Annotated in this window: 226 protein-coding genes, 3 tRNA genes and 1 riboswitch; of the genes, 89 read left to right on the forward strand and 140 right to left on the reverse strand. The window is 71.9% G+C overall.

Annotated features, from left to right (window positions below; all coding sequences use genetic code 11):
- Positions 1 to 11: 11 nt before the first annotated feature.
- On the forward strand, positions 12 to 1232 hold the full coding sequence (locus tag ACQPZA_RS33210) for a pyridoxal phosphate-dependent aminotransferase (RefSeq protein WP_169394343.1): 1221 nt from the start codon (positions 12 to 14) through the stop codon (positions 1230 to 1232).
- A gap of 27 nt (positions 1233 to 1259) precedes the next feature.
- Here ACQPZA_RS33210 and ACQPZA_RS33215 read toward each other — a convergent pair whose 3' ends face one another.
- From ACQPZA_RS33215 to rpmG (ACQPZA_RS33265), 11 genes are all read right to left on the reverse strand, one after another.
- On the reverse strand, positions 1260 to 1529 hold the full coding sequence (locus ACQPZA_RS33215; RefSeq protein ID WP_433276058.1) for a hypothetical protein: 270 nt from the start codon (positions 1527 to 1529) through the stop codon (positions 1260 to 1262).
- Positions 1522 to 1824, reverse strand: a complete 303-nt coding sequence (locus ACQPZA_RS33220; RefSeq protein ID WP_433276059.1) for a DUF6400 family protein — start codon at positions 1822 to 1824, stop codon at positions 1522 to 1524. Before ACQPZA_RS33220 ends, ACQPZA_RS33215 begins: the two co-directional genes overlap by 8 nt.
- 70 nt (positions 1825 to 1894) lie before the next feature.
- Positions 1895 to 2332, reverse strand: coding sequence for a MaoC/PaaZ C-terminal domain-containing protein (locus ACQPZA_RS33225; RefSeq protein ID WP_433276061.1), 438 nt, complete (start codon positions 2330 to 2332; stop codon positions 1895 to 1897).
- Complete coding sequence (locus tag ACQPZA_RS33230) at positions 2329 to 2775, reverse strand: FAS1-like dehydratase domain-containing protein (protein WP_312858932.1); 447 nt, start codon at positions 2773 to 2775, stop codon at positions 2329 to 2331. Before ACQPZA_RS33230 ends, ACQPZA_RS33225 begins: the two co-directional genes overlap by 4 nt.
- Before the next feature lie 2 nt (positions 2776 to 2777).
- Positions 2778 to 2945 carry a 50S ribosomal protein L33 gene (rpmG, locus tag ACQPZA_RS33235; protein WP_169394340.1) on the reverse strand — a complete coding sequence of 56 codons (168 nt, stop codon included), beginning with the start codon at positions 2943 to 2945 and terminating at the stop codon, positions 2778 to 2780.
- A gap of 34 nt (positions 2946 to 2979) precedes the next feature.
- A tRNA-Met gene (locus ACQPZA_RS33240) sits at positions 2980 to 3052 on the reverse strand.
- A 28-nt stretch (positions 3053 to 3080) separates the two neighbouring features.
- Positions 3081 to 3153: transfer RNA gene (locus ACQPZA_RS33245), tRNA-Thr, on the reverse strand.
- Between the two features lie 82 nt (positions 3154 to 3235).
- On the reverse strand, positions 3236 to 3541 hold the full coding sequence (gene rpsN / locus ACQPZA_RS33250) for a 30S ribosomal protein S14 (protein WP_169394339.1): 306 nt from the start codon (positions 3539 to 3541) through the stop codon (positions 3236 to 3238).
- Positions 3541 to 3777, reverse strand: a complete 237-nt coding sequence (gene rpmB / locus ACQPZA_RS33255) for a 50S ribosomal protein L28 (protein ID WP_433276064.1) — start codon at positions 3775 to 3777, stop codon at positions 3541 to 3543. Before rpmB ends, rpsN begins: the two co-directional genes overlap by 1 nt.
- Before the next feature lie 5 nt (positions 3778 to 3782).
- A complete protein-coding gene (gene rpsR / locus ACQPZA_RS33260; protein WP_169394337.1) occupies positions 3783 to 4022 on the reverse strand; it encodes a 30S ribosomal protein S18 in 240 nt (79 codons plus the stop codon).
- 1 nt (position 4023) lies between these two features.
- Positions 4024 to 4188: a 50S ribosomal protein L33 gene (gene rpmG, locus ACQPZA_RS33265; RefSeq protein ID WP_169394336.1), complete on the reverse strand. Its 165-nt coding sequence runs from the start codon at positions 4186 to 4188 to the stop codon at positions 4024 to 4026.
- Positions 4189 to 4277: 89 nt separating this feature from the next.
- Here rpmG (ACQPZA_RS33265) and mrf point away from each other — a divergent pair, with 89 nt between their 5' ends.
- From mrf to ACQPZA_RS33300, 7 genes are all read left to right on the forward strand, one after another.
- Entirely contained in the window at positions 4278 to 5540 is a 1263-nt protein-coding gene (gene mrf, locus ACQPZA_RS33270) for a ribosome hibernation factor-recruiting GTPase MRF (protein WP_433276066.1), read from the forward strand.
- The gene (gene rpmF, locus ACQPZA_RS33275) at positions 5540 to 5707 is read left to right on the forward strand and encodes a 50S ribosomal protein L32 (RefSeq protein ID WP_433276068.1); all 168 of its coding nucleotides are present in this window, start codon (positions 5540 to 5542) and stop codon (positions 5705 to 5707) included. The genes mrf and rpmF overlap by 1 nt, the downstream gene beginning before the upstream one ends.
- A 101-nt stretch (positions 5708 to 5808) precedes the next feature.
- Positions 5809 to 6051: a hypothetical protein gene (locus tag ACQPZA_RS33280; protein WP_169394333.1), complete on the forward strand. Its 243-nt coding sequence runs from the start codon at positions 5809 to 5811 to the stop codon at positions 6049 to 6051.
- Positions 6048 to 9098, forward strand: a complete 3051-nt coding sequence (locus tag ACQPZA_RS33285) for a helix-turn-helix transcriptional regulator (RefSeq protein ID WP_433276070.1) — start codon at positions 6048 to 6050, stop codon at positions 9096 to 9098. The genes ACQPZA_RS33280 and ACQPZA_RS33285 overlap by 4 nt, the downstream gene beginning before the upstream one ends.
- Positions 9099 to 9163: 65 nt before the next feature.
- Complete coding sequence (locus ACQPZA_RS33290; RefSeq protein ID WP_433276072.1) at positions 9164 to 10450, forward strand: cytochrome P450; 1287 nt, start codon at positions 9164 to 9166, stop codon at positions 10448 to 10450.
- Positions 10447 to 12132: a class I adenylate-forming enzyme family protein gene (locus ACQPZA_RS33295; RefSeq protein WP_433276073.1), complete on the forward strand. Its 1686-nt coding sequence runs from the start codon at positions 10447 to 10449 to the stop codon at positions 12130 to 12132. The genes ACQPZA_RS33290 and ACQPZA_RS33295 overlap by 4 nt, the downstream gene beginning before the upstream one ends.
- Before the next feature lie 177 nt (positions 12133 to 12309).
- Entirely contained in the window at positions 12310 to 12576 is a 267-nt protein-coding gene (locus ACQPZA_RS33300) for a hypothetical protein (protein WP_433276075.1), read from the forward strand.
- 13 nt (positions 12577 to 12589) lie between these two features.
- Here the strand turns inward: ACQPZA_RS33300 and ACQPZA_RS33305 are convergent, their stop codons facing one another.
- Entirely contained in the window at positions 12590 to 12805 is a 216-nt protein-coding gene (locus ACQPZA_RS33305) for a hypothetical protein (RefSeq protein ID WP_246265703.1), read from the reverse strand.
- Positions 12806 to 13025: 220 nt separating this feature from the next.
- Between ACQPZA_RS33305 and tenA the strand changes: the two genes are divergently transcribed.
- A complete protein-coding gene (gene tenA, locus ACQPZA_RS33310) occupies positions 13026 to 13709 on the forward strand; it encodes a thiaminase II (protein ID WP_433276077.1) in 684 nt (227 codons plus the stop codon).
- Positions 13710 to 13716: 7 nt separating this feature from the next.
- Here the strand turns inward: tenA and ACQPZA_RS33315 are convergent, their stop codons facing one another.
- Entirely contained in the window at positions 13717 to 14112 is a 396-nt protein-coding gene (locus ACQPZA_RS33315; protein WP_169394327.1) for a phage holin family protein, read from the reverse strand.
- 5 nt (positions 14113 to 14117) lie between these two features.
- Positions 14118 to 15347, reverse strand: coding sequence for a serine hydrolase domain-containing protein (locus ACQPZA_RS33320; RefSeq protein ID WP_433276079.1), 1230 nt, complete (start codon positions 15345 to 15347; stop codon positions 14118 to 14120).
- A 118-nt stretch (positions 15348 to 15465) separates the two neighbouring features.
- Between ACQPZA_RS33320 and ACQPZA_RS33325 the strand changes: the two genes are divergently transcribed.
- The 3 genes from ACQPZA_RS33325 (at position 15466) to ACQPZA_RS33335 (ending at position 18791) form a co-directional block, all read left to right on the forward strand.
- Complete coding sequence (locus ACQPZA_RS33325; protein ID WP_433276081.1) at positions 15466 to 16449, forward strand: patatin-like phospholipase family protein; 984 nt, start codon at positions 15466 to 15468, stop codon at positions 16447 to 16449.
- A gap of 40 nt (positions 16450 to 16489) precedes the next feature.
- Positions 16490 to 18178, forward strand: a complete 1689-nt coding sequence (locus ACQPZA_RS33330; RefSeq protein ID WP_433276083.1) for an FAD-binding dehydrogenase — start codon at positions 16490 to 16492, stop codon at positions 18176 to 18178.
- Between the two features lie 175 nt (positions 18179 to 18353).
- The gene (locus ACQPZA_RS33335) at positions 18354 to 18791 is read left to right on the forward strand and encodes a hypothetical protein (protein ID WP_433276084.1); all 438 of its coding nucleotides are present in this window, start codon (positions 18354 to 18356) and stop codon (positions 18789 to 18791) included.
- 50 nt (positions 18792 to 18841) lie between these two features.
- On the opposite strand, the gene ACQPZA_RS33340 is transcribed toward ACQPZA_RS33335, so the two are convergent.
- From ACQPZA_RS33340 to ACQPZA_RS33350, 3 genes are all read right to left on the reverse strand, one after another.
- On the reverse strand, positions 18842 to 19501 hold the full coding sequence (locus ACQPZA_RS33340) for a class F sortase (RefSeq protein ID WP_433276085.1): 660 nt from the start codon (positions 19499 to 19501) through the stop codon (positions 18842 to 18844).
- Positions 19501 to 20259, reverse strand: coding sequence for a hypothetical protein (locus ACQPZA_RS33345; RefSeq protein WP_433276087.1), 759 nt, complete (start codon positions 20257 to 20259; stop codon positions 19501 to 19503). Before ACQPZA_RS33345 ends, ACQPZA_RS33340 begins: the two co-directional genes overlap by 1 nt.
- A gap of 1006 nt (positions 20260 to 21265) precedes the next feature.
- On the reverse strand, positions 21266 to 21811 hold the full coding sequence (locus ACQPZA_RS33350; RefSeq protein ID WP_433276089.1) for an NUDIX hydrolase: 546 nt from the start codon (positions 21809 to 21811) through the stop codon (positions 21266 to 21268).
- Between the two features lie 109 nt (positions 21812 to 21920).
- Here ACQPZA_RS33350 and ACQPZA_RS33355 point away from each other — a divergent pair, with 109 nt between their 5' ends.
- The gene (locus ACQPZA_RS33355; protein WP_433276091.1) at positions 21921 to 22607 is read left to right on the forward strand and encodes a hemerythrin domain-containing protein; all 687 of its coding nucleotides are present in this window, start codon (positions 21921 to 21923) and stop codon (positions 22605 to 22607) included.
- A gap of 41 nt (positions 22608 to 22648) precedes the next feature.
- Here ACQPZA_RS33355 and ACQPZA_RS33360 read toward each other — a convergent pair whose 3' ends face one another.
- A complete protein-coding gene (locus ACQPZA_RS33360) occupies positions 22649 to 23170 on the reverse strand; it encodes a cupin domain-containing protein (protein WP_433276093.1) in 522 nt (173 codons plus the stop codon).
- 182 nt (positions 23171 to 23352) lie between these two features.
- Between ACQPZA_RS33360 and ACQPZA_RS33365 the strand changes: the two genes are divergently transcribed.
- The 7 genes from ACQPZA_RS33365 (at position 23353) to ACQPZA_RS33395 (ending at position 28577) form a co-directional block, all read left to right on the forward strand.
- The gene (locus tag ACQPZA_RS33365) at positions 23353 to 24144 is read left to right on the forward strand and encodes a YoaK family protein (protein ID WP_433276095.1); all 792 of its coding nucleotides are present in this window, start codon (positions 23353 to 23355) and stop codon (positions 24142 to 24144) included.
- A 62-nt stretch (positions 24145 to 24206) separates the two neighbouring features.
- Positions 24207 to 24722, forward strand: coding sequence for a DinB family protein (locus ACQPZA_RS33370; protein WP_433276097.1), 516 nt, complete (start codon positions 24207 to 24209; stop codon positions 24720 to 24722).
- A 69-nt stretch (positions 24723 to 24791) separates the two neighbouring features.
- Positions 24792 to 25112, forward strand: a complete 321-nt coding sequence (locus ACQPZA_RS33375; protein WP_433276099.1) for a DMT family transporter — start codon at positions 24792 to 24794, stop codon at positions 25110 to 25112.
- The gene (locus ACQPZA_RS33380; protein WP_433276101.1) at positions 25109 to 25666 is read left to right on the forward strand and encodes a TetR/AcrR family transcriptional regulator; all 558 of its coding nucleotides are present in this window, start codon (positions 25109 to 25111) and stop codon (positions 25664 to 25666) included. Before ACQPZA_RS33375 ends, ACQPZA_RS33380 begins: the two co-directional genes overlap by 4 nt.
- A 186-nt stretch (positions 25667 to 25852) precedes the next feature.
- Positions 25853 to 26626 (forward strand): ABC transporter ATP-binding protein, encoded by a 774-nt coding sequence (locus ACQPZA_RS33385; protein ID WP_433276103.1) that lies wholly within the window; start codon positions 25853 to 25855, stop codon positions 26624 to 26626.
- Positions 26627 to 26649: 23 nt separating this feature from the next.
- Positions 26650 to 27498, forward strand: a complete 849-nt coding sequence (locus ACQPZA_RS33390) for an ABC transporter permease (RefSeq protein ID WP_433276104.1) — start codon at positions 26650 to 26652, stop codon at positions 27496 to 27498.
- 65 nt (positions 27499 to 27563) lie between these two features.
- Entirely contained in the window at positions 27564 to 28577 is a 1014-nt protein-coding gene (locus ACQPZA_RS33395; protein ID WP_433276105.1) for an ABC transporter substrate-binding protein, read from the forward strand.
- A 24-nt stretch (positions 28578 to 28601) separates the two neighbouring features.
- On the opposite strand, the gene ACQPZA_RS33400 is transcribed toward ACQPZA_RS33395, so the two are convergent.
- On the reverse strand, positions 28602 to 29123 hold the full coding sequence (locus ACQPZA_RS33400; RefSeq protein ID WP_433276107.1) for an N-acetyltransferase family protein: 522 nt from the start codon (positions 29121 to 29123) through the stop codon (positions 28602 to 28604).
- A 138-nt stretch (positions 29124 to 29261) separates the two neighbouring features.
- Here ACQPZA_RS33400 and ACQPZA_RS33405 point away from each other — a divergent pair, with 138 nt between their 5' ends.
- Entirely contained in the window at positions 29262 to 30035 is a 774-nt protein-coding gene (locus tag ACQPZA_RS33405; protein ID WP_433276109.1) for a class I SAM-dependent methyltransferase, read from the forward strand.
- Here ACQPZA_RS33405 and ACQPZA_RS33410 read toward each other — a convergent pair whose 3' ends face one another.
- Positions 30036 to 31739, reverse strand: coding sequence for an AMP-binding protein (locus tag ACQPZA_RS33410; RefSeq protein ID WP_433276111.1), 1704 nt, complete (start codon positions 31737 to 31739; stop codon positions 30036 to 30038).
- Between the two features lie 378 nt (positions 31740 to 32117).
- Between ACQPZA_RS33410 and trpD the strand changes: the two genes are divergently transcribed.
- The 5 genes from trpD (at position 32118) to ACQPZA_RS33435 (ending at position 36878) form a co-directional block, all read left to right on the forward strand.
- Positions 32118 to 33227, forward strand: coding sequence for an anthranilate phosphoribosyltransferase (gene trpD / locus ACQPZA_RS33415; RefSeq protein ID WP_433276113.1), 1110 nt, complete (start codon positions 32118 to 32120; stop codon positions 33225 to 33227).
- A gap of 21 nt (positions 33228 to 33248) precedes the next feature.
- Positions 33249 to 34097, forward strand: a complete 849-nt coding sequence (locus tag ACQPZA_RS33420; protein WP_433276115.1) for an aminoglycoside phosphotransferase family protein — start codon at positions 33249 to 33251, stop codon at positions 34095 to 34097.
- Positions 34098 to 34204: 107 nt separating this feature from the next.
- On the forward strand, positions 34205 to 35179 hold the full coding sequence (locus ACQPZA_RS33425; RefSeq protein WP_433276117.1) for a hypothetical protein: 975 nt from the start codon (positions 34205 to 34207) through the stop codon (positions 35177 to 35179).
- Positions 35180 to 35394: 215 nt separating this feature from the next.
- Complete coding sequence (locus ACQPZA_RS33430; RefSeq protein ID WP_433276119.1) at positions 35395 to 35964, forward strand: TIGR03086 family metal-binding protein; 570 nt, start codon at positions 35395 to 35397, stop codon at positions 35962 to 35964.
- A 134-nt stretch (positions 35965 to 36098) separates the two neighbouring features.
- Positions 36099 to 36878: a DUF899 domain-containing protein gene (locus tag ACQPZA_RS33435; protein ID WP_433276121.1), complete on the forward strand. Its 780-nt coding sequence runs from the start codon at positions 36099 to 36101 to the stop codon at positions 36876 to 36878.
- A 985-nt stretch (positions 36879 to 37863) separates the two neighbouring features.
- Here the strand turns inward: ACQPZA_RS33435 and ACQPZA_RS33440 are convergent.
- The 5 genes from ACQPZA_RS33440 to ACQPZA_RS33460 form a co-directional block, all read right to left on the reverse strand.
- The gene (locus tag ACQPZA_RS33440; RefSeq protein WP_433276123.1) at positions 37864 to 38517 is read right to left on the reverse strand and encodes a response regulator transcription factor; all 654 of its coding nucleotides are present in this window, start codon (positions 38515 to 38517) and stop codon (positions 37864 to 37866) included.
- Positions 38502 to 39782 carry a sensor histidine kinase gene (locus ACQPZA_RS33445; RefSeq protein ID WP_433276125.1) on the reverse strand — a complete coding sequence of 427 codons (1281 nt, stop codon included), beginning with the start codon at positions 39780 to 39782 and terminating at the stop codon, positions 38502 to 38504. The genes ACQPZA_RS33440 and ACQPZA_RS33445 overlap by 16 nt, the downstream gene beginning before the upstream one ends.
- 43 nt (positions 39783 to 39825) lie before the next feature.
- The gene (locus ACQPZA_RS33450; RefSeq protein ID WP_433276127.1) at positions 39826 to 40305 is read right to left on the reverse strand and encodes a hypothetical protein; all 480 of its coding nucleotides are present in this window, start codon (positions 40303 to 40305) and stop codon (positions 39826 to 39828) included.
- Between the two features lie 151 nt (positions 40306 to 40456).
- A complete protein-coding gene (locus ACQPZA_RS33455; protein ID WP_433276128.1) occupies positions 40457 to 41170 on the reverse strand; it encodes a class I SAM-dependent methyltransferase in 714 nt (237 codons plus the stop codon).
- A gap of 282 nt (positions 41171 to 41452) precedes the next feature.
- Complete coding sequence (locus tag ACQPZA_RS33460; RefSeq protein WP_433276130.1) at positions 41453 to 41701, reverse strand: hypothetical protein; 249 nt, start codon at positions 41699 to 41701, stop codon at positions 41453 to 41455.
- Between the two features lie 351 nt (positions 41702 to 42052).
- Here ACQPZA_RS33460 and ACQPZA_RS33465 point away from each other — a divergent pair, with 351 nt between their 5' ends.
- Together ACQPZA_RS33465 and ACQPZA_RS33470 are read left to right on the forward strand one after the other, a co-directional pair.
- Entirely contained in the window at positions 42053 to 42655 is a 603-nt protein-coding gene (locus ACQPZA_RS33465) for a hypothetical protein (RefSeq protein ID WP_433276132.1), read from the forward strand.
- Positions 42642 to 42950 carry a hypothetical protein gene (locus ACQPZA_RS33470; protein WP_433276134.1) on the forward strand — a complete coding sequence of 103 codons (309 nt, stop codon included), beginning with the start codon at positions 42642 to 42644 and terminating at the stop codon, positions 42948 to 42950. The genes ACQPZA_RS33465 and ACQPZA_RS33470 overlap by 14 nt, the downstream gene beginning before the upstream one ends.
- Before the next feature lie 115 nt (positions 42951 to 43065).
- Here ACQPZA_RS33470 and ACQPZA_RS33475 read toward each other — a convergent pair.
- A tRNA-Tyr gene (locus ACQPZA_RS33475) sits at positions 43066 to 43147 on the reverse strand.
- An 80-nt stretch (positions 43148 to 43227) separates the two neighbouring features.
- Between ACQPZA_RS33475 and ACQPZA_RS33480 the strand changes: the two genes are divergently transcribed.
- Entirely contained in the window at positions 43228 to 43719 is a 492-nt protein-coding gene (locus tag ACQPZA_RS33480) for a YajQ family cyclic di-GMP-binding protein (protein WP_433276136.1), read from the forward strand.
- Positions 43720 to 43784: 65 nt separating this feature from the next.
- Here the strand turns inward: ACQPZA_RS33480 and ACQPZA_RS33485 are convergent, their stop codons facing one another.
- The 3 genes from ACQPZA_RS33485 to ACQPZA_RS33495 all read right to left on the reverse strand — a co-directional run bounded on the left by ACQPZA_RS33485 (position 43785) and on the right by ACQPZA_RS33495 (position 46553).
- Positions 43785 to 44681: an EamA family transporter gene (locus ACQPZA_RS33485; RefSeq protein WP_433276138.1), complete on the reverse strand. Its 897-nt coding sequence runs from the start codon at positions 44679 to 44681 to the stop codon at positions 43785 to 43787.
- A gap of 218 nt (positions 44682 to 44899) precedes the next feature.
- Complete coding sequence (locus ACQPZA_RS33490; RefSeq protein WP_433276140.1) at positions 44900 to 45622, reverse strand: alpha/beta fold hydrolase; 723 nt, start codon at positions 45620 to 45622, stop codon at positions 44900 to 44902.
- Positions 45623 to 45725: 103 nt separating this feature from the next.
- Entirely contained in the window at positions 45726 to 46553 is an 828-nt protein-coding gene (locus tag ACQPZA_RS33495; RefSeq protein WP_433276142.1) for an AraC family transcriptional regulator, read from the reverse strand.
- 81 nt (positions 46554 to 46634) lie between these two features.
- On the opposite strand from ACQPZA_RS33495, the gene ACQPZA_RS33500 reads away from it, so the two are divergent.
- On the forward strand, positions 46635 to 47207 hold the full coding sequence (locus ACQPZA_RS33500; protein WP_433276144.1) for a TIGR03086 family metal-binding protein: 573 nt from the start codon (positions 46635 to 46637) through the stop codon (positions 47205 to 47207).
- A gap of 105 nt (positions 47208 to 47312) precedes the next feature.
- Here the strand turns inward: ACQPZA_RS33500 and htpX are convergent, their stop codons facing one another.
- The gene (htpX, locus tag ACQPZA_RS33505; protein WP_433276146.1) at positions 47313 to 48176 is read right to left on the reverse strand and encodes a zinc metalloprotease HtpX; all 864 of its coding nucleotides are present in this window, start codon (positions 48174 to 48176) and stop codon (positions 47313 to 47315) included.
- 124 nt (positions 48177 to 48300) lie between these two features.
- Here htpX and ACQPZA_RS33510 point away from each other — a divergent pair, with 124 nt between their 5' ends.
- From ACQPZA_RS33510 to ACQPZA_RS33525, 4 genes are all read left to right on the forward strand, one after another.
- Positions 48301 to 49068 (forward strand): enoyl-CoA hydratase, encoded by a 768-nt coding sequence (locus ACQPZA_RS33510; protein ID WP_433276147.1) that lies wholly within the window; start codon positions 48301 to 48303, stop codon positions 49066 to 49068.
- 128 nt (positions 49069 to 49196) lie between these two features.
- On the forward strand, positions 49197 to 51128 hold the full coding sequence (locus ACQPZA_RS33515) for a 2-oxoacid:acceptor oxidoreductase subunit alpha (protein ID WP_433276149.1): 1932 nt from the start codon (positions 49197 to 49199) through the stop codon (positions 51126 to 51128).
- Positions 51125 to 52198, forward strand: a complete 1074-nt coding sequence (locus ACQPZA_RS33520) for a 2-oxoacid:ferredoxin oxidoreductase subunit beta (RefSeq protein WP_433276151.1) — start codon at positions 51125 to 51127, stop codon at positions 52196 to 52198. The genes ACQPZA_RS33515 and ACQPZA_RS33520 overlap by 4 nt, the downstream gene beginning before the upstream one ends.
- A 339-nt stretch (positions 52199 to 52537) precedes the next feature.
- On the forward strand, positions 52538 to 52888 hold the full coding sequence (locus tag ACQPZA_RS33525; RefSeq protein ID WP_169394274.1) for a hypothetical protein: 351 nt from the start codon (positions 52538 to 52540) through the stop codon (positions 52886 to 52888).
- Positions 52889 to 53400: 512 nt separating this feature from the next.
- On the opposite strand, the gene ACQPZA_RS33530 is transcribed toward ACQPZA_RS33525, so the two are convergent.
- From ACQPZA_RS33530 to ACQPZA_RS33550, 5 genes are all read right to left on the reverse strand, one after another.
- The gene (locus ACQPZA_RS33530) at positions 53401 to 53757 is read right to left on the reverse strand and encodes a hypothetical protein (RefSeq protein ID WP_433276153.1); all 357 of its coding nucleotides are present in this window, start codon (positions 53755 to 53757) and stop codon (positions 53401 to 53403) included.
- 488 nt (positions 53758 to 54245) lie between these two features.
- Entirely contained in the window at positions 54246 to 54896 is a 651-nt protein-coding gene (locus tag ACQPZA_RS33535; protein WP_433276155.1) for a hypothetical protein, read from the reverse strand.
- Positions 54897 to 55005: 109 nt separating this feature from the next.
- The gene (locus ACQPZA_RS33540; protein ID WP_433276157.1) at positions 55006 to 55524 is read right to left on the reverse strand and encodes a hypothetical protein; all 519 of its coding nucleotides are present in this window, start codon (positions 55522 to 55524) and stop codon (positions 55006 to 55008) included.
- Between the two features lie 315 nt (positions 55525 to 55839).
- Positions 55840 to 56205: a hypothetical protein gene (locus ACQPZA_RS33545; RefSeq protein ID WP_433276158.1), complete on the reverse strand. Its 366-nt coding sequence runs from the start codon at positions 56203 to 56205 to the stop codon at positions 55840 to 55842.
- 360 nt (positions 56206 to 56565) lie between these two features.
- Positions 56566 to 57288 carry a hypothetical protein gene (locus ACQPZA_RS33550; RefSeq protein WP_433276160.1) on the reverse strand — a complete coding sequence of 241 codons (723 nt, stop codon included), beginning with the start codon at positions 57286 to 57288 and terminating at the stop codon, positions 56566 to 56568.
- 229 nt (positions 57289 to 57517) lie between these two features.
- On the opposite strand from ACQPZA_RS33550, the gene rarD reads away from it, so the two are divergent.
- Positions 57518 to 58441 (forward strand): EamA family transporter RarD, encoded by a 924-nt coding sequence (gene rarD / locus ACQPZA_RS33555; RefSeq protein ID WP_433276162.1) that lies wholly within the window; start codon positions 57518 to 57520, stop codon positions 58439 to 58441.
- A gap of 2 nt (positions 58442 to 58443) precedes the next feature.
- Here the strand turns inward: rarD and ACQPZA_RS33560 are convergent, their stop codons facing one another.
- The 19 genes from ACQPZA_RS33560 to ACQPZA_RS33650 form a co-directional block, all read right to left on the reverse strand.
- Complete coding sequence (locus tag ACQPZA_RS33560) at positions 58444 to 59445, reverse strand: polyprenyl synthetase family protein (RefSeq protein WP_433276164.1); 1002 nt, start codon at positions 59443 to 59445, stop codon at positions 58444 to 58446.
- Positions 59446 to 59528: 83 nt separating this feature from the next.
- Complete coding sequence (nuoN, locus tag ACQPZA_RS33565; RefSeq protein WP_211173757.1) at positions 59529 to 61100, reverse strand: NADH-quinone oxidoreductase subunit NuoN; 1572 nt, start codon at positions 61098 to 61100, stop codon at positions 59529 to 59531.
- A 26-nt stretch (positions 61101 to 61126) separates the two neighbouring features.
- On the reverse strand, positions 61127 to 62752 hold the full coding sequence (locus tag ACQPZA_RS33570; RefSeq protein ID WP_433276166.1) for an NADH-quinone oxidoreductase subunit M: 1626 nt from the start codon (positions 62750 to 62752) through the stop codon (positions 61127 to 61129).
- Positions 62749 to 64659: an NADH-quinone oxidoreductase subunit L gene (nuoL, locus tag ACQPZA_RS33575; protein ID WP_169394359.1), complete on the reverse strand. Its 1911-nt coding sequence runs from the start codon at positions 64657 to 64659 to the stop codon at positions 62749 to 62751. Before nuoL ends, ACQPZA_RS33570 begins: the two co-directional genes overlap by 4 nt.
- A gap of 179 nt (positions 64660 to 64838) precedes the next feature.
- Complete coding sequence (nuoK, locus tag ACQPZA_RS33580) at positions 64839 to 65138, reverse strand: NADH-quinone oxidoreductase subunit NuoK (RefSeq protein ID WP_169394285.1); 300 nt, start codon at positions 65136 to 65138, stop codon at positions 64839 to 64841.
- Positions 65135 to 65962: an NADH-quinone oxidoreductase subunit J gene (locus ACQPZA_RS33585; RefSeq protein WP_433276168.1), complete on the reverse strand. Its 828-nt coding sequence runs from the start codon at positions 65960 to 65962 to the stop codon at positions 65135 to 65137. Before ACQPZA_RS33585 ends, nuoK begins: the two co-directional genes overlap by 4 nt.
- Positions 65959 to 66501 (reverse strand): NADH-quinone oxidoreductase subunit NuoI, encoded by a 543-nt coding sequence (gene nuoI, locus ACQPZA_RS33590; protein ID WP_433276170.1) that lies wholly within the window; start codon positions 66499 to 66501, stop codon positions 65959 to 65961. Before nuoI ends, ACQPZA_RS33585 begins: the two co-directional genes overlap by 4 nt.
- Positions 66494 to 67789: an NADH-quinone oxidoreductase subunit NuoH gene (nuoH, locus tag ACQPZA_RS33595; protein ID WP_433283093.1), complete on the reverse strand. Its 1296-nt coding sequence runs from the start codon at positions 67787 to 67789 to the stop codon at positions 66494 to 66496. Before nuoH ends, nuoI begins: the two co-directional genes overlap by 8 nt.
- Positions 67790 to 67824: 35 nt before the next feature.
- Positions 67825 to 70278, reverse strand: coding sequence for an NADH-quinone oxidoreductase subunit G (locus ACQPZA_RS33600; protein WP_169394282.1), 2454 nt, complete (start codon positions 70276 to 70278; stop codon positions 67825 to 67827).
- Complete coding sequence (gene nuoF, locus ACQPZA_RS33605; protein ID WP_169394281.1) at positions 70275 to 71618, reverse strand: NADH-quinone oxidoreductase subunit NuoF; 1344 nt, start codon at positions 71616 to 71618, stop codon at positions 70275 to 70277. The genes ACQPZA_RS33600 and nuoF overlap by 4 nt, the downstream gene beginning before the upstream one ends.
- A complete protein-coding gene (gene nuoE, locus ACQPZA_RS33610) occupies positions 71615 to 72418 on the reverse strand; it encodes an NADH-quinone oxidoreductase subunit NuoE (protein ID WP_169394280.1) in 804 nt (267 codons plus the stop codon). The genes nuoF and nuoE overlap by 4 nt, the downstream gene beginning before the upstream one ends.
- The gene (locus tag ACQPZA_RS33615; protein ID WP_433276173.1) at positions 72415 to 73752 is read right to left on the reverse strand and encodes an NADH-quinone oxidoreductase subunit D; all 1338 of its coding nucleotides are present in this window, start codon (positions 73750 to 73752) and stop codon (positions 72415 to 72417) included. Before ACQPZA_RS33615 ends, nuoE begins: the two co-directional genes overlap by 4 nt.
- Positions 73753 to 73786: 34 nt before the next feature.
- Positions 73787 to 74674: an NADH-quinone oxidoreductase subunit C gene (locus ACQPZA_RS33620; RefSeq protein ID WP_433276175.1), complete on the reverse strand. Its 888-nt coding sequence runs from the start codon at positions 74672 to 74674 to the stop codon at positions 73787 to 73789.
- Between the two features lie 6 nt (positions 74675 to 74680).
- On the reverse strand, positions 74681 to 75232 hold the full coding sequence (locus tag ACQPZA_RS33625) for a NuoB/complex I 20 kDa subunit family protein (protein WP_169394277.1): 552 nt from the start codon (positions 75230 to 75232) through the stop codon (positions 74681 to 74683).
- Position 75233: 1 nt separating this feature from the next.
- A complete protein-coding gene (locus ACQPZA_RS33630; protein ID WP_433276177.1) occupies positions 75234 to 75599 on the reverse strand; it encodes an NADH-quinone oxidoreductase subunit A in 366 nt (121 codons plus the stop codon).
- A gap of 105 nt (positions 75600 to 75704) precedes the next feature.
- Positions 75705 to 77015, reverse strand: coding sequence for a geranylgeranyl reductase family protein (locus ACQPZA_RS33635; protein WP_169394275.1), 1311 nt, complete (start codon positions 77013 to 77015; stop codon positions 75705 to 75707).
- Positions 77016 to 77150: 135 nt separating this feature from the next.
- Positions 77151 to 77864, reverse strand: coding sequence for a demethylmenaquinone methyltransferase (locus ACQPZA_RS33640; RefSeq protein WP_433276179.1), 714 nt, complete (start codon positions 77862 to 77864; stop codon positions 77151 to 77153).
- 187 nt (positions 77865 to 78051) lie between these two features.
- Entirely contained in the window at positions 78052 to 79155 is a 1104-nt protein-coding gene (locus ACQPZA_RS33645) for a glycosyltransferase (protein ID WP_433276181.1), read from the reverse strand.
- Positions 79156 to 79157: 2 nt separating this feature from the next.
- Positions 79158 to 80309, reverse strand: a complete 1152-nt coding sequence (locus tag ACQPZA_RS33650; protein WP_312859420.1) for a glycosyltransferase family 4 protein — start codon at positions 80307 to 80309, stop codon at positions 79158 to 79160.
- Positions 80310 to 80463: 154 nt separating this feature from the next.
- Here ACQPZA_RS33650 and ACQPZA_RS33655 point away from each other — a divergent pair, with 154 nt between their 5' ends.
- On the forward strand, positions 80464 to 81294 hold the full coding sequence (locus ACQPZA_RS33655) for an inositol monophosphatase family protein (RefSeq protein ID WP_169398977.1): 831 nt from the start codon (positions 80464 to 80466) through the stop codon (positions 81292 to 81294).
- Between the two features lie 158 nt (positions 81295 to 81452).
- Here ACQPZA_RS33655 and ACQPZA_RS33660 read toward each other — a convergent pair whose 3' ends face one another.
- On the reverse strand, positions 81453 to 81938 hold the full coding sequence (locus ACQPZA_RS33660) for a DUF3592 domain-containing protein (protein ID WP_433276183.1): 486 nt from the start codon (positions 81936 to 81938) through the stop codon (positions 81453 to 81455).
- Between the two features lie 94 nt (positions 81939 to 82032).
- Here ACQPZA_RS33660 and ACQPZA_RS33665 point away from each other — a divergent pair, with 94 nt between their 5' ends.
- Complete coding sequence (locus tag ACQPZA_RS33665) at positions 82033 to 83268, forward strand: isochorismate synthase (RefSeq protein ID WP_433276185.1); 1236 nt, start codon at positions 82033 to 82035, stop codon at positions 83266 to 83268.
- 52 nt (positions 83269 to 83320) lie between these two features.
- Here the strand turns inward: ACQPZA_RS33665 and menD are convergent, their stop codons facing one another.
- Both menD and betA read right to left on the reverse strand, forming a co-directional pair.
- Positions 83321 to 84976 (reverse strand): 2-succinyl-5-enolpyruvyl-6-hydroxy-3-cyclohexene-1-carboxylic-acid synthase, encoded by a 1656-nt coding sequence (menD, locus tag ACQPZA_RS33670; RefSeq protein ID WP_433276187.1) that lies wholly within the window; start codon positions 84974 to 84976, stop codon positions 83321 to 83323.
- 44 nt (positions 84977 to 85020) lie between these two features.
- On the reverse strand, positions 85021 to 86706 hold the full coding sequence (betA, locus tag ACQPZA_RS33675) for a choline dehydrogenase (protein ID WP_433276189.1): 1686 nt from the start codon (positions 86704 to 86706) through the stop codon (positions 85021 to 85023).
- Between the two features lie 601 nt (positions 86707 to 87307).
- Between betA and ACQPZA_RS33680 the strand changes: the two genes are divergently transcribed.
- Positions 87308 to 89263 carry a glycogen debranching N-terminal domain-containing protein gene (locus ACQPZA_RS33680; protein WP_433276191.1) on the forward strand — a complete coding sequence of 652 codons (1956 nt, stop codon included), beginning with the start codon at positions 87308 to 87310 and terminating at the stop codon, positions 89261 to 89263.
- On the opposite strand, the gene ACQPZA_RS33685 is transcribed toward ACQPZA_RS33680, so the two are convergent.
- The 3 genes from ACQPZA_RS33685 to ACQPZA_RS33695 are packed head-to-tail and all read right to left on the reverse strand — an operon-like array spanning position 89238 to position 92577.
- Positions 89238 to 90176 (reverse strand): carbohydrate ABC transporter permease, encoded by a 939-nt coding sequence (locus ACQPZA_RS33685; RefSeq protein ID WP_169398971.1) that lies wholly within the window; start codon positions 90174 to 90176, stop codon positions 89238 to 89240. The two genes, ACQPZA_RS33680 and ACQPZA_RS33685, sit on opposite strands and share 26 nt — an antisense overlap.
- On the reverse strand, positions 90176 to 91186 hold the full coding sequence (locus ACQPZA_RS33690) for a carbohydrate ABC transporter permease (protein ID WP_433276193.1): 1011 nt from the start codon (positions 91184 to 91186) through the stop codon (positions 90176 to 90178). The genes ACQPZA_RS33685 and ACQPZA_RS33690 overlap by 1 nt, the downstream gene beginning before the upstream one ends.
- Complete coding sequence (locus ACQPZA_RS33695) at positions 91183 to 92577, reverse strand: ABC transporter substrate-binding protein (protein WP_433276195.1); 1395 nt, start codon at positions 92575 to 92577, stop codon at positions 91183 to 91185. Before ACQPZA_RS33695 ends, ACQPZA_RS33690 begins: the two co-directional genes overlap by 4 nt.
- 283 nt (positions 92578 to 92860) lie before the next feature.
- Here ACQPZA_RS33695 and ACQPZA_RS33700 point away from each other — a divergent pair, with 283 nt between their 5' ends.
- The 4 genes from ACQPZA_RS33700 (at position 92861) to ACQPZA_RS33715 (ending at position 98715) form a co-directional block, all read left to right on the forward strand.
- A complete protein-coding gene (locus tag ACQPZA_RS33700) occupies positions 92861 to 93595 on the forward strand; it encodes an ABC transporter ATP-binding protein (protein WP_433276197.1) in 735 nt (244 codons plus the stop codon).
- Between the two features lie 3 nt (positions 93596 to 93598).
- Positions 93599 to 95509, forward strand: a complete 1911-nt coding sequence (locus ACQPZA_RS33705; RefSeq protein WP_433276199.1) for an FtsX-like permease family protein — start codon at positions 93599 to 93601, stop codon at positions 95507 to 95509.
- Between the two features lie 118 nt (positions 95510 to 95627).
- A complete protein-coding gene (locus tag ACQPZA_RS33710; RefSeq protein WP_433276201.1) occupies positions 95628 to 97022 on the forward strand; it encodes an FAD-dependent oxidoreductase in 1395 nt (464 codons plus the stop codon).
- Between the two features lie 55 nt (positions 97023 to 97077).
- Positions 97078 to 98715, forward strand: a complete 1638-nt coding sequence (locus tag ACQPZA_RS33715; protein WP_169398967.1) for an ABC-F family ATP-binding cassette domain-containing protein — start codon at positions 97078 to 97080, stop codon at positions 98713 to 98715.
- A 16-nt stretch (positions 98716 to 98731) separates the two neighbouring features.
- Here ACQPZA_RS33715 and ACQPZA_RS33720 read toward each other — a convergent pair whose 3' ends face one another.
- Positions 98732 to 99742 (reverse strand): aldo/keto reductase family protein, encoded by a 1011-nt coding sequence (locus ACQPZA_RS33720; RefSeq protein WP_433276203.1) that lies wholly within the window; start codon positions 99740 to 99742, stop codon positions 98732 to 98734.
- A 194-nt stretch (positions 99743 to 99936) separates the two neighbouring features.
- Here ACQPZA_RS33720 and ACQPZA_RS33725 point away from each other — a divergent pair, with 194 nt between their 5' ends.
- Positions 99937 to 100560: an SGNH/GDSL hydrolase family protein gene (locus ACQPZA_RS33725; protein WP_433276205.1), complete on the forward strand. Its 624-nt coding sequence runs from the start codon at positions 99937 to 99939 to the stop codon at positions 100558 to 100560.
- Positions 100561 to 100653: 93 nt separating this feature from the next.
- Here ACQPZA_RS33725 and ACQPZA_RS33730 read toward each other — a convergent pair whose 3' ends face one another.
- The 9 genes from ACQPZA_RS33730 to ACQPZA_RS33770 all read right to left on the reverse strand — a co-directional run bounded on the left by ACQPZA_RS33730 (position 100654) and on the right by ACQPZA_RS33770 (position 110396).
- Complete coding sequence (locus tag ACQPZA_RS33730; protein WP_169398964.1) at positions 100654 to 100962, reverse strand: adhesin; 309 nt, start codon at positions 100960 to 100962, stop codon at positions 100654 to 100656.
- Between the two features lie 63 nt (positions 100963 to 101025).
- Positions 101026 to 101853, reverse strand: coding sequence for an aldo/keto reductase (locus ACQPZA_RS33735; protein WP_169398963.1), 828 nt, complete (start codon positions 101851 to 101853; stop codon positions 101026 to 101028).
- Between the two features lie 228 nt (positions 101854 to 102081).
- On the reverse strand, positions 102082 to 102771 hold the full coding sequence (locus ACQPZA_RS33740) for a DUF998 domain-containing protein (RefSeq protein ID WP_433276208.1): 690 nt from the start codon (positions 102769 to 102771) through the stop codon (positions 102082 to 102084).
- A gap of 115 nt (positions 102772 to 102886) precedes the next feature.
- Positions 102887 to 103855 (reverse strand): IS481 family transposase, encoded by a 969-nt coding sequence (locus ACQPZA_RS33745; RefSeq protein ID WP_433276210.1) that lies wholly within the window; start codon positions 103853 to 103855, stop codon positions 102887 to 102889.
- Positions 103856 to 104031: 176 nt separating this feature from the next.
- Positions 104032 to 106941, reverse strand: coding sequence for an FAD-binding and (Fe-S)-binding domain-containing protein (locus ACQPZA_RS33750; protein ID WP_433276212.1), 2910 nt, complete (start codon positions 106939 to 106941; stop codon positions 104032 to 104034).
- A 5-nt stretch (positions 106942 to 106946) separates the two neighbouring features.
- The gene (locus tag ACQPZA_RS33755; protein WP_433276214.1) at positions 106947 to 107432 is read right to left on the reverse strand and encodes an FmdB family zinc ribbon protein; all 486 of its coding nucleotides are present in this window, start codon (positions 107430 to 107432) and stop codon (positions 106947 to 106949) included.
- 47 nt (positions 107433 to 107479) lie between these two features.
- On the reverse strand, positions 107480 to 108772 hold the full coding sequence (locus tag ACQPZA_RS33760) for a hydroxyacid-oxoacid transhydrogenase (RefSeq protein WP_433276216.1): 1293 nt from the start codon (positions 108770 to 108772) through the stop codon (positions 107480 to 107482).
- Entirely contained in the window at positions 108769 to 109581 is an 813-nt protein-coding gene (locus ACQPZA_RS33765) for an N-acyl homoserine lactonase family protein (protein ID WP_433276218.1), read from the reverse strand. Before ACQPZA_RS33765 ends, ACQPZA_RS33760 begins: the two co-directional genes overlap by 4 nt.
- A gap of 113 nt (positions 109582 to 109694) precedes the next feature.
- Complete coding sequence (locus ACQPZA_RS33770) at positions 109695 to 110396, reverse strand: GntR family transcriptional regulator (RefSeq protein ID WP_433276220.1); 702 nt, start codon at positions 110394 to 110396, stop codon at positions 109695 to 109697.
- Between the two features lie 101 nt (positions 110397 to 110497).
- Here ACQPZA_RS33770 and ACQPZA_RS33775 point away from each other — a divergent pair, with 101 nt between their 5' ends.
- The 4 genes from ACQPZA_RS33775 to ACQPZA_RS33790 all read left to right on the forward strand — a co-directional run bounded on the left by ACQPZA_RS33775 (position 110498) and on the right by ACQPZA_RS33790 (position 113813).
- Positions 110498 to 110704 (forward strand): DUF4177 domain-containing protein, encoded by a 207-nt coding sequence (locus tag ACQPZA_RS33775; protein ID WP_169400399.1) that lies wholly within the window; start codon positions 110498 to 110500, stop codon positions 110702 to 110704.
- A 60-nt stretch (positions 110705 to 110764) separates the two neighbouring features.
- Positions 110765 to 112018, forward strand: a complete 1254-nt coding sequence (locus ACQPZA_RS33780) for a PP2C family protein-serine/threonine phosphatase (RefSeq protein WP_433276222.1) — start codon at positions 110765 to 110767, stop codon at positions 112016 to 112018.
- A 103-nt stretch (positions 112019 to 112121) separates the two neighbouring features.
- Positions 112122 to 112685: a DUF1360 domain-containing protein gene (locus tag ACQPZA_RS33785; protein WP_433276224.1), complete on the forward strand. Its 564-nt coding sequence runs from the start codon at positions 112122 to 112124 to the stop codon at positions 112683 to 112685.
- A 204-nt stretch (positions 112686 to 112889) separates the two neighbouring features.
- Positions 112890 to 113813, forward strand: a complete 924-nt coding sequence (locus ACQPZA_RS33790; protein WP_433276226.1) for a 1,4-dihydroxy-2-naphthoyl-CoA synthase — start codon at positions 112890 to 112892, stop codon at positions 113811 to 113813.
- 43 nt (positions 113814 to 113856) lie between these two features.
- Here the strand turns inward: ACQPZA_RS33790 and ACQPZA_RS33795 are convergent, their stop codons facing one another.
- Positions 113857 to 114390, reverse strand: a complete 534-nt coding sequence (locus ACQPZA_RS33795; protein ID WP_433276228.1) for a hypothetical protein — start codon at positions 114388 to 114390, stop codon at positions 113857 to 113859.
- Between the two features lie 318 nt (positions 114391 to 114708).
- Entirely contained in the window at positions 114709 to 115338 is a 630-nt protein-coding gene (locus ACQPZA_RS33800) for a TetR/AcrR family transcriptional regulator (RefSeq protein WP_433276230.1), read from the reverse strand.
- A gap of 59 nt (positions 115339 to 115397) precedes the next feature.
- Here ACQPZA_RS33800 and ACQPZA_RS33805 point away from each other — a divergent pair, with 59 nt between their 5' ends.
- Positions 115398 to 116678: a TIGR03618 family F420-dependent PPOX class oxidoreductase gene (locus tag ACQPZA_RS33805; RefSeq protein WP_433276232.1), complete on the forward strand. Its 1281-nt coding sequence runs from the start codon at positions 115398 to 115400 to the stop codon at positions 116676 to 116678.
- A 9-nt stretch (positions 116679 to 116687) separates the two neighbouring features.
- Here ACQPZA_RS33805 and ACQPZA_RS33810 read toward each other — a convergent pair whose 3' ends face one another.
- From ACQPZA_RS33810 to ACQPZA_RS33820, 3 genes are read right to left on the reverse strand one after another with little or no spacing between them, the layout of a single operon-like run.
- Positions 116688 to 117320, reverse strand: a complete 633-nt coding sequence (locus ACQPZA_RS33810) for a TetR/AcrR family transcriptional regulator (RefSeq protein ID WP_433276234.1) — start codon at positions 117318 to 117320, stop codon at positions 116688 to 116690.
- Positions 117313 to 118074, reverse strand: coding sequence for a hypothetical protein (locus ACQPZA_RS33815; RefSeq protein ID WP_433276236.1), 762 nt, complete (start codon positions 118072 to 118074; stop codon positions 117313 to 117315). The genes ACQPZA_RS33810 and ACQPZA_RS33815 overlap by 8 nt, the downstream gene beginning before the upstream one ends.
- Positions 118071 to 118967 (reverse strand): ABC transporter ATP-binding protein, encoded by an 897-nt coding sequence (locus ACQPZA_RS33820; protein ID WP_433276238.1) that lies wholly within the window; start codon positions 118965 to 118967, stop codon positions 118071 to 118073. Before ACQPZA_RS33820 ends, ACQPZA_RS33815 begins: the two co-directional genes overlap by 4 nt.
- A 209-nt stretch (positions 118968 to 119176) precedes the next feature.
- Between ACQPZA_RS33820 and menE the strand changes: the two genes are divergently transcribed.
- The 3 genes from menE to ACQPZA_RS33835 all read left to right on the forward strand — a co-directional run bounded on the left by menE (position 119177) and on the right by ACQPZA_RS33835 (position 122595).
- Positions 119177 to 120325: an o-succinylbenzoate--CoA ligase gene (gene menE, locus ACQPZA_RS33825; RefSeq protein WP_433283095.1), complete on the forward strand. Its 1149-nt coding sequence runs from the start codon at positions 119177 to 119179 to the stop codon at positions 120323 to 120325.
- Between the two features lie 115 nt (positions 120326 to 120440).
- Positions 120441 to 121703, forward strand: a complete 1263-nt coding sequence (locus ACQPZA_RS33830) for a hypothetical protein (protein ID WP_433276240.1) — start codon at positions 120441 to 120443, stop codon at positions 121701 to 121703.
- 10 nt (positions 121704 to 121713) lie between these two features.
- On the forward strand, positions 121714 to 122595 hold the full coding sequence (locus ACQPZA_RS33835) for a 1,4-dihydroxy-2-naphthoate polyprenyltransferase (protein ID WP_433276242.1): 882 nt from the start codon (positions 121714 to 121716) through the stop codon (positions 122593 to 122595).
- On the opposite strand, the gene ACQPZA_RS33840 is transcribed toward ACQPZA_RS33835, so the two are convergent.
- Positions 122551 to 122895: a DUF4229 domain-containing protein gene (locus ACQPZA_RS33840; protein WP_433276244.1), complete on the reverse strand. Its 345-nt coding sequence runs from the start codon at positions 122893 to 122895 to the stop codon at positions 122551 to 122553. The genes ACQPZA_RS33835 and ACQPZA_RS33840 overlap by 45 nt on opposite strands.
- A 158-nt stretch (positions 122896 to 123053) precedes the next feature.
- Here ACQPZA_RS33840 and ACQPZA_RS33845 point away from each other — a divergent pair, with 158 nt between their 5' ends.
- Together ACQPZA_RS33845 and ACQPZA_RS33850 are read left to right on the forward strand one after the other, a co-directional pair.
- A complete protein-coding gene (locus tag ACQPZA_RS33845) occupies positions 123054 to 123281 on the forward strand; it encodes a BldC family transcriptional regulator (protein WP_169400036.1) in 228 nt (75 codons plus the stop codon).
- A gap of 103 nt (positions 123282 to 123384) precedes the next feature.
- The gene (locus ACQPZA_RS33850; RefSeq protein WP_433276246.1) at positions 123385 to 123597 is read left to right on the forward strand and encodes a hypothetical protein; all 213 of its coding nucleotides are present in this window, start codon (positions 123385 to 123387) and stop codon (positions 123595 to 123597) included.
- Positions 123598 to 123721: 124 nt separating this feature from the next.
- Here ACQPZA_RS33850 and ACQPZA_RS33855 read toward each other — a convergent pair whose 3' ends face one another.
- The 18 genes from ACQPZA_RS33855 to ACQPZA_RS33940 form a co-directional block, all read right to left on the reverse strand.
- Complete coding sequence (locus ACQPZA_RS33855; protein WP_433276248.1) at positions 123722 to 125122, reverse strand: MinD/ParA family ATP-binding protein; 1401 nt, start codon at positions 125120 to 125122, stop codon at positions 123722 to 123724.
- Between the two features lie 108 nt (positions 125123 to 125230).
- Positions 125231 to 126172, reverse strand: coding sequence for a c-type cytochrome biogenesis protein CcsB (gene ccsB / locus ACQPZA_RS33860; RefSeq protein WP_433276250.1), 942 nt, complete (start codon positions 126170 to 126172; stop codon positions 125231 to 125233).
- A complete protein-coding gene (gene resB, locus ACQPZA_RS33865; RefSeq protein WP_433276252.1) occupies positions 126172 to 127830 on the reverse strand; it encodes a cytochrome c biogenesis protein ResB in 1659 nt (552 codons plus the stop codon). Before resB ends, ccsB begins: the two co-directional genes overlap by 1 nt.
- Before the next feature lie 2 nt (positions 127831 to 127832).
- Positions 127833 to 128609: a cytochrome c biogenesis CcdA family protein gene (locus tag ACQPZA_RS33870; protein WP_433276254.1), complete on the reverse strand. Its 777-nt coding sequence runs from the start codon at positions 128607 to 128609 to the stop codon at positions 127833 to 127835.
- A gap of 108 nt (positions 128610 to 128717) precedes the next feature.
- A complete protein-coding gene (locus ACQPZA_RS33875) occupies positions 128718 to 129293 on the reverse strand; it encodes a TlpA family protein disulfide reductase (RefSeq protein ID WP_169400324.1) in 576 nt (191 codons plus the stop codon).
- Positions 129290 to 129916: a histidine phosphatase family protein gene (locus ACQPZA_RS33880; RefSeq protein ID WP_433283097.1), complete on the reverse strand. Its 627-nt coding sequence runs from the start codon at positions 129914 to 129916 to the stop codon at positions 129290 to 129292. The genes ACQPZA_RS33875 and ACQPZA_RS33880 overlap by 4 nt, the downstream gene beginning before the upstream one ends.
- 46 nt (positions 129917 to 129962) lie before the next feature.
- Positions 129963 to 131264 (reverse strand): glutamate-1-semialdehyde 2,1-aminomutase, encoded by a 1302-nt coding sequence (hemL, locus tag ACQPZA_RS33885; RefSeq protein WP_433283099.1) that lies wholly within the window; start codon positions 131262 to 131264, stop codon positions 129963 to 129965.
- Between the two features lie 95 nt (positions 131265 to 131359).
- Entirely contained in the window at positions 131360 to 132253 is an 894-nt protein-coding gene (locus ACQPZA_RS33890; RefSeq protein ID WP_433276256.1) for a hypothetical protein, read from the reverse strand.
- Between the two features lie 42 nt (positions 132254 to 132295).
- The gene (locus ACQPZA_RS33895) at positions 132296 to 132775 is read right to left on the reverse strand and encodes a DUF4282 domain-containing protein (protein ID WP_169400322.1); all 480 of its coding nucleotides are present in this window, start codon (positions 132773 to 132775) and stop codon (positions 132296 to 132298) included.
- Between the two features lie 111 nt (positions 132776 to 132886).
- Positions 132887 to 133867 (reverse strand): porphobilinogen synthase, encoded by a 981-nt coding sequence (gene hemB / locus ACQPZA_RS33900; protein ID WP_433276258.1) that lies wholly within the window; start codon positions 133865 to 133867, stop codon positions 132887 to 132889.
- 130 nt (positions 133868 to 133997) lie between these two features.
- The gene (locus ACQPZA_RS33905) at positions 133998 to 135539 is read right to left on the reverse strand and encodes a uroporphyrinogen-III synthase (protein ID WP_433276259.1); all 1542 of its coding nucleotides are present in this window, start codon (positions 135537 to 135539) and stop codon (positions 133998 to 134000) included.
- Entirely contained in the window at positions 135539 to 136507 is a 969-nt protein-coding gene (gene hemC, locus ACQPZA_RS33910; protein ID WP_433276261.1) for a hydroxymethylbilane synthase, read from the reverse strand. Before hemC ends, ACQPZA_RS33905 begins: the two co-directional genes overlap by 1 nt.
- Positions 136504 to 137877, reverse strand: coding sequence for a glutamyl-tRNA reductase (locus tag ACQPZA_RS33915; protein ID WP_169399272.1), 1374 nt, complete (start codon positions 137875 to 137877; stop codon positions 136504 to 136506). The genes hemC and ACQPZA_RS33915 overlap by 4 nt, the downstream gene beginning before the upstream one ends.
- Positions 137874 to 138623 (reverse strand): redox-sensing transcriptional repressor Rex, encoded by a 750-nt coding sequence (locus tag ACQPZA_RS33920; RefSeq protein ID WP_312859453.1) that lies wholly within the window; start codon positions 138621 to 138623, stop codon positions 137874 to 137876. Before ACQPZA_RS33920 ends, ACQPZA_RS33915 begins: the two co-directional genes overlap by 4 nt.
- Positions 138624 to 138937: 314 nt before the next feature.
- Entirely contained in the window at positions 138938 to 139624 is a 687-nt protein-coding gene (locus ACQPZA_RS33925; protein ID WP_433276263.1) for a fasciclin domain-containing protein, read from the reverse strand.
- A 184-nt stretch (positions 139625 to 139808) separates the two neighbouring features.
- Positions 139809 to 141401 (reverse strand): molybdopterin-dependent oxidoreductase, encoded by a 1593-nt coding sequence (locus ACQPZA_RS33930; protein WP_433276265.1) that lies wholly within the window; start codon positions 141399 to 141401, stop codon positions 139809 to 139811.
- Between the two features lie 317 nt (positions 141402 to 141718).
- Complete coding sequence (locus tag ACQPZA_RS33935; protein WP_433283100.1) at positions 141719 to 141955, reverse strand: glutaredoxin family protein; 237 nt, start codon at positions 141953 to 141955, stop codon at positions 141719 to 141721.
- Between the two features lie 17 nt (positions 141956 to 141972).
- A complete protein-coding gene (locus ACQPZA_RS33940; RefSeq protein WP_433276267.1) occupies positions 141973 to 143580 on the reverse strand; it encodes an AMP-binding protein in 1608 nt (535 codons plus the stop codon).
- Between the two features lie 646 nt (positions 143581 to 144226).
- Between ACQPZA_RS33940 and ACQPZA_RS33945 the strand changes: the two genes are divergently transcribed.
- From ACQPZA_RS33945 to ACQPZA_RS33955, 3 genes are all read left to right on the forward strand, one after another.
- Positions 144227 to 144814: a sigma-70 family RNA polymerase sigma factor gene (locus ACQPZA_RS33945; RefSeq protein WP_433276269.1), complete on the forward strand. Its 588-nt coding sequence runs from the start codon at positions 144227 to 144229 to the stop codon at positions 144812 to 144814.
- 184 nt (positions 144815 to 144998) lie between these two features.
- The gene (locus ACQPZA_RS33950; RefSeq protein WP_433276270.1) at positions 144999 to 146465 is read left to right on the forward strand and encodes a DUF5667 domain-containing protein; all 1467 of its coding nucleotides are present in this window, start codon (positions 144999 to 145001) and stop codon (positions 146463 to 146465) included.
- A 231-nt stretch (positions 146466 to 146696) separates the two neighbouring features.
- Positions 146697 to 147569, forward strand: coding sequence for an HAD family hydrolase (locus tag ACQPZA_RS33955; RefSeq protein WP_169399276.1), 873 nt, complete (start codon positions 146697 to 146699; stop codon positions 147567 to 147569).
- A 9-nt stretch (positions 147570 to 147578) separates the two neighbouring features.
- On the opposite strand, the gene ACQPZA_RS33960 is transcribed toward ACQPZA_RS33955, so the two are convergent.
- The 16 genes from ACQPZA_RS33960 to ACQPZA_RS34035 form a co-directional block, all read right to left on the reverse strand.
- Positions 147579 to 148625, reverse strand: coding sequence for a lysophospholipid acyltransferase family protein (locus ACQPZA_RS33960; protein WP_433276272.1), 1047 nt, complete (start codon positions 148623 to 148625; stop codon positions 147579 to 147581).
- Positions 148626 to 148714: 89 nt separating this feature from the next.
- Entirely contained in the window at positions 148715 to 149752 is a 1038-nt protein-coding gene (locus tag ACQPZA_RS33965) for an NAD-dependent epimerase/dehydratase family protein (protein WP_169399269.1), read from the reverse strand.
- 162 nt (positions 149753 to 149914) lie between these two features.
- Complete coding sequence (locus ACQPZA_RS33970) at positions 149915 to 150016, reverse strand: 30S ribosomal protein bS22 (protein ID WP_010241351.1); 102 nt, start codon at positions 150014 to 150016, stop codon at positions 149915 to 149917.
- A 180-nt stretch (positions 150017 to 150196) separates the two neighbouring features.
- A complete protein-coding gene (locus ACQPZA_RS33975; RefSeq protein WP_169399268.1) occupies positions 150197 to 150406 on the reverse strand; it encodes a helix-turn-helix domain-containing protein in 210 nt (69 codons plus the stop codon).
- Between the two features lie 224 nt (positions 150407 to 150630).
- On the reverse strand, positions 150631 to 151443 hold the full coding sequence (gene proC / locus ACQPZA_RS33980) for a pyrroline-5-carboxylate reductase (RefSeq protein WP_433276276.1): 813 nt from the start codon (positions 151441 to 151443) through the stop codon (positions 150631 to 150633).
- Positions 151444 to 151499: 56 nt separating this feature from the next.
- A complete protein-coding gene (locus tag ACQPZA_RS33985) occupies positions 151500 to 152345 on the reverse strand; it encodes a thioesterase family protein (protein WP_433276278.1) in 846 nt (281 codons plus the stop codon).
- Positions 152346 to 152450: 105 nt separating this feature from the next.
- Positions 152451 to 153302, reverse strand: coding sequence for a sugar phosphate isomerase/epimerase family protein (locus ACQPZA_RS33990; RefSeq protein ID WP_433276280.1), 852 nt, complete (start codon positions 153300 to 153302; stop codon positions 152451 to 152453).
- Positions 153299 to 154960, reverse strand: coding sequence for a hypothetical protein (locus ACQPZA_RS33995; RefSeq protein WP_433276282.1), 1662 nt, complete (start codon positions 154958 to 154960; stop codon positions 153299 to 153301). The genes ACQPZA_RS33990 and ACQPZA_RS33995 overlap by 4 nt, the downstream gene beginning before the upstream one ends.
- Positions 154957 to 155967, reverse strand: coding sequence for a hypothetical protein (locus tag ACQPZA_RS34000; RefSeq protein WP_433276283.1), 1011 nt, complete (start codon positions 155965 to 155967; stop codon positions 154957 to 154959). The genes ACQPZA_RS33995 and ACQPZA_RS34000 overlap by 4 nt, the downstream gene beginning before the upstream one ends.
- Before the next feature lie 122 nt (positions 155968 to 156089).
- Complete coding sequence (locus ACQPZA_RS34005; RefSeq protein ID WP_433276285.1) at positions 156090 to 158318, reverse strand: molybdopterin cofactor-binding domain-containing protein; 2229 nt, start codon at positions 158316 to 158318, stop codon at positions 156090 to 156092.
- Positions 158319 to 158328: 10 nt separating this feature from the next.
- Positions 158329 to 159312, reverse strand: a complete 984-nt coding sequence (locus tag ACQPZA_RS34010) for an FAD binding domain-containing protein (RefSeq protein ID WP_169397413.1) — start codon at positions 159310 to 159312, stop codon at positions 158329 to 158331.
- Complete coding sequence (locus ACQPZA_RS34015) at positions 159309 to 159818, reverse strand: 2Fe-2S iron-sulfur cluster-binding protein (protein WP_433283103.1); 510 nt, start codon at positions 159816 to 159818, stop codon at positions 159309 to 159311. The genes ACQPZA_RS34010 and ACQPZA_RS34015 overlap by 4 nt, the downstream gene beginning before the upstream one ends.
- Positions 159819 to 160561: 743 nt before the next feature.
- Complete coding sequence (locus ACQPZA_RS34020) at positions 160562 to 161251, reverse strand: response regulator transcription factor (RefSeq protein WP_169397411.1); 690 nt, start codon at positions 161249 to 161251, stop codon at positions 160562 to 160564.
- Positions 161248 to 162477: a sensor histidine kinase gene (locus tag ACQPZA_RS34025; RefSeq protein WP_433276287.1), complete on the reverse strand. Its 1230-nt coding sequence runs from the start codon at positions 162475 to 162477 to the stop codon at positions 161248 to 161250. The genes ACQPZA_RS34020 and ACQPZA_RS34025 overlap by 4 nt, the downstream gene beginning before the upstream one ends.
- A 153-nt stretch (positions 162478 to 162630) precedes the next feature.
- Entirely contained in the window at positions 162631 to 163374 is a 744-nt protein-coding gene (locus tag ACQPZA_RS34030) for a phosphoglyceromutase (RefSeq protein ID WP_169397409.1), read from the reverse strand.
- Positions 163375 to 163424: 50 nt separating this feature from the next.
- Positions 163425 to 163946 carry a MarR family winged helix-turn-helix transcriptional regulator gene (locus ACQPZA_RS34035; RefSeq protein ID WP_312859247.1) on the reverse strand — a complete coding sequence of 174 codons (522 nt, stop codon included), beginning with the start codon at positions 163944 to 163946 and terminating at the stop codon, positions 163425 to 163427.
- A gap of 50 nt (positions 163947 to 163996) precedes the next feature.
- On the opposite strand from ACQPZA_RS34035, the gene ACQPZA_RS34040 reads away from it, so the two are divergent.
- Positions 163997 to 164533, forward strand: a complete 537-nt coding sequence (locus ACQPZA_RS34040; RefSeq protein ID WP_312859246.1) for a VOC family protein — start codon at positions 163997 to 163999, stop codon at positions 164531 to 164533.
- A 9-nt stretch (positions 164534 to 164542) separates the two neighbouring features.
- On the opposite strand, the gene ACQPZA_RS34045 is transcribed toward ACQPZA_RS34040, so the two are convergent.
- The 3 genes from ACQPZA_RS34045 to ACQPZA_RS34055 form a co-directional block, all read right to left on the reverse strand.
- A complete protein-coding gene (locus ACQPZA_RS34045) occupies positions 164543 to 165298 on the reverse strand; it encodes a GntR family transcriptional regulator (RefSeq protein WP_433276290.1) in 756 nt (251 codons plus the stop codon).
- Positions 165299 to 165364: 66 nt separating this feature from the next.
- Positions 165365 to 165817 (reverse strand): MarR family winged helix-turn-helix transcriptional regulator, encoded by a 453-nt coding sequence (locus ACQPZA_RS34050; protein WP_433276292.1) that lies wholly within the window; start codon positions 165815 to 165817, stop codon positions 165365 to 165367.
- Positions 165818 to 165877: 60 nt separating this feature from the next.
- Complete coding sequence (locus ACQPZA_RS34055; protein ID WP_433276294.1) at positions 165878 to 166540, reverse strand: FadR/GntR family transcriptional regulator; 663 nt, start codon at positions 166538 to 166540, stop codon at positions 165878 to 165880.
- Positions 166541 to 166682: 142 nt separating this feature from the next.
- Here ACQPZA_RS34055 and ACQPZA_RS34060 point away from each other — a divergent pair, with 142 nt between their 5' ends.
- Genes ACQPZA_RS34060 through ACQPZA_RS34075 form a run of 4 tightly spaced genes read left to right on the forward strand, consistent with a single transcriptional unit; the run spans position 166683 to position 170067 of the window.
- Positions 166683 to 167561 carry a fumarylacetoacetate hydrolase family protein gene (locus ACQPZA_RS34060; protein ID WP_433276296.1) on the forward strand — a complete coding sequence of 293 codons (879 nt, stop codon included), beginning with the start codon at positions 166683 to 166685 and terminating at the stop codon, positions 167559 to 167561.
- Positions 167562 to 167573: 12 nt separating this feature from the next.
- Positions 167574 to 168335, forward strand: coding sequence for an alpha/beta fold hydrolase (locus ACQPZA_RS34065; RefSeq protein ID WP_433276298.1), 762 nt, complete (start codon positions 167574 to 167576; stop codon positions 168333 to 168335).
- Between the two features lie 43 nt (positions 168336 to 168378).
- Complete coding sequence (locus ACQPZA_RS34070; RefSeq protein WP_169397403.1) at positions 168379 to 169671, forward strand: metal-dependent hydrolase family protein; 1293 nt, start codon at positions 168379 to 168381, stop codon at positions 169669 to 169671.
- Between the two features lie 42 nt (positions 169672 to 169713).
- Positions 169714 to 170067 carry a DUF1636 family protein gene (locus tag ACQPZA_RS34075; RefSeq protein WP_433276300.1) on the forward strand — a complete coding sequence of 118 codons (354 nt, stop codon included), beginning with the start codon at positions 169714 to 169716 and terminating at the stop codon, positions 170065 to 170067.
- A 21-nt stretch (positions 170068 to 170088) separates the two neighbouring features.
- Here ACQPZA_RS34075 and ACQPZA_RS34080 read toward each other — a convergent pair whose 3' ends face one another.
- Positions 170089 to 170676: an IniB N-terminal domain-containing protein gene (locus ACQPZA_RS34080; RefSeq protein ID WP_433276302.1), complete on the reverse strand. Its 588-nt coding sequence runs from the start codon at positions 170674 to 170676 to the stop codon at positions 170089 to 170091.
- A 108-nt stretch (positions 170677 to 170784) separates the two neighbouring features.
- Between ACQPZA_RS34080 and ACQPZA_RS34085 the strand changes: the two genes are divergently transcribed.
- From ACQPZA_RS34085 to ACQPZA_RS34095, 3 genes are read left to right on the forward strand one after another with little or no spacing between them, the layout of a single operon-like run.
- Entirely contained in the window at positions 170785 to 171228 is a 444-nt protein-coding gene (locus ACQPZA_RS34085; protein WP_312859248.1) for a GNAT family N-acetyltransferase, read from the forward strand.
- Positions 171229 to 171258: 30 nt separating this feature from the next.
- Positions 171259 to 171804 carry a DUF6886 family protein gene (locus ACQPZA_RS34090; protein WP_433276304.1) on the forward strand — a complete coding sequence of 182 codons (546 nt, stop codon included), beginning with the start codon at positions 171259 to 171261 and terminating at the stop codon, positions 171802 to 171804.
- A gap of 22 nt (positions 171805 to 171826) precedes the next feature.
- Entirely contained in the window at positions 171827 to 172408 is a 582-nt protein-coding gene (locus ACQPZA_RS34095; protein WP_433276306.1) for a nucleotidyltransferase family protein, read from the forward strand.
- A gap of 64 nt (positions 172409 to 172472) precedes the next feature.
- Here ACQPZA_RS34095 and ACQPZA_RS34100 read toward each other — a convergent pair whose 3' ends face one another.
- The gene (locus ACQPZA_RS34100) at positions 172473 to 173069 is read right to left on the reverse strand and encodes a TetR/AcrR family transcriptional regulator (protein ID WP_169397397.1); all 597 of its coding nucleotides are present in this window, start codon (positions 173067 to 173069) and stop codon (positions 172473 to 172475) included.
- Between the two features lie 65 nt (positions 173070 to 173134).
- Here ACQPZA_RS34100 and ACQPZA_RS34105 point away from each other — a divergent pair, with 65 nt between their 5' ends.
- The 5 genes from ACQPZA_RS34105 (at position 173135) to ACQPZA_RS34125 (ending at position 177958) form a co-directional block, all read left to right on the forward strand.
- Entirely contained in the window at positions 173135 to 174346 is a 1212-nt protein-coding gene (locus ACQPZA_RS34105) for an FAD-dependent oxidoreductase (protein ID WP_433276308.1), read from the forward strand.
- Between the two features lie 78 nt (positions 174347 to 174424).
- A complete protein-coding gene (locus ACQPZA_RS34110) occupies positions 174425 to 174874 on the forward strand; it encodes a helix-turn-helix transcriptional regulator (protein ID WP_433276310.1) in 450 nt (149 codons plus the stop codon).
- 5 nt (positions 174875 to 174879) lie between these two features.
- Positions 174880 to 175290 carry a VOC family protein gene (locus tag ACQPZA_RS34115; protein WP_433276312.1) on the forward strand — a complete coding sequence of 137 codons (411 nt, stop codon included), beginning with the start codon at positions 174880 to 174882 and terminating at the stop codon, positions 175288 to 175290.
- A 5-nt stretch (positions 175291 to 175295) separates the two neighbouring features.
- The gene (locus ACQPZA_RS34120) at positions 175296 to 175520 is read left to right on the forward strand and encodes a hypothetical protein (protein ID WP_433276314.1); all 225 of its coding nucleotides are present in this window, start codon (positions 175296 to 175298) and stop codon (positions 175518 to 175520) included.
- Positions 175521 to 175567: 47 nt separating this feature from the next.
- The gene (locus ACQPZA_RS34125; protein ID WP_433276316.1) at positions 175568 to 177958 is read left to right on the forward strand and encodes an ATP-binding cassette domain-containing protein; all 2391 of its coding nucleotides are present in this window, start codon (positions 175568 to 175570) and stop codon (positions 177956 to 177958) included.
- On the opposite strand, the gene ACQPZA_RS34130 is transcribed toward ACQPZA_RS34125, so the two are convergent.
- Positions 177943 to 178830, reverse strand: coding sequence for a bifunctional 5,10-methylenetetrahydrofolate dehydrogenase/5,10-methenyltetrahydrofolate cyclohydrolase (locus ACQPZA_RS34130; RefSeq protein WP_433276318.1), 888 nt, complete (start codon positions 178828 to 178830; stop codon positions 177943 to 177945). The two genes, ACQPZA_RS34125 and ACQPZA_RS34130, sit on opposite strands and share 16 nt — an antisense overlap.
- 15 nt (positions 178831 to 178845) lie before the next feature.
- Positions 178846 to 178928: riboswitch (ZMP/ZTP riboswitch) on the reverse strand.
- Positions 178929 to 179064: 136 nt separating this feature from the next.
- On the opposite strand from ACQPZA_RS34130, the gene ACQPZA_RS34135 reads away from it, so the two are divergent.
- Positions 179065 to 179604 carry a dihydrofolate reductase family protein gene (locus ACQPZA_RS34135; protein ID WP_433276320.1) on the forward strand — a complete coding sequence of 180 codons (540 nt, stop codon included), beginning with the start codon at positions 179065 to 179067 and terminating at the stop codon, positions 179602 to 179604.
- A gap of 59 nt (positions 179605 to 179663) precedes the next feature.
- Here ACQPZA_RS34135 and ACQPZA_RS34140 read toward each other — a convergent pair whose 3' ends face one another.
- The 8 genes from ACQPZA_RS34140 to ACQPZA_RS34175 all read right to left on the reverse strand — a co-directional run bounded on the left by ACQPZA_RS34140 (position 179664) and on the right by ACQPZA_RS34175 (position 189924).
- Positions 179664 to 181244, reverse strand: a complete 1581-nt coding sequence (locus ACQPZA_RS34140; RefSeq protein ID WP_433276321.1) for a 4-coumarate--CoA ligase family protein — start codon at positions 181242 to 181244, stop codon at positions 179664 to 179666.
- A gap of 305 nt (positions 181245 to 181549) precedes the next feature.
- Positions 181550 to 182548: a DUF4349 domain-containing protein gene (locus ACQPZA_RS34145; RefSeq protein WP_433276323.1), complete on the reverse strand. Its 999-nt coding sequence runs from the start codon at positions 182546 to 182548 to the stop codon at positions 181550 to 181552.
- A 92-nt stretch (positions 182549 to 182640) separates the two neighbouring features.
- Positions 182641 to 183270, reverse strand: a complete 630-nt coding sequence (locus tag ACQPZA_RS34150; RefSeq protein WP_433276325.1) for a class I SAM-dependent methyltransferase — start codon at positions 183268 to 183270, stop codon at positions 182641 to 182643.
- The gene (locus ACQPZA_RS34155) at positions 183267 to 184286 is read right to left on the reverse strand and encodes an NAD(P)/FAD-dependent oxidoreductase (protein ID WP_433276327.1); all 1020 of its coding nucleotides are present in this window, start codon (positions 184284 to 184286) and stop codon (positions 183267 to 183269) included. The genes ACQPZA_RS34150 and ACQPZA_RS34155 overlap by 4 nt, the downstream gene beginning before the upstream one ends.
- A 57-nt stretch (positions 184287 to 184343) precedes the next feature.
- Positions 184344 to 184838, reverse strand: a complete 495-nt coding sequence (locus tag ACQPZA_RS34160; RefSeq protein ID WP_433276329.1) for a YbjN domain-containing protein — start codon at positions 184836 to 184838, stop codon at positions 184344 to 184346.
- Positions 184835 to 186148, reverse strand: coding sequence for a D-inositol-3-phosphate glycosyltransferase (gene mshA, locus ACQPZA_RS34165; protein WP_433276331.1), 1314 nt, complete (start codon positions 186146 to 186148; stop codon positions 184835 to 184837). The genes ACQPZA_RS34160 and mshA overlap by 4 nt, the downstream gene beginning before the upstream one ends.
- 30 nt (positions 186149 to 186178) lie before the next feature.
- Positions 186179 to 189148, reverse strand: a complete 2970-nt coding sequence (locus ACQPZA_RS34170; protein WP_433276333.1) for a sacsin N-terminal ATP-binding-like domain-containing protein — start codon at positions 189146 to 189148, stop codon at positions 186179 to 186181.
- On the reverse strand, positions 189145 to 189924 hold the full coding sequence (locus tag ACQPZA_RS34175; protein ID WP_433276335.1) for a DUF3027 domain-containing protein: 780 nt from the start codon (positions 189922 to 189924) through the stop codon (positions 189145 to 189147). Before ACQPZA_RS34175 ends, ACQPZA_RS34170 begins: the two co-directional genes overlap by 4 nt.
- A gap of 27 nt (positions 189925 to 189951) precedes the next feature.
- On the opposite strand from ACQPZA_RS34175, the gene ACQPZA_RS34180 reads away from it, so the two are divergent.
- The 3 genes from ACQPZA_RS34180 to ACQPZA_RS34190 all read left to right on the forward strand — a co-directional run bounded on the left by ACQPZA_RS34180 (position 189952) and on the right by ACQPZA_RS34190 (position 193191).
- Entirely contained in the window at positions 189952 to 190731 is a 780-nt protein-coding gene (locus ACQPZA_RS34180) for a glutaminyl-peptide cyclotransferase (protein ID WP_433276337.1), read from the forward strand.
- A 205-nt stretch (positions 190732 to 190936) separates the two neighbouring features.
- A complete protein-coding gene (locus tag ACQPZA_RS34185) occupies positions 190937 to 192688 on the forward strand; it encodes an MFS transporter (protein WP_433276339.1) in 1752 nt (583 codons plus the stop codon).
- 23 nt (positions 192689 to 192711) lie between these two features.
- A complete protein-coding gene (locus tag ACQPZA_RS34190; protein WP_433276341.1) occupies positions 192712 to 193191 on the forward strand; it encodes a DUF2771 family protein in 480 nt (159 codons plus the stop codon).
- 5 nt (positions 193192 to 193196) lie between these two features.
- On the opposite strand, the gene ACQPZA_RS34195 is transcribed toward ACQPZA_RS34190, so the two are convergent.
- Together ACQPZA_RS34195 and ACQPZA_RS34200 are read right to left on the reverse strand one after the other, a co-directional pair.
- Positions 193197 to 193583, reverse strand: coding sequence for a cold-shock protein (locus ACQPZA_RS34195; RefSeq protein ID WP_169400379.1), 387 nt, complete (start codon positions 193581 to 193583; stop codon positions 193197 to 193199).
- A gap of 185 nt (positions 193584 to 193768) precedes the next feature.
- Positions 193769 to 195430 (reverse strand): AMP-binding protein, encoded by a 1662-nt coding sequence (locus ACQPZA_RS34200; protein WP_433276343.1) that lies wholly within the window; start codon positions 195428 to 195430, stop codon positions 193769 to 193771.
- A gap of 140 nt (positions 195431 to 195570) precedes the next feature.
- On the opposite strand from ACQPZA_RS34200, the gene serS reads away from it, so the two are divergent.
- The gene (gene serS / locus ACQPZA_RS34205; protein WP_433276345.1) at positions 195571 to 196851 is read left to right on the forward strand and encodes a serine--tRNA ligase; all 1281 of its coding nucleotides are present in this window, start codon (positions 195571 to 195573) and stop codon (positions 196849 to 196851) included.
- Here serS and ACQPZA_RS34210 read toward each other — a convergent pair.
- Positions 196848 to 197120 (reverse strand): hypothetical protein, encoded by a 273-nt coding sequence (locus ACQPZA_RS34210; RefSeq protein ID WP_433276347.1) that lies wholly within the window; start codon positions 197118 to 197120, stop codon positions 196848 to 196850. The genes serS and ACQPZA_RS34210 overlap by 4 nt on opposite strands.
- A gap of 170 nt (positions 197121 to 197290) precedes the next feature.
- On the opposite strand from ACQPZA_RS34210, the gene ACQPZA_RS34215 reads away from it, so the two are divergent.
- Positions 197291 to 198733, forward strand: coding sequence for a DUF222 domain-containing protein (locus ACQPZA_RS34215; RefSeq protein WP_433276349.1), 1443 nt, complete (start codon positions 197291 to 197293; stop codon positions 198731 to 198733).
- A 1254-nt stretch (positions 198734 to 199987) separates the two neighbouring features.
- Here the strand turns inward: ACQPZA_RS34215 and ACQPZA_RS34220 are convergent.
- Positions 199988 to 200731, reverse strand: coding sequence for a FadR/GntR family transcriptional regulator (locus ACQPZA_RS34220; RefSeq protein ID WP_433276351.1), 744 nt, complete (start codon positions 200729 to 200731; stop codon positions 199988 to 199990).
- Between the two features lie 165 nt (positions 200732 to 200896).
- Between ACQPZA_RS34220 and ACQPZA_RS34225 the strand changes: the two genes are divergently transcribed.
- From ACQPZA_RS34225 to ACQPZA_RS34245, 5 genes are all read left to right on the forward strand, one after another.
- On the forward strand, positions 200897 to 201970 hold the full coding sequence (locus tag ACQPZA_RS34225) for an ABC transporter ATP-binding protein (protein WP_169395493.1): 1074 nt from the start codon (positions 200897 to 200899) through the stop codon (positions 201968 to 201970).
- A gap of 107 nt (positions 201971 to 202077) precedes the next feature.
- A complete protein-coding gene (locus ACQPZA_RS34230; RefSeq protein WP_433276353.1) occupies positions 202078 to 203262 on the forward strand; it encodes an extracellular solute-binding protein in 1185 nt (394 codons plus the stop codon).
- Between the two features lie 133 nt (positions 203263 to 203395).
- Positions 203396 to 204262: an ABC transporter permease gene (locus ACQPZA_RS34235; RefSeq protein WP_312859046.1), complete on the forward strand. Its 867-nt coding sequence runs from the start codon at positions 203396 to 203398 to the stop codon at positions 204260 to 204262.
- Positions 204263 to 204275: 13 nt separating this feature from the next.
- The gene (locus ACQPZA_RS34240) at positions 204276 to 205079 is read left to right on the forward strand and encodes an ABC transporter permease (protein ID WP_169395491.1); all 804 of its coding nucleotides are present in this window, start codon (positions 204276 to 204278) and stop codon (positions 205077 to 205079) included.
- Positions 205080 to 205111: 32 nt separating this feature from the next.
- Positions 205112 to 206545, forward strand: a complete 1434-nt coding sequence (locus tag ACQPZA_RS34245) for an aminobutyraldehyde dehydrogenase (protein ID WP_433276356.1) — start codon at positions 205112 to 205114, stop codon at positions 206543 to 206545.
- Positions 206546 to 206585: 40 nt separating this feature from the next.
- On the opposite strand, the gene ACQPZA_RS34250 is transcribed toward ACQPZA_RS34245, so the two are convergent.
- The 7 genes from ACQPZA_RS34250 to ACQPZA_RS34280 form a co-directional block, all read right to left on the reverse strand.
- Positions 206586 to 207758 (reverse strand): S8 family peptidase, encoded by a 1173-nt coding sequence (locus tag ACQPZA_RS34250; protein WP_433276358.1) that lies wholly within the window; start codon positions 207756 to 207758, stop codon positions 206586 to 206588.
- Positions 207759 to 207861: 103 nt separating this feature from the next.
- The gene (locus tag ACQPZA_RS34255) at positions 207862 to 208224 is read right to left on the reverse strand and encodes a GntR family transcriptional regulator (RefSeq protein ID WP_433276360.1); all 363 of its coding nucleotides are present in this window, start codon (positions 208222 to 208224) and stop codon (positions 207862 to 207864) included.
- The gene (locus ACQPZA_RS34260; protein WP_433276362.1) at positions 208218 to 209210 is read right to left on the reverse strand and encodes a hypothetical protein; all 993 of its coding nucleotides are present in this window, start codon (positions 209208 to 209210) and stop codon (positions 208218 to 208220) included. The genes ACQPZA_RS34255 and ACQPZA_RS34260 overlap by 7 nt, the downstream gene beginning before the upstream one ends.
- 83 nt (positions 209211 to 209293) lie before the next feature.
- Positions 209294 to 210409 (reverse strand): sulfate/molybdate ABC transporter ATP-binding protein, encoded by a 1116-nt coding sequence (locus tag ACQPZA_RS34265; RefSeq protein WP_433276364.1) that lies wholly within the window; start codon positions 210407 to 210409, stop codon positions 209294 to 209296.
- A gap of 10 nt (positions 210410 to 210419) precedes the next feature.
- Complete coding sequence (locus ACQPZA_RS34270) at positions 210420 to 211196, reverse strand: ABC transporter permease (protein WP_433283105.1); 777 nt, start codon at positions 211194 to 211196, stop codon at positions 210420 to 210422.
- A 62-nt stretch (positions 211197 to 211258) separates the two neighbouring features.
- The gene (gene modA / locus ACQPZA_RS34275) at positions 211259 to 212041 is read right to left on the reverse strand and encodes a molybdate ABC transporter substrate-binding protein (protein WP_433276366.1); all 783 of its coding nucleotides are present in this window, start codon (positions 212039 to 212041) and stop codon (positions 211259 to 211261) included.
- A complete protein-coding gene (locus ACQPZA_RS34280) occupies positions 212038 to 212442 on the reverse strand; it encodes a TOBE domain-containing protein (RefSeq protein ID WP_433276368.1) in 405 nt (134 codons plus the stop codon). The genes modA and ACQPZA_RS34280 overlap by 4 nt, the downstream gene beginning before the upstream one ends.
- Positions 212443 to 212511: 69 nt before the next feature.
- Between ACQPZA_RS34280 and ACQPZA_RS34285 the strand changes: the two genes are divergently transcribed.
- From ACQPZA_RS34285 to ACQPZA_RS34300, 4 genes are all read left to right on the forward strand, one after another.
- Entirely contained in the window at positions 212512 to 213717 is a 1206-nt protein-coding gene (locus ACQPZA_RS34285) for an acyl-CoA dehydrogenase family protein (protein WP_433276370.1), read from the forward strand.
- A 164-nt stretch (positions 213718 to 213881) separates the two neighbouring features.
- On the forward strand, positions 213882 to 214943 hold the full coding sequence (moaA, locus tag ACQPZA_RS34290) for a GTP 3',8-cyclase MoaA (RefSeq protein WP_433276372.1): 1062 nt from the start codon (positions 213882 to 213884) through the stop codon (positions 214941 to 214943).
- A gap of 5 nt (positions 214944 to 214948) precedes the next feature.
- Positions 214949 to 215236: a MoaD/ThiS family protein gene (locus ACQPZA_RS34295; protein ID WP_433276374.1), complete on the forward strand. Its 288-nt coding sequence runs from the start codon at positions 214949 to 214951 to the stop codon at positions 215234 to 215236.
- 116 nt (positions 215237 to 215352) lie between these two features.
- Entirely contained in the window at positions 215353 to 215901 is a 549-nt protein-coding gene (locus ACQPZA_RS34300; protein WP_169395480.1) for a L,D-transpeptidase, read from the forward strand.
- A gap of 21 nt (positions 215902 to 215922) precedes the next feature.
- Here ACQPZA_RS34300 and ACQPZA_RS34305 read toward each other — a convergent pair whose 3' ends face one another.
- Positions 215923 to 216972 carry a zinc-binding dehydrogenase gene (locus tag ACQPZA_RS34305; RefSeq protein WP_169395479.1) on the reverse strand — a complete coding sequence of 350 codons (1050 nt, stop codon included), beginning with the start codon at positions 216970 to 216972 and terminating at the stop codon, positions 215923 to 215925.
- Positions 216973 to 217056: 84 nt separating this feature from the next.
- Entirely contained in the window at positions 217057 to 218019 is a 963-nt protein-coding gene (locus tag ACQPZA_RS34310; protein ID WP_433276376.1) for a P1 family peptidase, read from the reverse strand.
- A 70-nt stretch (positions 218020 to 218089) separates the two neighbouring features.
- Here ACQPZA_RS34310 and ACQPZA_RS34315 point away from each other — a divergent pair, with 70 nt between their 5' ends.
- A complete protein-coding gene (locus ACQPZA_RS34315; RefSeq protein ID WP_169395477.1) occupies positions 218090 to 218812 on the forward strand; it encodes a 2OG-Fe(II) oxygenase in 723 nt (240 codons plus the stop codon).
- 106 nt (positions 218813 to 218918) lie between these two features.
- The gene (locus ACQPZA_RS34320; protein ID WP_433276377.1) at positions 218919 to 219578 is read left to right on the forward strand and encodes an alpha-ketoglutarate-dependent dioxygenase AlkB family protein; all 660 of its coding nucleotides are present in this window, start codon (positions 218919 to 218921) and stop codon (positions 219576 to 219578) included.
- Positions 219579 to 219581: 3 nt separating this feature from the next.
- On the opposite strand, the gene ACQPZA_RS34325 is transcribed toward ACQPZA_RS34320, so the two are convergent.
- Together ACQPZA_RS34325 and ACQPZA_RS34330 are read right to left on the reverse strand one after the other, a co-directional pair.
- Positions 219582 to 220340, reverse strand: a complete 759-nt coding sequence (locus ACQPZA_RS34325) for a phytanoyl-CoA dioxygenase family protein (protein WP_433276379.1) — start codon at positions 220338 to 220340, stop codon at positions 219582 to 219584.
- 51 nt (positions 220341 to 220391) lie between these two features.
- Positions 220392 to 220883 carry a hypothetical protein gene (locus ACQPZA_RS34330; protein WP_433276381.1) on the reverse strand — a complete coding sequence of 164 codons (492 nt, stop codon included), beginning with the start codon at positions 220881 to 220883 and terminating at the stop codon, positions 220392 to 220394.
- A gap of 113 nt (positions 220884 to 220996) precedes the next feature.
- Between ACQPZA_RS34330 and ACQPZA_RS34335 the strand changes: the two genes are divergently transcribed.
- From ACQPZA_RS34335 to ACQPZA_RS34345, 3 genes are all read left to right on the forward strand, one after another.
- On the forward strand, positions 220997 to 221680 hold the full coding sequence (locus tag ACQPZA_RS34335; RefSeq protein WP_433276383.1) for a response regulator transcription factor: 684 nt from the start codon (positions 220997 to 220999) through the stop codon (positions 221678 to 221680).
- Between the two features lie 5 nt (positions 221681 to 221685).
- On the forward strand, positions 221686 to 222981 hold the full coding sequence (locus tag ACQPZA_RS34340; RefSeq protein WP_433276385.1) for an ATP-binding protein: 1296 nt from the start codon (positions 221686 to 221688) through the stop codon (positions 222979 to 222981).
- 86 nt (positions 222982 to 223067) lie between these two features.
- Entirely contained in the window at positions 223068 to 223454 is a 387-nt protein-coding gene (locus tag ACQPZA_RS34345; protein ID WP_433276387.1) for a hypothetical protein, read from the forward strand.
- Positions 223455 to 223541: 87 nt separating this feature from the next.
- On the opposite strand, the gene ACQPZA_RS34350 is transcribed toward ACQPZA_RS34345, so the two are convergent.
- A complete protein-coding gene (locus ACQPZA_RS34350; RefSeq protein WP_433276389.1) occupies positions 223542 to 224306 on the reverse strand; it encodes an SRPBCC family protein in 765 nt (254 codons plus the stop codon).
- Positions 224307 to 224405 lie beyond the last annotated feature (99 nt).

A 224405-nucleotide genomic window follows, 5' to 3' on the forward strand; every position in this document is an offset into this window, starting at 1 on the left:
GTATCGGGGTCATGGCCACTACGACCACCGCCCCAGCCCGGATCTCCGCGCGGATCGGAGGCATCGCCGAGTCCGCCACGCTGGCGGTCGACGCGAAGGCCAAGGCCCTCAAGGCGGCCGGGCGCCCGGTCATCGGCTTCGGCGCGGGTGAGCCGGACTTCCCCACCCCACCCGCCGTCGTCGCCGCGGCACAGGCGGCGTGCACGGACCCGCGCAACCACCGCTACACGCCCGCCTCCGGCCTGCCGGAGCTGCGTGAGGCGATCGCCGCGAAGACCGCGCGTGACTCCGGGCTCGAGATCGCCGCCTCGCAGGTGCTCGTCACCAACGGCGGCAAGCAGGCCGTCTACCAGGCCTTCGCCACGCTCCTCGATCCCGGCGACGAGGTGCTGCTCCCCGCGCCGTACTGGACCACCTACCCCGAGGCCATCACGCTCGCCGGCGGAGTGCCGGTCACCGTGGTCTGCGGGCCGGAGGCCGACTTCCTGCCCTCGGTCGACCAGCTCGAGGCCGCGCGCACCGCGCGCACCAAGGTGCTGCTGTGGTGCTCGCCGTCCAACCCGACCGGCGCCGTCGCCTCCCGCGAGCTCACCGAGGCCGTCGGCCGCTGGGCCGTCGAGCACGGCATCTGGGTTGTCACCGACGAGATCTACGAGCACCTCGTCTACGACGGCGCGGAGGCGGTCTCCATGCCGGTGGCCGTGCCCGAGCTGGCCGACACGTGCGTGGTGCTCAACGGGGTCGCCAAGACCTACGCGATGACGGGCTGGCGGGTCGGCTGGCTGGCCGGGCCGGCCGATGTCGTCAAGGCGGCCACCAACCTGCAGTCGCACCTGTCGTCCAACGTCTGCAACGTGGCCCAGCGGGCCGCGCTGGAGGCCGTCTCCGGTCCGCTGGACGCCGTCGTCGAGATGCGGACGGCCTTCGACCGGCGCAGGCGCGCGATCGTGGACCTGCTGCGGGCGATCCCCGGCGTGGAGTGCCCGACGCCGCGCGGCGCCTTCTACGCGTACGCCTCGGTGCAGGAGCTGCTGGGCAAGGAGCTGCGCGGCTCGCGCCCGCAGACCAGCGTGGAGCTCGCCGCGGCCGTGCTGGAGCACGCCGAGGTCGCGGTCGTCCCGGGTGAGGCCTTCGGCACCCCGGGCTTCTTCCGCCTGTCCTACGCCCTCGGCGACGACGATCTGCGCACCGGTGTGGAGCGGATGGGCGCGCTGCTCGCCGAGGCGAAGTAGCCGCCCCTGCACGGGCCGCGCGCCCGGTCAGGCGACCGCGCGGCCCGGCTCCGGGAAGTCCGGCAGTTCGTCGAGGTCCCGCGGCCGGTCGCCGACGCCGGCCCCGGTGTCGTGCCACCACCGGTGCCAGCATCCGGGGCACTGCACGAACACCTTCCGGCCCTCGGAGGCGAGCAGGAAGCGCCAGTGCGTCTCACAGGTGCGCCCTGCCTCGCAGGTCGGGCAGCCGCGCTGGTCGGCGCACCGCGGACAGCCCGTCCAGGCACGGCGGCAGAAGTCGGCCTGGGCGTCACGCACCGGGCGTCCCGCCGCCCGCCTCGCCACCATCGGCGCCGGCCTCGAGCACGCCGGCGTCGACGAGCATCCGGTAGGTCGACCGCTGCTCGGCGTCGAGACCGCTGTAAAGCATGCGGTGGGCCTGTGTCTCCGCGTCCAGCACGGCCAGCACGTCGAGGTCCGGCATCGCGTCGAGTACCGCGGCGAGCCTGCGCTGCTCGTGCGCGCCGAGATCGAACGAGTGGGAAGTGAGGCCGGGGGGCGCGAGCGGCAGGGGGCGGATGCGCTCCGGCCCGCCGTCGTTCGTCGGGTGCATCGCACCACGACTACCCGGGGCCGGGCCCGCGCCCCAGGTTTCGGGAGCTACCTCACGGCTGTGCGGTACCTCACTCCTTGGGGAGCCGCACGTCGGCGACCGCGCGGCTGAGCACCGTCTTCCCGTCGAACCGGGCGGTGACGGTGATGCGCGCGACGCGGCTGCCGTCGTCGGCCTCGGTGAGCTCGGAGACCTTGCCGGAGAACTCGACCAGCGCGCCCTCGTCGTCGTCGGGCACCACGACGGGGCGGGTGAAGCGCACCCCGTAGCTGCACACCGCTCCGGGATCGCCCACCCACTCGGTGACGACCCGGCCGGCCAGCGCCATCGTCAACATTCCGTGGGCGATGACCCCGGGCAGCCCGACGCCGGTGGCGACGCGGTCGCTCCAGTGGATCGGGTTGAAGTCGCCGGACGCGCCGGCGTAGCGCACCAGGTCGGCACGGGTGACCCGCACCGAGACCGGCGGCAGCTCGTCGCCGACGGCGACACCGCTCAGATCGGTCATGCCGGATCCGCCTGGGTGACGAGCAGGGCATGGGTGGTGGCCACCGGTGCACCCTCGGCGTCGGCGACCTCGCACCGCAGCCTCAGCATGTGGCTGCCGCCGCGGGTGGTGAGGTCATCGACGTGGATGGTGGTGACCAGGTCGTCGCCCCCGTGGATCGGGCGGTGCAGCGCGATCGACTGGTCGCCGTGCACCATGCGCGAGTAGTCCCAGCCGAAGGCCGGGTCGCGCAGGAACGCCTCGATCGCCGGCATCGTGAACGTGACGGGGAAGGTGGGTGGCGCCACGAGGTCGGGATACCCCGCCGCCTGGGCGGCGGCCACGTCGTGGCACACAGAAGCGCCCTCGCCGATGGCGAGGGCGAACTCCCTGATCTTCTCCCGGCCGACCCGGTACGGAGCCCCTGGAGGCAACGACCGGCCGACGAACGAGACGTCCGGCACGCTCAGCGCGTCTCGCGGTGCTCGCGGTGGACGCCGCAGTTCGGGCAGAACTTCTTGATGGCGAGCCGGTCGGGGTCGTTGCGCCGGTTCTTCTTGGTGATGTAGTTCCGGTGCTTGCACTGCTCGCACGCCAGCGTGATCTTCGGCCGTACGTCGGTGGCCTTGGCCATCGCGGGTGCCTCCTGCGTTCCTCTTGTCGGTCTGTAGCGGTGGCCGGACTTGAACCGGCGACACAGCGATTATGAGCCGCTTGCTCTACCGACTGAGCTACACCGCTTCGCGAAGCTGGTCACACCAGCCCGCCGAGCCCCTTTACGGAATCGAACCGTAGACCTTCTCCTTACCATGGAGACGCTCTGCCGACTGAGCTAAAGGGGCGGCTTGCCGCACGGTTGGTCACTCCCGAACGGCCGCGGACAATGCTACACACCGCCTCCACGGCCCCGGAAACGGGCTCCCGTCACCAGCTGGACTTGCGCACCCCGGGCAGGTGACCCTCGTTCGCGAGCCCGCGCAGGCGCACCCGTGACACTCCGAACTTGCGCAGGAAGCCGCGTGGCCGCCCGTCCACGGCGTCCCGGTTGCGCACCCGGGTGGCGCTCGCGTCGCGTGGCTGCCGGGAGAGCTCGCGCCGCGCCGCCTCCCGTTCGGCCTCCGGTGTGGTCGGCCGCACGATCACCGCCTTGAGCTCCGCCCGCCGCTCGGCGTGGCGCGCGACGACGGCCTTGCGGTGCTCGTTGCGCGCGATCTTGCCCTTCGTCGCCATCAGACCTTCTCACCCCGGGCCCTGATCCTGGCCACCGCGGCCTCGACGCCGATCCGGTCGATCGTCCTGATCGCGTCGGTCGAGAGCTTCAGCCGCACGAACCGGTTCTCGGCGGCGAACCAGTACCGCCTGGTCTGGATGTTCGGGTCCCACCGGCGCGCGGTGCGCCGGTGGGAGTGGGAGACGTTGTTGCCGAAGCCGGGCTCGCGCCCCGTCATCTGACAGCGCCGGGACACCGCCCTCACCCGCGCCCGGCGTTCGGGTACGGCAGCAGCGCCATCTCCCGCGCGTTGCGGATCGCGACCGCGACCTGCCGCTGCTGTTGCGGGGTCAGGCCCGTCACCCGGCGGGCCCGGATCTTCCCGCGGTCGGAGATGAACGTGCGCAGCAGTGCCGTGTCCTTCCAGTCGACCTCGGTGACCCGCCTCGCGTGCAGCGGGTTCACCTTGCGCTTGAACGCGCGCTGCGGCTTGCCCGCCACCTCAGCGCTCCTCGCGGAACTCGACGTGGCGCCGGACAGCCGGGTCGTACTTGCGCAGCACCATCCGGTCGGGGTCGTTGCGCCGGTTCTTGCGGGTGACGTAGGTCGTCCCGCTGCCGGCCGTGGAGCGCAGCTTCACGATCGGCCTCAGCTCGTTGCGAGCCATGTCCACCCCTCCTCGTTAACGACATTCATTTTCATCTAGGGTAACGCTAGCGCACCGCGGAACATGCCCGTCAACCGGAGGAGGAAGCCGTGACCCGAACCGAGCTCCTGGTGCTCACCGGGCTGCACACGCCCGGGGTCGAGGCCGTGATCGCCCGCATCCGCTCGCTCGACCCCACCGTCGCCGTGCTCCACCACGACCTGCGCGACATCGGGTCGGGCCTCGTACATCGGCGGCTACGGGTCGGCCGCACGGACGAGACCACCACGGTCGAGCTCGTCCACGGCTGCCTGTCCTGCACGCTGCGCGAGGACCTGCTGCCCCAGCTGCTCGCGCTCGCGCACACGCCCCGCCGGGTCGTGCTGCACCTCGACCCGGCGCTCGAACCCGAGCGGGTGTGCTGGTCACTGGCCAACGTGCTGGTCGACGGGACGACGATCACCGACGCGATGGACCTGCGGGGCGTGGTGACGTGTCTGGACGCCGGCACCTGGCTCGATGACGCGACGAGCGCCGACACCCTGGCCGAGCGCGGCGTCACCGAGCTGCCCGACGACGAGCGGACCGTGGCGCAGGTGGCGGTCGGGCAGGTCGAGTTCGCCGACCTGCTGGTGCACACGGGCACCGCCGACGCATGGGGGCTCGCCCGTACCGAGGCGGTGCTGGCCAGGCTGGCCCCGGCGGCCCCCCGGATACGGCTGGCCGAGCTCGACGAACGGGTGCTGCTCGCCGACCCGGCTCTGCCGACCCGGCGCGGCCGCCCCGACGACGTCCATGCGGCGCTGTTGCGGGGGCACCCGCCCCTCGGCTCCGACTGCGGGGTGCGGCTGCTGCTGTTCGGCGCGCGCAGGCCGTTCCACCCGCAGCGGCTGAACGCCGCGATGGACGCGCTGCTCGACGGCGTCGTCCGCACGCGGGGACGGATCTGGCTCGCCACCAGACCGGAGGCCGTCCTGTGGCTGGAGTCGGCCGGTGGCGGCCTCCAGCTCGGGCTCGCCGGCGAGTGGCTGGCCGCGTCGGACGCCACGGCGTGGGAGGAGGCCCCCGCCGAGCGCCGGGCGCTGGCCTCGCTGGGCTGGGATCCGCGGTTCGGCGACCGCGCCCAGGACCTCGTGGTCATCGCGCACGACGCCGACCCCGACGAGATCGAGGCGGCACTGCGCGGGGCTCTCCTCACCGACGCCGAGCTCGCCGGCGGCGAGGACGCCTGGAGAACGCTGCCCGACCCGTTCGGCTGGGAGGACACCGACGCCGACGGAGCGGGCGCCGTGACCGGCGCTGCTGCGCCCCCGGCGGACCTGGTCGCGCGGGCCACCCACGGCAGGCACACCACCGGAGACGAGGAGTCCTGATGGCCGTCCCGAAGCGCCGCACCTCGCGGTCGAACACCCGCAGCCGCCGCGCTCAGTGGAAGGCGACGCCGCCCGACCTGGTGCCGATCGCGATCGACGGACGCCCGTACCTGGTGCCGCGCCGGCTGGTGCGCGCCTACCAGCGCGGCCTGCTGCGCCCGGAGTAAGGGGCCGGGGCGGCCTTACCCGTGGATCCGGGCCGATCGCACCCCGAAGCGACGTGATCGTCCGATGCCGGGGGCCCCGCCTCAGCACGAGGCTTCCCGTCATGTTCATCAACCTCGCCCACGCCACCTCCGACGTCGAACACCACCGCTCCGCCCTGCTCGCCGACGCCGAGCACTACCGGCTCGTCAAGCAGGCGAAGGCCGCGCGCCGGCAGCATGCGGCTGGGCGGGCCGTCGACCCGCCCCGGCCGCCGGCGCCGGAGGCCGGACCGCCTGATCGCGGGCAGCAGAATCGTGCACACGGCAATGACGACGCGAATCGTCGGTACTCCATGTCACGATGACCGGCGTGGCGCGGCTGGGGGTCGGAATCGGGCTGGTGGGGCGCCGGCACGAGGTCTCTGCTCTCGCCGGTGCGCTCGACCGTGCCGCCGAAGGCCGCCCCACCGGCGTGCTGTTGTCGGGGGACGCCGGTGTGGGCAAGTCCCGGCTGGTGGCGGAGACGGTCGAGCGGGCCGAGGCGGCCGGCTTCGTGGTCCTGCTCGGCCGCTGCACCGACGCCGCCGAGGCGTCGCTGCCGTACCTGCCCTTCACCGAGGTGGTCGGCTCGCTCGCCGCCCTGCGTCCCGCGCTCGTCGCCGAGCACCCGGCCCTGCGCCACCTCCTGCCCGGCGGCTTCCCGCGCGGGGCGCAGTCCGGCGAGGATCGCGACCTGGGCCAGCTACGGGTGTTCGACGCCGTGCTGTCCGTGCTCGACGAGCTCACCACCACCGCCCCTGCGCTGCTCGTGGTGGAGGACCTCCACTGGGCCGACCGTTCGAGCCGCGACCTGCTGGTCTTCCTGCTGTCCCGGCTCACGAGGCAGCGGCTCGTCGTGTTGTCCACCTACCGGGCCGACGACCTGCACCGGCGCCATCCGCTGCGCCCGGTGCTGTCGGAGCTGGTGCGGCTGCCCGCGGTGGAGCGGGTCGAGCTCGCCCCTCTCGGTCCGCAGGAGGCGCTCGAGCTGGTGCGGCTGCTCGCCGACGGGAGCCTGCCCGAGCCGTTGCTGCGCAACGCCGCACGCCGGAGCGAGGGCAACGCGTTCTTCGCCGAGGAGCTGGTGTCGGCATCCTCCGACGGGATGCCGCACGGGCTCGCCGAGGTGCTGCTGGCGCGCATCGAGGGCCTCACCCCCGCCACCCAGCGCATGCTGCGCATCGCGTCCGTCGCCGGGCGGCGCGTCACCCACCAGCGGCTGGCCGCGGTGTCGGGGCTCCCCGTCGACGAGCTGGAGCAGGCACTGCGCGAGGCGGTCGCCCACCACGTGCTGGTGGCCGACACCCAGGCGGGCGGCATCAGCACCGACGACGCGTACGTCTTCCGCCACGCGCTGCTGCGCGAGGCGATCTACAACGAGCTGCTGCCCGGCGAGCGCAGCAGGCTGCACTCGGCCTACGCCACCCTGCTCGCCGACCGGAGCGCCCCGGGGCGCACTGCCGAGCCGGACCGCGCCGCCGAGCTCGCCCACCACGCCATGGCAGGCCACGATCTGCCGCTGGCGCTCGCGGCGTCCGTGCAGGCCGCCCACGAGGCCAACGACCGCGAGGCGCCCGCCGAGGTGCTGCTGCACGCGGAACGCGCGATGGAGCTGTGGCCAGCGGTGCCCGACGCCGAGGCGGTGGCCCGGATCGACGAGGGCACCCTCACCCGGTGGGCCGCGTGGGGCGCGAGCGCCACGGGCGACCCGGACCGCGGCATCGCGCTCGGACGCCGCGCGCTCGAGCTCGCCGAGCAGCGCGGCGACCCGATGCTCACCTCCGCGATCGCCCGGCGCTACGCCTGGCGCCTGCTGGATCTGAGCGGCCGGGAGCAGGAGGCGCGCGAGGTGGCGCGGCGCGCCCTCGATCTCGTGGTCGGCCTGCCCCCGTCCGCCACCCTGGCCTGGGCCCATGCGGTGCTGGCCAGGGTGCTGGCCAGGGTCGACCACTTCGACGAGGCCCGGAAGCAGGCGGAGGCCGCGCTGGATGTGGCGAGAGGGCTGCCCGAGCACGACGCCATGGCGCCCGGCGCCACCGCCGACGCGCTGGTCACGCTCGCGGTGTGCGAGGAGTACGGCGGCCACGCGGAGCGGGCCCGTCGGCTGCTCGCCGAGGCCAAACCGCTCGCGCGCCGCTCCGCCAGTCTCGGGGTGGAGCTGCGGGCCTACTACGCGCTGGGCATCTCGCTGCTCGACGACGGCCGGCTGGCCGAGGCGGTCGAGGAGTTCGCCGCCGGGGAGGAGCGGGCCGCCGCCACCGGCACCACCTGGGGCGGCTACGGCCTCGAGCTACGGGTGGCCCACGTCATCGCCCGCTTCCAGCGGGGCGACTGGGACGCCGCCGAGGAGGCGGCCGAGCTCGCAGGCGAGTCGGTGTCGGCCACGGTCGCGAGCAGGCTGACCGCGGCGGGGCTGCTCACCACGGTGGCCCGCGGCCGCTTCGAGGCCGCAGGCAGGCGGCTCGCGGAGCTGCGCGACTCCTCCCCCGCCGACGACCAGGTGATCATGCTGGTCGGCCAGGCGGGGGCCGAGGCCGCGATCTGGCAGGGCCGGCCCGCCGACGCCGCGGAGCGCGTCACGGAGGCCCTCACCGGCCTGCGGTGCAGTCCCTCCGCAGGGCACGGTCCCCACCTCGGCGGCATCATGCTGGCCGCGCTCGGCGTGTCGGCGCAGGCCGACCTCGCCGCCGCCGGCCAGGCACCCGTGGCGGAGGCCACCGCCGCCGGCCGCGCGCTGCTCGCCACCGCCGAGCACACGGCGGCCACCGGCCTGCCTCGCGCCGGCACTCTGGGCCCCGAGGGCGCCGCATGGCTCTGCCGGGCCCGGGCCGAGCTCACCAGGATCGTCGGCCCGGCCGACCCCTCGGTGTGGAGCGGCCTCGTCGACGCGTTCGCCTTCGAGACCGGCGAGCCCGGCGGCACCGGCAGCCCCGGCTACCGGCAGGCGTACGCGCTGCTGCGGCGCGCCGAGGCCCGGCTCGGCACGGGCGCCCCGCACGGGGACGTGGAGCCCGACCTGCGCGCCGCTCTCCGCACCGCCGAACGACTCGCCGCCCGACCGCTGGCCGCGGCCGTCCGCGCGCTGGCCGCCCGCGCCGGCGTCCGCCTCGAGGCCGAGCCCGCACGACCGGAGCCGCGCGGCGCCGGTCCGTTCACCCCGCGGGAGCGGTCCGTACTCGCGCTGGTCGCGGCCGGCCACACCAACCGTCAGATCGGGGCCGCCCTGTTCATCAGCGAGAAGACGGTGAGCGTCCACCTGTCCCGGGTGATGGCGAAGCTCGGTGCGAGCAGCCGCACCGAGGCGGTCAGCGTGGCGTACGCGCGGGGTCTGCTGGCACCCGCGGACCGGGAGATGGCGCGGGCAGACCCTTGAGGCCACTCGAGTGATCTCTAGGGTGGGGGTGATCGGGCTCACCCCCACTGCTAGGAGGCTCAGAGTTGGCACCCACGAGCACCGCCGCGGGAAGCACCTGGACCGGCCGGCCGGACCTGTCCGACATCCCCGGCTTCTGGACCCTCCCGATCGCTGAGCGAGCCGCGGCCTTCGCCGCGTTGCGGGAGCGCGAGCCGATCTCGTTCTACGAGGAACCCCAGGTGAGCATCCTCCCGAAGGGAGCCGGCTACTGGGCCGTCACGAAGCTGGACGACCTCGTCACGGCCAGTCGCAACCCGGCCGTCTTCACCTCGTCGAAGGGCTCGACGTTTATCGCCGACTTCCCGCCCGAGTTCATCGAGTTCTTCGGTTCGATGATCGGGATGGACGACCCCCGGCACGCGCGCCTGCGGCGGATCGTCTCCCGCGGGTTCACCCCGAAGCGGCTCGGCGCCCTCACCGACGACGTGGAGCGCACGGCGCGGGCCATCGTCGACGACGTGATCGACGCAGGCGAGTGCGACGCCGTCTCCGCGATCTCGGCCCGGCTGCCGCTGAAGATCGTCTGCGACATGATGGGCGTGCCGGAGAGCCAGTACGAGTTCATCTACACGAGGTCGAACATCATTCTGGGCGCCGGGGACCCCGAGTACGTCTCCGACGCCGACAACATCGTCATGGCGGTCCTGCAGGCAGGCGGCGAGCTGGCCGACCTGATGCGCGACCTCGGCAGGCTCCGCACCGCGAACCCCACCGACGACCTCACGTCCCTGCTCGTCAACGCCGAGATCGACGGCGAGCGACTCACCTCCGACGAGCTCGCGTCCTTCTTCATCCTGCTGGTCGTGGCAGGCAACGAGACCACCCGCAACGCCATCAGCTGGGGCCTGCACCTGCTCACCGAGCACCCCGACCAGCGCGCCGCATGGCTCGCCGACATCGACGGCGTCACCCCCACCGCGGTGGAGGAGATCGTGCGTTGGGCGTCCCCGGTGATCTTCATGCGGCGCACGGTGGCGTCCGACACGGTGCTCGGCGGCCAGGCGATGAGCGAGGGTGACAAGGTGGTGCTCTTCTACTGGGCGGCCAACCGCGACCCCGCGCACTTCACCGATCCGGACGTGTTCGATGTCCGGCGCTCGCCCAGCCCGCACGTCGGGTTCGGTGGCCCGGGCCCGCACTTCTGCCTCGGCGCCCACCTGGCACGCCGGGAGATGTCGGTGATGTTCCGGGAGCTGCTCACCCGCGTCCCCGACATCCACGTCACCGCACCGCCGGACCGGCTCCAGTCGATGTTCATCAACGGCATCAAGCGCATGCCCGTGGCGTTCACGCCCGGCGGCGCCCGATGACGGGAGCCGGCCCCGTCCCCGCCACGCTCGAATACCCTGAGGTGCCGGTCGGCGCGGTGCTCGCCGGCTCCGCCCGGCGGTTCGGCGGGCGCACCGCCGTGCACTTCGCCGGGCGTGAGCTGTCGTTCGCCCAGATCCACGAGCGGGCCTGCGCCTTCGCCAACGCCCTGCGCGGCGCCGGGGTGGGGCGCGGCGACGTGGTGGCCCTCCATCTCCCCAACTGCCCGCAGTACCCCATCGCCTACTACGGCGTCCTCCTGGCCGGCGCCACGTTCTCCCCCACCAACCCCCTGCTCCCACCGGCCGACCTCGCGGCCCAGCTGGCCGACTGCGGCGCCGTCGCCGCGGTCACCTGGCTGCCTGCCGCGCCGGCGCTGGCGGCGGTGCAGCAGCACACGAACATCCGGTTGGTGCTGGTCACCGACCGGGAGCAGGCGCTCGACCCGGCGCACCGGGTGTCCCTCGACGCTTTCCCGGGAGCGCAGGACTTCGAGGCCTTCCACGCCGACGCCCCCACCGACGATCCGGCCGTCGAGATCGACGTGTATCGCGACCTGGCGCATCTGGCCTACACCGGGGGCACCACGGGCCGGTCCAAGGGGGTGCAGCTCCCGCACCGCAACGTGGTGGTCAACTCGCTGCAGTTCGCATGCCGGGGCAACGGCTCCGTGCCCGCGCTGGACGAGTTCGGCGGTGTCGTGCTCGACCAGCGAGCGCCGGTCGAGGAGTACCCCGTGCGCCTGGGCACCGGCACCGCCATCAACCTCACGCCATGGTTCCACGCCATGGGCACGATCGGCGGCCTCAACGTCCCGATGCTGAGCGGAAGCACCACCGTGCTGCACGAGCGGTTCGACCCCGGCGCCTACCTCGCCGACGCCGAGCGGTTCCGCGTCACGGGCATGGGCGGGGCGCCGCCGCTGTTCGGCGCGCTGCTGCGCCATCCCGACCTCGCCACCCGCGACCTGTCCTCCGTCCGCGGCATCTCGTCCGGCGCGGCCCCGCTGCCGGTGGAGATGATCCAGGCGCTGCAGCGCCGGTTCGAAGACGTCGTCATCGTCGAGGGCTACGGGCTCACCGAGGTGACGATGGGCGCCACTCTCGGACCCTCGTGGCGCTCCGGCGTCCGCAAGGTCGGCACCGTGGGCACGCCGGTGCCCGACACCGAGGTCCGCATCGTCGATCCCGCGGGCGAGGACCTCACACCGCTCCCGACCGGGGAGGCCGGGGAGGTGTGCATCCGCGGCCCACAGGTGATGGTCGGCTACAAGGACCGGCCGGAGGAGAACGCCGCCACGCTGGTGGACGGCTGGCTGCGCACCGGGGACGTCGGCGTGCTCGACGAGGACGGCTATCTGTCCATCGTCGACCGCAAGAAGGACATGCTGCTCTACAAGGGCTACAACGTGTACCCGCGCGAGCTGGAGGAGCTGCTGTTCACGCGTGCGGGAGTCGTGGGCGCCGCGGTGGTCGGGCGACCGGATCCGCAGGTCGGCGAGCTCCCGGTGGCCTTCGTCGTCGCCCCCGGGTTCGGCGATGCCGAGGCCACGGCGCTGATGGAGGCGGTCAACACGCAGGTGTTGCCCTACAAGCGGCTCCGCGAGGTGCACTTGGTGGACGAGATCCCGGTGTCGGCCGCGGGCAAGGTGCTCAAGCGGGAGCTGCGGGAGCGGCTGGCCTGAGGCGCGCCGGCACCCGTACGGGTGACCCCACGTTAACGCCACGCCTCCTAGCAGCGATGTTCCGGGCGTACGGACACCCGGCACGCGCGCACCGGACCGGACACCCGACCGTCACCCGTCGCATCCGCGGCTGGGCGGTCGTCACCCGTCCCTGCTCACGAAGCCGGTGGTCTCGCCATGCCCGCTGCTGCTGCATCCCCCGCTGACGGGGCCGACGTGCGGCCGCCGCGCTCCTGCCCGGCCGAGACCGTGGGCAGGCACCGGCGCCGGGCCACCCCGCGCACCTACCTCGCGGTGGTCGCGAACGTGGTCGGCCTCGTCGGCACGCTCGTGACAGTGACGGCTCTGATGGTGGTGGCAGCGACGGCGGGTGCGATGGCCGACGGCATGCCTGCCTCCGGGGGCGCGACCGTCACCGTCACCTACGACAGGAACGGCCGCTGAACCCGGTGCGGTGTCAGGCCGCCTCGGCCTGGCCGATCGGGGACTGCAGGACGTGGTCGACGAGGCGCATCACGAGCTGCCCGCCGCCGAGCCGGTAGCCGAACTCCTCCCACGTGAGCAGCTCACGGGAGAGCAGCTCTCCGACGGGACCCGGGTACAGCCGGGTGGCGCGGAACGCAGCGGCCCGCAGCCGCATCTTGTCGTGGTGATCCATGGGGACGGGGATCATGAGGACTCTCCTCCGGGGGTGCTGTCCGGTCCGGCGCGCTCTCAGCGCTGAGTCGCCACCCGTTGAGCTGTCCATGGTGAACCTCCCCGGTCAAACGTACCCGAAGAGTGACCGACATCTCATCCACACGAACGCCGGGTGACCGTCCGGTGTCGGTGGCCTGCCCGACCGCGCAGCGCGGTGTTCCGCAACGCTCCGCCGCACCCGTAGCGTGATCGGCATGACAGCGACCGACTCCGCCGTCCGTACCCGCGACGTGCTCTGGTCCGACGTCGAGGACATCTACGCCGCCATCCTCGCCCACCCGTTCATCGCCGGGCTGACCGACGGCACGCTGCCTCGTGAGTCGTTCCGGCACTACATCGTGCAGGACGCGCACTACCTGCGCGGCTACGCCAAGGCTCTCGCGGTGTGCGCCGCGAAGGCGCCCGACGAGGACGCCACGGTGATGTTCGCCGCCCATTCGGCCGGCGCCATCGCCGCCGAGCGGGACCTGCACTCCGCCCTGATGGGCGAGATGGGGAGCTCCCCCGAAGAGGCGATGCAGGAGCCGATCGCCCCCACGACGCAGGCCTACGTCAGCTACATGCTCGCGTCGGCGCTGGGCGGGTCGTTCGCCGACGCCGTCGGCGCTGTGCTGCCCTGTTACTGGATCTATGCGCGGGTCGGCGAGGAGCTGCTGACCCGCAGCTCGCCCGATCCGCTCTACGCCCGCTGGATCGCGATGTACGGCAGCGACGACTTCCAGGCCGTGGTCGACTCGGTGCTCGCGCTCACCGACCGCATCGGGGCGGGGATGTCCGAGGGCGAGCGCACGGTGATGCGCAGGCACTTCCGCACCACGTCACGCTACGAGTGGATGTTCTGGGACGCCGCCTACCGCCTCGAGACCTGGCCGGTCTAGTGCCCCGTCAGCGGTGGTCGAGCCGGTCGGGGATGACGAAATGCAGGATGAACCCGACCACCGCCACCACGATCGCGCCGACGAACGCGGGGCCGAACCCGTCCACGCTGAACGGCAGGCCGATCCCTACGGCGATGTAGCCGACCAGCAGGAAGAGCAGCGCGTTCACCACCAGCCCGATGAGGCCGAGGGTCAGCACGTAGAACGGGCAGCCCACCACCTTGATGATCGGCTTCAGCACGGCGTTGACCACGCCGAAGATCAGGGCGACGACGACGAGGGTGCCGACCCGGCTGCCGGTGGTGCCCGCCGTGTCGTCGATGCCCGGCACGACGATGGTGGCCACCCACAGGCTGACCGCCACCACGGCCACCCGGATCGCGAGCGCGAGCGCGTTGGACACCGGGATCAGTCCAGCAGCGCCTGGTTGACCAGCGCGCGGAGCTGGGAGCGGATGGGGTAGGCGCTCGAGGGCATGAACTGGGTGAGGAACAGCGCCGTCACCTCGGCGGCGGGGTCGACCCAGAACGCGGTGCTGGCCAGGCCGCCCCACCCGTACTCGCCCTCCTGCGCCATCGCCTTTCCGGCTGCGGCGTCGACGACCACGGAGACACCGAGGCCGAAGCCGACACCGCGGAACGGCGACTCCGAGAACATGGGCCGCCCGACCTGGTCGAGGTCGGCTCCGCCGGGGAGGTGGTTCCGTGTCATGTAGGCGACGGTGCGCGGTGCGAGCAGCCGGACGCCGTCGAGCTCGCCGCCCCGCGCGAGCATCTGGCTGAAGCGGTGGTAGTCGGCCGCCGTGGAGACGAGCCCTCCACCTCCGGAGAAGTACGTGGGCGGCCGGGTGGCGCCCTCACCCATGGCGGAGCGGGCCAGCGCGCCGTCGTGGCCGCGCACGTACAGGGTGGCGAGCCGGTCGATGTCGTCCGAGGTGACCGAGAAGGCCGTGTCCTCCATGCCGAGCGGGCCGAGGATGTGCTCGGCGAAGAAGGCGTCGAGCGACTGCCCGGAAGCCACCTCGACGACGCGGCCGAGCACGTCGGTGGCCACCGAGTAGTTCCACTCCGCGCCGGGCTGGAACAGCAGCGGCAGCCCCGCGAAGACCTCGCAGGCTCCGGCGAGGTCCATCCCCCGCGGCGCCCCGAACTCCATGCCCTTCGCCCGGTACATCTCGTCGACGGCGTGCGCGTGGTGGAAGCCGTAGGTGAGCCCTGCGGTGTGGGTGAGCAGGTGCCAGATGCGGACCGGCTCGGTGGCGGGCACGGTGCCCGGGTTGGCCGCCGAGCCGCTGACGTAGACGCGGGAGTCGGCGAAGGCCGGGATGTAGCGCGACACCGGGTCGGTGAGCTCGAGCGCACCGCGCTCCAGGAGCATCAGCGCCGCAACGGACGTGATGGGCTTGGTCATCGAGTAGATGCGCCAGATCGTGTCGTCGGCGACCGGGCGTCGCGTCTCCAGATCGGCCAGCCCGTAGTGGCTCAGGTGCGCCACCTTGCCGCGCCGGGCGAGGGCGATCGTCCAGCCCGCGAGCCGGCCGTCGTCGACGTAGCGTTTGAAATGCGCGTCGATGCGCGACAGCCGCGCTCCGTCGATTCCGACCTCGTCCGGCTCCGCGTCAACCTTCAGCTGCGCCACGATCCGACCCTACATCCGCAAGATCTCCCGGCGCCGCCCCTCTCTTCCGAGGGATGCCGGCCCACCCGACAGGTCACACTTGTCCCCTGCGGCGGCGACGGCACGGGAGTATCGGGGCGTGGCCACCCGATTCGAGCCGGTCCTCGACGCCTCGCCCGCGCTGCGCGGCGACGAGGAGGTGCTCCATGCGCTGCTGCGCCGCCGGGCCGCAGGCAGCCGGGCCGACGGCAACCGGATCGCGCTCGTGGTCAGCGGTGGCGGCATGCGGGGCGCCTATGCCGGGGGGATGGCCCACGCACTCGACGACGCCGGGCTCGCGCCCTGGTTCGACGTGGTCTACGGCAGCTCGGCGGGTGCCTACATCGGCGCGGCCCTGCTGCTCGGCGACGGCCGCGGCTCGGCGCACATCTTCTTCGAGGACATGGCGTGTCGCGCCTTCATCGACCCGCGCCGGTTCGGGGTGCGCCGGCCGGTCGTGTCGCTGGACCACCTGATCGACCACGTCCTCGTCCACTCCAAGCCGATGGCGTGGGACCGGCTGGGCTCGTCCGCGATGCCGCTGCGGGTGGTCGCCACCGCAGCCGACGACCTGCAGCCGCACGTCCTCGAACCCGCCACGCCCGAGGAGTGGAAGCGGGCGCTGCGGGCGACCGCGTCGATCCCGCTGCTGGCCGGCCCACCGGTGGAGCTGCACGGGCGCCGGTGGATCGACGGGTCGGTCTCCGAGCCGCTGCCGGTGCTGCGCGCCCTGCGCGACGGCGCCACCCACGTGCTGGCGCTGCTCAACCGCACCGTTCCGGAGCTGCGCCGGGCCGACCCGGGCGCGGGGCCCGCCCGGTGGGCACGCGCGCTGGACCGGCTGGCCCCCGGGCTGGGGATGATCGCGCAGGAGAGCAACCGGCACGGCCCGGCGCTCGCCGTCCTCGACGACGCGGCCCATCCCTCGCGCGGAGGCGCGCACCTGCTGGCGCTCGTGCCGGAGCAGGACCTCGGTGTCCGCGGGCTCACCATCGACGTCGCCCGGGTGGAGCGCGCCGCGCGGGCCGGGTACCGGACGGTCGTCTCGGCCCTGCGCCGGGTAGAGCCCGATGTGATCCTCTGACCGCCTTGACCTGATCCGCAGGCGCCGGGAGTGTGACCGCGTGGACGCTGATGTCATCGTGGTCGGGGCGGGTCTCGCGGGTCTCGTCGCAACAGCCGAGCTCGCCGATGCGGGCCGGCGGGTGCTGCTGCTGGACCAGGAGCCCGACACGGGGCTCGGCGGCCAGGCGTTCTGGTCCTTCGGCGGACTGTTCCTCGTCGACTCCCCCGAGCAACGCCGGATGGGCATCCGCGACTCCTTCGATCTCGCGATGCAGGACTGGCTGGGCAGCGCCACGTTCGACCGCGGGGTCGACGACCCACAGGGCGAGGACTTCTGGGCCCGGCAGTGGGCCACCGCCTATCTCGACTTCGCGAACGGCGAGAAGCGCGCATGGCTGCACGGGCAGGGGGTGCGCTGGTTCCCGATCGTGGGCTGGGCCGAGCGGGGCGGCTACCTGGCCGACGGCCACGGCAACTCCGTTCCGCGCTTCCACATCACCTGGGGCACCGGGCCGGGGCTCGTCGCCCCGTTCGAGCGCCGGGTGCGCGACGCCGTCGCGAAAGGGCTCGTCGAGCTGCGCTTCCGGCACCGGGTGGACAGCCTCACGGTCACCGACGGGGCCGTCGACGGCGTGCGGGGCGCCGTGCTCGAGCCGAGCACCGCGGCGCGCGGCACGGCGAGCTCCCGCACCGAGGCCGGCGAGTTCGAGCTGCACGCCCAGGCCGTGATCGTCACCTCCGGCGGAATCGGCGCCGATCACGATCTGGTCCGTGCCAACTGGCCGTCCCGCCTGGGCCCGGTGCCGCGCCGCATGATCTCCGGCGTCCCGGAGCACGTCGACGGCCGGATGCTGGCGATCACCGAACGTGCCGGTGGGCGCCTGGTCAACCGCGACCGCATGTGGCACTACACCGAGGGCGTCCACAACTGGGACCCGATCTGGGGCCGCCACGGGATCCGGATCCTCGCCGGACCCTCGTCCCTCTGGTTCGACGCGCGTGGCAGGCGTTTCCCCGCGCCGAACTTCCCCAGCTTCGACACCCTCGGCACGCTCGAGGCGATCGCCCGGACCGGGTTCGACCACTCGTGGCTGGTACTCACGCGCAAGATCATCGAGAAGGAGTTCGCGCTCTCGGGCTCGGAGCAGAATCCCGACCTCACCGGCAAGGACGTCCGGGCCACCCTCGGCCGGATCCGGCCGGGAGCGCCGGCACCGGTGCAGGCGTTCATGGACAAGGGCGTGGACTTCGTCGTCGCCGACACGCTCACCGAGCTCGTCACGGGCATGAACAAGCTCGTCGCGAACACCGGCGGAGCGGGCGGGCCCGAACTGATCGAGCTCGCCGAGCTGCAGCGCCAGATCGTCGCCCGGGACCGGGAGATCGACAACCCCTTCACCAAGGACCTGCAGCTCGCTGCCATCCACGCCGCGCGGCGCTACCGCGGCGACCGGCTGGTCCGCATCGCGCCGCCGCACAAGATCCTCGACCCGGCGAACGGACCGCTGATCGCCGTACGGCTCAGCATCCTCACCCGCAAGACGCTGGGTGGCCTGCAGACCGACCTGTCGAGCCGGGTGCTGGGCGTCGACGCCACCCCCGTACCCGGCCTCTACGCCGCCGGCGAGGTCGCCGGGTTCGGCGGGGGCGGGATGCACGGCTACCGGTCGCTGGAGGGCACGTTCCTCGGCGGGTGCCTGTTCTCGGGCAGGCAGGCCGGCCGGGCGGCGGCGCTGTCCACAGCGTGACCCTGGCACGGCGAGCGGGCCCAGCAGTCGTCAACGGACGTGGCAAGCAGGCGGGCATCGTCCGTGCCGCTCGGCGCTCCCGACCGACCCCTGCCCGTGATCGTCCCGACCGGCGTAGCGCACTACGGTGCTCCGCCGACGTCCAGTTGTGGCGTCACAGACGACAGGGGCAGGCATGCGTGAACGCGGGTCCCGGACGGCCGCTCGACCCGGCCGCACCGCTCCACTCGCCGCGGTGGGGCTCGGCGCGGGCGACGGGCTGCTCCTGATCGCGCTCGCCGCGGTGGTGGCAGCCGACGGCGGCCGCGGTGGTGCGGTGGACACCACCGCGGCCGCCGTGGCCGTCCTCGGTGGACTGACCCTGCTCGGGGGCGCGGTCACCCTGTTCAGGAGGATGCCGATCGGCCGGGTGCTGCTGTCCACCGCAGCCGGCACCGTCGCCGCCGGCGTGGTGGTTCTGCTGACCGTGGCACCCGCACCGGACGGCCGTCTCGTCGACGTCGTGACCGGCGCGCTGCTCGTCGGGCTGCAGGCGGCGATCGTCGCCTGTGCACTGAGCCGCTCCACGCTCCTGTGGCTCGTCGGCGCACCGGACTCCCGCCGGAACCGGTAGGCCGGCGCTGCGACCGGCCTACCGGAGCGGGAACGGTTCGGTGGGCGCGCTCAGACGGCCGCGGAACCGACGAGGCTGGCGTAGACCACGATGTTGTCCTCGTAGCTGTGGGCCTCGCGGTTGAAGTCACCGCCACAGGTGATCAGGCGGAGCCCCGCATGATCGATGTTCCCGTAGACAGCTTCCGTCGGGAACTGATGCTTCGGGTACTCGGCCACCCGGTCCACGCGGAACAGCGCGGTGGTCCCGTCCTGCCGGGCCACAGCCACCTGGTCACCGGGCTTGAGCTCCGTCAGCTTCGAGAACACGCCGTCCTTGCCTGCCCAGTTGACGTGCCCGGCGATGACCGCCGGACCCAGCTCGCCCGGACTCGGCGCTCCCGTGTACCAACCCGCCGGGTAGGCACCAGGTGGCACCTCCATCGTGCCGTCGGCCTGCAGGCCGAGATCCATGAGCTCGGAGGTGACCCCGAGGCTCGGGATCTGGATCTTCACCGGCTCCGAACGGGGCAGGGGCGCCGCCAACGGCCCCCCGGAAGGAGCAGGAGCCCGTTCATCCGGGGCAGGAGCGGTCACCACCGGACGATCGGCGCCGGTCTCCATACCGCAGGCGACCAGCCCGAGACTGAACACGGCGCACAGCGCCGCCACCCCCGTCAGGACCCGAGTGAGGACCCGACGGGGGTGGCGGCGGACGAGGCGGTGACGCATCAGGCCTCGTGACGTCCTGCGCGCTGCCGCTGCGCGCGGCGCGCGGTCAGCGCGGCGGCTCCGCCCATGCCGGCCAGAGCGAGGGCACCGATCGCGTAACCGGCGGGCGTGGTGCTTCCGTCACCGGTCTCGACGCCACCCGAGGGCACGTTCGGGACCTGCGCACCACCGCCGCCGCCACCGCCGCCGTTGCCGTTGCCGTTGCCGTTGTCGTCGTCGCCGTTGTCGTCGTCGCCGTTGTCGTCGTCGCCGTTGTCGTCGTCGTCGTCGTCCTTGCCGTTGTCGTCCTTGTCGTGGTCCTTGCTCTTGTCGAAGTCCTCGGACTTGTCGTGGTCCTTGCTCTTGTCGAAGTCCTCGGTCTTGTCGTACTTCTTGTCCTTGTCGAAGTCCTCGACCTTGTCGAACTTCTTGTCATCCTTGTGGGACTCGACGTTGACCTCGTCGTAGTGCTTGTCCTTGTCCTTGTCATCCCAGCCGCGGTGGTCCTCGGCGTGCCGGTCGCCGCCGTTGCGGTCGTCGCGGTCCCGGTCGTCGCGGTCCCGGTCGTCGCCACCGATCGCCGGGATGGTGATGGCCGGGATGACGATCGGTCCGACGACGATCTCCGGGCTGAGCTCGGTGACGGCCGCCGCCCTGTGAGCCTGCGGCGGTCCCGCAACGGGGCCGCCCCCGCCCGGACCCTGGGCCGGAGCCGGGGACGCGCCCGCGACCCCCACCAGTGCCACCATCGCGGTGGCGGTTCCCACTGCAAGCGCCACACCCATCCAGGGTCGCAGCACTCTCGTGCGAGCGGAACTGTTAGCCGATGCCACGAGTTTTCTCCCTATCGGTGACGCCCGGACGGGCACCCGAAAAGGATCGGACCGCGCCGGGAACTGAGTTGGCTCCTCAGCGAGTTATAACGAACACCGCTCCGAACAGAAACGCCACAGGCCGGTGGTTACCGTTCTTTCACCCGCCCGTCCATAAAAACCCGTTCGGGGGAGAAAAGCTCGCAAGGACGACCACCCGCCGTAGTCATCGGCGGCCAGGTGTGCGATTCATGGTCGCTCGGCGGAGCCCGGCACTACCGGCCGGCGCCGTCGCGACCACACGCCGCGACGACGACGGGGCCGCAGCACGAGGGTTGGACGCGCAACGAGCGTCGCCAGGCGGTCCCGAGGGAGCGCTGCGGGCCGGGACGACACGGGAGACGGCACGCCGGCTGCAAGGACAGTTGATCGCCGCGGAACGCCCTGGCGGGCGGGGAGACCGGCGACCGGGACCTCGTCGGCGCGAACCCGGGCCGTGACGGCGTCAGGCCGTCGGCTCCTCGCTCGTGCCCGCCGCACCGTCCCGGCGGAACCGCAGACACCGGCGCTGCGGGGACCGGCACATCGAGCATTCGCTGCCGACCCGGAGATGTTCATGAGCGTCTCGGCCGTGGCCGCACGCGCAGGAGCCGCCACCCGGGGGCAGGCCGTCGGGCGCACCACTCGGCGGGTGCGTCAACTGCCGGGCCTGTTCGAGAATGTGGTCAGGCGCGTCCACCGGCGGCAGCGCGACCATTCCAACGATCGAGATCATCTGTTGCTCCTGAAGTCGGCGGGCAGACCGCCGCTTCGCCGGCACCCTCGTCACGAGGTATGTCGCAGATCTCCGCTCGCACGTTGCGACAATGTCCGGTCCCATTCGGGTGGACCCGCGATCCGAGAAGATCGAATACGCGGAAGCCCGGTGTCCGGCGGCCCGGATACGGGGAGCCGGTTCGCGACCGCCGGACGGTCAGCCCGGGAGCAGCGCCTCGACGCGGGCCAGCGTCTCGCGGACGTTCGCCTCGGTGACCGCGTGCGCCTCCGCCACGCTGAGCCAGCGCAGCGGAGCGTGCTCCTTCTCCGGGCGGACCGCGTCGGGTTCCGCGGTGGCCAGCACGAACCGCAGATCGGCGTGTTCGTGGGCGGGTTCGTCGCCCTTGGCGGCCACCGGAACGACCACCACGTGGACGAGGGCCCTGTCCGGCCACGGCAGCAGGTCGGTCAGCCCGCTCTCCTCACGCCCCTCGCGCAGCGCGACCTCCACCGGGTCGGTCTCCCCCGGGTCACCGTGGCCACCGACCTGCAACCAGGCCTGCTGCCGCTGGTGCCAACGCAACAGAACCCGGCCGCTCTCGGGATGCACGATCAGAGCCGACGCCGTGACGTGCAGCGGAGTCGAACGGAGCCACGGATCTTCCGCGCTCTCCACCAGTTCCAGGACCCGGGCCACGTCCGCGGCCTCGGAGGGACTGCGGGGCCGGAATCCGCTCAGCACGTCGAGGCACGCCGTGGACACCGCGCCAGCCTAACGGAACACCTGTCCCGTCCCGCCCGCGCCGAGCCGGTACCGACAATTCGCCGCACATCACGCGTAGGATCACCCCATCAGCGATCAGAGGAATACGATGACGACTGCCCCCGGCGCGATGGCCGACGTCCGCGACATGTATCTGACACACGTCTTGCTTCGCCGGGAGTTCAGCCAGGCGCCGACGTTGGTCCGTGGTGTCCCGGAAGGCGATGTGAAGCGGGCCGAGGTGATCAGCCGGCACATCACCGTCATCAGCACCCTTCTTCATGCGCACCACGGGGGCGAGGACGCACTACTGTGGCCGAAACTGCTGGAACGGGGACCGGCCGAAATCGCGTCCGTCGTGCACATGATGGAAGGTCACCACGAATCCATCGAGCAGGCGAACGGAGAGATCGCCGCGGCGCTCACCGGCTGGCGTCGTGATGCGTCGTTCGCACACCGTGAGGCATTGGCCGCGGCCCTCGATCGCCTGATCTCGGTGCTCGTCGAGCACACCGCACTGGAGGAGCAGCACATCCTGCCATTGGCGGAGAAGTACGTCACGGCCGCGGAGTGGCAGGAACTCGGCGCCCACGCCATGGGTGAAGTCCCGAAGAAGCACCTGCCGCTGGCCTTCGGAATGGCGATGTACGAAGGCGACCCGGAGGTCGTGCAGGCCGTTCTCGCCCAAGGCCCGCTCGTCGCGCGGCTTCTGATGCCGGTCATCGGGCCGCGGGCGTACGCGGCGCACGCCAGGCGCCTGCACGGCACGGCCACCCCCACCCGCTCGGCGGTGTGAGGAGGCGGACCCGGTGCAGGTACCACGGAAGGGTGCAGGCGTTACGGAAGGTCGGGGAGCGCCTCGGTGCCGTACTTGGCGAGGATCGAGAGCACCCGCTCGTCGATGCGCTCCGGGCCCCACGGCTGCACCATGACGCCCGCCTCGGGCTCGTCGCCGCCTTCGATGAAGGTGCTCTCCGTGCCACCGGGAGTGTAGAAGAACAACATTCGCGCCGGATGCAGCCCGACGTTCATGAACCGGTGCCGAATCTTCCGCGGAACGAAGACGAGATCTCCGGCGTAGGCCATGAAGGTCTTGTCGCCGTCGAGGAACTCCAGTTCCCCTGACAACAGGAAGAACGTCTCGTCCTGGTCGGCGTGGGTGTGCGGTACCGGACCACTGCCGACGGGCACCGATGCGTCGATGACACCCAGCGCCCCGTTCGTATCCTGCGCTCTCAGCTTCGTCGTGTACACATCACCCGAGAACCACTTCGTGATGCCCGCGCCGGACGGCACGTACACGGCGCCTCGCGTCGTGTAGCGCGGATCATCTCCGGCGGTGGGCAACGAAATACTCACTACTGCTCCTCGAGAATCGGATCACACCACGCTGGGGCCGTGCGGGGTTTTCCCTTACCGGTGGTCTTCACATTGATCATTCATGGTCACATCTTCGACCACGTTCGACGGTGTGCCGCCAGTGGCCGACACCGATGACCGGAGTCCGGCGGCGTTTCTCGAATTCCGGTACGGGCGGCCGGGTGGTGGAGAATAGCCGGCAGGACATCGGCACCGGTGGCCTCATCAGCACCCAGGAGGCGCCAGTGGCCGGATCCGGATCGCGGCTGTGGACCGAACTCGCGCGGAACGACGTCCACGGACCGCTGCCGATCCTTCTCCTGGTGCTGACCACGGCGACAGGGCTGGTCGACGCCGTCAGCATCCTCGCCCTCGGCAGGGTCTTCGTCGCCAACATGACCGGGAACGTGGTGTTCGTGGGATTCGCGCTGGCAGGCGCGCCCGGGTTCTCGCTGGTCGCGTCCCTGGCCGCCCTGGCGGGGTTCCTCGTCGGCGCGTTCGCCGGCGGCCCTCTCGTCGAGCGCTGGAGCGGACATCGAGGCAAGCTCCTGCGCAACGCCACGGCGATCGAGTTCGGGCTGGTGGTGGTCGGTCTCGCGTGCGCCGTCCTGCTGGCATCCACTCCCGGAGTCATGGCGGCAGCGGTCGTGGCCGCCTTCCTGGCGGTCGCCATGGGACTGCAGAACGCGGCAGTCCGTCGGCTCGCCGTGCCGGACCTCACCACCACGGTCCTCACCATGACGTTGACGGGCATCGCAGCGGACGGCCGCAAGGGCGGGTACCCGACGGTCGCGCGACGGGTGCTGGCCGTGCTGACGATGCTCGTCGGTGCGCTGGTCGGTGCGCTGCTGGTGCTGCATGTAGGCCTCGGATGGGCGCTCGGTTTCGCTGCGGTACTACTGGCGATCGTGGCCCTGGTCGCCACCCTGCGCAGCCGCCGTGCCGAAGGGTGGCACGTTCGCGGCGCGGGGTAGCCCATCGCTCGCCGGACCGGAAACCCGACGACCGCGGCGCGCGGTGCTGCCAGGATCGCGCCGTGCATCGTCGTGACCTACTGCGTTGGCAGTTCGACCTGGTGTGGTCGCTGCTGGACTACCACCTGCAGCGGCTGACGGCGGCGGACTTCCGGTGGGAACCCGCCGCCACCTGCTGGACGCTGAGACTCGACGCCGGCGGCTCGTGGGTGCCGGACTGGGAGGACCACGAGCCCGACCCGATCCCCGTGCCCACGATCGGCTGGATCATCTGGCACGTCGGCTGGTGGTGGAGCGTGACGATCGACCACACCCGGGGACGCCCGCCCCGGCACCGCACCGAGATCGCCTGGCCCGGCGACGGCGAGGCAGTCGAGTGGCTGCACGGCCTTCGCACCGAGTGGTCCGCCGCCATGGAGGCGCTGACCGATGCCGACCTCGACCGGATCGCGCCGTTCCCGTGGCAGAACGACCCTCAACACACCGTCGCGCACATGGTCGCCTGGGTGAACGCCGAGCTGATGAAGAACGCCGCCGAGATCGGGCAGCTGCGCCTGGTGCGGGCCGCTCAGGCCTGACGGTCGGAGTACGCCGGACGGGCCGATGTGTACGGTCGTACATGTACACCTGTACATGAGGAGTCCACCGTGCCGTACGTGTTCCTGCTCGCCGCCATCGCCGCCGAGGTGCTCGGGACGAGCCTGCTGAAGGCCACCGAGGGGTTCACCCGGCTCTGGCCCAGCGTCGCGTGCCTGGCCGCCTACGGGGTCTCCCTCGTCTTCCTGACCCAGGTCGTCAAGACGGTGCCCGTCGGCGTCACCTACGCCGTGTGGTCCGGCCTGGGCACGGCCGCGATCGTCGCCATCGGCGTCGCGTTCCTCGGCGAGTCCCTGAGCGTGGTGAAGGTGCTCGGACTGGTGCTCGTGGTCGCCGGCGCTGTGGTGCTCAACCTCGGCGGGGCACATTGACCGACCGGCGGGTTCCCCGGCGCCGGGACCCGGAAGGACGGCGCCGGGCGATCGTCTCCGCCACGGTGGAGGTCATGGCCGAGCACGGCCTGTCGAGGGTCTCGCACCGGTTGGTCGCCGACCGTGCCGACGTGCCCCTCGGGTCGACGACGTACTACTTCCCCGCGTTGTCGGACCTGGTGTCGGCCGCCGTCGAGCAACTGGCCCGGTCCTACGCCACCGAGATGCAGGAATGGGGACGGCGCCTCGCCGACGTCGAGCACCCGCGGACGGCGCTCGTCCAGCTCGCCGCCGACTACCTGGCCGATCGCGCGCGAGCGATCGTCGAGATCGAGCTCTACGTGGCGGCGGCCCGGGAGCCCGCCCTGCGCCCGCCCGCGGAGATGTGGATCGCTCAGCTCCAGGAGATCCTGGAACCGGTCACCGGCCCGGTCCGGGCACGGGCGGTCAGCATGCTCCTCGACGGCGCGATGCTCCGCGCCGTGGTGAGCGGTGCGGAGCTCGACGTCGAGGCGCTCGACCTTGCGCTGCGGTCCGTGCTGGACCCGGCGTAGCGCGGCACTGCACCAGAAAAGGAACTCCCGAATCGGCAGATGTCCACATCGTGTCGATGAATCCGTTATCGGTGTGAGCTGTCACCAGATCTTCGCGCGATCGGCCCCCGCGCGGCACGATGGGCCGGAATGAACCTGGGAGACGGGCCCACCGTCGTCGACGACGCCGTTCATCGCGACGTCGCGGTGCGACTGGACGGGGTATCAAAGGTATTCGCCGGCCGCCGGGAGGTGGTTCACGCCCTCAGCGATGTCGATCTGTCCGTTCCCACCGGACAGTTCCTGTCGGTCGTCGGCCCTTCCGGATGCGGCAAGTCGACGTTGCTGCGGATCATCGGGGGCCTGGAAGAAGCCACCTCGGGTTCGGTCCGCCTCGGCTCGTCGGCCGCTGAGCAGCACCAGGCGCGGGTGGCCTTCGTGTTCCAGGACAACGGGCTGTTCCCGTGGCTCACAGCGACACAGAATGTGCAGTTCGGGCTGCGAATGGCGGGAGTCGGCAAGAAGGAACGCGCCGAACGGGCCGCGCACTGGCTCAGTCGCGTCGGCCTGCACGCCTTCGCCGACTCGTATCCGGACCGGCTCTCCGGTGGCATGCGGCAGCGCCTTTCGCTCGCCCGCGCTTTCGTCACCGAGCCCGACATCCTGCTGATGGACGAGCCGATGGGCGCGCTCGATGCGCAGACCCGGTCGCTCATCCAGGAGGATCTGATCCAGTTGTGGGAGCAGAACCGCAGGACGGTTGTCATGGTCACCCACTCCATCGACGAGGCGCTCCTGCTCGGCGACCGGGTGCTCGTGATGAGCAGGCGACCGGCGGAAATCACGTCGGACATCACGGTCGATCTCGATCGGCCACGCGGCATGGCCACCACGGCGTCACCGCGGTTCGTCGAACTCAAGCTCTCCCTGTGGGAGTCCCTGCGCAACGAGGTTGCGGCGAGCATGCAGGACCCGGTGTGAGCGATACCCGCTCCCTACCACCCGTGAGCGCGACATCCGGATCCGCGCAGCGCCGGCGTGCGACCGGGACGAACGAGACGGCGGAGATCGCCCGGATCGCCCGCCGCGACCGGCGCAAGCGTGGCCGGGACGTACTTCTCGGCATCGCGACACCGGTGGTGCTCGTCCTGGCCTGGCAACTCACGACGTCCCTCGGCCTGGTGGACCCGGTGATCTTCACGCCGCCCACCCAGATCATGTCGGCCGCGGGCGACCTGCTCGCCGACGGCACTCTCGAGCAGGACGTCATGGCCACCCTGGTCCGCCTCGGGGTCGGTTACCTGGTCGGCGCCGCCGGCGGCATCGTCGTCGGTCTCGCGCTGGGCCTGTCCCGTCCGCTGCGGGCGGCGTTCTCGCCGTTGTTCGCGGCCCTGTACGCCATTCCTCAGATCGCCCTGTTGCCGCTGCTCCTGGTGATCTTCGGAATCGGAGAGCTGCCGAAGATCCTGACGGTGGTCGCCGTCACCTTCTTCGTCATGGAGATCAACACGATCTCCGGGATCCGCGACCTGGACCCGCGGCTGCGCGAGGCCGGCCGGGCCTACGGTGCCACCGGCTGGCGTCAACTGGTCCACGTCCTGCTGCCCGGATGCCTCCCGTCGGTGTTCACCGGGCTGCGGGTGGCCATCGCATTGGCACTGGTGGCGATCACCGCCACCGAGATGGTGGCCTCGAACGACGGGCTCGGGTATCTGGTCTGGAACTCCTGGCAGTTGTTCCAGCCGCCCAACATGTATGTCGGGCTGGTGGCCATCGCGCTGCTCGGCGCCGTGTCCACCGGTGTCGTCCTCCTGGCCGAACGCGTGGCACTGCCGTGGTCGACCCGCCACTGAGGCGGCCCCCTCTCATCCGACACAAGGACAAAAGGACACAAGACTGCAGGAGAAGGAGCTCATCCGTGCGTGTTCGTCATCCACTGCTCACCGGCGGGATCATCGCCATCGCTGCCGCGGCGCTGGTGGCCTGCGGCAGCAGCGCTCCGTCCGCCTCGGCCCCCGCGCAACCGAGCGACACGACGGTCGACGTCGCCTACGTGCCCGCGTCGCTGTTCGCGCCGCTGTACGTGGCGATGGGCAAGGGTTACTTCACGCAGCGCCACATCGACGTCCACCTGACGACGGTGGCGGCGGGGCAGGACGCCATCGCGCTCGCGGCGAGCAACAAGGTGCAGGCGGTGCTCGCGGGTTTCTCCGCGGGCATGTTCAACGGCATCAACTCGGGGCTGGACGTCAAGGTCGTCGGCTCGATGGCCGGCGAACCGAGCGGGCAGGCCGCCGACGGTCTCGTGGTCAGCTCGCAGATGGCGGGCACGGTGAAGACCCCCGCCGATCTCCGGGGCAAGAAGATCGGGGTCAGTGGCGGACCGGGTGCCGCAGGCGGCTATCTGCTGGCCGAGGCGCTGGCGCCCTACCACCTGACGCTCAAGGACGTCACGCCGGTGAACCTCCCGTTGCCGGAGCAGGCGGCCGCACTGAAGTCCGGAGGGGTCGCGGCGGCGCTGATGTCCAGTCCGTTCCTGTCCGACGCGGTCAGCTCCGGGACCGGCAAGCTGATCGCGAGCGCCCAGCCGGGCACCTCCGTCACCGGCGTCATCTACGGTGACGCCTTCGCCAAGTCCCCCGCCGCACAACCGTTCTTCGACGCTCTCGCCCAGGGCGCGCAGGACCTGCAGGGTGCCCAGGCCAAGGCGACCCCCAACCTGGAGATCGAGGCGAAGGCCATCGGACAGAAGCTGAGCGTGCTGCAGCAGCAGCCCGCTGACGTGTTCGATCCCCGCCTCGCCCCGCCCGTCGCCACGCTCGACTCGATGCAGCAGGTGTTCCAGCAGGCGGGCCTGCTGAACTACAGCACGCCGCTGCCGAGCTCCCGCTACGTCGACAACACCTACTCGGCCAACGTCCCCAAGACCTGACGACCGACGCCCGCACCGCCGGCGTCAGCGAGCCCGGAGCCGGCGGTGCAGGCGCAGTTCGTGGAGATCGACCCCGCCCGGCCCGCGGTCGGTCTTGGTCTGCCCGTCCGGGACCCACCCGGTGCTGCGGTAGAAACCCAGGGCCCGGTCGTTTCCCGCCAGCACCCAGAGCGCGGCGCTGACGAAGCGGGCCGTGAGCCGCTGGATCGCGGCGCTGTGCAGCCGGCCGCCGATACCTTCGCGCCAGCGCCCGGGGTGGACGTAGAACGCGTACAGCTCGCCGGTGTCCTCGCTCGCAGCGCCGCCCCGGTCCGGCCCCATGGAGACGAATCCGAGAACGGTGGTGTCGTCGGCCGCGACCAGAACGGGATCTCGGGCCGAGGGATCGCTCAGAATCGCGGTCCATACCTGCTCGCGACCCGTGACGGAGAGCCCGGAAAGGACATCGGCGGGCAGCAGTCCGCGGTAGGCCTCCTGCCAGGACGAGACGTGCACGGCGGCGATCCCGCGGGCGTCCTCCGGCCGCGCTTCTCGTATGACGATCACGCGCGAGAGGTTGCCATCCGGGCGGGGGTCGCGCTTCAGCCACTGCTCGGCCCGGCAGCCGCGTCATGGACACATGTCGCTGTCGGATGCGCTTGAAATCCGCGATATGTGTCCATGTCGCGGGATAGCGTCCCCCGGGTGCAGCGTGCAGACGGTAGTGCCGGCGATGTCGACTATCACGTGATCGGCTCCGGCTACAGCGACTACCGCCGCCCGGATCCGGAGATCGCCGCAGTCCTGCACGACGCGCTCGGAGCGGCGACCACGGTGCTGAACGTGGGCGCGGGCGCCGGTTCCTACGAGCCCAGCGATCGGCAGGTCACCGCCGTCGAGCCGGCGGCATCGATGCGTGCCCAGCGCCCGGCCGACCGGCCGCCGGCGCTGGATGCGACGGCCGAGGACCTGCCGTTCGCCGACGGCGCCTTCGACGCGGCGATGGCGGTCCAGACCGTGCACCAGTGGACCGACCTGGCCCGGGGCCTGGCCGAGCTCCGACGGGTCACCCGCGGCCCCGTTGCCGTGCTGACCTCGGATCCGGTCCTGCTGCCCCGGTTCTGGCTGAACCGTTACGCACCCGAGGCGATCGACGTCGAGGCCCGCCGCGACCCGCCGCTCGACGCCATCACCGCCGGTCTCGGCGGGCGGTGCACCGTCACCCCGGTCCCGATCCCGCTGCACTGCGTCGACGGGTTCTGCGAGGCCTACTACGGCCGTCCGGAGCTACTGCTCGACCCGGGAGCGCGTCGGGCCATGTCGACCTGGAGCTTCGTACCGCCCGCGGTCCACGAGCGGTTCGAGCACGACCTGGGGCGGGACCTGGCCGAGGGTCGCTGGGACGCCGACCACGGGCACCTGCGCACGCAGGCCCACTTCCTCGGCTCGCTCGTCCTCGTCGTCTCCCACCGGCCCTGACTACGGGGCTGCGGTATCGAGCGCGGCGGGGTCGGCGCCACCTTGCAGCCAGCGGCGGAGCAGTTCCTTGCGAACCTTCCCCATGGAGTTGCGCGGCAGTGCGGGCACGGCCTCGACCCGGCTGGGTTGGTACCACTCGGTCATGCCCAGCTCGTCGAGGTACTTCCGCAGATCGGCGATGGAGGGCGGCGCGGTGCGGGTGACGACGACGGCGCAGGCCAGCTCGCCGCCGCCGCCGTCCGGATAACCGACGAGCGCCACGTCGTCGATGTCCGGGTGTCCCAACAGCGCCGTCTCGACATCGTTGACGGGGATCATGAACGCGCCCCCGATCCGGTCGGCGGCGCGGCCGAGCAGTTGGATGCCGCCGCGACCGTCCGGGACGGCCAGGTCGCCCGTGTCGTACCAGCCGTCGTCGTGCTCGGCGATGACGGTCACCTCGCCGCTGTCCCGGCCCACGGTGGCCAGGCACACGGGGGCTCCCCGGATGAACAGCCGCGCGGCCTGCTCTGCGGTGGCGCCGCCCTCGTGCCGCAGGTCGAGCTCCACTCCGGGAATCGGTCGGCCGACGCTGTGGGCGATCCAGTCGGCGGGATCATCGCGCCGGATGAACGTGCAAGATCCAGCCGTCTCGGTCATTCCCCACGCCGTTCGCAGGGGCAGCCCGAGAACCGACTGCACGTCCTCGATCAGAGGGCCCGGGGTCAGCGTCCCGAAGGACACGACCGTGTCGAGGGCCGGCAACGGGGTGGGCCGGCTGCGCAACTCCGTGATCAGCGCGGACAGCGTGACCGGCACTCCGCCCAGCAGGCTGACCGCGTTCTCCGTCATCAGGTCCACTGCCGTTTCCGGCTCCCATGTGTCCAGCAGGACCGTGCGCCCACCCACGAGCAGGGGCACCAGGATGGAGAGACCGGTGCCTGCGATATGGGTCAGCGCGGCCGAACTGAGGAACACATCCGCCGACCCGTATCCGTCCTCGAACGTCGGGGCGGAGTAGGCGGCATACAGGGTGTTCAGGGTGTGCAGCGCCGCTTTCGGCTCCCCCGTGGTGCCGGAGGTGAACAGCACCAGGCCGACCCGGTCCGGATCCGCGGACAAACCGCCGAGAGCTGTGGCATGAGTGCGCTCCCACGGAACGTTCTGAAAGTGCTCGACGAAATCAATCTCGTCGTCCGAGGCATCACCGAGCACCACCCGATGGCGCAGATCAGGCAGCCGCGGCGCGAACTCGGCCAGCGCCGACGCGTGTTCGAAGCCGTCCCACCGGTCGATGCTGATGAAGACCCCGGCCTGCAGCCGACGCAGTACCCGCTCCAGTTCGCGCGGGCGAATGCTCGTGATGATCGGCGCGAACACGGCCCCGATCCGGGCGCACGCCAACAGGAGTACGTTCACCTGCCAACGGTTGGGCAGTTGGAGCGCGACCACCTGCCCCGGGCGGACCCCCAGTTCGTACAGGGCACCGGTGAACCGTTCGACGTGGTCGGCGTACTGCCGGTACGTCAGCCGCTCGACGCCGGTACCCATCTGATGAGCAACGATGGCGATCGCCTCGGGGGACTCGTCCCGCCACCGCGTCAGGTCGTCGAGAACAGTGCCCTCCCGCCAGACCCGCGACTCGCGGAACCGGCGGACCGTCGAATCCGGCGGCCGCAACGTCAAGGCCTCCCGGAAACCGGCCTCGTTCACCACTCTCGGCACGTCATTCACCCGTGGTTCATTCATATCCGACTCACACCTCTCACCTCTTCGCAGGCGCCTCATCCAACCATGATCAGCATTGCTACCACAGTTTCACAATTCGGCGAAAAGCGAGAAAGTAGACAATCAATACTCAGCATCCGGGCCGTGCCGCCGGCGCTCCACAGGGCACCGTCAAGTGCGTTGCCGCGTGGCGGTGCAGGTGCTGAGATGCACGGGTGATGTCGTCTGCGCAGCTCCGGTGGTGGTCGCCTACCGGGCGACCGTGAGCTTGCGCTGTTCTCGGCTGCCGTAGGGGCCGAGGACTGACGTATCCCTCCCGGATCTTCGGATCCCGGCCCGAGGCGGCTGGTGTCCCGAAACCGGAAGGACCACCTGATGTCCCGCTCTACGTCGCTCCCACCACTGGATTCGCCTGCCGCTCGGGCGGCCTCGGGTCCGTGGCCGACCGTGCTCGCCGCGCTGCTCCGCGGCGAGGATCTGCCGGCGCTGCGCGCGGAACAGGTGATGGACGAGATCATCGCGGGCACCGCAACCCCCGCCCAGATCGCCGCGTTCGCCGTGCTGCTGCGGGCGAAAGGAGAAACCGCCGACGAGATCGCCGGGTTGACGACCTCCCTGATGCGCAACGCCACCCCGGTTCGTCTCGAGGGGACGGCCGTCGACGTCGTGGGCACCGGGGGCGACGGAGCCGACACGGTGAACATCTCGACGATGGCAGCCCTGGTGGTGGCAGGCACGGGCCGGCGCGTGGTCAAACACGGGGGCCGCGGCGCCTCGTCGACATGCGGCACCGCCGATGTCCTCGAAGAGCTCGGGATATGCATCGGGCTGCGAGCAGACGGCGTCGCGCGCACGGTCACGACCAGCGGGATCGGGTTCTGCTTCGCGCCCGTCTTCCAGCCCGGCCTCGCCCATACCTCCGCACCGCGCCGTCAGATCGGTGTGCCCACCGTGTTCAACCTGCTCGGGCCCCTCGTCAACCCGGCGCGACCGGTCGCCTCCCTGATCGGCTGCGCCGACAGCACCAAGGCTCCGTTGCTGGCCCGGGTGTTCGCCGACCGTGGCGTCACCGCGCTGGTCGTCCGCGGCGACGACGGCCTCGACGAGCTCACCACGACGACGACCTCGACGATGTGGATCGCCGGCGGTTCACAGGTCGCCCGCGTGCGGATCGACCCGTCGGCTCTCGGGATACCGGCCGCGCCCGCCGGTGCCCTGCGCGGGGCCGACCGCGTCCACAACGCCGGGGTCGTCCGCGACGTCCTGGCGGGGAAACCCGGCCCGGTCCGGGATGCGGTGCTGCTCAACGCCGCCGCCGCGATCGTGGCCCATGACGTCGCCGACGGTCGTCATCCCCCCGACGCCGTCCCCGGTGCGCTCCCAGCGGCACTCGACCTCGCAGCCCGGTCCGTCGACTCCGGCGCCGCAACCCGCACCCTCGAGCACTGGGTGGCCACCAGCAACGCCGAGGAGGCCCGGCGATGATCAACGATCTACGCTCGGGACGTGATTCTGCGTGCGCCTGCCGACCGTGAGGGCGCCGTGGTCGAGACGCTGCTGCCGGGCGTCAGCCTCGACGGTGCCGCGGTCGTTCACAGCGGTTCCCACGACGTCGTACTGCTCCCCGGCGTCGCGGCCGTGCGGATAGCCAGGAGCGCACCGGCTGTCGAGTACCTTCCCCGCCGAACAGCCCTGCTCGAGGAGCTCGCCACGACCGGGCTCCCGTTCGACACCCCGGTTCCGCTCGGTCCGGTCGTCTCGACGCTGGACTGGACCGCGGTCGCCGTGTCGTGGGTCCCCGGCCGGCACGCACCGCCCGGCACCGGTGATCCCGCGACCCTTCGGGATGTTCTCGACGCACTTGCCGCGGTCGACCTTGAACCGCTGGTCGAGCTTCTCGACGTCCCCCACGCCTATGCCGGCCGGGAACGCTGGGAGGAACTGATACTCGCCGAAGCCGTTCCGCGGCTTCCACCGCGCTTGCGCGACTCCGCAGTGCGGCGCGTCGAGGCGGTGCTGGCACTCGACCCCGTTCCGCCCCGGCTCGTCCACGGCGACCTCTGTGGCGAGAACATGCACTGGTCGCCCGACGGCCACGTCATCGGCGTCATCGACTGGGACCTCGCCCATGCCTTCGACCCCGCCATCGACGTCGCCTGCCTGGCCCACTCGCACGGCTGGCCAACCCTCGCGAAGACGGTCGACCACGCCACGTACGCCAGGGCCCGAACCTGGTACGGCACGTTCGCACTGGAGCAGATCGTCAAGTACCTCCTCGACGACGCCGACCCCGAGGCGATGACCGAGTGCGTCGGGCGTGTCGTCCGCTGGATGGACTCCGACGGCCTGGGCTGAGGACGGTCCCGGACAGCCGGTCAATCCGGGTTGACCCGGACTTGTGGAGCGCGAACCGGGGAACGTCCGGATTCCGGGGGTGGGGATGCCCACCGACACTGGCCGCCGTGATCGAAGCGGGGGTGCGGGTCCGGACGGGATCAGCGGTGCGGGCGGCAGTGGTGTTCGTCGGTGCGGTCGTCGTGGGCGGGGTGGCCGGGTACGCGCTCGTCGAACTGACCGGGGTGGGCAGCGTGCGCTGGGCCAACACGCAGCTCGCCGACCTCGCCTCCGCCGCCGGGGCGCTGGGTGCAGGTCTGCTGGCCGGACGCCTGCTGCTCCCCCGCGACGGCTCGGCGTTCCTGGTCCGCGTGCCGGACGGTCCCGCCGCCGGGTGGCCTGGTCCGCGGTCCGGTGCGGCGACGCTCGTCGCGGCGCCACTGCTGCTGCTCGTCGCAGAGGCGGTCCGGTCGGGGCACTACTACTTCTTCCCGGCACAGCTGTCGGGCATGGTCACCGATCCGGGCATCCTGCTCACCTCGTACGCGCTCTACACAGCCGGACTGGTGCTGATGGTCCCGGCATCGCTCGCGCTGGCCGGGCTGATCGGGCGGGAGCAGCCGGGCTGGGCGTTCTGGGGCGCCACCACCGCGGTCGTGGGCTGCTGCGTCCGCATCTTCCAGGAGGGAATCAGCTTCCTCGCGCTGCAACTCGTCGGCGTGCTGGGGCTGGAGGCCGCGACCGGCGCTGTCGCTGACACCTACGGCGCCTGGTACGTGCTCGTCCCCCTCAACGGCACCGACAACGTCGCGTGGGGCGTGCTGGCGATCGGCGCCTACCGGGCCCGGGTGCTCGGCTGGGTGCCCGCGCTCGCCGTGGCGTTCATGCTGACCCACTACAGCGGGGTGCTGAAGGGCACCGACCTCAACTCGCTGACCGGCGCGGTCCTCCTGGCCGCCGCACTCGTCCCGGTGGGCGTGGCGCTGTGGCGCAACGCCCCGCCGGTCTCCCGGTGGGTGTGGTGGGGCGGTATCGCGTCGGTGGTGCTCCTCGCCGCGCAGTATCTCTTTGCCGTGCTCAGCGGGTTCCAGACTCTCGGCTGAGCGGGAGCGAGCGTGCTGCCGGCTCAGCTGACGCTCGTGGTTCCGCGCGCTGGCCAGGGTCCTCGCAGGGCCCGTGGGTGCTGCGAAGACCACAACGGGCGCGCGTCGCGATCAGCAACGCCGGTCTGCGATGAGTTGAGCTCGGGGCCGTGGTCTATCTCACGACCGCGACGGGTATCTCCGTCGCGCCCTCCGGCCCCCAGGGAGACGATCCAGTGATCGCGAACCAGACCCCCGCCGACGAGTACCGCGAGATCGCCGGCCGGTTCACCGAGCTCGTCGAGGCCGTGCCCGACGATGCCACGTGGAGCCGCCGGTCTCCTGTCGCCGAATGGACCGCCCGCGACGTCGTGGGGCACCTCGTCGAGTGGTTTCCCGGCTTCCTGGCCGGCGGCGCGGGCGTGACCCTGCCGCAGGGGCCCAGCGTCGACGAGGACCCGGTGTCCGCCTGGCGCACCATGAGCGACGGCGTCCAGGCCGTCCTCGACGACCCCGCATCGGCCGACAAGAAGCTGGTCAACCGGCACATCGGCGAGGTGGCGCTGCCCATGGCGATCGCGCAGTTCTTCACCAACGACGTCTTCATGCACACGTGGGACCTCGCCCGCGCCACCGGCCAGGACGAGACCCTCGACCCTCAGCGCTGCGCCGCCCTGCTGGAGCAGATGCAGCCCCTCGACGACGTGCTGCGCTCCAGCGGGCAGTACGGGCCGAAGGTCGACGTCCCCGACGACGCCGACGCGCAGACGAGGATGCTCGCCTTCATCGGGCGCAACCCCCTGTGAAGGGCCGCCGCCCGAACCCCAGCGCTAACGGGCGCGCGTCGCGTTCGGCAATGCCGACTGCCGATGAGTTCCGGCCGGGTCGCGGGTCTGTTCTGGTGTCGCAACGCGCGGCACGAGACACCACGGAGGACGCCATGACGACCACGTCGAGCAACCCGACCACGCTGCCCGGCGCCCCGCCCGTCGTCGACCTGGCCACCTGGCAGGCCGCACGTGACGAGCTCCTGGTCCGCGAGAAGGCCCACACGCGCGAGGGCGACGCCCTCGCCGCGGCCCGCCGCCGACTGCCGATGGTGGAGCTCGACGGGACGGTCGAGGTCGTCGGACCGGACGGCCCTGTTCCGTTCCTGGACCTGTTCCAGGGTCGCGACGAACTCGTGGTCTACAAGCACATGTGGTTCGACGGCGCGCCGCACCAGGGGCAGTGCGAGGGCTGCACGACCACGGCCTGGCACCTGAAGGACGCCGTCTACCTCAACGCCCGCGGCGTCTCGTTCGCCGTCCTGACCACGGGCCCGTGGGACGAGGTGGCCCCATACGTCGAGTTCATGGGTTACACCCAGCCCTGGTACTCGGTGCGCGGTGTGGAGGAGCCGGTCGGCGGCAACATGGGTTTCATCACCTGCTTCCTGCGCGACGGCGACCGCGTGTTCCTCACCTACTCCACGACGGGCCGAGGCAACGAGCCGGTCAACGGGTCCATGAGCCTGCTCGACATGACACCTCACGGCCGCGGCGAGACGTGGGAGGACAAGCCCGAGGGCCGGCCCGAGGGGCGTCCGGCGTGCTGGTCGTGGCGCTCGGACGCCGACGGGAACGCCACCTGGGGCCCAGCCAGCCGCCCGGTGCCGCAGTGGACCCGCCCCGGCGCGACCCCCGTGGAGTCCCTGGGCCGGAACGGCCACCACCACTGACGGTGCCGTCTCTCGAGCGACCGTGGCCGACTGTCGTTCGGCGCGCTGGTTGCGGCCCTCGCAGAGCCCATTCCCACCCTCGCTCTCTGGCAGCCTGGGGCCATGGCTTTGATCCGAAAGGTCCATGCCGCGTAGGCGACCGGCCCAAGTACGGGCTCGCAGCCGTCGTCAGCGACACCCCACGCCGATTCACGGCGTTCCGCTGTCCACCAGCCGCGCTCTCGATCGGCTCGACCGGCCCCACCTTTCGTCCGGCTGGGTCCGCAGCCATCTACTCACGTGGCGCGACGTAGCTCGAAAACCGTCCTCCACGCTGCAGGGGGAGAACAACGACCTGGTTCAGTTCGTCGGCCCCGTCGCCCGGGAGGCGCTCGAACAAGCGGTGTGCGCTCTACCACGACATCAGCGCGCACCGCTCCGCTGCCAGATCGCCAAGCTCGACCTGCTGTTCGTGGACAAGACGATGAACAACCCCCTCGTGCATCCGTCGCAGCGCTGGTGGTTCCGCCGCTGCTGAGCGCCCTCTGAGAGCTGAGAGCACGCCCCCTGCCGCCTCGGGGGCCGGGTAGCCGACCGCCGGAGGCGCGCTCTTGATCGATCCGCGCACGGTCCGTCGACAGAGAAGCTGGGACGCAACCGGACACGGCCGGACAACAGCGGAACGGCCCCTGTCCCGCGTTTCCTCAGTTCAGGGGCCGTTCCGCCTGGGTTGGCAGGTGAAGGATTCGAACCTTCGTAGGCTAAGCCGACGGATTTGCAGTGGAGTACCGCAAGTCCCTGAACACCCCCTGTGATCTGCAGGGATACGTCGCCCGGCCGCGGCTGCAGCAGTACTTGGACACGCATTTGCCACAGCATCGCTTGGACGTCCGCCTCACATGCTTCGAGCTCTGCGACCCCTGATCGCGCCGGTTCCCGGACGGTTCCCACGCACGTCGCGTCGACTTAGTCAGTCTCCGTGCTCGGCTCGTAGTAGCTGCAACCATCAGTTCTGGCTGTCGTCGAGATAGGCGAGGACGGCGAGAACGCGTCGGTTGGCTGTGCCGTCCTCCTGGATGCCTAGCTTGTCGAAGGTCGTGGTCGTGTACTTGCTGATCGCGCTCTCGCTGAGGAACAGGCGATTTGCGATGGCAGCGTTGGACAGCCCCTCCGCCATGAGCGCGAGAACGGACCGTTCCCGCTCGGTGAGCTGTGCGAGCCGCGGGACAGTCGCGGGGCGGGCGAGCAGCTTCGTCACGACTGCGGGATCGAGCGCCGTGCCACCGCCGGCGACACGCTCCAGTGCGTTGAGGAACTGGTCGGCGTCGAACACGCTGTCCTTCAGCAGGTACCCGACACCGCCTGCGTGGTCGGCAAGGAGCTCGCGGGCGTAGAGCTGCTCGACGTGCTGGGAGAGGATGAGCACCGGGAGACCCTGGATCTGCTTGCGCGCGTCGAGTGCAGCGGTGAGACCCTCATCGGTGTTCGTCGGTGGCATCCGGACGTCAACAACCGTGATGTCGGGCCGCTGCGTGAGCATGGCGTCCAGCGTTTCGGGGCCCGTTGTGGCCGTTGCCACGACTTCATGACCGTACGCTTCCAGAAGCCGGACGATGCCGTCGCGAAGTAGGTAGAGGTCTTCGGCTACGACGATACGCATGGCACCACCATTCTCGCCTGTGTCGGGCCTCCCGCCGGGCTGACCACGGCGAGAGCGCCGCCGAATGCGGCAAGGCGCCTGCCGATGCCATCGAGCCCGCCGCCCGGAACAACTTCGGCACCGCCAAGGCCGTCATCCTCGACATCCACTTCGACGGCAGTGCCACGATCACGAATGCGCACGCGCACGTGCGCCGACGGAGCGTGCTTCGCCGCATTGGCCAGCAGCTCGGCAACGGCGAAATACACAGCGGCCTCGACAGGGATCTCCAGCCGTATGCGATCGGGAGCGTCGACGCGGACATCGACCGGGCTGTCGAGGGCGAGCGCCCGGATCGCCTCGACCACGCCCCGTTCGACGAGCACCGGCGGGCTGACACCGCGCACGAGATCGCGTAGCTCGGCCAAGGAGCTTGTTGTGCCCTTCCGGGCTTCACGCAGCAGCGCTTTGGCGCGCACCGGGTCGTCGTCCATCAGCTTCTCCGCGGTCGCGAGAGACAACCCCACCGCAACAAGGCGAGCCTGCGCACCGTCATGCAGGTCGCGCTCGATGCGGCGGATCTCCGCGGCCTGCGCCATGGTCAGATCAGCGCGCTGCAATTCCAGCTCCCGCACGCGTTCGGCAGCCACGGCACCTTCCGGCAGCCGTAGCCATCGTTGACCGAGCGGGATGATGACCCGCCAGGCATAAGGTGAGCTGGTCACGGCTACCACCACGAGCAGCACTCCGACCACGACGGTGGCCGGTACCGGATACGCGAACGCGACCACGGCGCCGGTCAACGCCGCCGCTGGCACCGCGCACACCGGCCCTACTGCGACGGCCGCAAGCACCACCCACCGCACATCACGCCAGTACGCCGGATCGCCGATCCGTCGTCGCCATTGCTGATCAAGCTCCGCGTCGCGGCGACTGCGCTCATAGGAGTGGCCGTTCCACCAGTATCCGGTCGACAGCCGCACGGGCTCCGGCGCAGTCTCGCGGCGTCGGTAGCCATCCTCGATCACGATGCCACACCACCGGCGAAGGATGCGGCGGAACAGCGTGCCGATCCGCCGCGCGAACACCGATGTGAGCGGGACGAAGAACAGGAGCACCCCCACCCCCGACCAGGGGTTGGTCCAGGACCACGCAGAACCCGACAACGCAGAGACAGCCGCGGGAACGATCGACACCGTCGGGAGGATCGCGGCGGCGGCGGCGAGCACCACCGCCCTGGCGAAACCTAGTCCCGCCGCCGCCAGCCACGAACCCACCCGTCCCATCCGCCGTTCTCCTTCCCAGCCGCAGCCGATTCCACCATGCACGTCACACTGCCCCGCGCGCCTCATGCTTTCCTGGGAATGCAGCCTTCACGACGCGTCGGCGGATAAGGACGGCAATGGCGACCAGTGGCACGGCCGACACGGCCTGCATCCCGACGTACCATACAGGGCAGACACCCGGGATCAAGTCCACCACGACGACTGCTATCGGCAAGATCGTGCTCACGATGCGCAGGCGCTCGACGCTCTTCGGTGCCCCCCGCGATCCGCGTACGGCCCACTGGTAGAACAGCACAGCAGTAAGAAGCAAAACGCCGGCGCGAACCCACATGAACGTATTCACGAAGCCGCCCGCCAGCGCGATCGTGGCCACCGTCGCCAAGACGACAGCACTGATAACACCAAAGATCACGATACACTTCTTCACCGTGTCGAAGACGTCCACTACACGCGCATCGCTCGACGGCACCCAGGCGGCGGAGTCGCTGTCCCTGGGCACTTTCTGGTTACTCGAGTTCGGCATGGCCGAGACACTACGAAGGCCACGAGCCGTGCGCGAGAGGTCTAGACACCCAACGCGGTGGGGCTAGACCCACCTCGCGTATTCTTCACGCGCTCCCAGCCCTCTGGGAGGTCGATGGGAAGCCAACGGCTGCAATCGAACGCAGGGGGTGTCATTGGCGGACGGACGCGAGCAGTCCGACCGACGGAAGCATGCCAGCCGCGATGCGGCGTTCCTCGGCTTCGCGGATGGCGTTGAGGGCGTCAGGGGCACGAGTGGCTGGCTCAACCCAGACACCGCCCCGTCCGTCGACCAGGCGCCACAGGATGCTGGTAGCCACCGTGGTCACATTGGAGCCGACGCGGCTCAGGGCGGCGAGCATGGCAGAACCTTGGTGGAGGGAATTGTGGCGATCAACCCAGGCATCGCGCAGGTCACCGGAAGGGAAGTCAGCGTCGAGCAGGCCAGCAGCAACCAGCAGCGCGCGGTTGTCGAAGAGGAAGTGCGCAGCGGCGTGGTCCACTCGCTCCCAGGCGAACTCTTCGATTATGACCTGCCCATTCGGGGCTAGCAACGTGGCGGCGTGGGCCAGAATGTCATCCAGGCTCTCGGCGTGGTGCAGGGAGCGCGTGAACAATACGACGTCGTACTCGTCGCCCGAGACGTCACGGACGTCGGACTGGATGACGGACACTCCGCGCTTCTCGGCCGCGGCCGTCATCTCGGCGTTGCGATCCACGCCGGTGACCGTGTAGCCCAGGTCTGCCAGGGCGGCGGCCAAGGCACCAGTGCCGCACCCTGCCTCAAGAATACGGGCTGGGGGAGGGGGCAGTAGTGGCTTGAGGTGGGCAAGCGTATGGGGGACTGCAATGGTGGTCAGCTCCATTTGGGCGACGCTACTCGCGCTGGTCGAGCCGTTGATCGCGAGGCGGGTGAAGGGATTACTGACCACGGCAACATGTAAGGTCGGAAGAGCACCCCGCCTTCCCACCTATGCCCGCGCCACTGTGCTCGGCCTGGCCATCCGGGAGACAGCCGCCCGGCGAGGGCATGTGGTGGTTGTTCTGTCTGTCGCGCCACGTCGTCTTCGGCGTCAATGCCGGGGTCTCGTTACCGGGCGCGCGGCACGGGGACCGGCCGGAGGCCGCACGCCCCGGGTGCCGCGTGGTCAATGATCAAGCAGCACGCCGCGGAACCCGTAGGCACGGTCAAGAATACAGGCGCCGGGCGAAGCCATAGGTTCGTCATTGAGGAGACGTGATACGCACTTATCATCGAAAGGGGGTCCATCCGATACTGAAGTGACATCAGCTGCGCTGACAACCGCGCCTTCAGCGTTGACCTCGACAGTGTCACCGAATAGATCGTCGAAGACATCGTCATCGATCACTGTGACGTCGGGTCCGGAATCACCCATGACGCGCAGCTTACAGGCCGTCTCAAGACAGAGCTTGGACGTTGATACGGCTAACACCTACCGTCGCAACACGACAGACCGTATTAATACGGTTGGTTTGACGAGTGGAGATGACCAGGTGATCAGCCACGAAGACATCGGGATGATGCCCAACGCCGGGCCGCGCTTGCGGCCTGGATCGCCGAAACGCTCGCGACCGTCGTACTGACGATCGGAGCTGGCCGCCCCGAGGCCGCCCTGTTGCGGCGCGCCCTCTACTCCTGGTCGTTCAACACGCGGTCCCGGCAGAACGGGCAGCCACCGAGCGAGCTCGCTCGGACAGTTCGCTGGCTGGAGAGCAACACGCGACCTGTGATCGATCTGGCGCGCCCTGAGGTGCTCCGTGCCGTGCTCGCGGCTCTCGGTCGCCGACTCGACGGCCAGTTGGCCGCCGCCAGTACAAGCCACCGGAAACGCGCCGTGCTGCACAACGCCCTGGAGTACGCAGTGGAACGCCAACTCCTTTCAGCCAACCCGCTCACCGCCGTGCGCGTCAGGGCTCGCCGTGCGGTCGAGGAGGTCGACCGGCGCGTGGTCGTCAACCCGGAGCAGGCCGGCCGGCTGCTCGCCGCAGTGGGCAGGCAGGGCGAGTCAGGCAAGCGGCTCGCTGCGTTCTTCGGGCTGATGTACTACGCCGCTCTGCGACCCGGTGAGGCCGCGCAACTCCCGACATCGGCCCTGCACATCCCCGCCGAGGGTTGGGGACAGCTATTTCTCCCCGGCTCAGCTCCGACGACCGGGGCGGCATGGAGCGACAGCGGGCGACGTCGTGACGAGCGCGGGTTGAAGCACCGCCCGAGAGGCAATCCGCCTCGTCCCCTCCCCTCCGCCGCTGACAGCCCTCCTAAGGGCCCATCTGGACGAGTTCGGGGCGAATCGCAAGGGACGCCTGTTCGGATCGATGCGCGCCGATGACGGCGATCTCTCCGACAGCGTCTACGGGCGCGTGTGGGCGAGCGCCCGCACCGAGGCACTGACATCGGAGGAGGCAGCCTCACCGCTCGCGCGACGGCCGTACGACCTGCGCCACGCGGCCGTCTCGACATGGCTCAACGCCGGCGTACCGCCGACGCAGGTTGCGGAGTGGGCCGGCCACAGCGTGGCCGTCCTGCTGCGGGTCTACGCGAAGTGCATCGCCGGTCAGGAGGACGCCGCCCGGCAGCGCGTCGCCCTGGCTCTCGGCCTGCCACCACGCGACGGCTCGACCTGACCACGCATTTGCCGCAACCCCCCGGGGACGGCCGGCCGACGCCGGACACCACCGGACACAGCAGAACGGCCCCTGTCCTGCGTTTCCGCAGTTCAGGGGCCGTTCCGCCTGGGTGTGGCAGGTGAAGGATTCGAACCTTCGTAGGCTAAGCCGACGGATTTACAGTCCGCTCCCTTTGGCCACTCGGGCAACCTGCCAGTGCGCCGTGGCGCGGGTATGAGGATACGACAGCGATGAACCGGGTCCAGCAGCGGCCCGGTCACCAAGGAGGCACGTGATGGCTGACCCGTCGTTCGACGTGGTGAGCAAGGTCGACCGGCAGGAGGTCGACAACGCCCTCAACCAGGCGGCGAAGGAGCTCTCGCAGCGCTTCGACTTCCGCGGGACGGGGACCTCGATCGCCTGGGCCGGTGAGGAGGCTCTGACGATCGAGTCGGAGACCGAGGAGCGGGCCATGGCGGCCGTCGAGGTCTTCAAGGAGAAGCTGATCAAGCGGAACATCTCGCTGAAGGCGTTCGAGGCCGGGGAGCCCGCCGTCTCCGGGAAGGTCTACAAGGTCAACGGCAAGATCCTGCAGGGCATCGAGTCGGACAAGGCCAAGGAGATCAGCAAGGCCATCCGGGACGAGAAGCTGAAGGGCGTGCAGGCCCAGATCCAGGGCGACCAGCTGCGCGTGTCGGGCAAGAAGAAGGACGACCTGCAGGCCGTCATCGCGCTGCTCAAGGGCAAAGACTTCGGGATCGCCCTGCAGTTCACCAACTACCGGTAGGGCGACGATGAGCGTGACCGTCGGTGTGGCTGCCCCTGGCGAGCCGCACCGACGTCACGTCACGTTCAGAGAGTGATCAATACGGTGCCTGCGGTGACGATGATCGCCGCCACGATGCGCGAGAGGCCGAAGCGCTCCTTCAGCACCACGGTCCCGATGATCGCTCCGAAGACGATGCTGCTCTCCCGGAGCGCGGCGACGGCGGCGGTCGCGCCGCTGGTCTGGGCGTAGAGCACGAGCCCGTAGGCGAGGAGGGAGACGAGACCGCCGGCGAGGCCGCGCGTCATCGTCGAACGGCTGGTCCCGGTCAGGAGGCCGCGGCCCCGGGCCATGAGCGCGATGACGGGAACCACCGGGCCCTGGAGCAGGAACATCCAGGCTGCGTAGACCGGCACGGCCGCCGTCGCCACCGCCTGGGCGTCGACGACGGTGTAGGCGGCGATGCATGCCCCCGTCGCCACCGCCGCGCCCAACGCGGGAAGCTGCGCCCGGGAGAAGCGACCCCCCTCGAGCGCGAGGCTGATGAGCCCGGCCGACATGACGAGGACACCGACCAGCTGCCACAGCGGCAGGGTCCGGCCGAGCACCGCGACCTCGATCACCACGACGAGCCAGGGGGCCGTCCCACGCGCCACCGGGTAGACCTGGCTGAACTCGCCCAGCTGGAAACTGGTGAGCAGCAGCAGGTTGTAGGCGACGTGCAAGGCCGCCGACGCCAGGATGAGCGGCCAGACCGACGCAGGTGGCAGGCCGAGCCCGACGGCGACAGCCCCGCCGACAAGCGTGTAGGCGACCCCGATGAGACCGAAGCCGACCAGCCGGTCCGGCACTGCGTGAGCCATCGCGTTCCACGTCGCGTGGAGCAGCGCGGCGAACAAGGTGATCGCGACGAACGCGCCACCGACTCCGGCGGACGGGTCGGTCGACGAGGCGAGGGCAGCGGTCAGAGGGGCAGTCACCACGGTGGCTCCTGGAGTCGATCCCACAAGAAAGTGGGCAGGTCGAACACGGAGCCCTCGGGGCTTTTATCCCGTCAGGTGTCGACCAGACGTCCAGGCGGACAGCCTCGCCGTGGCGCCGCTCGGTCCAGGCCTGGGCCGCCCTGATTGTCGGATGGGAGGCGGGCGGTCAGCGGAACCCTAGGCGCAACCACATGCTGTTTCGGACCGTAACACGGCAGCTAGGCCGGGATCAGCGCCGCGACCGCAGCCGGAGACTCCACGTGGGCGTTGTGGCCGAGCCCGGGCAGGTCGACGGAGTTCGGGGCGAGCGCCAGCAGGTCGGCGGAGCTGACCATCAGGTCGTGCTCCCCCCGTGCCAGCACGACCGGGACGGGGGCCGCGGCGAGCAGGGCGGCGACACCCGGTTCGCCGACGCCGAAGGCGCGGGGGTCGAGGGTGGGGCGCCAGCGGCCGCCCTCCTCGACGACGCCCGCGGCCGCCGCCGGCTGGTCCGGCCCGACCAGGCCGTCGAGTCCGGCGACGCGCAGGTGGCGGGCTACGGCCTCGGCGCGGGTGTCGAAGCGCACGGGCTCCCGGGCGGCGACCTTCGCGGCGCGGGCGAGCTCGTCGTCGGTCCAGGCGACCTTGATGCCGAGTCCGACCACCGCACGGAGGCCGGGGCGGCTCGCGAGGTGGAGCGCGACGACCCCGCCGAACGAGTGCCCGACGACCACCGTGCCTGCGGGGTCGACCAGGTCGGCCACCGCCGCGGCCACCGCGGGGAACGTGTAGTGCGGCAGCGGATCCGACCCGCCGTGCCCGGGCAGGTCGGGCGCCACCCAGGCACGGTCGCCGAGAGCGTCCACGACCCCGTCCCACACCTCCGAGGTGGCGCCGAGCCCGTGCAGCAACAACACGACGGGGGCGCTGCCGCCGCCCCGGCGCACGCGGAGACCGGTCACGGCGCCAGCATCCCGCATCCGATCACTGCTCGGTGCACATCCAGTGGCCACCGTGCACACCGCAGGACGTGTGTGCGGTGGCCATCAGGTGTGCGCGGTGGGGTCAGGCGCTGACCGGGGCCCGCGACTGCAGGCAGGCCTGGGCGTAGGCCGCCGGGGTGAGGCCGACCGCCGTGGTGAAGTCGCGGATGAAGTGGGACTGGTCGAAGTAGCCCAGCTCGGCGGCGACCTCCGCCCACGGCCGGTGCTGCTCCCTGGCGAGCGCCGCCGCGGCCTCGTGCAGCCGGTAGCGGCGGAGCACCCACTTCGGGCTGACCCCGACGTAGCGCTGGAACAGCCGCTGCAGCGTGCGCGGGCTGATGCCGAACCGCTGGGTGACGTCGTCGACGCGGCTGATCGTGCGGTCGTGCAGCAGAGCCACGACGATCCGGCCGACCAGCTCCACCTGCGGGTCGTGCGGGGGCCTGCGCTCCCGCAGGAAGGCCTCGACCAGCCGGACGAGGTCGTCGACGCCGGGCGCTGCCGTCATCCGCGTGGCCAGTCGGTCTGCGGCGGGGCCCCACAGCTGCCCGGCCGGCAGCACCGCGTCGGTGATGTGGGAGACGGGCGCACGCAGGAACGGCAGGAAGGCTCCCGGCCGGAACTTCACGCCGAACACCCGGCCCGACTCGCGGTAGCCGTAGGTGAACCGGTCGCGGCCCACCCCCGAGACCGCCAGCCGCCCCCCGTCGAGCACGAGGTTGACGCACGGGTGCGGCAGCAGCGTGACCGACGCATCTTGCCCCGGCGGCAGATCCCAGGACACCAGCCAGTGGCGCTCGACGAGCCCGGCCAGATCGGGTGTGGGTGGAAAACGCTCCAGGGAGAAGCCGACATCGCGCACCCCGAGCAGGCCGGACTCACTCGTGGTGGGCGCAGCAGGCTCCGTCACAGGCCCAGCATGCCCGCCACCCCCGACAACTCCGAGAGCCGCGGCCCGGCCGGGGGTTCTGGAAGGGCCTGCTGAGGGGGCATGCTCACCCGGGTGGACGTCCGCCAGATCTACGCCCGGTGCAGCGCGGAGTTCGGCGCGCAGGTGCACGCCGTCGACGGCCGCTGGGACGCACCGACGCCCCTTCCCGGCTGGACGGTGCGCGATCTGGTCCGCCATCTCGTCGAGGAGGAGCTGTGGGCGCCCCCGCTCTTCGCCGGCGCGACGATCGGGGAGGTCGGCTCCCGGTTCGAGAGCGACCTGCTCGGCGGCGACCCGGTGAGCGCCTTCGACGACGCGGCCGCGCGGGCGCTGTCCGCCGTCTTCTCCGAGGGGGCGATGGACCGCGTCGTGCACCTGTCCTTCGGCGACCACCCCGGCCGCGAGTACGCCATGCAGCTCGCCGCCGACCACCTCGTGCACGCCGTCGACCTGGCTCGCGCGCTGGGGGCCGACGAGACGATGGACGCCGAGGCCGTGGCGGCCGTGCGGGCCTGGTTCGGCTCGATGGAGTCGACGTACCGGGAGATCGGGGTGATCGGCGCGCGGGTCGAGGTCGCGGCCGGAGCCGGGGCGCAGGCTGAGCTGCTCGCGATGATGGGCCGGACGCCGTGAACGCGCTCGCGGCAGCGCGTCCCGGTTCAGGAAAGCCACTTTGCTGCCCGCAGAGGGCCGGAAAGTGGCTTTCCTGAACGTCGGCGGCCACTGCCGGGCGAGCGCTCAGGGGCGCCCGAGGCGCATCTGCTCCAGCCTGCGGATCCGCTCCTGCAGAGGCGGGTGGGTGGAGAACAGCCTGGTCATCTGCTCGCCCGTCCGGAACGGGCTGGCGATCATGAGGTGGGACTGGGACATCAGCTGCGGCTCAGGGGGCAGCGGCGCGAGCTGGGTGCCACGCTCCAGCTTGCGCAGCGCGGAGGCCAGCGCCAGCGGGTCGCCCGTGAGAGCGGCGCCGCTCGCGTCGGCCTGGAACTCCCGCGAACGGCTCACGGCCATCTGGACGAGCCCGGCCGCGACGGGCCCGAGGAGCGCGATCAGCAGCAGCGCCAGCGGGTTGGGCCGCTCCTCGTCGCCACCGCCGAACAGGCCGGCGAACATGGCGATGTTGGCCAGCAGGCTCACCATCGACGCGAGCGCCCCGGCCACCGAGGAGATGAGGATGTCGCGGTTGTAGACGTGGCTCAGCTCGTGGCCCAGCACCGCGCGCAGCTCCCGCTCGTCGAGCAGGGCCAGCAGCCCGGTGGTGGCACACACGGCGGCGTGCCGCGGGCTACGACCGGTGGCGAACGCGTTGGGCGCCGCGGTGGGCGAGATGTAGAGGCGGGGCATCGGCTGGCGGGCGGTGCGCGAGAGCTCGCGCACGATCCGGTACATGGCCGGGTGCTCCGCCTCGGTGATGGGCCGCGCGTGCATGGCGCGCAGCGCGAGCTTGTCGGAGTTGAAGAACGCATAGCCGTTCATCGCCAGTGCGACCACGAACGCGATGAACAGCCCGCCGCGGCCGAACAGCGACCCGACGAGCAGCACCAGCGCGCTCAGACCGCCCAGCAGCAGCGCTGTCTTCAACCCGTTCATCGACCTGTGCACTTCGGGTCCTTCCTGTCCCGATCCGTGAACGAACAACGACCGGGTCGTGTTCCGGAGGCCGGGTCGAGCCCGACGTGACGGGCGTGACGGCGCGCTCGGGCCGTCCCCGGAGCAAGATGCGCCCATGGCCACCGCAGTCCACAGCGAGATCACCAACCGGGTCGCCGTCCTCACCCTGTCGAACCCGGAACGGCGCAACGCGATGAACATCGAGCTGTCCGAGAAGCTCGCCGACGCGGTGCGGTCCGCCACGGCGGACGACGGTGTCGGCGCGATCGTCATCACAGGCGAGGACCCGGCGTTCTGTGCCGGCGGCGACCTGGGCGAACTCGCCAAGGCCGACCCGGCGACGCTGCATACCGTCTACGCCGGGTTCCTTGCCGTCGCCGAGTGCCCGCTGCCGACCCTCGCCGCCGTGAACGGCGCGGCCGTCGGTGCGGGGCTGAACCTCGCGCTGGCCTGCGACCTGCGCCTCGCCGGCCCCCGCGCGAAGTTCGACGCGCGGTTCCTGCCGCTGGGGCTGCACCCCGGCGGCGGCTACACCTGGATGGTGCAGCGCGTGCTCGGCCCGCAGGGAGCGGCGGCGCTCACCCTGTTCGGTGATGTATTCGACGCCGAGGAGGCCGCCCGGATCGGGCTGGTGCACCGGGCGGTGGACGACGTGGTGGCCGCTGCCGTCGAGCTGGCGGGCCGGGCCGCGGCTGCGCCCGCCGACCTGGTGCGCACCACGAAGGCCACGCTGCGCCTGACCGCGGGCATGGCGACGCAGGCCGAGGCCGTCGAGGTGGAGGTGCGCGCACAGGCCGCCTCGGTGCACTCCGACGAGTTCCAGCAACGGCTCGCCGCCCTCCAGACGAAGATCAGCAGGTCTAGCCGCGATCAAAAGGGGTAACAAGGACATACACCTGCACGAACCGTGAGGTGTGACGTCGAACGGGGTGCAAGGACACCCATACGTACCGGGAGTTAACCTCGCAAGGCACCCCGAGCAAGCCCCCTCGACCCGAGGACCGACCTCGAATGACTTCTGACACCGCCGTCGACCAGTCCTCAACACACTCCGGCGGCGGCAGGCCGGTGATTCAGCGCGACCGCGTCGTCATCCGCTTCGCAGGTGACTCCGGCGACGGCATGCAGCTCACCGGCGACCGTTTCACCTCGGAGACCGCCGCATTCGGCAACGACCTGTCGACCCTGCCGAACTTCCCGGCGGAGATCCGGGCCCCTGCCGGCACGCTGCCGGGCGTCTCGTCGTTCCAGCTGCACTTCGCGAACTACGACATCCTGACCCCCGGCGACCGGCCCGACGTCCTCGTCGCGATGAACCCCGCGGCGTTGAAGTCCAACGTCATCGACCTGCCCGCCGGTGGGGTGTTGATCGTCAACACCGACGAGTTCACCAAGCGGAACCTCACGAAGGTCGGCTACGAGACCAACCCCCTCGAGGACGGTTCCCTCGAGCGCTTCTCGGTGTTCCCCGTCGCGATGGCCACGCTCACCCGCGGAGCCCTCGAGGAGACCGGGCTGTCGAAGAAGGACGCGGAGCGCGCGAAGAACATGTTCGCGCTCGGCCTGCTGTCCTGGATGTACCACCGTCCGCACGAGGGCACCGAGCGGTTCCTGCGCGAGAAGTTCGCCCGGCGGCCCGATCTGGCCGAGGCCAACATCCTCGCGTTCCGGGCGGGCCACGCCTACGGCGAGACCACCGAGTCGTTCGCGGTGACCTACGAGGTGGCCCCGGCGAAGCTCGACGTTGGCACCTACCGGCAGATCACCGGCAACACCGCGCTCGCCTACGGGATCGTCGCAGCCGGCCGGCTCAGCGGGCTGTCCGTGTTCCTCGGCTCGTACCCGATCACGCCGGCGTCGGACATCCTCCACGAGCTGTCCAAGCACAAGTCGTTCAACGTCACCACCTTCCAGGCGGAGGACGAGATCTCGGGCGTCGGTTCGGCGCTCGGCGCGGCGTTCGGCGGCGCGCTGGGGGTCACCACCACGTCGGGTCCCGGGCTGGCGCTCAAGTCCGAGACCATCGGGCTGGCGGTGGCCCTGGAGCTCCCGATGCTGGTCGTCGACGTGCAGCGCGGCGGCCCGTCCACCGGTCTGCCCACCAAGACCGAGCAGGCCGACCTGCTGCAGGCCATGTTCGGACGCAACGGCGAGGCCCCGGTGCCGATCGTCGCGCCACGCTCACCGGCCGACTGCTTCGACGCCACGCTGGAGGCGGTTCGCATCGCCGTCACCTACCGCACGCCGGTGCTGCTGATGTCCGACGGTTCGCTGGCCAACGGCTCCGAACCGTGGAAGGTGCCCGACGCCACCACGCTCGAGTCCATCGACCCCAAGTTCGCCACCGAGCCGAACGCGCCCAACGGGTCCGACGAGTTCTGGCCCTACCTGCGCGACGACGACACGCTCGCCCGACCGTGGGCCATCCCGGGCACACCGGGGCTGGAACATCGCATCGGTGGCCTGGAGAAGGCCGACGGCCGCGGCTCGATCTCCTACGACCCGGACAACCACGACCGGATGGTCCGGCTGCGCGCCGCGAAGATCAGCGGCATCTCGGTGCCCGACCTCGAGGTGGACGACCCCACCGGCGACGCGGAGCTGCTGGTGCTGGGCTGGGGCTCCACCTACGGTCCGATCGGGGCAGGCGCCCGCCGGGTCCGCGGCATGGGCAAGAAGGTCGCCCAGGCCCACCTGCGCAACCTGAACCCGCTGCCCGCCAATCTGGGCGAGGTGCTCTCCCGGTACCGCACCGTGCTGGTGCCCGAGATGAACCTCGGCCAGCTGTCGGTGCTGCTGCGGGCGCGCTACCTGGTGGACGTCAAGAGCTACACCAAGGTCTCCGGCCTGCCCTTCAAGGCCGAAGAGCTGCAGGACCTGTTCCTCGACTACCTCAACCCGCACAGCATCGAGCCGATTCGCATCAATGGGGTGCACGCATGACCGCGATCGACCTCGGGCTCCCGCAGCTCGGCGGCCTCGACGGAGTTCCGACCACCGACGAGAAGCAGACGGCCAAGGACTTCACCTCCGACCAGGAGGTGCGCTGGTGCCCCGGCTGCGGTGACTACGCCGTGCTGGCCGCGGTCCGCCAGTTCCTCCCCACGCTGGGCATCAAGCGTGAGAACACGGTGTTCGTGTCCGGGATCGGATGCTCCTCGCGGTTCCCGTACTACCTCAACACCTACGGGATGCACTCGATCCACGGGCGCGCCCCCGCCATCGCGACCGGTCTCGCCGTCACTCGCCCCGACCTGTCGGTGTGGGTCGTCACCGGCGACGGCGACGCGCTGTCGATCGGCGGCAACCACCTGATCCACGCGCTGCGCCGCAACGTCAACCTCAAGATCCTGCTGTTCAACAACAGGATCTACGGCCTGACGAAGGGCCAGTACTCGCCCACCAGCGAAGAGGGCAAGGTCACCAAGTCCACCCCCATGGGGTCGGTCGACCACCCGTTCAACCCGATCTCGCTGGCCCTCGGCGCCGAGGCCACGTTCGTCGGCCGGGCGCTCGACTCCGACCGCAAGGGCCTCACCGAGGTGCTCGGCGCGGCCGCCGCGCACCGGGGCACCGCGCTGGTCGAGATCTTCCAGGACTGCCCGATCTTCAACGACGGCAGCTTCGACGTGCTCCGCAAGGGCGACGAGGCCACCGAGCGGCTCATCCCGGTGCGCCACGGCGAGCCGATCCGGTTCGGCCCGGAGGCCGAGGACGGACTGGGCAGCTACGCCGTCGTCCAGGACGGGTTCGGCCTGGGAGTCGCGAAGGTCGACGAGGTCGACGCCGACCGTGTGGTCGTCCACGACGCCACCGACCACAACCTGGCGTTCGCGCTGTCGCGGCTGTCCGACCAGAACCTCACCCACACCGTCACCGGCATCTTCCGCAACGCCGACCGCACCACCTACGACGACGCCGCCCGCGCTCAGGTGGACGAGGCCCGCCGCACCAGGACGGCCGACCTGCAGGCGCTGCTCAACGGCCGCGACACCTGGACCGTCGACGGCTGACGCTCCTCCCGTCCCGCCAGCAGCCACCGCCCCAGCCGGGCGGTGGCTGTTCGCTTTTCGCCCGAAGCCGCCGGCGCGATCAGGTACGCCTCCCATCGGGTGACTTCATGTCAACTCTGTGTAGATCACGGCGTGCCGCGAAGGCATTTTCTTCCGCACAATTGCCACGATCGGACGCGTAACTTAACTAAAAGTACTGCATTAATCCGATGGTGTTACCCGATTTGGTGGCGCTTGGATTACCCGATACATTCACCTCAGTCAGCGATGGCTCCCCGCCGAAGGCCGCTGACTCGGAGCGTCGGCATTGCATGTCGACACATCAATGAGGAGACGTCTGTGCTGAAGAAGCTTGGAATGGTGGCTGCTGTCGCCACCGCCGGCATGCTCGCCCTGAGTCCGTTGGCGTTCGCGGGTGACAAGGATGACCACGGCGACCGCTCGCACGACCGCAGCACCAGCAGGAGCAGCAGCGACACCTCGGTGGCCGTGGAGGACAACAGCGTCCAGCGCAACCAGGTCAACGTCTGTGAGTTCGACCAGGACTCGTCCGCCGTGGGTGGCCTGGCCGGCCCGATCCTGCCGCTGCCGACCCAGATCCAGATGCTGAACTGCGTCAACATCGGCGACGGTAGCTCCCTTGTCGCCCCGCTCGCACCGGGCGCGCCGCTGCCGCTGCTGGGCGGCTGAGCGATCAGCAACACCTAGCAGCACGAATACCAGAAAGGGCCCGGACCATTGGTCCGGGCCCTTTCTCGTGTGCCCCGCGTCCTCGATTGCATGGGCCGCTCCGACCCCAGCAGGCGGAGACCTTTGCGCAACACCCGGCGGGCCGGCAGTAGTCCCGAATCGCTCTGGCTGGACGCTTCGCCAACTCCCACTGGAGCCGGGCCTCGTCGGCCCTGTACGGGCTTGCCAGGACCCCACCCGGACCGATCCCGTTCAGCCTATGTGCGACGCCGACCGGCCTGATCCGCGCGCCTCCAGGAACGTCAGCCGGGCAAGCCGCGGCATTGGACACGAAGACCCCGGGTGCAACCCGGGGTCTTCGTCATCGGCGGGCACATCGATCAGGCGGATGCACACCGCGGAACCGCGGCCAGGACAGCTCGGGAACGCTCGAGCCATGACCGGAACGCAAAGGGGGAGGGCCCGGACCATGTGGTCCGGGCCCTCCCGTGGATCACCCTGCTACAGAATTATCAGGGGGCCACAGCGGCAGGCGGCACGGGAGCCGGCGTGGGCGCGGCGTCGTCGTCGTCCTCCGCCTCGGCACCGTCACCGAGGTTGACACAGTTGCCGTTCTGGTCCTGCGAGATCAGCGGCAGGATCGCGCCGACGAGACCGGGCGTCACAGTGGAGTCCTGGTCGAAGGAGCAGAGGTTGACCTGGTTCCGCTCGACGCTGTCATCCTCGAATGCGAACAGGGTCGACTGGCTACCCCGGTCGTCACGGTCACGGTCGTGGCCGCGGTCGTAGTCGTGCGCGAACGCCAGCGGGCTCAGCGCGAGCATGCCGGCGGTGGCGGCAGCCGCCATGATTCCAACCTTCTTCAGCACAGACGTCTCCTCATTGATGTGTCGACATGCAATGCCGACGCTCCGAGTCAGCAGCGTTGGCGGGGAGCCTCCGCTGACCGAGATGAATCTATCGCGCATTACAGGCGAATCCAAATCCCGTAACACCATCGGATTAAGAAAGTACTATCAGTTAAGTTACGCATCTGATGGTGCGTATTTCTCCCGGAGTTCCCGCAGCCTCGAGCACTTTTGATCGACGCAGCGTGAGCAACGGTCACGACGATCCCACCCGAACGAAGGACGTAACCGACACGGCTCCGAACTGGTCGCCGGCCGTCCTCGAGAGCCCGGAGAGGTTGCCGAGCCGGCCGGACAGCCGAATGGCCCCGAGTAGTCGAGCACGGGGCCGTCGTCATGGGCGTGAGCCGGGCAACTCGCCTGCAAACGCTCGGTGGAGCGCGCCGTCGAGCAGACGAGAAGGGCCCGGGCCAACGGCCCGGGCCCTTCCCCTCTTGCTCGTACTTGTCTCAGCCCACGGGGACGACGGGCGGCACCACGGGCGGCACCACGGGCGCCGGAATCACCTCAGGCTCGGGCGAGTACTCGGAGGCATCGCCGACATTGACACAGTTGTTGTTCTGGTCCTGGACGACCCCCGGGAGGATCGCGCCGACGACCGTGGACGGCAGGATGGTCGAATCCTGGTCGAACTCGCAGAGGTTGACCTGGTTCCGCTCGACGCTGTCGTTCTCGAACGCGAACGCGGTCACCTCGTTGCGGTCGCGGTCGCGGTCACCAGGGCCATCTCCGAAACCCTGCGCGAACGCCAGCGGGCTCAGGGCAAGCATCCCGGCGGTGGCAGCAGCTGCCACCATTCCAACCTTCTTCAGCACAGACGTCTCCTCATTGATGGTCGACATGCAATGCCGACGCTCCTTGTCAGCAGCTTGGGCGGGGAGCCTCCACTGACCGCGGTGAACGTATCCTGCATTCCACGCAAATTCAATTGCGGCACACCATCGGGTTAACAAAGTACTGTCGGTGAAGATACGTATCTGATCGGGCTGAATCTTTTCGGGCAGTTTCTGCCGGCCCGACGTCTCCGTTCCACGGAGAGTGGTGACGGCCCACCCGAAGGTGGCGTGACCATCGGAGGACGGCCATCCCAGGAAGCTCATGGAACCTGCCACCGCTGCTGCGGCCGCCTGCGGGGCGGGATGTCCAGGCACGAAGAAGGGTCCGGACCACGGGTCCGGACCCTTCCCCGCACCGAGAGCGGGAGGTCTGTCAGATCTCGGGCGGGATGATCGGCGGAATGATCGGCGGAATGATCGGCGGGATGACCGGCGGAACCACCGGCGGAACGACCGGCACGGCAGGAACGTCGTCGTCCGGCGGCGTGTACTCCGAGTTGTCGCCGACGTTGACGCAGTTGCCGTTCTGGTCCTGGGTGATCAGCGGCAGGACTGCGCCGACAGGACCGGGCGTCACCGTGGAGTCCTGGTCGAAGGAGCAGCGGTTGATCTGGTTCCGCTCGACACTGTTGTCCTCGAACCAGAACGTGGTCGACTGGTTGCCGCCGCGGTCGCGATCCCGGTCGCCACGGCCGCCGTCATAGCCCTGCGCGAATGCCAACGGACCCAGCGCGAGCATGCCGGCGGTGGCCGCAGCCGTGACGATTCCAACCTTCTTCAGCACAGACGTCTCCTCATCGTGTGTCGACAGCCCTAGCTCGGTCGAGGATCTTTCGCTGACCGATGGGAAAGCTACCCGCACACCGTGCGCATTCAATTCGCACCACACCATCGGATTACCAGGATCCGACCGATGCCCGCAGGTGACGTGGCCGTCGGGGCAAGCCGGGGCGACGAGCTCGCGCCGGCCCCGCACAACACGAAGGCCCCGGGTGCTGAGCCGGGGCCTTCGTCGTTTACACCAGGAGACGCAGTGTATATGTAACTCGACCTGCGGCCGGATGTACAGTGGAGTTCGGGCAACCATCCGATCGGGTGCATTCGTCGCTCTCCGCGTTCGACCAATCGGAGAGACTACTTTCACACAAACGCAGAAGAAGGGCCCGGACAATGGTCCGGGCCCTTCCCCTTGCTTACTGGCTATGAATCAGCCGGCGAGCACGACGGGCACCACGGGCACCACGGGCACGAGCGGCGGGATGACCTCGGCCGGCGCCTCGTACTCGGAGCCGTCGCCGACATTGACGCAGTTGTTGTTCTGGTCCTGCGAGATCAGCGGCAGGATCGGGCCGGCGAGCGCCGGAGTCACCGTGGAGTCCTGGTCGAAGGAGCAGAGGTTGACCTGGTTCCGCTCTTCGCTGCTGTCCTGGAAACCGAACGCGGTGGACTCGTTACCGCGGTCACGGTCCCGGTCGCCACGGCCTCCCTCGTAACCCTGCGCGAACGCCAGCGGGCTCAGCGCAAGCACGCCGGCAGTAGCGGCGGCCGCTACGATTCCAACCTTCTTCAGCACAGACGTCTCCTCATTGATGTGTCGACTTAGAACGTCGACGCTCCGAGTCAGCGCTTCAGGGGGAGCCCTCGCCGACTGGGGTGAATCTAGCGCGCATTCAGCAGGTAACCAAATCGCGCCACACTATCGGATTAACAAAGTACTTACAGTTAAGATATGCATCTGATGGTGGATACTTTTCCGAGGACTCTCGACGCTGCGGGCCACATTGTTCGACGGAGGGTGACCCATTCCATCACGATCCCACCCGAACGATGGCGTATCCATTCGCCGGCCGCGATGTTCCGCTGTCGGTGCCACGCCGTCGTGGTGGCACCACAGCAGCGAATCGGCCCTGCCGGCCGTGGGTCGCCTGTCCCGTCAGGATCGCCCGCTGCCGTCAGGCCGGGTGGAGTTGTCCCGCGGACCTGCCTGCACGGGGATCTGCAGCGGCCGTTCGGCGGGACCGCCACCGTGCGCCTGCATGTCGTCGGCCGGGCGCCGGGGTTCGGGAACCGTCTCGGTCAGGCCGTCGTCCCATGCGTCGTTCTGCGCAACCAGGTGTTCCTGGACAGGACGGTCCTCGGCAGGGCCGTCCTCCGACGAACTCTCCCCCGCCGGGCCGTTCTCCGGTCGGTCTCCACCCACCGGCACAGCCGCTGCCGGGGTGTCCGGGGCCTCCACGCCGGCCGCCGGGGCGACCCACCCGGTCGCCGCAGGTCCGGCCGGATCGGTCACCGGGGCGACGCCGAGCAGGTCGAGCGCCCCGACCGCCTCTGCCGCGGCGTCGGGCCGGGGCAGGGGCCGGACGGCGGTCCGGTCGCAGTCGAGCACCGCCAGCGCCGGGTCGGTGGCCAGGGAGGGTGATGACTGAGGCGCATCAGCCGATGCCGGTTCCTCGGTGTCCGCGGTCTGCGGTCCGGGCGCCCATTTCGCCATCCCGGTCGGCGCGGTCGTCCCGGCCCAGGCCGTGGGTGAGAGCCGCTGCTCCGGGCGCACGAACAGGGACTCCGGACGCCTGAGCACCAGCCACGTCACGCCGCTTCCGATGACGAGGCCCCCGACCACGTACAGGACCCAGACCTGACCGACTTGCCAGCCCACGACGTTCCCCCCGGAGACGACGATCTCGACGCGGTACGCCCTCCGAGCTCGGTACGCGCGACCTCCCACCCGAATGGTCGCCCGCAGTCCTCGCCAATGGCGCATTCCACTCGAACGATCGGACCACATGGGCACGTGCACGTGTGGGTGAAAGCTTCCTTGCGTCCGTCACGAACGGTTGATGCCACCGGCCCGGACGCGTGCAGCCACCGGATGTTGTGATGACGGGATGGCAGTCGCCCTCCCTGAGCTCGGTCGTCGCGGTGTGGCTCTCGGCGTCGGGGCGTACGCGACGTGGGGGCTGTTCCCGGCCTTCTGGCCGCTGCTCGACCCGGCCGCACCGATCGAGGTGCTCGCCCACCGGATCCTGTGGACGCTGGTCCTGATGGCCGTCGTGCTGTCGCTGCTGCACCGCTGGAGCGACCTGCGCTCGCTCGCGACCCGCCACTGGTGGACGGTGGCGGCCGCGGCCGTCTGCATCGCCGTGAACTGGGGGGTCTTCATCTACGGCGTGGCGATCGGCCATGTCGTGGAGATCGCGCTCGGCTACTACATGAGCCCTCTGGTCAGCGTGCTGCTGGGCGTTCTGGTGCTGCGTGAACGGCCACGCATGCTGCAGTGGGTGGCACTTGCCGTCGCCACCTCGGCCGTGGTGATCATCAGCGTCAGCAACGGCAGGCCGCCGTGGCTGGGGCTGGCGCTGGCCGTCTCCTTCGGCGTCTACGGGCTGCTGAAGAAGACGGTGCCGCTGAGCTCAACCGCCGGGCTCACCGCCGAGGGCCTGGTGCTGGGCCCCGCCGCCGCAGCGCTGATCGTGGTGCTGCAGCTCGGCGGCTCGGGCACGCTGGTCGACCACGGCGGGTGGCACATCGTGCTGCTGGTGGCCGCCGGCCCGGTGACCGCGGTGCCGCTGCTGCTCTACGGCGCCGCCGCACGCCGGATCCCGCTCACCACGCTCGGCACGCTGATGTACCTGACACCGACGCTGCAGTTCCTCTGGGGAGTGCTCGTGGTCGGCGAGTCGATGCCCGCCGTGCGCTGGCTGGGCTTCGGCCTGGTGTGGGTGGCGCTGGCGATCCTCACCGTCGACCTGGTGCGTGCCACCCGCGCTGCTGCGCCCGAACCCCGCGTCCAGATCGCCGGGCGCACCTGAGGTCAGCCGGTGCGGTCCACCACGTACTCGGTGAGTGACGCGAGCGCCTGCGTGGCGGCGCTGTCCGGCAGCTTCCCGAGCTCGGCACGGGCACCTGCGGCTTCGCCCGCGAGCATCGTGCGGGCGCGGTCGAGCCCCGGACCGGCACGCAGCAGCCCGAGCGCCTCGTTCACCTCCGCGTCGTCGGTGAGCGGTTCGGCCAACAGCACCCGGAGCCGGTCGGCGTCGCGGCCGGTGTCCTGCAGCGCGTAGAGCATCGGCAGCGTGAGCACGCCCTCGCGGAGGTCGGTGCCGGGTGTCTTGCCGGAGCTGTCCGATGCCGAGGCGATGTCGATGATGTCGTCGGAGATCTGGAAGGCCATGCCGATCGTGGCGCCGAACCGGTGCAGCGCCTCCACGTGCTCCGGCGGGCAGCCGGAGAACATGGCGCCGTAGCGGCCTGCGGTGGCGATCAGCGACCCCGTCTTCTCCGCGATCACCTGGAGGTAGTGCTGCACGGGATCCTCGCCGGGGCGCGGGCCACGGGTCTCCCGCATCTGGCCGGTCACCAGCTCGGCGAACGTCTCGGCGATGATGCGCACCGCGTCCGGCCCCAGGTCGGCCACGAGCCGGGAGGCGTGGGCGAACAGGAAGTCACCGGTCAGGATCGCCACGCTGTTGTCCCAGCGCGAGTTGGCGCTCTCCGCGCCCCGGCGCATCGTGGCGGAGTCCATGACGTCGTCGTGGTAGAGCGTCGCCAGATGGATCAGCTCGACGACCACCGCGGCGGTGATCACCTCGTCGGCGTCGGGACTCGGTCCGATCTGCGCGCCGAGCAGCGTGAACAGCGGGCGGAACCGCTTGCCACCCGCCTCGATGAGGTGCAGCGACGTCTCGGTGACGAACCCGTACTCGCTGCGCACCTCCCGGTGCAGCAGATCCTCGACCCTGTCCAGGCCCGCGGCGGTGGCCGCGGCGAGCTCGGTGTCCCCGAGCTCGACGCCCGCTATCGCGTTGGTACTCACGCACGCTCCTCGGTGACGCTGTTCGGCCGCAATCGCGTCACTGCTTGCCGTTCCGGTGTGAGCCCGCGAGCTCGTTGACGTCCCTACCCTACGAAGCCGCCGCCGCCTGCCCAGCCCAAGGCCAGGGTCGGAACGATTCCGAGCAGGAGAGTGACGATCACCCCGAGCGTGATGGCCGCGGTGGTGAACGCTCCCGGGACCGTGACGGTGGGGCCGTCGGCGGCGGGCTCGCTGAAGTACATCAGCACGATCACGCGGACGTAGAAGAACGCCGCCACGGCGCTCGCCACCAGAGCGATGACCACGAGCGGGGCCATCCCGTCGCCGAGCCCGGCCGAGAAGACCGCGAACTTCGCCGTGAAACCGCTGGTGAGCGGGATCCCGGCGAGAGCGAGCAGGAGGAACGTCATGACCCCGGCGACGATCGGGGACCGTTTGGCGAGCCCGGCCCACTGGGACAGGTGGGTGGCCTCGCCGTCGGCGTTGCGGACCAGGCTGATCACGCCGAACACGGCGAGCGTGGTGAACCCGTAGGCCAGCAGGTAGAACAGCGTGCCCGAGACGCCCTGCTCGGTGATCGAGATGGCCCCGATCAGGAGGAAGCCGGCGTGGGCCACCGAGGAGTAGGCGATCATCCGCTTGATGTCGGTCTGCGTGAGACCGATCACGGCGCCGATCACCATCGACAGGATGGCGATCGCCCAGAGCACTCCCCGCCACTCCCAACGGGTGTCCCCGAAGGCCACGTGCAGCACCCGCAGGATGGCGCCGAATGCGGCGACCTTCGTGCAGGCCGCCATGAACGCCGTGACCGGCGTCGGCGCGCCCTGGTAGACGTCGGGCGTCCAGGTGTGGAACGGCCCGACCGAGCCCTTGAACATCAGGCCGACGACGAGCAGGGCGAGACCGCCGAGCAGCAGCGCGTCGGACCGCGCCGTGCCCACGGCGGCGGTGGCGATGTCGGTGAGGCGCACCGAGCCGGCGTAGCCGTAGATCAGCGCGAGGCCGTACAGGAAGAAGGCGGAGGCGAACGCGCCCAGCAGGAAGTACTTGACGGCCGCCTCCTGCGACATCAGCCGCCTGCGCCGGGCGAGGCCGCACATGATGTAGAGCGGGAGCGAGAGCACCTCGAGCGCGACGAACATCGTCAGCAGGTCGTTGGCGGCGCAGAACGCCATCATCCCGGCGAGGGCGAACAGCGTGAACGGGAAGACCTCGGTCTGCATGGTGGGCGCCAGACCGGGGGTGCCGTAGGAACGGTCCTCCGGAGGAGGCGCGATCCCCTCGGCGCCGGCCCCGCCGCCGACCACGGCACGCGACGCGGCGGAGGCGATGAGCGCCCCGCCGGGCTCCACCGACCGGTCGGCGATGAGCAGGATGCTGCCCAGGCCGAGCGCGAGCAGCGTGCCCCACAGGAACAGCGTGGGACCGTCCACCGCCAGCGAGTCGGCCAGCGTGGTGATGCCGGCGGGACCGTTGCCTGCGTAGAGGCCGAGCGCGAGTCCGGCCGCGCCGATCGCGACGACCGACAGCGTCACCTGGGCGGGCCACCGCTGGTGGCGGGGCAGGAACGCCTCCACCAGCACGGCGATGCACGCCGCCGCGAGCACGATGAGCAACGGCGCGAGCGCGGCGTAGTCGATGGGCGGCGCCATCAGGGGCGCCACCTGGGCCTGGCTGGTCACCGGGACAGTCCTCCCACCGGGTCGGAGAGACCCACTTCGTTCATGGTGGCCACCACGGACGGGTTGATGACGTCGAGCACCGGACCCGGGAAGAACCCGAGCACGATGATCAGCACGATCAGCGGCGTCAGCACCGCGATCTCGCGCTTCGACAGGTCCGGGAACCCGGATCCGTCACGCTTCGCGGCGACGCCGGGGTCGAGCATGGTGCCGGGCCCGCCCCGCTCCAGCGCACCGAGCACCGCGGCGCCACGCACCGGGCCCTGCATGGTGCGCTGGTACATCCACAGCACGTAGAGCGCCGCGAGGACGATGCCGACGGTGGCCAGGATCGTGTACACCGGCTCGCGCGGGTAGGAGCCGACGAGCACCAGGAACTCGCTGACGAACGAGTTGGTGCCGGGCATGGCCAGCGACGAGAGCCCGGCGACGAGGAACGCGCCGGCCAGCAGCGGGGCCGGCTTGCTGACGCCCCCGTAGTCGGTGACCAGCCGCGACCCGCCGCGCGCGATGAGCAGGCCGACCACGATGAACAGCATCCCCGTGGACAGGCCGTGGTTGACCATGTACAGCGCGGACCCCGCGAAGGCCTGCGTGGAGAAGGCGAAGATCCCGAGCGCGATGAACCCGAAGTGCGCGATCGAGGTGTAGGCCACGAACCGCTTCATGTCCGTCTGCCCGACGGCCAGCAGCGCGCCGTACAGGATCCCGATGACGGCGAGGATGAGCACCAGCGGCGCGAGCCGCTGGGACGCGAGGGGGAACAACGGGAGGCAGTACCGCAGGAAGCCGAACGTGCCGACCTTGTCCAGCACGCCGACCAGCAGCACACCCGCACCGACCGGTGCCTCGGCACCGGCGTCGGGCAGCCAGGTGTGGAACGGCACCAGCGGGGCCTTGATCGCGAACGCGACGAAGAAGCCCAGGAACAGCCAGATCTGCGTGGACTCCGGCAGGCTCGCCGCCATCCGCTGCAGGTCGGTCCAGGTGAAGGTGCCCTGGCCGAACTGCTCGCCGCTCGCGACGAAGAGGCCGATCACCGAGGCGAGCATGATCAGCCCACCGAGCAGCGAGTACAGGAAGAACTTGACCGCCGCGTACTGCCTGCGCGGCCCGCCGAAGCGCCCGATCATGAAGTACATCGGGATCAGCATGGCCTCGAAGAACACGTAGAACAGGAACACGTCGGTGGCGGCGAACACCCCGACCAGCAGGCCCTGGGTCGCCAGCAGCAGTCCGAAGTAGCCCGACCTCGTGCGGCCCTCCGGCAGCTTCTCCTCCCAGGAGAACGCCATCACGATCGGCACCAGCACGGCGATCAGCGCGAGCATCACCAGCGCGATCCCGTCGATGCCGAGCGCGAACCGCGTGCCGAAGGCGGGGATCCACGGCACCGAGAGCTCGAGCTGGAACCGGGTGCCGCTCGCGGCGTCGGCCACCGAGTAGGAGAGCCAGGTGACCGCGGTGAGCACGAGTTCCACCAGCGCGAACCCGAGCGCGACGAGCCTGGCCAGTCGCTGGTTCTCCTTCATCGGCGCCACCACGAGGGCACCGACGAGCGGGAGGAGCAGCAGGACGAGGAGCAACACGCTTCCCCCTGAGGTCACGGAACCGTCATTCATGCGAACCGCACCGCCAGGAGCGCCGCCACGACGAGCACCGAACCGGCGAGCATCGAGAGCGCGTAGGAGCGAACGAACCCGGTCTGGAGCCGCCGCAGGCGGCCCGAACTGCCGCCCAACAGCGCGGCCGTGCCGTTGACCAGGCCGTCGACCCCGCGGTTGTCGACGTAGACCAGCGCGCGGGAGAGCCAGGTGCCGGGCCGCGCGATGAGAGTCTCGTTGATGGCGTTGGCGTACAGGTCGCGGCGTGCCGCCTGCACGGGGAGCGACACCGGCTCGGGCCGCTCGACGGGCGTGGGGCGCCTGCCGACCAGCAGGTAGGCGGCCAGCACGCCCAGCGCGGCGAGCACGAGGGTGAGGATGGTGACCTCGGTGTGCGACAGCGCGGCGTGCGCAGGCTCCGCCTGCTCACCGACCGACGGGGCCAGCCAGGTGGCCAGCACGTGGTTGTTGGTGAGCAGGAAGCCCGCGAAGACCGAGCCGATCGCGAGCACGATCATCGGCCCCGTCATCACCGCAGGCGACTCGTGCGGGTGGTACTCCTCGCCCTCGGCCGTGCGGAGATCCTTCCAGCGCTTCTCACCGAAGAAGGTCATGAGCATCAGGCGGGTCATGTAGAAGGCGGTGAGGCCGGCCGCGAGCGCGGCGGCGAGCCCGAAGACCCACCCCTGCCAGCCGGGTGCCGTGAAGGCGGCAACGATGATCTCGTCCTTCGTGAAGTACCCGGACAGGCCGGGGAAGCCGATCAGCGCGAGGTAGCCGAGGCCGAACGTCACGAACGTGATCGGCATGTACCGGGCCAGGCCACCGAACCTGCGCATGTCGACCTCGTCGTGCATCGCGTGCATGACCGACCCGGCGCCGAGGAAGAGCCCTGCCTTGAAGAAGCCGTGGGCGAGCAGGTGGGCGATGCCGAGCGCGTAGCCCACCGGTCCCAGACCGACCGCGAGGATCATGTAGCCGATCTGGCTGACCGTGGAGTACGCGAGCACCTTCTTGATGTCGTCGTACGCGCACCCGATGATCGCCCCGATCAGGAGGGTGATCACCCCGACCAGCATGACGATCAGCCTGCCGGTCTCCGTGAGGTTGTAGATCGGGCTCGTCCGCGCGATCAGGAAGACCCCCGCGGTGACCATCGTCGCCGCGTGGATCAGCGCCGACACCGGGGTGGGGCCCTCCATCGCGTCCGGAAGCCAGGACTGCAGCGGGAACTGGCCGGACTTGCCGCAGGCGCCGAGCAGCAGCAACAGCGTGATCGCGACGAGCGCCGGCGTCGAGACCTGGCCGATCCGTTCGAACACGGCGTCGTACTGGAGAGTGCCCAGCTGCGACCACAGCACGAAGATCGCGATCGCCAGCCCGACGTCACCGACGCGGTTCATCAGGAAGGCCTTCTTGGCGGCGGTAGCCGCGGACGGGCGGTCCTGGTAGAAGCCGATCAGCAGGTACGACGCCAGACCGACGCCCTCCCAGCCGAGGTAGAGCATCACGAAGTTGTTGCCGAGGACGAGCAGCAACATCGCCGCGATGAACAGGTTGAGCTGTGCGAAGAACCGCCGACGTCCTGGGTCGTGGCTCATGTAGCCGACCGAGTAGATGTGGATCAGCGCACCGACACCCGTGATGAGCAGCACGAACGTCAGCGACAGCGGGTCGATCCGCAGGCCGTAGTGGACGTTGAGACCTGCGACCGCGACCCAGTCGTAGAGCGACAGTTCCCGCGTCCGCTGGGCGGGGTCGAGCTGGAGGGTCTCGAGGAAGATCAGCAGACCCACCACGAACGACGCGACCACGGTGAGCACGCCGAGCCAGTGGCCCCACGCGTTCGCCCGCCTGCCTGCGACGAAGAGCACGAGTGCCCCGAGCGCCGGGAGTGCGAACAGCAGCCAGGCCAGGGAGGCCATGCCGGTGGCTGCCTCGACCGAGGGCAGCTCGGTGGCCTGGGCGAACACCGCGTTCATCGCGGGCTCCGACCGGTGGCCGCGCCGGTCACGGCACGGACATCACTGGTGGGCCTCGACCGACGTTCGCGCCGGGCCCGCGACAGACGGGGCGTGGTGTGCACGGGGAGCACTCCTAGGTCTCAGTACTTCAGCAGGTTCGCGTCGTCGACCGACGCGGTCCGGCGGGTGCGGAAGATCGACATGATGATCGCGAGACCGACCACGACCTCGGCGGCGGCCACGACCATCACGAAGAACGCCATGACCTGGCCGTCGAGCTGGCCGTTGATCCTCGAGAACGTGACGAGGCTCAGGTTCACGGCGTTGAGCATCAGCTCGATGCACATGAACACGACGATCGCGTTGCGCCGCACCAGCACGCCCACCGCGCCGATGGAGAACAGCAGCGCCGAGAGCAGCAGGTAGTAGGTGGGGCTCACCGGGTCTCCTCGGAGGTGTCGTCGGCGGACCGAGAACCGGTGAGGGCGTGCGCGTCCGGGTGCCGTTCGTCGGTGGGGGCCACCGGGGTGGCGTCGATGATCGCCGAGATCGACTCCGGCGCGATCGAGCCGTCGGGCAGCACGGCCGGGACGGCCACCGAGTTGGCGGTGGCGTAGACACCGGGGCCGGGCAGCGGCGAGATCCGGTCGTGCTCGCCGCGCAGGCGCGCCTCGACCGTGGCCCGCTGGCCACGCTTGAGGTGGCCCTTGCTCTGCGCGAAGGCCAGCACCATGGCGCCCAGCGCCGCGGTGATGAGCAGCGCGGAGGTGAGCTCGAAGGCGAACAGGTACTTCGTGAAGATCAGCGCCCCGAGCCCGGTGACGTTGCCGCCCGCGCCCGCGCCACCCGCGGCCAGGCCGACCGAGGTGACGGAGGTGAGGGAGCTCCCGAGGGCGCCGACCAGCAGCACCGCGAGCCCGATGCCCAGGAGCAGCGCGGTCATCCGCTGGCCACGCAGCACCTCGACCACCGAGTCGGAGCTGTCCCTGCCAACGAGCATCAGCACGAACAGGAACAGCATCATGATCGCGCCCGTGTAGACGATGATCTGCACGAAGCCGAGGAACGGCGCCTGCTGCACGATGTAGAACACCGCGAGGCAGAACATCGTGCCGACCAGTGCGAGCGCGGAGTGCACGGCGTTGCGGGCGAACACCATGCCCAGCGCGCCTGCGAGTGCGATCGGGCCGAGGATCCAGAAGACGACGGCCTCGCCGACGCCGACGGCGTCAGGTGCCGCTTGCGCGAGAACGAGAACGTTCACTTGACCTGCTCCCCCACCGGGTCGGTCTCCAGGTTCTTCCGGGCCAGGGTCGGGCCCTGCACGTAGTAGTCCTGCTCGTCGTTCCCGAGGCGCATCGGGTGCGGCGGCTGCTCCATGCCCGGCAGCAGCGGCGCGAGCAGCTGCTCCTTCGTGTAGATCAGGTCCTGCCGGTTGTCGTCGGCCATCTCGTAGAAGTTGGTCATCGTCAACGAGCGGGTGGGGCAGGCCTCGATGCACAGCCCGCAGCCGATGCAGCGCAGGTAGTTGATCTGGTAGATCGCGCCGAACCGCTCACCCGGGGAGTAGCGCGCCTCCTCGGTGTTGTCGCCGCCCTCGACGTAGATCGCGTCCGCCGGGCAGGCCCAGGCGCACAGCTCGCACCCCACGCACTTCTCCAGCCCGTCCGGATGGCGGTTGAGCTGGTGGCGGCCGTGGTAGCGCGGCGCGGCTGGCGGGAAGTTCTCCGGGTACTCCTCGGTGACGACCTTCTTGAACATCGTCGAGAAGGTGACACCGAAGCCCTTGAAGAACTCAAACATCGTCGGTCTCCTTGGCAGCGGAACCACCGGTCAGGGCCGGCTCCCGCACCTGCCCGGTGTCCACCGGGCGGGCGCGGAGCTTGTGTCGTGACGGTGTGGGCACGGCGAGGTCGATCGGCGGCACCGGGTAGTCGGAGGCCAGCTCGATCACCGGCTCCTCGACCTGCCGGTCGGGCACCAGGAACGCCACCACCAGCACCACGGCGAGCCCGATCCCCACCGCCACCAGCAACGTGGTGACGTTGCCCGCGCCGCTGGTGCGGTAGGTGCGGATCGCGAAGATCGTCAGGATCCACAGCAGGCTGCCCGGGACCAGCACCTTCCAGCCCAGCCGCATGAACTGGTCGTAGCGCAGGCGGGGCAGCGTGCCGCGCAGCCAGATGAAGACGAACAGGAAGATGAACGTCTTGATCAGGAACGCGACGAACTGCAGCCAGCCGTTGGCGTTGAGGAACGACAGCGGCCACGGCCACTGCCCACCGCCCAGGAACAGCGTGGTGGCCATCGCCGAGACGGTGACCATGTTGACGTACTCGGCCAGGAAGAACAGCGCGAACTTCAGCGACGAGTACTCGGTGTGGAACCCGCCCACCAGCTCCGACTCCGCCTCCGGCAGGTCGAACGGCGCCCGGTTGGTCTCCCCGACCATCGCGATCACGAACACCACGAAGCTGGGCGCCAGCAGCAGCAGATACCACCCGCTGCTCTGGGACGCCACGATGTCGGCCGTGGACAGCGACCCGGCGTAGAGGATCACGCCGACGATCGAGAGGCCGAGCGCGATCTCGTAGGAGATCACCTGCGCCGCGCTGCGCAGCGCGGCGAGCAGGGGGTACGGGGAACCCGAGGCCCAGCCGCCGAGCACGATCCCGTAGACGCCGATGGAGCTGCAGGCGAGCACGACCAGCACCCCGACGGGGAGATCCACCAGCTGCAGGACGGTCGGCTCGCCGAAGATCGAGACCTCGCCGCCGAACGGGATCACCGAGAACGCCACGAACGCCGGGATCGTCGAGATGACCGGGGCGATGAAGTACACCCGCTTGTCGGCCATCACCGGCATGATGTCTTCCTTGAACGCCAGCTTGAGCCCGTCGGCGAGGCTCTGCAGCCAGCCACCCGGGCCCGTCCGGTTCGGGCCGGGACGCTGCTGCATCCGGCCCACCACCTTGCGCTCAAGGTTGATCATGAACAGGGTGAGCACCACGCCGATGGCGAACAGCGCCACCACCTTGAGCAGCACCAGCCAGATCGGGTCGTCGGCCAGCAGCTGCTGGGTGCGGGTCATCCCGCCCGGCGCCTGCGCGAGCAGCTGGATGGTGGTCATGCCGTCACCCCCACGAGGTCACCGTGACCTGCTCCGAGAACGCTGCGGACGCGGCTGCCGTCGGAGTTGCCCGGCAGCCACACCACACCGTCGGGTAGATCGGCCAGCGCCACCGGCAGGGTGACCGCACCGCGGTCGGTGCGCACCGTGGCCGGCTGCCCCTCGACGAGGCCGAGCCGCTCGGCCGTGGCCGCGTTGACCCGCGCGAACGCCGGTCGTGCCGTGCCCGCCAGTGCGGGCTCGTCGACGGCCAGCGCCGCGTCGTCCACCAGCTGGCGCCAGGTCGCGAGCACCGCCTGCCCGAAGGCCGGGCGCAGCGGCTCCACCGGCGGCACCGACGGCGCCGCCGCGGCCGTCCGGGCGCCGAGCCCGAGCCGGCCCAGCTCACCGGCCGCGGCGGCGGGCGTCTGCGTGAACAGGTCGGCGTCCATCTCGACGGCCAGCGTGTCGAGCACGCGGCAGTCCGGGAGCACGCCGCTCGCGTCGAGGGCCGGCGTGAACTCGCGGCGCCTGCCCTCCCAGTTCAGGTAGCTGCCGGACCGCTGGGCATCGGGAGCCACCGGCAGCACGACGTCGGCCAGCTCCGTGACCGCCGAGGTGTGCATCTCCAGGCTCACCAGGAAGCCGACCTCCCGCAGCCCGGCGAGGGCGGCGGCCGGGTCGGCGAGGTCGTGCGGGTCGAGCCCGCCGACCACCAGCGCGGCCAGCTCGCCGATCGCGGCGGCCGCCAGGATCTCGTCGGTGTCGCGGCCCGGGGCGGTGGGCAGCGTTCCGGCCGCCAGGCCCCAGGCCGCCTCGATCTCGGCACGCGCGGCCGCGTCGGTGACCGGGCGGCCGCCGGGCAGCAGCGTGGGGACGGCACCGGCGTCGAGCGCACCGCGCTCACCGGCCCGGCGTGGCACCCAGCCGACGACGGCACCGGTGCGGGCGGCCAGCGCCGACACCGCGGAGTACAGGCCCGGCACCTCGGCTGCGCGCTCCCCCACGAGGATCACGCCGCCACCGGTGAGGGCGGCGACGACGTGCTCCGGGAGCTCGGCGAGCACGGCAGCCTCGGCGCCCGGGACCGAGCGGACGAGGTTGTCCTTGGCCGCCGGGGACGCGGCCCCGGTGTCGCGCGAGGTGCGCGCGACGGCCGGAGTGGTCCACTGGCCGAGGTGGAACACCTGCTGGCCGTGCTTGCGGGCCGCCTTGCGCAGGCGGAGGAAGACGATCGGCGACTCCTCCTCCGGCTCGAACGCCACGCACAGGACCGCGGGCGCGGCCTCCAGCCGGGCGTAGTCGAGCACCTCGGGGCCCTGGCCGACGACGTGCGCCGCCAGGAACTCCAGCTCCTCGGCCGAGTGCGGCCGGGCCCGGAAGTCGACGTCGTTGGTGTGCGCCGCCACGCGGGCGAACTTGCCGTACGCGTAGGCGTCCTCGACGGTCAGCCGGCCGCCCGCGAGCACCCCGATGCCACCCTCACGGGCGGCGGTGAGGCCCTCTGCCGCGGCCGTGAGCGCCTCGGTCCACGAGGTCTCGACGAGCACCCCGTCGGCGCCGCGGACCATCGGGCGGGTGATCCGCTCCGGCGAGCCGAGGTAGCGGAACGCGAACCGCCCCTTGTCGCAGTTCCACTCCTCGTTGACCGCCGGGTCGTTGCCTGCCAGCCTGCGCAGCACCGTGCCGCGCCGGGTGTCGACGCGCTGGGCGCAGCCCGACGCACAGTGCTCGCAGACGCCGTCGGTGGAGACGAGGTCGAACGGGCGGGAGCGGAACCGGTACGCGGCACTGGTCAGCGCGCCGACCGGGCAGATCTGGATGGTGTTGCCGGAGAAGTAGCTCTGGAACGGCTTGTCCTCGGCCACCCCGATCTGCTGGTGCGCACCGCGCTCGAGCAGATCGATGAACGGGTCGCCCCCGATCTCCTCGGAGAACCGGGTGCAGCGCTGGCAGAGCACGCAGCGCTCGCGGTCGAGCAGCACCTGCGTGGAGATCGGCAGCGGCTTGGGGAACGTCCGCTTGGTGTCGACGAACCGCGAGTCGGTGCGGCCGGTGCTCATCGCCTGGTTCTGCAGGGGGCACTCGCCGCCCTTGTCGCAGATCGGGCAGTCCAGCGGGTGGTTGATGAGCAGCAGCTCCATCACCCCCTCCTGGGCCTTCGCGGCCACGGGAGAGGAGTGCTGGGTCTTGACGACCATGCCGTCGGCCACGGTCATCGTGCAGCTGGCCTGCGGCTTCGGCATCGGGCGCCCGCCCATCTCCACCTCGACCAGGCACTGGCGGCAGGCGCCCGCCGGGTCGAGCAGGGGGTGGTCGCAGAAGCGCGGGACGATGATCCCCAGGCGCTCGCAGGTGCGGATCAGCAACTCGCCCTTGGGCGCGTCGACCTCGAGGCCGTCGATCGTGAGGCGGACGTGGCCCTCGGGTACGGGCCGCGCCTCCTTCTTCTCCTCGGGAGCGATTGTCATGCCGTGGCTCCGGTCAGCTCGGCCAGCTGCTCCGGACGTGCCACCGCGGGTTGGGCGGCGATCAGGTCCAGGAACTCCTGGCGGAAGTACTTGATGCCGCTGGTGATCGGGCTGGTCGCACCGTCACCCAGTGCGCAGAACGAGCGGCCCAGGATGTTGTCGCAGATGTCGAGCATCGTCTCGACGTCGGCCTCGGTGCCCTCGCCGTGCACCATGCGCTCGAGGATCTGGACGAGCCAGTAGGTGCCCTCGCGGCACGGCGTGCACTTGCCGCAGGACTCGTGCTTGTAGAACTCGGTCCACTTCATCACCGCCCACGGCACGGACACGGTCTCGTTGAAGACCTGCACCGCGGTGGTGCCCAGCATCGACCCGGCCGCTGCCGCGCCCTCGAAGTCCAGCGGGACGTCGAGGTGCTCGGCGGTGAACAGTGGGGTGGACGAGCCGCCCGGCGTCCAGAACTTGAGCGGGATCCCGTCCTTCATCCCGCCCGCGAGATCCAGCAGCTGCCGCAGCGTGATGCCCAGCGGGGCCTCGTACTGGCCGGGCCGCTCGACGTGCCCGGACACCGAGTAGATCTTCGGGCCGGGGCTCTTCTCCGAGCCCATGCTGCGGAACCAGTCGCTGCCGCCCTGCACGATCGCGGGAACCGAGGCGATGGTCTCCACGTTGTTGACCACAGTGGGCGATGCGTACAGACCGGACGTGGCCGGGAACGGAGGCTTGAGGCGCGGTTGACCGCGACGACCTTCGAGCGAGTCGAGCAGCGCCGTCTCCTCGCCGCAGATGTACGCACCGGCGCCGGCGTGCACCACGATGTCCAGGTCGAAGCCGGAACCGAGGATGTCCTTGCCCAGGTAGCCCTTGGCGTAGGCCTCCTCCACCGCACGGCGCACCCGGCGGATGCAGTGCAGGGCCTCGCCACGCACGTAGATCGCGCAGAAGTTCGAGCGGATCGCGTAGCAGGTGATGATGCAACCCTCCACCAGGGAGTGGGGGTCGGCCATCATCGTCGGGATGTCCTTGCAGGTGCCCGGCTCGCCCTCGTCGGCGTTGACCACGAGGTACTTGGGCTTGGCGCCCGGCCCGGTGGGCCCCTGCGGGATGAAGCTCCACTTCATCCCCGTGGGGAAGCCAGCACCGCCACGCCCGCGCAGGCCGGAGTCCTTCACCAGCTGGATCAGCTGGTCGGGGTGCGCGGCGAGCGCCGACCGGAGAGCCTGGTAGCCCTCCAGCTGTTCGTAGGTGTCGATCGACCACGAGCGGGGCGACAGCCAGCGCCGGGTGAGCACCGGGGTGAGCGGGTCGGGCGCCGGCGGGTTGGTCTGTGCAGCGGTCATGACTTCTTCTCCGGGAGGTCCGGCAAGGCCGGTGGGGCGTCGGGCATCGGCGGGGCGACCCAGCCGCGGTCGGCCGCCAGCTGCGCGCCGCGCACCGTCTCCGGTGCGGTCGACGGGCCTTCGACGCTGCGCTCCAGGTCGGGGAAGATCCCGGCCAGCTCGAGCTCCACGGTCTTGAGGTCGGTGAGCGGGGCCCCGCGGGTGGGCGCCGGCCGCTCGCCGCGCTGCAGCGCGTCCACCAGCGCCTCCGCCGACTCAAGCGTGAGGTTGTCGAAGTACTCGTAGTTGACCTGCAGCACCGGGCCCAGGTCGCAGGCCGCCAGGCACTCCGCGTGCTCGAGCGTGATCGAACCCGGGGTGCCCGGCTCGCCCGCCGTCTCCTCGTGGCCGACGCCGAGCTTCTCGCTGAGCCGCTTGTAGATCGCGTCGCCACCCAGCACGGCGCAGAGTGTGTTCGTACACACGCTGACCAGGTGTTCTCCGCACGGGCTGCGCTTGTACATTGTGTAGAAGGTGGCTACCGCGGAGACCTCGGCGGTCGTCAGTTCCAACGCTTCAGCGCAGTAGCGGATCCCGTCCTGGCTGACGAAACCCTCCACCGACTGCACGAGGTGCAGCAACGGGAGGAGTGCCGATCGTGACTGTGGGTAGCGAGCGATGATCTCCTTCGTCCGCTGGCGGGTCACCTCGTCGAAGACCGGTGAGACGGGTGACGGCTCCTGCGCCACCGCCTCCCACACGACCTCCTCCGGCGCGGCCGGCCGGCCGTTCGCCTCGGGCGTGCCTTCCGGCGTTGTCATCGGTCCACGCCTCCCATGACCGGGTCGATCGACGCGACGGCCGCGATGACGTCCGCCACCATGCCGCCCTCGCTCATCGCCGGCATCGTCTGCAGGTTCACGAAGCTGGGGTCGCGGACGTGGACACGCACCGGGCGCGTACCCCCGTCGGACACCAGGTGGTAGCCCAGCTCACCGCGGGGCGACTCGATCGGTACGTACACCTGGCCGGCCGGCACCGAGAAGCCCTCGGTGACCAGCTTGAAGTGATGGATCAGCGACTCCATCGACTGACCCATGATCTTGCGGACGTGCTCGAGGCTGTTGCCCATCCCGTCCGAGCCGATCGAGAGCTGCGCAGGCCAGGCGACCTTGCGGTCCTCGACCATGACCGGGCCGGGCTCCATCTTCTGGGCGGCCTGCTCGATGATCTTCAGCGACTCGTGGATCTCCGCGACCCGCAGCCGGTAGCGGGCGTAGCAGTCCGCCTCGGTGGCCGTGGGGACCTCGAAGTCGTACTCCTCATAGCCGCAGTAGGGCTCCACCTTGCGCAGGTCCCACGGCAGCCCCGCCGCGCGCAGGATCGGCCCGGTGGCCCCGAGTGCGAGACACCCGTCCAGCGGCAGGTAACCGACCTTCTCGAGGCGCTGGCGCCAGATCGGCTGCCCGGTGAGCAGCTTGTCGTAGTCGGGCAGCCGCGTGCGCATCAGCGCGACGAACTCGGCGACCTTCTGCTCCCAGCCGTCGGGGAGGTCCTGCGCGAGACCGCCGGGCCGGACGAACGCGTGGTTCATCCGCAGACCGGTGAGGAACTCGAGCAGGTGCAGCACCTCCTCGCGCTCCCGGAAGCCCGCCGTCATGCCGGTGAGCGCGCCCAGCTCCATCCCGCCGGTGGCCAGGCACACCAGGTGCGAGCCGATGCGCGTGAGCTCCATGAGCAGCACCCGGGCCACGGTCGCGCGGCGCGGCGCCTCGATGCCCAGCAGCTTCTCCACCGCCAGGCAGTACGCGGTCTCGTTGAAGATCGGCGCGAGGTAGTCCATGCGCGTCACGAAGGTGACGCCCTGGGTCCAGGTGCGGTACTCGCAGTTCTTCTCGATACCGGTGTGCAGGTAGCCGATCACCGACCTGGCCTGCTGCACCGTCTCGCCCTCGAGCTCCAGCACCAGCCGCAGCACGCCGTGCGTGGACGGGTGCTGCGGGCCCATGTTGATGACGATGCGGTCGTCGTGCTCCTCGTCGAGGAACGTGTCCCAGTCGCCACCGGTGACGGTGTAGACCGTGCCCTCGGTGGTCTCACGCTCCGACGCGCGGTACGCATCGGGCGTGGGAGCGTCGTCACGGATGTCCGTCATGTCGCCGCCTCCGCGGAGATGAGGTCGTCGGGGGTCACGTGTAGGACCGCCGCTGGTCCGGAGGCGGGATCTCCGCCCCCTTGTACTCCACCGGGATCCCGCCGAGCGGGTAGTCCTTGCGCTGGGGGTGGCCTTCCCAGTCGTCCGGCATCAGGATCCGGGTGAGCGCCGGATGGCCGTCGAAGATCACGCCGAACATGTCCCAGGTCTCCCGCTCGTGCCAGTCGGCCGTCGGGTAGACCTCGACGACGCTCGGCAGGTGCGGGTCGTCCACGTCGAGCGCGACCTCCAGCCGGATGCGGCGCCGGTAGGTCATCGACGTCAGGTGGTAGACGACGTGCAGCCGCTGCGCGACGCCCTCGCCGTAGTCCACCCCGGACACCGAGGAGCACAGCTCGAAGCGCAGGCCCTCGTCGTCGCGCAGCGTGCGGCAGAGGTCGAGGATGCGCTCGCGCCGCACGTAGAACGTGATCTCGCCGCGGTCGATGGTGATCTGCTGCACCGCGCCGCGCGGCACCCCGCGCTCGGCCAGCGCCTCGGCGAAGTCGTCGGCGAACTCGTCGAACCATCCGCCGAACGGCCGCTCGGCCGGGGCCGGGGCGTGCCCGGGCAACCGCAGCCCGCCGAAGCCGGAGGTGTCGCCGGAGCCGGTGACCCCGAACATCCCCTGGCGCTCGCGGGTGGCCGGGGCCGCGACCCGCGTGCCCCCCTCCGGGGTGGACCGGTCACCGCCATCGGCGGCCGACCGCGCGTCGATCGGCGCGCCCGTCTGCTCCGGTTCGCCGCCCGCGGGCCGCTCGCCTCCCGCGGCGCGCTGCGCGGCGGTGTCGGCTCCGCTCGCCTCCGCGGAGGACTGGGCGCCGCCGGTCGGCTCGCCGCTCTCCTTGGACGTGCCGGACGTGCCGGTGTTCTCGTCAGCCATGGCCGGTCACTTCTTCTTCGCGTACTTGATCGAGGACGGCACCAGCTCGGTCTTGTAGCCGCTCTCCGCGAGCGCAGCGGCCCGCTTGGCACCGAGGGGCTCGTCCATGATCTTGGCGTGGATCTTGAGGATCGCGTCCATCAGCATCTCCGGCCGCGGCGGGCAGCCGGGCAGGTACATGTCGACGGGGACGACGTGGTCGACGCCCTGCACGATCGCGTAGTTGTTGAACATGCCCCCCGACGATGCGCAGACGCCCATCGCCAGCACCCAGCGGGGCTCGGGCATCTGGTCGTAGATCTGGCGCAGGACGGGAGCCATCTTGTTGCTCACCCGGCCCGCGACGATCATCAGGTCGGCCTGGCGCGGCGAGGCGCGGAAGACCTCCATCCCGAAGCGGGCCAGGTCGTACCGTGGCGCCCCGGTGGTCATCATCTCGATCGCGCAGCAGGCCAACCCGAAGGTGGCGGGCCACAGCGAGGACTTGCGGGTCCAGTTGACCAGCTTCTCGACACTGGTCAGCAGTACGCCGCTGGGCAGGTGCTCTTCCAGACCCATCTCAGTTCCAATCCAGTCCGCCGCGCCGCCACACGTATACGTAGGCGAAGCCGACCGTGACGATGAACAGCACGATCTCCACCAGCCCGAACAGTCCGAGCGCATCGGCGCTGACCGCGAACGGATAGAGGAAGACCATCTCGATGTCGAACAGGATGAACAGCATCGCCGTGAGGTAGTAGGCGACCGGCATGCGGCCACTACCCACGACGGGCTGGGGTGAAGGCTCGATGCCGCACTCGTAGGCGTCGAGCTTCGCCCGGTTGTAGCGCCGCGGCCCGATGTAGGGCGCGGCCGTCACCGAGAACAGCGCGAACGCACCGGCCAGGGCGAACATCAGCACCAGCGGGAGGTAAGGATCGAGCATCCGTTCAGCCCTGTCGTCTACTAGTAGCGGACTCTTCCTGGTCAGACACCGCTCGCGACACTAAGTCGGGGCGCGGCCCTGGCCGGAGCCAGGCATGCCTTAGTACTACAAACTCGGTGCGAGCCTGGTCATCGTGGTGATGACCCGGTCGCTCACGCCCCCGTCCTTCGGGTCGTAGAGGTTGGCGAGCAGCTTGAGGATGAAGCGCATCAAGGTCACGCGCGGCAGACCGTACTTCGTGGCCAGGCCCATCACCGACGGGTTCCCGATGAGCTTCGAGAAGACGTTGCCGATTCGGTAGTAACCGCCCAGCGCCTGGCTCATCGCGACCGGATAGCCGGCCAGTGCCGCCTCCGCCGACGCGCCCGAGCGGGCCAGCGCCTGCACCGCGCACCGGGACGCGATCGCCGCCGACTCCATGGCGTAGGCGATGCCCTCCCCGTTGAACGGGTTGACCATGCCGCCTGCGTCGCCGACGAGCAGCAGGCCGGGGCGGTAGTGCGGGGTGCGGTTGAAGCCCATCGGCAGGGCCGCCCCGCCGACGCTGCCCACCGCGTTCCCGTCGCGGAAGCCCCACTCCTCCGGGGTCCCGTCGAGCCAGGACTTCAGCAGCGCCCGGTAGTCGGTCGATCCGTAGGCCTTGCTCGTGGACAGGATCCCGAGCCCGACGTTCGACGTGCCGTCGCCCATCCCGAAGATCCAGCCGTAGCCCGGCAGCAGCTTGGGGTCGGCCGGGTTCGAGCGGTCCCACAGCTCGAGGTGGCTCTCGAGGAAGTCGTCGTGCGTGCGGGGACTGTTGTAGTACCGGCGGACGGCCACCCCCATCGGCCGGTCGTCGCGCTTGGCCATCCCGAGGCTCAACGCGAGCCGGGCGCTCACGCCGTCGCAGGCGAGGGTGAGCGGCGCCCGGTAAGAGACCGGGCGGCGGTCCTTGCCCTTGCCGACCATGCCGGCCACGCCGGTGACCCGGCCCGTCCGCGGGTCGGTGAGGGCCTCGGTGACCGTGGTGTCCTCGTGCAGCCGCGCGCCGGACTTCTCGGCGTGGCGCACGAGCAGCTCGTCGAAGTCCTGCCGGGGCCGGACGGCACCGAAGTTCGGGAAGCTCGCGAGGGTGGGCCACTCCAGCTCGAGGGTGACGCCGCCACCCACCACCCGCAGGCCCTTGTTGTGCAGCCAGCCGTTGCTCTCCGAGCAGTCGATGCCCAGGTCGATCAGCTGCTTCATGCCGCGGGGCGTGAAGCCGTCGCCGCAGACCTTCGGCCGCGGGAACGTCGATTTCTCCAGGAGGAGCACGTCGAGACCGGCACGTGAGAGGTATGCAGCGGCGGTGGACCCGGCGGGACCGGCACCGACGACGATGACGTCGGCGTCGGCATCCGGTCGCCCGCCGACGGTGGTGGGTTCGGGCGCGACCAAAACGGCTCCTTGTGAACAGATTCACGAAGTCTTACGGAGTCTATGCACCCGGGCGAGTGAGCGCGCGTCCGCCACCCGGGCGGCGCCTCCCCGACGCCGCAGATCGACTGCGCCGGGCATTCAACATCGGCAGCGTCAGCCCACCGGACGGTCCACGACACGGTACGGACGGCGGGCCCGGTGCAGGGCGACCGCCCCCAGAGCCAGGTCCCGCCAGGCCACCTGCGTCCAGCCGGCAGCCGCGATCCGCCGGGCCAGCTCGGGCTGGGCGGGCCAGGCGCGGATCGACTCACCGAGGTAGCGGTAGGCCTCCGGATTGCTCGAGACGCGTTCCGCGACCGCGGGGAGCACCCGCTCGAGCCCCAGGTGGTAGGCGACCCGGAACGGCCCGAACGTCGGACGGCCGAACTCGCACACCACCAGCCGGCCGCCCGGCCGCGTGACCCGCGCCAGCTCGGCGAGGGCGGCATCGGGATCGGCGACGTTGCGCAGCCCGAACGAGATCGTCACCGCGTCGAAGGCGGCGTCCCGGAACGGCAGGTGCAACGCGTCGGCCGCCACCTTCGGCACCGCACGGTGGGCGCCCGCCTGGAGCATCCCCAGCGAGAAGTCGGCCGCCACGCACCAGGCACCGGAACGGGTCAGCTCCACCGTCGACACGGCGGTGCCCGCGGCGAGATCGAGCACCCGGTCCCCCGGCCGCAGCTCCAGCGCCTCCCGCGTGCGGGCCCGCCACCGCCGGTCCTGCCCGGCGGTGAGCACGGTGTTGGTGAGGTCGTAGCGGCGCGCGACGCCGTCGAACATCGCGGCGACGTCGTGCGGGTCCTTGTCGAGGTCGGCGCGGCTCACGCGGGGAACGCTACGCGGACCGCCCCAACCCCCCACACCCTCCCGCGAGTCGCCCGTTCCCACCCCGCGAGTCGCCCGAAACCCGCCCGCGAGTCGCCCGTTCCCGGCCCGCGAGTCGCCCGAAATCCGCCCGCGAGTCGCCCGTTCCCGCCGCGCGAGTCGCCCCTTCCCACCCGCCGGTTGCAGGTCAGCAGGTGAGGCGGGCGAGCATCCGTCCGACGGACTCCGGCCAGCCGAACTGCTCGGCCCGGGCGCGCGCTGCCGCCCGCCGCGCTCCCTCGTCGGCCGCGAGCAGCGTCGTGACGCCCGCGGCGAAGGCCTCGGGACGGTCCAGGGCCGCGGCACCGGACGGCCCGACGATCTCCGGCAGCGCCGACGACGCCGACACGACGACGGGCGTGCCGCTGGCCAGTGCCTCCAGCGCCGACAACCCGAACGTCTCGTGCGGACCGGGCGCGAGCGAGACGTCCGCGGACGCGAGGAGCCGCGCCAACCGGCTGCGGTCGGGCACGAAGCCGATGAACGTCACGGGCAGCCCGCTCGCGCGCCGCTCCAGCAGCGGGCGGCGCGGACCGTCACCGGCGACGACCAGCCGGACCCGGTGGCCGGCGGCGCGCAACGCCGCGACGGTGTCGATGCTCCGCTCCGGGTGCTTCTCCGGAGAGAGCCGCCCGCAGTGGACGAGCAGGGTGTCGGCGCCGTCGGCGAGTGCACTCCGCAGCGCCGGGTCACGGTGCAACGGGGAGAAGGTCGCGAGATCGACCCCCAGCGGTATCTGCGCGACGTTGGCCACGCCGATCCGGTCGAACTCGGCGCGGGCGAACGAGGTGGTGCACACGACGGTGTCGTAGGCGGCGGCCATCCGCGCGTTCGCGGCGTCGGCGACCCTTCGGGCGGCCGGCTCGGGCAGCAGGAACTGCGAGAGCAGCCGGTCGAGGCGCTCGTGGGAGATCACGATGCTCGGCACGCCCCGCCGGGACGCCCACCGACCGAGGCCGCGCAGCGTCAGCCGGTCGGACACCTCGATGGCGTCCGGACGCAGCCGGTCGAGCAGCCGCTCGACCCGCCAGGGGTCCACGGCGCGGTACCCGCCGGTGCCGGGCAGCCGGGGTGCGGCGATGGTGATCCGGCGGATGCCACCGGGCAGCACCTCGGCGGCGGACCTCGCGCCGGGCACCACGAGCACCACCTCGTGACCCCGGCCCGCGTAGCCCGCGCCGAGGTGGTGGAGCGCGGTGCGCAGGCCGCCGGAGCGGGGACCGTAGAAGTTGGCGAGCTGGACGATGCGCACAGTCAGGCTGCCGCCGCAGTGGCCCCGATGACCTCCGCGTAGTGCGCGAGCAGCTCGTCGCCCACCGCCGACCACGTACGCCGCAGCACCGACTGCCGGGCAGCGGCGCCGAACCGGGCCCTCGTCCCGGCATCGGTGAGCGCCTCGACGGCCGCACGCAGCTGCGCATCCGCCGCGACCGACCTCGGGTCGTGCGTCTCCGCACCGTCGGGATGCGGGGGCACGAGGTAGCCGGTGCGGCCGGGGAGCACCAGGTCGCGCGGGCCACCGGCGTCCGGCGCGACGACGGGTAGCCCCGACGCGAGCGCCTCCTGGACGGCCTGGCAGAAGGTCTCCGACGGGCCAGTGTGGACGAAGACGTCCAGCGACGCGTAGATCCGGGCCAGCTCGTCGCCACCGCGGAAGCCGAGGAACGCCGCCGTGGGCAACGCGGCCGCCAGCCTCTCCCGGCTCGGGCCGGAGCCGACCACCACGAGCCGGGTGCCGGGCACGTCGGCCAGCGCGGTGAGCCGCTCGACCTGCTTCTCCGGTGCCAGCCTGCCCACGTAGCCGACCAGCAGCTCACCATCGGGCGCCAGCGACGCCCGCAGCCGGTCGTCGCGCTTGTGCGGGGTGAACCTGCGCGTGTCGACGCCGCGCGCCCACTGGTGCACCCGCGGCACCCCGCGGGCCCGCAGCGCCTCGGTGGCCCAGCTCGACGGGGCGAGCGTGCGGTCGGCCTGGCCGTGCAGCCGGCACGTCCAGCGCCACGCCGCGCGCGCCGTCAGCCCCAGGCCGTACGAGGAGGCGAACCCGGCCACGTCCGTCTGGTAGACCGCGACGGTCGGGATGCCCAGCCGGCGCGCCGCGGCGAGCCCGCGGTAGCCGACGACGAACGGCGCGGCCAGGTGGACGACGTCGGGGGCGAACTCCCGCAGCGCCGTCAGCACCCGCCGGCTCGGCACGCCCACCGGCATCGACGACACGACCGGCAGGTCCACCGCCGGGATCCGCACGACACGGGCGCCCGCGTACTCCATCGGGCCGTCCATCCCCGGCGCGATCACCAACGCCTCGTGCCCGGCGGCCGTCAGGTGCTCGACGACCCGCAGCACGGAGTTCGTCACGCCGTTGACCACGGGAAGGAAGCACTCGGAGACGATGGCGACACGCACAGGGGAACCGTCGCGCGTCCGGAGGGCGGGGTGCTGACGAGCCATCGAACACGCGGCCAACAGCCCGTGTCGGGCACACAGTTGGCCGGGTGATCCTTGACACGTCATCTGGGCGACGCACCCGGGACACCGGAGCCGGTGACGCTCGGACCACATGACCGTCCAGCAGCACCCGAGCGCACTCCCGTCACCGCTCCCGGTGGAGCCGGGGCTGCTTTCCAGGGCCTTGGAGGTGGCCGGACGCCTGGCCAACGACGCCGCGGAGGTCATCACGGCCACCGCGGGTCGCGGGCAGCAGCCGGGCGCCACGCACAAGGCGAACCCCTTCGACTGGGTCACCGACACCGACCGCACGCTGGAGCGGCACACCCGCCGCGTGCTGGCCTCGGAGTTCCCGGGGATCCCGGTCGTCGGCGAGGAGTTCGGCAGCCCCACGGACGCCGCCGACGCGCCCTACCGCTGGGTGGTCGACCCGGTCGACGGCACCGCCAACTACGTCGCCGGCTTCCCCTGGTGCGCCTACAGCCTCGCGTTGGTGGACGGCTCAGGACCGGTCGTCGGGGTGATCGCCGATCCCAGCCGGGCCCAGATCTACGCGGCCGCCCGCGGACGAGGGGTACGGGCGAACGGCGTGGCCGTCACCGTGACACCGCGGTCGCCCACCGGGGGCCTGGTGTGCGCGGAGCTCTCACTGGAACGCGCACCCGCGTTCGCCCGGCACGCTGCCGCCGGTCACGTGGGGGTCCGTGTGCTGGGGTCGTCGGCGCTCGCGATCACCCAGGTGGCGCTCGGCCACGCCGTCGCCGCCGTGCTCGACGGCTACCGCGAGTGGGACGTGGCAGGCGCCGCGTGCCTCGCGGCGGAGGCCGGCGCGCTGGTCGTCGACGGGGAGGGGCGGCCGAACCCGCTGCCCACCGGCGCGATGGTGGTCGCCGTCCCGGGGTCGCTCGACGAGGTGCTCGGGTGGTGGCACGCGGACCGGTAGGAACACCCGGGCGACTCGCGCGCGGGATTCGGGCGACTCGCGCGCGGGAATCGGGCGACTCGCGCGCGGGAATCGGGCGACTCGCGCGCGGGAATCGGGCGACTCGCGCGCGGGAATCGGGCGACTCGCGGGCGGGTGGGGTGGGGCGGCCCGACCCGTCAGGATCCGGCGCGGCGGCGGCGCAGCCACACGGCGAGGGGGCCGAGCACCGCCCACATCACGACGACGCCGAGCCCCAGCGGAACCAGCCCGTCGAGCGCGGAGCGGCCGGCCACCCGCACGAGCTCGGGCTCGGTGACGTCGTACTCGACCGCGATCGTGTCGCCTTCCTGCAGGCCACGGGGGTAGAAGACCCCGTGCTCGGGCACGACCGCCTCCCCGTTGGCCACCGTGAACCGGACCAGCGTGCGGGAGAACGTCGAGCCGCGGAGCACCTCGGCCTGGGCGACGGCGGGGTTGGCGGCGATCGCCCGGTCGTCGAGTGCGGCGCCCCCGAGTGCGAGGAAGGCCAGCGCGGTGACCACCACCGCGAGACCGGCGACGATCTCGGGGAGACGCCGCGCGATCCCGCGTGCCGCCGGACGAACCAGCGCAGCCAGGTCGTCGACGGCGCGGGTCCCGGTACGCCCCGTGCCAGTCGCCACGACACGGGAGTCTATGCGCGGCGGGCGGCGGGTGTGGGCGGCACCTCTCGGACCCGGCGCGCATCGGACAGCGCGGCCTCCTACTCTCGGTTACGTGACAATCGCCCCGCTGCCGGGCGGGTTAGCCGTGCGAACGAGGCTCATCGACGACCCGGGCCGCCTCATCGACCTGCTTCCCGACGCCCAGAATCCCTTGTCCTGGGTACGCGGTCCCGATGGTCTCGTCGGCTGGGGCGAGGTCGCCCGCTTCACCGGCACGGGGCCGGAGCGGTTCACCGAGGCGGACACCTGGTGGCGGTCGTTCACCGAGCGGCTCGACGTGACCGACGAGGTGGGGACGCCCGGGGCGGGACCCGTGGCCTTCGCCAGCTTCACGTTCGCCGACACGTCGCCCGGCTCCGCGCTCGTCGTTCCCCGGGTCCTGGTGGGGCGCCGCGACGGGCGGTCCTGGGTCACCGAGTTCTCGGGGGAAGGGCCGCCCGCGGTCCGCGCGGTGAGCCCCGTCCGGCCGACGGGGACGCTGCGCTTCGCCGACGGCATGCTCCCCGTGGCCGGCTACCGCAAGGCCGTGGCCGAGGCGGTGCGGCGGATGCGGGCGGGCGAGCTCGAGAAGGCCTGCCTCGCCCACGACCTGCTGGCCGTCAGCGACTCTCCCCTCGATCCGCGGTTCCTCCTCGACGGGCTGGCCGAGCGGTACCCGACCTGCTGGTCCTACGCCGTGGACAGGCTGGTCGGAGCCACGCCCGAGCTGCTGGTGCGGCGCACCGCCGGCATCGTGGAGTCCCGGGTGCTGGCCGGGACGATCTGGCCGGGGTCGGGCGACGACCTGCCGGGACAGCTGATGGGTTCGGCGAAGGACCGGCACGAGCACGCGCTGGCCGTCGACTCGCTGGCCGCCGCGCTTCGCCCGCTCTGCGAGTCGCTCGACGTGCCGGAGACGCCGGGAGTGATCGCCCTGCACAACGTGTCCCACCTGGCGAGCGACGTGCGCGGCACCCTCCGCCCCGGCGCCCCGGCATCGCTGCTCGAACTCGCCGAGGCCGTGCACCCGACAGCCGCCGTGGGCGGTACGCCCCGCGACACCGCGCTCCGCGTGATCAGCGAGCTCGAGGGCATGGACCGGGGCCGCTACGCCGGTCCGGTCGGCTGGGTCGACGGCAACGGCGACGGCGAGCTCGGCATCGCGCTGCGGTGCGCCCAGCTCGACGGATCGGTGGCACGGCTGTTCGCCGGATGCGGGATCGTGGCCGACTCCGATCCGGAGAAGGAGGCGCGGGAGGCCGCGGCGAAGATGGTGGCCGTGCGCGACGCGCTGGAAGCCGAGGCCTGAGGGCGAGGCCCGGCCGGCGGCCACGGACCCGGCTGCCGCCGGGCCGGTGATGTCAGCTCGCGTCGTGCAGCGCGGCGGCCACCGCCGCGTCCACGGCGGTCCGCACGGCCGCGTGTCCCGCGCGCAACGACGGGCGATCCGCCAGCACCTCCACCACCCGCAGACCCGGGGCGGGGACCACGGCGGCCGCGACGTCGGCGACGTCCACCCGGAGGTGGCCGACCCCGGTGGCGGCACACAGCGCGGCGAGGTCGACGCGGTGCGGCGTCCCGAAGATCCGCTCGAACGCCGCAGCGTGCTCGGGTGCCCCCTGCTCCAGCAGCCCGAAGATGCCACCGCCTCCGTCGTTGAGGACGACGACGGTGAGGTCGGGCCGCGGCTCGTCCGGACCGATGACGAAGCCGGTGGTGTCGTGCAGCAGCGTGAGGTCGCCGAGCAGCGCGTACGCCGGGCCGTCGTGCGCGAGCGCAGCTCCCAGCGCCGTCGACACGCTGCCGTCGATCCCGGCGACGCCCCGGTTGGTGAGCACGGTGAGCCCCCGGCGGGGGACCGCGGCGAGCGAGACGTCCCGGACGGGGTTGGACGAGCCGAGCAGCAGCTGCCCGCCGTCGGGCAGACCGGCCAGTACAGAGCGGGCGAGCCGGAGCCCGATCGGCGCGGTGCCGTCGTCCATGACCTGGTCCAGCGCCTTCGCCGCGGCGGTGTCGGCGGTGCGCCAGCGGTGCGTCCAGGACGGGTCGGGGGTCAGCGGTGGCAGCGAGCCGACCGCCTGGACGGTGCCGGCCACGTCCGTCCACGGGAGACCGTTCGGATCGGCCAGCACGTAGGTGGCGACGGACGGGTCGGCGAGCAGCCGCTGGACCGCCCGGTGCAGCGTGGGGCGGCCCGCCACCACCACCTGGGCAGGCTTCAACGACGCGGCCGCCGGGGCGCCGAGCAGCCACGGACCGGTACGCACGGCCGTCGGCCACGGCGCCGACGCCGGCTCCGCGACCACCGGCACCGGCAGGTCGTGCAGACCGGCCGGTGCGTTGCCGCCGGCGATCACGAGCGTGGGCGCGGAGGGGTCCAGCGGCAGCACCGGAGCGTCACGCACGATCGGGGGCACGGACGTCCACGGCCCGCCGTCAGCACGCCCGGCCGGAGCGGCCCCGGTGCCGTCGGGCACGAGCGGCTCCGCGAAGGGGAGGTTGAGCTGGACCGGCCCCGGGGGTCCGCCGAGTGCGCCGGTCGCCGCGGCCACGGCCCGGTCGGTGAGGGAGCGCCAGCGTCCGTTGTCGGCCGCGCTCCCTCCGGCGGCTCCGGTGAGCGTGAGCCGCACGGCCGTGCCGAAGATCCCGGCCTGGGCGATCGTCTGGTTGGCTCCGGTGCCGACCATCTCCTGGGGACGGTCGGCACTGAGCACGAGCAGCGGCACCCCCGCGAAGGACGCCTCGAGAACAGCGGGGTGGAGGTTGGCCACCGCCGTGCCCGAGGTGGTGCACACCGGCACCGGACGCCCGGAGCGCAAGGCGAGCCCGAGCGCCAGGAACCCGGCCGTCCGCTCGTCGATCCGCACGTGCAACCGGAGCCGGCCCGCGACATCCGCTGCGTGCAGCGCGAACGAGAGCGGGGCGTTGCGGGAGCCGGCACACAGCACCGCGTCGGTGATTCCGCAGCGCACCAGTTCGTCGACGATCACCTGGGCCTGCAGCGTCGACGGGTTCACAAGTCGAGCCTAGGCGCGCCGCGGAGCACTCGTCGGTCCGGTATCTACGCGACCGGCGTGGTCTGCGCCGATGGGGTCTGCGCCGGCGCGGGCTCGGGCCGGTAGAACGGCTCGTGCTGCGGCGGCGGCGGAGTGCGGCCGAGAATCAGGTCGGCGGCCTTCTCCGCGATCATCACGACCGGGGCGAAGGTGTTGGCGTTGGTGACGTGCGGCATGACCGACGCGTCGACCACGCGCAGGCCCTCGGTGCCGTGCACCCGCATCGACGCGGGGTCGACGACGGCGTCCCCGCCCGTGCCCATCCGGCAGCTTCCCGCGTAGTGCATCGCCGAGACAGCGTGCTCGGCGACCCACGCCAGGATCTGCTCGTCGGTACGGACCGCCGGGCCCGGGGCCGCCTCGCCGCCGTCGTACTGCTCGAACGCGGGCTGCGCGAGGATCTCCCTGGCGATCCTGATGGAGTCGAGCCACTCCCGGCGGTCCTGCTCGGTGGACAGGAAGTTGAACCGGATCGCCGGGGGCGCCGCAGGGTTCGCGGACCTGATCCGGACATGCCCGCGGGCGTCGGAGGAGACGGGGCCGACGTGCAGCTGGTACCCGTGGCGGTCCGACGGCGAGGACTCGTAGCTCCTCGAGGCGATCGGCAGGAACTGGAACATGATGTTCGGGTAGGCGACGTCGGAGTTGCTCCGCACGAAGCCGCCCGCCTCGAAGTGGTTGGTGGCACCCGGGCCGCTGCGCAGGAACAGCCACTGGAAACCGATCGACGGCGCGTTCTTCAGCGAGGACGTGGGGCCGAGGGACACCGGCTGGGTGCAGGAGTGCTGCACCATCACCTCGAGGTGGTCCTGCAGGTTCTCGCCGACGCCCGGCAGGTGGTGCACCACCGGCACGCCGAGTGCGGAGAGCCGGTCGGCGTCGCCGATCCCCGACAGCTGCAGGATCTGGGGCGACTTGATCGTGCCGCCGCTGACGACGGTCTCGCCGCCCATGACCTGCTCACGGTTGCCGTGCCGGTCGGTGTACTCGACGCCCACGGCGCGGGTGCCGTCGAACAGCACGCGCGTGACGTTGACGCCGGTGCGCACCTCGAGGTTGGGCCGCGACATCGCCGGATGCAGGTAGGCCCGTGCCGCCGACCACCGGCGGGTGGAGCGGATGTTGCGGTCGAAGCGGCCGAAGCCCTCCTGCCGGTGGCCGTTGACGTCCTCGGTGGTCGGGTACCCGGCCTCCACCGTGGCCTGCAGGAACGCCCCGAACAGCGGGTTGGCCGCGCGGCCGCGCTCCAGCGTGATGGGGCCGCCGCGACCGCGGTAGGGGGTGTCGGTGAGGGAGTCCTCGCTGCGCCGGAAGTAGGGCAGGACGTTGGCGTAGGCCCACTCGTCCATGCCGGGCTCGGCCGCCCAGCGCTCGTAGTCCATCGGGTTGCCCCGCTGGAAGATCATCCCGTTCATGCTGCTCGAGCCGCCGAGCAGCCGTCCGGCCGGCACCTTCAGGCGGCGTCCTCGCAGGTGGGGCTCGGGCTCGCTCTGGTGGCGCCAGTCGTAGAAGGACCGGCCCATCGGGAACGGGAGAGCGGCCGGCATGTGGATGAGCACGTCGAACCGGTAGTCCGGGCGCCCCGCCTCCAGCACCAGTACCCGGATGCCGGGATCTGCGCTGAGCCGGTTCGCCAGCACGCAGCCGGCGGAACCGGCGCCCACGATGATGTAGTCGTACGGGGCCTGCATGTGCCACTCCTGTCGGGGGCCGTCCGAACGCTGGGGAGGCCGCGAGGCTAACCCATTCGGGCAGACCCGAGGAACGTGTGATCGACGCTCCGCAACGGTCTCGATGGTGCGGAAAGCGGAAGGAGAACGGTACTACTGCAACCAGTACCGTCGAACCACGAACCGGACGCCCGTGCCGAGGTGGGCAGACCGGATGACCGCGTCGGCCCGTCGACGTGCCCGGGACTCCGGGGCCCCGCCACCGCGCCGGCCCCGATCCGGGCCTGTCGTCCCTGATGAGAGCGCTCGTCCGGCTTCGGGTGATCGACCGGTCACGGCCCGCTCGGTCCGCACCGCGAGGTCACACGGCGGAACGGCGAACCTTTCCGATTTGCTGTTGATCGGACGTGCGCACAACTGCACATCGGCGCTCCGCTGGGTCGGAGACTCCTTCTCACGGGTCGGCGAACGGGGCAGATGGTGCTGCATACGGTCGTCGCAATGAGGGTGCTCGCGGGGTCGAGGCCGCACCCCACGACTTCCCCGGAAGCACGGAACGGCCATCACGGGTTAGGTTGACGATGAGCCATGGGGCACGCCGGTGCCCTCCCGGGAGCATCGCATGAGGCGTCCGCACGCCCCGTCGGACCGACCAGGACAAGCCACCCTCGACCAGTTGCTCACGGTGCTCGCCGCACCCGCCGTACTGCTCTCCGATCCGGACGGTCAGGTCCGGCCCGACGGCGCCCAGGGCCTGTACGTCGGCGACACGCGGTACGGGAGCCGGCTGGAGATCGGCGTCGACGGCGTGGACCTGCACGCCCGGTCCGTCCCGCTCGACGACGCCGCCACGGCCCGGTTCGACGGTGAGCTGCGCGGCGACCGGGGGCTGGTGCGGCTGCGCCGGGAACGCATGCTGGCCGACGGGCACGTGGTCGACCACGTCGAGCTGCACAACGTCGAGCTGCCCGACTCGGAGGCGAGCGGGACGGTCGACGGGGTGTCCCTGCGGGTGGTGGTGCGGGCCCGCAGCGACCTCGCGGCCACGGCGGTGGTGAAGTCGGGCGCCCCGCTGGACGTCGTGGTGCCGCAGGTCGGCGGGGGCGGCGCCCGGTGGTCCCGCAACGGGACCGGTGCGGAGCTGGTCGTCGAGCCCGCGGCGGGTGAGGCCACCACCGTCGGCCCGGACGCGGTGCTCGCCTGGCCGGTGCACCTGGAGCCGGGCGAACGCTGGTCGGTGCGGCTCACCGTCGGCCCGGCGGGCGGCAGGCCCGCGGGCTTCACCCCCGCGGCCCCGATCCCGTGGACGCTCCCGGCGGCCGGGGCCGGGCACCTCGACGCGCTGCTGCACCGCAGCCTCGCCGACCTCGACGGGCTCATGCTCGCCGATCCCCACGCCCCCGACGGCCGTCATGACCGGTTCACCGCCGCCGGGAGCCCCTGGTTCTGCACGCTCTTCGGCCGCGACTCGCTGTGGACGGCCCGGCTGCTGCTGCCGCTGGGCACCGAGCTCGCCGCGAGCACCCTGCGGGTCCTCGCGCGGCGGCAGGGCCGCAGGCACGACGCCCGCTCCGAGGAGGAGCCCGGCAAGATCCTCCACGAGGTGCGCCCCGGTGGTCTGCGGGCGGGAGGGCTGGACCTGCCCCCGCACTACTACGGGACGATCGACGCCACCTCCCTGTGGTGCTGCCTGCTGCACGACGCATGGCGCGCCGGGATGGCCGAGGACGAGGTGGCCGCGCTGCTGCCGGACCTGGAGTCGGCGCTGGCCTGGATCGCCCGGACCGCAGGGCCGACGGGTTTCCTCACCTACCGCGGCTCGTCCGGCGGTGGCCTGGCGAACCAGGGCTGGAAGGACTCCGCCGGTGGCGTGCGTTGGGCCGACGGCTCGATCGCCGAGCGTCCGCTGGCGCTCTGTGAGGTGCAGGGCTACGCCTACTCGGCGGCGCGGGGCGGCGCGGCGGTGCTCGAGGCGTTCGGTCACGGGGGCGCCCGCGAGTGGCTGCGGTGGGCCGACGAGCTCGCCGTGCGGTTCCGGTCGGCCTTCTGGATCGACGACCCGGCCGGGGCCTACCCCGCCATCGCACTCGACGCCGGTGGCCGCGCCGTCACCGGACCCGCATCGAACATGGGCCACCTGCTGTCCACCGGCCTGCTGACGGCGGCGGAGGCCGACCTGGTCGCCGACCGGCTCGCCCGCCCGGACCTGGACGGCGGCCGCGGCCTGCGCACCCTGTCGAGCACGAGCGCGGGGTTCGATCCGCTGACCTACCACTGCGGGTCGGTGTGGCCGCACGACACGGCCGTCGCGGTGCTCGGGCTGGCCGGGGTCGGGCGCCACGACGTGGCCCGGTCGCTCGGCGAGGGACTCGTCGCCGCGGCGGCCGAGTTCGACGACCGGCTGCCGGAGCTCTACGCCGAGGTGGACGGCGAGACGTCGAGCTACCCGACGGCATGCCGGCCCCAGGCGTGGGCCGCGGCCGGCGCCGTCGCCGTGGTGGGCTACCTCAGCGGATGGCCGCTCCCGGAGTGGACGCGCGCGCTCGGTGGTGTCAGCCCTTCTCCGCACCGGCGGTGAGTCCCTCGGTGAGGAGCCGCTCGCTGGCGAAGAAGACGACGATGATCGGGATCGTCACGATCACCGAGCCCGCCATCAGGACCGTGGTGGGGATCTCGATGCCGCCTGCCAGCTGGGAGAGCCCGAGCGACACCGTCCAGCGGTCACGGTCCTCCACGAGGAACAGCAGCGCGAACAGGAACTCGTTCCACGCGATCATGAACACGAACAGGGCGTTGGCGATGATCGCCGGCATGGCCAGCGGCAGGCTGATCCGCCGCATGACGCCGAGCCTGCTGCACCCGTCGATCGCGGCGGCCTCCTCCAGGCTGACCGGGACGGTGTCGAAGTAGTTGCGCAGCATGTAGATCGACACGGCCACGATCTGGGAGACGTACACGATCAGCAGGCCGGCCAGCGAGCCTCGCAGGCCGATCCGTGTGAAGAACACGAACAGCGGGACGGCCAGCAGGATGCTGGGGAACAGGTAGACGGCGAGGAAGAGCACGCTGACCTGCCGCCTGCCGAAGAACCGCAGCCTGCTCACGGCGTAGGCGCCGGGCAGCGCGATCAGCAGCGTGAGCACCACCGTGCCGAACGCGACGATCGCGCTGTTGGCCATGAACTGCAGGAAGCCCTGTCCCCCGGCCCCGCCCGGCGTGAGCACCGTGAGGTAGCTGCCGAGGTCCCATTCGGACGGCCCGACCCACAGTGCGCCGGGGTCCTGCAATACCCGGTCGAGCGGCCGCAGCGACAGCAGCCCCATGTAGTAGAAGGGGAACAGCGTGACGATCAGCAGCCCGACGATGACCACGACGCGCAGCACCGCGAACAGCCGGTTCTCCAGCTCGTCGCGGCTGAACCGGCGCGGCGCGGGCGGCGGCTTCGGAGGCGTGGCGGCGGGCGGCGCCACGCCCACCTCGGTGCCGGCCATCAGGACTGCTCCTCGCGCGGCGCGAGCCGCCACAGGTAGAGACCGATGAGGACCGCCAGGATCGCGGCGAGCACCAGCGCCTGGGCCGCTGCCCCGCCGATGTCGCCGCGGGCGGTGAGGGAGTTGAAGACCGAGACGCTGATGACCTCGGTGCCCGCGCCACCGCCCGTCAGCAGCCAGATGTCGTCGAAGCTGTTGAACGTCCAGATGAACCGCAGTACCGAGAGCACCGCGATCGTCGGCAGCAACTGCGGCAGCACGATGTAGCGGAAGCGCTGCGTGAGCGTGGCGCCGTCCACCCTGGCCGCCTCCTCGAGGGTGGACGGCACGGCCTGCAGCCGCGCGGTCAGGAACAGGAACGCGAACGGGAACGACCGCCACGCCTCGAAGGCGATCACCGTGAGCAGTGCGGTGGGGACGCCGACGTGCCAGCCGAAGACGGAGACCTCGCTGCTGCGCTGGCTCAGGAACGCGATCGGCTCGTCCCAGCCCAGCAGCCGGGTGCCCCAGTGATTGGCCACCCCGAACTGCGGGCTGAGCATGGTCTTCCAGGCGTAGGTGACCGCCACGATGGGGGCCACGTAGGGCAGCAGCATCGCCGCGCGGACGAGTCCGCGGAAGCGGAACCTGCGCCGCAGCGCGAGCGCCGCGACCAGGCCGACACCGATCGCCGCTGCCGTGCCGAACACCGAGTACGCCAGCGTCGTCGCCAGGTTGCCCCAGAAGGCGGACGAGCCGAACACCTTCTCGAAGTTGGCGAGGGTGAAGTTGCCGAACAGGCCGGAGCTGCGCAGGTTCAGCAGCCGGAGCCGCTGGAAGGCCAGCAGCACCGTCCAGAGGATCGGCAGCACCACCATCACCACGACGATGACCACCGTCGGGGAGATCAGCGCGAGCCCGGCGCGCGCCTCCGCGCGCTGCAGCGTGCGTCCGCTCCCGGAACGGCGGTCCGGCCGGGGCGCCCCGCCGGATCCGGACGACGGCGCAGGCGCGCCGACATCCACGCTCACCGCAAGCTGTCCTGGATCGACCGCAGTGTGGCGGCGGCCTGGTCGGCGGCTCCCCGGGCGTCGGCGCCTCCGCTCGTGACCGCCGCGACGGCGGCCGGCACCGGGAGCTCCCCGAGCGAGGCCCCGATCAGGTCACCCTGCCCCTGGGTGATCCCCCACCGGGTGAAGGCCTCGGGGCCGGTGGACAGCACGTCCAGCACCTCCGGTGGGTAGAACTGCGTCAGCGGGCCCTCGGTGTCGACGCCGACGGGCAGCGTCTTCCACCTGTCGACGAACTCCGTGCCGCCGGGCGTGCTGCCGGACCGGGCGGGGAACTTGCCCTCGGGCGCGAAGGCCAGCCAGTCGACGTACCCGTCGCTCATCATGAACCGGACGAACTGCTGCGCGGGGTCGACAGCCGCCTCCGAGGTGATCGCCCAGTTGACGACCTCACCGAACTGCGCGGGCGCGGTGCCGTCTGGACCACGGAGGGACGTGACGACGCCGGTGTTCCTCGCGAGGAAGGTCGGGTCGGCCACGCACTCCGGGCAGCTGGGCTTGGCGTCGTTGCGCAGTCCGGCCAGCTCGTCGAGCAGGAACGTGGACCACACGGCCATGGCCGCCTGGCCGGAGAAGTAGGCGGCGCGCACCGTGTCGACGTCCTGGGTGCCGGGCACGGAGTAGTTCGTGATCAGGTCACGGTAGAAGTCGAACGCGGCGACGCACTGCGGGCTCGCGATGGTGATCTCACCGGCGCTGTTCACCATCTCGCACCCGTTGGCGAGCGCGATGTGCTCGAAGGTCTGCTGGGTGAAGGCGTCGCCCGGCGCGGTGGCCCCCACGAACCCCACACGGCCGTCGCGGGTGAGCGTGCGTGCCGCGTTCAGGATGTCGGCGTAGGTGGCGGGGGCGGGCAGCCCCGCGGCGTCGAACAGGTCGCGCCGGTAGTAGAGAAGCTGCGACCACGCCTCGCTGGGCACCGCCAGCTGCCGGTCGCCGTCCCTGGTGAGCTCGAGGGCCCGCTGGTCGAAGGTGCCGGCGCCCAGCGCGTCCACCACGGCGGCGGTGGCGTCGGTGTTGACGAGGTCGTTGGTCGCGAGCGTGCGCACCGACGACAGCGGGATCGACCCGATCACGTCCGGCAGCTCACCGGCCGCGGCCGAACTGGTGAGGAGCTGGTTGAACTGGTCCTCGTCGACCCCGACGAGGTCCACCTGCACCCCGGTCTGCTGCGTGAAACGGGCGATGATGGCCTGCGTGGCGGCCACGCGGTCGGGGAGGGTGTCGGCCGTCCACACCGTGATGCGCTGGGCGTCGCCGCCGCCGTCCTCACCCCCACCGGCGCAGGCGGACAGCAGCAGCGCGGCCACGAGACCCAGGGCCGCGACGATGCGGCGGGTCGCACTTCTCATTCGACGTCTCCCCATGGGCCGGTTCGAAGTGCGGCAAGTCAACCCCGGCGGCATGCTGATCCACAAGCCTCGTTTGAGCATCGCTTTGGGTGGCTATTACCTGCACGGAGCAACCTCGACCGCCCCGGTCGACGGTGGGATCCGCCAGTTCTGGACAACGGTTGAAGCGGTCGCATCCGCACACCGGGATTCCGGGGGTGGGGCGCTCCCCACCCCGGGCTCGGGGGCGCAGGGCACTGCCCATGAGGACGCCGGGCGCTGAGATCGTCGTATGACCCAGACGATGACTCCGCCGACCACCGCGGCGGTGGCGCTGCGCGGCGTGAGCCGCACCTACGGCACCGGACCGGCGGCGGTGCGGGCCGTCGACCGCGTGGACCTCGACTTCCGCCGCGGCACCTGGACCGCCGTGATGGGCCCGTCGGGATCCGGGAAGTCGACGCTGCTGCACTGCGCGGCCGGGCTCGAACGTGTCGACGCCGGGCAGGTGCTGCTCGGCGACACCGACATCGGTACGGCAGGCGACGCGGAGCTCACCGCGCTGCGCCGCGAGCGCATCGGCTTCGTGTTCCAGAGCTTCAACCTGCTCGGCGCGCTCACTGCCGAACAGAACGTGGCGCTCCCGCTGCGGCTGGCCGGACGGCGGCCGTCGCGGTCGGAGGTCCGCGCCGTGCTCGCGGCCGTCGGGCTGGCCGACCGCGCCCGGCACCGGCCGCGCGAGCTGTCCGGCGGCCAGCAGCAGCGGGTCGCGATCGCCCGCGCGATGGTGACCCGCCCCGACGTGCTCTTCGCCGACGAGCCCACCGGAGCGCTCGACTCCACCACCGCACGCACGGTGCTCGGGCTCCTGCGCGCGATCGTGGACGGCGGGCAGACCATCGTCATGGTCACGCACGACCCGGCTGCTGCCGCCCACGCGGACGGCGTCGTGTTCCTGCGGGACGGGCGCGTCGTCGACCGGCTCGCCGGCGCGAGCGCCCGCGACGTGGCCGACCGCCTCGTGACCCTGGAGCGCTGACCCGTGCTGCGGCTGTCCTGGTCCACGTTCACCGAGCGCTGGCCGCTCTTCGTCGGGGCCGCGCTGACCGTCTGTCTCGGCGTCGCGCTCGTCCAGTCGTCGCTGCTCGTGCTGATCTCCGTGGCCACTCTCGACGCCCCGGCCGGGCTGAGCACCACCGGGCTCGCCGGCTTCGCCGAGAGCGTCGAGGTCGGCGTGACGCTCTCCGCACTGACCCTGGCCTTCTCGGCCTTCCTGACGGTGTTCATCGTCGGGTCGACGTTCGCGTTCACCGTCGCCCAGCGCCGCCGCGACCTCGCACTGCTGCGGCTGGCGGGCGGCGGGCGCGGCCAGCTGCGCAGGCTGCTCCTCGGCGAGGCCGTGCTGCTCGGGGGGATCGGCACGGCCGCCGGAGTCCCGGTGGGGCTGGCGGTGATGGCGTTCCAGTCGTGGCTGCTCGGGGCGCTCGGCTTCGTGCCGCCCGGGTTCACCCCGCAGTGGCGCACGTGGATCCTCGGCGTCTCCGTGGGCGTCGGCCTCGCCGTCGCGGTGGCCGGGGTCCTCGTCGCGGCGCGCAGGGCGTCGCGGGTGCAGCCCCTGGAGGCGCTGCGGGACAGCGGCGAGGCCGCCCGGGTGATGACGGCGGGCCGATGGGGCGCCGGCGGGCTCTTCGGGGCCGGGGCTGTCGCGCTGGTCGTCCTGTCGCCGCTGGGTGGCGCAGGAGGCGGCCAGGCGATGGCGGTGAACGCGGCGCTGTGCGCTGCGGTGGCGTTCAGCGCGCTGAGCCCGCTGCTGGTGCCGGGGATCGCCCGGCTGCTGCCGGCGCAGGCGGGCGGCGTGCTCGCCGAGCTGGCCGGGGCCAACCTGCGCGACGGGGTCCGGCGCAGCGCGTCGATCGCCGCGCCGCTGATCGTGCTGGTCGGGCTGCTGCTGGGGCAGACGGCGGCGCTCACCTCCTTCGCCACGGCCGCTGCGGCCGAGCAGCGCCGCGGCACCAGCGGCGATCTCGTGGTGGAGGCGACCGGAGCGGCGACCGGACCGTGGGTCAGCGGTGTGCCCGGGGTGGCCGCCACCTCCACCGAGCTCACGGTGCCGATCTCGGTCACCCGCGGCACCGGCGAGGACGCCGAGACCGAGCGGGGCACCGCGCTCGTGGTGGACCCGGCGGCCTACGAACGGTTCCACCCCGGCACCGCGGGGCTGGCCGGGCTGCGCGGGCGGGCCGCAGCCGCCGGACCCGGCGGCGACGCCGGCGGCCCCGGTGAGACGGTCGCCGTCCGAGCGGGGGGTGCCGACCTCGGGCCGCTGCCCGTGGTCGCCGCGGCTCCCGCCCGGATCGGTGGCGGGGCGAACCTGCTGCTCCCGGCGGGCCTCGTACCCGAGCACGAGCTCGCGGACGCTCCCTCCCGGACCTTCGTCGCGCTGCATCCCGGGGCCGACGGGATGGCGGTGGCCGCCGCGGTCGCCGCCGTCGGCGAGGTGCACACCGTGGACGAGTGGAGCGCGCGCGACGCCGCGGCGCGTGATGCGATGAGCACGAGCGTGCTCCTGGTGATCATGGGCCTGGGCGGGGTGTACGCGCTGATCGGCGTCGTCAACGCCGTGGTGGTGGGAGCCTCGGCGCGGCGGCCGGAGTTCGCGGCCGCGCGGGCCGCCGGCCTCTCCCGCGGCCAGGTCGTGCGCTCGGCGCTGCTGGAGTCGTGGGCGGTCACCGTGATCGGGCTCCTGCTCGGTGTGCTCGCCGCGGGCACGACCTTCCTCGCGGTGCTGGCCACGACGGCCGTGGTCACCGGCGCGGCCACGCTCGCAGTGCCGTGGCCGTTCGTGCTCACCGTCTGCGTCGGCGCGTTCCTCGTGACGGGCGCGACGAGCGTCATCACCTCGATGTCGGCCACCCGCACGCTGCCGGTCGCTCTCCTGGGCAGCCGTGAGTAGGCCGTGCTGCAGAGTGGTCCTGGACGTGGTGACACACACACCGGGGTGGGTTCGCCGAGCGGCCGCCGGATGCCATATTTGAGAAATCAAGCGATCATCGACACCGCCTGGAGTCACCGTGCCGGAATCTCCCGCCGCCACCTTCGAACGGCTCAGCGGGCTCCTCCAGCCGCTTGACACAGAGGTCCTCTTCGACCGGGCACACGTGCTCGGGGGGAGCATCGCCGGGCTGCTCGCCGCCCGCGTCCTCGCCGACCACGCCAGAAGCGTGGTCATCGTCGAGCGGGACGGCACCGACACCGAGGCCGACACGCGGCCCGGCGTGCCTCAGGGCTACCAGGTGCACACCCTGCTGCCCGGCGGGCGGGACCAGATCGAACGCTGGTTCCCCGGGCTCACCCAGGAGGCGATCGACCGGGGCGCTGAGCTGTCCGATCCGGAGAGGTCCGTCGGCTACCTCGACGGCGTCGAGCAGATGAGCACCCCCAACACCCGGCTCGTCACCAGCAGCCGCCCCTTCCTCGAGTCGCTGATCAGGCGCCGCACCCTCGCCCTGCCCAACGTCGAGATCGTCACCGGGCGGGCGACCGGCCTCGCCTACGAGGGCGACGCGGTGAGCGCGGTGCGCTACCTCACCGACGACGGGGGACGGGAGGAGAGCACCGACTTCGTGGTGGACGCCACCGGCCGCGCCAGCAGGCTCACCGAGTGGCTGGAGCAGGGCGGCTGGCCGCGACCCGAGCTGGAACGCCTGGCCGTCGACGTCCGGTACCTGTCCGCCCGGTTCAAGCGCTCCCCCGAGCGGACCGGCCCACTGAGCGGCATCGCCCGCTACAGCCCGGGCTTCCCGTCTAAGGGTGCGGCAGGCGCGGCGGTCAACGCGATCGAGGACAGCCAGTGGACGATCATGCTCGCCTGGCACGGCGACGCGGGGCGCGGCACGACGAAGGACGGCTTCCTCGCCGAGTGCGCCGACCTGCCCCCGATCTTCCAGGAAGCGGCCGCCGGGCAGATGGTCGGTGACGTCGTCCCGTACCGGCATCCCGACAGCCGCAGGCGCCACTTCGCCGACCTCGATCGCTTCCCGGCGCGGCTGGTCGCCGTCGGCGACGCTGTGGCGTCGTTCAACCCGGTGTTCGGCCAGGGCATGTCGTCGGCCGCCCTGCACGCGTCGTGCCTGTCGGAGTACCTGCGCTCCGACGTCGACCGGACCGCCGCGGCGCGGGAGTTCTTCGCACTGCAGAAGGTGGTGGTCGACGCGGCGTGGGACGTCTCCACCGCGGGCGACGCCGCCCGGCTCGGTATCCGGCCGCCGCAGACCGCGAAGGCGCGGATCCAGCGGTGGGTGCTCGGGCAGGTCTTCGCCGCGGCGAACCGGGACGTCGAGGTCGCCACTGCCGTGCGTGCCGTGGGCTTCATGACCGCCCACCCGCGGTCGCTGGCCGCGCCGCACGTCGTGGCCCGGGCCGTGCTCGCCAACCGGCGCGCCCGCCGGGCGGCAGCCAGGGGCTGAGGCCCGACCACCCGCGCCGGTGGCGGGTGCGCCGAGCAGTAGCGTGGACGGCGCCATGAGCGCCACCCTGCAGGCCACCGATCTCGCCGCCGGCCACGGCGCCCGCGTCCTCTTCTCCGGTCTCGATGTCGTCGTCGCCCCTGGTGACGTCGTCGGGCTCGTCGGGGCCAACGGCGCGGGCAAGTCCACACTCCTGCGTCTGCTCGCAGGAGAGCTCGAACCGGAGGACGGCAAGATCGTCCTCAGCCCGCCGGACGCGACGGTCGGGCACCTCCCGCAGGAGCCCGAACGGCGCCCCGGCGAGACGGTCACCGCGTTTCTCGCCCGCCGCACGGGTGTCGCAGCGGCCCAGGCGGCCATGGACTCGGCGGCAGAGGCTCTCGGCACCGGCGCACCCGGTGCCGACGACGCGTACGCCGCCGCCCTGGACCGGTGGCTCGCCCTCGGTGGCGCCGACCTGGAGGAGCGGGCGGGCGGCGTCACCGCCGACGTCGGGCTGGCGATCGACCTCACCACGCCGATGACGGCCCTCTCCGGAGGGCAGGCGGCCCGTGCCGGGCTCGCCGCGCTGCTGCTCTCGCGCTACGACGTCCTCCTGCTCGACGAGCCGACCAACGACCTCGACCTCGACGGCCTGGAGCGGCTGGAGCGGTTCGTGCAGGGGCTGCGGTCGCCTGCCGTGATCGTCAGCCACGACCGGGAGTTCCTCGCCCGCACCGTCAACCGGGTGGTCGAGCTCGACCTCGCCCAGCAGCAGGTGGGCGTCTACGACGGCGGCTACGACAGCTACCTCGCCGAGCGCGAGGTGGCCCGGCGGCACGCCCGCGAGGCCTACGAGGAGTACGACGACAAGCTGGGCGGGCTCAAGGACCGGGCCCAGATGCAACGCAACTGGATGGCCCAGGGCGTGCGCAACGCGCGGCGCAAGGCCACCGACAACGACAAGATCAGCCGCAAGACCCGCACGGAGGCGAGCGAGAAGCAGGCCGCGAAGGCCCGCCAGACGCAACGGATGATCGAGCGGCTCGACGTGGTCGAGGAGCCGCGCAAGGAGTGGGAGCTCCGCATGACGATCGCGGCGGCACCCCGTTCGGGCACGGTCGTCGCGTCGATGTCCGGGGCGGTGGTGCGCCGCGGGTCGTTCACGCTCGGGCCGATCGACGCGCGCGTCGACTGGGCCGACCGGATCGTGATCACCGGGGCGAACGGGTCGGGCAAGACCACGCTGCTCGGCGCGCTGCTGGGCCGCATTCCCGTCGACTCCGGGACGGCGGGGCTCGGCTCGGGCGTGCGCCTCGGGGAGATCGACCAGGCCCGCGGCCTCTTCCTGGGACCACAGCCGCTCGCCCGCGCGTTCGGCGACGCGGTGCCGGACTGGGCGGAGTCGGACGTGCGCACGCTGCTGGCGAAGTTCGGGCTCACCAACGACCACGCCCCGCGCCCCGCGGTGGAGCTCTCCCCCGGCGAGCGAACCCGCGCGGCACTCGCGCTCCTGCAGGCCCGCGAGGTGAACCTGCTGGTGCTCGACGAACCCACCAACCACCTCGACCTGCCCGCGATCGAGCAGCTCGAACAGGCGTTGGACTCCTTCGGCGGCACCGTGCTGCTGGTGACCCACGACCGGCGGATGCTCGACACCGTGCGGACCACCCGCCACTGGACGGTGGCGGGCGGCCGGCTCACGGAGTCCTAGCCGCCGACTGGGGCGGTCAGACCGGGCGGGTCTTCGGGGCGTTCGCCGCTGTGCGGGCGGGGTCGCGCTCCACGATGTCGCCCAGCGCCTCGTCGATGCGCTTCATGACGTCGAGCTCCAGCGTCACACCGGAGGCCTTGACGTTCTCGGCCACCTGCTCGGGCCGGCTGGCCCCGATGATCGCGGCCGCGACGTTGTCGTTCTGCAGGACCCAGGCCACCCCGAGCTGAGCCATCGACAGGCCCAGGTCCGCGGCGATCGGCTCGAGCTGCTGCACCCGGCTGAGCGTCTCGTCGTTCAGGAAGCGCCTGATCATGTTGGCGCCCCCCTTCTCGTCCGTGGCCCGCGAGCCGGCAGGCAGCTCGGCGCCCGGCTTGTACTTGCCGGTGAGCACCCCCTGCGCGATCGGGGAGAAGACGATCTGGCTGACGCCGAGCTCGGCCGAGGCGGGCACGACCTGCTCCTCGATCACCCGCCACAGCATGGAGTACTGCGGCTGGCTGGAGATGAGCTTGATCCCGAGGTCGGTCGCGAGGGCGTGGCCGGCCCGCAGCTGCTCGGCCGTCCACTCGCTGACGCCGATGTAGTGCGCCTTGCCGGCGCGCACCACGTCGGCGAACGCCTGCATCGTCTCCTCGAGCGGCGTCTCGGTGTCGTACCGGTGGGCCTGGTAGACGTCGACGTAGTCGGTCTGCAGCCGCGAGAGGCTCGCGTCGATCGACTCCATGATGTGCTTGCGCGACAGCCCGCAGTCGTTGTGCCCCTTCGGGCCGGTGGGCCAGTAGACCTTCGTGAGGATCTCCAGCGATGCCCTGCGCTCGCCCTTCAGCGCCTCCCCGAGCACCGTTTCGGCGGCCCCGTTGGCGTACGTGTCGGCGGTGTCGAACGTGGTGATTCCCGCGTCGAGAGCCGCGCGGACGCACGCCGTTGCGGCGTCGTTCTCGATCTGCGAGCCATGAGTGAGCCAGTTGCCGTATGTGATCTCCGAGATCTTCAGCCCGGAGTCACCCAAATACCGAAATTCCACGGTGCTGACAGTAGGTCTCGGACATCAACGACACCACCGGACCTCAGGCCGCGGGCACGCCACCGCGGCACCCTGGGCCGGCGGGCGGCCATGATCGCTCTGGTCCACCCGGTATCGACGCAGGTAGCGTCCCCGCGGGGACTGAACCGGGTCAACCGGATCAGTGGGAGTACCGCAACCAGGACGGGGGAGCAATGCAGCTCGAGGGGGCGCGGACAGTGGTGTTCGCAGGCGACAGCGTCACCGACTGCGGGCACACCGGTGACCCGCCACGACATCTGGGCCACGGCTACGTCCGGCTGGTCGACGACGCGCTCGCGACGGTGCTCGGGTCCTCCGCACCCCGGGTGGTGAACTCCGGGACCAGCGGCAACCGGCTCGTCGACCTCGAACGCAGGTGGCAGGCTGACGTGATCGCCCAGCGACCCGACGTCGTGTCCGTGCTCATCGGCGTGAACGACACCTGGCGCCGCTACGACCGGGGCATGCTCTCGCTGACCACCGAGTTCGAGGCCCGCTACGACCGCATGCTCGGCGCACTCGTCGAGGCCACGCACGCGCGTCTGGTGCTGGTGGAACCGTTCCTGGTGCCCGTGGACGACGACCAGCCGGCGTGGCGTGCCGACCTCGACCCGAAGATCGACGCCGTCCACCGGCTCGCCGAGAAATGGTCCGCCACGCTCGTGCCCGCCGACCGGGAGATGCGCGAACGCGCCCGCGTCGTCGGGGCCGCGGCCCTCGCCGACGACGGGGTGCACCCGACCGACCTGGGCCACAAGGTGCTCGCGGACCTGTGGCTCGACACGGTGCTGGGGTAACGCCCCCCGCATTGCAGCAAAGCCACTTTCCTGCAACGTCGTTGCAGGAAAGTGGCTTTGCTGACTTCGGTCGAGGTTGGTAGGACGAGCGGGTCAGGCCTCCGGGAGCTCCTCCTGCAACCCGATGGCGAAGCGGAGCTCCTGCTCCCCGTCGGCACCGGGCACCGGCTGGACGTCGAGCACCTTGTCGTCGAGCACCTCGGCCGCCACCGGCTCGAGGAACACGCTCACACCCTCCCCGGCGAGGACGACGTCGTCGGCGTCCGGCTGGCCGGCGAGCGACAGCTCGAGGCCCTGATCCGGGTCGGGTGCGGAGATCCGCAGCCCGCCCCCGTCAGGCAGCTCCGCATCGGTGGTCAGCGACTTGATCGCTTCGGCCGCGTTGTCGGTGATTGCCAACATGCGGCGCAACGCTAGGGGTGCGGCGCCGCATCCGCAGCGTGGAACCGACGATCGCTGCCCCGATCAGCCGAAGTTCGAGGGGTCCGGACCCGTGCGGGTGCCGTTCTCGAGCTCCGCGAACGTGGCCAGGTCGTCGTCGGACAGCTCGACGTCGAACACGTCGAGGTTCTCCCGCACCCGCGTCGGCGTCACCGACTTCGGGATCACGATGTTGCCGAGCTGCAGGTGCCACGCCAGCACGATCTGCGCCGGGGTCTTGCCGTACTTCTCCGCGAGCCCCACGATCCGCTCGTCGGACAGGAGGTCCCCGCCCTTGGCGAGCGGGCTCCAGGCCTCGGTCGCGATCCCGTGCTCCCGGTGGTAGGCGCGCAGCTCGTCCTGCGGGAGCCACGGGTGCAGCTCGATCTGGTTCAGCGCGGGCACCGTGCTGGTCTCCGCGGCGAGCCGGTCGAGGTCGGGGACCCGGAAGTTCGAGACCCCGATCGCGCGCGCCTTGCCGTCGGACGCGATCTTCTCGAACGCCTTCCACGTCTCGACGAAGCGGTCACTCTTCGGCCGCGGCCAGTGGATCAGGAAGAGGTCCACGTGGTCGAGCCCGAGCCGCTGCAGGCTCTCGTCCAGCGCGGTGATCGCCTCGTCGTAGCCGTGGCGGTCGTTGTTCAGCTTCGTGGTGACGAACACCTCGTCGCGGGACAGCCCGCAGTCGCGCAGGGCCTGCCCCACGCCCTCCTCGTTGCCGTAGCCCTGCGCCGTGTCGATGTGCCGGTAACCGGCCTCCAAGGCGTCGCGCACGGCATCTGCTGTCCGGTCCGGCTCGATCTGGAACACCCCGTAGCCGATCTGCGGGATCTCGACGCCGTTGTTCAGACGAATATTCGGTACGTGCGACATGCCCGCAGGCTACCCACGGCGCGCCGTGGCGTAACGGCGGCGAAACCCAGCCCACACCAGCCCCCACGCGCCACCGCCCCCGCCGCCCGCCCCGCCCACAGCCCCGCGAGTCGCCCGTTCTGGGCGCGCGAGTCGCCCCGTTCGGGCCCGCGAGTCGCCCGTTCCCCGTCCGCGAGTCGCCCCGTTCGAGCCCGCGAGTCGCCCTTCCGGGCACGCGGGCTCAGCCCGTCATCCCGCGATCATCGCGGCCGGCCGCGGGGCCGAAGCCGCTCGCGCGGCCCACCAGCCCAGCACCACGACCGTGGCCACCTCGGTGGTCACCAGCCCCCGCTCCACCAGGCCGAGTGGCAGGAGCTGCCACCACGGCACCCCGGTCAGCGGGCTCAGCGCGACAGCCAGCACGATCGTGCCGAGCCACAGCAGCGCCAGCGCGCCCGACCACCGCGAGCAGGCCGCGAACGGGCCCCAGTGCAGATCGCCCCGCCAGCGCCTGCCCAGCGCCAGCGCCGCCGCCGGCAGGCTCACGAACGCCACCACGCTCGCGTACCGGTGCACGTAGCCGGACGGCGTCGGGCCCACAGCCCAGTTCGCCTTGTCGAACGCGACGATCAGCACCAGCGCCGCCGCCCAGACCCCGACCAGGGCTGCGGGGCGCGACCACAGTTGCACGATCCCCGCACGCACCAGCGCCAGCAGCACCAGCACCGATCCACTGGCGAGCCCCAGCACCCCCACGTCGAACATCCAGTCGGAGTCGCCGAGCGCGTACTCGCTGATCGTGCGGCGCACCGGGTTCACCCGGCCGGCCGAGACGACGTGCAACAGCCCCACCAGCACCACCGCGACCCCGACACCCACCAACCCGAATGCGGCCAACGCCCTCGTCACCGCAAGATCGGGCGGCGCGGTACCGGGCACGGAGGTCCTCCTGGGGAGCGCTGGGTGAGGCGGTGAACACCCGCCGCTACGACATTCCCACACCCAGCGACCCGTGCGATCGGCCGGTGATCACTTCCCGCGGGCGACTCACGCACTAGATGTAATGCCCAGCTGGGTTGTTGACGCGGCTGATGGGTGCGTGGCCGCCGAGGGCGGTGTGGCCGCGGTGGTGGTTGTAGGTGTGTAACCAGCCCGGTAGGGCTGCGGCGCGGTCGGTGTTGCTCGTGAACGGGCGCTGGTAGGCCCATTCCTCGAGCAGGGTGCGGTTGAACCGTTCGGCTTTGCCGTTGGTTTGAGGTCGGTAGCGGCGGGTGAACCGGGCGGTGGCGCCGAGGTCGGCCAGGGCGTCGCGCCAGGCGTGGGAGCGTCGGTAGGCCAGTGCGTTGTCGGTCATGACGCGTTCGATCCGGTGGATGCCGTGGGCGGCGAGCGCGGTGGCGGCGCGGCGGAGGAACCCGGCGCAGGTGTCGGCTTTCTCGTCGGGGTGGATCTCGGCGTAGGCCAGGCGGGTGTGGTCATCGATCGCGGCGTGGACGTAGTCAAACCCGACCCGGGACCGGTAGCGGGCGCGGCGGCGTTCGAGGCTGTCGCGGCCGTGGACCCGCCAGCCGCCGCCCTCGCGCAGCCGGCCGAGCTTCTTCACATCCACGTGCACGAGCTCGCCGGGGCGGGCGCGTTCGTAGCGGCGGATCAGCGTGCCGGTGGGGCGGTCGAGCCAGGCCAGCCGGGACAGTCCGTGGCGGGTGAGGACTGCGTGCACGGTGGAGGCGGGCAGCTCGACCAGTGGGGCGATGCGGGCCGGCCCGAGCTTGCGCTCGACCCGCAGCGCCACGATCTGCTGGACGAGTTGGTCGGGGGTGCGGTGGGGGATGCGGTGGGCGCGGCTGGAGCGGTCGAGGAGTCCGCGGGGTCCTTCCGCGCGCCAGCGGGCCCACCACTTGTAGCCGGTCGCGCGGGATATCCCGAGTTCCGCGGCGACGTGAGCGACGGGGCGACCGGCCGACACGCGCTCGATCAGCAGCATGCGGCCGTGAACGGTCAGGCGGGCATTACGGTGGGCCATGAGACCTCCGTGCAGGTGGTGAGCGTCGACAACTCACACCTCGCCCGGAGGTCTCCCCATGTTCAAGCCGACACGCCGTCAACAACGCTCATGGGCACTACAACTAGAACCGGGCGACTCGCGCACGGGAACCGGGCGACTCGCGGGGTGGGTTCGGGCGACTCGCGGGGGTGGGGTCAGGGGGTGGGGGTGAGGCCGAGGGCTCTTGCGGCCAGCTGCGCCAGGTGGACGGGTTCGCGCGTGCCCGCCTGGCGGAGCTGGGTGCGGCAGCTGAAGCCGTCGGCCAGCACGGCCACGTCGGGGTCGGCGGCGCGGACCGCCGGCAGCAGCACCCGTTCCGCGCACGCCATCGACACGTCGTAGTGCCCCTTCTCGAACCCGAAGTTGCCGGCCAGCCCGCAGCAACCCGAGTCGAGCACCTCGGCGTCGACGCCCAGCGCCGCCATGACCGCGCGGTCGTCGTCGGTGCCGAGCTCGGCGTGCTGGTGGCAGTGCACCTGCACGAGCGCCCGCTGCCCCGGAGCGACGACGCCGCCGCGGAGCTCGTCGGCGTGCTGGGCGAGCACCTCGGCGAAGGTGCGCACGCCGGTGGCCAGGAGCGCGGCGAGCGGTTCGTCGGGGAGGAGCTCGGGGCCGTCGGCGCGCAACGCCGCGGTGCACGACGGCTCGAGCCCGACGACCGGCACCCCCGTCACGAGCCACGGCTCGATGGTGCGCAGGCTGCGGCGCAGGACCCTGCGGGCGGCGCCCACCTGGCCGGTGGAGGTCCAGGTGAGCCCGCAGCACACGTCCCGGGGCGGCAGCTCCACCGTGTAGCCCAGCCCCTCCAGCACCGCGACCGCGTCGGCGGCGACGGCGGGGTCGAAGTGGTTGGTGAACGTGTCGGGCCAGAGCAGGAGCCGCCCGCGCGGAGCCCCCCGGTTCAGGAAAGCCACTTTCCTGCCCTCTGCGGACCTGAAAGTGGCTTTCCTGAACTTGGGGGACGTGTACCGGCGCGGGGCCAATCCTGGGATTCCGCGTTCCTTCGCTATGCCACCTGCTCGTTTCGCCGCCACTCCCAGCGGGCCGCGGGCGGCGGCGTTCAGTGCGCGCACCGCCCGGGCCGGGAGGCGGCCCACGAGGCGCAGCCAGCGCGGCAGGGCGCCCATCGAGTAGTGCGACGCCGGACGCACCTTGTGCCGGTAGCGCTGGGCGAGGAACTCGGTCTTGTACGCGGCCATGTCCACGCCGACGGGGCAGTCGCGCTTGCAGCCCTTGCAGGACAGGCACAGGTCGAGCGCCTCGGCCACCTCGGGGGACTGCCAGCCCTCGGTGATGACGTCGCCCGCGGCCATCTCGAACAGCAGCCGGGCGCGCCCCCGCGTGGAGTGCATCTCCTCGCCGGTGGCCCGGTAGCTCGGGCACATCACGCCGCCGTGGTCGGTGACGCACTTGCCCACGCCCAGGCAGCGGCGGGTGGCCCGGGTGAACGACCCGCGGTCGTGGGCGAACGCCAGCACGGGTTCGTCGCGCAGCGTCGGCATGCCGACGAACACGCGCAGGTCCTCGTCGAGCTTCGCGGGCCGGACGACCCGGCCGGGGTTCATCCCGTCGTCGGGGTCCCAGATCCCCTTGAACTCCTCGAACGCCGCGATGATCTCCGGCGGGTACATGCGGGGCAGCAGCTCGGCACGCGCGACACCGTCGCCGTGCTCCCCCGAGAGCGACCCCCCGTGCGCGACGGCGAGGTCGGCGGCGTCCTCCATGAAGCTGCGGAAATCGGCGATCCCGGAGGAGCTCGCCAGCTCGAAGTCGATGCGGATGTGCAGGCAGCCGTCCCCGAAGTGCCCGTAGTAGGCCCCCCGCCGCCGGTGCCGGCTGAGCAGGGCGTCGAACTCGCGCAGGTAGGCACCGAACCGCTCCGGCGGCACGGCCGCGTCCTCCCAGCCGGGCCAGGCCTCGCCGCCGTCGGGCGAGCGCGTGACGATGCCGGCGCCGTCCTCACGGATGCGCCACAGCGCCTTCATCGCCGCCGGATCGGAGACGACCACGCTCGTGGCCCCGTAGGGCTTCATCGCCGTGACGACGGCCTGAGCGGCCGCCTCGGCCTCGGCGCGGGTGGCACCGCCGGTCTCGACGTAGAGCCAGCCGCCGCCGGCGGGCAGCGCGCGAGAGGCCGTCTCCGCCGGGTTGGACGCGCGCAGCGCCGCGATCAGGCCGGCGTCCATGCCCTCGATGGTCAACGGCCCCAGCTCCCGCACCACCATGACGTGGTCGGCGGCCAGGTAGGCGTCGGGGAAGCCGAGCACCGCCAGCGCGCGGGCCGGTGGCGACTCGACGAGGCGGACCGTCGCCCCGAGCACCGTGGCGCAGGTGCCCTCGGTGCCGACGAGCGCGCGGGCCAGGTCGAACCCGTTCTCGGGGAGCAGCTGGTCGAGGTTGTAGCCCGACACCCGGCGGGTGAGGTCGGGGAACGACGCGCGCACGCCGGCGTCGATCCGGGCGGCCAGCCCACGCAACGCGCTCGGGACGCGTCCGGTGGCCGGTCGGCCAGGGCCCAGCTGCAGGCGTTCCCCGCGGTAGGTGAGCACGTCGAGGGCGTGCACGTTGTCGACGGTCTTGCCCCACGCGACCGAGTGCGAGCCGCATGCGTTGTTGCCGATCATCCCGCCGAGGGTGCAGCGGTTGTGGGTGGACGGGTCGGGCCCGAACGTGAGGCCGTGAGGGCGGGCCGCGTCGCGCAGCGCGTCGAGCACGAGCCCGGGCTGCACGCGCGCGGTGCGCGCCTCGGGATCGATCTCCAGCACGCCGTTCAGGTGCTTCGTGAAGTCCAGCACCACGGCCGTGTTGACCGCCTGCCCGGCGATGCTCGTGCCCGCACCCCGCGGCAGCACCGGCACCCCGTGGGTGCTGCAGACCGACACCGCGGCCTCGACGTCGTCGGTGTCCAGCGGGGTGACCAGCCCGATCGGCACCCGCCGGTAGTTCGACGCGTCGGCGGAGTACATGGCACGGGTGGCGGCGTCGAACCGGACGCGGCCACGGACGGCTGTGGCCAGGTCGGCGTGCAGGTCGGACAGGTCGGTGTGCTGGATGTCCGTGCTCACGGGGTTCAGTCTGAGGTGCTCGGCGCCGCCGGACCCGCCGAGCCGGACGTGGGCTTCGCCGCAGCCGGCGGGGCGGCAGGCGGGTCGGCATGCCCATGCCCGTGGCCGTGTCCATGCCCGTGGCCGTGCCCTGCGGCTCCGCCGATCGGGTCGCCCGCCCTCAGCGGCGCGTCGTGGTAGCGGCCCTCGTGGGCGATGATCGGACGCTGGTCGCCCGCCAGCTCGGGGTGCTTGGCCTCGAGCCGCTGGCGACGGTCCCACTGCCTGCGCAGCCCGGTGACGTACTCACGGCTCCCGTCGTAGGTGCCGCGCCAGGTCTGGGGCATCTGCTCCTTCGACAGCCCAGCGTCGGCGCGGCCGCCCAGGCTGAACCCGGCGGGGATCTTGCGGGTCTCCCCGCCGCACGACGGGCAGCCGGGTGCGGCCGCGTCGAACGAGGCGAGGTGCTCGAAACGCAGCCCGCACTCGCACTTGAACACGTAGATCGGCATGTGCCCCTCCGCGCCGCAGCGGCGGGGGCCGCCCCCCGCCGCTGCCGTCACCAGTTCTCGACCGACTTCGTGAGGATGTCGGCGATGTCGTCCTCGGTCGGGGTCTTCGGGCACGTGGCCAGCAGGCGCTGCTGCTTCATGGTGCCCGGCACGAGGTCGGGCACGTCCGCCTCGGTGTAGCCGACCCCGCCGATCCCGTTGGGGATGTCGATGTCGCGCATCAGCGAGATGAGCACCGACGGCAGCTGCTCGCGCGCGTCGTTCAGCCGGTCGGCACGCGGGTCCATCAGCTCCGCGGCCCGCAGGTGCCGCTCGGGGGCGCTCTCGAAGGAGAACCGGAACGCCTCGGGCGCGGTGAGCGACACCGACTGCCCGTGCGGGACCATCGGCTCCTCCTCCGGGTAGCCCCTGGGGTGGTAGTCCTTCACCATCCCGGCGATCGGATAGGCGTTGGCGTGCGGGATGTGCACCCCGGAGTTGCCGAAGCCCATGCCGGCGAAGGTCGCGGCCATCATCATGTTCGAGCGCGCCTCGAGGTTGTCGCCCTCGTGCACGGCCGTGCGGAACGACTGCGCGATGAGGGTCATCGCCTTCTCGCACCACAGGTCCGACACCGGGTTGGAGCCGCAGTACGTCACCCGCTCCTCGGGCTTCTTGCGGTCGAACGTGGAGTAGTAGCGGGCGGTGTAGCTCTCCACCGCGTGGCACACGATGTCCATGCCGGAGGCGGCGGTGACCTCGGGCGGCAGGCTCATCGTCAGCAGCGGGTCGATCACGGCGAGGGTGGGACGCAGCCGCCAGTGGCTGATCCCGGTCTTGACCTTCATCGACAGGATGTCCAGCACGCACATCGCGGTGGACTCCGACCCGGTGCCCGCCGTGGTCGGGATCGCGATCAGCGGCTTGAGCTGGCCCGGCGGTGTCTTCGCGTTCCCGATCGGCTTGTTGATGTAGTCCATCAGCTCGCCGGGATGGCTGGTGAGCAGGTTGATGGCCTTGGCGGTGTCGATGGCCGACCCGCCGCCGACGGCCACGAAGCCGTCCCACGGGCCCTGTGCGCGGGCGTACTCGGTGGCCTTGTTCATCGAGTCGTCGGTGGGCTCGACGTGCACGCCGTCGAAGATCTCCGACTCGATGTCGTAGCGCCGCAGGTTGTCGGCGATGCGCTGCGGAGCGCCGAGCGCGTGGATCCCCGGATCGGTGACGATCAGCACGCGCGTCACGCCGTAGCCGGACATCTCGAACCCGACCTCGTCGGAGGCGCCCGCACCGAACTTCAGTGGCGGCGCGCCCCAGGTGAAGATCGTCTCCTCGGTGAGCTCGACGTCGGGATGGCTCATGTGTAGGAACCCTCCGGTGCGCAGCGCAGTTCGTGGATCTGGTTCGCGTCGTGCCCGAACACCATGGTGGCGTCGGTCCGCTCCTGGATGCCGCGCAGCTTCTCGACCGACGCGTAGAACTGCTCCAGGTTGTTGACGATGGCCGCCGGCGTGGCGGGCGGCCCGTAGCTCTCGCCCATGTAGACGGCGTCGGACGTGAAGATCATGGTGCCGGTGTCGGGCAGGTCGACCTGCATCGACATGCACCCCACGGTGTGGCCGGGCGTCTCGAGCAGCGTGACGCCGGGGAGGAACTCCGTGTCGCCGGAGACCGTCTGGAAGTCGAGACCCTCGTAGTCGGTCTTGAGGTGTGCCCCGTTGAACAGGCCGCCGAACCCGAAGGCGAAGTCCCTCTCCTTCTCGTGGCAGACGAGCTTCGCGTTGGTGTTCTTGAACATCTGCGCGTTGCCGGCGTGGTCGAAATGCAGGTGGGAGAGGATGACGTAGTCGATCTCGTCGAGCCCGACGCCCATCTGGTTCAGCCGCGAGTCGAGGTACTCGTCGTCGGAGACCTTGTCGTAGGGGAAGAACTCCTGCAGGCCGGTCGGCTGCCAGCGCTCCTCCCAGTCGCGGGGGCAGCTGGTGTCCCAGAGGATCTTGCCCTCGTCGGTCTCCACCAGCACGCAGTGCGAGGGCACGTCGACCCACGGGGCGGGCGAGTTCTTGGTGCTCCGGGTGTTGATGGAACGTCCCGGCTTGATCAGCAACCAGGTCAGGTCCGCGGTCATGGCCCCGCAGGGGATCACGCTCACCTTGTTCACAGTCGCCATCGTGGTCCTCTCGACGTCGAGACGGTCTGCGCTCGCCCGCGCGTTCCTCGGCCGACCGTGGCATGTGGCATGCCACTCGTCAACGCGTCAACGTATTTCGACTGGTCGATGGATCAGGGGCGCCCCGTCCAGCCCAGGTCGACGTCCACACTTCCGGGCGGTGCTCCCGCCTCCTGCGCGATGAGGAGCTCCGCGGTGCGCAGCAGGTGCCCCCGCATCGCCTCGGCGGCGCCGTCGCCGTCACCGGACTCGACCCGGTCGAGCACCGCGCGGTGCTCGGCCACGATGTCGTCGAGGCTGCGCGACAGGCCCGCGGTGGAGACGCCGCGGCGCAGCACCATGTCCCGCAGCCCGTCGACGTACTCGGCGAGCCGCAGGTTCCCCGACGCCTGCAGCAGCACGAGGTGGAACCGGCGGTCGTGCTCCCACATCCGGTACTCGTCGTCGGCCCGCGCGGCCTTCTCCATCGCCTGGTAGAGCTTGCGCAGCTCGCGGCGGCCCGGCTCGTCGATCTGCCGGCACGCCCGCCGGGTGGCCGGCACCTCCAGCAGCAGGCGCAGCGCGAAGACCTCCTCGAGGTCGTGCAGGGTGGTCTGCAGCACGCGCACCCCGCGGTTGCGCTCGAAGCGGACCATCCCCTGCTGGGCGAGCTTGATCAGCGCCTCCCGGACGGGCGTGCGGGAGACACCCAGCTGGGTGGCCAGCGTCTGCACCGAGTGGAGCGTGCCGGGCTGCAGCTCCCCGGTGATGACGGCGGCGCGCAGGGCGTCGAGCACCTGGGCGTTGACCGTGTCGGTCTGGCGGACCTGCTTCACACCGCGCCCCTGGAGTGGATCTGCACGCCGAGGATCCTGCCAGCGGCCGTTCTCGGCCGGGACCCGCTCGCGCGCCCGGACAGCCTGGCAGCCTGTTGACCATGGCGCGCTACGAGTACCGGGTCCTGCAACTGCGAGAGAGCCTCGTCGGTGGGAAGCTCTCCGCCGACAAGCTGGAAAGGCTCCTCAACGACGAGGCGCAACAGGGCTGGCAGCTCAAGGCCATCACCTCCACCGAGGTGAAGGGCCGGATCGGCCCGGGCGGGGTGGACGGGCTGCTGGTCACGCTGGAGCGTCCGGTGGGCTGACCACGCTGGTCGCGGTCCGGCTGGTGGGTCGGCAGAGCAGCATCACGATAGGTTCGGTTGGTGGAACTGCTGGACGCCAGGTGGCACCAGGCGATGCTCGTCGTGCTCGCGGGCGCCCACCTGGCCTCCGGCGACATGCTCGGCGACCTGCTGGAGGACGCGCTCACCCCGCTGGAGGTGGCCCCCGAGCTCTACGTCGCGGATCACGAGCAGATGCAGCTGCGTCCGGTGCGCAATGCCGGCGGTCCGCTGTGGATCGACGGCACGCTGGCCGGCCGGGTCTTCCAGCTCGGGACGGTGCTCGAAGGCCGGGACGACGAGGGCCGTCGCGTGCTCTGGGTACCGCTGGTCGACGGTGCGGAGCGCCTCGGCGTGGCCCGGATGGTCGTGATCGCCAACCCGGACGACGAGGACTCGAGCAGCACGGACCCGACGCTCGCCGAGCACTGCCTGGCCATCGCGGGGCTCGTCGCGCACCTGATGGCCTCCAAGTTCACCCAGGGGGACGAGCTGGCGGTGGCTCGGCGGGCGCGCCCGATGTCCGTCGCGGGCGAGTTGCTCTGGCAGCTGCTGCCACCGCTCACCGTCGGCGGTCAGGGACTGGCGATGGCCGCCGTGCTCGAACCCGCCTACGACGTCAGCGGTGACGCGTTCGACTACGCGATCAGCACGTCCCGCGCGGACTTCGCGATCTTCGACTCGTCCGGGCACGACCTGAACGCGGGCCTGACCACCTCGGTCACCCTCGCCGCATCCCGATCCGCCCGCCGCGAGGGGCACGACATCGCCGGCGTCGCCGCCCGGATCGACGCCACGCTCACCGAGCAGTTCAGCGACCACCGCTTCGTCACCGGGGTACTCGCCCAGCTCGACCTGCAGTCGGGTCGCCTCCGCTACCTGATCGCCGGACATCCGCCCCCCGTGCTGCTCCGCGGCGGAAAGGCCGTGCGCACGCTCGACGCCGTCCTGCGCATGCCGTTCGGCCGGCTGGCGTCGCTGATCCCCCAGTCCGACGAGCTGGGCGAGGAGTACCTCGAGCCCGGCGACCGGATCCTGCTGCACTCCGACGGTGTGGTGGAGGCCAGGGACGAGAACGGCGAGGAGTTCGGCGTCGACCGGCTCGTCGAGCTGGCCGAACACGCTGCCGCGGCCCAGGTCGCCGCCCCGGAGACGCTGCGGCGCCTCGCCCACGCCGTGCGCGAGCACCGCAAGGGCGAGCTGCGCGACGACGCGACGCTGATGCTCGTCGAGTGGTCGGGGAGCGCCGCCGAACGTCTGCTCGCCCGCCCCGTGGAAGACGGAAAGGACCACTAGGGCGATTCGCTCGTGCCTGCCCGCGTGAAGCTGCCCGTGCCGGGTAGGTGCACTTGCAGTACCCGCGCGCGGACCTACCGCGAGACCCGAGAGGACCTCATCCATGCACGAGCAGGCCGAGAAGCTGCAGCACGCCGGCAACGGTGTTGCCGTCAACGGGGCGGCGGCCGCGGCCAAGGCTGAGGCCGACGCCTACCGAAACGGAGAGGACCGGCCGCTGGGCGGCTACGTGCTCGTGATGGCCGTGTTCGCGGCGCTGGTGGCGGGCGCCGCCGGCCTCGCGCGGTTGAAGCACCGCAGGCTGCCCGACGGTGTCGGCGCCTGGGACGTGCTGCTGATCGCGGCGGGCACGCACAAGCTGTCCCGCACGATCAGCAAGAACTCGGTCACCGCACCGCTGCGCGCGCCGTTCACCCGCTATGAGGGCAGGGGCGGGCCGTCCGAGGTGATGGAGGAGGTGCGGGCGGCGAGCGGGGTGCGCCACTCGATCGGCGAGCTCATCACCTGCCCGTTCTGCCTCGACGTCTGGATCGCCACCGGCTTCGCGATCGGGCTCGTGTTCGCCCCGCGCGTCACCCGGCTGGTCGCCGCGACGTTCACGGCCCTGACCGGCTCGGACTTCCTGCACCTCGCCTACGCGAGGGCCCAGCAGGCGGCGGAGGGCTAGGCCGTGTTGAGAAAGCCCCTGATCGCGGTCTTCGCGCCCAGATCGTCCCTGGCGGCGTTGCCGCCCCGACCGAGTACGCCAGGTACGACGGCTCGGAGCGGCGCCTTGCCAGGAACGATCTGGATCACGAAGCCCATCGATCAGTACTTCCTCAACACGGCCTAGGACCTGGTCCCGGAGGGCCTGGACATAGGGTCGGTGCTCGTGGACACCGCTGCCCCGTCCGAGCTGTTCGACCCCGCTGCCTGGCGGGCGGTCGACGGCTTCGACTTCACCGACATCACCTACCACCGGGCCGCGGCCGCAGGGCCGGCAGGCGGCACGGTGCGGATCGCGTTCGACCGGCCCGAGGTGCGCAACGCGTTCCGCCCCGGCACGGTCGACGAGCTCTACCGCGCGCTCGACCACGCCCGGACGACCCCCGACGTCGGCTGCGTGCTGCTCACCGGCAACGGACCCTCCCCCAAGGACGGCGGGTGGGCGTTCTGTTCCGGCGGTGACCAGCGCATCCGCGGGCGCACCGGGTACCAGTACGCCTCCGGGGACACCGCCGAGACGGTCGACCCGGCACGGGCGGGGCGGCTGCACATCCTGGAGTGCCAGCGGCTCATCCGGTTCATGCCGAAGGTCGTGATCGCGGTGGTGCCCGGGTGGGCGGCGGGCGGAGGGCACTCGCTGCACGTCGTTGCCGACCTGACGCTGGCGAGCGCCGAGCACGCGCGGTTCAAGCAGACCGATGCGGACGTGGGCTCGTTCGACGGCGGGTACGGCTCGGCGTACCTGGCGCGCATGGTGGGCCAGAAGTTCGCCCGGGAGATCTTCTTCCTCGGGCGGGAGTACTCGGCGGCCGACGCGCACCGGATGGGCATGGTGAACGCGGTGGTGCCGCACGCCGAGCTGGAGAAGGTCGCGCTGGAGTGGGCCGCGGAGATCAACAGCAAGTCGCCGACGGCGCAGCGGATGCTGAAGTACGCGTTCAACCTGCAGGACGACGGGCTGGTCGGACAGCAGCTGTTCGCGGGAGAGGCCACCCGCCTCGCGTACATGACCGACGAGGCGGTGGAGGGCCGGGACGCGTTCCTGCAGAAGCGCGAGCCGGACTGGTCGCCGTTCCCGTGGCACTACTGAACGAGACGAGCCCGCCAACAGCGTGCTCGCACCACCGCCGGGCTCAGGGATTGCCGGGATTGGTTTCCTCACAGATAAGGGAGACGACTACCAGCTGCGGCGACCCTGTTTGATTGTTGTAGGTAACCGCAACACCCGTAGGCAACTGGGCAGTTGCAGTCACGATCTGTGCCGGATCCTCGACAATCGAGAAGGACACGAGCGCATCCCCCGGCTCCTCGCATACGCGAGTAAAGGTATCTTGTCCCGGGCCAGGATAATTATAGGATACAGTTTCATAGGTAGTACCGGGGGACGGCGGAGTTGTGGTCGTGGGGGGCGTGGTGGTGGTGGAAGACACTTCCGCACCATCAGCAATGTTGACGCAATTGCCGTTCTGGTCCTGGCTCACCGACGGCAGGATCGCGCCGACAACCGTGGACGGCAGGACATCGACGTGCTGGTCGGAGCTGCAGAGGTTGACCTGGTTCCGCTGGCCGCTGTCGTCCCGGGCGTAGTCGTCCGCGAACGCCAGTGGGGTCAGCGCGAGCATCGCGGCAACGGCGCCAGTCGCCGCGATCAGCAGGTTTTTTCGCACAGGGGTCTCCTCATGTTCAGCGCCATGGAATGTCGCCGTTCGAGTCAGCGCGCTTCGACGGGGAGCCTGCGCACGCGCGCAACCTACCGCGCGCTTCACTCATACTCAAATGGCGCAACACTATTGAATGAAGAGCATACCGTCAGTCAGGTCACCCATCCGATGGTGCATATCTTCCAGGTGTCCCCGGGCCCGATACGACTCGCCGCCAGCGCAATGTGAACGAAGTTCTACGCGAAAGTGGCGTAACCAAACGGCCTGTTGCCGGACGCCGCACGCCCGGTCCGCATGACGGGCAGCCGGCGCACGGCCGTCTGTTCAGCCCGCATCTTCGGCGAAGGCGCGCAGGAAGGTCGTGACGGCGGCCCGCGCCACCGCCCACAGCTCGTCGTCCGGGACCTGCCGCGTGCCGAGCCGGGAGCGGGCCTCGCCCGGGCCGGCGAGCAGCGCGATGAACTGCTCGGCGGCCTGGACCGGGTCGAGCCTGCGTAGCCGGCCTGCCACGGAGAGCCGGGCGAGCTTGTCGGCGAGCGCCTCCGTGACGCGATCCGATGCGCGCTCGCGGACGATGTCCATGAGATCGGGGAACCGGGTGATCTCGGCATGGAGGAGCCGTCGCAGGGCCACCGACCGCTCGTCGCAGAGGCACACGAGCATGTGGTGTCCCACGGCCTCGAGCGCCGCGCGCAGGTCGGCGGCGCTGTCGTCGAGGCGATCGAGCGCGGCCAGGTGCCGTACCAGCGCGCGGTCGGCGTCGGCGGCGATCGCCTGGCGGAAGAGGCTCTCCTTGTCACCGAAGTGGTTGTAGACGGTCGGCTTGGCCACCCCGGCCTCCGCCGCGATGACGTCCACGCCTGCCTGCGCGTATCCCTCCCGGGAGAACACGGCGGAGGCGGCCGCGAGGATCGCCTCGCGCTTGTCGATCCGCCCGCGGGATGCCCTGGTCACCGCCGCATCGTATCCGCGAGGCAGTTGTTCACTACTCGCCGGATCATTAGATTGAACTGATGAGTTCATCCGTGAAGAGGATCGTCATCACCGGCGGCACCGACGGCATGGGCAAGGCGCTCGCCCTCGACCGCCTCGGCCACGGGGACGAGGTGGTGATCGTCGGGCGCGACGCGGACAAGGGCGCAGCAGTGCTCGACCTGGCGGCCCGGAACGGCGCGGCCGGGCGGGGCCACGTCGTGCAGGCCGACCTGAGCCTGGTCGCCGGGACCAGGGCCGCGATCGGGGAGATCCGCTCCCTCGTCCCGTCGGTCGACGCCCTGGTGCTGGGTGCGCGCCACCACCGCTCGCGCAGGGCGGTCACAGCCGAGGGCGTCGAGAGCACGTTCGCGCTGTTCTACCTGAGCCGGTTCGTGACGAGCCACGAGATGACGGACCTCTTCGACGCGGCCGATGCGCCGGTCGTCGTCAACGTCGCCGGGCCGAGCACCGATCCGGGAACCCTCCGGTGGCACGACCTCGAGTTCGAGCACGGCTACGACGGCATGGCGGCGCAGGTTCAGGGCGGCCTGCTCAACGATCTGCTCGCCGTCGGGTACGCGGACCACCCGCCGTCGCGGAAGGTCCGGTACGTGCTGCTCCACCCCGGCATGGTCAGCACGAGCTTCTCCGGCGAGTACGACCCCCCGACGGCGGCCCAGGTCGACGCCCTGCGCGCGACAGCCATGCCCGTCGAGAAGGGCATCGAGCCCATCATCGCGTTGCTGGACGACCCACCGGCCGAGCCGGTCAGCGCCTGGATGCGGAACGAGCCGATCCCCCGGACCGGTCCGGCCTTCGACGTCGCCGCGGCCCGCAGGCTGCGCGCCGCGACGGCGCGGCTGCTGGCCGCGCTGCCCCGGACGGGCCGGCGGCCCTACGTGATGTCGGGCGTGTCGCCCGAGCGGCTGCAGGAGGTCCTCGACTCCCCGATCTTCGCCACGGTGGCCACCGTGGCGCCCGACGGAACGCCGCAGCAGTCCGTGGTCTGGGTCGAGCGGGACGGCGACGACGTGCTCTTCATGGTGGGGGTGGGCAGCCACAAGGCGCGGAACCTGCACCGCGACCCGAGGGTGAGCGTGCTGGTCTGCCCGCCGGAGGCGCCCTACAGCTACGCCGCGATCCGGGGCACAGCGGTGTTCGAGCCCGCGTCGACCGAGCGGCTCCGCGACGACCTGTCGAGCAAATACGTGGGCCGGACGTACGCCGAGCACGTCGAGCGGACCCCGGAGGCGAAGGCCGGCCACGGTGAGGTGGTCGCGGTCCGCGTCCGGCCGGAGAGGATCGCCGGCCGGCTCTGACGAGGTCCGTCACGGCAGGGCGCGATCGGGGCTCCGCGGATCCCCGGCCCGGACGGCGAGCAGAACCGCCGTCTCCAGCTCCGCGGCTGAGGCGGCGAGGTCGAGGCTGCGGTCGCCCACCCACTCCGCGACCACCCCGTCCAGCGCGCCGCCGATCACGACCGCCAGCGCCCGGGTGTCGAACGGCCGGAACACCCCCGCCTCCTGGCCGAGCCCCAGAATCGTGGCGACGCCCTGCCAGCGGCTCGCGGCGGCAGGCGTGCCGGGGGCGAACTCCCGGTCGCCGTCACGGTCGCGCACCAGCCCCTCGACCAGGACGCGCAGGTGCGCCGGGTGCTCACGCAGGTAGGCGATCGTGCCGCGGAGGTAGGCCACCAGCATGGCCTCGGGGCCTGTGGCCGCGTCGACCAGCGCCCCGACCGCCGCGGCGTAGGAGGCGATGACGTGGTCCAGCGCTGCCTGCATCACCGCGTCCTTCGACGTGAAGTGGTACAGCACGGCGGCCTTGGATATCCCCGCCCGCTCGGCGATGCCCGCCAACGACGTCCGCCCGGGGCCGCGCTCGGACACCAGCTCGATCGTGCAGTCGACGATCTGGCGGCGACGGGCTTCCTCGACGAACGTCGGCGGGCGCTCAGGCATCGCGGGAACGTACCCGCCACAGGGAGACGCCACCCAGCAGCATGATCCAGCCGACGAGGGAGACCGCGGCCGTGACAGGAGCGAGATACTCGGCAGTGCCCGGCACGGACACCCCCGCCAGACCGTGCACCGCGGCCGCAGGCAGCAGCGGGGCGACGACGTCGAGACCGGGAACCCAGCCGGTGAGCACCGGCAGCAGCAGAACGGCGAGCGCGACCACCACCCCGCCACCTGTGCTGCGCAGGACCAGCGCGGCGGCCAGGGCGACGAGCGCGTAGAACACGGGAGCGAGCGCCGACCCCGCGGCGAGCCGGGCCAGCGGGGCGTCGAACGGAGCGGCCTGCAGCCCGGCGCCGAGCAGCACGAGCTGCCCCGTGAGCGTGCACAGCACAGCGGCGGCGGCGGATGCTCCCAGCGCAACCAGGCCGACGACCAGCGCCTTCGCCGCCACGACCCGTCCACGGCGGGGCGTCAGCAGGAACGTGGGCTGGGCCAGGCCCGACGAGTACTCCGATCCCGCGACCGACGCCCCCATGACCATCAGCACGATCGCCGCGACGTCGATCCCCACGAGCGCGGCCCTGACCACCTCCGCGGCCGGCATCGCGTCGACCCCGCGGCCCTGCGTGAGCGGCAGGCTGACGACGAACAGCAGCGCCATGAGCGCCGCCGCCAGCACGGCCGTGACGGTGAGCCACGGCAGCGAGCGCACCGACCGGAACTTCGTCCACTCCGAACGGACCGTGGCGTTCACACCCGCTCCCCCTCCCGCGCGGTGAGCGCGAGGAACGACTCCTCGAGGCCGCTCGCCCACGGGGTGAGCTCCCGCAGCGCGATCCCGTGCTGGAGCGCGAGGCGCCCGATCCGGTCCGGTGTCACCCCACGGACCTCCAGCCCGTCCGGCGTCACCGTCACGGTCGCGCCCTCACGGCGCAGCGCGTCGCCGAGTACGCCGGCCGCCTCCACGTCGGCGGGTGCGACGCGCACGGCAGCCGCCCGCCCGCGCAGCTCGGCGACGTCGAGCGCATCGACGAGCCTGCCGCCGCCGATCACGACGACCCGCTGCGCGGTGTGCTCCATCTCGTTCATCAGGTGGCTGGACACGAACACCGTGCGCCCCTCGCGGGCGAGCCCCTGCAGCAGGGAGCGAACCCACCGGATGCCCTCCGGGTCGAGCCCGTTGAGCGGCTCGTCGAGCACCAGGACCCCCGGGTCGCCCAGCAGAGCGCCCGCGATGCCGACGCGCTGGCGCATACCGAGCGAGAACGTGCCGAGCCGCCGGTCCGCCGCGTCTGCGACGCCGACCTGCCCGAGCACCTCCTCCACCCGCGCCCGTCCCAGCCCGGCCGCGTCGGCCATCCAGCGCAGGTGGGCCCGCGCGCTGCGCCCGGGGTGCATACAGCGCGGATCCAGCAGCGCCCCGACTTCGCGTGCGGGCGAGCGCAGGTCCTGGTATCGGCGGCCGGCGACGGTCACCGTGCCGGACGTCGGCGCGTCCAGGCCGAGCACCATCCGCATCGTCGTCGACTTCCCGGCTCCGTTGGCGCCGAGGAAACCCGTCACCGCCCCGGGCCGGACGTCGAACGTCAGATCGTCGACCGCGAGTACCTGCCCGTAGCGCTTGGTCACACCGCGCGCACTGATCATCCGTCCCCCCGGAACAGTCACTGACCGATCGGAAGAATATATGACTGATCGGTCAGAACACTACCGCAATCCTCCGCCGGGCGGCGGCGACCGCGCCGGCGGCACACTGCAGTGGTGCAGCAGGGACGGCGCGTGCGGAGTACGGATCGTGCTTTCGGCAGGACAGCGGCGAGATCGTCGGCCGTCGTGGCGGTGAGCCGGTGAGCGATCTGCGGATCGTCGAGGTGGACGGGTCGCCCGCCGCGGTCGCCGAGCTCGTCAGCGCCCTGCGCGACGCGCTCGACGGAGGGCCTGCCCTGCTGCCCCGGGCGCCCGGCGCGTCCGCCACCCCCGCGGCCCGGCCGGACCCTGGGGCAGCTCTCGTGATCACGACGTCGGGCTCCACCGGAGTCCCCAAGTTCGTGGTGCTGTCGGCCGCCGCGTTGCGCGCGTCCGCCCGGGCCACCATGGACCGGCTCGGCGGCCCGGCGGCCTGGCTGCTCGCCCTCCCCGCCGAGCACATCGCCGGAGTGCAGGTGGTCGTCCGTTCGCTGCTCGCCGGAGCGGCCCCGGCCGTCCAGGACCTGCGGGAGGGCTTCCGGCCGGACGGCTTCGCGGCCACCACCGCGGCCCTGCCCGGTGACAGGCGCTGCACGAGCCTGGTGCCCACCCAGCTCGCCAGGCTCCTGGACGCCGGCGGCGCCGCGCTCGAGGCGTTGTGCAGCTACGACGCCGTCCTCGTCGGCGGGGCAGCACTGGGTCCGGGGCTGCACGCGCGCGCCGCCGCCGCGGGCGTGCGGGTCGTCACCACCTACGGGATGAGCGAGACGGCCGGTGGCTGCGTCTACGACGGCGTCCCGCTGGACGGCGTGCGCGTCGACCTCGACGAGGGTGGCCGGATCCGGCTGGGCGGCCCGACCCTCGCCGACGGCTACCTCGGCGACCAGGCCGGGACCGCGGCGATGTTCGACGACGGCTGGTTCCGCACCACCGACCTCGGCCGGTGGCGCGACGGGCGGCTCGAGGTGCTCGGCCGCGCCGACGACGTGATCATCACCGGTGGCGAGAACGTGGCCCCGGCGGCGGTGGAACGCGTGCTCGTCACGCAGCCTGGCGTGCGGGCGGCCTGCGTCGTCGGCCTGCCGGACGCGGAGTGGGGCCAGGTGGTGGCGGCGGCGGTGGCCGCGGCACCCGGCGACGACGAGCCCGATGCGGTGCGCGCGGACCGCCTGCGGGCCGCCGTGCGCACGGAGCTGGGACGCGCGGCGGTGCCGCGGGTGGTGCTCACCGTGGCCGAGATCCCGCTGCGTGGGGTGGGGAAACCCGACCGCCGGGCGGTGGCTGGGCTCCTCATGACGGAGCGCGACCCGGCCGGCTGAGCCGCGTCACCCCATGGGGGCGCCTACTCTCCGTTGATTGACCACTACCGTCCCGTCCTATGTCCTGAGCCCCAGTAAGCACACCAGTCGCACTGGTAACAGGGGGGACGGCGACATGAGGCTGCGCTCGGCAGCGGCACCATTCGCATCACTGGCCCTCGTCGGCGCGCTCGCGGTGGGCGTCACGCCACCGGCGGCCGCGCAGCCCGCGGTGCTCGCCATCTGGACCCCGGACCTCACCACGGGCGAGCCCGCCGGCGTCCGGCTCGACGGTGGCTCCGTCCGCCTGGACGGTGCCGGCGCGTACCTCGCGCCCGTCGAGGAGGGGTCGGCACCCCGGGGCGCCGCGGTGCCGACCGGACTGCTCACCCTCCGGCCCCAGCAACTTCCCGGCGCGACCGACCGCGTCGTCACCACCGTCGTCGGCGACGTCCCCGCCGGGAGCGACGCCGTCGTCGACGTCCGGGGACGCCGCGCCGCCACCGGCGGCTGGACCGAGTGGATCCCCGCGGAGCCCAGCGCCGGAGGCATGGTCGCGGAACTGCCCGAGCCCACATCGGAGGTCCAGGGCAGGCTCGTCATCACGGGCCCACCAGGATCCGGTCCCACTGTGCGCGGAATCACGCTCGCCGCCCAGCCCGCCACGGGACGGCTCGCCCAGGCAGGCGCCGAGCAGGCGGCGGTGCACTACCGCGTCTTCGCCACCAGGGAAGGGCTGGTCGGAGGCACCACGGCCAACGGCCATGTGATCACCGAGCGCGACCACTTCGTCGCGTTGCCGTCACGGCGGGGGCTGTCCCCCCGTGACACCAGCGACTACTCGGTCAAGGTGTGCGCCCCGAACGGCCGCTGCGCCTTCGCGCCCGTGTGGGATGTCGGGCCCTGGAACACCCGCGACGACTACTGGAACCCGCCATCGGTCCGCCAGGAATGGCGCGACCTCCCGCAGGGACTGCCCCAATCCCAGGCCGCGTACAAGAACGGGTACAACGACGGTAAGGACCAGTTCGACCGGACGGTCCTCAATCCGGCAGGGATCGACCTCGCCGACGGATTGTTCTGGGACGCACTCGAACTGGACGACAACGCCTGGGTCACGGTGGACTATCTGTGGACGGGCAACGAGCGCCTTTCCGCGGTCGTCGGCGACCTGCCGGTGCTGGCGGCGCCCGACCCCGCCGCCCCACCGGTCGGGATCGCCGCGAACGGGGCCGCGGTGCCCGTGCAGTGCGTGCTCGGCCAGGGCGCCGATCGATGGTTGCGCATCGGTGCGGGCCAGTACCTGGCAGGGGCGGCGGTCCCCGACATCGGGGCGCCGCCGGGCTGCGCCACCGCGGTCACCGGCACGCCGGACACCATGGGGCGCACCGCCGGATAACGTCTCGTCCGTGGCCACCATCGCGCAATGGATCGAGGGCGCTCGCCCCCGCACCCTGCCCACCGCCATCTCACCGGTAGTGGCCGGCACGGGAGCGGCGATCGGCGCCGGTGTCGTCGCGCCAGGTCGAGCGGTGCTGGCCCTGATCGTGGCAATTGCCCTGGTAGTGGGCGTGAACTTCGCCAACGACTACTCCGACGGCATCCGCGGCACCGACGACGAACGCGTCGGCCCGCTGCGGCTCGTGGGGTCGAAGGTGGCCGAGCCGACGACGGTGCGCGCCATCGCGATCGTGAGCTTCTCGATCGCCGGCCTGGCGGGCCTCACGCTCGTGTCGCTGAGCCGGCAGTGGTGGCTGATCGCCGTCGGCATCGTGTGCATCGCCGGAGCCTGGTTCTACACCGGCGGGAAGCGGCCCTACGGGTACTCGGGGCTCGGCGAGGTGGCGGTCTTCGTGTTCTTCGGCCCCATCGGGGTGCTGGGCACGGTGATCACGCAGAGCGGCCCGCCCACCGCGCTCGCCGTGGTCACCTGCGTCGGAGTGGGAATGATCACATGCGCGGTGCTGGTGGCGAACAACCTGCGTGACATCCCGTCGGACACGGTAGTGGGGAAACGCACACTCGCCGTGGTGCTCGGCGACGCCGACACCCGGCGCCTGTACGTGGCACTGGTGACGGTGCCGCTGCTCCTGTCGGCGCTGGCCGGGCTGCGGAGCTGGCCGATGCTGTTCGGCCTGCTCGCACTGCCTCTCGCGGTGGGCCTGACCCGTCAGGTGCTCAGTGGGGCGGACGGCCGCAAGCTGATCCGGGTGCTGGCGCAGACGAGCGTGCTCCTGCTCGTGTGGTCAGCCCTCACGGCCGTCGGACTTGCGCTCGGACAGATCGTCTGAGTTCTGCACACCCTCACCGCGCAACCGGGCCCGGAGCGCCGCACGCTCCTGTGACCTGCGGTTTCGGCTCTCCGAGAGCGCGGCGTCGAGGCGTCCGCGCAGCCCGCGGAACACCACCATCGACAGGGGCAGCGCCACGATCAGGCCGATCAGCAGCGCAATGAGGAGCGGTGTGCCGGCCAGCAGCATGAGCACGGTGACAACGGCGACCAGAGCGAGCCGCGCAAGCACATAAAGCCCTACGGTGGCAGCAAGACCCGGCCGCTGTCCCGCGGCCGGGCGTCCGGTGGGCGAGGTCATGTCCTGAGCCTACGTCCGCCGTCGATGCCCCCTCTGCAGTGTCCGTTTCGTGTCCGGTTCGTCCTTGAAGAGCCCTTTACCTCCGGACAACCGTTCGAGTACGTGGGGTCCCAGGTGTCACGATGGCCCGGAAACGCCCCACGGCTCTGGAGGTCCACATGACAATCACGACTACTCAGGCCAGCAGCAACGAGCGCCTGCTCACCCCGGGCGAGGTGGCTGCTCTCTTCCGCGTCGACCCCAAGACCGTGACGCGTTGGGCGTCCGCCGGCCGGATCGGCTCGATCCGTACCCCCGGTGGACACCGCCGCTTCCGGGAGTCGGAAGTGCGGAGCATGCTGGCCGACCTCACCAGCGAGGCCACGTTACCGCCGTCGCGTCCCTGAGAGGCCTGGTCGCAGCGCTGCTCGTGACGGAGCGGACAACGGGCCGACTCTTCACCACCCTCGTGCCCGGCCTCCGCTAACCTCGACGACGGAGGTGGTTGGAGTGTTGTTCCTCATCGCGTTCGTCGGCGCCGCGATCATCGCTCTGGTGCTGTGGAAGGCGATGAGCAGCGGCGGCCCGCAGGTTCCGCAGCCGCCTCGTCGGCCCACCACGGGATCTGGCAGGCCGCGGGTCAACGGACCGGACGACGACCCCGACTTCCTGCGTCAGCTCGACGAGAAAGTACGGCGACGGGAAGATCCGCCCGGCGCCTGAGCCGGCCACCCCCGGTCCCCGCGGGCCGGGGGGGCTCCGGCCCCTCGCATCAGCAGTTCACCGACAAAGCCCCGCTCAGCAGGCCTGACGGACGGCGTCCGTGGCAGCTGCCACCCGCACCACCTCAGACCACCACGCCCTCGAAGGCGTCGGCCACCGCGGCGGCCAGCTCCAGCAGCGCAAGCTGCGTGTCCGGTTCCAGCCGCTCCAGGTCGACCTCGGCGCCCTCCTCGAGGTGAGCGTCGAACGGGATCCGCACCACAGCCCGGCAGCGCGCCGCGAAGTGTTCGGCCACCCGGTCCAGATCCACCCCGCCCGACGACCGGTGCACGCAGTTGAGCACCGCCACCGAGTTGCGCACCAGGTCGCCGTGCCCGTGAGCGTCCAGCCAGTCCATCGTGGCCGACGCGCTCCGCGCCCCGTCGATCGACCCCGACGACACGATGATCAGCTGGTCGGCCATACCCAGCACGCCGTACATGGCGGAGTGCATGAGACCGGTGCCGCAGTCGGTGAGCACGATGTTGTAGAAGTGCTCGAGCAGGGTGACCGTGCGCCGGTAGTCCTCCTCGCTGAAGGCCTCCGACACTGCCGGGTCCTGCTCGCTCGCGAGCACCTCCAGCCGGGACGGCCCCTGCGAGGTGTAGGCGCGCACATCCGTGTAGCGGCGCACCCGCTGCGCGTCCCGCAGCAGGTGGCGCACCGTGGCGCTGGTCTCGAGCGGGATCTTCTGGCTCAGCGTGCCGCGGTCGGGGTTGGCGTCGACGGCCACCACGCGGTCGCCGCGGTGTGAGGCGAAGGTGGCCCCGAGTGTCGCCGTCACCGTGGTCTTGCCGACCCCGCCCTTCAGGCTGAGCATCGCGATCTTGTAGCAGCCCAGCAGTGGCTTGTTCACGCGTGCGGTGAGCTCCCGGCGGCGGATGTCGGCGGGGCTCTCGCCCGGGTTGATCGCGCCCCCGGTCAGCGTGAACACCAGCCGGCGCCAGCCGGACTGCGGCGGCCGTGGAGCCGGACGCAGCAGGCGGGCCGAGGACAGGTCCGTCGCCTGCCGGCTCGAGCCGCTGCGAGCCTGCTGTGCCTCCTGCGCTGCCACGGCGCCCGGATCGGTCCACCGGGCGGTGCCGCGCGGCGGGGTCGGGCCGCCCGTCGGGTCGGGTCCGGCGGGGCGGACCGGCTGGCGCGGCATCGGCGCGCCCGGACGCCCCGGTGGGAACTGCGGCTGCTGCGGGACTCCGGCAGGGCCGGGACGGGACGGCGGAGCCATGTGGCCCGCGGTGCCGGCGGCCGGCGCCGGGTTCGCCATCGGCGGGTGGGGCGGCGCCGGGGACGCGACGCCGCCGGAGCCACCGGGAGGAGTGAGCGGTGGGAGCGGGGCGGGCTCGGGCTCCGGGGCGGACGACGACGCGGACGACGACGCGGGCGGCGGGGCAGGGCGGCTGGGCAGGGTGCCCCACCGCTCCCGGACGTAGCGACCCACTGAGCCGTCCGGGTAGTCCCGGTCGTCCCCGGGATCACGCTCCGTCATCGGGCTCCCCCGTGCGCGCACCGCTGATCACCTGCACGAATGCCGACGGTAGTCGTACCGCACCGTCATGGTCGAGACGCGGACGGGTGCCGCGTGTCGCACGCCCGATCAGCCGAGTCCCGCGTAGGAGTGCAGACCCGAGACGACCATGTTGATGAAGAACAGGTTGAAGATCACCGCGGCGAAACCGGCGACGTTGACCCACGCGGCCGGCCCGCTGCGCCAGCCTGCCGTGGCGCGGGCGTGCAGGTAGGCGGCGTAGATGACCCACGCGACGAACGCGACGGTCTCCTTCGGGTCCCAGCCCCAGAACCGTCCCCACGCCGCCTCGGCCCAGATCGCGCCGGCCATGATGGCGAACGTGTAGAGCGGGAACGCGATGATGGTGATGCGGTAGGCGAGGCGGTCGAGGGCGTCGGCGCTCGGCAGCCGCTCCGCGAAGCCCTCCAGCTTCCCCGAACGGCGCAGCAGGAACAGCAGGCTCGCCACGCCGGGAACCATCAGGAGACCCGACGCGATGCTGACCGTCGTGACGTGCACCACGAGCCAGTACGACTGGAGTGCGGGCATCACCGGCGCGGCGGGCGCGTAGAGCACCGTGCCACCGAGGAACAGCAGGATGACCACCGGCAGCAGCACGAACAGGCCCATCGGCCGCGACGCGGGCGACCGCCGGAGCACCACGAGCCACGCGACCACGGCCGCCAGGCAGATGGCCGAGGTGAACTCGTACATGTTGCCCAGCGGCCAGCGCTGCGCGGCGAGCCCGCGCAGCACGATCGACGCGGCCTGCAGCACCGCCCCGAGCACGACCAGGGACACGCCCATCCGCCCGTAGCGCTCGGCCCGGCCGGGCCCGGACCCGTCGCGCGGGGACGCATCGGGTGGGGGCGCATCGGTCTCGACGGCCGGGCCACCGGCGCCGACGAGCACGCCCTTGGCGGACCGCTGCACGGCGTACTCGGCGCCGTGCAGGACCATCGCGAGCACGTAGACGCCGACGGCCGCCATGAAGAGGCGGTCGCTGTAGAGGGCGAATTCGGTGAGCATCAGCCGTCCTTCGCTGCCGTGTTGGGGCCGTCGGCCCCGGAACCGTCGACTTCTGCGCCGGTGTGGGGTGCGTCCAGGAGGTCCGCCCGTAGCCGGTCGAACTCCTCGCCGTAACCCGCCCGGTCCGTGCGCGCCAGACCGCCGATCTCGACGACGGTACGGGTGCCGTCCGCGGTGGGGGTGAGCCTCGCCCAGAAGCGGCGCCTCCGGATGCTCAGCGACAGCCCCAGCCCGATGAGCATGAGCACGGCGAACACGAGCACGGTGTCCTGCCCGGGGTCGTGGCTGATCTGCAGCGCGACCCACTGCCGCACGTCGTCGAAGGTGACGATCGTCCCGTCGTCCAGGGTGATGGACTGACCGGGGACGAGGTTGGCGCGCGCGACCTGCTTCAGCTGGCCCGAGTCGATCTTGCTCTGGTCGACCTCGAAGATCGACTGGCCGCGACCGTCGTCGAGCCCGAGGTCGCCGCGGAGCACGTCGACCGCCACCTCCGGGTCACGCAACGCCGGGAACACCGAGGTCACGACCTGGCCCCCGGAGCTCGTGGGCGCCAGCAGCCCCGTGATCGCCAGCTGGCTGGTGCGGCGCTTCTCCTCGTCGGTGACGCCGGGCGGCTCGAACTTGGTGGCGCCCTGCGAGAGGTACGTAGTCGCGTCGACGGGCTGCCACTGGATCTCACCGGTGCGCTTCTGCCCGTCCGGGAACGTCACGGTGAACCGCGGCGCGTAGCCGTGGTTGATCAGGTAGACGCGGCTGCCGTCGAGGCGCAGCGGGCTGTTGACCTCCAGCGGGTACGGGCGCCACTGGTCCACCCGGCCCGCGTTCAGGTCGTCGGTCGTCTGGTAGCCGATGGAGGCGCGGTAGCTCTCGGGCTGGCCGTCGGGCAGGTAGCTGGCCTCGAAGTCGTTCACCCGCACGCAGAACGGCTGGAGGTTGGTGCCGTCGACGCGCAGGCCGGCCTGGAAGGAGTCGTACCCGAGGATGCCGGTGTTGCAGAACTGCCCGCCGTCGGCCAGCACGATGACCTGGCCGCCGTAGCCGTACAGCTTCCCGGCGCCGAACCCGACGAGCAGCCCGATGAGGCTGAGGTGGAACAGCAGGTTGCCGAACTCGCGCAGGTAGCCCTTCTCCGCGGAGATCGTGCGTCCGGAGCCGGTGGCCGTCTCCACCTTCCGCCAGCCGCGCAGCCGGTGGCGGACCCGCTCCGCCGCCTCCTCGGGCCCCACGTCGAGGGTGGCGCTGCCGTGGTGCGGGAGCCTGCCCAGGTTGCGCGGGGTGGCCACCGGCGCCGCGCGCATCGTCTTCGCGTGCTCGATCGTGCGCGGGAGCACGCATCCCACCAGCGAGATCATCAGCAGCAGGTAGATCGCTGCGAACCACGGGGCCGCGAAGACGTCGAAGAAGCCGAGGCGGGACAGCAGCGGGGCGATGCTCGGGTGGTCGGTGAAGTACTGGTCGACGAGCTGCTGGTTGAGCGAGCGCTGCGGCAGGAGTGCACCCGGCATCGCGGCCAATGCCAGCAGGAACAGCAGGATGAGCGCCGTCCGCATCGAGGTGAGCGCGCGCCACGCGTTCCGCGGTATCGCGAGTCGCCCGCCCTTCGGGCGCGGGTCGCCCGACTCCGGTGGGCGGGTCGCCAGCTCCGTGGACGCCATCGTCAGAGCACCGGGGTGAAGCCGGCGACGGACGTCTGCAGCTCGGCCAGCAGGCCGCCCCAGAGCCCACTGACGAGCAGGAGGCCGACAGCCACCATGAGCGCGCCGCCCGCGACCTGGATCACGCGCGTGTGCCTGCGCAGCCAGCCGAGCGCACGGACGGCCCGGGACGCGCCCAGAGCGATCAGCACGAACGGCAGCCCGAGCCCGGCGCAGTAGGCCAGCGTGAGCACGACGCCACGCAGGGAGCCCCCACCCGTGCCCGCCGCCACCGCGACGACACCGGCGAGCGTCGGCCCGATGCACGGGACCCAGCCCAGGCCGAACACCGCTCCGAGCAGCGGCGCGCCCCACACCCCGGCGCGCGGCACCCAGTGCACGCGCCGCTCGTTCTGCAGCACGGGGATGAGCCCGACGAACGCCAGCCCCATCACGATCATCACGACGCCGCCCACCCGCTGCAGCAGCGCCTGGTTGTCCACCAGCGCGTCGGAGAGCCAGACGACGCCCACCAGGATGACTCCGAAGACGACCGTGAACCCGGCGACGAAGAGCGCCGCCGCCCCGGCGACGCGCCACCGGCCGGCCTGCCGCTGCCGGACCTCGGCGAGCGTGGCGGGCGGGGCGTCGGCGCCGACCAGCCCCGCCAGGTACGCGAGGTAACCGGGGACGAGCGGGACCACGCACGGGGACGCGAAGCTCACGGCACCTGCCAACACCGCGACCGCCACTGCGAGCAGCAGCGGGCCGGAGACCGCGAGAGTGGTCGTGGGGTCCATCACCGACGAGAGTAAGCCTGGCCCGTCGCATCCCGCGCACCGGGTTCTACAACGTGTAGTGAAAAGCCGTGATTCAGACCGGGCGGCCGAACCGGCGCCCCGCGCAGGTCAGGCGGGCTCCGCCTGCAGCCGCTGGATCACCGGCGCGAGCTCGCTCACCCGGACCGTCGTCAGGTACACGGCGGCCACGCGGTGCTGCCGGTCGAGCACCAGCGTGGACGGCACGGTGTTGCGGGGGTACCCGCGCAGCGCCGCCAGGGTGCGGCCAGGAGCGTCGAAGATCGAGTCGAAGGTGACGCCCCGGTCGCGCACGAAGTCGGTGGCGGCGTCGCGGTCGTCCCGCACGTCGATGCCGAGCACGGCCGCCCCGGTCTGCTCCTGCACGGACTGCAGCTGCGGCATCTCCGCGCGGCACGGGCCGCACCACGAGCCCCAGATGTTGAGGACCACGACCTTCCCGGCGTAGTCGTCCAGGCCGACCGTGGTGCCCTCATGCAGCAGGCTGTCCCCGCTGATGCCGGCCGCCTTGCCGCGGCTCGCCGGCGGATCGTAGAAGATCGTGGTCTTGCCGCCCGGTGCGACGAACTCGAAGTTCCCGGTCTGGGCCACCGCATCCTTGGTGCCGGCGCAGCCCGCGAGCAGCAGCAACAGCGCGACGCCGACTGCGATCCAGATCCGTCTCATGCGCCCGTCTGCCCTGGCTCGCTGCCTCCGGCCGGCTCGCTGTAGCGCAGCTGGGTCAGCTCGGTGCCGGTGAACACCAGCGACGTCAGCGACGCGAGCGAGCACTGGCGCCTGCGGGGGTCGTGCCACAGCCGCTGACCGGTGACGAACCGGCGCAGCGTCCAGATCGGGAGCTGGTGGGAGACGCACAGCGCCTCGTGGCCCTCCGCAGCCGCCCGTGCGCGGTGTACGGCGGCGAGCATCCGGTGCGCGATCTGCAGGTACGGCTCGCCCCATGACGGCGTGAACGGGTCACGCAGCAGCGGCCAGTACCGCGGGACGCGCAGGGCGCCGCCACCGACCGAGACCGTCTTGCCCTCGAACCGGTTGGCCGCCTCGATGAGCCCGTCGTCGGTGAAGATCTGCAGGCCGTGGGAGGCCGCGACCGGGCCCGCGGTCTCCTGCGCGCGCTGCAGCGGAGAGGCGTACAGGGCGGTGATGTCGGCGTCGGTCAGCGCCTTCGCCACGATCTCGGCCTGGTTGCGCCCGTGCTCGGACAGGTGGAACCCGGGCAGCCTGCCGTAGAGGACGCCGCCCGGGTTGTGCACCTCGCCGTGGCGCAGCAGATGCACCACCGTCCGCACGTCGGTCACGCGCCTGCCCCCGCCGCTGACCGGCGCACCAGGTGCGTCACTGTCCCGCCTCCGCGGGGGCGGTGGCCGTGGCCGCCGCCCTGGCCGCAGCCGGCATGGCCGCCTCGATCGCCGACCAGGAGTCCTCGTCCAGGGCCGCGGAGACGAACCACGCCTCGAACGCGCTGGGCGGGGCGTACACGCCCCGTTCCAGCAGCGCGTGGAAGAACGCCGGGAACCGCCAGGTCGCCGCGGCCTGCGCCGCGGCGTAGTCGTGCACCTCGTCGTCGGTGAAGAACACCGACAGCAGGTTGCCCGCGAACTGGACGTGGTGGGGCACGCCCTCGGCGCGGAGCGCGTCACCGATCACCGCGCCGAGCCGGGCGGCGTTCGCGTCCAGCGCCGCGTAGACCTCGGCGGTGGCGTTGCGCAATGTGGCCAGCCCGGCGGCGACGGCGACGGGGTTCCCCGACAACGTCCCGGCCTGGTAGACGGGCCCGGCGGGCGCGAGGTGCGACATGAGTGCGGTGGAGCCACCGAACGCGGCCGCCGGCAGCCCACCCGACATGACCTTGCCGAACGTGTAGAGGTCGCCCGCCACCCCGTCGAGACCGAACCAGCCGGCGGGAGACACGCGGAACCCGGTCATCACCTCGTCGACGACGAGCAGCGCGCCGTGCGCGTGGCAGACCTCCAGGAGCCCGGCGTTGAAGCCCGGCCTCGGCGGGATCGCCCCCATGTTCCCGGCCGCCGCCTCGGTGATGACACAGGCGATCTCGCTGCCGCGCTCGGCGAACACGGCGCGGACGGCCTCGAGGTCGTTGTAGGGCAGCACCACGGTGTCGGCGGCCTGGGCGCCGGTGACGCCGGGGCTGGTCGGCAGGCCCAGCGTGGCGACACCGGAGCCCGCCTGGGCGAGCAACGCGTCGACGTGGCCGTGGTAGCAGCCGGCGAACTTGACGATCACCCGCCGACCCGTGATGCCGCGGGCGAGCCGGATCGCGCTCATCGTGGCCTCGGTGCCGGAGTTGACCAGCCGCACCTGCTCCACGGGCCCGACCCGGCCGATGATCTCCTCGGCCAGCTCGATCTCGCCCGGCGTCGGAGCGCCGAAGGAGAGCCCGTCGCCCGCCGCCGTGCGCACGGCGTCGACGACGGCGGGGTGCGCGTGGCCGAGGATCATCGGGCCCCACGAGCTGATGAGGTCGACGTAGCGGTTGCCGTCGGCGTCGGTGAGCCACGGACCCGTGGCGGACACCATGAAGCGTGGCGTGCCGCCGACCGACGTGAACGCCCGGACCGGGCTGTTCACCCCGCCGGGAATCGCGGCGCACGCGCGCTCGAACAGCTGACGGGACATGTCGGCGCCCGTACCGGTGACGGCCGAGGTTGGCGAGCTTCCCACGTCCGCCAGTCTTACACCGGGTCGCGACGGGCCGGTGGGCGGTGGGCCGATCAGCGGCGGGACGCGTAGAAGCGACGAGCCTCCGGCATGAACAGGATGACCGTGCCTGCCACCGCGAGGATCGTCACCGCCACCGTGAAGAGCAGGCTGGAGTTGTCGGCGCTGAGGCCGGTGAACACGGTGCTCAACGCCAGCAGGGTGAATCCCGCCGTCATGATCGCGACGATGATCCGGGCCCAGTTGTGCCCGAGGAAGGCCAGCACGGCGAAGCCGATGTAGAGCACGGCGATGACGAGGATGACCGCGCCGACGATGCGGATGATCTCTGCCGCCGAGACGCCTGCCTCCTCCAGCTGGCGGGTCTGGGCGGCGTCGAAGAGCTGCGCGCCGTTCTCCGCCGCCACGACGAGCACGAGCCCGAGCCCGAGGAACGGCAGCGAGCTGAGGATCAGCATCAGCAACGACAGGATCATGACCCGCGGGCGTGGGACCGGGGCGTCGTCGTCCTTGTCCGGACCCGTGGGATACGAGGACGTGCCGTACGGGTTGTACGCGTAGGAGCCCTGGCCACCGTAGGGCTGGCCGCCCGGGTAGGGCTGCTGGCCTCCGTAGGGGCTCTGGCCGTACGGGCCGCCCCCGTACTGGGGCTGCTGGCCGTACGGCTGCCCGCCGTACTGACCGGGCTGGCCGTACTGGCCCGGCTGCCCGCCGTACTGGCCCGTCTGCCCGTACTGCCCGGGCTGGCCGTACGCACCCGGCTGCTGGCCGTACTGGCCCGGCTGCCCGCCGTACTGACCGGGCTGCTCGCCGTACTGGCCGGGCGGCGCCTCGCTCTGACCGCCCTCCCCCGGTGGGGTGGACGGCGCCGGCTGTTGCGCGTCCTGGCCGTCGCGAGGGGCGTCGTCGGGCCGGCCCCCGCGCTGCGGGTCGGACGGTGTGGTCACGGCGCTACCGTAAGGCCGGGTCTGATCTGCTGTCCACGCACCTCAGCGGCGATGATGGATGTCCTCCGACATGCGGACCACGGCGTAGTAGAACTCGAGCGTGATGCGGAACAACGTCAGGTAGAACAGCGCGACGATCGCTCCGAGGATCAGCACGAGCAGCCCGTACCCGACGCTCTGGGTGAAGGCGGCGATGACGAAGCCGATGTACGCCAGGCCGAGGAGCACCAGGCCGACGACGTAGATCACCTTCACCACGGCAGGTGTGGCGAAGCTGTTGAACCGGAAGTCGAACAACGCCGCGAAGAAGCCCTTGGCCTGCGCTTGAGGGCTTCCACCCCCACCGGGTCCGTAGCCGCCGGAGGGGTCGCCGTACGGCGGCTGCCCGGGAGGAGGACCCCAGCCCTGGGCAGGTTGCTGGCCGTAGCCACCCGGGTAGGGCGGCGGCTGCTGTCCCCCGGACCAGCTCTGGCCGCCGGGCGGCTGGGGCTGATCGCCGGGGTTCCCGGGGTCGTACGTCATCGCGAGCCCTCCACAATTGATCACGCGGGCCGCGATCCTATCGCCGAGAACGGTCACAACACGGGGTTTCGGACATGCCCGAGCATTGCGAACCGGTCACGACCGCACGTTTCACTCCGTGGAGAGCCTGGCCGCCACCTCGGTGGCCCAGTAGGTGAGCACGATGTCCGCGCCGGCGCGCCGGATGGAGGTGAGCGTCTCGAGCACCGTGCGGTCGCGGTCGAGCCACCCGTTGGCCGCCGCCGCCTCCACCATCGCGTACTCGCCCGACACCTGGTAGGCCGCCACCGGCACGTCGGCCGTCTCGGCCACGGCACGCAGCACGTCGAGGTAGGCCAGCGCGGGCTTGACCATCACCAGGTCCGCCCCCTCCTCCAGGTCGAGCGCGAGCTCGCGCAGCGCCTCCCGCACGTTGGGGCCGTCCTGCTGGTAGGTCTTGCGGTCCCCGCGCAGCTGCGACTCCACGGCCTCGCGGAACGGCCCGTAGAACGCCGAGGAGTACTTCACGCTGTACGCGAGGATGCCGGCGTCGACGTGGCCTGCGGCGTCGAGCGCCTCCCGGATCACCCCGACCTGGCCGTCCATCATCCCGCTGGGGCCGAGCAGGTGCGCCCCGGCCTCGGCCTGCGCGACGGCCATCTCGGCGTAGACGGCGAGGGTGGCGTCGTTGTCCACGCGGCCCTCCGCGTCGAGCACACCGCAGTGGCCGTGGTCGGTGAACTCGTCGAGGCAGGTGTCGGCCATCAGCACGGTGGCGTCCCCCACCTCGGCTCTGACGTCGCGCAGGGCGACGTTGAGCACGCCGTCCGGGTCGACGCCCGCCGAGCCGGTGGCGTCGCGCCGCTCGGGCACGCCGAAGAGCATCAGCCCGCCCACACCCGCGGCGACGGCCTCGGCGGCCGCCTTCCGCAACGAGTCACGCGTGTGCTGGACGACGCCGGGCATCGACGCGATCGGCACCGGCTCGCTCGCGCCCTCCTTGACGAACATCGGCAGCACGAGGTGGCGGGGACGCAGGTCCGTCTCGGCGACGAGCCGGCGCAGGGCCGGGGTGGTCCGCAGCCGCCGCGGCCGATGGGTGGGGAAGGCCATGAGGCCACCCTACGACCGCCCCGAACCCCGAGGGGGCCCCACCCGGAAGTCAGGAAAGCCACTTTCCTGCCCGGAGAGGGCCTGAAAGTGGCTTTCCTGAACTTGTGATCGGGCCCCGCCGGGGGGTGGGTCAGCGGCGGCGGGCCTTCGCCTTCTTCGGGGGCGGGAGTGCGCCTTCCGCCCGCAGGCGGGCGGCGTGTGCCGCCAGCGCGTCGACCAGTGCCGGCACGCGGGCCTCGTCGGGCTGCACGTCGACGCGCAGGCCGAACTCGCGGGCCGTCTCGGCCGTCTGTGGGCCGATGCACGCGACGATGGTGCGGGCGTGCGGCTTGCCGGCGATCCCGACCAGGTTGCGCACCGTGGACGAGGACGTGAAGCACACGGCGTCGAACCCACCGGTCTTGATCGCCTCGCGGATCGGGGCGGGCGGCGGTGCCGCGCGCACCGTGCGGTACGCGGTGACGTCGTCGATCTCCCAGCCCCGGTCGCGCAGGCCCGCGGCGAGCGTCTCGGTGGCGATGTCGGCGCGGGGCAGGAGCACGCGGTCGACCGGGTCGAGGATGTCGTCGTAGGGCGGGAAGACCCCCAGCAGTCCCTCGGACGAGGACTCCTGCGACTCCTCGGCCGACGGCACCAGCTCGGGCACGATGCCGAAGCTGCGCACCTTCTCGGCGGTGGCCGAGCCGACACAGGCGATCTTGACGCCGGAGAACGCGCGGGCGTCGAGACCGAACTCGGCGAACTTCTCCCACACGGCACGGACGGCGTTGGTGGAGGTGAAGACCACCCACTGGTAGCGCCCGTCGACCAGGCCCTTGACCGCCCGCTCCATCTGCGTGGGCGAGCGCGGCGGCTCGACGGCGATCGTCGGCACCTCCTCGGCGGTGGCGCCGTGCACGGCCAGCCGGTCGCTCATCGCGCCCGCCTGGTCCTTGGTGCGGGGCACCAGCACGCGCCATCCGTACAGCGCGCGGGACTCCCACCAGGACAGCTCGTTGCGCAGCCCAACCTCGGCGCCGACGGTGACGACCAGCGGGCCCTCGAGGTCGGATGCCTCCGACACCATGGTGGCGAGGGTGGCCTGCACCGACTTCTGCGTCGTCGTGGTGCCGCTCGCGGTGACCGCGACCGGCGTCTGCGCGGCGAGACCGTGCTCGGTGAGGGAGCTCACCACCTCGGACAGGTGCGACGGGGAGGCGTGCAGCACCATGGTGCCCGGAGCGGCGGCGAGCCGGGCCCAGTCGACACCGGCGCGGACGTCGGCCTCGATGTGCGCCGAGCCCAGCGGCACGCCGGCGTAGGCGGGCACGGCCGTGCCGGCAGGCACACCGGGCACGACGTCGAACGCCACCTCGGCGCCGGCCACCGCGATGGCCTCCTGCACCACCGAGTCGACGGTCAGCGGGTCACCGCTGACCAGCCTCGTGACGGTGCGGCCGGAGCGGGCCTCGGCGACCAGGTCGCGCGCGACGTCGGCGGGCTGGCCGACCGCGGGCCGTACCTCGGCTCCGTCGGCGACCAGCGCCAGGATCGCCTCGGGAACGTCCGGATCGGTGACGATCAGCGGCGCGTTCGCGATGGCCTCCCGCGCGCGGATTGTCAGCAGGCCGGGATCGCCGGGGCCACTGCCCACGAACGCGACCCGTCCTGGGGTACTCGGTGCTCGGTTCATCAGATCTCCCGATCCAGCGGTTCTCCGAGGGCTGCGGGGCCCCCCATGTCGAGAAGCTCGACGGCCAGAGCCGCCCCGAGCTTCTCGGCGTCGTCCATGTTTCCGGTGACGGAGGCGCGAAGGAGCGCCCCGTCGGTCGTGCCGACGACGGCGCGCAACGACACGCGGTCGACCACGCGTCCCTCGTCGTCCCCCCCGGCAGAGCCGGAGATCGGTTCCCAGTCGGACACCACGTCTGCCAGCGCGCCGACCGGCGCGCTGCATCCTGCCTCCAGGGTGGCCAGCACCGCACGCTCGGCGGTGACGGCGGCCCGGGTGAACTCGTCGTCGAGCGCCAGTGCGAGCGCACGACCCAACTCCAGAGCGTCGGCCCGGCACTCGATCGCCAGCGCACCCTGGGCGGGGCAAGGCAGCATCTGCAGCGGGTCGAGCAGCTCGGTGGCCTCGTCGATCCGGCCCAGCCTGCGCAGCCCGGCGGCGGCCACGACCACGGCGTCGAGCTCACCGGCGTGGACCTTGCCGACCCGGGTGTCCACGTTGCCCCGGATCGGGACGACCCGGAGCCCGAGGCCGAGCGCGTGCAGCTGAGCCCGGCGCCGGGCGGAGCCGGTGCCGACAGTGGCACCGGGCGGCAGTTCGCCGAGCACCATCCCGTCGCGGGCGACCAGCGCGTCGCGCGGGTCCTCCCGAGGCGGCACGGCCGCCAGGTGCAGCCGCGGATCGGGCGCGGTGGGCAGGTCCTTGAAGGAGTGCACCGCGACGTCGACCTCGCCACGCACCAGCGCTTCGCGCAGGGCCGAGACGAACACGCCGACCCCGAGCTCGGCGACGGGCGCGCTGGAGCGGTCGCCGGTGGTGGCCACCTCGACCAGCTCGGCGGGCATCCCCGCAGCGCGCAACCGCTCGGCGACCAGGCCGGCCTGGGCCATGGCGAGCGTGCTGGGGCGGGTACCGATGCGAAGGGTCATCGGATCGACTCCTCCGGTCCTGGGTTGTCGGACCGGGCCTCCAGCGCGGCGATCACGTCGCCGCTGCGCTGGATGGCCACGGCCGCCGTGGTCTGGGGGTCGAGCTCGAACAGGGCGCGCAGCGCGGCGGCGTAGCTGTCGCCGTCGGGGCCCTCGGCGAGGCGCTTCACCTGGACCGTGGGGGTGTGCAGGAGCTTGTCGACGACGCGCCGGACGCTCCTGGTGAACTCCTCGCGCACGCGGGTGTCCAGATCGGGCAGGCGGGAGTCGAGCCGCAGCAGCTCGGCGTCGATCACGTCGGACGCGCGGCGGCGCAGCGCCGTGACGGTGGGGGTGACCTCGGCGGAGCGCTGGGCGGCGAGGTAGGCCTGCGCCTCCTCGGCCACCAGCTCCTGTGCCGCAGCGACGGCGGCGCCGCGCTCGTCGGACGAGAGCCTGCGCTGCAGCGCGATCAGGTCGATGAGGGTGACGCCGGGGAGTGCGGCGACCCCGGCCTCGACGTCGCGGGGCAGGCCGAGGTCGCAGACGGCGAGCGGGCGCGCGGCCCGGCCGGCCACGGCGGCGGCAACGGTGGCCTGGTCGACCACGGTGCCGACGGCGCCGGTGCACGCGACCATCAGGTCGGCGGCCACCAGCTCGGCGGCCAGCGCGTCCAGGCCTGCCGAGCGTGCCGGGGTGCCCTGCGCGACGGTGTTCTCCACGAGGCGGGCGGCGCGCTCGGGCGAGCGGTTCAGCACCACGATCTCGGCCGCCCCGGCGCGCCGCAGGTGGGCGGAGGCCAGCGCACCCATCGCGCCTGCGCCGACGACCACGGCCCGGCGGCCCTCCAGGCTCCCGCCCAGCGCGGCGGACGCATCGGCGAGTGCCTCGGAGACGACGGAGGCGCCCGCGGCGTCGATGCCGGTGCTGGCGTGCACCCGCTTGCCCACCCGCAGTGCGTGCTGGGCGAGCTCGTGCAGCACGCGGCCGACGGTGCCCGCCTCGTCGGCGGCGGCGTACGCGCTGCGCAGCTGGCCGAGGATCTGCGCCTCGCCGACCACCATCGAGTCGAGACCGGAGGAGACGGCGAACAGGTGCTGCACCGCCGAGCCCGCGTAGTGGACGTAGACGTGCTCGGTGAACTCGGCCAGCGGCATCGCGGCGTGCCGGCTGAGCACCCCCGAGACATCGGCGAGACCACCGTGGAAGGCGTCGACGACCGCGTAGACCTCGATGCGGTTGCACGTGGACAGCAGCACGGCCTCGGAGACGTGCGTGCCGTGCAGCATCTCGTCGAGCAGCTTCGGTACCTCGTCGGCCACCACGGCGGCCCGTTCCAGCACCTCCACCGGAGCGCTGCGGTGCGACAGTCCAACAACCAAGACGCTCACGGGAGCATGCCTCCGGAACCGTTCGCCGCGTGCCCGTTGACGCGGCTGTCGAGCGTGGCCGTGTCCTGCCCGGCCAGGTGTTTGCGTGCCACGTGGAACGCCAGGATCTGCAGCTCGACCGCCAGGTCGACCTTGCGGACCTCGACCTCCGGTGGCACCTGGAGCACCACCGGGGCGAAGTTGAGTATGCAGCGGACGCCGCTGCCGACGAGCAGGTCGCACACGCCCTGGGCCGCGGGGCCCGGGGTGGCGATCATGCCGATGGTGACCCCGCGCTCGGCGCAGATCTCCGGGATCGACCGGACGTGTTCGACGATGATGCCGTTGATGTGGATCCCGACCAGGTCGGGGTCCACATCGAACAGTGCCGTGACCGGGAACCCGCGCCCCCCGAAGCCGCTGTAGCCGGCCAGTGCGTGGCCCAGGTTGCCCACCCCGACCAGCGCGACGGCCTGCAGGTGGTCCAGCCCGAGCGTGCGCTCGAGCTGGCGGACCAGCGCGGCGATCTCGTATCCGACCCCGCGGATGCCGTAGGAGCCGATGTAGGACAGGTCCTTGCGCAGCTTCGCCGGGTTCACCCCGGTGGCGGCGGCGAGCTCGTCGCTCGACACGGTCTCGGAACCCTGCTCGGCGAGCTCACCGAGCATCCGGAGGTAGACGGCGAGCCGGGCGACACTGGCCTCGGGGATGGACCGCAGGCTCGCGGCGGCCGCGTCCTCGGAGCCGGCCTGCGGCGGCTTCGTCACGCTCACGTCTCCTCGATGGTGCTGTACTCGGATTTTGCTGCGTCACGGGCGACCCGAACCACACACCCCACGGAGCCGAGTGCACCCGGCCGAGTAACCCCGGGATCGGGCGTTGACGGCGACTGGAATACACGGTAGTCGCTTGTGAAGGCACGCACAAAGTTGCGATCTTGAACCTGATCGTGCTCGGCCGGGTACTTCCCCGGTCACGACCGGTGGTCGCCTCGTGACGCCCGCTCATCGTGCTCACCTCGGGCGGCGGGCAACCGGTGCCGATGATCGGGACCATCCCCTCCGCGAGGCCGGAACCGGGCTCAACCGGCCGGCCGGAGCACCCTGTCGACCACGAAGACGGTGGCGTTCGCCGTGGGGAGGTTGCCGCAGACGACCGCAGCCTGCGTGCCGTCCCCGCTGGTCACGGTGGGTGCGGCGGCGGGTCCGCCGATCGTGACCGTACCGCCGGCGAGCTCGGTGGTCTGCCCGGCGGCCACCAGGCCCGCCGCGTCGTAGCGCTGCGGGACCACGTAGTACGACAGCAGGGTCGCGAGCTGCTGCGGGTCGGCGAGCAACCGGGTGAAGGCCTGGTCACCCATGGTGGCCTTCGCCTGGTCGAACGCGGCATTGGACGGAGCGAAGAGAGTGATCGACTTCTGTGCGTTCAGCGCATCGGCCAGACCGGGTACCGCCCCGATCGCGCTCACCAGCGTGGTCAGCTGCGGGTTGGTGGCGATGGCGGCGACCACCGGCTGACCGGCCGTGGCGGCCGGGGAACCGGGAGCGTCTCCCTGCGGCAGCGACGCGCAGCCCGGCCCGAACACCTCCGCCGGGGTGGTGACGCCGTCGTCGGCTGCGGGCGGACCCGGCGCGGCGGAGGTCGGCGCGGCGGCCGGGGCACCGGCCGGCGGGCTGCTGGGAGGCGCCGGGGAACCGCTGCACGCCCCCAGCGCCATGGCCAGTGCCGCCACGGCCCCGACGGCGGCCAGGCGCGGGATGTTTCGCACGGGTGTTCCTCCTCGGACACGTCCCGGTGGGTCGGGACATGTCACCACGACGCCGGTGCCACGCCGGAGGTGGTGCACGTCCGCGGGTGCCGTGCCCGCCGCCGGATACGTCGAACGGCGCGTACGGGGCGGCTGACGGCGGATGGCCGCCGGCACCGGCCGGAACGGCCGACCAGGGCCCGGATCAGGCCACGTTGAAGATCGTCGCAGGCCAGCCCGTCGCCCCGTCCGGCACGACGTCGGCACTCGCCTCCGTCTGCGTCCGGCCTGCCGCGTCGGTGGCACGCGCCTGCACGGTGTGGCTGCCCGGCGCGAGCTGGAAGTCCGTGCGCCACATCCGCCAGGTGTCCCCGCTGACGTCGGTGGCGAGCTCGGCCGGCTGCCAGGCACCCCCGTCCATCCGCACCTCGACCTTGCCGATCCCGGTCGGCTGCGACCACGCGATGCCGGCCACCGTCACCCGGCCGGCCGGCACCGTCGCGTACCCGTTCGGCACGTCGATCCGTGCCTCCGTCTTGATCGGGCCCTGCACCGCCCACCCCCGGTCCACCCAGTAGCTCTGGCCGGCGTCGAAGGTGGTGACCTCCATGTCGGAGATCCACTTGGTCGCCGAGACGTAGCCGTAGAGGCCGGGGACGACCATGCGCACCGGGAAGCCGTGCTCGGGCGGCAGCGCCTCCCCGTTCATGCCGATCGCCAGCATCGCGCCGCGGCCCTGCTCCATCACCACGGAGGTGGGGGTGCCGACGGTGAAGCCGTCGACGCTGGTGGAGAACAGCTGGTCGGCGCCCGGCCGCACGCCCGCCTCCAGCAGGATGTCGCGCAGGTCCACGCCGACGAAGTTCGCGGTCGAGATGAGGTTGCCGCCGACGGGGTTGGAGACGCACGTCATCGTGATCGTGCGCTCCACGAGCGGACGGGCGAACAGGTCGTCGAACCGCAGCACGATCTCCTTGTCGACCATGCCGTGGATGCGCATCGACCACTGCTCCGCGGTCTGCTGGGGGATCCGCAGCGCCACGTCGATCCGGTAGAAGTCCGGGTTCCCGGTGAGGAACGTCGGGGTGCCCAGCTGCGGGAACGCCGCGCTCGCCGGGATCGCGGGCGCGCGCTCGGCCAGCCGGGCCGCCGCGAGCCGAGCCGTCACCGCCTGCCGCGAGTCGGCGGCGCCGCGGCCGAGCAGCTGACCTCCCACGGCCGCTCCGACGGACGCCACGCCCACGGCGGCCGACGAACCGATGAGCACCGTGCGCCGTGACACCCCACCCGCGGTCACCGGCTCGTCCGGCGCCTCCCGGGTGCGCAGCGCGAGCGCGTGCAGCCTCCGGAACACCGTGAGGCCCACGCCCAGCGACGCGAGCGGAGCGAGGACGTCGAGCAGGGCGAACGTGGGTGCGGTGGCCACCGCGAGCAGGCCCAGCACGCCCAGCACCCCGACCACGACGACACCGGGGGTGTGGCTGCGGCGCGAGGCCAGGCCCGCGGCCGCCGCCACGACCAGCATGACCACAGCCATGCCCGCCAGGAGCACGGACTTGTCGGCCGTGCCGAAGGTGGTCTTGGCGAAGTCGGTGAGCCACTCCGGCGCGAACCGGATCACGGTGTCGCCGACCGCCAGGTACGGCGACGACCCCGGCGAGACCACCCCGGCCACCAGGTGCCCGGAGCCGACGGCCGCGGCCACGGCCAGCACCCCGAGCAGAGCGGCGAACCCACGGGAGATGACGGATGGCGCGGGCGATGCCGACTCGGGGAGCGCCGCGGTCGTTGTACTCACAAAAACAGTCTCACCCCGGGACCGGCCGGGGTGCCCCGCAAAATATGACGATCCGCGGACGTCCCCGGCCGGACGCCCGTGGTCCGTCAAGCCGCCGCCCCGCGAGTCGCCCGTTCCGCGCCCGCGAGTCGCCCGTTCTGCGCGCGCGAGTCGCCCGTTCTGCGCGCGCGAGTCGCCCGTTCTGCGCGCGCGAGTCGCCCGTTCCTGCTGCAGGCGGACGCCGTTGCGCAAGCGTGGTGGTCCCGTGTCGCTGTTCCCGGGCGGCCCGATGCCGCGTCATGTGTCCGTGACGCGGTCGGGGGCTCCCGTCCTCACACTCAGGCCAGCGCGGCCCGGAAACGCGTCTCCTCGACGCGCCAGAACCCGTGCTCCCGGCCGTCGATCATGATCACCGGGACGCGGTCGCCGTACTCCTCGCGCAGGTCGGCGTCCGAGTCCACGTCGACCGCCGTCCAGCCGTGGCCGAGCTCTCCGCAGATCCGCGCCACATCGGCCTCCGCCGTGGCGCAGAACGTGCACCCCGCCCTCGTGTACACGACGACCTTCGGCGGCACGCCCCGGTCCGCCGCGGTCACGACTGCCCCGCCAGCTGGCGCCGGGCCACCTTGCCGGTGGGCGTCCTCGGTAGCGCGTCGGTGAACTCGATGACCGTGGGGACCTTGAACCGGGCCAGCCGCTCGACGCAGTGCGCGCGCACGTCCTCCTCGGTCAGCTCGGCGCCGGCGGCCGGCACGACCACCGCTTTCACGGCTTCACCGGTGCGGTCGTCCGGCACCCCGACGACCGCGCCCTCCGCCACCCCCGGCAGCTCCATGAGCACCTTTTCCACCTCCCGCGGGTAGACGTTGAAGCCGTTGACGATCACCACGTCGGACGAGCGGTCGACGAGGTGCAGGTCGCCGTCGGCGTCGAGGAAGCCGACGTCGGCGGTGCGGAACCAGCCCTCGTCGTCCGGACCGCCCTCCCCGTCCGGCCAGTACCCGGAGAACAGGTTGGGTCCGCGCACCGCGACCATCCCGGTGTCGTGCGCGTCGAAGACGTCGCCGTCGAGTCCGAGCTCGAGGTCGAGATCGCCGACGGGATCGTCCGCTTCGTCGGGGTCCCCGGCGTCCGGCTCGGGAGCCTCGCTGAGCGGGACGCCGTCCCGGTCGACGAGCCGCAGCTCGACGCCGGGCAGCGCACGCCCGACCGAGCCGGGCTTGCCGACGCTGTCGACCGTGGTGGTGGTCAGTACGGGGCCTGCCTCGGTGAGGCCGTACCCCTCGACGATGGTCAGCCCGGTGGCCGCCCGGAAGGCGGCGAACCACTCGGCGGGCAGCGGCGCGCCGCCCGAGGTGCACAGCCGGACGCCTGCGGTGGCGGCCCGCAGCTCGTCGGGCGGGAGGTCGAGCAGCGAGCGGAACATCGACGGGACGCCCGCGAGCCCGCTCACCCGGTGCTCGACGAGCACCTCGGCGATGTGGGCGGGCTCGAAGCGCTCCACGAGGACGACGGTGGCGCCGGCCCAGCAGACCTGCAGGAAGCCTGCGGCCAGTCCGAAGACGTGGAACAGGGGCAGCGACAGCAGCACGCGGTCGACGGGGATCACCGGCGCAGGCCGCAGGGCGGCGGTCTGCTCCCGGTTGGCGAGCAGCGCGCGGTGCGAGAGCCGGACGCCGCGCGGGCTGCCCGTCGTGCCCGACGTGTAGATGAGCAGGGCGATGTCCTCGCCGCCCGCGGCGCCGCTCGCCGGTGCCTCGGCCCGCGCTGCGAGATCGGGCGGAGCGATCACCTGCGCGCTGGTGCCGGCCGCACAGGTACGCGCGGTGTCGTCACTCTCTGCAGCCACCACGACGGCCGGACTGCAGTCGGCGAGCACGACCTGCAGCTCCCTCGCCACGCCGATCGGGCCGAACGGAACGGCTACGGCGCCGGCCCGGAGCGCTCCCAGCACGGCCACGCAGAATCCCGCTCCGTTGCCGAGCCGGACAAGCACGCGGTCACCCGCCACGACGCCCGCATCGCGGAGGCGGGCGGCCTCGGCGGAGACGGCGCCGTCCACTTCGGCCCAGGTGAGAGTGATTCCGCTGGTCACGTCCACTATCGCGGCGTGCTCGGGGACCCGGGCCGCCGCCCGGGTCACCAGATCGGCCACATGGGCCTGCGTCCGCTCCTCGGGGAGGTGGCTCGGGCTGTGCACGGTTCTCCAGGGGTCGGCGCGGCGGGCGGGTTCACCTCCCAGAAGTCTGGCAGAACCGTGCGGCGCGGCGACGAGGACGCTCGTCGCAAATGCCCGAGGCGAGTCGAGGACCGACACGCAGTTGCCTGTGACACTGACCGCGGGTAGTTGGCCGCTCACCGGAACGTACCTACGGCGAGCGGTGGTGCGTGCTTCGCCACACAGCACCGGTCGTATGCTCCGCCGCTACACCCGACTCGACGTCCCGACACTCTGTGATCGCCGCGAGACTCACCCAAGGGAGTGGCATGAGAACCGTTGCCGCCAGCACACCGCGGGACGTCCCGCGGCGTCCTGTCCCTCACGGCTACAGGACCAGCCGGGAGTCATGACCCGGTCCTCGCGTCAGCCCCGGCTGCTCCCCACTCAGACCGCCCGTCCCCCGGCGGCTGGAGAGGTAGAAATGCCCCCGACCACCGCTCCCCGCGTCGGCGCTCCCCCCAGGCCGACACGGCCGGCACCAGCCGGCGGCCCGCCGCTCCCCCGCCAACGGCCCTACACCTCGGATGAGCCGGCGCCGTCCGGCGCCGTCCTGAGCCCTTCCGGGCACCCGGCGCACGATCGCGGTGCCGAGCCCCCCGACGACACCGACGGCACGGACGACGCCGTGACCGCGACCGCACGGCACGCCGAGCCGGACCCCCCTGAGGAGGGTGGGGCCTGGGCGCTGGTCAAGGCCTCGCAGAACGGCGACATGGTCGCCTTCGGCCAGCTGTTCGACCGGTACTACGACGTCGTCTTCCGCTACGTGCTCTTCCGGATGGGCGACCGCACGCTCGCCGAGGACATCACGCAGGAGACCTTCGTCCGCGCCCTGCGGCGGATCAGCTCGGTGAGCTACCAGGGCCGGGACATCGGCGCCTGGTTCGTCACGATCGCCCGGAACCTGATCTTCGACCACGTGAAGTCCAGCCGCTACCGGCTGGAGCAGACCACCAACGAGATCATCGAGCTCTCGCCCAGCACCAACGGGCCCGAGCAGCAGGTGTTGGACGGTGCCACCAACGAGGAGCTGCTGCGGTGCGTCCGCAAGCTCAACCCCGACCAGCAGGAGTGCATCCAGCTGCGGTTCCTGCAGGGGCTGTCGGTGGCCGAAACGGCCGAGATGATGGATCGCAACGAGGGAGCCGTCAAGGCTCTTCAGCACCGGGCGGTCCGCCGGCTCGCCCAGTTGCTACCGGAGGGCCTCCGATGAATGGACGCCTTATCGCGCACAGCACCCAGAGCGTTACAGGTGCGGCGAATGAACGACTCAATGCGGTGAACGGTCTTAACCCCGTAACCGGCTGCCCCAGGGCTCGTTGTACTGCTGAACGTCGCGCCACGCACCACCACGGCGCGCAGACTGACAGCGCAGGGATGCAGTGAGGACGGCCAACATGCCCGCCGGACAGGGCAAGGACGCAGAGCGGTTCGCCGCCGCCGTGGAGCAGGGGCTACCCCCCGGCTTCGCGGACGACGACGACCTCGCCCGGGAGCTGGAGATCGTGGCGATGCTGCGGTCCCACGGCGCGGCCTTCGCGCCGGACCCGGACGCGAAGGCGCGTGCGAAGCAGCGGCTCATGGCCATGCTCGCCGCCGAGCAGGGCGACCGGCATGGAAGCGGTCCCCGTCCACCCGTCCCACCACCGTCGGCGGAGGAGCAGACCGCTCCGCTCGGCCGGATCCTCGAGCCCGCCTTCCCGGTGCAGGAGGAGACCAACGCCTCCGCCGTCACCGGCAAGATCGCGGCCTACGCCGGTCGGCCCGACGAGACCTCCGACGCCGCCACCGAGGTGGCCACCACCGCTGTGGAGGCCCCCACCACCACGGCAGCCGCTCGTCCGGGGCGCCACGGCGCGCGGCACAGCACGCCGAACCGTCCCGCCGGCCGGTCCCGCGCCTCGCGCAGGCCCGCGGCGAGTGGGCTGCGCCGCCGGGCGGTGCTCGTCGGCACCGCGGCGATGGTCATGCTGCTCGCGATCGCCGGTGGCGGGATCTTCGCCAGCCGCAACGCGTTGCCCGGCGACAACCTGTACGCGCTCAAGCGGGCAGCCGAGTCGGCCGGTCTCGCCCTGACCTTCGACAACGCGGCGAAGGCCCGACGCCACCTCGACAACGCCTCCACCAGGCTCGACGAGGTGGAGAAGATGGTCGGGCGCAACCCGCAGGCTCCCGTCGGGCCCCAGCTGGTCGCGTCCGCGATCCAGGAGTTCGACGCGGCCACGGGCGAGGGCTCACGCATCCTGCTCGCCACCGACGACACCGGTGGCGACCCGGCCGCGATCGGCGACCTCCGCACGTGGGCCTCCACGCAGGCGGAGCGGCTGAACTCGCTGCGTCCCGAACTGCCCGTGCCCGCCGCGGCCGACGCCGACGGCGCCATCGACCTGCTCGACCGGCTCGTCGGGCGGACCGAGGCGCTGACAGCACGCTCGTCCTGCTCGGAGGTCTCCTCCGGCGCCGACGACCTGGGCCCGCTGCCGGCCAGGGGCGCGTGTGCTCCCCGGCCGGCCGACCCGGAGTCCACGAAGGCGGGCTCCACCAGCGACGAGGAGCAGCCCTCGAGGCAGCACAGCTCGGACACCACCTCGCCGGACGGGTCCGAGGACCCGTCGTCCAGCGCGGTGACCGGCACTCCGGGCCCGGGCGAGCCGCCCGCGCTGCTGCCCGACATCGACACCGACGGGACGCCGCTCGACGGCCGTTCGCAGGAACAGGGCTCGGACGAGGACGACACGTCCAGCGCCACGAGGCCGAGGACGCCGAGCAACAACCAGAACGACGACGACTCCCCGCCGTCGTTCCTGCCCCAGATCACGCTGCCCCCGCTGCTTCCGGGGCTGCCGGGGATCACCATCGGCTGACATCGAGCGTCCGGAGACCGAACACGAGGCCGCCGCGGAGATCACCTTCCGCGGCGGTCTCGTCGTCCGTCACGCCGCCCGAAACGCACCGTCCGACCGGACCCGCCAGTAGGGTGGCAGGGGACCCGATCCGCATCCGGAGGCCCGTAGGTGGTTGGAGAAGAAGAGCCCGGCGAACCCCTCTCGCCCACGGGTTCCGGTGAGCTCACGGGCGCCACGGAGACCCCGGGCGTGCTCGACGCGGCCACCTCGGCCGATCCGGCGGTGCGTGCCGGTGAGGCGGCTGCGGCCGCCGCTGTGGCGGCAGGCGACAGCGGCCCGGCCGACGTCCCGCTGACCGACCTCACCGCGGCTGCCTTCTTCGACGTCGACAACACGATGATGGTCGGCGCGTCGATCTTCCACTTCGCGCGCGGCCTGGCCGCACGGAAGTTCTTCACCACCGCCGACCTCGCCGGGTTCGCGTGGCAACAGATCAAGTTCCGGATCGGCGGCCGCGAGACCACGTACTCCACCACCACGGGGCGCGACACCGCGCTGTCGTTCGTGGCTGGCCGCACGGTCGCGGAGATCACCGAGCTGGGCGAGGAGATCTACGACGAGCTGATGGCCGACCGCATCTGGGCCGGCACTCGCGCGCTCGCCCAGATGCACCTCGACGCCGGTCAGCGGGTCTGGCTCGTCACCGCCACGCCCGTCGAGCTGGCCCTGATCATCGCGCGGCGGCTGGGGCTCACCGGTGCCCTCGGCACCGTGGCCGAGAGCGTCGACGGGAAGTACACCGGGCGCCTGGTCGGCGAGATCCTGCACGGTCCGGCCAAGGCCCATGCGGTGCGTGCGCTGGCCGTCACGGAAGGCCTCGACCTGCGCCGCTGCACGGCCTACTCCGACTCCGTCAACGACGTGCCGATGCTCTCCGCCGTCGGCACGGCGGTGGCCGTCAACCCCGACTCCGAGCTCCGGGACGTCGCCAAGGAACGGGGCTGGCAGATCCGGGACTTCCGCACCGGCCGCAAGGCCGCGCGGATCGGCGTGCCGTCCGTGATCGGCGCAGGTGCCATCGCCGGGGCGGTGGCCGCCGGCCTGGCGGCCCGCAAGCGGTGACTGCGCTCCCTACCCGAGGAACGCGTTGCGCCGCTGGCTCAGCAGCCGGTAGAGGGTGTGCTGGATGGTCTCGCGCACCTGGTCGGTCAGGTTGAACACCGTCATCGGGTCGTCCGCCTCGGCGGCACCGATCGAGTCGGTGTAAATGGGCTCGCCGAACTCGATGTACCACTTCGACGGCAGCGGAATCAGCCCGAGCGGGCCCAGCAGCGGGAACAGCGGCGTCACCGGGAAGTACGGCGCCCCGAACAGCCGGGCCAGCGGCTTCAGGTCCCCGATCTTCGGATAGGTCTCCTCCGCACCCACGATGGAGCACGGGATGATCGGCACGCCGGTACGGAGCGCGGCCGACACGAAGCCACCGCGGCCGAAGCGCTGCAGCTTGTACCGGTCCCGGAACGGCTTGCCGACGCCCTTGAAGCCTTCCGGCCACACCCCGACGAGCTCGCCCGTCGACATCAGCCGTTCCGCGTCCGGGGTGCATGCCAGCGTGCTTCCCTGCTTGCGGGCGAGCGAGCCCGCCACCGGCAACCGGAACATGAAGTCGGCGCCGAGCATGCGCAGGTGCCGCTGGGCCGGGTGGTCGTCGTGCAGGGCCACGGCCGTCATCAACGCGTCGAGCGGCAGCGTGCCCGAGTGGTTGGACACGACGAGCGCTCCGCCGCTGTCCGGGACGTTCCGCATGCCGATCGTCTCCACGCGGAACCACTTCTGGTACAGCGGCCGCAGCGCGGGGAGCAGCAGGTTGTCGGTGAGGTCGGCGTCGAACCCGAAGTCGTCCACCGCGTAGTCCCCGGAGAACCTCCGCCGCAGGAACGCGAGCGACTCGGTGAGCGCCTCCTCCCACGCCGGCGGGGTGGCCTCGGTGGCCGGCTCGGGTGCAGGCCCGGGGTCCGTACCGGCGTCCGCGCCGGCCGGCCGGGCGTGGCCGTTCGTATGGCCATTCGCATGGCCGTTCGAGTGGCCGTTCGTGTGGCCGTTGGTCTGCCCGCCGGAACGCCACTGCGGATGGCCCTCGTCGTCGACGTGCAACGGGATGATGCGGGCCTCGGACACGACGCCCTCCCCTGCTGGTGATGTGCCTGCCGGTGATGTCCCTGTCGGTGCTGCCCCTGCTGGTGCTGTCACGGGCCTGCGGCGCTGCGTCATCGCAACGACCTCGCGGCACCGAGGAGCCGTCGTTCCAGCGACTCGACCTGCTGCGGACCGATGACCGGACGCAGCGCTCGGCCGCGTACGTAGTCGTCGAAGGCCTGCACCGTGGTCCAGCGCGGGCTGAAGCCGAACTGGCGCCGGAGCCTGCCGTTGTCGACCACCCGGCCGAAGTTGAGCAGGCGCATCTGCTCCGGGGAGAAGTCGACCAGGCGGGCGCCGCGGAAGACGCGGCTGACGGGCCCGACCGCTGCGCTGGGTACGGGCACCGGGATGCGGCCGGCCCGGCGGATGGCCTGCGACAGCAGCAGCACACCGTCGGCGGCGACGTTGAAGACGCCGGGGATCTCCTCGCTGGCCGCACGCTCGAGCACGGCGAGCGCGTCCTCCTCGTGCAGCAGCTGCACGCGTGCGTCGTAACCGAGCACGGTGGGAACCACCGGCAGCGCGAAGTAGCGCGTGAACACCGTGTCGATGCGCGGGCCGATGAAGTTGGAGAACCTCAGGACCGTGACCGACACGTCGGGACGGCGGCGGGCGAACCCGCGCAGATAGCCCTCGATCTCGGCGGCGTCCTTCGCGTAGCCGCCGGACGGGAGGTCCTTCGGTGTCATGGACTCGTCGAAGATGGCCGGGTCGCGCGAGCTGGAGCCGTACACGGCGGTGGTGGACTTGAGCACCATCCGGCGTACCGACGGCGCCTTCTGGCACGCCGCGAGGAGCTGCATCGTCCCGATGACGTTCATCTCCTTCATCGCCGTGCGGCCACCGGACGAGCCGGGGTTGGCCGAGAGCGACGCGTGGACGACGGTGTCGACCGACGCGGTGGAGATGACCTTCGCGATCAGGGGGTTGCGGATGTCGGCGCGCACGAACTCGGCACGGCCCATCCGGCGTAGCAGATCGCGCGGGGGCGGCACGGTGTCTACGGCCAGCACGCGCTCGATCGCGGGGTTCGCCGCCAGACGGGCAGCGAGGTGGCCACCCAGAAAACGGCTCACCCCCGTGACGAGCACGACGGAAGGCGTCATGGCTCTACCCCAGGAATGCGGTCGGATGCATCGAGTGACCGATGCTAGACCTCCCAGGGCCGCGCAGGGTGTGAGGTGAGCGGGCACACCGGGCCGGGCGAACTTCGTAGCTCGGCCGGGTGAACCGCGGCGCGGCCGGCGACATGGCGCCGGCCGCTGCCGTCACTTGCCGAGCTTGCGACGCTGCACGCGGGTCTTGCGCAGAAGCTTGCGGTGCTTCTTCTTCGACATCCGCTTGCGGCGCTTCTTGATGACTGAACCCATGCGTGGCGACCCTTCCTGGTCGTGGAGCGGCCCGCGACGAGCCACTGGTGTGCGGTGATGTGCCCGGCCGGCTACCGCGCGACGAGCGCGCGTCTGACCGGGCGATGACCGGGGGCCCACTCTACCGGGCAGTTCCCACTGCGCTGCGCCCGCCGGGCGGTGAACGGTGCTCCGACGGCGTCAGCCTGCGTCGAAGTAGGCGGTGCGGAGGTACTCCTCGACCGCTCGCTTGGGCACCCGGAAGGAACGGCCGACACGTGCGGCAGGCAGGTCCCCACCGTGCACCAGGCGGTACACCGTCATCTTCGAGACCCGCATCATCGCCGCGACCTCGGCCACCGTCAGGAATTGCACCTGCGCGAGGTGGATCTCAGGGGGCTCGGACGGCATCCGATCACCGCTTTCGTGGTCGCACCGGACGTCCCCGGCTGCGGCCGGGTACGGCACCAGATGTTCCCCGTGAGCTTAGCGGTGCCGGTGTGACGGCTTCGACACCCCCAGGGCACTCCGTTGCGGAATTCAGCCCCGCGTCAGGGTGACATCACTAGGCCGTTCGGGCTCCGGGCCCGTCCGAAGGGTCAGCGCTGCCCGCCGGGCGCTCCCCGTACGAATGATCAGCGTTGCTCCGCCGCCCGGCCCAGCTCCACGGACCGGTCGTGCGCGGCCTCGATCGCCGCGATGAGGGCCGCTCGCACCCCGTGGCGCTCGAGCTCGCGGATCGCGGCGATCGTCGTCCCGGCCGGAGAGGTGACGGCCTCCCGCAGGATCACCGGATGGTCGTTCGACTCGCGCAGCATCCGGGCCGCGCCGAACGCCGACTGGACGATCAGGTCGGCGGCCACCGCTCGGGGCAGGCCGAGCAGGATCCCCGCGTCGATCATCGCCTCGACGAGGAAGAAGAAGTAGGCCGGTCCCGAACCGGAGAGCGCCGTGACGGCGTCCTGCTGCGACTCGGGCACCCGGACGACCCGGCCGACCGCGACGAGCAGCTTCTCCACCGTCGCGAGGTGGTCGTCGGTGGCGTGGCTGCCCGGAGAGATCGCGCTCATCGCCTCCCCCACCAGCATTGGGGTGTTCGGCATGACCCGGACCACCGGCGTGCCGGCAGGCAGTGCACCCTCGAAGAGGGCCGTGGACAGTCCCGCACACAGCGACACCACCAGGGTCCCGGGCCGGAGTGCGGGCGCCAGCTCCGCGAGGACGGGCGTGATGTCCTGCGGCTTGACGGCCACCACCACGATGTCGGCGACCTCGGCGGCGCCCGCCACGTCGACGGCTGCCACCCCGAGCCGCGCCGTGAGGTCGGCGGCCCGCTCGGGGTGCCGCTCGGTGAACACCAACTCCTCGGTGCTGCGACCCGCGGCCAGCAGTCCCGCCAGCAGCGCCTCTCCGATCTTCCCCGCACCGAGCACAGCGATCCGTGTCATGGAGCTGACGGTAACCCTGCAGCCCGCAGGGCCACCGCGCCCGGGCGGCTGTCGGGTCAGCGGGCGAGTGGTGCCAGCGCCAGCTGCCTGGCCTGACAGACCAGGCGCCCCGCGGCGTCGATCACGGTGACGTCCTCGTCGAACCACGGCCCGACAACGGCGCTCGACCGCGACTCCATCCGCAGCCAGCCCGGCGCGGGCCGGGCCCGCAGCAGGGCGGTGAGCTGCACGGTGGGCGCCCAGCCGAGCGTGCCGCCCAGGTTGAACACCGACGGCGGCAGGATGTCGCCTGCCAGCACGGCGAAGAGGACGTCGGTCGGCTCGTCACGCGGGCGGACCCACCCGCGGACGACGGGCTGTCCCGTCCCCCCTCGCTCGGGGGCGACCGTCCGGGCGTCGAGCCTCAGCTCGCAGGACCCGGCCAGCGTGAGCGGCCCCTCGCCCACGCCGGGGTCGATCGCGTCGGCTGGCGGCTCCGCAGCCAGGTCGGGCAGGTCCGTCCAGCGCGGCGGGTCGTCGGGGAGGCGGCCCGCGGTCACCGTGGCCGTGAGCATCGCCGTACCGTCCTGGCTCATCCGGACCGCCACGACCGAGGTGGTGCGGCCCAGCTTGAGCACCTCGGTGGTCAGCTCCACCGGACCGAGTGCGGGAGCGCGGAGGAAGTCAGCCGCCACCGACAGCGGGTCGGGCGCCGCCCCCGGCGCGTCACCGGCGAGCCTGGCCAGCCCCGCCTTGGTCAGCAGCGCCATCAGCAGGCCGCCGTGCGCCTTGGCGCCCAGGACGAAGCCGTGCCCGAGCTCAGCCGCGAACCGGCCGTCCCCGAGGGCCTCGATCGCGGTGGCACCGCGGAACGGCGGGGCCGACGGGCCACTCGACGAGCGGACGTCCGCGCGTGCCGTCACCGGGTCACGTCCTGGCGGGCGATCGGACGACAGTCTCCATCGAGCACCGCACAGAACTATCACCGTGGGCCACCCCGCCACAGCGGACGCAGGTGTGAGGTGCGTCTACCGCGAGGAGCGGGCGGGCTTGGGCACGCGGCGCGCTCCCGCCGTGGGCTGCAGATGCAGCCGTGCGAACAGCAGCGACTCGGCCAGCATCGCCGTGCGGTCGTAGCGGGTGCGGCAGCGGCGCGTGCTCACCTCGACGACGACCACGCCACCGAAGCCGCTGCCGGTGAGCCGCTCGCACACCTCGGCGCACGGCTGGGTGCCACGACCCGGCACGAGGTGCTCGTCGCGAGCGGCCCCGCTGCCGTCGGCGAGGTGGACGTGGGTGAGGCCGGCGCCCATCCGGTCGAGCATGGCGAGCGCGTCGGTGCCCGCTGCCGCGGTGTGCGAGAGGTCGAGCGTGTAGTGCGCGTGCCCGACCGCGGTGGGGTCGAACCCCGGGCTGTAGGGCACCGTGCGCACGCCGGACCGGACGACCGGGAACATGTTCTCCACCGCGAGCGAGACGTCGACATGCTCCCCGGCGCGTGCGACCTCGTCGGCGAACTGCCTGGCGTACCGGCGCTGCCAGCGGAACGGGGGGTGGATCACGACGGTGCGCGCCTCGAGGGTGGCCGCCGCGGCCACCGAGCGCCGGATCCGGACGATCGGGTCGGAGTTCCACACCCGCTGCGTGACGGCGAGGCACGGGGCGTGGACGGCCAGCACGGGCACGCCGTACCGGTCGGCGAGCCGGGCGACCGCGGCGACGTCCTGGCTCACCGGGTCGGACCAGACCATCAGCTCCACACCGTCGTACCCGAGCTCGGCGGCCAGCTCGAACGCCGCCGCCGTGGGCTCCGGGTAGACCGAAGCGGTGGAGAGGGCGACGGGCGCCGCCGGCCGGACCGCGGGCTGCACGGGCGTCATCTCCCCACGAGCACGAGAATCGCCGGTGACACCGTCAGAAGCAGGCCCACGAGCACGGCGAACACCGTGGTGCGCAGGTCGCTGTTGCGCAGGAGCGCGCGGACGACCACGACGAGACCCACCGTGACGAGCACCGCCGCGGCCAGTGCCACGACGGGAAGGCTGCGCCACAGGAAACGGAAGCCGACCCAGAGCGCGGCACCACCGATGGCGCCGACGATCCACTGGGCCACCACCGCGGCCCACACCTGGCCCGCCGAGTCGGCCAGCTTCTGCATGCCCGCCCGCTGACGGCGGCCGGCCCGCTGGTCCTGGTCGCCGTCCGGGTCGTCGTGCTCCAGGTCGTCGTCCTGGTCGCCGTGGAAGTCGTCGAGATCGACGCCCCCGAGCCCGGCCGGGTGGTCGTCGAAGTCGACGGGCGCCGAGGCCTCCGTGGGCGGCCCGCCGTCGTCGGCGGGTGCGCCGCGCCGTTCGCGGGTGCGGTCGCGGTGGTAGGCCTCCGCGCCGACGGGGGCCATGCCGATCTCCGTGGGCGGCCCGTCGTCGTCGGAATCGCGATCACCGGCGGCGGGTGCGCCGTACTCCGGGCGCCCGGAGGGGGCGAGGTCTGCCGGGGCGCCGGCCCGCCGGGACGCAGCGCGGCCGGGGGCGAGAGGGTCCAGCACGCCGGGACGGCCGTCACGCACGGGCGCCATCTGCTGGGTGGGGTGCTCCCGCACCGGGTTGTCGAGCGGCGAGCGGCCGTTGGCCGGACCCGGCCGCTCGGCGGGCCGGGGCGCCGGGGGGACGACCCGACCGGGCTCGGGCTTCGGGACGGGCGGAGCCACAGCCTCGCGGGGCCGCGACTCCCACGCCACGGCCTCCCGCCGGCCGTCACGCGGCTGGGGTTCCCTGGGCTGGGGCGTCCGGATCTGAGGCTCGCGCGGCGGGAACTCCCGGCCCTGTGACTCCCGGGTCAGCGGCTCCCGGGACAGGGGCTCCCGGGACAGGGGCTCCCGGGACAGGGGCTCCCGCGTTCCCTGCTGCCACGCCGGCTGGTCACGCTGGCGGGGCTGCAACGGGTCACGCCCCAACGGCTCCCGCGGCTGGGCCTCCCACGGCTGGGGCTCCCGGGCCCGCGGCTCCCGCGGCGGTGGCAGCTCGCGCGGCTGCGCCTCCCAGGGCTGGGGCTCGCGGGCGAGGGGCTGGGGTTCGCGGGACTGGGGTTCGCGCGGCTGGGGTTCGCGCGGCTGGGGTTCGCGCGGCTGGGGTTCGCGGGACTGGGGCTCCCACGGCTGCTTCTCACGCGGCTGGGGCTCCCACGGCTGCTGTTCGCGGGGCTGGGCCTCCCAGGGCTGCGGCTCACGCGCCCGGCGCTCCCGCGGCTCACCGGCGGACTCCCACGGCTGCGGCTCCCGCTCCGGCTGCCGGTGCGACGCCGGCTGGGCAGGCGACGGCACGCGTTCCCGCAACATCGACCGGTCGGGCTCAGCCGGCTGCCACTGCGCCGCGAACGACCCGGAGCCGTTGCTCGACGGGGGCGGCGGCGCAGCCTCCTCACCCGGTACGTCGTCAGCGGCACGACGGCGACGGCGACGGCCGGTCGCACCGGTGTCGCCGTGCTCGGCGAGCAGCTCGGCGACGGTGCGCTGACGCGGGTGGTCGGTATCGGAACTCATCCAGTCCACCGTGCCTCGTACGAGGTCAAGCTACCAAGTCCACCCAGGGCTTCCTGCGCCGAGCGGTCTATACGGGACATTCCATCGAGCGTGTCGAGTCTGCGGAGAATGACACCCTCCCGCAACGCCCACGGGCAGATCTCGAGCTGGGAGACCTGTAACGCCCGCATCGCCGCTTCGGCGACCAGTGCCCCGGCCACCAGCTGATGGGACCGGCTGGGGCTGACGCCCTCGAGCTCGGCCAGGTCGCCGGAGGACATCCGGGTGATGAACGCGGCGAGCTGCCGCAACCCCACCCGCGTGAGCACCCGGCGTGCCCGCGGACCAGCACTCGAGGGTGCCGCGCCCGTGAGCCGGGCCAGTGAACGGAACGTCTTGGACGTGCCGACGGCGAGATCCGGCGCCCCGGCCCGGCGCAGCCGGCGGGCCACGGGAGCGAGCTGGGCGTCGACGTGCTCACGGAGCCGGTCGATCTCGTGGCGGGACGGCGGGTCGGAGTGGAACCACTGACGGGTGAGCCGTCCGGCGCCCATCGGCAGCGACTCGGCGACGTCGGCGTGCTCGTCGAGCCCGGCCGCAAGCTCCAGCGACCCACCCCCGATGTCGAGCACGAGCAGCCTGCCCGCCGACCAGCCGTACCAGCGACGCACGGCGAGGAAGGTGTAGCGGGCCTCGTCCTCGCCCGGGAGCACCTCGAGGGAGACCCCCGTGCGGTGGCGCACCTCGGCCAGTACCGCCGAGGAGTTCGTGGCGTCGCGCAGGGCCGAGGTGGCGAACGCGAGCAGGTCGGCGCAGCCGGCTTCGGCCGCCGCGGCGCTCGCCCGCTGCACGGCTCCCACCAGTGCCTCGGCACCTGCCGCGGTGAGCGCGCCCGCCGGATCGAGGTGCTCCGCCAGCCGCAGTTCGACCTTGTCCGACGTCATCGGCGTGGGGTGGCCACCACGATGCGCGTCCACCACGAGGAGGTGGACGGTGTTGGAACCGACGTCAAGCACACCGAGGCGCACGTGATCAGGCTACTGCGCGCACGTGACGTACTCGTGACCGAACCCGTGACAACGAGCAACGAACAGTCACCGGTAGCCACCATCGGCTTTCGTTCATGCCTCTGACGTCGGCGTCTGTTGCGTCAGACCTCGGTGAGCGGCAGACCCGGCAGCACCTTCTCGATGGTGATCGGAAAATCACGCACGCGCACCCCGGTGGCGTTGAACACCGCGTTGGCGACCGCCGCACCGGCCCCGCAGATGCCCAGCTCACCGAGTCCCTTCACGCCGAGGACGTTGGCCTTGTCGTCGGACCCGTCGAGCATGACGGCGTCGATCTCGGGAATGTCGGCGTGGACGGGCACCAGGTACTGCGCGAGATCCCGGTTGACGAAGCCGCCGGACCGCATGTCCACGACCCCCTCTTCCGCGAGGGCCTGGCTCACGCCCCAGATCATGCCGCCGATCAGCTGCGAGCGCGCCGTCTTGGCGTTGAGGACGCGCCCCACCGAGAACACGCCCAGCATCCGCCGGAGCCGGATCTCGGCGGTGTCGGCGTCGACGCCCACCTCGGCGAAGTGGGCGCCGTAGGTGTGGATCGCGTACGCCCCGTAGTTCGGCTCCTCCGTCAGCAGGACGGTCTCCCCTTCCGCCTCGAGGCCTTCGGGACAGTTGCGCGTGACGATCTCGCCGAGCGCCTCGGACGCGCCGTCGATGCTCACGCTCCCGCCCGAGAACACCGCGCCTGCCGTGTCCAGGCCGTGCAGCGGGGAGCGCGCATCGCTGCTCGCCGCGGCCAGCAGCTTCTCCCGCAGCGCCGTGCACGCGTGATGGACCGCGGTGCTCGAGTTGCCTGCTCCCCACGATCCGCCGGAGCCCACGCTGGGCGGGAACTCGGAACGGCCGAGCTCGACCCGCACCCGGTCGGGCGGCAGGCCGAGCCCCTCGGCCGCCACCTGCGTCAGGATCGTGTAGGTCCCCGTGCCGATGTCGGTCATGTCCGACTCGACGACGGCGATCCCGTCCGGCCCCAACCGCACCGCCGCCTTGGTCGGGCCTTGCAGGTGCACCCGGATGGCGGCGGCCACGCCGTAGCCGACCAGCCATCGCCCGTCGCGTCGACGCGCGGGCTCGGGAAGGCGCCGCTCCCAGCCGAACCGGTCGGCCCCGTCGCGCAGGCACTCCACCAGGTGCCGGTCGCTGTACGGCACGCCGCGCTCAGGATCGACAGTGGGCTCGTTGCGGATCCGCAGCTCGACCGGGTCCATCCCCAGCGCATGGGCCAGCTCGTCCACCGCCGACTCGACCACCAGGAGACCGGGCGCCTCGCCGGGCGCGCGGACGTCCTCACCGCGCAGCACGTCGAGCGGTACCAGCCGGGTACTGGTCAGCCGATTCGGTGCGGCGTAGAGGCTGCGGGTGGCGGTGGCGGTCGGCTCGATGAACTCCACGTGCCGGTTGGTGTGCATCGTGACCTCGTGCGCGATCGCGACCAGCCGGCCGTCGCGCTCCGCACCGAGCCGGACCCGCTGACTGGAGGTGGGACGCACGCTGACGGAGCTGAACATCTGCTGCCGGGTCAGCGCCACCTTGACCGGCCGCTGCAGAGCCCTGGCGGCCATGGCCGCCAGGATCGTCTCGCCGTGGATCCGCAGCTTGGAACCGAAACCACCGCCGACGTACTGCGTGACGACGTGAACCCGCTCCGGGTCGAGCTCGAGGGTGGCCGCGATCGAGGCACGAGCCGCGTCGACGATCTGGCAGCTGGTGTACACGACCAGGTCGTCGCCATCCGGTACCACCAGGCACGCCGGCGGCTCCATCGGCTGGGAGAACTCGTACGGCGTGGTGTACCACTCGTCGACCTGGACCTCGGCGGTCCGGAGCCCGGCGTCGACATCGCCCACCGCGGTGTCGGCCGGGATGCCGAAGATCAGGCTCTCCGGCGCGTACGCCTGGTCCTGGCAGGCCGCGAAGTCGTAGGACCCCGGCTCTGCGGCGTACTCGACATCGACGAGATTGGCCGCCGTCCGCGCCTGCTCGAACGTCGCGGCGACGACCAGCGCCACGGGCTCACCGTGATGATGGACATCGGGCGAGCTGAGCGTGGGATAGGCGCGCCAGTACTCGAAGGGGACGGACAGGTCGCGGGCGCCCTGCGCCGGCGCGTTCTGGTGGGTCAGCACCAGGTGCACGCCGGGGGAGCTCTCGACGCGTGTGGTGTCGATCCCGGTGATACGTCCTCTGCCGATCGTCGCCCCGACGACGAAGCCGTAGAGGGGCTGGTCGCCGTCCCGGAACTCGTAGGCGTACGTGGCCCCGCCGGTGACCTTCAGCGGGCCGTCGACGCGGTTGAGAGCCTGTCCGATCATCGTGGCCTCCTCAGCTCGCCTGGGCCGCCTGCACGAGCGTGCGGCAGAGCGTGCGCCGGGCCAGGTCGATCTTGAAGTCGTTCTGGCCCTGCCCGACGGCGTCGCGCATCGCCGTCTCGGCGGCGGCGCGGTAGGTGGCCATCGTGGCGGGACGGCCCGTCAGGGCGGCCTCGGCATCCGCGGACCGCCATGGCTTGTGCGCCACGCCGCCGAACGCCACGCGGGCACTGCTGATCGTCCCGCGGTCCGTGGCGACGATCGCTGCCACGGAGACCAGCGCGAACTCGTAGGACGCGCGGTCGCGCACCTTGCGGTAGAGCTGCCGACCCGGCGGAGGCGGGGGCAGGATCACCGCCGTGATCATCTCGCCCGGCCGCAGAACGGTCTCGACATGCGGCGTGTCACCCGGCAGGCGATGGAAGTCCGCGATGTCGACGCGGCGCACGGACCTGTCGGCGTCGAGCAGCTCGATCTGGGCGTCCAGCACGCTCATCGCGACGGCCATGTCCGAGGGGTTGGTGGCGATACAGGAGTCGCTGGCGCCCAGTACCGCGTGTATCCGGTTGAACCCGCCGATCGCCGAACAGCCGGAGCCGGGATCCCGCTTGTTGCAGCCGGCGGCCGTGTCGTAGAAGTAGGGACACCGGGTGCGCTGCACCAGGTTGCCGCCGACGGACGCCTTGTTGCGCAGCTGACCCGAGGCGCCGGCCACCAGCGCCTGGCTCAGCACCGGGTACCGGGTACGCACCCGCGGGTCGGCCGCCACGTCCGAGTTAGCCGCCTGGGCACCGATCCGCAGTGCGCCGTCCTGCAGCTCGTCGACGTCGGCCAGGGGCAGCCTGCTGATGTCCACCAGATGGCTCGGCCGCTCGATCTCGAGCTTCATCAGATCGAGCAGGTTGGTGCCGCCGCTGATGAACGTCGCACCCGGTCTGGACGCGGCGGCGCACGCGCCCGGCACATCCGTCGCCCGCTCGTAGGTGAAGGGCCTCATGCGGGGCCCCCCTCGGCGACGACCCGGATGGCCGCGACGATGTTCGGGTAGGCGGCGCACCGGCAGACGTTGCCGCTCATCCGCTCGCGGATCTCCTCATCGGTCAACGCGATCTGCGAGGACGACACGTCTGCCGTGGCATGGCTGGGCCAACCGGCCGCCGCCTCGGCGAGCATGCCGACGGCGGAACAGATCTGACCCGACGTGCAGTAGCCGCACTGGAAGCCGTCGCACTCGACGAACGCCGCCTGCAGGGGGTGCAGGTGCCCGGGCTCACCCAGATCCTCGATCGTCACGATCTCGTCGTCCTCGTGCATCACGGCGAGCGTCAGGCAGGAGTTGATGCGCCGACCGTTGACGAGCACCGTGCAGGCGCCGCACTGCCCGTGGTCGCATCCCTTCTTGGTGCCCGTCAGTCCCAGATGTTCCCGCAGCGCGTCGAGCAGCGTCGTGCGCGTATCCACCTCGAGATCCCGCTTGGTCCCGTTGATTCTCAAGGTGATCATCGAGAGTTCGGGGATGTCCCGCAGGCCCGGTTCGATGTCGGTTTCGTCCGCCTTTGATGTGGTCAACACCGTCCTCCTTCTGGCCGCGATCCACCGCAACATCACGAACTCCGTGATCTGCGCGATCGGATCTTGCCCGAATGGACGTCGCCGATTGTGGCCACGCCACGACGACGACTCAGGGTCTCCCAGAAGGCCCTCATATCGCTAGAGCCGCGCGCCAGAATCAGGTTTTAGGCGCAATTCGGGGTGATCGTATCGACGTGGCTGGTCCGGATGAATGGCTCCGGTCCTTCGTTCAGCCGCGGGTGAGTACTCCGACTGCGTCGTCCCGGACGTGATCGCAGCGCTCGACGCCGGGTCGACCGCCGTCCGAGTGATCGGGAAACGACACCGTCACCGCCGGCATCCGGGCGGTTCCCGCGGGACGACCCGTCCACCCCGAAAGGCGCCGTGCCGATCCGGTCGGCGTGCCGGGTGTGATCGAACATGACGTGATGGTTCGCCCGTATCCGCCCCACCAGCATGAACGTGACGTCTAGGACAAACACGACGGCCACAGCACCAGAAGACCAGCGAGGAGGTTTCGCGCGCCTTCCGGCGGAAAAGATCCCCGCCGGTCCGGCCATCGGCGCCGTCAATCACCCCACCGATTCCGATCACCGAATTCGTGCGGAGGATCCGGGAGTCGGAGGAAACGGCAGGAAAGGCGGCCGCTCGGTCAGGGCGTCTCGGCCGGGCTGTCAGCCCTCGAACTTGTACCCCAGGCCACGGACGGTCACCAGGTGCTTGGGCGCCGAGGGGTCGGCCTCGACCTTGGAACGCAACCGCTTCACGTGGACGTCGAGGGTCTTCGTGTCACCGACGTAGTCGGCACCCCAGACCCGGTCGATCAGCTGTCCGCGGGTGAGCACCCGGCCGACGTTGCGCAGCAGGTACTCGAGCAGGTCGAACTCCTTGAGCGGCAGCGCCACGTCGTCGCCGTTGACCGACACGACGTGCCGCTCGACGTCCATCCGCACCGGGCCGGCCTCCAGCACGCCGGGCAGGCCGTCGACCTCGGTGGCGCCCTCGCCACCGCGGCGCAGGACGGCGCGGACGCGGGCGATGAGCTCCCGCGCGGAGTAGGGCTTGGTGACGTAGTCGTCGGCTCCGAGCTCGAGGCCGACGACCTTGTCGATCTCGCTGTCCCGGGCCGTGACCATGATCACCGGGACGGTGGAGCGGGTGCGGAGCGCCTTGCAGACGTCGGTGCCGCTCATGCCGGGCAGCATGAGGTCGAGCAGCACGATGTCGGCGCCGTTGCGGTCGAACTCCTCGAGCGCGTCCTGGCCGGTGGCGGCGACGGCGGTGGTGAACCCCTCCTTGCGGAGCAGGAACGCGAGGGGGTCGGCGAACGACTCCTCGTCCTCGACGATGAGCACTCTGGTCATGGCATCCTCACAGCTCCCCCGACGCGGTCGGGCAGTTCGGCTGGCCGCCGGGCAAGGTCGGCCGGGGTGGTGGTGTCGATGGCTTCGGCGCCGGTCTCGTCGTCGGGCTCGGCGTGGACGGGCAGCCGCATGGTGAAGGTCGACCCGGTGCCGGGGCTGCTCCAGAGCCGGACCTCGCCACCGTGGTTGGCGAGCACGTGCTTGACGATCGCGAGGCCGAGGCCGGTGCCCCCGGTGGCGCGCGAGCGGGCCGGGTCGACGCGGAAGAACCGCTCGAAGACCCGCTTCTGGTGCTCGGGGGCGATGCCGATGCCGCGGTCGGTGACGGCGATCTCCACCCAGCCGCCCTCCCGGCGCCGCGAGACCGACACCGAGGCCTCTGGCGGGGAGTAGGCGATGGCGTTCTCGACGAGGTTCGACAGCGCGGTGACGAGCAGCGTCAGGTCTCCCTCGACCTCCAGCCCGGTCGGCCGGTCGACGATGATCTCGATCCGCGCGGACTCGGCGGAGAGCCGGGAGCGGGCCAGCGCCTCGCGCACGACCTCGTCGACGTCGACGACGCCCATCTCGGGCAGCCGCTCGGCCCCGGTGAGCCGGGAGAGCGCGATCAGCTCGGTGACGAGGTTGCCCAGGCGGGTGGCCTCGTTGAGGATCTTCGTGCCGAACCGGCGCACCTCCACCGGATCGTCAGCGGCGTCGAGCACCGCCTCGGCCAGCAGCCCGACGGCGCCAACCGGGGTCTTGAGCTCGTGGCTGACGTTGGCCACGAAGTCCCGCCGGGTGGCCTCCAGCCGCACCGCGTCGGACGTGTCGCCCGCCTCGACCATGCTGAAGCCGTCGCCGAGCGGGCGCACGTGGGCGAGCACGGCAGCGGGCTCGCGGCCGCGGTGGTCGAGCGGCGAGAGGTCCACGGCCATCGACGACCCGGACTCCAGCACCTGTTGGCAGGCGGCGGCCGCGCGGGCATCGGGGCGCCCCAGCCGGACGACGCCGAGCTCCACGGCGCGTCCGTTGTGCAGCACCACCTCGCCGCCGCGGTTCAGTACCGCCAGTCCCTCGTCGGCCGACCGGAACACCCGCTGGAGGAGGTCCGCCATGGGCGGGCCGGGAACGGGTTCCGCTCTGGCCGGGGTGGCGTCATCGCCCCGGCGGCCCCATCGGACCCCGAGCACGAGACCGAGCACGAGCGCTCCGGCCGCGATTGCCACGCACAGCAGCGCGTTCACGACGGCATCGTAGGCAGGATCGTCACGCCCGAGCGCTGTTCATGCGCTGGTCGTGATGCTGCCGACTCCGCAGATCGACAGATTTCGGCCGTCGTTCACAGCTCGTTCACCCGGTCGAGAACCAGACACGGGTGGCCCGGACCCGGACCGTGGTCAGCGCCCCTGTGCCGCCACCGCCGCGGCGGCCGTGGCGGCGGCCTCGGGATCGAGGTAGGTGCCACCGCGCACAGTGGGCTGCAGGTCGTCGTCGAGGTCGTAGCGCAGCGGGATGCCCGTGGGGATGTTCAGCCCCACGATGTCGGCGTCGGAGACCCCGTCGAGGTGCTTGACCAGTGCGCGCAGCGAGTTGCCGTGCGCCGCGAGCAGCACGACCTTGCCGGCCTGCAGGTCGGGCACGACCGCCGACTCCCAGTAGGGCAGGAAGCGGGTGACGACGTCGGCCAGGCACTCGGTGCGCGGCAGCTCGATGCCCTGGTAGCGGGGGTCGCCGTCCTGGCTGAACTCGGATCCGGGCTCGATGAGCGGCGGCGGCACGTCGTAGGAGCGGCGCCACTCCATGAACTGCTCCTCGCCGAACTCGTCCAGCGTCTGCTTCTTGTTCTTGCCCTGCAGCGCGCCGTAGTGCCGTTCGTTGAGGCGCCAGTCGCGGCGCACCGGGATCCAGTGCCGGTCGCAGGCGTCGAGCGCGAGGTTGGCGGTGGAGATCGCGCGGCGGAGCAAGGAGGTGTGCACGACGTCGGGCAGCAGCCCGGTCTCCCGCATCAGCTCGCCGCCGCGGCGGGCCTCCTGCTCACCCGTCTCGGACAGCGGCACGTCCACCCATCCGGTGAACAGGTTCTCGGCGTTCCACACGCTCTGGCCGTGTCGCAGCAGCACCAGTGTTCCCATGGACGGCAACTCTGCCAGGCGAGGTCGACGATCACGTGACCACGGTCAGGGGCCGACGGTCAGTCGTCCCGGTGCTGCTCGTACTCCATGATCGCGTGCAGCAGCGCCTTGCCGCGGCGCTCCATCGGGAGCCCGGAGAGGATGGCGCCGCAGATCTGCCGCAGCTGGATGACCTGCTCCGGCGTCAGGCGGTCGAACACGGCCTCGCGCACGCTCCGGACGTGGCCCGGCGCCGCGGTGGCGAGGGCGGCGAAGCCCTCCTCGGTGAGCTCGGCCAAGGTGCTGCGCCGGTCGTCGGGGCACGGAACCCGGCGGATCCAGCCGTTGGCCTCGAGCCGGGCCACCGCGTGGGAGAGCCGGCTCTGCGAGCTCTGCGTCAGCGCGGCCAGGTCGCTCATCCGCAGCTTCCGCTCCGGGGTGTCCGAGAGCATGGCGAGGATCTGGTAGTAGGCATGGGACATCGACGAGTCGCGCTGCAGCTGCCGGTCCAGCGCGGCCTCGAGGAGCGTCGTCGTGGCCACGTAGGACAGCCACGTCTTCAGCTCATCAGCCGAAAGCCACCGATCCTCGTCACTGTCCACCAACCCAGCGTACCTAGAAGTTGAACCCTCACATTTCCTGGCGTACCGTCATGTTCGACACAGACTCGTCGGAGGACCGGATGCCCGTCCAACGTCTCAACCACGCCGTGCTCTACGTGCGCAACCTCGAGCGGAGCGTGCGCTTCTACACCGAGGCTCTGGGCTTCCGGGTCGTCAACCACATGCCGGGCCGCGCAGCCTTCCTGCAGGCCGAGGCGTCCACCAACGACCACGACCTGGGCCTGTTCCACCTCGGCAGCAGCGCGGGAGCGTCCCCGGCCGGCCGCAGCACGGTGGGGCTGTACCACCTGGCCTGGGAGGTCGACACCCTCGGTGAGCTGAAGCGGATCGCCGGCGTGCTCAGCGAGCACGGCGCACTGGTGGGGGCGTCGGACCACGGCTCGACCAAGGCGCTCTACGCCCACGACCCCGACGGTCTCGAGTTCGAGGTCAGCTGGCTCGTCCCGGCCGACCGGCTCACCGCGGACGACACGATCAAGACCGTCGCACTGGACATCGACGCCGAGATCGAGCGGTACGGCGAGCAGACGCAGGGCGGCGTCGGCGTCTCGTTCGCCGCGGGCTAGTGCGGCGGCTCAGGCCCCGTCCATCCGGTAGCCGTCCCTGGCCGAGAAGCGCGCGGTGACGCTGAACCGGTCGGCCCGGACGAGGGTCTGCCGCCACTCGACGGGCCGCTCGGCGGCACAACCGAGCCGGTCGATCATGAACGCGGCCACCCCGGGGCCGATGCCGAGCAGCTCGCGCTCCGCATGGCTGGGCACCACCGCCCGCACCCGCTCGCTCCCGCCGGTGACGCGCACCCCGCACCGGGACGCGTAGACGGTGTAGAGGGCCGTGCGGCTGAAGTCGACGTCGAGCAGGGGTGCGGCCAGCCGTTCCGGCAACCAGACGCGGTCGACGGCCAGCGGGTCGGAGTCGGCGAAGCGCAGGCGCTCCAGGTGCACCAGCGGCGTCGACTCCTCCAGCCCGAGCCGGGCGGCGACCACGCCGTCGGCACGCACGTCGAGGGTGCGCACGACGCTGCGCTGCACCTGGCCGGTGGCCTCCACCGCCGAGAACAGGCTGAAGATCTCCCCGAGCGGCTGCTCGATCTCCGCGGGCTGCGCCCGGCGCGGGGTACGGCCACGACCGGCGATGACGAGCCCCTCGTCCCGCAGCCGCCGCACCGCCTCGCGCACGGTGTGCCGGCTGACGCCGTACTCGGAGACCAGTGCCAGCTCACCGGGAAAGGCGACGGTGAACTCGTCGCGCTCGAGGCGGCGGCGGAGGTCGGCCAGCAGCTGCGCCCACAGCGGCTCCCCGGCGAGGCGGTCCAGGGTGCGGGCCGTCACGCGGAACCTCCCGGTGCGGGCGGTCGGGAGACGGGTGTCGCGTAGCTGCTCATGCGGGGTGGGCGCTCAGCCCGCGGCCGAGCGGAGCCGCCCGGCCAGCCCGTGCAGCAGCTCGCGGAGTGCGGCGCTCTCCGCGCGGCCCAGCCCGGTGGCCAGCCCGACCTGCTTCTGCGTGCTGACGACGTCCTGCTCCAGGGCGTGGCCCGCCGGCGTGAGCGCCACCAGCACCGAACGCTGGTCGCCGAGCTGCCGGGTGCGCCGGACGAACCCGAGGGCCTCCAGCCTCTGCAGCAGCGGGGAGAGCGTGCCCGTCTCCAGCTGCAACGCCTGCCCGATTCCGCTGACGGTGGTGTCGCCGCGCTCCCAGAGCACGAGCATCACCAGGTACTGCGGGTAGGTCAGCCCGATCGTGTCCAGCAGCGGCCGGTAGTAGCCCGTCATGGCACGGGAGGCCGCATAGAGGGCGAAGCACAGCTGCTCGTCGAGGGGTGTCGACCGCTCCGGTGCACGCTGTGCCATGCCTCCACCGTATGCCGCCGGATACGTCCCCGGCACCCCACGTCGACCGGCCGGCGAGGTTCAATGCCGACCCAGCAGGTTGTCGGAGACGTTCTGCAGGTGCCGGCGCATGCTGTCCCTGGCGCCGAGCGGGTCGCGGTCCCGGAGCGCCTCGACGATGGCGGTGTGCTCGTCGTGGTAGCGGCGGCGCCGGTCGGGGCTCGACGTGCGGCGCTTGAGACTGCCCCAGACCGGCAGGCTGCGCGCGGTGTTCATGACGTCGAACATGCTGATCAGCAGGCCGTTGTGCACGGCGAGGGCGATGGCCCGGTGCAGCCGGGCGTCCCAGGCCTCGAAGTCCTCGAAGCTCTCGCTGCCCTCGCCGCCACCCAGGCACGCGGCGATGCGGTCGAGGTCGGCCTGGGTGGCCACCCGGGCGGCGAGCTCCGCCACGGGCGGCTCGAGCAGGAGCCGGACCTGCATGATCTCGGCAGGGCTCGTGTCCGGCGGCGCACCGTCCGCCGGCGGGAGCCCGGCCTCGGTGAGGAAGGTGCCGCGCCCGACGTGCCGGATCACCACTCCGTCGCGCTCGAGGACGTCCAGGGCGCGCCGGATCGCGCTGCGCGGGGCGGACAGCTGCTCCACCAGGTCACGTTCCGTGGGCAGCTTGGAGCCCGGACCGAGCGTGCCGTCCTGCGTGCCCTGCACGAGCAGGGCACGCAGGGACTTCTCCACGGCCAACACGCAGACAGCGTACAGCACGCTGAACCAATCGTGACCAATCGGCGGGCTTGATCGACTTCCGGCTCCCTATCGACAGCGGTGCCAGGACGACGTACGGTCGATCAGGTCCGGATTGGTTCCTATTGGTTGAGATTGGTGAGCAATGAAGCTGGTGACCTTCTCCGCCGGGGCCGCGCCGCGGGTCGGCGTGATCAGTGCCGACGGGAGCGCCGTCCACGACGTCAGCGCGCTGCTCCCGGCCGGCTCCCGGGTACTCGACGTGATCGGGGCGTGGGACGACCTCGGCCCGGTTCTGCGCGAGCGGGCCGGCGAGCAGGAGGCGTTGCCGCTGGAGTCCGTCGAGCTGCAGGCACCGATCCCCGAGCCCCGCCGCAACATCTGGTGCGTCGGCAAGAACTACAGCGAACACGCCGCGGAGTTCGGCCGCAGCGGCTACGACACCCCGAGCCGCTCCGAGGCCATCCCGGACAAGCCGATCATGTTCACGAAGGCCACCACGGCCGTGACCGGTCCAGGCGCTCTCGTCGACCCCGGCCCCACCTCCGAGCTCGACTACGAGGGTGAGCTCACCGCGATCATCGGGAAGGGCGGCCGCGGCATCTCGCGCGAGGACGCCTACAGCCACGTGTGGGGCTACACGATCATCAACGACGTCACCGCGCGGGACGTGCAGCGCGACCACAAGCAGTGGCTGCTGGGCAAGTCGTTCGACACCCACTGCCCGATGGGGCCCTACGCCGTCACGGCCGACGAGATCGGCGACGTCACCGCGCTCGAGCTCGAGACCACCGTCAACGGGGAGCGCCGCCAGTTCGCGCCGCTGAAGGACCTGATCTTCGACGTGCCCGAGCTGATCGCCACGATCTCCGCAGGCACCACATTGCTGCCCGGCGACCTCATCGCCACCGGCACGCCCGCCGGGGTCGGCCTCGGTTTCGACCCGCCGCGCTTCCTCACCAGCGGCGACGTCGTCGAGATCACGGTCACCGGCCTGGGCACGCTGTCCAACCGCATCCGCTGAGAAAGGACCACTGTGCAGGTCAACGGTAAGGAACTCGCCGTCGAGGTCGAGGGGGACGGCCCCGCCGTGCTGCTCGTGCACGGCCTCGGGGGCACCTCGAACTTCTACCAGGTGCAGGCCGACGCGCTCGTCGACCGCTTCCGGGTGATCCGCGTCGACTCCGCGGGCGCGGGCCGCTCCCCGGTGGCCGACGGGATCAGCGTGGAGAGCCACGCCGACGATCTCGCCGCCGTTCTCACCGAGCTCGGTGTCGACAGCGCCAAGGTGGTCGGGCACTCGATGGGCACGCTCGTCGTGCGCGCGCTCGCCGCCCGCCACCCCGGCACGGTCTCCGGGCTCGCGCTGCTCGGCGCGGTGCGGGAGCCGGCCGAGGCCGGGCGCCAGGCCCAGCGCGACCGCGCCGCCGTCCTGCGGGAGAAGGGCACGGCCGCCGTCGCCCCGGCCGTCGTCGCCAATGCCGTCTCCGAGACCACCCGGCGCGACCGGCCGGAGGTCGCGGCGTTCGTCCGCGAGCTCGTGATGCGCCAGGACGCCGAGGGCTACGCCCGCAACTGCGAGGCACTCGCCGCCGCCACCGATCCCGGCCCCATCGACCCCGCCCTGCCGTTGCTGCTGGTCACCGGCTCCGACGACAAGGTCGGACCGCCCGAGGCGAGCCAGGAGCTCGCTGCAGCGCACGGCTCGGCGACCGTGGAGATCCTGCCCGGCGTCGGGCACTGGACCGCGCTGGAAGCGGCGCGCGCCACCACCGACCTCCTGCTCAAGTTCCTGTAGTTCCACCCGCAGCGCGTTTCACCTCAGTGACGAGGAGCCCACCATGCCCGTCCCGACGAACAAGATCCTGTTCCGCGGCGTCAGCATCCTCGACTCCACCGGAGCCGATCCCTACCCCGGCGACGTGCTGGTCGAGAACGACCGCATCGCCGCCGTCGGTGACGTAGACCCCGGTGCCACCGAAGGCGCGCGGGTGATCGAGGGCCGCGGACGCACCCTGATGTCCGGGCTCTGCGACGCCCACACGCACTTCAGCTGGAACAACAGCGCCGACCTCGACGGCCTGGGCACCCTGCCCGTCGAGGAGCACCTCCTGTTCTGCATCGAGTCGGCCCGGACCTACATCGACTCCGGCTACACGATGTGCCTCGGCGCCGCGTCGGCGAAGGACCGCCTCGACGTGGTCTGCCGCGATGCGATCAACGCAGGGCGCATCCCCGGCCCGCGCTACCTGGCCAACGGCCCGGAGATCGCCGTCACCGGCGGCGCGTTGATCAAGAGCATCACCAAGTTCGCCGACGGCCCCGAAGGCATGCGCAGGGCCGTCCGCGAGCTGATCGACATCGGCGTCGACCAGATCAAGCTGTCGATGACCGGTGAGGAGATCACCGGCACCCAGCGGGCCGAGGACACCTACTTCTCCGACGAGGAGACCGCCGCCGCGGTGACCGAGGCTCACCGGCGCGGCAAGCGGGTCTGCGCCCACGCCCGCAGCGCCGAGAGCGTGAAGATGTGCGTCCGGAACAAGGTCGACATCATCTACCACGCCAGCTTCACCGACGCCGAGGGCATGGACATGCTCGAGGCCAACAAGGACTGGGTGTTCGTGGCGCCCGGCATCAACTGGCTCGTCGCCACGCTCTACGAGGCCGAGTCGTTCGGGTTCCCGCAGGAGGCCGCCGAGGCCGTCGGCTACAAGAAGGAGCTCGACCAGGCGATCAAGGGCCTGCGCGAGATGCACCGGCGCGGCATCAGGGTGCTGCCCGGCGGCGACTACGGCTTCGCCTGGACCCCGCACGGCACCTACGCCCGCGACCTCGAGCACTTCGTGGAGCTGCTGGGGTTCACGCCGATGGAGGCGATCATCTCCGCCACCGCGTGGGGCGGGGAGATCATGCTCCGCCCCGACGAGCTGGGGAAGGTGCAGCCGGGCTACCTCGCCGACCTGCTGCTCGTCGACGGCGACCCGCTCGCCGACATCACGGTGCTGCAGGACCGCGACCGGCTCGACTACATCATGAAGGACGGGCGCTTCCACAAGGAGGCGGCCGACGAGCCGGCGCCGACGCCGCCCAACCCGGGCAGCGCCGACCGCAACGTGGCCGCCTCCGCCTGACCGGCTGCCACGTGCGGTGGTCCCCACGTCCCGGGATCTGCGATGACGTTGCTGATCTGCCGCACCTGCCCCCGCTATGACAGCCGCGCCACCGGCGACTTCGGCCGGGCGCTCGCCGAGGCGATCGCCGACCATCCCGCCGGTTCGCTGGTCGCCGTGCGGAACGTGCAGTGCCTCGGCGGCTGCCCCGACCACGGCGTCGCGGCGATCGACGGGCCGGGCAAGGCGCGCGTCCGGTTCTCGGGGCTGGACGCGGGAGACGCGGCGGCGGTGATCGCCGCGGCCGCCGCCCACGACTCGTGCGCGTCCGGCGCCCCCGGGGACTGGGAGGTGCCGGCGGAGCTGGCCGACCGGATCAGCAGCGTCACGCCGAAGCGCGGGCCGGACGGGTTCTGACGGCAGGGGCCCGGGGCGGGCTCAGACGATCGGGGCGTGGTGCTCGCCGTCGGCGTGATCGGCCGGGGCGAACCGGTCGGCATGGGGATCATCGGCGTGCTCAGGAGTGGCCGGGAACTCGGCGGCGTCGTCGGCAGGCGCGCCCAGGTCGACGTCGCCCTCGGCCGTGGGCTGGGCGCCGCCGTCGAGCCCGTAGGCCGGCTCGGGATCGTCGTCGATGCCGCCGGTGACGGTGGCGGCACCCTCGCCGAAAGCGATGGTGTCGTCGGCGCCGGTTGCGTACCCGCCGCTGTCCGCGCTGCCCGATGCGAACCGCGGCTCGATGTCGGCGTCGGGGTCGAGATACGCGCTGAGGTACTGGTGCGCGTCGCTGCTGCCGTCCGGAGGTGGCGGCGTCAGGTGGGCTCCGGCGCTGGTGAAGTCGGGGCTGAACTCGGCGGTCTCGGTGTCCTCCATCAACACCAGTGCATCGTGGACGTCGTAGGGGCTCAGGTCGCCCAGCCCGTGCTCGGCCAAGGTGGCACCGGGGTCCGCGGTGAACGCGGAACGGAAGGCGTCGTCGTTCCGGAGGCCACGGAGGAAGTCCAGCAACGACAGGGCCTGGGCCACAGCGACCTCCGCGGTGGGTCTCGATCGATCCCTGACCACGGTATCGGCTCGTTCCCGCTCCGTCCTCCCGAACGCCGTGCGGGGACCGGATGGCAGAGTCCTCCCGTGATCTTCGAGTTCGGAGCGTTCGAGCTGGACGACGACCCGAAGCGGGTCGACCGGGACGTGGTGTGGCAGTTCCTGTCCACGGAGGCGTACTGGGGCCGGTGGCGGGAGCGGGGCCACGTGGAGCAGCAGATCGAGGGCGCCTGGCGGGTCGCCGCCGCCTACGAGACCGCGTCCGGACGCATGGTGGGCTTCGCCCGGGCCGTGTCCGACGGTGTGTCGTTCGCCTACCTGGCCGACGTGTTCGTCGAGCCGTCGGCGCGCGGCGGCGGCCTCGGGGTCGAGCTGGTCCGGTTCATGGTCGACGGTGGCCCCGGACGGCTGTTCCGGTGGGCGCTGCACACCCGTGACGCCCACACCCTGTACGAGCGGCTCGGCTTCGTCCGCCCGGACGACAGCTACCTCGAACGCCCGGCGGCCCTTCCCGCACCGGGTCCGGCACGGTGAGCTGAGGCACCGACCACCGGAGGGACGACCATGCGTCCGCGCGACGGCGAGGTACTCCACTTCTCGGAGGATCCGACGATCACCACGTTCGTTCCCCACGTCGCCGCGACGGCCGCCGACCCCACGGCCCGGGTGTGGGCGGTCGACGCGGAGCGGGCGCCGTCGTACTGGTTCCCCCGGCAGTGCCCGCGCGCGATGGCCTGGGTGACCGACGGCACGAGCGCCTCCGACGCCGAGCGCATCCTCGGCCTCGGGAGCGGACGCCGGGTGCACGCCGTCGAGTACCGGTGGCTCGACCGCATCCGGGAGGTCCGGCTCTTCGCCTACCGCCTGCCCGCCGACCGGTTCGAGCCCATCGGCACCCCGGAGCCCGCCGCTCACATCTCCAGGCACACCGTCCGGCCGCTCGGGCCGCCCGAACCCGTCGGCGACCTGCTCGCACTCCACGAGGCCGCTGGCATCCAGCTCCGGGTGCTGCCGCACCTGCACGACTTCTGGGCGGCGGTGATCACCAGCACCCTGGGCTTCAGCGGCATCCGCCTGCGGAACGCCGCGCCGCCTCCGCGGGCGGGCTGACCCCGCCCGACAGACTGCTCCCGTGGAGCAGCGCGACCGTTTCCTGGCCCTCGTCCGCCGGAACCCGGTGAACGAGGCGATCCTTCTCCGCGGGGCGGCACTCGGCGTCCCGGACTGGTGGCTGACCGCCGGGGCGGTGTTCCAGACCGTGTGGAACGTGCTGGACGGGCGGGACCCCGGAGCCGGCATCGCCGACTACGACTTCTTCTACTACGACTCCTCGGACCTGTCCTACGAGGCCGAGGACGCGGTGATCCGCCGGGCCCACGGTCTGTTCGCCGACCTGGGGGTGACGGTCGAGGTGCGCAACGAGGCACGCGTCCACCTCTGGTACGAGGCCCGGTTCGGCGTCCCGGGCGTCCGTTTCACCGGCTCGACCGACGCGATCGACCACTTCGCGTCCACGACCTGCTGCTTCGGTGTCTCGCGGACAGTCGGCGGCGAGCTGGTCGACTATGCGCCGCATGGATACGCCGACCTGTTCACGAAGCGGGTCCGCCCGAACCCACGACTGGCGCCGCGAGCGGTCTACGAGGCGAAGGCCCGGCGCTGGCAGCGGGAATGGCCCGACCTGGTGGTGGACCCCTGGCCCGACCCCCCGTGAGCGGCCGGTCCCGAGTTCGAGCCCTCGTACTACGACACGCTGTGGGACGGCCGGGAGGAGTGGATCAGCCGTCTGGAGAAGATCTTCCGAGCCCGACCCCGGGCTGGGCCCGCAGCGCGCGCTCCAGCGCCGTGCGCAACCAGGAAGCCAGCGCCGACTCGTCCTGCGTACCCCGCACCAGGGCAGTGAGGATCAGTCCGTCGAGCGTGGCAGCCAGCTCATCGGCAGACCGGTCGGGGTCCGTCGCTCCGAGGGGGCGCACCAGGTCCGCGGTCAGGCGGCGGATCGTGTCCCCGCCCCGCAGCAACTCGGCACGCAGGTGCTCATCACGCACTGCCGCAAGCGTCAGCTCGAAGCGGGCCAGGGTGCGGTACCGCTCCTCCGTCACCATCGCGACGCAGACGGAAGCGAGCACCGCCGCGAGGCTCGTGACGTCCGTCGCTCCGGACCGCACCACCGGCAGGTCGACCTGCACGTCGATCTCCAGCAGCCGCTCGACGCACCCGGCGACCAGGGCGGAGCGGCTGCGGAAGTAGTAGGAGGTACTTCCGGGCGGGATTCCGGCGGCAGCATCGACCGCCCGATGAGTGAGGCCTCGCATGCCCTGCTCCGCCAGCACATGCAGCGCCGCGTCGAGGATCTCCGTGCGTCGATCGCTCAATTTTCCTCTACCTCGTGTAGAGCATTCTGCCGTATGGTCTCTACAAGCGTAGAGGGGGGCTGCAGATGCACATCGTCGTGGTAGGAGCGGGCCTGGGCGGGCTCGCGGCGGCACTCGCCGTCCACCGGGCAGGCCATGAGGTCACGGTGCTCGAACGAGCGCCCGAGCTGCGTGAGACCGGCGCCGGAATCGGTCTCCCGCCCAACGGGGTACTGGCGCTGGACGCGCTCGGGCTCGGTGAACCCGTGCGGGCCCGCGCCGTTCCGCTCGACGGCGGTGCTGCCCTGCGTGACCGGCACGGTCGCCCCCTGATCACCACCGACCAGGTCGCGATGGCCGAGCACGTCGGCGCACCGTTCGTGGCCGTGCCCCGGCCGTGGTTGCACGGTCTGCTGGCCAAGGCGCTCCCCGCCGACGCCGTCCGCACGGGCTGCGCGGTCACCGCGGTGCGCGAGGTGGGGGCGCACGTCGAGCTCGACGGGGCGCCGGACCTGCGGGCGGACGCCGTCGTGGTCGCGGACGGTGCCGGGAGCAGGCTCCGGAGCACCTTGTTCCCGGACCATCCCGGCCTGGCCGGTTCCGGCGAGAAGGCCGCGCGCGCCATCGCCGCTGTGGCTCCGGTGAACGTGCCGATGGTGGCCGGCGAGCTGCTGGACCACCGCACCGGAGACCGGTTCGGCTGTCTTCCGATGGACGACGGGATCTACTGGTACTCGGCCTGGCGGGCGAGCGCGGAGGACGGAGCCTCGACCGCCACGGCGGACGAACGGCACCGATGGCTGCGCAGCCGGCGAACCGACTGGCACCCGAGCGTCACCGCGCTCATCGACGCGACTCCGCCCGAGGGCGTGCACGTGGTCGAGACGGCCCAACTGAGATGGCCGCTTCCTGTGCTCGCCGTCGGAAGGGTGGCTCTGCTCGGCGACGCGGCCCACGCGATGACCCCCGACCTCGGGCAGGGCGCCTGCCAGGCGTTCGAGGACGCTGTGGTCCTCGGGAACGAGCTCGCCGGAGCGGGCCCCGCAGACGTGCCCCACGCCCTGATTGCCTACTCCGCCCGCCGGCACCCTCGTACGGGCGCCCTACAGCGAGACGCCCGCAGGATGAACCGGGTACTCCGGCTCACCGGGGCCCGGGCCCGCCTGCGGGACGCGGCGTTCCGGTGCGTCCCGCAGGCTCTCGCCACGCGGGCACTGGCAGTGCAGTTCGGGTTCGACACCGAGCCCGGAGCACCCGGTCTCCCTCCGGGGTCGACCACGAAGTCGAGCGCCCCGTAGGCCAGGTCCAGCCCGGTTCCCGGCGCCCGCCGAGCGCAGACAGTGTCTCTGCGCGGCGTGACGTGGCACGATCTCGCGGTGACCAGCAGGCCACCCACGGCACAGCACCTGCGCGATCTCACTCTGCTGCGCCGCGTCCGCGACCGGATCGACCGGGAGTACGCCCAACCACTCAACGTCGAGGCGCTCGCCCGCGGTGCACACATGTCGGCCGGGCACCTCAGCCGCGAGTTCCGGCGTGCCTATGGCGAGTCGCCGTACTCCTACCTGATGACGCGGCGCATCGAGCGCGCGATGGCGCTGCTGCGCCGTGGCGACCTGAGCGTCACCGAGGTCTGCTTCGCGGTCGGCTGCCAGTCGCTGGGCACCTTCAGCACCCGCTTCACCGAGCTGGTCGGGGTGCCACCCAGCGTCTACCGGGACCAGGTCGGGCGCGCGACGGCCGGGATGCCGCCGTGCGTCGCGAAACAGGTGACCAGACCGATCAGGAATCGAGAAGCACCGGTCACCCTGCCGCACCTAGCGTGACCGCCATGGACATCAGCATCTACCAGACATTCCTCCCCCACGACGACCCGAAGGCGTCCCTGGCCTTCTACCGCGACATCCTCGGCTTCGAGGTCCGCAACGACGTCGAGTACGGGGGAATGCACTGGATCACGGTCGGCCCCGCCGATCAGCCCGGCACGTCCATCGTGCTGCACCCGCCTGCCGCCGACCCCGGCATCACCGACGACGAGCGCCGCACCATCACCGAGATGATGGCCAAGGGCACCTACGCCGGCATCAACCTGGCCACCACGGACCTCGACAGCACCTTCGAACAGCTGCAGGCGAGCGACGCCGAGGTCGTCCAGGAGCCCACCGACCAGCCGTGGGGCGTGCGCGACTGCGCCTTCCGCGACCCCGCAGGCAACATGATCCGCATCTTCGAGGTGCGGTGAACCCGATGACCCAGAACAAGCGGGCCCGCTGGACCCACCGCTGGCTGTCCATCGTCTTCACCGCAACAGTGATCATCTGTTTCGTCGCGTTGACCGGCAGTCTGCCTTCCTGGGTGTTCTACCTGCCTCTGCTCCCGCTCGCCCTGCTGATGGCCACGGGTCTGTACCTGTTCGCGCTGCCGTACGCCGCCAGGTGGCGCAACGGGCGGCGCGCCCCTCTCGAGACATGACACCGACGGACACCGCGACCGCGCCCCGAGCGACAGATGGAGCCACGATGAGCACGGCCATGAGGACGGACCCGCTGTCTCCTGCGCTGCACGTCGCCGACAGCCACGATCTGATCCGCGTGCACGGCGCGCGCGAGAACAACCTCAAGAACGTCAGTGTGGAGCTCCCGAAGCGCCGGCTGACGGTGTTCACCGGCGTGTCCGGCTCCGGGAAGAGCTCTCTGGTGTTCGCCACGATCGCCGCGGAGTCGCAGCGGATGATCAACGAGACCTACAGCGCGTTCGTGCAGGGCTTCATGCCGACGCTGGCGCGGCCCGACGTCGACGTGCTCGACGGGCTGACCACCGCGATCATCGTCGACCAGGAGCGGATGGGGGCCAACGTCCGCTCCACGGTCGGCACCGTCACCGACGCCAACGCGATGCTGCGCATCCTGTTCAGCCGCCTCGGCCGTCCGCACATCGGTTCGCCGCAGGCGTTCTCGTTCAACGTGGCCTCGATCAGCGGGGCGGGTGCCGTCACCCTGGAGCGCGGCGGGCAGAAGGTGAAGGAGCGTCGCGAGTTCAGCATCACCGGCGGCATGTGCCCGCGCTGCGAGGGCATGGGGTCGGTGTCCGACTTCGACCTGACGGCGCTCTACGACGACACCAAGTCACTCAACGAGGGCGCGCTCACGGTCCCGGGCTACAGCATGGACGGCTGGTACGGCCGCATCTACCGCGGCTGTGGCTACTTCGACCCGGACAAGCCGATCCGGAGGTTCAGCAAGCGCGAGCTCCACGACCTGCTCCACAAGGAGCCGACCAAGATCAAGGTCGAGGGGATCAACCTGACCTATGCCGGCCTGATCCCGCAGATCCAGAAGTCGTTCCTCTCCAAGGACCGGGAGGCGATGCAGCCGCACATCCGGGCGTTCGTCGACCGCGCGGTCGTCTTCGCCACGTGTCCCGAGTGCGGCGGTACCCGGCTCAGCGAGGCGGCCCGGTCGTCGAAGATCGACGGGATCAGCATCGCCGACGCCTGCGCCATGCAGATCAGCGACCTGGCCGCGTGGGTCCGCGGGGTGGACGAGCCGTCGGCGGCGCCGCTGCTGACCACGCTGCGCCGGACCCTCGACTCGTTCGTGGAGATCGGGCTGGGCTACCTGTCCCTCGACCGGCCGTCGGGCACGCTCTCGGGCGGCGAGGCACAGCGCACCAAGATGATCCGCCATCTCGGGTCGTCGCTCACCGACGTCACCTACGTCTTCGACGAGCCCACCATCGGCTTGCACCCCCACGACATCCAGCGGATGAACAACCTCCTCCTGCAGTTGCGCGACAAGGGCAACACCGTGCTGGTCGTGGAGCACAAGCCGGAAGCGATCGCGATCGCCGACCACGTCGTCGACCTCGGTCCGCGCGCCGGAACCGCGGGCGGCGAGGTGGTGTTCGAGGGCACCGTCGAGGGGCTGCGGGCCAGCGGCACGCTCACCGGACGGCACTTCGACGACCGCGCCGCACTGAAGCCGTCGGTGCGGACGCCGTCGGGTGCGCTGGAGGTGCGCGGCGCTGAGCGCCACAACCTGCAGGGCGTCGACGTCGACATCCCGCTCGGCGTGCTGGTCGTGGTGACCGGCGTGGCCGGGTCGGGCAAGAGCTCACTGATCCACGGCTCGGTGTCCGGCAGGGACGGGGTGGTGGCGATCGACCAGGGCGCGATCCGCGGGTCGCGCCGGAGCAACCCGGCGACCTACACCGGGCTGCTCGACCCGATCCGCAAGGCGTTCGCGAAGGCCAACGGGGTGAAGCCCGCGCTGTTCAGCGCCAACTCCGAGGGCGCCTGCCCCACCTGCAACGGCGCCGGCGTCATCTACACCGACCTGGCGATGATGGCCGGAGTGGCCACCACCTGCGAGGACTGCGAGGGGAAGCGGTTCGAGGCGTCGGTGCTGACCTACCACCTCGGCGGCCGGGACATCAGCGAGGTGCTCGCGATGTCGGTGACCGAGGCCGAGGAGTTCTTCGGTGCCGGGGAGGCGCGCACCCCGGCCGCGCACGCCATCCTCGGCCGGCTCTCCGCTGTCGGGCTCGGCTACCTCACCATCGGCCAGCCGCTCACCACGCTGTCCGGCGGCGAGCGCCAGCGGCTCAAGCTGGCCACCCACATGGCCGAGAAAGGCGGCGTCTACGTCCTCGACGAGCCGACCAGCGGCCTCCACCTCGCAGACGTCGAGCACCTGCTCGGGCTGCTGGACCGGCTCGTCGACGGCGGCAAGTCGGTGATCGTCATCGAGCACCACCAGGCCGTCATGGCGCACGCCGACTGGATCATCGACCTCGGCCCGGGCGCAGGCCACGACGGCGGCCGGATCGTCTTCGAGGGCACCCCCGCCGACCTCGTCGCCGACCGCTCCACCCTCACCGGCGAGCACCTCGCGGCCTACATCGGCACCTGACGGCGGAATGCGCGCTCAGCGGCAGCGATCGCGTTCTGGAAGAGCATGGCGACGGTGGTCGGGCCGACCCCTCCCACCCTCGGTGTGATGGCTCCGGCGACCGCGGCGCAGGACTCGTCGACGTCGGGCAGCAGCCGACGGCCTGCGTAGCGGACGCCGCCACCGATGACGGTGGCACCAGGCCGGACGTGCTCGGGCTGAACGATCCCCGGCACTCCGGCTGCGGCGATCAGAACGTCGGCGCGGCGGGTGTAGCGGGCCCAGTCCTCGACCCCGGTGTGCACGACGGTGACTGCGGCATCGGCCGTGGGGCGCTTCTGGGCCAGCAGCATGGCCAACGGACGGCCGAGCGTCGCACCGCGGCCGAGGATCACGACCTCCCTGCCTCGGATGGGGATCTCGTAGTGGGCCAGGAGGGCCTCGATCCCGGCCGGCGTGCACGGCGTCGGGCCGGCGATGCCCGCTGCGAGCCTGCCGAGGTTGGTCGGATGCATCCCGTCGACGTCCTTGTCGGGCGCGACGGCCATGAGAGCTGCCGCGTAGTCCAGGTGATCCGGAACCGGGTACTGGATCAGCAGGGCATGCACTGCCGGGTCGTCGTTGAGGTCGGCGATCGCGTGGTGCAGCACGTCCTCCGTGGTGTCGGCGGGCAGGTGGACGTGGGGCGAGGAGAAGCCCAGATCCGCGGCCTGCCGTTGCTTGATGCGGATGTAGCCGGCGCTGGCGGCGTCGTCCCCGACCAGGATGGTGGCCAGCGACGGGACCGTCCCGGACTCACGGAGAGCGCGCGACCGCTCTGCGACGTCGTCGAGCAGCCGTCGCGCAACGGGTGCGCCCGGCAGCATGCGTGCGGTGCTGGTGGTGGAAGCCATGGCACGTGACCTCGGCACGGGGACCCAGGCGGTCGACCCCCGGCGATGAAGCTCCCCGATGGTTGCCCATCCCCGAGCCGCCAGTCACGTCACGAGCCAGCATGCCCCAACCTCCGAGCCGAACGGAAGCCGGAGCCGGTGTACGGCCTGCGCTGGGAGCGGACGATCGGAGCGGTCCGCAGATCTTTCCGCCGACGCCGATGAGTTCGTGGCTTGCGCCGGATCATCACCGGCATGAGCGATATGGATGCCGGGCTGGGCAAGGTCGTCGTGAACAGGGCGATGTCGCTGGACGGCTTCATCGCGGGCCCCGACAACGCGATGGACTGGGTCTTCGACTACCTGAAAGAGGACTTGTTCCCCGAGGTCATGGCGGCCACCGGCGCCATGCTCATCGGCCGGGGCACCCACGAGGCCGCCAAGCGGATGTCCCCCGAGAACACCGGCTACGACGGGGGGCCGGTGTTCGTCCTGACGCACCGGCCGCCGGACGAGCCGGAAGGGGTCACATTTCTCACCTGCGACCTCGCGGAGGCCGTCGCCACGGCGCGCGACGCCGCGGGCGGGAAGAACCTGGAGATCCTCGGCGCCGCCATGGCCAGTCAGTGCCTGCAGCGCGGGCTCGTCGACGAGGTCCTGGTGTATGTCCTGCCGGTCCTGCTCGGCGACGGCGTGCGCTTCTCGACCTCCGGCCTTGGCAGGATCGACCTGGAACCGTTCAGCAACACGCAGTCAGGTCCCGTGACGATGCTCCGCTTCCGCGTGCGGAAGTAGACGACGAGTGCCCCGGCGGCCCGGGGGTGCCGGGGCACTCGCGCTTCCGTACCGACGGCTCAGCTCGTCGCCGCCTCCCGCGCACGGAGGTCCTTGCGCAGGATCTTGCCCGACGCCGACTTCGGGATCTCGTCGATGAACTCCACCACCCGCACCTTCTTGTGCGGCGCGATCCGCTCCGCGACGAAGGTCATGACGTCCTCGGCGGTGAGGTCCGCGCCCGAGGCCTGTCGGACCACGAAAGCCTTCGGCACCTCCTCACCCTCGGCGTCCTTCACCCCGATGACCGCGGCGTCGGCGATCTTGTCGTGGGTGAGGAGCAGCGCCTCCAGCTCGGCGGGCGGCACCTGGTAGCCCTTGTACTTGATCAGCTCCTTGACGCGGTCGACGATCGAGAACACGCCGTCCTCGGTCACGGTGGCGACGTCGCCGGTGTGCAGGTAGCCCTCGTCGTCCAGGGTGATCGCGGTGGCCTCCGGGTTGTTGAGGTAGCCGCTCATCACGTTGGGTCCCCTGACCCACAGCTCGCCGCGCTCGCCTGCGCCGACCTCCTGGCCGGTCTCCGGGTCGACGAGCTTGCTCTCGATGTTCGGGAGGGCGAACCCGGAGCTGTTGAGGTCGAGGTCGGGACGGTCGTCCGGCATGGCGTGGCTCACCGGGGACAGCTCGGTCATCCCGTAGCCCTGCAAAACGGTGCAGCCCAGGCGCGCGGCGACGGCGCGGCCGAGCTCGGCGTCGAGCGGGGCCGCTCCGGAGAAGATCACGTCGATGCAGGACAGATCGTACTGGTCGACGATCGGGTGCTTGGCGAGCGCGACAGCCACCGGCGGCGCGATGTAGATGCGGTTGATCCGGTACTCCGAGATGACCCGAAGGAATTCCTGCAGATCGAATTTGGGCATTGTGATCACCGTGCACTGCCGGTGCAGACCCTGGTTCATCATCACGGTCATCCCGTAGATGTGGAAGAACGGGAGCACTGCAAGGATCGTGGTGTCCGGGGTGACGTTCGACGGCTTCGCGATCTGCAGGAGGTTCGCCACCAGGTTGCGATGGGTCAGGATCACACCCTTGGCGCGGCCGGTGGTGCCCGAGGAGTACGGCAGAACCGCGGTGTCCCCTGCACCCACCGTCTGCGCGGGGGGCTCGGCCTCGGTGCCCAGCAGGTCGCGCAGCGAGGAATGGCCCGTCTCCGGGGCGGCGTCCAGCAGGATGATCGACTCCGGCGGCAGGCCGGCCTGGGCGGCGGCCGCGGTGGCGCGGTCGAGGAACGCCGAGACCGTGAACAGCAGCTTGGCGCCCGAGTCGGTGAGCTGGTGGGCCAGTTCACCCGGCGTGTAGAGCGAGTTCGCACTGGTGACGATCGCGTTGGCCCGCAGGACACCGTGGAACACCACCGGGTAGTACGGCGAGTTCGGGGCGAAGAGCCCGACCACGTCACCCGCTCCGACGCCGCGTTCCGAGAGCGCCGCGGCGAGTCCGAGCACCATGCGCTTCAGGTCGGCGAAGGTCAGCGAGACGCCTGACCCGCCGTCCACGAACGCCCGGACGTCGGCCCTCTCGCCGAAGTCGTCGAAAAGGAAGTCGAAGAGCGACACGTCCGGGATCTCGACGTCCGGGTACGGGCTGCGAACGGGCATTCCCACGCCTCCTTGGGGCAGTTACGGCGCCTCGGGATCCACCGAACGGCGTATCGAGTGGCGGATCTCACTGTAAGTGCAGGGTGACCCCTGGTGACCAGTGACCGAAACACCCGAATGGGGTAACACGAAAGTGTTGTTCTGGTCATGATTCACTGTCATCGTGATCGGCGTCGGTCCGGCGAGCCCCACTCGCCGGCGCCGAGCCGGGCACGGCGTCCCCTCGCCGTGATCCGGAGCCCACGACCGCGCGGTGCCCCCGATCGCGTGGCCGATGTGGCGGTTCATCGCGGAGTGGCCCGAGTTCATGACTCCCCCTCAGATCCCGGGCCGCTCCGCCCGCCCGCTCCCGCCGCAGCCGGCGTCCGCCGGGCCCGCACGATGCGCCGCGCCAGCCAGGCCATCCCGCCCAGCACGGCCAACACCGGCAGGAACGGCAGCACGAACCCGACCACTGCCAGCGCAGCCGAACCGAGGGTGCGCAGCCCGGCGAGGCCCGAGGCGAGGCCGTCCCGGAAACCGGGAGGCGCCGGGTCGGCCGCGGGAGGCGTGCCCGTCGCCCGCAGATCCACCGTCAACGTCGACAACGCCACCTGCTCGCGCAGAGCCTCGAGCCTGCTCGTCAGCGAGTCGAGGTCGGCCTCGCGACGCGACAGCTCGGACTCGATGGCCACCACGTCACCGATGGAGGCGGCCTGGGCGAGGAGCCCCCGCACGCGCGCGACGCTCGCCTGCTGGCTCGTGACCCGCGCGTCGAGGTCGACGACCTCCTCGGTGGCGTCGAGCACCTGGGTCGAGCGCCCGACCACGCGCCCGACGGCCGCGATGTCATCGATGAGCCGTTCCAGCGACTCGGCGGGCACGCGCAGCACCACCCAGCTCCCGGTGTCGCTCGACTGCTCCTCCGTGACCAGCCCGTTCGCTGCGGCGGCCGCGGTCCGGACCTGCCGGGACGACGCCGCCGGGTCGGCCACCTCGACGGAGAGCTGCGCCGTGCGCACCAGCGACCGTTGCACCGTGCCCACCGGGAGGCCGGGTCCGGACGGGCGGTCGGGTGGGAGCGCAGCCACGCGGCCGCCGTCCGCGGCGAAACCGGGAGCGACGGCCCCGGCTGCCGCGTCGGTCAGGGCGCTCTTCTCCTCGCCGCCCGGCAGCACCGGCCGGGGGTGAGCGGGCGCGACGGCCGTGGAGCCGGCGGGGCCGGGCTCCGGGTAGCCGGTCAGCACGACACCCGTGCCGACCGCCAGCACCCCGAGCACCGCCACCGCCACCAGCACCGTCCTACGCCTGTGCCACCGGGTCACCGTCACCGCCTCCTCGCCCCGGTACGACCGGGTTCCGGCAGGAGGACGGTGGCCGCCTGTGCCGAGGTTGGTCCCTCGACATCACGATCACATCACGAGCGCCGCCGCGCCGCGAGTACGGCGTCGTGGATGGTGACCTCCCGGCCCTCCGGGTCGGTGGAGAGCCGCGGTCTGGCCTCGGCGACGAGCACATCCCACTGGCCGGGGTCGAGGGAGGCCGCAAGCTCCTCGGCCGTGAAGAACAGGTCGGGCTCCTGCGGCCGGGGCATGGTCGTCGCCAGGTCGGAGGGGTGGTGCGCGACGATCAGCAGGACTCCGCCCGGCGCCACCGACGCGGCGAGCCGGGCGTACACCGGCCCGCGCAGCGCGCTGGGGAAATGCACGAACTGCACGTTGACGAGGTCGTACGCCACCGGCTCGGGAGCCCACCCGGCGAGGAGATCGGCCTGCTGCCAGGTGATCCGGTCGGCGATGTCCGGGTCGGCGTGGGCGGCGGCGCGTTCCAGGGCGACGGCGGAGACGTCCACGGCGATCACCCGCCATCCCTGCCGCGCGAGCCAGTAGGCATCGCCTCCCTCTCCGCACCCGGCGTCGAGAGCGGTGCCCGGCGCGAGGCCCGCGGCCTCCGCGACGAGTTGCGGGTTCGGCTCACCGCTCCAGATGCGGGTGACCGAGCCGTAGCGCTCGTCCCAGAACGGTGCCGTGAAACGTTCGTCCGTCATCGGAGCTCCCCAGCGGTTGCAGCAAAGCCACGTTCAGGCAGTCCCGTTGCGGCAACGTGGCTTTGCTGCAACTCGCGGTGGCGCTCCACGGCGACGCGGGTGTCGTCGGCGATGAGGTCGGCGTTGATCGCCGCCCCGGCCGTGACGCCTGCCGCGGCGGCCCCGATGACCTGGGCGAGAAGGTCCGTGACGTTGCCCGCGGCCCACACCCCGGGCACGGCGGTCAGGCCCCGGTCGTCCGTCTCGATGTGCGTGCCGATGCCCATGGGGTGCTCCACGGTCGTGAGGCCGAGGCCGGTGAGCACGTCGCTCCTGGCGGTGAAGCGTGGCATGACCGTCACCGCCTTCACGGGAACGACGCGCCCCGAGACCAGCCGCACGCCGGTGAGCCGGTCGTCGGAGCTCTCCAGTGCGGCGACCTCGCCCTCGACGACGGTGATCCCGCGGGCGGCGAGCTGCTCCGACTCGTCGGGGGCCGGGGCGGGCGCGGTGTGCAGGAACAGGGTCACGTCGTCGCTCCACTGCCGGAACAGCAGCGCCTGGTGCGCGGCGAACGCCCCCGTGCCCAGCACGCCGATCGGCTGGTCGCGGACCTCCCAGCCGTGGCAGTAGGGGCAGTGCAGGACGTCGTGGCCGAAGCGTGGCGCCAGGCCCGGGAGGTCGGGCAGCTCGTCGACCAGCCCGGTGGTCACCAGAAGCCGGCGTGCGGTGACGGTCCGCCCGCTGTCGGTCCCGACCACGAAGCCGTCGCCGTCCGGGCGGGCCGACGTGACCCGGGTGTGGAGGATCGTGGCGCCGTAGCCGGCCACCTCGGCGGCGCCGAGGCCAACGAGCTCGGACGGCGCGATGCCGTCGCGGGACAGGAATCCGTGCACCCCGTCGGCGGGGGCGTTGCGGGGATGACCGTCGTCGAGCACCAGTACCGAGCGGCGCGCCCTGGCCAGCGTCAGCGCGCCGCTGAGGCCGGCGGCGCCACCGCCGATCACGATGACGTCGGAGTGCGTGTTGTCGTCCATGCGCCGACTGTCCGTCTCGCGCCGCCGGAGTGACAAGTGTTCTTGCCGAACCGGCAATCAGCCGAAGAGGTGCTCGAACGCCTTCAGGTTGGCGAGGCTCTCCCCGCGTTCCTGCCGCCAGGCGTGCTCCCGCCGGATCGAGGACGCGAAGCCGAGCTCGAGGAGGGTGTTGAAGTCGCCGTCGGCGGCCTCGAGCACCTGCCCGAGCACGCGGTCCAGCTCCGCGGTGGTGACGGCGTGCAGGCCGAGCCGGCCGATGAGGTGGATGTCGCCGATGCGGTCCAGCGCGTAGTGCACGCCGTAGAGCCGCGCGTTGCGCTGCAGCAGGAACCGGTAGACCACGTCGTGGTCCTCGTCCGGCTGCCGGCACACGAAGGCCTGCACGAACAACGCGTGTTCCCCGACCAGGAGCCAGCAGTGCGTCTGGAGCCGGTTGGTGCCGGGCAGCGTCACGAGGAACTGCCCCGGGTCGCGCCGGTGGTGGTCCACCCCCAGCTCGGCGAGTGCGGCCGCCACCGCCGCCTCGACGGCGGCGACGTCGTCGGTGCTCATCGCACCGGGGTGGTCGGGCGCACGACGAGCCCTTGGCGCTCCGCGTACTCCGCCGCCGCCTCGGTGTAGGTGTCGAGCAGCGCGTCGGCCGTGCGGTCCCAGGAGAACATCCGGGCGTGGCGCACCGCCGCCGCACCCATCTCGTCGCGCCGGCCGGGGACGCAGGCCACCGCAGCCAGCGCGTCGGCCCACTGCTCCGCCCGGTGCCCGGGCACCAGCAACCCGGAGCGGTCGTGGAGGACCGCGACCGGCAGGCCACCGACCCGCGCCGCGACCACCGGGGTGCCGCACGCCTGCGCCTCCAGCGCAACCAGCCCGAAGGACTCGTTGTAGCTCGGCACGGCGGCCACGTCGGCCGCCCGGTAGACGTGCGCCAGGCTCTCCCGGGTCTGCGGCGGCAGGAAGCGCAGCACGTCGGTGATCCCGAGCGACGCACCCAGCTCGTGCAGGGCCGTCGGCTCGGCCAGTCCGCTTCCGGACGGGCCACCCGCGACCAGCACGACGAGCCGCGAGCGCAGCGCGGGGTCGCGACGTAGCAGTTCGGCCGCGGCACGCAGCAGCACGTCGGGAGCCTTGAGCGGCTGGATGCGTCCGACGAAGGCGAGCACGAGCGCGTCGGGAGGGAGGCCGAGCAGGCTGCGGGAGGCGGCGCGGTCTCCGGGGGTGAAACGCACGAGGTCGACGCCCGGCGCGATGGCGACGGTCCGCTGCGGATCCGCGCCGTAGAGCTCGACGAGCTGGCGCGTCTCCTCGTCGGTGTTGCCGATGAGCCGGTCGGCCTCGGCCACCACCTGGTCCTCGCCGATCACCCGCACCATCGGTTCAGGCGGGTCGCCGTCGGCCAGCGCCGCGTTCTTCACCCGCGCCAGCGTGTGGGCGCTGTGCACCAGCGGGACGCCCCAGCGGTCGCGGGCGAGCCAGCCGGCCTGACCGGAGAGCCAGTAGTGCGAGTGCACCACGTCGTAGTAGCCGGGCTCGTGACGGGCCTCGGTGCGCAGTACGCCTGCGGTGAAGGCGCACAGCTGGCTCGGGAGGTCGTTCTTGCCGAGGCCCTCGAACGGACCGGCCGCCACGTGGCGGACGAGCACGCCGGGCGCGAGCTCGACCACCGGAGGGTTCTCCGACGAGGTGGCCCTGGTGAAGATCTCGACGTCGACACCGCGCTGCGCCATCCGCGTGGCGGTCTCCACGATGTAGACGTTCATGCCTCCGGCGTCACCGGTGCCCGGCTGTTCCAGGGGCGACGTGTGCACGGAGAGCAGGCAGACCCGGCGGGGCCGCCGTGTCGCACCGTCGCTGGCGAGGGTCACAGCGTCCTGTCTAGCACGCGATCCGGCCGTTCACCCGAGGGCGTCGTCCTCGGTCAGGAGGCCGAGCAGGGCACGCAGCGGGTCGGTGGCATGCCACCGTCCCGAGGCGTCGCGCCAGCTCAGAACGCTGAAGCGGCCCGTGAGCGGGCGCCGGACGGCCACCCACAGCTCGTCGTGGACGGAGAGCTCGCCGCGGGGCACGGGTACCCCGAGCGTGTGGCACGCCACGACGACCTCGCCGATCGCCGCCCAGCGGACCGGCCGTCCCGGGCCCTCCACGTCCGCGGCGACGATCTCGGACGCCACCGGCAGGTCCAGCAGCTCGGCCAGCGCCACCGGATCGCCGCCCGTCACGAGCTCGCCCGCCGGAAGCACCGCGGCGAGCCAGGGCGCGTCGAGCACCATGGCGACGTCGACGTCCGCGATGGAGCCGTCGAGCGCCCTGACCTGCTCCGGCATGTCGATGTCCGCGGAGTTCACGCGACCGGTGGCGACCGCCTCGGCCAGTGCCTCGTGCGCGTCGGCCACGAGCGCGGCGTCGGGATGCCGGGCCGGGTCGACCAGCCGGGCGAGCAGGTCGGCGGCCACCGCGCTGTCGGAGATCGTGAGATCGGCCCGCACCCCGATCACCGTCAGTACGGCCTCGTCGACGTCGGCGGGCGACCCCTCGGGCCAGGGCGGCGGTCCGTACAGCGGCGCGAGGTCGTGCGCGGTCGGGAGGCGCCAGTGCGCGGGGCGGCGGCCGCCTATCCGGGCGTGCCGGGCCAGCCACCACGCGGTGTACGAGCCGGGCGCCATGAGCGCGGCCCGCGTCTCGCGCTCGGCCCCGAGCAGCGCGAGCGCGGCGGGCCACGCGTCGTCGTCGACGAGGTCGAGATCGCGGACCGCGACGAGCCGCGCCGGCGGGGTGTCGAGGGAGTCCCACCAGCGTTCCTCGTCGTCGAGGTCGTGGTCGGGTGCCACCGGCTCCTCGTCGACGAGCACCGCGAACCCGTCCACCACGCCGACGGCCGTGAGTGCGGACCGCGGCACGCGCGCCGCGAACTCCGGGTCGAGGACGTCGAGCGGGACGTCCGCGGCGAGCAGCGGGCGCAGCGCGGCGTCGGGCAGCATCAGCTCGTCGGCCCGGGCGGGGCGGCCCTCGCGATCGGGCAGCGCCAGCGCGGCGAGGCCGGCGGGCACGGCGCCGACCTCGGCGACCAGCTCCAGCACCGCCTCGGCCAGTGCCGTGGTGTCCAGCCCGGCCTCGGCGTCGTCCACGGAGCGTTCCACGGCCTCGGCCAGCGCCGGGTGTTCGAGCAGACCCGCGGGGTCGGCCTCGGCCGCGCCGAGCCGGGTGAGCAGCGGATGCACCGCGGCCGCGTGGGCCACGTGCAGGCCGGGCAGCGCGAGCGCCGCGATGCGGCCGACGGCTCCGGTCGGACCGGCCTCCGCGGCCTGTTCGGGCGGCAGGAGCACCGTCGCCGGACCGGCGGCCACACGACCGTCGGCGAGCGGGACCGGGAGGGCACGCAGCTCGTCGACCAGGCCGGGAACGATCTCGGCGAGCGGTGCCAGCTCCGCGTACAGGGCGCGCCACCACGACGGCGGCCGTTCGACGCCGAAGAGCCGCGTCACCAGTTCCGTGGCCGTCAGCCGGTGGACGCCCAGCTCGGCCAGGGCGGTCGGCGCCCGGACCGAGCGGGAGACCGGGCCGGCCGACATCGACCCGAGCAGCCGGTCGAACCCGGCCTCGGCGAGCAACGCGGGCAGCGGTGCGTCGGGGAGGTCGACGCCGGGCAGGTCGAGCCACTCCGCGCGGCCCGGCACGAGCTCGACGCCGGTGGCACCGGGCAGCCAGGCTGCGGTGCGCAGGGCGTCGAGGAGCAGGTCACGCAGCCGCCCGTGGAGCTCGGAGCGCGGGAAACCCGGCTCGGGCACGAGCGCGAGCCGCTGGGCGGCCGGCACCTCGCGGACGAGGTCGAGGTACGCCTCCGCCGCACCGGCCAGCACCCGGTCGGTGGCGGGGCCGGAGCGGGCGCGACGTCGGTCGGGCTCCAGCGGCACGGTGGCGATCAGCCGCGCGGGCAGTGCGAGCCGCTCGGCGGCAGCCGTCGGTGCGTGCAGGACGTCCTCGCCCAGCGGGTCGGGGGCGCCGTCCGCGGTGAGGGGCAGCGCCCAGCAGACCGACCAGTCCCGGCGCTCCCGCTCCTCCGTGGCCTGCGAGTGCGCATCGGCGGCGGCGAGCGTGCCGCTGCGCCGGGCGAGCAGCCAGCGCCGCGAGCCGATCGTCACCTCGCCGGGCACCGGACCGTCCACCCGCGCCACGACGTGGTCCCCCACCGCGATCTCGGCGAGGTCGGGCAGGGCGAGCAGCAGGTCGGACGCGTTGTCGCGGGCCTGCGCAAGCAGTGCGTTGACGTCCACGCCGGGACGCGGCGGCAGCCGGACCTCGGTGTCGAACCCCGCGGGCGGCTCCTCGTCGACGGGCCACACCAGCCGCAGCACGGGCGGCTCGTCGCGGCGGGCCAGCTCCGCCGCCGGGCCCGGCAGCGCGGCGACCGCCTCGGCCGTGCGGGCCGCGGAGAACGCCACCCCGCCTGCGCTGCTCACCACGCGGGGCGCGTCGGACACGGCCAGTACCGCGGCGAAGCCGACACCGAACCGGCCGACGGCCCCCGGATCGTCGCGCTTGGCCGAAGCGCGCAGCGATGCGAGCGCCGCCACCCCGGCCGCGTCCAGCGCGGTGCCGGTGTTGGCCACCCGCAGCTCGCCGTCGACGAGGTCGACGCGCAGGCGCCCGGCCACCCGGGCGGACCGGGCGGCGTCGGCGGCGTTCTGGGCGAGCTCGACGAACCAGGCGTCGGCGTAGCCGCCGAGGCGCAGGTCCTCCTCGGCGTTGGCGTCCTCCCGGAAGCGGGTCGGCGAACCCGCCCACGAGTCGAGCACGGCGGCGCGCAGAGCAGCCGTGCCGAAAGGATCGAAGTCGACGCGCGATCCGCCGACGCTGGGTGCGGTCACTCCTTGCCGACCGGCTCCAGGTCGACGCCGTCGTCGTACACGAGCTCGGCGACGGCTACCGGCGAGACGGGCTCGACCTGCACGTCGGAGTGGGCTCCGCAGCCGAACCCGACGGCCACGACCGCGCCGTCGGCCGGCGCGTACTCGTTGCCGCACACCCCGAACGCCCCGCGCAGCGACCCCGCGATCGGCAGGAAGAACCCGCACATCCCGCAGCGGCCCGGGGCGGAGCGGGCCATGTCGGAGGCCGGGCCGTGCGTGCCCTCGAACCACCGCTGCGCCGCCAGCTCGCGCCCGCGGTGCGACAGCACCTTGGGGCGACCCAGGCCGACCTCCAGCACGACCTCCTCCACGGCGGGGTCGTCGGAGGCGAGGTAGCCGGGGACGAGCCGCTCGTCGCCCTCCGGCGTGGGCAGCAGGTCACCGACGCCGAGGTCGCCGGGCCGGATCCGCCGTTCCCACGGCACCCAGGCCGGCGCCACCATCGCGTCCGCCCCGGGGAGCAGCACGACCTCGCTCACGGTGATCGGCGTGTCGTCACCGCCGCAGGCCAACGTGACCGACCACCGCCAGCCGCGGTAGCCGCCGTGGGTGGCGGCGAAGTAGTGGGTGACGCCCCCCGGCCCCTCCGAGACGGCCTCGAGGTGCTCCCCGACCGCATCAGCGGCGGCCCGGGCTCCCATGTCGAGAGCGGCCTCGTCGACGGCGGCGGCGCGGGCCTGCTCCACCGCATCCACGAGCCGGACGGGCGGGGCGAGGGTCGCTACGGCTTCCACCGAAGGGATTGTGCCACCCTCTCCGCCATGACCTTCGGGCGTGCACTCGTCGGAGCACTGCTGCTGACGGTCGCCGGCTGCGCCGCCGCGTCCCCCGTCCCCGCCCAGGCCCCCGGAACACCCGAGCTGCGGACGGAGGTCCTGGCCGAGCTGCCGCACGATCCCGCCGCGTTCACGCAGGGCCTCGAGCTCGCCGGCGGCAGCCTGTACGAGGGCACCGGCCTCGCCGGCCAGTCGCAGCTGCGCGAGCTGGACCCCGTCACCGGTGCCGTCCGCCGGTCGGTCCCGCTGCCGCGGCAGCTGTTCGGTGAGGGCATCACCGTGGTCGGCGACCGCATCTGGCAGCTCACCTGGCGCGATCACGTCGTGCTGGAGTGGGACCGGAACACGTTCACGCTGCTCCGCGAGGTACCGCTGACCGGCGAGGGCTGGGGGCTCTGCCACGACGGGGGCAGGCTGGTGCGCAGCGACGGCACCAACCGGCTGCACTTCCAGGACCCCACCACGTTCGCCGAGACCGGCTCCGTCGCCGTCACCCTCGACGGGCAGCCGGTCACCCAGCTCAACGAGCTGGAGTGCGTGGACGGGCAGATCTACGCCAACGTCTGGCAGACCGACCGGATCGTGCGCATCGACCCGGGCACGGGCAACGTCACCGCGGTGATCGACGCGAGCGGCCTGCTCACCCCGGAGCAGCGCTCCCACACCGACGTCCTGAACGGGATCGCGTCGCTGGGCAACGGCGAGTTCCTCATCACCGGGAAGCTCTGGCCGACCACCTTCCGGGTGCGCTTCGTCCCCCGCTGACCCCGGCCCCTGACCCCGACCCCCGGCGAGTCGCCCCCTCCCGACCCGCGAGTCGCCCGGTCTCCACCGGCGAGTCGCCGTCTTCCCCGCGCGCGAGTCGCCCGTTCACCGCACGCGAGCCGCCCGATCGGGGGTCTCCTCGCAGCCTCCTTTCGGGGACGCGGTGAGGGCCTCGCGAAGGGCCCGGATAGGTCAGAATGACCACGTGGCCCGCTCCGAGTCCTTCCCTCCCCGCCGCGGCAGGCGGGGGGGCCGCCGGACGTGGGTCACGGTCGACGGCGACCAGCCGCAGCGGACGCTGCCCCTGGACGCGGAGACGTCCCACCCCTCGACGACGGCGGAGCGGGCGCCGCACGCACCCCGCCGCCGCTACCCCTGGCACGACGATCCCGACTACGACCCCACCGCGCACCGCCGCACCCCACCCCCGTCCTGGCCCCCACCGGAACGGGACCGGACCGAACGGGACCGGGCCGAACGGGAACCCGGCCGGGGTCGCGGCCCCACCGACGCCCGTGACGACGTGCCCGGCCCGGAGGCCGGGCCACCTCCGGCCGAGGGTCCGGGAGCGCCCACCGGCGAGGACGACCGGCCGACACCACGGATGCCCCGCAAGCTCACCGTCACGCGGGTGGCCGCGCTGCGCAGCCGGCAGCTGACACAGAACGGGATCCGGGCGTTCCACCGCGCGGCGAGCGCCGACGGCGCCGACCGCTCCGGGCTGACGGCGCTCACCTACGCCACGATGATGACCTACGCGGTGGACGCCGCGGTGGCCGTCGCACTGGCCAACACGCTGTTCTTCGCCGCCGCCACCGCGGAGAGCAAGGCCAACGTCGCCCTCTACCTGGTCATCACGGTGGCACCGTTCGCGGTGGTCGCGCCCGTGATCGGGCCGCTGCTCGACCGCCTGCAGCGGGGGCGCCGTGCGGCGCTGGCCGTCTCGTTCGCCGGGCGCGCCGTGCTCGCCGTGGTGATGGCCTTCTCCTACGACACCTGGCTGCTCTATCCGGCCGCGCTCGGCATGCTGGTGCTCAGCAAGTCGTTCTCGGTGCTCAAGGCGGCGGTCACGCCGAGGGTCCTGCCCCCGTCCATCACGCTGGTCACCACGAACTCGCGGCTCACCACCTTCGGGCTGGTCGCGGGCGGCGTGTTCGGCGCGGGCGCGGCCGGGGTGGCCTCGCTCACCGGCTCCCCGGGCGCGCTGCTCTACACGGCGGCCCTGTCTGTCGTCGGCACCGTGCTGTGCCTGCGGATCCCGCGGTGGGTGGAGTCCACGGCGGGCGAGGTGCCCGCCGTGCTGCGCACCACCAAGCGCGGCAGGCGGAGCCCGATGGGGCGCCCCGTCGTCGTCGCGCTCTGGGGCAACGGCGCGATCCGCGTGCTCACCGGGTTCCTCACGCTGTTCGTCGCGTTCGTGGTGAAGGGTCAGACGGAGGCCGACCCGGCCCGGCAGCTGTTCCTGATCGGCATCGTGGGGGCCGCCGCGGGGGTCGGGTCGTTCGCCGGGAACGCGGTCGGGTCGCGACGTCAGTTCGGCCGGACCGACCGGATCGTCATCGGCTGCATCGCGGCCGCCGTGGCCGCGGCCGTGGTGGCCGCCGTCCTGCCGGGGATCGCCACCGCAGCCCTCGTCGGGCTCGTCGGCGCCTCGGCCAGCGCGCTCGCGAAGGTCAGTCTCGACGCCGTGATCCAGCGCGACCTGCCCGAGGAGTCGCGCGCGTCGGCGTTCGGCCGGTCGGAGACGGTGTTGCAGCTGGCCTGGGTGTTCGGCGGAGCGCTGGGCGTGCTGCTGCCGCACACGACGTTCTGGATCGGGTTCGCGGTGGTGGCCGCCGTCGTCGCACTGGCGGGCGTGCAGACGGCGCTGGTGAGCCGGGGCCGCAGCCTCCTGCCGTTCCTCGGCCACCGGGTGCGCTCCAGCGCCCCGCCCACACCGGCCCGCACGGTGCGCTGACGCACCGACCGTAAGGTGAGACGGTGCTGCGCCGTCTCCCCCGTCTGCTCCTGCTCCCGGCCGCCGCGCTGCTGCTGGCCGGTTGCGGCGGCGCGGCGCCGCCGCAGGTGACGTTCGCCGCCGGCCAGGCCAGCGCGGTCGCGCGGCCCACCCAGTACTGCGACCTCCAGCTCACCGACTGCAAGGGCGACCCGGCCGCGCCGGTGGAGCTCGCCGTCCCCGTGGGCACGCCGCTGAAGGTGACGGTGCCGCACGAGATCGCCGAGACCCCGTGGCAGGTGGTGTTCACCTACCGCGACGGCACCGGCGCGCAGACCGACGGACGCAGCCCGGTGTTCGCCCCGAACGCGCAGAGCGACTACACCCTCGAGCTCCCGGCCCCGACCGACCGGCTCGTCGGCGCTCAGGTGCAGCAGTTCGGGCCGCCCCCGCAGGCCGACCCGGAGACCGGCGACATCGAGTTCCCGATCCGCGCGAGCTGGGTGCTCAACACGTCCGGGTGACAGCGTCAGCCGTCGAGGTCGCGGGCGACCGCCCGCACCACCTCGGCGGCGAGCTTGGACGCCTTGCGGTCCGGGTAGCGGCCGCGGCGAAGGTCGGGCTGCACCTTCGTCTCCAGCAGCCGGATCATGTCCTCGATCAGGCTGTGCAGATCCTCGGCGGGCCGCCGGGCGGCCTCGACGACCGACGGCGGGGCGTCGACCAGTCGCACCGACAGCGCCTGGGGCCCGCGACGGCCCTCCGCCATCCCGAACTCGACGCGCTGTCCCGCCTTGAGCGTCTCCACCCCGGCCGGCAGCGCAGCCTTCCGGACGTAGACGTCCTCACCGCCGTCCTGAGCGAGGAACCCGAAGCCCTTTTCGGCGTCGTACCACTTGACCCTGCCGGTCGGCACCCTGCTCACCCGTTCCTCGATCGACCCTGCGTCATGTCGCACCTCTGCGGACCACACGACGAACGCGCCCCTGATGCCTGGGCCATCGCTGTGGTCAGGCCCGTGGATGCGACACCGGGACGCGTGCGACCACCCTAGACCGCCGGTACCCCTCCGCGCAGCCGTCGAACGGCGACGCTCGGCTCCTAGGCGTTACGAATCGACGCCGCGTCGCCGAGATGGAGTAGCTCGACGCTCTTCTCGCGCATCTCCACCTTGCGCACCTTGCCGGTGACGGTCATCGGGAAGCCGTCGACCACCAGCACATAGCGCGGGATCTTGTAGTGCGCCAGCTTGCCGCTCGCGAACTCCCTGAGCGTCTCCGCGGTGAGCTCGGGGGCGTCGTCGCGAAGCGTCACCCAGGCGCAGAGCTCTTCGCCGTACCTCGCGTCCGGCACCCCGACCACCTGCGCGTCGAGCACGTCGGGGTGGGTGTACAGGAACTCCTCGATCTCCCGCGGGTAGATGTTCTCCCCGCCCCGGATCACCATGTCCTTGATGCGCCCGGTGATGTTGACGTACCCGTCGGAGTCCATCACGCCGATGTCGCCGGTGTGCATCCAGCGGGCCTGGTCGATGGCCTCGGCGGTCTTCACCGGCTCGTCCCAGTAGCCGAGCATGACGGAGTAGCCGCGGGTGCAGAGCTCACCCGGCTCGCCGCGGGGCAGGGTCAGCCCCGTCTCCGGGTCGACGATCTTCACCTCGACGTGCGGGTGCACCCGGCCGACGGTGGAGACCCGGCGCTCCAGCGAGTCGTCGGCCCGGGTCTGCATCGAGACCGGGGACGTCTCCGTCATGCCGTAGCAGATGGTCACCTCGGTCATGCCCATCCGGTCCACCACCTGCTTCATCACCTCGACAGGGCACGGCGAGCCGGCCATGATCCCGGTTCGCAGCGAGGACAGGTCGTAGCTGTCGAACTCGGGGTCGTTGAGCTCCGCGATGAACATCGTCGGCACCCCGTAGAGCGACGTGCAGCGCTCCTGCGCCACGGCGATGAGCGTCGCCTTCGGGTCGAACCCGGGACCGGGGATGACCATCGTGGCGCCGTTCGTGGTGCAGCCGAGGTTGCCCATCACCATGCCGAAGCAGTGGTAGAAGGGCACGGGGATGCAGACGCGGTCCCCGGCCGTGTAGCCGCAGAGCCGTCCCACGAAGTAGCCGTTGTTCAGGATGTTGTGGTGGCTGAGCGTGGCGCCCTTCGGGAAGCCCGTGGTGCCCGAGGTGTACTGGATGTTGATCGGGTCGTCCGGGCTGAGCTCGGCCTGGCGCCGGGCCAGCTCCGCGCGGTCGCCCGACCGGCCCACCACCACCAGCTCGTCCCAGTCCGGGGTGCCGATGAGGATCACCCGCCGCAGCCCGGGGCAGGCAGGCCGCACCTCGTCGATCATCCCGGCGTAGTCGGAGGTCTTGAACCCGGTGGCCGCCACCAGCACCGAGATGCCGGCCTGCTTCAGCACGAACTCCAGCTCGTGGGTGCGGTAGGCGGGGTTGATCGTGACGAGGACGACCCCGATCTTCGCGGTGGCGTACTGCACGAGCGTCCACTCGGCGACGTTGGGCGCCCAGATCCCGAGGCGGTCGCCCTTCTGCAGACCCGCGGCGAGCAGGCCCGTCGCGACGACGTCGACCTCCTCGCGCAGCTGCGCGTAGGTCCACCGCCGCCCCGTCGGCACCTCGACCAGCGCCTCCGTGTCGGGATGGGCTGCCGCGGTGCGATCGAAGTTGTCGCCGACGGTGTCGCCGAGCAACGGCACGTCGGACGTGCCGGAGGCGTAGGACGGAACGGCGGGAGCAGCAGCGGACACGGCACGGACCTTTCGTCTGCATCAGGCGCCACAACTCTGTGGCACCGGGCACACATCCTGCTGCGATCAGTACCGGACACGCCACCTCCGGAAGAGGAGGCGGGCCGAATTGCGCTCGCCTGCGGCGATACCCTCGAACGATGCTTGACCCTCGCGTCCTGCTCGATCCCGCCACCGACGCCGTCCGCAAGCTCGCGCGGCGTGGCTTCGCCCTGGACGTCACGTCCCTGGAGAAGCTGCTGGCCGCTCGGAACTCGGCCATCCAGCGCGGGGACGAGGCACGGTCCGAGTCGAAGCGTGTCGCCGCCGCGGTGAAGGCTGCCGGGCGGGGCGGTGATCCCCAGGAGCGGGACGCGCTGGTCGCCAGGGCCCGGGAGCTGAAGGGCGTCGTGGCCGCCGCCGAGGAGGAGCACCGCGAGCTGGAGGCGGAGCTGCAGGACTTCCTGCTCGGCGTGCCCAACCTGCCCAGCGACGACCTGCCCGACGGCGCGTCGGACGAGGACGCCGAGCAGGTCAGGGTCTGGGGCGAGCCGGCACAGCTCGACTTCACCCCGCTCGACCACGTCGACATCGGGGAGAAGCTCGGGATCCTCGACCTGCCGCGGGCCACGAAGCTCGCCGGTCCCCGCTTCGCGGTGCTCCGCGGGAAGGGCGCGGCGCTGGAACGCGCGATCGCCCGCTACCTGCTCGACCTGCACACCCAGCAGCACGGCTACACCGAATGGTCGGTTCCCACGCTCGTCAACCGCGTCACGATGACGGGAACGGGCCAGCTGCCGAAGTTCGAGCAGGACCTCTTCAAGACCGGGGTGGCCGACCGGGAGCTCTACCTCATCCCGACCGCCGAGGTGCCGCTGACCAACCTGCACGCGAAGGAGACCCTCGCCGTCGAGGACCTCCCGCTGGCCTACACCGCGCACACCCCGTGCTTCCGGTCGGAGGCGGGCTCCTACGGCCGCGACACCAGGGGCCTCATCCGGCTGCACGAGTTCTCGAAGGTCGAGCTCGTGCGGATCGTCGACGCCGAGACGTCGCGGGCCGAGCTCGAGGTGCTGCTGTCGCACGCCGAGGCGGCGATGCAGGGGCTCGGGCTGGCCTACCGCGTGGTCAGGCTGGCGGCGGGCGACATCGGTTTCTCGGCGGAGTACACCTACGACATCGAGGTGTGGCTGCCGGGCCAGCAGAAGTACCGGGAGATCTCGTCGGTGTCGGACTTCGGCACCTTCCAGGCCCGCAGGGCCGGCATCCGCACGAAGGCCAAGGACGGCAGACGCGGCTTCGCGGCCACGCTCAACGGGTCAGGGCTGCCGGTCGGGCGCACGCTGGTCGCGATCCTCGAGCAGGGGCAGCAGGCCGACGGGTCCGTCCGCATCCCTGACGCGCTGGTGCCCTACACCGGCTTCACGGAGCTGACGCCCTAAGGCCGGTGCGGCTCCTCCGCCGGGAAGTGGCGGAGGTGACGGGCGATCTCCAGCGCGCTCGAGCTGATCGAGTCGCGCATCTCGTCACCCCGCCCCATCGAGTCGGCCACCGCATCGAGCAGCTTCCCCAGCGCGAGCGGCACGAACTCGCTCACCGGGCGGCCGTCGCGGAACTGAGGCACGAACCCGCGAAGCGTCTCCGCTGCTTCCCTCAGCTCGTCGACGTAGCCCTGGTGAGGGTCTGACGGCTGCTGTTCACGACGGTCCATCACCCCATGCTGGCACCGGACACGCCATCAGGGCTGACGTCGTGCGGGTCGCCCTGGTCAGGCGGTCGGTATCGGTGATGCAGCCGACAGTGCCCTCCTCCAGCGTGCGACTCCGGTCGACCGCTTCGCGCACGACCGAATTGTCGGAGTCGGCCGTTAGGCTCGAACGCATGTTCGATATCGGCGTGGCGAGTGAGGCCGAGGCCGAGAGTGCCCCACTCACCTGGTCCGGCTATGCCCCCGACGGGATCATGGCCATGCTCCTGGGCCAGGCCGGCCCTACCGAGGATCGGTTCGAGCAGGTGGAACGGATCGGAGGCTGGGAGAAGGTCATCGCCTGGGCACAGGCCCGGCAGTACGCGGAGATCACCCAGTTCGTCGCGGCAGCCGAGACCAGTCCCGCTGCGGGACTCACGGCGGCGCACGCGGTGGAGTCCGCGCAGGCCGAGGTCGGGATGATGCTGCGGCTCTCGCCGGGAGGTACCGCGTGGCGGGTCGGAGAGGCGCGGCAGTTGGTGGAGCAGTTCCCGGCCACCTTCGCCACCCTGGAGGCCGGGGCGATCAGCCTGCCCAAGGCGCGGATCATCGTCGACGGCTGTGCTGATCTGGATGCGGAGACTGCGGCCGTGGTGGAGCGGAAGGTCTTGCCACGGGCGCCGGAGCAGACCACCGGGCAGTTGCGGGCCGCTTTGCGGCGGGCGGTGCTGGGCGCCGACGGTGAAGCCGCCGCCCGGCGCCGCGAGCGCAAGCGGCGCGAGCGAGCCGTGGTCCTCTACCCCGAGCGCGATGGGATGGCCACCCTGTCGGCCACGTTGCCGGCGGCGGAGGCGGTCGGGGCGTTCGCGGTGCTCGATCAGCACGCCCGCGGCTGCGGCAGCGCCGATGAACGCCCGATGGCGGCGCGGCGGGCCGATGCGCTGGTCGACCTGGTGCTACGCGAGACCGGATTCTGCAGCACCGCGGCGGCAACGGCCTGCTCGGCCGACGGTCTGACCGGCGATGAGAGCTCAGCACCGTCCGCGCCCGGCTCCGACCGGCTGCCCGGGCTGGCACCCCAGGGTGGTGTCCCCACCGTCACCAACAAGGTCTCGATACAGATCCGGGTCACCGTCCCCCTCGACACCCTCCGCGGCGTCTCCGACGAACCTGGTGAGCTCGCCGGGTACGGCCCCATCCCCGCCGAGCACGCCCGCGAGTTGGCCGCCGACCCCGACAGCGTCTGGCACCGCCTGGTCACCGACCCCCTCACCGGCGCACTGCTCGACTACGGCACCACCCGCTACCGCCCACCACCCCACCTGACCGAACACCTCATCGCGCGGCACCAGTACTGCCAAGGCCCCGGCTGCCGGGTGCCCGCGGACCGCTGCGACCTCGACCACAACATCCCCTTCGACCCGGACACCGACCAGGGCCCGACATCGGCGGCCAACCTCGGCCCGAAATGCCGGCCCCACCACCGATTGAAGGGCATGCCGGGCTGGAGCGTGAGCCAGTACCCCGACGGATCGATCACCTGGACCACACCCAGCGGACACACCTACCGCGTCGACCCACCACCACTCACCGAACCCCGCGTGATCACCACGGCCGACGAGCCACCGCCGTTCTGAGCGCGTGGCGACTCTGCACTGCGACCGGCGGCCGACTTCACGAGCGTCTGAGGAGTGTCCGCGTTCGGCCGAGGTGGCCGTGACCTCGCCGAGATCGGCGCGAACGAGCAGCGCGGAGCACGTCGGGCGGCCGGATCAAGCGGGGCTCTTCGTGGTGTGTCCGACTCCGATCCCGACGCCGGGCCGTAGCCACGCAACAGCCGAGGCGTGCGCCGGGCCGACCGGCGGCCGGCTTGCGACTTGGCGCGCCATCAGGAGAAGAGCAGGCATATGCCGTCAAAGCGGATTGACCTCCCGTACCGGCCGGTAAGGACAACCACGCCATTTGTCTCGATCGGGCGATCGCGTACGACCGAACAGCGCTGCGAGATACGACCGTTCGGCGCAGCACAACCGCTCACCCGCCGCGCGCCGAGATGCGTCGAGCCGAGCCGTCCGCGCGCACCAGGAGGACGCTCACCCACCGCTCGACACGTCGACGGCATCCACCTCGGCCGGGGGTACCGGCCAAAACAACTCAGCCTGGCGATATGTCGCCACGTAGTGACACGACACGTGCACGTTTGTTCAGGACGAGAAGATTCACCAGAAAAGGAGCCGTGAAAGCGCACTGCCGAGTTTCTCCCACGGCTGCCTGTCGTCGATCTCCGCGGATCATAAAAGCTCGCAAGAATACCGGCGGAAAGTCCGTCGACACGCCACGTGAATGAGTCCATCAAACCGAGTCAGGACAATAGGAGGACACCCGGCAAACGCCCGGGAGCGGTACAGCTCGGCGTCCCCCGCAGTGCCCGCCCGGCCCCGCTGCACCCCCGTGATGAGCCAGGGCAGCCGCCCACGACGCCGAGGTAGCTCCGTCGCACTCGGGATACACGCCGAAGAGTGGCGCGGTGAACGTGAGAGCCACGTGCCGTCCGCCGGTCTCGCGGCCGGCTACCAGCGCAGCGGCGGACTCCGGCACGGGTGGAGCCGACACCCACCCTCGCCGGGGTCGCGACACCACCACTCCAGCTTGTGCCGCAGGTCGTCCAGCGCGCCCGGCCGAACCATGAGCCCGGTGCCCACCAGCGGCGCACCAGGTGCCGCCGGTACCAGGTGCACGGCGGAGGGCGATCGGCCCGAGGCCGCCGCGGCGCGGGCGCATGTCTGCGAGCCGGGGCGGGAGCCGCTCGGCCTCGCGACGCTCTCAGCCGACGGCAGCGGACGCGCTGCCGCACAACCGCGAGACCCCGTCGACCGGCGCCACCCGCGTCGTCACCACGCCCGCACCTCGGCGGGCGCCCCGCCGGGCGGGCCGCCGTCCTCGTCCCCCGCCAGAAGCGTGCGCTGGAGGGCGCCGGCCCTGGCCAGCGCGCCGTAGACGTGGGCGACCGCCTGGGCCCGAGCGCGAGTGCCGTCGCCGGCCAGCACGGCGGCGTGGATCTCGCGGTGGCGCCGCAGGACCTCGACGCGGTCGGCGTCACCGGTGGTGGCGAGCCACAGCAGGGGTCCCACCTCGGCCTGCATGCCGATCACCGCCCGGATGAGCCGCGGGGACTGGGCGGCCGCCGCGAGCTCGACCTGGAAGCGCGACACGGCCCGGCGCCGTCCAGCGGCGTCGGCGGCCCGCTGCAGCTCGGACACGCTGTCGGTGATCAGGGCGAGGTCCGGCTCGCCGGCCCGGTGGGCGGCGAGCAGGGCGCTGGTGCCGCTGATCGCCGCGTAGTGATCGGCCAGGTCACGCAGCTCCGCCGGGCTCACCTCGCGCAGCCGCTCACGGAGGAGCTCGGCCGCCCCGCCCCGGACGTGCCGCACGAAGCTCCCGCCGTTGCGGCCTCGTCGGGTGACCACCAGACCCTGCTCGCGCAGTGTGGTGAGCGCCTCTCGAATGGTCACCGGGGAGACACCGAAGGATTCGGCGAGGTCGCTCTCGCTGGGCAGGTGCTCGTCGGCGACGAGCAGACCCAGCCGGATACCCTCCGACAGCCGTCGCACGACCGCGTCGGCACGCTTACTCACCTCGAGGGGGGCGAAGACCCCGGCTTTACCTCCCGCAGTCGGCGTGGGTCTGTCCCTGCGCACCTGACCGTTCCCCTCTGTACGCCCAGAGGTCAGACTGCCACGGCATTTGACTAAAAACATATAAACTCATAAGTTATCCTCGAATATCACTCGGAGGGGTGCGTGCCGTCAGTTGCTCGAACCGTCCCGGTCACGCCGCCGCAGCACGCCGGCGAGGTTCCGGCGATCTCCCTGCGCGGCGTGCGCAAGGAGTTCCCCGGTGGCGTGGTCGCCGTCCATGACCTGGACCTCGACATCGCCGAGGGCGAGTTCGTCACCCTCCTAGGCCCGTCCGGCTCGGGGAAGACCACGGTGCTGCGCCTCATCGCAGGCTTCGAGCAGCCCACTGCCGGCACCGTGCTGCTCCGCGACCGTGACGTCACCACCGCGCCGCCGTTCGACCGCGACGTGCACACCGTGTTCCAGGACTACGCGCTGTTCCCGCACCTGTCGGTGCTGCGCAACGTCGAGTACCCGCTGAGGATCGCGAAGGTCCCGCGCACCGAGCGCCGGGAGCGCGCACTCGCCGCGCTGGCCACGGTGCGCCTGGAAGGACTGGCCGACCGGAGCACCACGGCCCTGTCGGGCGGCCAGCGGCAGCGCGTCGCGCTCGCCCGCGCGCTCGTGAACCGGCCGGCGGTGCTCCTGCTCGACGAGCCGCTCGGCGCGCTCGACCTCAAGCTGCGCGAGCAGATGCAGATCGAGCTCAAGGAGATCCAGCGGAGCTCGGGCATCACCTTCGTGTTCGTCACCCACGACCAGGACGAGGCACTGACACTGGCCGACCGGACCGTGGTGTTCTCCGAGGGCCGGGTGGAGCAGGCCGGGTCCCCCCAGGAGGTCTACGAGCGGCCCGCGTCGGCCTTCGTCGCCGGGTTCGTCGGCACGTCGAACGTGCTGGCCGGAGAGACCGCGGGCACCGTCCTCGGCCGCGAGGGCAGCTGGAGCATCCGGCCGGAGAAGATCACCGTCACCGCGGTCGACCGGGAAGCAGCCGCGGGTTGGTCGAGCACGGTCGGTGTGGTCGAGGAGCTCGTCTACACCGGCGCCACCACGCGCTGCGTCGTCGCCCTCGAGGCGGGCGGAGTGCTCTCCGCACTGCTGCTCAACGGAAGTGGCGACGGTGCGCCGCCGCTCGGCCGTGGGCAGACCGTTCGGCTCTCGTGGCAGCCCGAACACGAGATCCCCCTCATGTGAGCCACCTCGGGGGGCGCCTGCCCGCCGGGGGATCAAGAGTCGCGCCGTCGCCCGACCGCGCTGCGAGAGAACGGGAGAGAGAGATCCATATGAGATGTCAGACAGCGGTGCGTTCCGTTGCGCTGGTCGGAGCCATCGGGCTGGCACTCGCCGCGTGCGGCGGCAGTGACGACACGGCTCCGGTTCTGGACGACTCCCCGCCGGAGGCCACCGCCTACGCCGGTCCCGTCGGTCAGGGCGAGGGCGCGCTGACCGTGCTGGCCTGGCCGGGCTACGCCGAGGACGGGTCCACCGACCCGGCCGTCGACTGGGTCACCCCGTTCGAGCAGGCCACCGGCTGCCAGGTAACGGTCAAGACGTTCGCCACCTCGGCCGAGGCCGTCCAGCTGTTCTCCACCGGCGAGTACGACGTGGTCTCGGCGTCCGGTGACGCCTCGCTGCGCCTCGTCTACGGCGACCGTGTGCAGCCGGTCAACACCGACCTCGTGCCCAACTACGCCGACATCCTCCCGGACCTGAAGAACAAGCCCTGGAACACGGTCGCCGGGAAGAGCTACGGCATCCCGCACGGCCGGGGTGCGAACCTGCTGCTCTACAACCTCGCCACCCACCCCACCCCACCCACCTCGTGGGCGGACATGTGGGAGCCGGGCTCCTCGGCGGCGGGCAAGATCAGCCCGTACAACGACGCGATCTACATCGCCGACGCCGCGGTCTACCTCATGGCCAAGCGCCCGGAGCTGGGGATCACCAACCCGTACGCGCTCGACCAGACGCAGTTCGACGCCGCGATCGCGCTGCTGCGCCAGCAGAAGCCGATGGTCGCCGAGTACTGGGGTGACGTCGTCAAGCAGGGCCAGGGCCTCGCCTCCGGCACGTTGTCCGAGGCGCAGGGCTGGCAGCTCACCGCGAACCTGGCCAACACCGACGCCACCACGGTGGGCACCACCAAGCCCATCGAGGGTGCGACCGGATGGTCGGACACGTGGATGATCAAGAAGGACACCCCGCACATCAACTGCGCGTACCAGTGGCTCAACCACATCGTCTCCCCCGAGGCGAACGCACAGGTCGCGGAGTACTTCGGTGAGGCCCCGGCCAACACGAAGTCCTGCGCGCTGACCAAGAACCCCGACCACTGCACCCAGTACCACGCGCAGGAGACGGGCTTCTGGGACAACGTCTACTACTGGACGACCCCGATCGAGCAGTGCATCGACGGTCGCCGGGACGTGGAGTGCATCGGCTACGACGAGTGGGTCCGGGCCTGGACCGAGCTCCAGAACAGCTGATCAACACGTAGCACCACCCGGCGCCGGGTCCCTGATCCGGCGCCGGCGATCGACCACCGCGGCCGGGCGTGCCCCATCATCACGGGCACGCCCGGCCGCACCTCGCACCCGAGGAGGAACGACCCTGTCCAGCGTGACGAGCACCCCCGCGTCCCCCACCCTGACGCGGCGCCTACAGGCCGTGCTGCACCGCCGGCCGGGCCTACGGCTCACCGGCCTGCTCACGCCCGCGCTGGTCTGGCTCGGCCTCTTCTACATCGCGCCGCTGGCCCTCCTCCTGGCCACCGCGTTCTTCAGGACCAACAGCTTCACCGGGCGCATCGTCTACGACTTCTCCACCGACAACGTCGTCGACGTCCTCACCACCCCGGAGTACCTGCTCACCGCCGGCCGCACCGTGGGCGTGGCCGTGGGCGTCACGCTGCTCTGCGCTCTGCTCGCGCTGCCGCTGGCGACCTACATGGCCCTCGTGGCCGGCCCGCGTTCGCGGCCGGTGCTGCTGGCGCTCGTGCTCACCCCACTGTGGGCGTCCTACCTGGTCAAGGTCTACGCATGGCGCGTGCTGCTGGTGCCGGAAGGCGGTCTGCTCGGCGCCGCGAGCCCGGGCTACGGCTGGACGGCCGTCGTGCTGACACTCACCTACCTCTGGCTGCCGTACATGGTGCTGCCGGTGTACGCGGGGATCAGCTCGATGCGCGGTTCGTTCCTGGAGGCCACCGCCGATCTCGGCGCCCGCCCGTGGACGTCGTTCCGCACGGTGGTGCTGCCCATGCTCGCCCCGGCCATCGCCGCAGGCTCGGTGTTCACGTTCTCCCTGTCGCTCGGCGACTACATCACCGTGCAGCTGGTCGGAGGCACCCACCAGATGCTGGGCAACCTGGTCTACTCCACGTTCTCGGTCGACCTGCCGTTCGCCGCGGCCGTGGCCGTGCTGCCGCTGCTGGTGATGGCGGCCTACCTGCTGACGATCCGGCGCACCGGCGCCCTGTCCCGGCTCTAGGAGTGCAGCACCCGTGATCCTCTCCACCACGGCCCGCTGGCTGCTGCGCACCGCCGCCATCGCCGTACTGACCTTCATCTACGCGCCGCTGCTGCTGGTGCTGCTCAACTCGTTCTCCACGAGCGCCACGTTCGCGTGGCCCCCGCCCGGCCTCACGCTGCGCTGGTGGCAGGTCGCCGCCACCAACGACGGCGTGCGGGCCGCCCTGGTCACGTCGGTGGAGGTGGCGCTGCTGGCCACCGCCATCGCCGTCGTCCTCGGCACCCTCGCCTCGATGGCGCTCACGCGCTACGAGTTCTTCGGCCGCGAGGGGGTGTCGCTGCTCATCCTGCTGCCGATCGCCATGCCCGGCATCGTCACGGGCATCGCGCTCAACACGCTGTTCACCCAGGCGCTGGGCGGGCTCACGTTCCTCACCCTCGTGGTAGGTCACGCCACGTTCTGCATCGTGATCGTGGTGAACAATGTGTCCGCGCGGCTGCGCCGGATGTCGGGCACGGTGGAGGAGGCCTCGATGGACCTCGGCGCCACCCCGTGGACCACCTGGCGGCTCGTCACGTTCCCGGCGCTGCGCGGCGCTCTGCTGGCCGGTGGGCTGCTGGCGTTCGCGCTGTCCTTCGACGAGATCATCGTCACCACGTTCACCGCGGGCCCGGGCCTCCAGACCCTGCCGCTGTGGATCTTCCAGAACCTGTTCCGCCCCAACCAGTCGCCCGTGGTCAACGTCGCGGCCGCGGTCCTCGTCGTGATCTCGGTACTCCCGGTCTACCTGGCCAACCGACTGTCCGGTGACTCCGCCGGCGCAGTGACGAAGTAACGGCAGCTACCCCTGAAGTGAGAGGCCCCGTCATGCAGACGTTCCACAACATCGTCGACGGCAAGCCGGTGCCCGCGGCCGACGGTCGCACCCTCGACATCTCCGACCCCAAGACGGGCGAGGTGTACGCCACCTCCCCGCTCTCCGGGGCCGCCGACGTCGACGCGGCCTACCGGAGCGCGCGGCGCGCGTTCGACGAGGGCTGGCGTGACACCACGCCGGGCGACCGGATGAGTGCCCTGCTCAAGATGGCCGACGCGCTCGAGGCCCACGGCGACGAGCTCGTCGAGATCGAGGCGCGCGACACGGGCAAGCCCACCGGGCTGACGCTGTCGGAGGAGATCGGCCCCATGGCCGACCAGCTCCGGTTCTTCGCCGGGGCCGCGCGTCACCTCGAGGGCCGCGCCACCGGCGAGTACATGGCGGGCCACTCCTCGTCGATCCGGCGCGAGCCCCTCGGCGTGGTCGGCTCCATCACGCCGTGGAACTACCCGCTGATGATGGCGATCTGGAAGATCGGCCCGGCACTCGCAGCGGGCAACACCATGGTGCTCAAGCCGTCGGACACCACGCCGGCCGGCACTGTGCGCCTCGGTGAGCTCTTCGCCGAGGTGCTGCCGCCCGGCGTGCTCAACGTCGTGTGCGGCGACCGGTCCACCGGCGTCGCGATGAGCGAGAACCCGATCCCGGCGATGCTCGCCATCACCGGCAGCATCCCGGCCGGGAAGTCCGTCGCGGGCGCCGCAGCGTCCCGCGTCACCCGCGTGCACCTCGAGCTGGGCGGCAACGCGCCGGTCATCGTGTTCGACGACGCCGACGTGGCCGCGGCCGCCGCCGACATCGCCGTCGCCGGGTTCTTCAACGCCGGCCAGGACTGCACGGCCGCCACCCGCGTCATCGCCCACGCCGACGTGGCCGACGCGCTGGCCGAGGCACTGGCCGCCGAGGCAGGCGCTGTCCTGTTCTCGCGGGACGAGCAGCCCGGTGCCGAGGACCTCTTCATCCCGCCGCTGAACAACCCCGACCAGCTCTCGAAGGTGTCGGGACTGCTCGAGCGGCTGCCGTCGCACGCGCGGGTGCTCACGGGCGGCACCCCGGCCGAGGGCCCGGGCTGGTTCTACCCGCCGACCGTGGTGAGCGGCGTGGTGCAGGACGACGAGATCGTGCAGACCGAGGTCTTCGGCCCGGTGATCACCGTGCAGACGTTCACCGACGAGGACGAGGCCGTGGCGTACGCCAACGGCACGCCCTACGGGCTCGCGTCGAGTGTCTGGACGAGCGACCACTCCCGGACGATCCGGCTCTCGCGCGCCCTGGACTTCGGTTGCGTCTGGGTCAACTGCCACATCCCGCTGGTCGCGGAGATGCCGCACGGGGGGTTCAAGGAGTCCGGATACGGCAAGGACCTCTCGGGCTACTCGCTGGAGGACTACACGCGGATCAAGCACGTCATGAGCAAGTACTGATACTGAGCAGCCACGACGGCGGGTCTCCAGTGCCGCCGCACTAGAGACCGGCCGTGCAGAGCAGCAGGTTCGGGGTGCCGTCGGCGCCACCGCCGGCGATGACGCCCGGCGTCGCGTTGGCGACGATCCACTGCTCCACGGTGCGGCTGGGGGCGTCGCCGTAGGTCTGCTTGAGCAGGGCCGCCACCCCGGCGGCGTGTGGCGCGGCCATCGAGGTGCCCGTGTACGACGCGCTGCCGCCGCCGGGGAAGGTCGAGACGATGCGCGTGCCCGGCGCGTAGAGGTCCACGCAGCCTCCGGTGGACGAGCCCGGGCCCCGGCGGTCGTCGATCGTCGAGTTCGCCACCACCAGCACGCCGCTCGACGCGCGGGGCGAGGCCTCGCAGTCGTTCCCGCCGGTGTTGCCCGCGGACGAGGTCACGAAGACACCCCTGTTCACCAGCTCCGTCACCGCCGCCGTCAGCACGTCCGACCGGGGGTAGCTCCACGACATCACCGCGACGGACGGGCCCCGCTGGTCCCTGGCCACGTAGTCGATCCCGGCGAGCAGCGACGACAGGGTGCCCGCGCCGCCGCAGTCGAGCACCTTGACCGAGCGCAGGAACGCCTGCTTGGCCACCCCGTGGTCCCGGGAACCGGCGATCCCGGCGACCACGGTGCCGTGCCCGTCGCAGTCACCGCCCACGTTGTCGACCGTGTTCACCCCGTCGGTCGCCCGGCCGCCGAACTCGGGGTGGGTGGTGTCGATGCCGGTGTCGAGCACGTAGATGGTCACTCCCGCGCCCGTGGCCCGCGTGGTGTATCGGCCGTCGAGCGGGAGGGATCGCTGGTCGATGCGGTCGAGCCCCCAGTTCGGCGGGTCGGCCTGGCTGCCTTCGGTCAGGTCCCGGTAGGGGATGGCCCGCGGCTCGAGCGCGCTCACCCGCCGGTCCTCCTCGATGCCGATCACTCCGGGCAGCCGGCGCAACCGGTCGACCTGCACCGGGTCGAGGCGGGCGGCGAAACCGGCGAACGCACGATCGAAGGTGATGGTAGGCCGGACGGCGAGCTCCTTGGCGGCCGCCCCCGCATCGGCACTGCTGCGGGTGTGCACCACGTAGTCGATCGCCCGGGCCGGCACGGGATGGGCGGCCGCGCTGCCCGGGATCGCAACGGCGGCGAGGGGCTGGACGGCGGCCACCACGACGGCGATCCACCAGGGGAGGCGTGTCACGTGGAGCGACGGTACGGGCCTGAAACGCATGATGACAGAGACACGATTGGGGCAGATGTGACAGTTGGGGCGCACGCAGGGAGACGTGCGAGCCCCACCGCGCTCACTGACCGGGCTGGAACGCTGCGCTGACCAGGCCCAGGACGTCCTGCTCACCGAGGCCCATGCTGCGCGCCAGCGCCACCAGCTCCGCGACCCGTTCCGAGACGGCGGCCTGACCGCGGGTGGCCGCGTCGGTGAGCACCGCGCCGCGGCCCCGGCGCAGGTCCACCAGGCCCTCGTCACGGAGCCGCTGGTAGCCACGGAGCACCGTGTGCAGGTTGATTCCCAGCGACTCGGCGACCTCCCGGGCCGGTGGCAGCTTCTCCCCCGCCGCCACCTGACCCTCCGCGATCGCCCGCCGCACCGAGGCGGCCACCTGGTCGCCCAGCGGCACGGCGGACGTCGCATCGATGCGGATCAGCAACGGTCGTCGCCCGCCGTGGCGCGCCGCCGGTCCAGCTGGGTGTTCACCAGCGCCGCGGCCGTGGCCGCACCGGGGACGGTGATGACGAACCGATGCCCGTTGGACGTCCTCAGCCGCAGCGCGTCCCCACCGGCGGTCGCGCGGTAGCCGGACTGCGCGGGCGTGTGGAACACGCCGTAGGTCGCCCGCGGCAGAGTGGAAGGGTCGAACGCGCCTGCTGTCGCCTCGACGACGTGCCGGAGCTCAACACCGGCGAGCGTCTGCCGCAGCAGCGGCTGGACGACCTGGACCCCCTGCTCGTCGATGCGGACCCGCGCCCACGACTGCGCGGCCGACGCGACCGCCGTGAACGCGCTGAACGTGACGGCCAGGTAGCCGTTCCCGGTGGCGGCGAACCAGGCCGCCAGCACGGCCCAGAAGAGCGCCCAGGCGAGCTTGCGACGGGAGAACACCGAGCGGGTCCACAGGGCGCGCTCGCCGGCCGCGAGACGCAGACGCGGTGCCGTCGACCCGGGACCTTCCATCGCGTCGGGCTGCTCCGGGTCAGGTCCCATCGCCCACCACGCGGCGAGCGCGACGACGGCCAGCACGGGCAGGACGACCGGCGCGGACGTCCACCAGAGATCGGGCCGGACGGGTGGGCCGGCGAGATCCAGGTGACGCAGGACGAGCTGGATCTCGTAGCCCGCGATCAGGACCGACCCGACCCAGGTGCTCGCGCCGATCCAGCGTTGCGCCGTCGGAATCCGGCGACGCGCGTACAGCCAGCCTGCGCCCCAGATCAGAGCGACCACCGACCAGCCGATCCCCAGCCCGACCATCCTGGTCCAGGACATCGAGTCGCCGAACCCGCCCGTCCCGTACGCCTGGTCGGGCAGCCGGTGGGCGAGCACGGCGTACGTCCCCGCCGTCACCGCGCCGGCCACGACGGGCGGCACGAGTGTGACCACCGCGCGCCGGCGGATGCTTCCGAGCTGTTCGGTCATGATGACCCCTCCCCGCAACTTGTTTGCAAACAACTATAACAAGTTACGGATCACGGGGCGAGCCGGTTCACCGCATCCGGAGATCAGTCGGCGGCGTGGATCGCGACCTCGGCGGCCTTGACCGCGAACCACAGCTCGGCACCCGGCTCGACGGCGAGATCCGCCACCGCCGCAGGGGTCACGTCGGCGGCGAGCCCGTCCACCCAGTGCGGGCCACCGGGCAGGGCCGCGGCGCGCAGGCGCACCATCTCCCCGCGCGGCTCGATCGCCGCCAGCCGCACCGGCACCACGTTGCGCGGGCTGCCGTGGGGCCGCTCCGCGAAGACGGCCACGGCCGATGGCGGGAACACGGCGACCACGGGCTCGCCGGGTGTGGGCAGGGCTGCGCCGTCGCCGGAGCGGCCCGTGACGACCACCCCGTCAGCCGTCCGCAACCCCTCGGGGCACGCCGTGCCCGGTACGAGGTCCAGCCCGGCGATCCGCGCGGTGAACGGGCTGCGCGGACGGGCGAGCACCTCGCGGGCGGGGCCCTGCTCCACGACCCGGCCGCCGGTCAGGACCACGACCCGATCGGCCAGCACGAGCGCGTCGAGCGCGGAGTGGGTGACCAGGACGGCGGTCTGCTTCGGCCGGTCGAAGCGCTCCCCGCGCAGCATCTGACGCAGCAGCGAGCGCATCGCCGGGGTCGCGTCGACGTCGAGCGCTGCCAGTGGTTCGTCCAGCAGCAGCAGGTGGGGGTCGGGGGCCAGCGCGCGGGCCAGCGCGACCCGCTGTTGCTGGCCGCCGGACATCCTCGCCGGTCGCCGGTCGGCCAGCTCCGCCACTCCGACGGCGGCGAGCAGCTCGCGGGCCCGCTGCTCCGCCTCCCGGCGCGGCACGCCGTGGGCCCGCGGACCGAAGGCGACGTTCCCGACGGCCGAGAGATGCGGGAAGAGCAGTGCCTGCTGCGCCAGCAGCCCCACCCCGCGCCGGTGGGGCGGCACGAGGACGTGCGCGGCGGCGTCGGTGACCAGTTCGTCGCCGACCCGGACGTGGCCCTCGTCCGGGCGCAGGAGCCCGGCGAGCACGCCGAGCAGCGTCGACTTGCCCGAGCCGTTCGGCCCGAGCACGGCCAGTACCTCACCCGGGTCGGCCGCGAGCGTCACGTCGAGGGTGAACGCGGGGCGCCGCACCACCACCCGCGCGTCGAGCCCGGTCACCGGCGCCCGCTCACAGCCGGCCGTCGGCAGTGGTCCGCGGGGCCGCCACGGCGATCACCGCGACGGCCACCACGACCAGCAGCAGCGAGAGCGCCACCGCAGCTTCGACGTCGGTCTCCCGCAGCTGGTAGACCAGCAGCGGCAGCGTCTGCGTGGTGCCCTGGAGGCTGCCGGCGAACGCGACCGTCGCCCCGAACTCACCCAGGCACCGGGCGAACGCCAGAACCGCGCCCGAGGCGAGGCCGGGCAGCACCAGCGGCACCGTCACCCGGCGGAAGGCCAGCGCGGGCGACGCACCGAGGGTCGCCGCCACCGCCTCGTACCGCCGCCCGGCGGTGCGCAGCGCCCCCTCCAGGCTGACCACGAGGAACGGCAGCGCGACGAACGTCTGTGCCAGCACCACCGCGGCCGTGGTGAACGGGATCGTCACGCCGAACGCCACGTCCAGCCCGCGCCCCACGAGCCCGGTGCGCCCGAGGAGGTACAGCAGCGCCAGGCCGCCCACGACGGGGGGCAGCACCAGCGGCAGCAGCACCACCGAGCGCAGCAGCCGCAGGCCGCGCAGCCTGCCACGGGCCAGCACCACCGCGAGCGGGCCACCGAACACGATGCACAGCACCGTCGAGATCGACGCCGTGAGCAGCGAGAGCCGCAGCGCGTCGAGAGCCGCGGCACTGACCAGCTGCTCCGGCAGCTTCGGCCAGTCGGCCTTCAGCGCGAGCCCGAGCACGGGCAGCGCGATGAGCGCGAAGGCCAGCCCGGCAGGCACCCACAGCAGGCGGGGCACCCCGACGCCGGTCTCGTGGTCGTCGGAGCGACGCCGGGCCGGCGCTTCGTCGGGCGCTGTGCTCACGGCGTCCCGAAGCCTGCCGCCTGCAGCACCTTCTGGCCCTGCTCACCGGTCACCGCGCTCACGAACGACCGGGCGAGCTCGGCCTGCGGCGCGTTCCTGATCACGGCGACCGGGTAGTCGGTGGCGGCCTGCGCGGCCTCCGGGAAGGTCACCCCCTCGACTGCGGACCCGGCGGACGCGACGTCGGTGACGTAGACGAGGCCGGCGTCGGCGTTGCCGGTGGTGACCTTGCCGAGGACGTTCTTGACGTCGGTCTCCTCACTGACCGGCTTGATGTCCACGCCGGTCGCGGTCTCCACCTTCCGGGCGGCGGCGCCACAGGGCACCTGCGGGGCGCAGACAACGACCTTGAGGTCGGGCTTCGCGAGGTCGGCGAAGGACGTGATGCCCTTCGGGTTCCCCGCCGCGGTGGCGATCGCCAGCACGTTGGTGGCGAAGACCGCGGGCGCTCCGTCGGCGAGCCCGGCGTCGGTGACCGTCTTCATCGTGGCGTCACTCGCCGAGGCGAACACGTCGGCAGGCGCCCCGTTGACGATCTGCTGCGCCAGGTCGGACGAGCCGCCGTAGCTCGGTACGACGTCCACCCCGGGGTTGTCGGTCTCGAACTGCTTCTCGATCTCGCCGAACGACTCGGTCAGCGACGCCGCGGCGAAGACGGTGAGGGTGCGCTGCTCCGGGGTACCGGGCGCCCCGGCGGCCGTACCGCTCGGCGTGCCTCCGCACCCAGCCAGCAGCACCAGTCCCGCTGCCGCCGCGGCGACCGGCAGCCGCGTTCTCATGAGCTCCCTCCGGGAGTCTCGATGACGACGGTCGTCGACTTGATCACGGCCACGGCCAGTGCCCCCGGCTCGAGGCCCAGCTCCCGCACCGCCTCCGTGGACATCAGGGACACCACCCGGTGCGGCCCGCACTGCATCTCCACCTGGGCCATCACCCGGTCCGTGACCACCGCCGTCACCAGCCCGACGAACCGGTTGCGCGCCGAGCTCTGCACACCCGACGGGTCGGGCGGGGTGTGCGCGTTGTCGCGGGCGAACGCGGCGAGCGCCGCCCCGTCGATCACCTTGCGGTTGGACGCGTCCGGCTGGACGGGGAGGGTCCCTGCATCGACCCAGCGACGAACCGTGTCGTCACTGACCCCCAGCAGACGGGCAGCGTCGGAGATCCTGAACTGCGGCACGCGGCCGATCCTAGAGCCGCGAATGCGACATTGCCCACCGCGGGGTGATGCTGTGGTTGGCTCCAGGCCGTGGACTTCGAACCCAGCGCCGTCGCTGCCGACCTCACGAAGCGCATGCGCGCGTTCCTCGACGAGAAGGTGCTGCCGGCCGAGGCGGGGTACGAGGCGTTCCGCGCCGAGCGCCGTGGCACCCCGCAGGAGTGGGACCTGCCGCCCGTGGTCGAGGAGCTGAAGGCTGAGGCCCGCGCCCGCGGGCTGTGGAACCTCTTCCTGCCGAGCGTCTCCGGCCTGTCCAACGTCGACTACGCCGCGGTGGCCGAGGTCTCCGGCTGGTCACCGGTGATCGCGCCCGAGGCGATCAACTGCCAGGCCCCCGACACCGGCAACATGGAGACCCTGCACCTGTTCGGCACGCCGGAGCAGCAGGAGCAGTGGCTCGCTCCGCTGCTGGAGGGCGAGATCCGCTCGGCGTTCGCGATGACCGAGCCCGACGTCGCCTCCTCGGACGCGAGGAACGTGCAGACCAGCATCCGGCGCGACGGCGACGAGTACGTGATCTCCGGCCGGAAGTGGTGGATCTCCGGGTCCGCCGACGAGCGCTGCCGGATCTTCATCGTGATGGGCAAGACCGACCCGGACGCCGCCGCCCACCGGCAGCAGTCGATGGTGCTGGTGCCCCGCGACACCCCGGGCCTGGAGATCGTCCGGCACCTGCCGACGTTCGGCTACCAGGACCAGCACGGCCACTCCGAACTACTGCTCCGCGACGTGCGGGTGCCTGTCACGAACCTGCTCGGGGAGGAGGGCGGCGGCTTCGCGATCGCCCAGGCACGGCTGGGACCGGGCCGGATCCACCACTGCATGCGCCTGATCGGGATGGCCGAGCGCGCCATCGACCTCATGGTGCGCCGCGCCCGCTCCCGTGTCGCCTTCGGGCGGCCGCTGGCCGACCAGGGCGTCGTGCGTGAGCAGATCGCACGGTCACGGATCGAGGTGGAGCAGGCCCGACTGCTCGTGCTCAAGACCGCCTGGCTGATCGACAGGTACGGCTCCAAGGGCGCGGCCACCGAGATCGCCGCGATCAAGGTGGTGTGCCCGCAGATCGCGTGCGGCGTGATCGACCGCGCGATCCAGATCCACGGCGGGGCCGGGATGAGCGACGATCTCCCGCTCGCCTACTTCTACACGTGGGCACGGGCACTACGGCTCGCCGACGGCCCCGACGAGGTGCACATGCGCACCGTCGCCCGCCAGGAGCTCGGACGGCACGACTGACCCCGGCGGGAGCACCGGACGAGGCTCACCTTTCAGGCAGTGACCAGGCCTGCGGCACCAGCAGGTACGGCGCTGATCGCTGATCCGTTCCGCAACTGCGGATTCCCGCAAAAGCCCAGATCACGGCCCCGTTTCCGCCCGTCTGGGACGGTTACGCTTGCGGTGTGACGGCATCCGAGCTAGGCCTCCCCGCAGTGCGGCGGCCCGTCTCCCGAGACCCGGCCCGCCCTGCCGACCCGCGCCTCGTCGACACGTTCGGCAGGGTCGCCACCGACCTGCGGATCTCGCTGACCGACCGCTGCAACCTCCGCTGCTCCTACTGCATGCCCGCAGAGGGCCTGGACTGGATGCCGCGCGAGGAACAGCTCACCGACGACGAGCTGATGCGGCTGATCACCATCGCGGTGCGCGACCTCGGCGTCGAGGAGCTGCGGTTCACCGGCGGCGAGCCGCTGCTGCGCCGGGGGCTCGAGGGCCTCATCGCGGCATCGGCGGCGCTGGAACCGCGCCCGGACATCTCGCTCACCACCAACGGCATCGGCCTGGCGCGCCGGGCGGAGTCGCTGGCTGCGGCCGGCGTCAACCGGTTGAACGTCTCGATGGACACGCTGCAGCAGGAGCGGTTCGCCACGATCACGCGGCGCGACCGGCTCTCCGACGTCCTCGACGGCCTCGCCGCCGCCCGCGCGGCCGGCCTCGGCCCCGTCAAGATCAACACGGTGCTGCTGCGCGGCATGAACGACGACGAGGCGGTCCCGCTCCTGCGGTTCGCCGTCGATCACGGCTACGAGCTGCGGTTCATCGAGCAGATGCCGCTCGACGCCCAGCACGGCTGGACGCGCACGGAGATGGTCACGGCCGGCGAGATCATGGAGCGCCTCCGCGAGGGCTTCGAGCTCACCCCCGACCCCACCGAGCGCGGCGGTGCGCCCGCCGAGCGCTGGCTGGTGGACGGCGGACCGGCCGTGGTCGGCGTCATCGCCTCCGTCACGCGTCCCTTCTGCGGAGCGTGCGACCGCACCCGCCTCACTGCCGACGGCCAGATCCGGTCGTGCCTGTTCGCGCGCACCGAGACCGACCTGCGGGCGATGCTCCGCAGCGGCTCCACGGACGCCGAGATCGCCGACGTCTGGCGCCAGGCCATGTGGGGCAAGCTCGCCGGACACGGCATCGACGACCCCGGCTTCCTGCAGCCGGACCGCCCCATGAGTGCGATCGGCGGGTGAGGAGGATGGCCGGGGTGTACGCCACCACCACGACGACGACCACGCGCGTCACCGTCCGCTACTTCGCCGCGGCCCGCGCGGCCGCCGGCACGGAGACCGAACCGCTGGAGCTGCCGGGCACGCCCACCGTCGACGACGTGGTCACCGCCCTCCGGGACCGGCACGGGGCGGAGCTCGCCCGGGTGCTCGAACGCTGCAGTTTCCTGCTCGACGAGTTCGCTGTGCGTGACCGGTCCACGCCGCTGTCCGACGGCGCCACGTTCGACGTCCTGCCCCCGTTCGCCGGGGGCTGAGCCCGCCGCGGTTGCCCACCGCGCACTGTCATGTTGATCACGTTTATCGGCCGTCACCTCGTCCCGAGATCCGCAGTTGAGCGGGTGATATCGGGGAGAGGCAGGCGTCGTCGTACATGGGTAGACACAGCAGGCAGAAGGTTCGCCCGTGGACGGGCGTCGGCCGGGTCGCGGTACTGACCGGAGCGGTGGGCGTGGGGGTGCTCGGACTCGCGTCCTCGCCCATGGCCGGCCTCGCCACGGCCGCCACCCCCGGCTCTCCCGCAGCCACCGAGGGGGCCACCCCGACCGGCGACGCGGCGGAGCTGGTGGACGGCACGCCATGCACCGTCACGGCCGAGGCGTGCGTCGACCTGGCCCACAACCAGGCATGGCTCATCCAGGACGGCCACGTCGTGCGCGGGCCGGTGCAGATCACCCACGGCGCCCCGGGACAGGAGACCCCTCCCGGCACGTTCACGGTGCAGCGCAAGGACCAGGACCACCGCAGCGCGGAGTACAACAACGCACCGATGCCGTACTCCGTGTTCTTCGCCCCCGGCGGGATCGCGTTCCACGAGGGCAGCTTGACGAAGCAGTCGGCCGGCTGCGTGCACCTGTCGCACGACGATGCGGTGGCGTGGTTCGACACCCTGCAGGTCGGCGACGAGGTGCAGATCCGCTGAGGCCCGTCGGGTCTGCGGCGGCTACCTCCTGATCACCACCTTGAGCGCGTTGTTCGCGCCCGCGTCCGCGAAGGTGTCGTAGGCCGACAGCATGTCGCCCAGCGCGAACTCGTGGGTGCCGAACAGCTCGCCGGCGATCTTCCCGGACTGCACGAGCTTCATGAGCATCGGCACGGTGGTGCCGTCGACCAGCCCGGTCGTGATCGTGATGTTCTTGATCCACAGATCCTCGAGGTGCAGCGTCGTGGGTGCGCCGTGCACACCCACGTTGGCGACCACTCCGCCGGGCCGCACCACGCGGGTGCAGAGGTCGAAGGTCTCCGGGATGCCGACGGCCTCGATCGCGACGTCGGCGCCGAGCCCGTCGTCGGTGAGGGAGCCGATCAGCGCCTCGACGTCGGCACCGCGTGAGTTGAGGACGTGGTCGGCACCGAACCGGGTGGCGTGCTCCAGCCGGGAGTCGGCGACGTCCACGGCGACCACCGTGGCGGCGCCCGCGAGCTGCGCGGTCTGGATCGCGGCCAGGCCGACCGGCCCCGCTCCGACGACCACCACCACGTCTCCCGGCTTCACCCGGCCGTTGCGGACGCCCACCTCGTAGCCGGTGGGCAGGATGTCGGTGAGGAACAGCACCTGCTCGTCGGTCACGCCGTCGGGCACCTTGTGCACGCTCGTCTCGGCGAAGGGCACCCGCGCGTACTCGGCCTGCGTGCCGTCGATCAGGTGGCCGAAGATCCACCCGATGCCGCCGGTGGCCTGGCAGTGGCTCGGTGTCCCGCGCTTGCAGTAGGCGCAGCGCCCGCAGGACGTGATGGCGGGGACGATCACCCGGTCGTCGACCTTGAGGCCGGTCACCGCCGTGCCGACGGCCACGATCGTGCCGACCGCCTCGTGGCCGAGGATGCGGCCCTGTTCCACGGTGGGCACGTCACCCTTGAGGATGTGCAGGTCCGTCCCGCAGATCGTCGTCGTGTCGATCTGCACGACGACGTCGGTCGGGTCCACCGGCTTCGGATCGGCGACGGTGTCCCAGGACTTCTGACCCGGACCGTGGTAGACGAGCGCCTTCATCGGCTTCTCCTCGCGACGGAGCGCCGCCACGGCTGTGACGGACGGCGCTCACCGACGCTAGGCCGCTCGCGTCGGCTCATCGTCTCAATCTGACACGGCGCCGCCGACCGCCGGGACGGTGTGCGCGGCGAGCAGCGCGTGGGCGACCGCACGGGAGACCACGTCGGCCGCGGCGGCGTGCAGCGTGCCGAACGCGAGTGGCGCGGGGGCCGGCCGGGTGGCGACGGAGAGCCCGAAGACCACGGCATCGTCGGAGGCGGTCTCCGACGGTGCCAGCGCGCGGGTGAGCCCGTCGTGGCCCATCGTGGCGAGCCGCGCGCAGCCCGCCTTGTCGAGGGTGACGTCGGTGGCCACCACCGCGAGCGTCGTCGCCGGACCCGCCGCCGGTGGTGGTGGCTCGGGCTGATCGACGACGGGGTCCGCGAACTCGCCCGGCAGCCCGGCCCGCGCGCCGTGGAGCGTCCGCGACACCGGGTCGACGGCCGACCCGACGGAGTCGACGACGACGAGCGCGGCCACCACGGACCCGTCGTCGAGTATCGCGCTCGCGGTGCCCACACCGCCCGGCAGGCCGCCGGCGACCGCGCCCGTCCCCGCTCCGACGGATCCCTGGGCGACCGCCCCGTCGGCGGCGGCGTCGAACGCGGCGGCGCCGGTGGGGCCGTCCGGCCGGGACCCGGGACCACCACCGCGGCCCAGGTCGGGCACGGTGGCGGCCGGCACGATCGGCACCACACCGCCGGGCACCGCGAACCCCGCCGCCGCCTCCTCCAGCCGCTGCATCACGCCGTCCACCGCGGCCAGCCCGTACGCGCCGCCACCGGTGAGCACGACGGCGTGCACCCGCTGCACGGTCCGGACCGGGTCGAGCAGATCGGTCTCGCGGGTGCCCTGTGGGGCGCCGCGGACGTCCACTCCGCCGACGGCCCCGTCCGGCGGGGCGACCACGACAGTGACGCCGCTGCGCGCTCCCGCCCCGGGTGCGGATGCGTGTCCGACCCGGAGGCCCGGCACGTCGGTCAGTGCGTTGTGCGGTCCGGTGCGCATGAGCGGTCATCCTGATCCCCGTGGCCGTTTCCCGCCAGCACGGGGTCCGCGGACCGGTGACAGTGGAACCATGAGCACCGCAGCACCGGAAGGCACCCGGGACCGGCTGGACGGCCTGGACTGGGCGGCGCTGCAGGAGCGCCTCGACGTCGACGGCGTCGCCACCACCCCGCCGCTGCTCTCACCCGGGCAGTGCGCCGAGGTGGTTGCGATGTTCGACGAGGACGAGCGGTTCCGCAGCACGGTCGTGATGGCCCGGCACGCGTTCGGCGAGGGCAGCTACCGCTACTTCGCCGACCCGCTCCCGCCACTGGTCCAGACGCTGCGCGAGCAGCTCTACCCGCCGCTGGCCACCGTCGCCAACCGGTGGGCCGGGCTGCTCGGCGAGCGCACGTTCCCCACCACGCTCGACGATCTGCTGGCCGAGTGTGCGGCGCTGGGTCAGCACCGGCCCACCCCGCTGGTGCTGCGCTACGGCCCGGGCGGCTACAACTGCCTGCACCAGGACGTCTACGGCGACCTGACGTTCCCGCTGCAGTTCCTGGTGATGCTGAGCCGTCCCGACGAGGACTTCACCGGCGGCGAGAGCGTGTTCGTCGAGCAGCGCCCCCGCCAGCAGTCCCGCCCGGTGGTGCTGCGGCCCCGGCAGGGCGAGGCGGTGATCTTCCCGGTGCGCAACCGGCCGAAGCTCGGCTCGCGCGGCCACCACCGGGTGCAGATGCGCCACGGCGTGAGCGCCGTGCACAGCGGGAACCGGCACGTGCTGGGCATCATCTTCCACAACGCGCGTTGACAGTGGGCACACTGGAGGGCGTGTTCCGCTCGCCGGGTGTGGTCCTCGCAGGGTCCACGGGGTCTGTGACGACCACGGCGAGCGCGCGGAAGGAGCGGGAGTCGTCGTGTCCGCCGCGCTGATCCCCCGGGAGCGTCGGGTGCTCGCCCCGGGCGCGGTGCACGTGCCCGACTGGCTCGACCTGGACCGGCAGCGCGAGCTGGTCCGCGCGTGCCGGGAGTGGGCGAGCGAGGGGCCGGGCATCCGCGCGGCGGTCATGCCGAACGGCGGGCAGATGTCGGTGCGCAGCGTCTGCCTCGGGTGGCACTGGTACCCCTACCGCTACTCCCGCACCCGCGACGACCAGGACGGCTCGCCCGTGACGCCGTTCCCCGGGTGGCTCGGCGACCTCGGCCGCGACGCCGTCGCCGACGCGTACGGCGATCCCGACCGCGCCCGCGGCTACCGGCCCGACATCGCGCTGATCAACCACTACGACGACGGCGCGCGGATGGGGCTGCACCGCGACGGCGACGAGCAGTCACCCGAGCCCGTCGTCTCGTTGAGCATCGGCGCGCCGTGCCTGTTCCGCTTCGGCAACACCGAGAACCGCGGCCGCCCGTGGACCGACGTGGAGCTGCACTCCGGCGACCTGGTCGTCTTCGGCGACGAGAGCAGGCTGGCCTACCACGGCGTGCCGAAGCTGCTGCCCGCGTCCGACCTGCCCGACACCGGACTTGCCGCAGGACGGCTCAACATCACGCTCCGGGTCTCGGGGCTGGCCTGACGGTCACGCCAGCGCGTCGTGCACGGCCCGTTCCACCGGTGAGACGGGGTGCTCGAGATCGAACTCGCCCCTCGGCAGGAGGGGCGGCTGGGCCATGAACCGCGGCCTCGTGCCGCGGTGGGGCTGCGCGGAGTGCACGAGGAACGGGTGGCACAGGTAGACGTCCCCCGCCGCCCCGGTGGCCACGACCTCCGGCCGGTGCTCGGTGGCCGGCACCACCTCGCGGGCGAACGCGAAGAACTCCGCACCGTCGTCGCTGTGCGGCGCGAGCAACCGGGCGGCGTCGAGGTGCGAACCGGTCCGCACCCGGGTGGGCGCGTCGTCGGGGCCGACGTCGGAGAACAGGAACAGCATCAGCAACGCGCGCCCGCGCGACCGGACGTTCAGCCGGTAGCCGCCTGCCGGGTCGGCGAAGCTCCCCTCCACGTGCCAGCCGTCGTCGCCGGGCGGGTCGGGGTGCGGGAACCGGACGGGGAAGGTGCCGAGGCCCCCCTGCGGAAGCCAGCGCGCGGCGCCCACCAACTGGTCGAACGCGGCGTGCAGCAGCGGCGTGTTGGCGGCGGCGCGGAACGGCTCCTGGGTGAAGTGGTCGAGCCGGATCACCGGACGTGTCCACGTGGTGGCGTCCTCCGGATCGCAGCCCGTGGCCTTCCACAGCACGGCCCGGCCCGCATCGGCCAGCTTCCGCGGAAACGCGCCCTCGACGTGCACGAGGCCGTCGTGCACGAAGCGGTCGATCTGTTCGTCGGTCAGCCCACGCACGGCGTCACTGTGCAGGAGCGGGGCCGCCCCCAGCCACCTGAATTCCGAGGCTCAGTCGTCATCGTCATCGTCATCGCCCTGGACCTCCACCGCACCGACCGGCCGGCCGCCCTGGCAGCTCAGCTGCACCGCGACCGTCGTGTCCTCGGACTCGAACCGCATGCGCGATCCCTCGCGCTCGTCGTCGAGGCGGAAGCCCTGGGCCGGACTGGCCGAGACGATCTCGACGGCGCTGCCCGTGCACCGGGCGACGATCGTGCCACCCGGACTCGTGACGACGTCGGCGACGGCGGCGGCGGCTGAGTCGGACGGCGGGAACGGCGGGTCTGTCGGGGACGGCGGGGCAACCGGCGCCGAGGCCGGCACCGCCCGGGCGGCCGCGAGCGCCTGGTCCACCTGAGACGGCGTGAGCGCCTGCTGCCCGCGCCCGAGGATGCCGGTGCCGATCGCGCCGACCGCGCTCATCCCCACCAGCGTCGCGACGACCACGGCCGCCGTCCACGCGAGCGCGACCAGTGCTGTTCGCGTGCGCGGGGAGCTCATGCGATCAGCCTGCCGGGTCGTGGGTTAAGACGCTCCTAAGACCGCACTAGGAATGAGCTGCCGGGGCGCCGGACCGTGGTGCGGTGATCGCCGGCTGTTCTACGGTGCAGCCGGTGGCCCAGGTACTTCTCATCGAGGACGATCCGGCGATTCGCGGCGCGCTGATCCGCGGCCTGACCGAGCGCGGGCACGCGGTCGACTCGGCCGCCGCCGCGCTGCCCGGTCTCGAGTCGGCCGTGACGAACCGGCCCGACCTGGTCGTGCTCGATCTCGGGCTGCCCGACCTCGACGGCACGACCGTGCTCCGGATGCTGCGTGGTGTGAGCGCGGTGCCGGTGATCGTGGCGACCGCACGCGACGACGAGTCCGAGATCGTGGCCGTACTCGACGCCGGCGCCGACGACTACCTGGTCAAGCCGTTCAGCGCCGCGCAGCTCGACGCCCGCATCCGAGCCGTGCTGCGCCGCAGCGGGGACGCCGTGGCCGATCCGGCGGTCGTGGTGGGCGGGCTGCGGGTGGACCCGCGGGCGCGCGAGGCGAGCCTCGACGGCGTCGCGCTCGACCTCACGCCCCGCGAGTTCTCGCTCCTGCACTACCTCGCGGCCCGCTCCGGCCAGGTCGTCAGCAAACGTGAGCTGCTCACCGAGGTCTGGCAGCTGCCCTACGGCGGCGCCGACAAGACCGTCGACGTCCACCTGTCCTGGCTGCGCCGCAAGCTCGGGGAGACCGCCCAGGAGCCGCGCTACCTGCACGCCGTGCGCGGCGTCGGCGTGCGGATCTCCGCACCGCAGGGCTGAGCGACATGCGCCGCCGCATCCTCACCCTCGTCGGGGCGACGACGTCGCTGGTACTGATCGCCTTCCTCGTGCCGCTCGCCCTGCTGCTGCGCACCGTCGCCGCCGACCGGGCGGTGCAGGCCGCCACCGTCGAGGCGCAGTCACTCAGCTCGCTCGTGGGCACGGCCGACCGCACCTCCCTCGCCCTCACCGTCCAGCAGCTCGACGCCCCGTCACCCGACGCCATCACCGTGTTCCTGGCCGACGGCACCGTCCTCGGCACCCCGGCCGAGCGGACCCCGTTGGTCGAGCTCGGAGCGCTCGGCACCAGCAGGTCCGCGGTGGTGGACGGGGGCCGGGAGATCGTCGTCGCGGTCCGCGACCAGGCGGGCGAAGCCGGGGTGATCCGCTCGTTCGTGCCCGACGCCGAGCTCAGCCGAGGCGTGCCGGGGGCGTGGCTGCTGCTCGGAGCGCTCGGGGTGGGTCTGCTGGGCCTCAGCCTCGCCGTCGCCGACCGGCTGGCCCGCTCCCTGGTCCGGTCCACCACCGACCTCGCCGCGGTCTCCCACCGCCTCGCCGGCGGCGACCTGGCCGCGCGCGCCGACCCCACCGCACCCGGCGAGCTCGGCGTGGTCGCCGAGGCACTGAACGGCCTTGCCGGCCGCATCGCGGAGCTGCTGCGTGAGGAACGCGAGACCGTGGCCGACCTCGCCCACCGCGTCCGCACCCCGCTCACCGCGTTGCGCCTGGACGCCGAAGCCCTCCCGGGACAGCAGGACGCGGCCCGGATCGGCGCCGGGGTCGACGCGGTGCAGCGCGCGGTCACGCAGGCGATCGAGCAGGCCAGGCGGCGCGGCAGCGGGCCAGGCGCGGGCCGCATCGGCAGCGACGCCGCCGCCGTGGTGCGGGAGCGGGTGGCGTTCTGGGCGGTGCTGGCCGAGGACACCGATCGGGAGACGACGGTCGAGATCACCCCGGGCCCGCTGCCGGTGGCGCTGGGCGCGGCCGACCTCGGCGCCTGCGTCGACGCGCTGCTGGGCAACATCTTCGCCCACACCCCGGACGGCACGTCCTTCGTGGTACGGCTCGCGCCCCGTCCCGGAGGCGGCGCCGTCTTCGTGGTCTCCGACGCCGGACCGGGGCTCCCGGACGGGGCGACCGTACGGCGTGGCGCCAGCGGTGGCCGCTCCACGGGTCTCGGGCTCGACATCGCCCGCCGCAGTGCGGAGCAGGCAGGTGGCCGGCTCGTGCTGGGCCGCTCCGCCCGTGGCGGGCTGGAGGTCGTGCTCGAGCTCGGAGGCCTTCAGGGCCCACCGGCCTAACGCGGTGTTAGGGCTGTGGCAGCGCGCCTCTAGGCCGGTGATCGACACCGTGATGTCGGCAAGCACCACGACCCTGAGGAGCAGAAATGTCCACGCCCCGCATCGTCATCGGTACGGCCGCCGCCGTCGCCACCCTGTTGATCGGTGGTACCGCGTTCGCTGTCGCGAGCACGGACTCCCCCACCCCCGTGCGGACCGCCACCGCCGACTCCGGGATCGGCGGCCCGGCGATCCCGACGCCGACCCCGACCAGCCCCGCGCCTGCTCAGCCCACCGTCCCGGGCGAGCTCTCCCGCACGGACGTCGACGACGACAGGTGTGACGACGACCGCTGGGACGACGACAACCGGGACGACCTGTGGGACGACGACCGGCGCGACGACCACCGGGACGACGACAGTCGGGACGACATCGGGCGGGACGACGACGGGCGGGACGACGACGGTCGGGACGACGACCGCTGGGACGACTGACCGGGAGGTGAGCCGGCCGGCCGCGGCCTGTGCTGCACGCTGACGAGGGCAGGCGACCTGGTCGCCTGCCCTCCGTCGGGAACGCGCTCAGCTGGAGCGGCTGCGCCGGATCAGGAAGATGATCAGCAGCAGCAGGAGGCCGCCGGCCACCGGGGCCACCCGCTTCAGCACCGGGGCACCCGCCGTGTCGAGCAGGTCGATCGCGTCGACCTCGCTGCGCAGGGACGGCGCAGGGGTCTTCGGCGCCGGGGTGGACTGCGCGGGAGTGGTGGGCGCGGTCGCCAGCACCGGGCCCTTGGCCGCCGTGGCGGTGGCCGTGGCAGGCGCCGCGGAGCCGTTGGTGCTGCCACCGCCGGCGGCTGCGGCCTCGGCACCGGCGGACGCCGGCGCGGACGACCCCTCGACCTCGGGCGCGAGCTTGCTGGCCACGCACGCCGAGAACTGCCCGATGATCTTGTCGGCGACGTCCGAGATGACGCCGCGTCCGAACTGCGCCGGGCGGCCGGTGATCGTCATGTCGGTCGCCATCGTGACCGCGGTCCGGGTGGGCCCGTCGGCCGTCATCGTGCCGGTGACGGTGGCCTTCGCCGTGCCGTTGCCGCGCGAGTCACGCCCGTTGGCCTCGATGACGACGACGTGGTTCTCGTCGTCGCGGCTGATGTAGGTGCCCTTGCCCTTGTAGGTCAGCGAGATGGGCCCGAGCTTCACCTTGACGGTGCCGGTGAACGAGTCGCCCTCGTACTCCTGGAGCGTGGCACCCGGGAAACACGGAGCCACCGTCTCGGGTGTGTTCAGCGCCTCCCACGCCTTCTCGATCGGCGCTTCGATCGTGAACTTGTTCTCCAACTGCATGAGTCGTCTCCTTCTCGGACCCCTGGCCGGCGAACCGCCGAGGGGCGTAAAGCCGTGGACGCCCGCTCCCGGGTGCTCGGAGCAGGCGTCCACGGTGGA

It is taken from the genome of Pseudonocardia xinjiangensis (assembly GCF_050948425.1).
GTDB classification, from domain to species: Bacteria; Actinomycetota; Actinomycetes; order Mycobacteriales; family Pseudonocardiaceae; genus Pseudonocardia; species Pseudonocardia xinjiangensis.

Excerpts from the sequence above, each read along its gene's own strand:
- ACQPZA_RS33295 (WP_433276073.1), top strand. The coding sequence starts at position 10,447 with ATGACGGGAGCCGGCCCCGTCCCCGCCACGCTCGAATACCCTGAGGTG.
- ACQPZA_RS33435 (WP_433276121.1), top strand. The coding sequence starts at position 36,099 with ATGACGACCACGTCGAGCAACCCGACCACGCTGCCCGGCGCCCCGCCC.
- ACQPZA_RS33730 (WP_169398964.1), bottom strand. The coding sequence starts at position 100,962 with ATGTTGGCAATCACCGACAACGCGGCCGAAGCGATCAAGTCGCTGACC.
- ACQPZA_RS34345 (WP_433276387.1), top strand. The coding sequence starts at position 223,068 with ATGTCCACGCCCCGCATCGTCATCGGTACGGCCGCCGCCGTCGCCACC.
- ACQPZA_RS34350 (WP_433276389.1), bottom strand. The coding sequence starts at position 224,306 with ATGCAGTTGGAGAACAAGTTCACGATCGAAGCGCCGATCGAGAAGGCG.
- ACQPZA_RS33440 (WP_433276123.1), bottom strand. The coding sequence starts at position 38,517 with ATGCGTATCGTCGTAGCCGAAGACCTCTACCTACTTCGCGACGGCATC.
- ACQPZA_RS33625 (WP_169394277.1), bottom strand. The coding sequence starts at position 75,232 with ATGGGTCTGGAAGAGCACCTGCCCAGCGGCGTACTGCTGACCAGTGTC.
- ACQPZA_RS33830 (WP_433276240.1), top strand. The coding sequence starts at position 120,441 with ATGAGGCTGCGCTCGGCAGCGGCACCATTCGCATCACTGGCCCTCGTC.
- ACQPZA_RS33975 (WP_169399268.1), bottom strand. The coding sequence starts at position 150,406 with ATGCCGTCCGAGCCCCCTGAGATCCACCTCGCGCAGGTGCAATTCCTG.
- ACQPZA_RS33340 (WP_433276085.1), bottom strand. The coding sequence starts at position 19,501 with ATGCGTCACCGCCTCGTCCGCCGCCACCCCCGTCGGGTCCTCACTCGG.
- ACQPZA_RS34010 (WP_169397413.1), bottom strand. The coding sequence starts at position 159,312 with ATGAGGCCCTTCACCTACGAGCGGGCGACGGATGTGCCGGGCGCGTGC.
- ACQPZA_RS34295 (WP_433276374.1), top strand. The coding sequence starts at position 214,949 with ATGGCCGGGGTGTACGCCACCACCACGACGACGACCACGCGCGTCACC.
- ACQPZA_RS34015 (WP_433283103.1), bottom strand. The coding sequence starts at position 159,818 with ATGATCACCTTGAGAATCAACGGGACCAAGCGGGATCTCGAGGTGGAT.
- ACQPZA_RS34160 (WP_433276329.1), bottom strand. The coding sequence starts at position 184,838 with ATGAGCACCGACGACGTCGCCGCCGTCGAGGCGGCGGTGGCGGCCGCA.
- ACQPZA_RS34060 (WP_433276296.1), top strand. The coding sequence starts at position 166,683 with ATGAAGCTGGTGACCTTCTCCGCCGGGGCCGCGCCGCGGGTCGGCGTG.
- ACQPZA_RS33745 (WP_433276210.1), bottom strand. The coding sequence starts at position 103,855 with ATGGCCCACCGTAATGCCCGCCTGACCGTTCACGGCCGCATGCTGCTG.
- ACQPZA_RS33905 (WP_433276259.1), bottom strand. The coding sequence starts at position 135,539 with ATGAACCGAGCACCGAGTACCCCAGGACGGGTCGCGTTCGTGGGCAGT.
- ACQPZA_RS33620 (WP_433276175.1), bottom strand. The coding sequence starts at position 74,674 with ATGGCTGACGAGAACACCGGCACGTCCGGCACGTCCAAGGAGAGCGGC.
- nuoN (WP_211173757.1), bottom strand. The coding sequence starts at position 61,100 with ATGGCGCCGCCCATCGACTACGCCGCGCTCGCGCCGTTGCTCATCGTG.
- ACQPZA_RS34310 (WP_433276376.1), bottom strand. The coding sequence starts at position 218,019 with ATGCGCACCGGACCGCACAACGCACTGACCGACGTGCCGGGCCTCCGG.
- ACQPZA_RS33735 (WP_169398963.1), bottom strand. The coding sequence starts at position 101,853 with ATGTCGCACGTACCGAATATTCGTCTGAACAACGGCGTCGAGATCCCG.
- ACQPZA_RS34315 (WP_169395477.1), top strand. The coding sequence starts at position 218,090 with ATGAGCACCGCAGCACCGGAAGGCACCCGGGACCGGCTGGACGGCCTG.
- hemC (WP_433276261.1), bottom strand. The coding sequence starts at position 136,507 with ATGACCCTTCGCATCGGTACCCGCCCCAGCACGCTCGCCATGGCCCAG.
- nuoE (WP_169394280.1), bottom strand. The coding sequence starts at position 72,418 with ATGACAACGCCGGAAGGCACGCCCGAGGCGAACGGCCGGCCGGCCGCG.
- ACQPZA_RS33500 (WP_433276144.1), top strand. The coding sequence starts at position 46,635 with ATGCTCACCCGGGTGGACGTCCGCCAGATCTACGCCCGGTGCAGCGCG.
- trpD (WP_433276113.1), top strand. The coding sequence starts at position 32,118 with ATGTCCCGCTCTACGTCGCTCCCACCACTGGATTCGCCTGCCGCTCGG.
- nuoI (WP_433276170.1), bottom strand. The coding sequence starts at position 66,501 with ATGTTTGAGTTCTTCAAGGGCTTCGGTGTCACCTTCTCGACGATGTTC.
- ACQPZA_RS33765 (WP_433276218.1), bottom strand. The coding sequence starts at position 109,581 with ATGGCGACTGTGAACAAGGTGAGCGTGATCCCCTGCGGGGCCATGACC.
- ACQPZA_RS33805 (WP_433276232.1), top strand. The coding sequence starts at position 115,398 with ATGAGTTCATCCGTGAAGAGGATCGTCATCACCGGCGGCACCGACGGC.
- ACQPZA_RS34090 (WP_433276304.1), top strand. The coding sequence starts at position 171,259 with ATGCGTCCGCGCGACGGCGAGGTACTCCACTTCTCGGAGGATCCGACG.
- hemL (WP_433283099.1), bottom strand. The coding sequence starts at position 131,264 with ATGTCCCGTCAGCTGTTCGAGCGCGCGTGCGCCGCGATTCCCGGCGGG.
- ACQPZA_RS33355 (WP_433276091.1), top strand. The coding sequence starts at position 21,921 with ATGACGACTGCCCCCGGCGCGATGGCCGACGTCCGCGACATGTATCTG.
- ACQPZA_RS33845 (WP_169400036.1), top strand. The coding sequence starts at position 123,054 with ATGACAATCACGACTACTCAGGCCAGCAGCAACGAGCGCCTGCTCACC.
- ACQPZA_RS34040 (WP_312859246.1), top strand. The coding sequence starts at position 163,997 with ATGTTCGACACAGACTCGTCGGAGGACCGGATGCCCGTCCAACGTCTC.
- betA (WP_433276189.1), bottom strand. The coding sequence starts at position 86,706 with ATGCAGGCCCCGTACGACTACATCATCGTGGGCGCCGGTTCCGCCGGC.
- ACQPZA_RS34050 (WP_433276292.1), bottom strand. The coding sequence starts at position 165,817 with ATGGCACAGCGTGCACCGGAGCGGTCGACACCCCTCGACGAGCAGCTG.
- ACQPZA_RS33965 (WP_169399269.1), bottom strand. The coding sequence starts at position 149,752 with ATGACGCCTTCCGTCGTGCTCGTCACGGGGGTGAGCCGTTTTCTGGGT.
- ACQPZA_RS33615 (WP_433276173.1), bottom strand. The coding sequence starts at position 73,752 with ATGACGGACATCCGTGACGACGCTCCCACGCCCGATGCGTACCGCGCG.
- resB (WP_433276252.1), bottom strand. The coding sequence starts at position 127,830 with ATGGCGTCCACGGAGCTGGCGACCCGCCCACCGGAGTCGGGCGACCCG.
- ACQPZA_RS33990 (WP_433276280.1), bottom strand. The coding sequence starts at position 153,302 with ATGACGCCCGTGCAGCCCGCGGTCCGGCCGGCGGCGCCCGTCGCCCTC.
- ACQPZA_RS33335 (WP_433276084.1), top strand. The coding sequence starts at position 18,354 with ATGCGTGAACGCGGGTCCCGGACGGCCGCTCGACCCGGCCGCACCGCT.
- ACQPZA_RS33970 (WP_010241351.1), bottom strand. The coding sequence starts at position 150,016 with ATGGGTTCAGTCATCAAGAAGCGCCGCAAGCGGATGTCGAAGAAGAAG.
- ACQPZA_RS33280 (WP_169394333.1), top strand. The coding sequence starts at position 5,809 with ATGTTCATCAACCTCGCCCACGCCACCTCCGACGTCGAACACCACCGC.
- nuoF (WP_169394281.1), bottom strand. The coding sequence starts at position 71,618 with ATGACCGCTGCACAGACCAACCCGCCGGCGCCCGACCCGCTCACCCCG.
- ACQPZA_RS34005 (WP_433276285.1), bottom strand. The coding sequence starts at position 158,318 with ATGATCGGACAGGCTCTCAACCGCGTCGACGGCCCGCTGAAGGTCACC.
- ACQPZA_RS33895 (WP_169400322.1), bottom strand. The coding sequence starts at position 132,775 with ATGACGTACGACCCCGGGAACCCCGGCGATCAGCCCCAGCCGCCCGGC.
- ACQPZA_RS33220 (WP_433276059.1), bottom strand. The coding sequence starts at position 1,824 with ATGCACCCGACGAACGACGGCGGGCCGGAGCGCATCCGCCCCCTGCCG.
- ACQPZA_RS33225 (WP_433276061.1), bottom strand. The coding sequence starts at position 2,332 with ATGACCGATCTGAGCGGTGTCGCCGTCGGCGACGAGCTGCCGCCGGTC.
- ACQPZA_RS34140 (WP_433276321.1), bottom strand. The coding sequence starts at position 181,244 with ATGCCCGTTCGCAGCCCGTACCCGGACGTCGAGATCCCGGACGTGTCG.
- ACQPZA_RS33810 (WP_433276234.1), bottom strand. The coding sequence starts at position 117,320 with ATGCCTGAGCGCCCGCCGACGTTCGTCGAGGAAGCCCGTCGCCGCCAG.
- ACQPZA_RS34340 (WP_433276385.1), top strand. The coding sequence starts at position 221,686 with ATGCGCCGCCGCATCCTCACCCTCGTCGGGGCGACGACGTCGCTGGTA.
- ACQPZA_RS34130 (WP_433276318.1), bottom strand. The coding sequence starts at position 178,830 with ATGGCTTCCACCACCAGCACCGCACGCATGCTGCCGGGCGCACCCGTT.
- ACQPZA_RS33520 (WP_433276151.1), top strand. The coding sequence starts at position 51,125 with ATGACCGCGATCGACCTCGGGCTCCCGCAGCTCGGCGGCCTCGACGGA.
- ACQPZA_RS33725 (WP_433276205.1), top strand. The coding sequence starts at position 99,937 with ATGCAGCTCGAGGGGGCGCGGACAGTGGTGTTCGCAGGCGACAGCGTC.
- ACQPZA_RS33685 (WP_169398971.1), bottom strand. The coding sequence starts at position 90,176 with ATGGCCGGCACCGAGGTGGGCGTGGCGCCGCCCGCCGCCACGCCTCCG.
- ACQPZA_RS33480 (WP_433276136.1), top strand. The coding sequence starts at position 43,228 with ATGGCTGACCCGTCGTTCGACGTGGTGAGCAAGGTCGACCGGCAGGAG.
- ACQPZA_RS33305 (WP_246265703.1), bottom strand. The coding sequence starts at position 12,805 with ATGATCCCCGTCCCCATGGATCACCACGACAAGATGCGGCTGCGGGCC.
- serS (WP_433276345.1), top strand. The coding sequence starts at position 195,571 with ATGCTTGACCCTCGCGTCCTGCTCGATCCCGCCACCGACGCCGTCCGC.
- ACQPZA_RS34215 (WP_433276349.1), top strand. The coding sequence starts at position 197,291 with ATGTTCGATATCGGCGTGGCGAGTGAGGCCGAGGCCGAGAGTGCCCCA.
- ACQPZA_RS33785 (WP_433276224.1), top strand. The coding sequence starts at position 112,122 with ATGCACGAGCAGGCCGAGAAGCTGCAGCACGCCGGCAACGGTGTTGCC.
- ACQPZA_RS33700 (WP_433276197.1), top strand. The coding sequence starts at position 92,861 with ATGACTCCGCCGACCACCGCGGCGGTGGCGCTGCGCGGCGTGAGCCGC.
- ACQPZA_RS33715 (WP_169398967.1), top strand. The coding sequence starts at position 97,078 with ATGAGCGCCACCCTGCAGGCCACCGATCTCGCCGCCGGCCACGGCGCC.
- ACQPZA_RS33655 (WP_169398977.1), top strand. The coding sequence starts at position 80,464 with ATGACCGTCCAGCAGCACCCGAGCGCACTCCCGTCACCGCTCCCGGTG.
- hemB (WP_433276258.1), bottom strand. The coding sequence starts at position 133,867 with ATGGCCTTCCCCACCCATCGGCCGCGGCGGCTGCGGACCACCCCGGCC.
- ACQPZA_RS34180 (WP_433276337.1), top strand. The coding sequence starts at position 189,952 with ATGACCTTCGGGCGTGCACTCGTCGGAGCACTGCTGCTGACGGTCGCC.
- ACQPZA_RS33600 (WP_169394282.1), bottom strand. The coding sequence starts at position 70,278 with ATGACAATCGCTCCCGAGGAGAAGAAGGAGGCGCGGCCCGTACCCGAG.
- ACQPZA_RS33775 (WP_169400399.1), top strand. The coding sequence starts at position 110,498 with ATGGCGCGCTACGAGTACCGGGTCCTGCAACTGCGAGAGAGCCTCGTC.
- ACQPZA_RS33695 (WP_433276195.1), bottom strand. The coding sequence starts at position 92,577 with ATGAGAAGTGCGACCCGCCGCATCGTCGCGGCCCTGGGTCTCGTGGCC.
- ccsB (WP_433276250.1), bottom strand. The coding sequence starts at position 126,172 with ATGCTCACCGAATTCGCCCTCTACAGCGACCGCCTCTTCATGGCGGCC.
- ACQPZA_RS33840 (WP_433276244.1), bottom strand. The coding sequence starts at position 122,895 with ATGACCTCGCCCACCGGACGCCCGGCCGCGGGACAGCGGCCGGGTCTT.
- ACQPZA_RS33460 (WP_433276130.1), bottom strand. The coding sequence starts at position 41,701 with ATGGGTGATTCCGGACCCGACGTCACAGTGATCGATGACGATGTCTTC.
- ACQPZA_RS33210 (WP_169394343.1), top strand. The coding sequence starts at position 12 with ATGGCCACTACGACCACCGCCCCAGCCCGGATCTCCGCGCGGATCGGA.
- modA (WP_433276366.1), bottom strand. The coding sequence starts at position 212,041 with ATGAGAACGCGGCTGCCGGTCGCCGCGGCGGCAGCGGGACTGGTGCTG.
- proC (WP_433276276.1), bottom strand. The coding sequence starts at position 151,443 with ATGACACGGATCGCTGTGCTCGGTGCGGGGAAGATCGGAGAGGCGCTG.
- ACQPZA_RS34075 (WP_433276300.1), top strand. The coding sequence starts at position 169,714 with ATGACGTTGCTGATCTGCCGCACCTGCCCCCGCTATGACAGCCGCGCC.
- ACQPZA_RS34330 (WP_433276381.1), bottom strand. The coding sequence starts at position 220,883 with ATGAGCTCCCCGCGCACGCGAACAGCACTGGTCGCGCTCGCGTGGACG.
- ACQPZA_RS33855 (WP_433276248.1), bottom strand. The coding sequence starts at position 125,122 with ATGACGGAGCGTGATCCCGGGGACGACCGGGACTACCCGGACGGCTCA.
- ACQPZA_RS33950 (WP_433276270.1), top strand. The coding sequence starts at position 144,999 with ATGCCCGCCGGACAGGGCAAGGACGCAGAGCGGTTCGCCGCCGCCGTG.
- ACQPZA_RS34120 (WP_433276314.1), top strand. The coding sequence starts at position 175,296 with ATGACCCAGAACAAGCGGGCCCGCTGGACCCACCGCTGGCTGTCCATC.
- ACQPZA_RS33760 (WP_433276216.1), bottom strand. The coding sequence starts at position 108,772 with ATGAGCCATCCCGACGTCGAGCTCACCGAGGAGACGATCTTCACCTGG.
- ACQPZA_RS33570 (WP_433276166.1), bottom strand. The coding sequence starts at position 62,752 with ATGAATGACGGTTCCGTGACCTCAGGGGGAAGCGTGTTGCTCCTCGTC.
- nuoL (WP_169394359.1), bottom strand. The coding sequence starts at position 64,659 with ATGGCCTCCCTGGCCTGGCTGCTGTTCGCACTCCCGGCGCTCGGGGCA.
- ACQPZA_RS33300 (WP_433276075.1), top strand. The coding sequence starts at position 12,310 with ATGCCCGCTGCTGCTGCATCCCCCGCTGACGGGGCCGACGTGCGGCCG.
- ACQPZA_RS33510 (WP_433276147.1), top strand. The coding sequence starts at position 48,301 with ATGGCCACCGCAGTCCACAGCGAGATCACCAACCGGGTCGCCGTCCTC.
- ACQPZA_RS34300 (WP_169395480.1), top strand. The coding sequence starts at position 215,353 with ATGGGTAGACACAGCAGGCAGAAGGTTCGCCCGTGGACGGGCGTCGGC.
- ACQPZA_RS34135 (WP_433276320.1), top strand. The coding sequence starts at position 179,065 with ATGAGCGATATGGATGCCGGGCTGGGCAAGGTCGTCGTGAACAGGGCG.
- rpmG (WP_169394336.1), bottom strand. The coding sequence starts at position 4,188 with ATGGCTCGCAACGAGCTGAGGCCGATCGTGAAGCTGCGCTCCACGGCC.
- ACQPZA_RS33870 (WP_433276254.1), bottom strand. The coding sequence starts at position 128,609 with ATGGACCCCACGACCACTCTCGCGGTCTCCGGCCCGCTGCTGCTCGCA.
- ACQPZA_RS34210 (WP_433276347.1), bottom strand. The coding sequence starts at position 197,120 with ATGGACCGTCGTGAACAGCAGCCGTCAGACCCTCACCAGGGCTACGTC.
- ACQPZA_RS33630 (WP_433276177.1), bottom strand. The coding sequence starts at position 75,599 with ATGCTCGATCCTTACCTCCCGCTGGTGCTGATGTTCGCCCTGGCCGGT.
- rpmF (WP_433276068.1), top strand. The coding sequence starts at position 5,540 with ATGGCCGTCCCGAAGCGCCGCACCTCGCGGTCGAACACCCGCAGCCGC.
- ACQPZA_RS33755 (WP_433276214.1), bottom strand. The coding sequence starts at position 107,432 with ATGCCGATCTACGTGTTCAAGTGCGAGTGCGGGCTGCGTTTCGAGCAC.
- ACQPZA_RS33450 (WP_433276127.1), bottom strand. The coding sequence starts at position 40,305 with ATGCCGAACTCGAGTAACCAGAAAGTGCCCAGGGACAGCGACTCCGCC.
- rarD (WP_433276162.1), top strand. The coding sequence starts at position 57,518 with ATGGCAGTCGCCCTCCCTGAGCTCGGTCGTCGCGGTGTGGCTCTCGGC.
- ACQPZA_RS33285 (WP_433276070.1), top strand. The coding sequence starts at position 6,048 with ATGACCGGCGTGGCGCGGCTGGGGGTCGGAATCGGGCTGGTGGGGCGC.
- ACQPZA_RS33820 (WP_433276238.1), bottom strand. The coding sequence starts at position 118,967 with ATGATCAGTGCGCGCGGTGTGACCAAGCGCTACGGGCAGGTACTCGCG.
- tenA (WP_433276077.1), top strand. The coding sequence starts at position 13,026 with ATGACAGCGACCGACTCCGCCGTCCGTACCCGCGACGTGCTCTGGTCC.
- ACQPZA_RS34070 (WP_169397403.1), top strand. The coding sequence starts at position 168,379 with ATGCCCGTCCCGACGAACAAGATCCTGTTCCGCGGCGTCAGCATCCTC.
- ACQPZA_RS34245 (WP_433276356.1), top strand. The coding sequence starts at position 205,112 with ATGCAGACGTTCCACAACATCGTCGACGGCAAGCCGGTGCCCGCGGCC.
- ACQPZA_RS34305 (WP_169395479.1), bottom strand. The coding sequence starts at position 216,972 with ATGAAGGCGCTCGTCTACCACGGTCCGGGTCAGAAGTCCTGGGACACC.
- ACQPZA_RS34020 (WP_169397411.1), bottom strand. The coding sequence starts at position 161,251 with ATGACCAGAGTGCTCATCGTCGAGGACGAGGAGTCGTTCGCCGACCCC.
- ACQPZA_RS34125 (WP_433276316.1), top strand. The coding sequence starts at position 175,568 with ATGAGCACGGCCATGAGGACGGACCCGCTGTCTCCTGCGCTGCACGTC.
- ACQPZA_RS34260 (WP_433276362.1), bottom strand. The coding sequence starts at position 209,210 with ATGACCGAACAGCTCGGAAGCATCCGCCGGCGCGCGGTGGTCACACTC.
- nuoH (WP_433283093.1), bottom strand. The coding sequence starts at position 67,789 with ATGACCCGCACCCAGCAGCTGCTGGCCGACGACCCGATCTGGCTGGTG.
- ACQPZA_RS33445 (WP_433276125.1), bottom strand. The coding sequence starts at position 39,782 with ATGGGACGGGTGGGTTCGTGGCTGGCGGCGGCGGGACTAGGTTTCGCC.
- ACQPZA_RS34105 (WP_433276308.1), top strand. The coding sequence starts at position 173,135 with ATGCACATCGTCGTGGTAGGAGCGGGCCTGGGCGGGCTCGCGGCGGCA.
- ACQPZA_RS34155 (WP_433276327.1), bottom strand. The coding sequence starts at position 184,286 with ATGGACGACAACACGCACTCCGACGTCATCGTGATCGGCGGTGGCGCC.
- ACQPZA_RS34150 (WP_433276325.1), bottom strand. The coding sequence starts at position 183,270 with ATGACGGACGAACGTTTCACGGCACCGTTCTGGGACGAGCGCTACGGC.
- rpsN (WP_169394339.1), bottom strand. The coding sequence starts at position 3,541 with ATGGCGACGAAGGGCAAGATCGCGCGCAACGAGCACCGCAAGGCCGTC.
- ACQPZA_RS33995 (WP_433276282.1), bottom strand. The coding sequence starts at position 154,960 with ATGAGTTCCGATACCGACCACCCGCGTCAGCGCACCGTCGCCGAGCTG.
- ACQPZA_RS33875 (WP_169400324.1), bottom strand. The coding sequence starts at position 129,293 with ATGAGACGGATCTGGATCGCAGTCGGCGTCGCGCTGTTGCTGCTGCTC.
- ACQPZA_RS33540 (WP_433276157.1), bottom strand. The coding sequence starts at position 55,524 with ATGGTGTGGTGCGAATTGAATGCGCACGGTGTGCGGGTAGCTTTCCCA.
- rpmG (WP_169394340.1), bottom strand. The coding sequence starts at position 2,945 with ATGGCCAAGGCCACCGACGTACGGCCGAAGATCACGCTGGCGTGCGAG.
- ACQPZA_RS33455 (WP_433276128.1), bottom strand. The coding sequence starts at position 41,170 with ATGGAGCTGACCACCATTGCAGTCCCCCATACGCTTGCCCACCTCAAG.
- ACQPZA_RS33515 (WP_433276149.1), top strand. The coding sequence starts at position 49,197 with ATGACTTCTGACACCGCCGTCGACCAGTCCTCAACACACTCCGGCGGC.
- ACQPZA_RS33470 (WP_433276134.1), top strand. The coding sequence starts at position 42,642 with ATGCGCGCCGATGACGGCGATCTCTCCGACAGCGTCTACGGGCGCGTG.
- ACQPZA_RS33535 (WP_433276155.1), bottom strand. The coding sequence starts at position 54,896 with ATGAGCTTCCTGGGATGGCCGTCCTCCGATGGTCACGCCACCTTCGGG.
- ACQPZA_RS33680 (WP_433276191.1), top strand. The coding sequence starts at position 87,308 with ATGAGGCGTCCGCACGCCCCGTCGGACCGACCAGGACAAGCCACCCTC.
- ACQPZA_RS34115 (WP_433276312.1), top strand. The coding sequence starts at position 174,880 with ATGGACATCAGCATCTACCAGACATTCCTCCCCCACGACGACCCGAAG.